The following is a 228,214-nucleotide window of genomic DNA, read 5'->3' as shown; positions in this document are numbered from 1 at the left end:
GATCGAGAACGTCATCGAGGGTCCGGTCCACGCGCACGGCGTGCCCAAGGCGGTGGCGGTGCAGCGGGCCGAGCGGCTTCTGGACCGGGTCGGTCTCGCCGACAAGCGCGACGCGTATCCGTTCCAGCTGTCCGGCGGACAGCAGCAGCGCGTCGGGATCGTCCGCGCCCTGGCTCTGCAGCCCGACCTGCTGCTGTTCGACGAGCCCACCAGCGCGCTGGACCCCGAACTGGTCGGCGAGGTCCTCGTGGTGCTGAAGGAGCTCGCGGACGAGGGCTGGACCATGGTGATCGTGACCCACGAACTCGCCTTCGCCCGTGAGGTCGCGGACGAGGTGCTGTTCTTCGACGACGGCGTCATCCTGGAGCGCGGTGCGCCCAAGGCGCTGCTGGCCAACCCGACGCACGAGCGGACGAGGCGTTTCCTGGACCGGATCCTGCGTCCGTTCGAGGACTGATCCGGCCCCGCGCCGCCGCGTCGGGAGCCGTACGGCAGACTCAGGCCGTCACCGCCCGATGAGCGCGCGCGTGCGTCGCGTCCGCCCACGGGCTCCACACGAACCACGTCGGCAGTGCCGCGACCAGCCGCGGCGAACCGCTCACCGAGATCGCCCCGGACCGGACCGCATCCTGCCAGCGACGGTATCCCTGGAAGACGTCGGCGAGATCGCCGGTGGCCATGGTCACCACCAGGTCGACGCTGAAGCCGGGATGCTGCGTGCACACCGACACCGCGGCGTGCTCGAGCACGAACCAGATCGTGTCCGGATCGGGTGCGGTGTGGCGCCACTCGATGACCGTCCGCCGGGGCGGGAATCGCGCGGTGTCCACCCTGCGATGCATCCACCACATGAGCGTCGTCGGCTCCACGTCGTGCGGCTCCATGTCCTCGAACAGCCACTCGATCGCCCAGCGGCCTAGACTGTCCAGAACCCGCTCGAGGTCGCGCCCTGCGGGCGTGAGGTGGTACTCGCTGCCATGACCCGTCGGCGACGGCCATGTCTCCAGCACGCCGCTGCGCTCCAGGTGCCGCAGGCGCTGCACGAGCAGGGAGCGCGAGATCCCGGGCAGGGCTCGCGCGATGTCGTTGAAGCGCGTGTTGCCCAGCACCAGCTCGCGCACGACCAGGGGCGTCCAGCGGTCGGCCATGACCTCGCTGGCCATCGCGATGGGACAGTACCGTCCGTAATCAGCCATGGCTCCATGGTCCCGCCGCCCATGCCGCTGCGGTAGTCCGGAATCTGGACCGGCGGAGTCCCGATCGTGCACTGGAGCGCGGGCCGCTCCCCGGCGGATGCTGTCCCCATGAGCACCATCGAGAGCATCCAAGACAGCGCAGCAGGGAGCGCTTCGGCTTCCCTGACCGACCGTGCGAACGGCATCGGTCCGATCCTCGCGGCGAACGCGGCGCGCCACGATCGGGAGGGCACGTTCGTCGTCGAGGCGTACGACGCCCTCAGGGAGGCAGGCCTGCTCAAGGCCGCTGTCCCCAGGGAGCTCGGCGGCGACGGGGCGAGCATCCGCGAGCTGGCGGACCTGCAGCGCACTCTCGGGCACTACTGCGGGGCGACCGCGCTGGCCAGCGCGATGCATCAGCACGTGACACGCTTCACGACCTGGCGATACCGGCGAGGTCTGCCGGGGGCCGAAGCGACCCTGCGCCGCATCGCCGACGAGCAGATCGTGCTCGTCTCCACCGGCGGGGGCGACTTCACCCACCCGACCGGCCAGGCCACCCCCGTGGCCGGAGGTTATCGCGTGAGCGGACGAAAGCGCTTCGTGAGCCAGGGCGCGGTCGGCACCGTGATGTCCACGATGGTCCCCGTCGCTGACCCGGAGCGCGGCATGCGCGTGCTGAACATGGCCATCCCGTTCGCCGCGGACGGCATCGTCCGGGCGGAGAACTGGGACGTGCTCGGCATGCGGGGCACCGCGAGCGACGACGTCGTGCTGACCGACGTGTTCGTCCCGCATGAGCGCGTGCTCGCCGACCGCCCGTACGGAGTCATCGATCCTCCGCTTCAGGTGATCGCGGGCATCGGGTTCGCGATCATCTCCGGTGCCTACCTCGGTGTCGCCGAGGCGGCGTTCGCTGAGGCCGTCGCGGCGGGTGCACGCCATCCCGATGACCTGACCGTCCAGCGGTCGCTGGGGCTCATGCGCCACCGGCTGCAGGTCGCCTCCTGGGCGCTCGCAGGCGCCCTGACCGAACTCGGCGACGATCCGACGCCCTCATACGACGCCTTCCTCGCTGTGATGGCGGCCAAGGCCGAGATCGCGCGCGCTGGCGCGGAAGTGTGCGATCTGGCGATGCAGGTGGTCGGGGGCGCGGGCTACTTCACGGGTTCGATCGTCGAGCGCTGCTATCGCGACATCCGCGCGGCGGCCTTTCATCCGCTCACCCCCGAGGCGACGTTGCTCGCGGCCGGACGACACGCGATGGGCCTGCCGCAGGAGTGACGCGCCTGCCGGCTCCGCGCGGGCGTGCCGTCCTGCTACCGCACGTCGAATGCGCGTTCGCCGGTCGGGACGGCATCCGTCACTCGCGCCTGGTCGACGCGCGAGCCGGGCGGGCCGTGCGCCATCCAGGCGAGGACCTCGTCGACCTGCGCCGGAGTCCCCTCGATCTCCGCTTCGACCGTGCCGTCCGGGCGGTTGCGCACCCACCCGGCGACGCCGGCGTCGACCGCGATCATGCGCATCGTGTAGCGATAGCCCACGCCTTGGACGTCCCCGCTCACGATCACGTGCACACGTTTCATTCCTCCATCGTGGTGCCCGTGGGGGTGTGCCGGCCAGTGGCGGGTGCGAGGATGCAGTCATGGGAACCGTCGATGACTACCTCAGCGGACTCGACGACGCCGACCGCGACGCGATCGCGCACGTCTACGCCATCGCGCGCGAGGTGGTCCCGGACGCGGAGCAGGGCAAGGGCTATGGGATGCCGGCGCTCGTGTACCGCGGCAAACCGCTGATCTCGGTGATGCGTGCCCGCAGGCACATCGGCGTCTACCCGTTCAGCCCGGAGGCCGTGACCGGAGTCGCCGGGGCGGTCGAACAGGTGGAGGAGTCGGGGCTGGACAAGGGCACCATTCGCTTCCAGCCCGACCACCCGCTCCCGGACGAGGTGGTCCGCGAGCTGGTGCGCCGGCGCCGCGACCAGATCGACGGCTGAAACCCCGCCCATCGGGCTCAGTGGGGGAGGATCAGGCTGACCCCGATGCCGACCATGACCAGGGCGATGACCGCGTCCAGGATCCGCCACGCGCGCGGTGTGCCGAGCCACCGGCTGAGGTAGCGGGCGCCGAAGGCGAGCGCGAAGAACCAGATCACGCTCGCCGACATCGCGCCGGCCGCGAAGAGCCAGCGCGCGTGGCCGTGCGTGCTGGCGATCGAACCCAGCAGGAAGACGGTGTCCAGGTACACATGCGGGTTCAGCCACGTCAGCGCCAGGCACGTCAGGGCCACCGGCAGGGCGCGCGGGGCGGCGCGGGCGATGAGCACCGACGCCTGTGGTGTCTGCGGGGCGACCGTGGTCGCCCGCGGAGACCGGTCGAGGGGATCCGAGGGGGTCTCGGTGGGCGCGAGCGCCCCGCCGGACGGGCGCCAGGCGCGACGCGCGGCGAGCAGCCCGTAGGCGAACAGGAAGGCCGCGCCCGCCCACCGCACGACGTCGATCAGCCACGGCACCGCGGTCAGCACCAAGCCCACCCCCGAGACGCCGAGGGCGATGAGGACGGCATCCGAGATCGCGCAGATCGCGGCCACGAGGACGACGTGCTCCCGACGCAGGCCCTGACGCAGCACGAAGAGGTTCTGTGCGCCGATCGCGATGATCAGCGAGAAGCCCAGCCCGAGGCCGGCGAGTGCTGACGAGAACATACTCCGACGCTACGGTCCTCCCCCTGATGAGTCCAACTGAAGATTCTACAGATGCATTAGCATCGCTTATCATGCGTATTCCGCTCGACCTGGCTGAGACCGTGGCGGCAGTGGCCGACGAGGGCACGCTGGACGCCGCGGCCCGCCGACTGCGGCTGACCCCGTCGGCGGTCAGCCAGCGCATCAAGGCACTCGAGGAGCAGCTCGGCCGCGTGGTCCTGGTGCGGTCCAAGCCGGCCCGGCTCACCGAAGCCGGTGCGGCCGTGGTGCGGATGGCCCGACAGGTGGCACTGCTGGAGCACGACACTCTCACCGAGCTCGGCGCGGGCGGCGACGAGGGTTCTCGCACGTCCGTCCCGCTCGCCGTGAACGCCGACTCGTTGGCGACCTGGTTCCTCGAGCCGCTCGCGCGGCTGGCCGAGCGGCATCCGATCGTCTTCGAGCTGCACCGCGACGATCAGGACTTCACCGCCGCGCTCCTGGAGTCGGGCACCGTGATGGGTGCGGTGACCTCGCGCGCGACGCCGGTCGCCGGATGCCGCGTGAGCACGCTCGGTGCGATGCGGTACGAAGCCGTCGCCACACCGGCGTTCGCACGACGATGGATGCCGGATCCCGCGTCCCCGGCGACGCTGGTCGACGCGCCGGTGGTGGACTTCGACCGTCGCGACGACCTGCAGACGCTGTGGATGCGGGAGTGCGGTATCGACGAGTCCCTGCCCGCGCGGCACTACGTCCCCGCTTCGAACGATTTCGCTGCTGCCGTGCGCCTGGGCCTGGGGTGGGCGCTGCTGCCGACGTTCCAATCGCAGGCGGGCCTGGCGCGCGGCGACCTCGTCCGGCTCGGCGGCCCGCCCATCGACGTGCCCCTGTACTGGCAGCAGTGGAATCTGCGTTCCGCGCTGCTGGGTGCCATCGCGGACGAGGTCGTCGCCGAGGGTCGCCGGGTGCTGCGCCCGATCCGCGCGCAGGCCGCCGGCTGACTCAGTCGTCGCTGACGCGCAGGTTCAGTCGTCGCTGACGCGCAGGACGATCTTGCCGCGCGTGTGGCCCTGCTCCAGCTCGGCGTGCGCGGCCGCCGCATCCTTGAGGTCGAAGACGCGGTCGATGTAGACCTGGACGGCGCCGGAGTCCAGCAGGCGTCCGATCGTCGCCAGCGCGCTGCCGTCGGGAGTGACTTTGAAGCTCGTCGCCCTGACGCCGGCCGCGGCCGCGGCGGCGGCATAGCCCGGCCAGGAGCCGGTCGGCACGACGATGTACAGTCCACCCGGTCGCAGCACGGCCAGCGATCTCTCGCCGGTGTTCGCCTTCGCGTTACCGACCAGGTCGATCACGACGTCGACGTCGGCGACGACATCCTCGAAGCGGGTCGTGGTGTGGTCGATCACCACTGATGCCCCCAGCTCCCTCAGCCACGCGGCGTTCCGCGCCGAGCCGGTCGCGGTGACGTGCGCGCCGAAGTACGCGGCGAACTGCACGGCCAAGTGGCCCACACCGCCGCCGCCGGCATGGATGAGCACCCGCTGCCCTTCGTGCGCGTGGGCGGTCTCGACGACCAGACCCCATGCGGTCAGGGCAGCGAGGGGAACGCCGGCGGCCTCCACATGCGACAGCGCCGCCGGCTTGCGCGCCACCGACTGCGACGGCACGACTGCGTACTCTGCATAGGTGCCGCCCGAGCGGGGGAAGGCCACCATGCCGTAGACCGGCGTCCCGGCGGCGAGGGGATGGGAGTCGTACGGCGAGGTGACCACGATGCCGCTGAAATCGAAGCCCGGCGTGGCCGGGTAGTCGCTGATCGCGGCGGACAGTCCCGCACCGGCACGGGTCTTCGCGTCGATCGGATTGACCCCCGCAGCCACGACCCGCACGAGCAGCTCGTCCATCACCGGTGTGGGGACGGCGACGGACGCCGCGCGCAGCACGGTGGGGTCGCCGGTGGTCTCCATCACCGTGGCGCGCATGGTCTCGGGCGGGTCTGCCACCGCCACCGCGGTGGGCGCGGGGGCGGATGCGGATTGCAACGGCCGGAATCTCATCGCACGCTCCTTAGGAGTGCGCGTCGTCGTCGGCAGCACTCGTTGCCTGGTCCCCACAGTCAACCCTGACTATGTCTCGTCCGTGTTACGCGGGTGCTACCGGCCGGCTAAGCCGAGCCGGCCGCCGCGCAGCATCAGGGGTTCTCGCCGGTCGTCAACGAGTGCAGGAGCCGCGCGAGGTGGCGGATGTCTTCGACGGACCACTCCTGCAGGCTGTCCAGCAGCGCGCTGTCGTGCGGCGCGCGGGCCGCGGCCAGGCGCTCGATCCCTTCCGGGGTGGGGGAGAGGAGGCTGGATCGACCGTCGGCGGGGTCGGGGGTGCGGGTGACGAGCCCGAGCTCTTCGAGCTCGCGCACCGTGCGACTCACCTGCCCCTTGTCGGCCGTCAGCGATTCGGCCAGGCAGGAGAGGGTGATGCTCTCGCGGCGCGCGATCGTGGTGAACACCTTGTAGGCGCCGGGCAGCATGCCCGGGCTCACCCGCTCGGCGTTCTCGGCGATCAGGCGGCGGATCCGCGTGAGCAGTTCGCCGAACTCCGCCTCGAGGGCGCGCACCGCTTCGGTGCGCGCCTCTCGGGACTCCGGGTCCACCATGGCCGTCGACATCAGCCGCGGCGGGTCGCGGGCCTGCCGCCGACCGATCCGGCCGGCGCGTCCTCCGCGGTCGCAGGGATGGAGCCGGTCGCAGCCAGGGCCGACATCCCCTCGGCGGTCGTGATCGTGGCGAGGTCCGCCTCACCGGCGGCGATCCGCTCCGCCGTCGTCATACGGGTCAGCGGCACGTTGGGCAGGAAGACGATCGCGATCAGGCTGATGATCGCCAGCGGCACGGCGATCAGGAACGACTGCGCGATGCCCTGCGCGTAGATGTCCTCGACGATGACCCGCACCGCGGTCGGCAGCAGGCTGACCTGGGGGAGCGTGCCGGACTGGAGCTGTTCGGCCACAGCCGCGCCGTCCGCACCCAGATTCACGATCGCCGCGGTCAGCGCGTCCTTGCTGGAGGCGAACAGGCCGGTGACCGAGGTCGCCAGTGCGGCACCCATGACCGAGACGCCGATCGTTCCCCCCAGGCTGCGGAAGAACGCCACACCCGAGCTGGCCACGCCCATCTCCTCGGGCTTGGCCGTGTTCTGGACGATGAGCACGAGGTTCTGCATGGTCATTCCCACGCCCGCGCCGAGCAGGAACATGTACAGCGAGACCAGCACGAAGTTCGTGTCGTACCGCAGGGTGGACAGCAGCACCGAACCCGCGATCAGCAGCACGCTGCCCACGATCAGGTAGATCTTCCACTTGCCGAAGCGGCTGATCAGCTGACCCACGATGATCGACGAGAGCAGCAGACCGCCGATCATCGGCAGCGTGAGCAGGCCGGCCTCGGTCGGGGTGGCGCCGCGGGCCATCTGCATGTACTGGCTGAGGAACACCGACGTGCCGAACATGGCGACACCGGTGGCGATGGAGGCGATCACCGAGAGCGTGTACGTCCGGTTGCGGAACATCGACAACGGCACGAGAGGCTCGCGCGAGCGGAACTCCACGATCACGAACAGGATCGCACCGACGAGTGCGCCGCCTGCCATGAGGATCGTCTCGATGCTCCACCAGTCGAACGTGTCGCCGGCGTTGGTGATCCAGACCAGCAGCAGCGAGACCGATGCGGCCAGGAGCACGATGCCGAGGTAGTCGATGCGCGCCTTCTTCTTGGGGCGCGTGGGGATGTGCAGGGTCAGCTGCAGGATGATCAGGGCGGCGATCGCGAAGGGGATCGCGACGTAGAAGTTCCAGCGCCAGCCGATGCCATCGGTGATGAACCCGCCGAGCAGCGGTCCGCCGATCGTGCCCAGAGCCATCACGGCGCCGAACAGGCCCATGTAGCGTCCGCGCTCCCGGGGGCTGATGATGTCGGCCATGATGATCTGGCTCAGCGCGGCCAGACCGCCGGCGCCGATGCCCTGCGCGGCGCGGAACGCGATGAGCGTGCCGGCGTCCTGCGAGAAGCCCGCGGCCGCGGTGGCCAGGACGAAGAGGATCAGTGCGATCTGGATGAGCACCTTGCGGTTGAACAGGTCCGCCAGCTTGCCCCAGATGGGGGTCGAGATGGCGGTGGTCAGCAAGGTGGCGGTGATGACCCAGGTGAAGGCGGCCTGATCGCCGCCGATGTCGTGGATGATGACCGGAAGCGAGGTGGAGACGACCGTCGCGGCGAGGATCGAGACGAACATTCCGAGCAGAAGGCCGGACAGCGCTTCGAGGACCTTCCGTCGGGACATGCGCGGCGGTTCGGTCGTCAGCGCCGAGGCAGGGGTATTGACAGACGCCAAGAGGGGGGCCTTTCGAGCGTGGAGACGTGCGCGGCGACGGTGACGCGATGGTTGACTGTAGTCAACTATATCGCAGATCGTTGACTCGCGTCAACCAATTCAGTCGGTCAGGGCGAGGGCGCGGAAGGGCTCGCGCGGGGCCGGTGGCCGCGGCATCCGTCCGTCGGGGTGTGCGCTCGGCGGGCCGGCGAGCGGCCGCAGGGTGGTCCGGCGGTGCAGCTCGTCGATGAGCGACGTCGCCAGGGCGACCAGTTTCGCGATCTCGACCTCGTCGCGGTCGACCCACTCGCAGCGAGGCTCGTCGCCGACCGGGACGAAATCGCTGTGCTCCTCCCACGCCACCAGGGTGCGCTCGGCGCCCAGGACATGCTGCTGCCACCACACCTGCCGCATGTACGGGCGGGGGATGCTGCGCCAGGACTTGTTGGTCGTCTTGATCTCACACAGGATGACGCGGCCCTGGGCATCGACGACGACCCCGTCGGGGGTGGCGAGGTGACGCTTCTCGACGACCGCGTGGAACAGCGCGCTGGAGGGCAGGATGCCGTGGGTCGCGGCGACCCAGCGGGCGATCTCGGGCTCGCGGATCCGGCCGTGGGCGGTGTAGGCGTTGCCCGAGAATCCGGAGCCCATGAGCTTCGCGTCGGCGGCCTTGGCGATGGCCTTCGCCGAGGTGAGCGACGCGACATCCGTCGCAGTGATGCCGCGTGAGCGAGCCCGGACCCAGGCCACCCGGTCGCGGGAGTCCGCGACGATGCGGGCGGCGAGTTCGGGGGTCACGTCTTCGAGGGTAACCCCGCAGGCGGACCCCGCCCGGCCGACATGCCCGGTCCGCGCCGGGCCGGACCGCATCCGCAGCGCGCCCCTTGCGCGCGCTGCGGACGGTGGCAGGGTCGGTGTATGGACACCATCACCGCAGACCAGTTCCGGGCGGAGCCCGGCGTCGAGGACTGGCGCCCGGGGCAGGCCGGCGCGATCGCCGAGTTCAAGACCGGAACCTTCGCCACGGGGGCGCGGCTGTTCGCCGCCATCGCCGAACTCGCCGAGGCAGCCGATCACCATCCCGATGTCACGGTGACCTACCCGAGGGTGACCGTGACGCTCATCACGCACTCTGCGGGCGGCCTGACCGCGAAGGACGTGGCCCTCGCGCGGCAGATCTCCGCCGCCGCGCGGGACCTCGGCCTCGCGCCGACGCCCCGCTGATCCGCAGTCCCGCTTCTCCTGCCCCGCGAGCGCACGGCTTGCCGCCGAGCGCACGGGGTGCCGCCGAGCGCACGGCTTGCCGCCGGTCAGAAGGCGTGCACCCGACGGCAGGCCGTGCAGTCGGGAACGGAAGGGCGGCGCGCGCGCTCCTCCCCAGGAGCGCACGGTAGGCCGTGCAGTCGGGAACGGAAGGGCGGCGCGCGCGCTCCTCCCCAGGGGTGCAGGGCGTGCCGCCTATCCCGATTCGCCTGCGCACCGCGGATGCGGGGCAACGGACGCCGGATGCTGAGGCATGCGCCGCGCTGCGTCGATCCCCGACCTGAGTCTGCTCGTCCGCTCCCGCACGGCCCTTCTGGCCGGAGGCTGGACGGAGCGGTCCATCCGGCTTGCGGTGGGCAGCGGCCGGCTCCGGGTGATCCGTCGGGGAGCCTTCATGGACGCGCAGGACGCCGCCACGCTGTGGCCGGAGGCGTGGCACCTGGCGCATGTCATCGCCGTCGCACGTGAGGCCACCGGCGACGGGGTCATCTCGCACGAGTCCGCGGGTGTCGCATGGTCGCTGCCGCTGTACCGCCATCGACCGCTCCGCGTGCACGTCACCACTCCGGCGCCGTCCCGCATCTCCAGTGGCGCGGACGTGATGAGGCATGTCGCGCCGCTCCCGGCGTCGGACATCGTCGTGCGCCACGGCATCCGCTGCACTTCGCTCGAGCGGACCGTCTTCGACATGGTGCGCACCCTCGGACCGGACGCATCGGTGGCCGCTGCCGACGCCGCTGAGCGGCAGTTCGCGCTGCGCGGCCGGGTGTGGGACGAGGATGCCGTCGCCTGCTGGCGCCGATCCATGCGGGAACGGGTCACCGCGGCGTCAGGCGCACGGGGGATCCGGCAGGCGCGGTGGGTGACCGCGTTCGCCGACGGCCGGGCTCAGCTGCCGGGGGAGAGCGTGAGCCGGCTCCAGCTGGTGCGGCTCGGCTTCGACGCGCCGCAGCTGCAGGTTCCGGTGGCCGGGCCGGCGGAGAACACGTATTTCGTGGATTTCGGGCTGACCGACGTCCGCGCATTCGGCGAGTTCGACGGCAAGGACAAGTACCTCGACGTCGCGATGCGCCGCGGCGTCGCGCTCGAGAAGATCCTGCTCGAGGAGAAGCGCCGCGAGGACTGGATCCGCGGAACGACGCAGTGGCGATTCGCCCGCTGGGAGGACGAGCACAGCGTGACTCCGCAGGCGCTCGCCGCACGCCTGGCGTCTTTCGGCATCCGCGCGCCGGGCTGATCCGGTACCGGTCCGCACGCGAGTGCACGACTTACACGCGAGTGCACGGCCTTCCGACACCGGAAAGCCGTGCACTCGACGCTAAGCCGTGCACTCGACGTTGAGTCGGGAGGGACTCAGAACGCGGCGACGCCTGCTTCGGCGACGGAGTGGTCCTGTTCGCCGGAACCGCCGCTGACGCCCACCGCGCCGACGACGACGCCGTCACGCACGAGCGGGATGCCGCCGGCGAAGATCGCGACCTTGCCGCCGTTGGTGGCGTGGATGCCGTAGAACTGCTGGTTCGGCTGCGCGTTGTCTCCGAGGTCCTTGGTGGAGATGTCGAACGCCTTCGAGGTCCAGGCCTTGTTGATCGAGATGTTGACGCTCCCGATCCAGGCGCCGTCCTGGCGCACATGCGCGACGAGGTTGCCGCCCGAGTCGACGACGGCGATGTTCATGGGCTGGCCGATCTCGTCGGCCTTCTGCTCTGCGGCGGCGATGACGCGGCGTGCGTCTTCGAGGTTGACGTTGGTCATGGGTGTCTCCTTGGTTCGGCCCGGGATGCCGGGAACTGCGTGGTCGGGTGAGGTGGAAGGTCAGGCGGTGATGTAGCCGTTGGGGTTGAGGACGAACTTCGTGGCGGCACCCGCATCGAACTCGGCGTAGCCCTGCGGGGCCTCGTCCAGCGTGATCGCCTTGGCGTTCACGGCAGCGGCGATGTGCACCTTGTCGTGCAGGATCGCCATCATCAGCTGCCGGTTGTAGCGCATCACCGGGCACTGCCCGGTGGTGAACGACAACGACTTCGCCCAGCCGGTGCCGAGACTGATCGAGAGCGATCCGACCTTCGCGGCATCATCCACTGCGCCGGGGTCGCCGGTGACGTACAGGCCGGGGATGCCGATCGCGCCACCGGCGGCGGTCACGCTCATGAGGGAGTTCAGGACCGTCGCCGGGGCCTCTTTCGCCTTCGCGCCGTGCCCTTCGCTGCGTGCCTCGAATCCCACCGCGTCGACCGCGGCATCCACTTCGGGCACGCCCAGGATCTGCTCCAGCTGGTCGGGGATGGACCCGTCGCCGACGTTCACCGTCTCGCAGCCGAAGCTGCGCGCCTGGGCGAGACGGTCCTCGTTCAGGTCGCCCACGATGACGACGGCGGCACCGAGCAGCTGCGCGCCGGCGGCCGCGGCCAGCCCGACCGGCCCGGCACCGGCGATGTAGACGGTGGAGCCGACGCCGACGCCGGCGGTGACGGCACCGTGGAATCCGGTCGGGAAGATGTCCGAGAGCATCGCGAGGTCCAGGATCTTCTCCAGAGCCTGGTCGCGGTCGGGGAACTTCAGCAGGTTCCAGTCCGCGTAGGGGACCAGGACGTACTCGGCCTGACCGCCGACCCAGCCGCCCATGTCGACGTACCCGTACGCGCTGCCCGGGCGGTCGGGATTGACGTTCAGGCAGATGCCGGTCTTGCCCTCCTTGCAGTTGCGGCAGCGGCCGCAGGAGATGTTGAAGGGCACGGAGACGATGTCGCCGACCTTGATGAACTCCACACCCGGACCGACCTCGACGACCTCGCCGGTGATCTCGTGTCCGAGCACCAGCCCCTCGGGGGCGGTGGTGCGTCCCCGGACCATGTGCTGGTCGGATCCGCAGATGTTCGTCGCGATGGTGCGCAGAATCGCACCGTGCGGGATCTTCCTGCCGACGTTGGCCGGATTGACGCCCGGGCCGTCGTGGAGTTCGAAATCGGGGTAGTCGGTGTCGATCACTTTCACGACTCCGGGCCCCTCATAGGCGACCGCTCTGTTACCTGACATTTTCGTCCTTCCGTCGGGGCGAGTCTGCCCCGCCCCTTCTCCGATCCTGACCGATCCGTTCGGGTAGCGCGATCCCTCCTCAGGGTCGTTGTGACTACCCGAACGGGTGGCGCGATGCCTAGGGTTGGGGGATGCCGTCTGTTCAGAGCGATGCGAAACCCGGCGGTGTCGCTCAAGCGGCGGAGATCGTTCGGGGGCTGGCCGACGTCCTCACCGCGCCGTCCGCCCTCATTCCGCAGCGACTGTCCGCCTTCCTCGGCCCGTTGCTCGGTCACTCCGCTCTCGTGTTCCTCGTCGCCGACGCCGCCGGCGGACAGCGCGAGGGCGCCGGGGCGGCATCCTTCGTCGACGGGGTGTCGTTTCTCGCGTTGGACGAGCTGCGCCGCATGATCGGCCCCGGCCGCACGAGGCGGGGGGTGATCCCCACCTCTGCCGGTGACGTGGATACGTTCCAGGCGCTCTCGAACAACGGAGCGCTGCTGGTCCTCGCCGATCCGGGCGGGCAGGACACCGACGCGGCGGTGCTCCAGCTGTGGAACATCGTCGCGCTGCGCGTGCAGGAGCTGGCGGATGCTGCGTCCCCGGACTACCTGCAGCTGGCCCGCGCGACCTCCGGCGTGCGGATGGAGGCGCTGACCGAACTCGCCGACGAATACTCCACCACCCTGGAGTCCCTGCTGGCCGCCTTGCGATCCTCGAGCCTGGACGATCGCAGCGCCCGCAGAACTGCCACGCAGATCGCCGCGGAAGGCATGGTCCACCTGCGAACTGCGAGCGACCGGGTGCGCACGTTCACGGAGGAGCCCGTCACGACCGCCTTCGAGCGCCTGCGCGACGATCTGCGTCCGCTGGTGCGCTACCGCGACATCGACGTCCAGTTCGTCGAGCCGCCGGTGGACGGACGGGCACTGCCCAGCGAGATCGCCCATGGGGCGCGCGCGGTCGTGCGGGGTTCGATCCTCGCCCTGGTCGACCGGCACGACGTGAGCCGGGTGCGCGTGCAATGGGACTGCGACGGCACGAACCTGCTGATCAACGTGCGAGACGACGGGCCCGGCGACCTGTCCGGCGAGAGCGTGCAGCTGCGACTGGTCCGGCAGCGGGTGCTGGCGCTGAACGGCCGGCTCTCCTTCGAGGCGACGCCGGGCTGGGGAACGGAGATGTCGGTCGTGATGCCGTTGGACCCGCCCTCGGCGCTGGCCGCTGCGCCTCGCGCGTGGGACCTGGGTCCGCGCGAGGCCGAGGTGCTCAGCCTGCTGATCGCCGGGCAGCGCAATCGCGAGATCGCGGTCAACCTGGGCATCAGCGAGAACACCGTGAAGTTCCACGTCGCCAAGATCTTCCGCAAGCTCGGCGTCGCATCCCGCGCCGAGGCCACGGCGTTCGTCCTCGCCGGCCGGCACGGCGCGTCATCCGGACGCGCTTGAGTCCCTGGACAGGACGCCGCGTGCCGCCGATTTGGCGAGGTGCGGGGGAGTACGTAGACTGGGGGAAGCCGAAGACCGCTGGTCATCGATGTGCACGCGAGTGCATGACGATCGAAGCTCTGCAGTGCAGGGGCCCGCGCAGGTGTACGAAACGAATCTCCTCCGAGTTTTCAGCTCCGTGCGCTTGCGCCGGAGCTTTTTCATTCGTCGAGTGAGATCCGATGAGCGGATGCCTCCGGCCGACGTCCCGCCATCGCGGAGCGTCTCGTACACACAAGGAGTGGCCATGGCGCAGAAGGATGCATCGGTCGCCGAGCTCACGAAGCATTTCGAGGACTCGACCGCCGTTCTGCTGACCGAGTACCGCGGTCTGACGGTTGCCCAGCTCAAGGAGCTGCGCATCAGCATTCGTCAGGATGCGGAATACGCCGTGGTGAAGAACACGCTGACCAAGATCGCCGCCAACAAGGCGGGAATCTCCACGCTGGACGAGGAGCTCAAGGGCCCCTCTGCCATCGCATTCGTGCACGGTGACCCGGTCGCCGTCGCGAAGGGACTGCGTACCTTCGCCAAGGCACACCCTCATCTGGTGATCAAGGGCGGGTACTTCGACGGTGCCGCCCTCACCGCTGATGAGGTCAACAAGCTCGCTGACCTTGAGAGCCGTGAAGTCCTGCTGGCGAAGCTCGCCGGTGCGATGAAGGCCTCGCTGTTCGGCGCCGCATATCTGTTCAACGCTCCGCTGTCGAAGGCCGTTCGCACGGTCGACGCGCTGCGTGAGAAGCAGGAGTCCGCCGCCTGATCAGGGCGCGGCACACACCCAATTCGTGACGGTTATCGAGTAGGTCGCGAAGCGGCCGTCTCGAGACACGAAACACAAGCAAGGAGAAACATCATGGCAAAGCTCACCACTGACGAGCTTCTCGACGCGTTCAAGGAGCTCACGCTCATCGAGCTCAGCGAGTTCGTCAAGAAGTTCGAGGAGACCTTCGAGGTCACCGCAGCGGCGCCGGTCGCCGTTGCCGGCCCGGCTGCCGCCGGTGCCGCTCCCGCCGAAGAGGTCGAGGAGCAGACGGCATTCGACGTCGTCCTCGAGGCTGCCGGCGAGAAGAAGATCCAGGTCATCAAGGTCGTCCGCGAGCTCACCTCGCTCGGCCTCGGCGAGGCCAAGGCCGTCGTCGACGGTGCACCCAAGGCTGTTCTCGAGGGTGTCTCGAAGGAGGCTGCCGAGAAGGGCAAGGCCGCTCTCGAAGAGGCCGGCGCGACCGTCACCCTGAAGTAGTCACTTCTTCACGAGAAGGCCCCGGATGCATGCATCCGGGGCCTTCTCGCATGCACGGCTAGATCGCGTCCATGCCGCCCCGGGCGTCAGAGACCATCACCGAGTGGTCCGCATCCACCGGCCCCGTCGATGCCCGCACGATCAGTCGCGCTGTGAGGGCGACATGCGCGGGCTCGGCCTCCGCGTCCGCCAGCTGAGCCTCCAGCAGCTCGACCGCCGCGCGGCCCTGCTCCCGCGGACGCTGCTGGAACGTGGTCAGCGCGAACATCTCCGCGTACTTGTGATCGTCGATGCCGACGACGCTGAGATCGCTGGGGACGCCGATCCCGAGTCGGCGGGCCGCGATGATGGCGCCGATCGCGACTTCGTCGCAGACCGCCACGATCCCGGTCGGCCGCGCCCGGTCGGCGAGCAGATCGACGGCCGCGCCGTACCCGCCCGGCAGTGACACCTCGGATGTGATGTGCTTCGCGCGGGCGGCGAGTCCCGCCTCGGCCATCGCGTGGCGATATCCGTCCAATCGGCGCCGGTCCACGCTGGCCCACCGAGCGCTGCTTCCCCCGCCGATGAACGCGATGTGCTCGTGGCCCAGGCTGGTGAGGTGGTGCGTGGCCCGGCGGGCCGCGTCGTTGTCGTCGATTCCGATGGCAGTGGTGCCGGCATCCGTTCCCACGACGCTCACCACCGGCCGCCCGATCTTCAGCAGCCGCTCCAGCTCGTGGTCCTCGGGCTCCAGGCCGACGGCGATGAGGCCGTCGAACCGCTTGCGTGCCAGAAAGTCCTCGAAGATGCGGCGCCTGCCCTCCGTGCCCGGGTTGGCGTCGTAGAGCGTCAGGTCCAGCCCGCGCTCCAGCAGCGCTGCCTGGATGCCTTCGAGCACCTCGGCGAAGAACCACCGGTGCAGGTACGGGATCACCACGCCCACGTTGCGGGTGCGACCGGTGACGAGGCTGGCCGCATTGCTGGAGGGGACGTAGTCCAGGGATGCCGCGACCGCAGCCACCTTGAGCCGCGTCTTCTCGGAGACGTAGCCGCCGCCGCTGAGCGCCCTGCTGGCCGTCGATTTCGAGACGCCGGCGAGGCGCGCCACATCGGAGATGCCGCTCATCGGTGCTCCTTCGCGTCAGGGCGCTGCGTTCTCATCGGCGGAGAGGGGAACCTCGGGTGGAACGCCATGAAACCGATTCCACATCGGACGACCGCGATCCGCCCGCCCGCGAAGCCGAGCCTAGCGCGCCTGCCGCACTCGACGAGAAGACCCGTGCGGCGAGGGTTACCGAGTTGTGACTACCTGTGATTGTGCGTCACTCTCGTTCTCGCCTACGGTGTCTATGGAATCGGTTCCCGACCGCACCAATCGAACGGGACTCGCGTGCGCAATCCGCACGGCACTCAACTAGGAGGCAGTAAATGACTGGAATGCGTTCACCCGCGCATCGCCGCACAGCAGTGGCATTCGGCGTGGTGGCGATCGCCGCGCTGACGTTGGCCGGCTGCGCCGAAGGCGGCGACGAGGCCGGCGACTCAGGATCGGTCGAGGGCGAAACCGTCACCATCTCGGGCGGCATCACCGGCGTCGAGGCCGAAGACCTGCAGGCATCCTTCGACGAGTTCACCGAAGAGACGGGCATCATCGTCGAGTACACCGGTGACAAGGCGTTCGAGGGCAACATCGTCACCAAGGTCAAGGGCGGCGACGCACCGGACATCGCGATCGTTCCTCAGCCGGGTCTGCTCAAGACCCTGGTCGAGACGGGCGAGGCGGTGCCCGCACCCGAAGCCGTCGAGGCCGAGGTCGACGAGAACTGGTCGCCGGACTGGAAGGCCTACGGCACGTTCGATGACGTGTTCTACGCCGCTCCGATGCTCGCGAACATCAAGGGCTACGTGTGGTACTCGCCGGCCTCGTTCGAAGAGTGGGGCGTCGAGGTGCCCACGACGTGGGATGAGCTGCTGGATCTGACCGCGACCATCCAGGAGAAGACCGGTGCCGCACCGTGGTGCGCCGGCTTCGCATCCGAGGCGGCCTCCGGCTGGCCGGGAACGGACTGGATCGAGGACCTCGTCCTGCGTCAGTCCGGACCCGAGGTCTACGACCAGTGGGTCGCCGGCGACGTGAAGTTCACCGACCCGGAGATCGCCGACGCGTTCGACGCGGTGGGCGAGATCCTGCTGAACCCGGCGTACGTCAACGCCAGCTTCGGTGACGTGGCCAGCATCAACTCGACCGCGTTCGCCAACGTGGCCGCCCCGGTCGCCAACGGCACCTGCGCACTGACCCACCAGGCGTCCTTCCTGTCGGCCAACTTCCTCGACGTGCAGAACGCCGAGGGACAGGTTCCGACCGTCGCCCCCGACGGTGACGTCTACGCGTTCGTGCTGCCCGGCTTCGAGGAGGACGCAGCCGCGATCGAGGTCGGTGGCGAGTTCGTCGTCGCCTTCTCCGACGACGCAGCCACCCAGGCGGTTCTGGAGTTCATGGCCAGCCCCGAGTTCGCCGACGCGCGCGTCGGTCTCGGTGGAGTCATCTCCGCGAACCTGAACGCCGACCCGAGCCTCGCCTCCAGCGAGTTCCTCACCGAGGCGATGCAGCTGCTGCAGGACCCGAACACGACCGTCCGTTTCGACGCGTCGGACCTGATGCCGTCCACGGTCGGCTCCGGCTCGTTCTGGAAGGGCATGGTCGACTGGGTCGATGGCAAGGACACCGCCACCGTTCTGAGCGACATCCAGGCCGGTTACGAGAACTAGTCAGGAACTGCGCTGCAGGGGGGTCGTTCGCCGAGGCGGGCGGCCCCACTGCGGCAAGAGGTGCAAGATAGGCAATACCGGCGTCCGCGACGGTCGTTCACCGCGTGACCGCCGTTCACAACAGAGTTCGCCGCCGCACTCGGAAGGTGCCCATGACCGGAACAACGCAGGTCCCTGACACGAGGAAGGCCTCGGCACCCCGCGCGGACGACGACGCCCTCGCCAAAGCAGAGGCGCTCTCGCGCAAACACCGAACGACCGTCCTCGTCGCGGCCGGCGGACTGATCGTCGTCGTCGCGCTCTTCCTGTTCATGATCACGCGACCGCCGGTGGATGCGCGGCCGGTGTCGCTGGGCTTCTCGCTGAACAGCTTCTTCCGGTGGCTGGGCGATCTGGGCCCGCTGGTGCAGATCCCGGCCGTGCTGGTCGCCTTCGGTGCCGTCGTGGGCATCATCCTCCTGCTGATCGAGTACGCGCCGCGGTCAGGACGCGGCTACTTCTGGCTCCGCCTGGTCGCCTGCTTCGCGATCCCGATCCTGGCGTTCATGCTGCTGCGTCCCTACCAGAACGCGGTCATCTATGTCCTCGGGATCGCCGTCATCCTGGGCGCCGTGCTGTTCTGGGCCGATTACCGGTCCCGCCGCGGCGCCGGCTACCTGTTCCAGCTGGTCATCTTCGCCGCCCCGGCGACCGTCCTGCTGCTGATCGGGCTGATCTACCCCGCGATCGCGACGATCGTCCAGTCCTTCTTCGACAAGACCGGCGAGAACTTCGTCGGCTTCGAGAACTACATCTGGACCTTCACCAACCCCGAGGGCTTCTGGTCGGTGATCAACACCGTCATCTGGGTGCTCGTGGTCCCCGCCGTCGCCACCGTGATCGGCCTCGCCTACGCCGTGTTCATCGACCGGGCGCGCTGGGAGAAGGTCCTGAAGATCCTGATCTTCATGACCTTCGCCATCTCGTTCGTGGGTGCCGGCATCATCTGGAAGCTCACGTACGACTACCGCCAGGGTGAGCAGGTCGGCATCCTGAACGCGATCGTGGTCGCCTTCGGCGGCGAACCGGTCTCCTGGCTGTCGGTGCAGCCGCTGATCAACACCTTCTTCCTGATGATCGTCTTCATCTGGAGTCAGACCGGCCTGGCCATGGTGATCCTCTCCGCGGCCGTCAAAGCGGTGCCGGCGGAGCAGATGGAGGCGGCCGAGCTGGACGGCGCGAACGCGTGGCAGCGATTCCGCAACGTCACGCTGCCCGGCATCCGACCCTCCATCGTGGTGGTGGTGACCACGATCGCCATCGGCTCGCTGAAGATCTACGACGTGGTCGCGGTCATGACCGGCGGCCGGTCCAACTCCTCGGTGCTCGCCTTCGAGATGGTCAACCAGCAGCAGCGCTTCCAGAGCTACGGGCACGCCGCCGCGCTGGCGGTGGTGCTGTTCATCTTCGTGATACCGCTGATCGTGTTCAACGTGATTCAGATCCGGAAGCAGAGGGAGATCCGATGACCATCTCAACTGTGGTAATCGAGCCCAACCCGGAGCCACGCACGGCCCGCCAGGTCGCCCGCGACACGCGCAAGCACGAGAAGATGGCGCAGAAGCGCCTGACCTCCAAAGGCGCCACGATCGCGGCGATCATCATCGCCTTCTTCTGGACGATCCCCACCTTCGGCCTGCTGGTGACCTCGTTCCGCCCGCCCGCGGCGACGCAGACCAGCGGCTGGTGGACGGTGTTCACCAATCCCGAGTTCACGCTCGACAACTACGCCGCGGCACTCACCGCCGGCGGCACCACCCTCACGCTGGGAGAGTCGTTCTTCAACTCGCTGGCGATCACGATCCCGGTGGTGTGCTTCTCGCTGGTGGTGGCTGCCCTGTTGGCCTACGCGTTCGCGTGGATCGACTTCAAGGGGAAGAACCTGGCCTTCATCGCCGTGTTCGCGCTGCAGATCGTCCCGCTGCAGATGGCGCTGGTTCCGCTTCTGAGCCTGTTCTCCCGCGGCTTCGAGATCAACGGCGTCACCATCTTCCCGGGCTTCGATCTGCGCGACGCCGACCACAGCTTTGCGACGGTCTGGATCGCGCACACGATCTTCGCACTGCCGCTGGCCGTGTTCCTGCTGCACAACTTCATCTCCCAGATCCCCAGTGAGGTCATCGAGGCGGCACGGGTGGACGGCGCCGGTCACGGCCAGATGTTCTTCCGCATCGTCCTGCCGCTGGCCGCGCCGGCACTGGCGTCCTTCGCGGTGCTGGAGTTCATCTGGGTGTGGAACGACCTGCTGGTGGCGACCATCTTCGCGCCGTCCCGATCGTTGCCGATGACGCAATCTCTCGCGTCGCTGTCGGGCACGTGGGGCAACCAGTGGTTCCTGCAGGCCGCGGGGACGTTCCTGTCGATCCTGGTCCCGCTGATCGTGTTCTTCGCCCTGCAGCGGTTCTTCGTTCGCGGTCTGCTGGCCGGCTCGACCAAGGGGTGAGTTCTGCGGGAGGGCGGCCACGCGGCGTCCTCCCGCGCACCGCAATAGGGTGAGATCCATGGATGCCGCACCCGACCTCGCCGCAGAGCCCACGCCGGTCGATCCGGCCGTCGGGCTCTCCCAGCCCGAGGTGGACGAGCGGATCGCGGCCGGCCGCACCAACGCGTTCTCGGCGGACTCCAGCCGCAGCGTCTGGAACATCGTCCGCGCCAACGTCTTCACGCTCTTCAATGCGATCGTCGGCGGGTGCTTCCTGGTCCTGCTCGTGCTGGGTCGGTGGCAGGACGCGCTGTTCGGACTCGCCGCCTTCACCAACGCGATCATCGGCTGCGTGCAGGAGTTCCGGGCCAAGGCCAAGCTGGATCGACTGGCGCTGCTGAACGCCCCTCGCGCGCGGGTGCGTCGCGATGGGGAGGAGCGCGAGATCGCCCCCGCGGAGGTCGTGCTGGACGACATCCTGATCCTGCGCGCCGGCGATCAGGTGCCCGCCGATGCGCTCGTCGTCTCTGGTCGGGCGCTCCAGATCGACGAGTCCATGCTGACCGGCGAATCCGAGCCGGTGGACAAGAGCCCCGGCGACGAGGCGCTGTCCGGCTCGGTCGTCGTGGCCGGCGAGGGGGCGGCCCGCACGACCCGGGTCGGCGCCGACTCCTACGCCAACAAGTTCGCCGACGAGGCGAAGCGATTCTCGATGGTCTCCTCGGAGCTGCGGACCTCGATCGACCGCGTGCTGACCTGGGTGGGCTGGGGGGTCGGCCCCATCGGACTGCTGGTGCTGAACGCGCAGATGATGGTCGCGGGCGGCTGGGTCGATGCCTGGCAGAGCGGGACCTGGGTGCAGGCGGTCGTGAACACCATCGCGTCCCTGACCGCGATGATCCCGCTCGGGCTGGTCCTGGTGACCTCGATCGCCTTCGCGGTCGGGGCGGCCAAGCTCGCCGGCCGGCAGGTGCTGGTGAACGAGCTGCCCGCGGTGGAAGGCCTCGCCCGGGTGGATGTCATCTGCCTGGACAAGACCGGCACGCTCACCGGCGGGGACATCCGCTTCGACGGGTCCCATCCTCTCGCCGATGCCGCGCCCGGATGGGAGTCCGCGCTCGCCTGGTACGGAGCCGCACCGGACGCCAACGCCACCGCCCGCTGCCTGCGCGAACCCTTCCCGGTGACCGGCGCACCCACGGAGGCCGCCGCATACATCCCGTTCTCCTCCGCCCGGAAGTGGAGCGCCGTCTCGTTCGGCTCGGGTGCGGCTGGGGGGACCTGGGTGTTCGGCGCCCCCGAGATGGTGTTCGGGGATGCCGCGTCCGACCGGGGCGGCGAGCTCGGACGCACCGTCACCGATCTCGCCTCGTCCGGTCGCCGCACGCTCGTCCTCGCGTACTCCGCCGCGCCGCTGACCGACGCCGACGTGGAGGCGGAGCGGCTTCCGGCCGCGGTGGTCGCGGCGATCGTGCTGACGTTCCGGGAGCAGGTGCGACCGGATGCAGCGCGCACTCTCGCCTACTTCACGGCGCAGGGAGTCGGCATCCGGATCATCTCGGGCGACAACCCGCGGACGGTCGCCGCCATCGCCCGCGAGGTGGGGCTGGACGTCGCGGAGGGCTATGACGCCCGCCAGCTCCCGGAGGATGACGAGCAGCTCGGGGAGATCCTGGACGGTCACACGGTCTTCGGCCGGGTGACACCGGAGCAGAAGCGGCGCATGGTGGTCGCGCTGCAGAGCCGCGGACACGTGGTGGCCATGACCGGCGACGGAGTCAACGACACATTCGCGATCAAGACCGCCGACATCGGCATCGCGATGAACTCCGGCGCGGCCGCGACGAAGGCGGTCGCGCGGCTGGTCCTGCTGGACGGCCAGTTCTCGCACCTGCCGGCCGTCGTCGCCGAAGGCCGGCAGGTCATCGCGAACATCGAACGCGTCTCGATGCTGTTCCTCACCAAGACCGCCTACGCGACCGCGCTGGCGATCCTGTTCGGCGTCCTGGTCCTGGAATTCCCGTTTCTGCCGCGCCAGCTGTCCATCACCGATGGGCTGACCATCGGCATCCCGGCGTTCTTCCTCGCGCTGATGCCGAACACGCAGCGCTACGTGCCGGGATTCCTCAAGCGTTCGCTGAGCTTCGCGATCCCCGCCGGACTGATCATCGCCGTCGCACTGACGCTGTACACGCTCGGAGCGATGTCGCTGGGCGTGGAGGAAGCGCAACTGCGCACCGGCTCGACGATCATCCTCGCGATCGTCGGGATCTGGGTGCTCACCGTGCTGTCCCGACCGCTGAACCGCTACAAGGTGCTCGTGATCGGGGCCATGTTCATCGGGCTCGTCGCGATCTTCAGCATTCCGCTGTCGACCGAGTTCTTCCAGCTCACCGATCCGGGGGAGGACTGCGCGTACCTGATCGCCCTCGTGGCGGCCTGCACGATCGGGGCGATCGAGGTGGTGCGGTTCATCCACAGGAGGTTTGTGGCGCGGTCGCTGGCGGCGTACGCGGCGCGAGGGATTCCCGAAGATGACCGGGCTCAGGCGGAGGGGATGCCCGTCTCCGGAGCCGAGGGCGTCTCGCGGAAGTAGCGAGACCCCGGCGGTGCCCAGACGGCCAGGAGGATGAACGCGTCCGCGGCGAGCTCCGCGAACGCGGACCAGTCCCACGCGTCCGAGGACACGATCGTGACGATCTGGAGGGCGGTCTGCGCGACCGTGTAGATGGTCAGGAGCAGCCGGGCCAGTCGGCGACCACGGGCGACGCCCGAGGCCACCGCGATCGTGAACAGACCGAACAGGATGACACCCGCGCCCAGGAGCGAGACGGGCAGGACGTCCGCCGGCTCCACCCGGTATCGGCTCAGCAGGACGAGGGTGCCCCCGATGGTGCTGGTGATCCCGCTGATGTAGATGATCACGACCGCGATCGTGACGACGAGCGGTCGGCGCCGGGCGGATGCGAGAGCGACGGTCACCCGTTCACTGTAGCGAGACCGGGGTGTACAAGAGCCGGCTCAGGGGGAGTGGCGTGTCAGCCGGTGCAGCCGAGGCGCCGCTGGATGCTCTGCATCGCGTCGATCTCGGCCGTCTGGCCGTTCTTCATGCTCGTCGCGACGGTCAGCACGCGCGGCACGGATCCTCGCTGGAGGATGGCTTCGGCCATCGGGATGGCGCCCTCGTGGTGCCGGATCATCAGCTCGAGAAAGAGGCAGTCCGCCTCGGTGCCGCTGGCGGTGCGCAGCTGCGCGAGCTGAGCATCGGTGGCCATGCCCATCCCGGCGCTCAGCTCGGCCTCGCTGAGGGGCTCGGATCCCGTGCCGCCATGTCCGGAATGCCCGCCGTCGGCGTCGGCCATCCAGCTCATGAGCGGCTCGCCGGCCTGCGGCAGACCCCACTGCACGAGCCAGTCGAACATCTCGCCGCGCTGGGCGGACTGCCCCGTCGCGATGTCGTATGCGAGTGTGCGCAATTCGGTGTCTTCGGTGGTGCGGTAGATCTGCATCGCCATCTCGACCGCCTGGGCGTGATGGACCTGCATATCGCGGGCGAAGCCGGCCTCGGCGGAGTCCGTGGCCGGCGTGGTGGCGGACGTGCCGAAGGCTGAGAAGCGGCCGATCGCGAAGGCCAGTCCGCCGATCGCCAGGCAGGCGAGCACGACGAGAAGCCAGCGCCGCGGCGCCCGGGCCGTCGACGCGTCGTCGGTCACGGCAACCTACTGCTTGCCGGGGGCGTCGAGCGCGCCGGAGCACGCTGCGTTGGGCTCGGGCGCGTTCTGGTTGCGCCAGTACGTTGTGAGGAACTCCGAGAAGCGGGGGTCGTCGGCCGAGTCGAGCTTGAGCTGTGCGTTCCACGCGCTCAGCACGATTGGCGAGTCCAAGCCCTCGTAGGGCGACAGCACGACGTAGCTGGAGGGGAGCTGACTGCGCAGCGCCGTCAGCTCCTCGTCGCCGACGGCATCCGCGTCGTAGGTGATCCACACAGCACCGTGCTCGAGGGAGTGCACGGCGTTGACGTTCGGCACGGGCTGGTCGTAGATGCCGCAGTTGAGCCAGATCGCGTTGTGGTCACCGCCGGCCGGGGGCGTCTGCGCGTACTGGACGTCACCTTCGACGTGGTTCGCGGTGTTCTGGAACGTCTCGACACCCTCGATGGAACTGCCGTCTCCATCGCCCGGGCTGAGGGTCGGGGGAGGAGTGGGGGCGAACACGATGGAAGCGATGATCGCGGCGATGACGCCGATCGCGACGAGCGAACCGACGCTCCACCACACCAGCTTGCTGCGTCGGCGTTTCGCGAGCTGCCTCTGGTACTCCGCCAGCTTCTCCTGACGCTTCTGCTCACGCTGCTGCTTGACGGTCGAGGCGATCTGGGCCTGCGTGGCGGGGTTGCCGCTCGTCTGCTTGGATGCCGGGCGCGGGGGTGTCGGGGTCATGTGTGTGATCTCGGCTCAGGCGCCCGTCGGAACGAGTGGGCTGCGGTGCGGAAGGTACGGCCATCCTATTCGAGCGCATGCGCCTCGGCCTGGGAAGGCGCCGACAGGCCTCAGTGCGCCGGCTGCTGCGGGGCGCGGCGTCGGCGGCGCAGCGTGCCCGCAGGGGGCATCCGGTACGATAGATGGTCGAATCGATTCGGGACGGTTCGTTCTTGATCTGCGCGCCCCAGTCGATCCCTCCGCGGCCGCGTCCCGCCCTCCCCGACCACGAAGAGAACTGTGCTCGATACCGCCTCCACGCCTGCTCGCAAGCCCGCCTCCGACGCCGCCGCCACGACGGACCGCGCCCCCGACGCCTCCGCCCCGCGTCCCCCCGCCCTGACCACGGGAGCGATCCGCGCCCTGGGCAGAAACCCTGCGACCGCGCCGGTGATGCTGCACCCCGGCGACTCGATCCCCACCCGGCGCCGCGTGCTGTACATCGTGCTGCTCGGCGCGCTCACTGCGCTCGGCCCGTTCACGGTCGACCTCTACCTGCCGGCCTTCCCGGTGCTCGAAGCGGACTTCCAGACCACGGCAGCGGCGATCCAGCTGACCCTGACCGGAACCATGATCGGCTTCGCTCTCGGTCAGCTCGTCGTCGGTCCGCTCAGCGACAAGGTCGGTCGCCGGATCCCGCTCCTCGCCGTCACCGCTCTGCACGTGGTGGCCAGCGTCGCAGCCGCGTTCGCCCCGACGCTCGAGCTTCTCATGGTCGCCCGCGTCGGCATGGGCATGGGCGCGGCCGCCGGCGGAGTCGTGGCCATGGCGATCGTGCGCGACCTGTTCGGCGGCAGGCGGCTGGTGGTCATGCTCTCCCGCCTGGCCCTCGTGTCGGGGGTGGCGCCCGTGGCCGCCCCCCTCATCGGATCGGCACTGCTGGCCGTCATGCCGTGGCGGGGGATCTTCGTGGTGCTCGCCATCTACGGCGCGCTGATGCTGGTGTGCGCGATCGCGTTCGTGCCGGAAACGCTGCCGAAGGCCCGACGCAGCGACAAGGGCAGCACCACCGTGCTGCAGCGCTACAAGAGCGTGTTCAGCGACCGCGTCTTCATCGGCGTCCTCATCATCGGCGGAATGACCTTCAGCGGCCTGTTCTCCTACCTGTCCGCGTCGTCCTTCCTGTTCCAGCAGAGTTTCGGGTTCGACGCGCAGACCTACGGCCTGCTGTTCGCAGTCAACTCCGTCGGGGTCGTCGTGGGCGTGCAGACCGCGTCGCGGCTGGCCGCCCGCTTCGGGCCGCAGTGGGTCCTGGCGTGCTCGACGGGCGTGCTGGTCCTGGCCTCGACCGCGATCATCGTGTGCGATGCGCTCGGCCTCGGCCTGTGGGGCACGTTGATCCCCCTGTTCGTGTTCATGACGGCGTGCGGGTTCACCTTCCCGTGCGTTCAGGTCCTCGCCCTCGATCGGCACGGGAAAGCTGCCGGGACGGCGGCGTCCGTCGTCGGCGCTGTGAACTTCGGTGTCGCGGGCTTCATCTCGCCCGTCGTCGGGTGGATCTCGCACGACGCCGGCATCACGGCGACGACGATGGCCTCGGTCATGGTGGGCTGCTCGATCATCGCCGCTCTGGCGCTGTGGATCGTCGTCCGGCCGCGAAGCGTTGCGCCGCTGACGCCGTGAGTCAGTCCGCCGCGCGCACCGGCTGCAGCCGGAACAGTCGCACCGTCCTGCCCGAGTCCCGCTCGTACTGGCGGTAGCCCGGCCACTGCGACTCGATGCGCGCCCATGCGGCATCGCGTTCCGCGGGCGGAATCGGTGTGGCGTGCACGGCCATGCGCGTGCCGCGTACGGTGATGGCGGCATCCGGGTGGGCGAGCAGATTCGCCGTCCAGGCGGGATGCCGTCCCCCGGCGAAGTTGGTGCCCGCCACGATCGCGCGACCGGACCCGTCCGGTGTGTACATGAGCGCGGCGTCGCGCGGCTCGCCGGATTTCGCGCCGCGGGTATGCAGCACCAGGGAGGGCACCAGAAGGCCACTGAGCTGCACCCGCCCGCCGGACAGCGCTCCGACGACGCGTTCCAGCGGTGGCAGCGCGATCGGACCGACCCGGCGGAACCAGCGAGTGCGGGTGAGCGGCGCGATCGCCGCCCGGACGATATCAACGACACGGACCATGCCCCCATCATGGCGCGCCATCCGCGCGGGGGGATCAGCCGCGGCGGTCGGCGGGCAGAATGGGGCGATGGATGCTGCGACAACGCCCCCGTCATCGAGGAGATCCCGGATCTGGCTGCTGGTGGCGGGAGTACTGCTGGTGGCCGCCGCATGCGGGCTGGGCGCCGTCATCCTCGCGCGCCCGATCCCGTTCGCCGTGGACACGGGGTGGAACTCGCTCCTGGTGGCGAACTCCTCCATGTTCCTGGACGGGTTCTCGCGCGTGATGAACTTCCTCGGCGGAACCTGGTTCGGCGTCCTCGTCGTCCCGATCGGCTGCGCGATCGCCCTCATCCTGCTGCGCAGAGCGTGGTCGGCCGCCTTCTTCCTCACCGCGGAGGCAGCCTCGGCGGGTGCCGTGCAGGTGCTGAAGCACCTGTTCGGTCGGGCTCGGCCGGAGGACATCATCATCATCAGCGACTACGGCTCCTTCCCCTCCGGGCACGTGGCGAACGCGGCGACTCTGGCCACCGTCGCCGTCCTGCTCTTCCCGCGCCTCTGGGTGCTGCTGGTCGGGATCGCCTGGGTGCTGCTGATGGCGCTGAGCCGCACCGCCCTGCACGCGCACTGGCTCAGTGACACGCTCGGTGGCGCACTGATCGGTGTCGGTGTGGTGCTGATCGTCGGAGCCCTGTTCGCGCCGCTGATCGCGCGGGAGAGATCCGTGTCCCCGGCCCCGCTGCGTCAGTAGGCTGATCCCATGAGCGCGGCGGACTCGACCGATCCTGCTGTTGCCGCCGCGGAAGCCGAACTCGCGCGTCTGCGCGCGGAGGCGGAGGCTGCGGAGGCGCAACTGAGGGCCGCGCAGGCCAGAGCCGCGCTGGCCGCAGCCGAGGCCGCCGCCGCACACGCGCGGATCGCTCCGGACACTGCCGGGCCGGCCGCGCCCGCGGCCGGCCCGGGCGCAGACACCGGGTCGCCCCGCTCCGCGGGGCCGCTCGATGCCGCAGAGGTACAGGCGGTCATCTCCGGCTACACCTTCACGACGCCGACCCTGGACCTGGGGGCGCTGATGAACGGCACCGCCGTCTCGGACGCGCAGATCCGCATACCGCTGGCCATGATGAACCGGCACGGGTTGGTGGCGGGCGCCACCGGCACAGGCAAGACCCGCACGATCCAGGGACTTGCCGAGCAGCTCGCGGCCAAGGGCGTCCCGGTCTTCGCCGCGGACATCAAGGGGGATCTGTCCGGCGTCGCCACGCCGGGGGAGTCCAGCGCGAAGCTGCTGGAGCGGACCCGTGCGATCGGCCAGGACTGGAAGCCCGCGGCATCCGCAACCGAGTATTTCGCGCTGGGCGGCATCGGCAAGGGCGTGCCGGTGCGCGCGACCGTCTCGGCCTTCGGGCCGCTTCTTATGAGCAAGGTGCTGGGGCTGAACCAGACGCAGGAGTCGAGCCTGGGTCTGGTCTTCCACTACGCCGATCGCCACGGACTGGCGCTGGTGGACCTGGCGGATCTGCGCGCGGTGCTCAGCTACCTGACCGGTGACGAGGGCAAGGTGGAGCTGAAGGAGCTGGGCGGGTTGTCCGCGGCGACCGCCGGCGTCATCCTGCGCGAGCTGATCACGTTCGCGGACGGGGGCGCCGACGTGTTCTTCGGCGAGCCGGAGTTCGACGTGCGGGAATTCCTGCGCGTGGCTCCGGATGGCAGCGGGATCATCAGCCTGCTCGAGGTCCCGGGCGTCGCCGACAAGCCCGCGCTGTACTCGACGTTCCTGATGTACCTGCTGGCGGAACTCTTCGAGATCCTGCCCGAGGTCGGCGATGCGGACAAGCCGAAGCTCGTGTTCTTCTTCGACGAGGCGCACCTGCTCTTCTCAGACGCGTCGAAGGATTTCACCGCCGCCATCGTGCAGACCGTCCGGCTGATCCGCTCCAAGGGCGTGGGCGTCTTCTTCGTCACGCAGACCCCCAAGGACGTCCCCTCCGACGTCCTGGCACAACTCGGCTCGCGCGTGCAGCACGCGCTGCGCGCCTTCACACCGGACGACGCGAAAGCGCTGCGCGCGACCGTGAACACCTACCCCCGCTCGGGGTACGACCTGGAGCGCGTCCTGCAGGAGCTGGCCACCGGTGAGGCGATCGTCACGGTCTTGAGCGACCGGGGTGCACCGACTCCGGTGGCGTGGACGCGCCTGCGTGCGCCGCAGGGCATGATGACACCCACACCGGATGCCGCGATCGAGGCGGCCGTGCAAGCATCCCCCCTGCTTGCCGAATATGGAACGGCCATCGACCGGGAGTCGGCGCGCGAGATCCTCACCGCACGGATGAACGCGGCCGATGAGGCGGCCGCAGCGCAGGACGCGGAGCTGGCGAAGGCGAAGGCGGATGCGGAGTTCGCCACGCAGCAGGCGGCGATCGACAAGGCGAAGGCCGCCGCTGACAAGAGGGCTCAGGCCGAGTACGAGCGGCTGCTGAAGAAGACGTCGGGCACGACGCGGACGCGGCGGACCAGCCAGAAATCGCCGCTGGAGCAGATCCTCGGGTCCACATCGACGCAGACTATTCTCAGCGGGGTGATCCGCGGGATGTTCGGCACCGGCAGGCGCTGAGGCCGGGCATCGGGCGGGCGCTTGGACCCGTACCGATTTCAATACCTATTGGGATAGGTATTCACGTAGGATGGAACCATGGCGAAGAAGCCCCCCCACTCAGACATCGACGAGGCACAGGTCCACGTCTCCGGCCGCAAGAAGGTCGCCGTCGGCGTCCCTGCGGTGCTGCACGCCCTCAAGATCGCGAACGATCAGATGGGCATCAAGCGCAGTGTCGAGACGCTGCTGCAGGTCAACCAGAAGGACGGGTTCGACTGCCCCGGGTGCGCATGGCCCGAGGAGGAGAAGCGCCACATCGCGGAGTTCTGCGAGAACGGCGCCAAGGCCGTCGCCGAGGAGGCCACGGTCCGCCGGGTCACCCCCGAGTTCTTCGCCGAGCACTCCATCGAGGACCTGCGCGGCCACGACGACTTCTGGCTCGGCCAGCAGGGGCGCCTGACGCACCCGATGGTGCTCGAAGAGGGCGCCAGCCACTACGTGCCGATCTCATGGGATGACGCCCTGCGCCAGGTGGCCGACGCGCTGCGCGGGCTGGATGATCCCGACGAGGCGGTGTTCTACACGTCCGGGAGGACCTCGAACGAAGCCGCCTTCCTGTACCAGCTGCTGGTGCGGGGACTGGGGACCAACAACCTGCCGGACTGCTCCAACATGTGCCACGAGTCCAGCGGCTCCGCGCTCGTGGAGACACTCGGCATCGGCAAGGGCACCGTCACGATCGACGACATCCACAACGCCGACCTCCTGATCATCGCCGGGCAGAACCCGGGCACGAACCATCCCCGCATGCTCAGCGCCCTGGAAAAGGCCAAGGGACGCGGCGCGACCATCGTCGCCGTGAACCCGCTGCCCGAGGCGGGGTTGATGCGCTTCGAGAACCCCCAGACGCCCCGGGGCGTCATGCTGGGCGGCACGAAGCTCGCCGACGAGTTCGTCCAGATCCGCCTCGGCGGCGATCAGGCCCTGTTCCAGGCGATCGGCAAGCACCTCCTCGAGGTCGAGGAACGCGAGGGCGGCGTGCTGGATCACCCGTTCATCGCTGCGCACACCACCGGGTTCGACGCATACGCCGAAGAGGTCCGAAACGTCGAGTGGCGCGATCTGGTCGCGGCGACCGGGGTCCCCGAGACCGCGTTGCGGCGCGTGGCGGAGCTCGTGCGAACCTCCAAGGCCACCATCGTCTGCTGGGCGATGGGACTGACCCAGCACAAGCACTCGGTCGCCACGCTGCGCGATGTCGTGAACGTGCTGCTGCTGCAGGGCAACATGGGCCGCCCAGGCGCCGGCGTCTGCCCGGTGCGCGGCCACTCCAACGTGCAGGGCGACCGCACGATGGGAATCTACGAGAAGCCCGCCGAGCACTTCCTGCAGTGGCTCGACGACGAGTTCGCGTTCCACGCTCCTCGCAAGCACGGCTACGACACCGTCGAGGCGATCCGCGCGATGCGCGACGGCAAGGCCCGTGTCTTCGTGGCGATGGGCGGCAACTTCGTCTCGGCCACACCGGACACGAACGTCGTCGAAGCGGCGCTGGCGAACCTCGATCTGACGGTGCAGGTCTCCACCAAGCTGAACCGGTCGCACGCGGTGACCGGGCGCCGGGCGATCATCCTCCCGACGCTGGGGCGCACCGACCGTGACATCCGAGGCGGTGGCGAACAGCGGGTGACCGTCGAGGACTCGATGAGCGCGGTGCACGCGTCGCGGGGCCGTCTGGTCCCGCCGGCGAACGACATGCTCAGCGAAGTCGCCATCGTCGCGCGCCTGTGCGCGATGGTCTTCGAAGGTCGGCCGAACGTTCCGGTCGCGGACTGGGCGGCGATGGAGGCGGACTACACGCGTATCCGCGACCACATCTCGCGAGTGGTGCCCGGGTTCGACGACTTCGAGTCGAAGATCGCCAAGGGCCGCACCCTGTACCTGCCGAACGCCCCGCGTGACGCGCGCCACTTCGCCACCGACAGCGGCAAAGCGGTGTTCACGGCCAATCCGCTGGAGTACCCGTTCATCCCGCACGGCCGGCTGCTGCTGCAGACGCTGCGCTCGCACGATCAGTACAACACCACCATCTACGGCAAGGATGACCGCTACCGCGGCATCCACGGTGGACGACGCGTGATCATGGTCAATGAGAAGGACATCCAGGCGCTCGGCTTCGTTGAGGACGACGTGGTGGACATCGTCTCGGAGTGGCGCGACGGGGTGGAGCGCCGCGCGGAGGAGTTCCGCATCGTGGCGTACTCGACCCCGCGGGGGAACGCTGCGGCGTACTACCCGGAGACGAACGTGCTGGTGCCCCTCGATTCGGTGGCCGATGTCAGCGGCACCCCGACGTCGAAGTCCGTGATCGTGCGGCTGGAGCGCAGGGCGTCCGCAGCCTGATCAGACTTCCGAGCGCCAGCCGCCCGCCAGCGACGTGATCTCGGCCACGGTCGCCCGCACCTGCTCCGGCGAACCGCCGGCCCGACCGGCGACGAGACCTGCGACGAACGCGCTCAACGGGGCGGCGGGGCGGGCGACACCGACCGCGACATCGCGCGCCAGATCCAGGATCAGCGGGATCGACACGTCGTCCGCGGCCAGGCCGAACAGCTCGCGCAGGGCGTCCGCCCACTGGTCCAGTGCTTCCGGTGGCAGGTGCTCACTCACGGGTTCCTCCTTCGTGCCTCGTGCAGATCATCCCAGGTGTCGATGTCGGCGGTGATGTCATCGGATGCCGAGACCTCGGTGACCTGCAGGCCCTCCAGCAGGGCGCGCACCGAAGCTCCGTGGCCGTGGCCGGGCAGCGTTGCGCCCGCGGCCCGCAGTGCGTCGGTCCGGTAGACGCCCGCGAGGAGCTGGCGGCGGCCGGACTCATCGATCAGGCACGCGCCGTCGGCGTCGAACTGCGCGGCGCGCAGAAGGGCTACGGCCGCGCCGACGCGGGGCACGTCACAGGCCAGGATCAGCGTGTGCGGGGCGGAGATCAGCGGCAGCGCGGCGAGGATCGCCGCGACCGGTCCGCCGAAGGGTGGATCCTCACGAACCCAGGTGACGGGTGCGATCGGAGCCTGGGTGCTCACGACGGGTGCGCCGACCGCGATGATCGGGTCGCACCCGGCAGCGTGCGCCGCGGTCACCGCAGCGTCAAGGAGGGTGCGGCCACCGACTTCGAGCAGCGGCTTGTGCACGCCGCCCATCCGCGAACCGCGCCCGCCCGCGAGGAGGATGCCGGCAAATTCGTTCACGAGACGAGCATGACATCGACAAGGTCGCCATGCGAGACCGTGTCCACGTCCGCCGGGATCACCGCATACGCTTCGGCGCCGGCCAGCCCGCCGGCCAGGTGCGAGCCTCCGGCCGTCGCCGGGGCGACGCCCCCGTCCACCAGCACGACCGGGAGGTACTGCCGGCGTCCCTGTGGCACTCGCCAGCCCTGGGCCGCCGGCAGGCGCAGCATCCGGCGGTGAAGATCCGCACGTCCCTGCATCGCCAGCAGGGCCGGGCGCACGAACGCCTCGAACGACACCGCGGCGCTGACCGGGTTGCCGGGCAGCCCGAACAGAAGCGGCGGGCCTGCGGCGAACCCCTGCGGCTTGCCCGGCTGCATCGCGACCTTCTGGAACGTCATCTCCGCGATGGTGGTCTTGACGACCTCGAACGCGCCGGCGCTCACTCCGCCGGAGGTGATCACCGCATCGGCTCCGCGAGCGGTGGCCTCCGCGAGCGCCGCACGCAGGTCATCGTCCACGTCCCCGACGGTCCCGCGCAGCACCACCTCGGCCGCGGTCTCGGTCGCCAGGGCGCTGAGCAGGAGCGCGTTGGATTCCGGGATCTGCCCGTGCGACAGGGCAGAGCCCGGCGGGACCAGTTCGCTGCCCGTGGAGATCACCGCGACACGCGGTCGGCGGGACACGTCGACCCGGTCGCAGTTGCCCGCGGCGATCGCCGCCACCTGCAGCGGCCCGAGACGGACCCCCGCCGGGACGAGCACCGTTCCGGCGGCGCAGTCCTCCCCGCGCCGGCGGATGTGCGCTCCGGCAGCGCGCGGGGGCCGCAGCACGCGCACCACGTCGAGTGAATCCTCGAGGCCGCCGGCGGTGTCTTCGAAGGGCACGATGGCATCGGCGCTCACCGGCACCGGCGCACCGGTCATGATCCGCGCCGCCTCCCCGATGCCGAGGACCGGCGTCAGAGCTGTGCCGGCGGGCAGGTCGGCGATCACGCGCAGAACCGCCGGCGTGGCCGGGCTCGCGTGCGAGACGTCGACGAAGCGGACGGCGAATCCGTCCATGGCCGAGTTGTCGAACACCGGCAGATCCACGGCGGCATGCACGGGCGCGCGCAGCGTGCGACCGTGCGCGTCGGCCAGCGCGACCGTGCTCGACTCGACGGTCGTCACGGCGGACAGAATCCGCGTGAGATACGCGTCGACCGAGATCACGGCTGCGCGCAGGTGATGGTGCGGGGGAGGGCCATCCGTCCAGGCTATCCGCCGGTCGCCCCAACCCGCCCACCTCCGATTCGGGCCCGGCCCGCACGTGCGCGCGTAGGCTGGCGGCATGGGTCGAATCACCGTGCGCCGCCCCGTCACCAAGCTCACGCTGGGGGCCGAAGCCATCCGTCGTTCCGACACGCTCGCGGTCGAGGAACCGCTCGAGATCCGCGTCGGGGGCATGTCGCTGGCCGTGACGATGCGGACACCCGGGAACGATGTCGAACTGGCCGCAGGGTTCCTCGTCTCCGAAGGGGTCATCTCCCGCGGCGACCAGTTCCGTTCCGCGATCCACTGCGGCGGTCCCGGCACCGGAGGACCGATCACCGGCATCTCCATCGGCGCTCCCGCCGACGGGAACACCTACAACGTGCTGGATGTGACCCTCGCTCCTGGGGTGAAGCCGCCGGACCCCGAACTGGCTCGGGCGTTCTATACGACCAGCTCCTGCGGGCTGTGCGGCAAAGCATCCATCGACGCCGTCGAGACCACGTCCGTCTACGACGTCGCGGGCGACGGTGTGACCGTGCAGGCGGCCGTGCTGGCCGGCTTCCCCGATGCGCTGCGCGCTCGGCAGGCGGTTTTCGACAAGACCGGCGGTCTGCACGCGGCGGCCCTGTTCGATGCCGTGACGGGCGAGCTGCTGGTGCTGCGCGAGGACGTCGGCCGGCACAACGCGGTCGACAAGGTCATCGGGTGGGCCGTCCTGCAGGACCGTCTGCCGCTGCGCGGCGTCGTCCTCCAGGTCTCCGGGCGGACGAGTTTCGAGCTCGTCCAGAAGGCCGTGATGGCCGGCATCCCCGTTCTGGCGGCCGTCTCGGCGCCGTCGTCGCTGGCCGTGGAGCTGGCCGCCTCGGCCGGTCTCACCCTGATCGGGTTCCTGCGCGGCCCGTCGATGAACATCTATACCCGCGACGATCGCATCCTCGAAGGCAGCCCCGAGGGGGTCTCGGCCGGTGTGGCACAGACGGCGGTCGAATCGGTGCGGGCCTAGGCGCGATGCCGCAGATCCGTCGGTTCCGCTCCGGTGATGAACCCGCGCTCGCAGACATCTGCCTGCGCACCGCGGATGCCGGAGGCGATGCCACGGGATTGTTCCAGGACGATTCGATCTGGGCTGAGATCTTCGTGCTGCCCTATGTGCACCGGCATCCCGAATTGGCGTTCGTCGTCGAGGCCGAGGACGAACGCGTCGTCGGGTACATCGTCGGCGCTGCGGATTCCGACGAGTTCGAGGGCTGGTTCCACGACGAGTGGTGGCCGGCGCGCGCGGCCCGGTGGCCGAAGCCGGAGGTGGAGCGAACGCGACAGGACGGGACGCTGATCTACGCGTACTCGCGTCGCCCGGGAGCGGAATCGTACGGCGACGAGTTCCCTGCCCACCTGCACATCGATCTGCTGCCGGAAGCGCAGGGACAGGGCTGGGGGCGGCGGCTGATCGATACGTTCGCGTCCGCGCTGCGCGAGCGGGGCGTGACCGGTGTGCATCTGGCCGCGTCGACGGACAACGCCGGTGCGATCGCGTTCTACCCTCGCGTGGGGTTCACCGCGATCCCTTCTCATCCCGGCGTGCAGGCCTTCGGGATGCGACTCTCCGCCGACGGCCCCGGCCAGCGGCCCCGGGCGTAGCCTTCGGAGCATGGACGATCTGACCGCGCCGACCGGTCGTGAAGAAGCACTGCGGGCGGTGCCGCGTCCCGACGGGACCCCGCCACGCGCAGTGGTCCTGGGCGCGACCGGCTATCTCGGCGGGCGTCTCGTACCGCGGCTGCTCAACGGCGGCTATCGGGTCCGCGTGCTCGCCCGCGACGCGCAGCGCGTGGCGGCGTTCGACTGGGGGAACCGCGTCGAGGTCATCGAGGGCGACGCCACCGATGCCGTAGCCGTGGGCACAGCGGTCCGCGACGTGGACATCCTCTACTACCTCGTTCATTCGATGGGAGCGGGCAAGGGGTTCGAGCGCGCCGACCGGGCGGCGGCGACCACCGTCGCCGCCGCGGCGACCGCGGCAGCCGTGCGACGGATCGTCTACCTCGGCGGTCTGCACCCAGAGGGCGCGCCCGTCAGCGACCCCGGTGGCCGGCCCGCATCCTCGGGCGATGACGCGCTGTCACCCCATCTCCGATCGCGTGTGGAGGTGGGGCGGATCCTTCTGGGCAGCGGCGTGCCGACGCTCGTTCTGCAGGCCGGTGTCGTCATCGGGTCGGGGTCCGCGTCCTTCGAGATGGTGCGCCACCTGACCGAGGTGCTTCCGTACATGCCCGCGCCGAAGTGGGTGCGCAACCGCATCCAGCCGATCGCGGTGCGCGATGTGCTGCACTACCTGCTCGGCGCGGCCCGGGTCGATCCCGAGGTCAATCAGGCGGTCGACATCGGTGGTCCCGACGTGCTGCGCTACGGCCAGATGATGAACGGCTACGCGGTCGAGGCCGGCCTGCGGCAGCGGGCGATCGCAGCCCTGCCCGTGCTGACGCCGCGACTCGCCTCGCACTGGGTCAACCTGGTCACCCCGATCCCGCGACGCGTGGCCATGCCGCTGGTGGAGTCGCTGCAGAACGAATGCATCGTGAAGGACTCCGCGATCGACGCCCTGATCCCGCCGCCGGAGGGCGGTCGCACGCCGTATCGCACGGCCGTCCGCCTGGCGCTGCGCCGGGTCGAGGTCGACGAGATCGAGACGAGCTGGCAGGATGCCGATGTCCTCGGCGTTCCCAGCGACCCGCTGCCGAACGACCCGGAGTGGGCGGGTCAGGTGGTCTTCACCGACGTGCGAACAGCGCGCACCAGCGCGTCGCAGGAGTCGTTGTGGCGGGTGATCCAGGGGATCGGCGGCGAGCGGGGGTGGTACTCCAACCCGGTGCTGTGGGCGATCCGCGGCTGGATGGACAAGCTGGTCGGCGGGGTGGGTCTGCGGCGGGGACGCCGGCACAGAGACCGCCTTCTGGTCGGGGATGCCGTGGACTTCTGGCGCGTGGAGGCGATCGAGCCGGGCTCTCTGCTGCGGCTGCGCGCCGAAATGCTGGTGCCGGGAAAGGCATGGCTCGAGTTGCGCGCATGCCCGGATGCGGACGGTGCCCGCTACGACCAGCGCGCGGTGTTCTTCCCGCTCGGCCTCGCCGGACGGCTGTACTGGTTGGCCGTGCTGCCCTTCCACGGGTTCATCTTCGCCGGCATGGCCCGCAGCATCACCGCCGCTGCCGAGGTCGCCGACGTGCGCTCGCACTCCGACCGACCTGCACGCGCGCGGCCGGTTCGGACGCTCTGACCCATCTGAAAGCGCGCTCGCACCGAAGAACCGGTGAGTGGGACGCATCCCGCGGACAGGGGGCCCACCATGGCGCAGAGCAGTGTTCGAACACGGGTCGGCGTGTTCGCGTGGGCGGCGCTGGCGGGTGCGGTCAGTTCGGGCGTGTTCCTCGCCGCCGCCGAACTGGTCGCACTCCTGGCAGCCCCCGAGAGCAGCCCGATTCTGGCCGTCGGATCGTTCGTGATCGACATCGTGCCGCAGCCGCTGAAGGAACTGGCCATCGCGACCTTCGGCGCCCACGACAAGATCGCGCTGCTGGTGGGGCTGGCACTGGCCGTGCTGGTCGGGTCGGTGGTCGCCGGGGTGCTGCAGTTCGCCGTTCCGCCGGCGGGCGTCGCGGTGCTGGCGGTCGCCGGCGGTCTATCGGTCGCGGCCACCATCACGCGTGCCGGCGCGACGGCGCTCGCAGCGCTGCCGCCGATCGCGGGAACGGTGGCGGGGTGCCTGGTCCTGTGGCTGCTGATCCGGCTGCTGCGCCCGGCGACTCCCGCGGTCGTGGCATCCGATCGAGGGGAAGACGCCCGCGACAGCGTGCAGGCCGTGCCTGCCGAGCACCCCACCGTGCACGAGAAGGGCGCCGCTGCGCGAGTCGATCGGCGCATGTTCTTCCGCGTCAGCGCGGTCGTGGCATCCTCGGCCGTCCTCGTCGGCGTCGGCGCTCGGGCCCTGATCAACGCCGGCTCGTCGTCGATCGCGGCGGTGCGCACGGCGCTTCGGCTGCCCGCGCCGCGCACCACTGTCACCGTGCCTGCCGGAGCCGAATTCGACATCCCCGGGCTGTCTCCTCTGTTCACGCCCAATCGGGACTTCTACCGCGTCGACACGGCACTGACCGTACCGTCGGTGGATCCGGCCGAGTGGCGGCTCGTGATCGACGGAATGGTGCAGCAGCGGGTCGAGCTGACCTTTTCAGACCTGCTCGAGCTGGGCCTGGACGAGTACCCGATCACGTTGACGTGCGTGTCCAACGAGGTCGGCGGCGACCTGGTCGGCAACGCGATCTGGCTCGGTGTGCCGGTGCGGGACGTGCTCCGGATGGCGCGGCCGAGCAGCGGCGCGGACATGGTGCTCTCGCGCAGCATCGACGGATTCACCGCGAGCACGCCGCTGGAATCGCTCACGGATGAGGGGCTGGACGCGATCCTGGCCGTCGGAATGAACGGCGAGCCGCTGCCGCTCGAACACGGCTTTCCCGTGCGCATGGTCGTACCCGGTCTGTACGGCTATGTCTCGGCGACCAAATGGCTGAGCGCACTGACGGTGACCCGGTTCGACGCGGACGAGGCGTACTGGACCCCCCGCGGGTACAGCGCCCAAGCGCCCATCAAGTTCTCCGCACGCATCGACACGCCCCGCAGCGGGACACGCGTTCCGGCGGGACGCGCCGCGATCGCCGGTGTGGCGTGGGCGCAGACAGTCGGCATCGAGCGCGTCGAGGTCAGTATCGACGATGGAACCTGGCAGCCGGCGGCGGTGTCCGCGCCGATCAGCGATGACACCTGGGTGCAGTGGTACCTCGACTGGGACGCCACGCCCGGCGCGCATTTCGTCGCCGTGCGCGCGGTGAACAGACACGGCGAGGTGCAGAACGAGCAGCGAGCGCCGATCGCCCCGGACGGCTCCAGCGGTTGGCAGCGGACGCTGATCCAGGTGGGCTGAGAGCTCCTCCGGCTCGCCGGGACAGCACGGAGTCGGTGCGCTGTCAACGGCCCCGAGCGGTCGGTGAACCCATGGGAATATCGGCTCGATGACCGATCTCCGACCCCCCGGCCCGGCCCTTGCCGGCGCGCTGCTCGATGACCGCTATCGCCTGAAGGAGCTCATCGGCGAGGGCGGCATGGGGTCCGTGTGGCGCGCCGTCGATGAGGCGCTGGAGCGCACGGTCGCGGTGAAGATCTTCTCGATGGGCTCGACCGAGGAAGCGCTGGCGGTGCGGCGGGAGTCGGAGAAACGGCTGCTGGCATCGTTCAACCACCCCTCGCTGGTGACCCTCTTCGACGCCCGCCTTTCGCCGTCCGGTCGGTCCTACCTCGTGATGGAGTACATCGACGGCGGGACCCTCGCCGACCGCATCGCTCGCGGCCCGGTGTCCGCGTGGGATGCGGCAGCGCTGGCGGCGGACCTCGGTGAAGCGCTGCACGTCGTGCACGAGGCGGGAATCGTGCACCGGGACGTGAAACCGGCGAACGTGCTCCTGCGGCCACCGCTCACGCCGCAGCACAGCTTCCGCGCCGTGCTGGCCGACTTCGGGATCGCATACCTGATCGACACCGCGCGGATCACCACTCCGGGCACCGCGTTGGGCACCGCCGCGTACATCTCGCCCGAGCAGGTGCGCGGGCAGACGCCGACGCCGGCATCCGACGTGTACAGCCTCGGTCTGGTCCTGATCGAGGCGCTCAGCGGTGAGCGGGCGTTCCCGCAGCGCGATGCGGCCGAGGCCATCGCTGCCCGGTTGACGATGCAGCCGACCATCCGCGGTGACTGGGGGTACGGCTGGCGTGCACTGCTGACCGCGATGACAGCGCTGGACCCCACGGCACGGCCGACCGCGCTCGAGGTCGCCACGCGCGGGCGCGCGCTGGATGCCGCAACCGGCGAACCGGACATGATCGCGCTGGATGCCGGAACCGGCGAACCGGACATCACGGCTCTGGTGGCAGCGTCCCCGGCCGAGCCGGCCGCTGTCGGTCTGCCACGCACCCGCGTGCTCGTCCCGCAGCCGTCGGCGTCCCCGCCGCTGGGTCAGACCGCCCCGACAACGGCCCTCACCAGCTCGCACTCGGCGCGCGAACGCATCGGCTCCGACGACCAGTCCGGAGCGCCCTCGCCTGTGCGCCGTCGTCTCCCGCTGCTCATCAGCGTGTCGACGATCCTCGTGGCCGCGGTCGTCCTGGCCCTCGTCCTGTGGAGCGGCGTCCTTGACGCGCCTGCGCCTGCTCCCGATCTGCCTCGGCTGGAAGAGCCCGTCGGCACCCATCTGCGGGACCTGATGAACGAGGTGTCGCAGTGATGAGGCGCCTGGTCTCGTTCGCGGTCGGAGCGGTCCTGGGGACGGCTGTCCTCGCCGGCTGCGCGGCAGCGGACTCGGACATCTCCACCGCCGCGGCTGCGGAGATGCAGACCACGGTCCTGGCCATCGCAGAATCCGCCGCGGCCGGAGATGCACCGGGCGCGCTCGTGCAGCTCGACCGGCTCCAGCAGCAGCTGGACGGCGCAGTGACCGACGGGTCGGTGGATGCGGCACGGGCGAGGGTGATTCAGACCAGGATCGACGTGGTGCGCGCCGACCTGCAACCGGACCCGGTCGTCGAGCCGGAACCTGCCCCCTCCATCGACACCGGCGGCACCGAGAACGGCCCGGTGGGCGACACCGGCAGCGGCAACAGCGGCGACAACGGCAACGGCAACGGGAACACCGGGAACGGCAACGGGAACACCGGGAACGGCAACGGGAACACCGGGAACGGGAACGGGAACAACGGGAACGGCAACGGGAACAACGGGAACGGCAACTCCGGGAACGGCAACGGGAACAACGGGAACGGCAAGGGGAATGGCAATGGCTGAACGCCCGTGCGGAAAACGGGCCGCCTATACTCGCGGGAATGAGCATCTGGGCGTTCGCGGCGACGGTTGAGGAGATCAATGCGATGGCGGGCGGGTCGCTGATCGCCACCCTCGGAATCGAGGTCACCGAGGTGACCGACTCGAGCCTGAAAGCGCGGATGCCGGTGGACTCCCGCACGACGCAGCCGGCGGGTGTGCTGCACGGCGGGGCCTCGGTGGCGCTGGCCGAGACGCTCGCTTCCTGGGCCGGCTATCTCGCCGTAGACCGGACACGGTTCCACGTCGTCGGGCAGGAGATCAACGCCAACCACATCCGTCCGGTGGCCGCCGGTGCCTGGGTGTTCGCCGAGGTCACTCCGGCCGCGATCGGTCGTCGTTCGCACGTGTGGGAGGTGCGCATCACGAACGAGGACGGCAAGCTCGTCTGCATCTCTCGGTGTACCCTCGCGGTGATCGAGATGGAAAGCGGTTACGCGCCCGAGGCTCGGCGGGGCGGCGTCGCTTCCGTCGCGGGCTGAGTCTGCCGCCCCCGGAATCGATCACGATCGGAGAAGCGCGGGGCGGCGCCCGTCCCTAATCTGGCAGAGAGGGGTGCCGTGACACGGCACCGCACGACACCGGCGAAGGAGCATCCCGTGACCGAGGCTGAGACATCCGCAGGGCTGAGCAAGGCGGAGCGCGAGGCAGTGAAGGATCGCGCGAAGGAACTGCGCGACCAGGCCAAGGCCGGCAAGAACCGCGCCGCCGGTGAGAAGGCCGTTCAGGCCGTCATCGAGGAGATGCCGGCCGGAGATGCCGAGATCGCCCGGCGCGTGCACGAGATCGTCGCAGACGCAGCGCCGGAGCTCATGCCCAAGACGTGGTACGGCCAGCCGGCATATGCGAACAAGGACGGAAAGGTGATTGCGTTCTTCCAGGGCGCAGCCAAGTTCGGCACCCGCTATGCCACGCTCGGATTCAACGAGGACGCGAACCTGGACGACGGTGAGATGTGGGCCACGGCGTTCGCGGTCACGAAGCTGACTCCCGCGGTCGAGCAGCGGATCCGGGACCTGGTCCTGCGCTCGATCCGCTGAGCCGCTGCTGCCCAAACCCCACGTGCCACCCGACGTCGTATCGTCCTAGCGGGCGGGGGAGACGGCGCCGCCCTCGACCGCAACGATGCGATGGTCCTCGTCGTGGGTCAGCTCGGTGCGGAGGAAGTGCTCGTCGGTTGGCAGGCGCAGGTCGAAGCGCGAGTATGCCGCGAGCTTGAGCTCCGCAGCGCCGATGATCACATCCAGGACGTGACCGCCGATGCTGCGATCGTCGGCGATGAAGTGGACGTGCAGGCCCGCGACGGTGACGCCCTGGTAGATGGCCGGAGCCCAGAAGCCCACCAGCGTGCCGCGCGCATCGGCGATGACGGTCTCGATCTGGCCCTTCGTGACCTCGGCGAGGGGGCGGAAGGGGTGCTCCTGACGCTGCGTGACCCGAACCCGGACGGCGGTGAAGACACCGTCGACGCGGACCGCGTGGAAGAGGTTTCTGCTGACGAGCCGGTCCTCGACCTGGGCCGTGAATGCAGAAAGGTCCGCGCCCGTGATGGGCTGCGCCGAGACGGTGTGGAACCGGCAGACATCCACGAACGGGAGGATCTGCTCATCGGTCATGCGATCCGGCCGCTCGTCGATGGTGCACTCGAACACGTCGCCATCCAGGATGATGACCTCGCCGCCGAGGCTCTCACAACAGCCGATGCCGAAGTCGCCGAGTGCTCGCACCTCTCCGACCGGGATGCCGGAGTCGTATGCACCCGCCAGCAATGCGTCGAGGACGGCGAACTGGGTTACCGCGGCATCCGCGAGGCGCTGTTCAGTGGTCACGATGCGAGGCTATCGCGCGATGGCGCGCCGTTCGCTCGCGACGGATCCGCCCCTACCCGTCAGGGTCTGCCTGCGTACCAGATCGGTGTTGCCCACGGCCCGCACGGACTGCTCGGCGACACCGGATGAGACGACCGCTCCGGTCTCGTCGATGCCGTACTGGCCGCCCACGTAGATCGTCGTGGCGCCGGGCGGGACGACGGCCGCATGACGGAACGCAGGGCTGGCCACGAGCCCCAGCGGCTGGTCAGCGAGATGTTCATGCCACCGATGGTGGCACCGGTCACCGACAGTCGCGTGCCGCGGTCAGCGCGTCGCCGGCAGTCGAATGCCGCGCTAAACGGCGCCGCGCCCGCGTTCGCCCCTGAGCGCGAGGTGTTCGCGGCCCGCGGCAGTGAGATCACTCGGGCGGCGGACGGCGCAGCCGCTTGAGGTCGGTGCGCCGCTTCTTCGCGGACAGGCGCCGCTCCTTCGCACCCCGGCTGGGTCTCGTCGGTCGTCGTGCCGGCGCGGGCGGTCGGAGGGCGTCGGACACGACCTCGGTCAGGCGAGCGCGCGCGGCATCCCGGTTGCGCAGTTGCGCGCGATGCTCGGATGCTGTGATCGTCAGCACGCCGTTGACCAGACGGCCGCTCAGGTTCTCGAGGAGCCGCTGTCGTTGGACCGGCGAGAGCGCTGCCGAGGACGCCGCATCCCATACCAGCTCCGCACGGGAGTCGGCCGTGTTCACGCCCTGCCCGCCCGGTCCCGACGAGCGGGAGAATCGCCAGGACAGCTCGGACTCCGGGATCGTCAATCCGGAGCCGATCCGAAGTCCGGGCCGATGGGCAGCAGGCATGGACCCATCATCCTCTTGCCGGCGGGTCCCCCCACGCCGTCGTCTTCGAGACGACTCCGATCGCGTTCGCGCTGCGCGAGGTCCTCCCCGGCACCGGCCGAGGCCGGCGACAGGAGCGGACTACGAACTGGTGCCCTCGGCCGACGGACGCCTCCGCTGCCGCCAGCCTGGCCAGCCGGTCGCGTCGATCACGCAGAACCGGTTGCCCTCCGGGTCCTGCATGATCACGTAGTCCGCGTCCGGCGGCCGCTTGTCCCACGGGACCGGTGTCGCTCCCAGGCCGAGCAGTCGACCGACTTCGGCGGCCTGGTCCTGCGCGTACAGATCCAAGTGGATGCGCGGCGGCAGAATCCGCTCTGACGGGTGCGCGTCCAGCGACACGTTCGGTCCGCTCCCGTCGGTCGGCTCGAGCAGAGCGAAGTCCTCGTCGATCGGCTCGCGCACCGAGTAGTTCAGCGCGGCCGACCAGAAGCGGATCTGCTCGGCAAGGTCGTCCACCCGGATGACGACGGACCCGACGATCAGCATCGCCTCGCCGCCGTGGCCGGAACGTCCGCGGTGACCACCGTCTTCAGTCGATTCCCACCGCGCGGGACAGCGCGGCGATCTCGTCGGCGCTCAGCTCCAGGTGCGCGGCAGCCGTTGAATCCACGATCGATGCAGGGCGGCGGGCACCGGGGATGGGAATGACGTGCGGATCCAGCGCCAACTCCCAGGCGAGGACGACCTGCTGCGGGCTGACCCCGTGTTCCTGGCCGATCTGACGGAAGAGGGTGAACCGGTCTCCGACGCCTCGAGCTCCGCCACCGGTGCCGCCGAGCGGACTCCAGGGAAGGAAGGCGATGCCGTGTCGCCCGCAGTAGTGCAACTCGTCGATGCTCCCGGGATGCCGGGGAGAGAACTCGTTCTGCACGCTTGCGAGATTGCCCTCGCCGAGCACCTGTTGCGCGATCTCGATCTCTTCGATGCTCGCATTGGAGATGCCGACGGCGCGGATGAGCCCCTCCTGTTGCAGGCCGGCCAGCGTGCTCATCACGTCGCCGTAGACCAGCGTGCGGTCGGGCCGGTGGTACTGGTAGAGGTCGATCACGTCGACGCCGAGGTTCTCGAGCGACGTCTCGACGGCTCGACGCAGATACTCGGCGGAACCGTCACGCCCCCACACCTCGCCCGCGTTGCGGGTGATGCCGCCCTTGGTTGCGACGAGTATGCCCGAGCTGTCGCCGCTCCAGCTGCGCACCGCCTCGGCGACGATGCGCTCGTTGTGGCCCATCTGGTCCCAGGACGGCGCGTAGCAGTCCGCGGTGTCGATGAGGGTCACGCCGGCGTCGAGGGCAGCGTGCACAGTCGCGACGGCATCCTCGTGCGAGGGGATCTGATTGTCGTTGTTCATCGACAGGGGCATGGCGCCCAGCCCGATCGCGGATACCTGCCGGCCCGCCAGCGTGCGCTGCTGCATGTGTCGCTCCTTGTGTTCGGTTCTCCGCAACGGCCGAGCATGCGCTCGTGGGCCGTCCGCCCGACAGTTTAGGTCGCGGTGGTTGCGCTTTCGACTCGGCCAGCGGCCGGCTTCGGCGGCGGTCGGGCCGTGCCGTCGATCCTCAGCTTGGTGCGGCGGCGCGGGCGATCAGAAGTGAGGCCGGGATGTGACCGGCCGCGAGGACGAGTGCTGACCCGATCACCCACAAGTTCCCGAGCCACGCCCCGGTGGCGGCGAAGATCACCACCGGCAGTATCGCCATGGGGACCGGCACTTTCCACGCTGCTGCGTACGGGAGTGCGCTGGTACGCCCGGCTGCGAGATATCGCGCCCAGAGGGCGTAATACCCGACGAGGCCGATCCCCACCACGACCGCCGCCCACGGCCACCGCTGCGGTCCCGGTTCGGTGATCACCGGGATGACCAGACAGAGCGCCTGCCCGGCGCGTTCCAGCCAGCTGAGGATCCCCGGCAACCGCACCGGCGGGAAACCTCCGCGTGGCGGCAGCCACAGCAGGAGCGCATTGGGCGCCAGGACGGCGAGTGCGACGATCAGGCCCAGCGGCGAGAACCCCATCTGCGGCACTCGCCTTCTCCGGTGATGACGCTGGAGGTCACGTTCAGCGCGCGGCGCCTGGTTCGAGGCGTCCCAGCTCCGAGCCGGTCGAATCCAGCAGAACGAGGGTGTGCCCATCGAATCCTGCCAGCCGCGCGGATGCGACCCAGGCCGGCACGGGGACGCCGTCGCAGCCGATGAGGGTGCTGACGCCTGCGGTGGCGAGGAAAGCGCCGTCCACCCCGAGCACCCAGCGCCCGGTGCCGCCGTTGCATCCGTCCGAACCGGCCCAGGACCCGTCCGGCGCGAACTGGGCGTGCGCATCACTGGCCGTTCCGGATGCCGGCACCCATCCGCCGACCAGGCTCGACGTGTCCGCCGCGATCAGCGGGTCAGGCAGAGCGGGAGGTTCGGTGAAATACGCCCGCGTCCGCTCCGTCACCACCGGCGCGCGGGCGTACTGCTCCGCGATCGTCGGAAGGGTACCGGGAGCACCATCCTCACGCAGGCTCGCAACGGGCACGCCGTCCCGGTCTCGGAACTCCCAGCCCTCATCTGTCCGCTGGTACGTCGTCGCTGCGGCAAGCCACGCCACATCGGGCGGCACTCCGTCCGTGGCGCACTCGCCGGCAGCGCCCCATGTCGACGCGGTGATGATGCCGCCGCCTGCCTGCCAGGACCCGAGGAGCGGTCCGCACTCGCGCCACAGATGCAGCTCACCGGCGTCGAGCCGGAGCCAGGTGTCGGGACTCTCGGCTTCGGCGCCCGACACCCGCCACAGCCCGACGAGATCGACCGCGTCACCGTGGGCAGGCGGGGGGAGCGCGGCGTCCGCGCGCGGCACGGCGGACGCGCATCCTGCGAGCGTCACCACCACCGCCACCGCAGCGATCACCACAGCCCCACGGCGGCGGACACCGCGGCTGCGCGGTATGGATCGGGAAACCATGGCTCGAGCATACGACGGCGCTCCGCTCGCCCACCGGTGCAGTCCGAACGGGGCTCACCGGCACGCCGAGCGAGCACTGAGGTAGGTCGGACGGATGCGGGCGGCAGCAGATCACCCTGACCGCTCGCGGTGACCTTCCAGTACCGTGGAGTGCACGCAGGTCCTCGCTCGTCAGCGGGAGGCGCCTGCAGCCTGCAAAGGAGTCGCCAATGACCGAATCCGCGCGCCGTCCAGGCTGGATCTCCGCGGCAGAGTTCCATCGGGCGGGGACTGTTCGGCACTGGCGTGTCACGAGCACCGGCCCGCAGGCCGTGTTCACTGCGACCTCCCTCTCCCACTCCGCCAGCCTGATGGGCCCTGTCGTCGCCGCCGCGGAGCGATTCGGCGTGCTGCCCGACGTGGACGTGCGTCCCGAGGGGGTCGTCGTGCGCATCCCATACCGCGGCGCGGACGGCATCCCCGCCGCTGCCACGGAGTTCGCGGCGGCCGTCTCCCGGGCTGCCGACGAATTGGGGCTGCCCGCCGACCCTTCGATGGCCCAGTCGATCGGCATCTACGTCGCCCAGCATTCCGGCGCCGACGTACGGCCGTTCTTCATGGCGGCGCTGGGCTACGAGCAACTGGGCGAGACGGACGCTGTCGACCCCCTCCGGTGCGGCCCGCAGTTGGCGTTCAACCCGATCACCGGCGACGTGGCGGCCAGAGGCCGCACACATCTGGATGTCTTCGTGCCGGCTGACCAGGCGCGGGCGCGAGTCGAGGCGGCGCTCGCCGCCGGGGGCAGGCTCGCTGACGAATCCAACGCGCCAGCGTGGTGGTCGCTCGCGTCGCCGGACAATCACGGCGTTGACATCGCGTCCTGGACCGACACCTACGAGTAAGGACCACCCGGCGACGGGCAGCAACGCGAGGGGTTGAGGGGCGGACGAGTGTCTGCGACCGTGGACGAATGACGGATCAGACTCGCCCCGCTTCGGCCGCCGAGACCGGCTACGTGCAACTGGACGAACTTCGCATGTACTACGAAGTCCACGGCGATCGCGGTGACAGTGCGCCGCTGGTGCTCTTGCACGGCGGATTGTTCGACATCGATCAGCAGTTCGGCGCGCTCATTCCCGACCTCGCCGCACGGAGGCGGGTGATCGCGGTGGACTTCCAGGGACACGGGCGCACGAACGACATCGACCGGCCGTTCTCCGCGGCGGCATTCGCCGGTGACGTGTCGGGCGTGCTGGATCACCTGCGCGTGCGGGATGCCGACATCTGGGGGTTCAGCGTCGGCGGCGCCGTCGCGCTGGAACTGGCCATCAACCACCCAGCGCGGGTTCGGAAGCTGATCGTCTCCTCGACACCGTTCGCCGCCTCAGGTGCGCGCGGCTCCGAAAACGCGGATGCGGTGGCAGCGATGACCGTGGACATGATCGCCGGCACCCCGATGGAAGCCGCCTACTTCGACAAGTCGCCGCATCCGGATCGCGACCATCTCCAGAGGCTCCTGGACAAGCTCGGTGCGACCTACGAACACGGCTTTCCTGATCGCACCGAAGCGGAGATCCGCGCGATCGAGGCGCCGACGCTGATCACCGTGGGGGATGCCGACATGGTCTCGCTCGAGCACGGCGTCGAGTTCCTGCGCCTTCGCGGCGGTGACGTCAACGGCGACCTCGTCGGCGTTCCGGCATCCCACCTCGCCGTCTTCCCCGGGACGACGCACTTCTTCGGACTGGCGCGGACGGACCTCGTTCGGGACGTCGTCAACGGCTTCCTGGACGCATCGTCCGCCTAGCGCCTTCTCTCCATCGTCTCCGTCGGCCGAGGTCACCGGATCACCGGGGACCGACGGATGCGGGCAAGATGAGTGCGTGTTCGAGAACTTCACCGTTGCAGACCTCGAAGCGCGCCGTCGCCGGCGACATGGCGCAGCTGATGAGCGCCCTCGGCCACGACCGGTTTCACGCTCTGGCTCCCTGAGGTGGACGCAGCATTCGCGCGGCGGTCTGGAGCCGCTTTTGTGGCCAGCGGCAGCACGCTATCGGCCATCGAAGAGACGCTCGCCCGGGTGCTGGAGGACGAAATCTCCCGGGGTGTGACGCGTGAGCGTCGGGCCGGGCTCACGCCGTCCGAGGAGATGGCGGTGCTTCGGGCGGTGCGCTGACGCGTCCGGATGCCGTTCGGCTCGGCCGAACGGCGAACGCTCGATATGCTGGGATCGGCGCGTCGGGAAGTCTGGTCGACATTTTCCTTGTCGACCGACCCGAATGGCCAGTGATGACGCGATCGCATGCGCGCCCCTCCTCTTCCATCTTTCCTGAGCGCGGCACTTTCGCCGAAGCCAGTCGGATCGGCAAGATCCTGCGGAAGGAGGCCGTCGGCGGAGCCCTTCTCGTGGCGGCGGCGCTCATCGCGGTGATCTGGGCGAACAGCCCGGCCGCCGATGGGTACTTCGCCCTGCGTGACTTCCGCATCGGCTACGAGCCGTGGCATCTGGAGTTGTCACTGGGGGTCTGGGCCGCTGACGGACTCTTGGCGATCTTCTTCTTCCTGGTGGGGCTGGAACTCAAGCGCGAGGTCGTCGTCGGCGATCTGCGACAGTTTCGCACGGCAATCGTTCCCGTCGCCGCCGCCGTCGGCGGGGTCATCGTCCCGGCGGCCATCTACGGCGCTGTTGTCGCGCAGCAGCCCAACCTCGCGGTGGGGTGGGCGATCCCCACGGCAACCGACATCGCCTTCGCGGTGGCCGTCCTCGCGATAGTCGGCTCGCATCTGCCGACTCCGCTGCGGATCTTCCTGCTGACGCTGGCGGTGGTGGACGACCTGATCGCGATCCTCATCATCGCGATCTTCTATACGAGCGAGATCGACCTGGGCGCCCTCTTCGTCGCGGTCGTGATGATCGCTGGCTACGGCTTCATCGCACAGAGGTATCAGAAGGTGTTCCATCTGAAGCCTGCCGCGGCCTGGCTGATCCTGCTCCCGATCGGATTCGCCGCATGGGCGTTCATGCACGCGTCCGGGGTGCACGCCACCATCGCGGGCGTCGCGCTCGCGTTCACCATCCCCGTGCGGCCGCCGAAGGGGCCCGTGCTCTCGGCGCGGTCCGGCGGGCTGGCCGAGGAGTTCGAACACCGCTTCCGGCCGTTGTCGGCGGGATTCGCCGTGCCAGTGTTCGCCTTCTTCGCCGCCGGTGTCGCACTGGGTGGAATCGACGGCATCGTACGAGCCGCGACGGACCCGGTGACGCTGGGTGTCGTCGCCGGACTCGTCCTCGGCAAGCCCCTGGGAATCGTTTTGACGACCCGTCTGCTCACCGCCGTCACCCGCGCCCGTCTGGACCCCGCGCTGCGGTGGATCGACCTGATCGGCGTCGGCATCCTCGCGGGAATCGGCTTCACCGTGTCGCTGCTCATCGCCGACCTCAGCTTCGGCCCCGACAGCTTGCACAACGACGACGCAAAGATCGCGATCATGATCGCCTCCGTGATCGCGTCGCTGGTCGCCTCTGTCATCCTGCTCACGCGCAACCGCCAGTACAAGCGCATCGCGGCAGCGGACGCCGTCGACGCAGATCGGGACGGCGTCCCGGATGTCTATCAGGGCGCCGAGAGCGAGCCCGAACCGGGCACCTCAGTGAGTCGGTGACTTTCGCCGTCAGCTGCCGCCGGCGCGAAGGAGGGCGCTCGGGGCAGCACCCGCCTCGGCGCTAGTCGAGTACGGGGTATTGGCCCTCAGTGCACATCGCCCCTGTCAGGGGCTGACCCGGGTCATCCAACGTTGCGGGGGTGAATGTGTCGGCGCCGTCTCCCCCATATGTGTAACCGATCAACGAGAACAGGGCCTGGTTCGTGCTCACCGGGAGGAGATCCGGCAAACGTTGCTCGGGAGTCCACGCGGTGAACCAATTGGTGGGCGTTCCAGATGTCGCCCAGTACCCGGTTTCCGATAGATAACACGCCCCGACAGGTCCGTCGTTGCTCCAGACGTTCGCATCTGACGTGCAGACCTGGTAACTCGTCCCGGTGGGCGAAGGGAGGTTGGGCGTCCCGAACGTGGTGACGCCGTCGCCGCCGAACAGGGTGCCGCTGTAGCCGAACAACGCTGGGTACTGGTTGACCGGCAGTTCCTGGCCGTTCGCCAGGGCAAATCCGTAGACCGGGGTTTCCTGGGCGAAGAGTTGAACCTGGCTGACGATGCAACTGTTCTTACTCTGCTCGTCAGGGTCGGTCTCGGCCGGGTCGATGCCGCCGGTGGCGCAGACCAGCGCGTGCAGGTCCGGACCGATACCGGCAACCGTCGGCATCTGGAAGGTGGTGGCGTCTGCGCCGAACCGGTCTCCGAGAACCGCATACAGTTCCGGGTAGTTCGCGGTCCGAACGGAGCTGCCGTCTGCGGGAACGTACCCCTCGGGTGTGAGGGATGCCGGGAAGTGGTCGATCTCGCCGGTGTAGCCGCAGCCGGTGTTCATCGTCGCGTTGTCGATGAACAGTGACGCAGCCCCGAAAGAACCCGCGATACCGTCGTCATCCGTTCGACCGATCAGCTGTACCGCGATCCGCATCGTCCGACTGTCGCGGTCATACGTGGGCACGCCCAGCTCGACGATGAGAGGGGCTTCGAACTTTCCGCCTGCGACGGTCAGCACCGCGTTCGGAGGAACGTCCTCGAAGCCCAGGTCGGCCCAGCCTGAGACCAGAGCGTCCGTCGAGATGGTGCCCCCGTCTCGGGCGGGGCGGTCCGAGAACCAGGTTGTCTGCCGCGCGGTGTGATCCAGAGTCAGGGTGAACGCGGAATCGGTCGAGCCCTCGATGGCTTCGAGTTCGCCGGAATCGGCCTGCAGGGCGAAAAGGAGACTGTCATTGCTGGGCAGGGTGCTCAGTGAAGCCGCCTCCGCCTCCGCCTCCGCTGGGCGCTCGCTCAGGCCCCGTTCATCCGCATCGGTACATGCCGCCAACGGAACAACCAAGGCGAGCAGCATCACGAGCAGTGCCGAGCGTTTCATCATGAGAGCTTCCGATCGAGGGGACGGTGGCTCTCCATGAGTGCCCGGTGGCCACATTCTATATGCAGCATGAGCACCAGCACGCCGATGACGGGTTGGTCCTTGACGGTCGTATCAGCTCGACTGGTGCCGCCGCGACCGAGCTGGGGCTCGCAGAACTTCTCACTGGCTTTTGTGCGGACGATAGCGTTCGGCGTGAATTGTGGGAACGCCCGTTGCGTCAAGACGTGCGTTGGCGCGGTGATTCACGGGTCGGCCGGCAGCCCCTAGCTCGTCATATCGTCGATCGCTGCGGTGTCGGCTCGCGCCCGCCTGCTGCGTGGAGTGGTCGCTTCGCGAATGCGGCGCAGGATGAGGACGACCACCGCGAGGCCGAGGGCGGCGTAGACGACGTAATCAAGGTAGGAGAGGTAGTGCTCCAGCCGTTCGTGCTGTGTACCGAGCGCGGCACCGACGCCGATGAGGAGCGCGTTCCAGGTGCCGCTGCCGATGACCGTGTACAGGCTGAAACGGGCCAGGTTCATTCGGGACGCGCCCGCGGGCAGGGAGATGAGGCTTCTCACGCCGGGGACGAGCCTTCCCACCAGGACGGTCCAGCCGCCGCTGCGTAGGAACCAGTGTGCTCCTCGGTCCAAGTCGGATCTGCTGACCAGTCTTGTCGCGGCCAGCCATGTCACGGCCCGTTCCATCCCGATCGTGGCGCCCAGCCAGTAGAGAAGCAGCGCGCCGATCCAGGACGCCAGGGTGCTCCAGAAGATCAGCCACCCCAGGGTGAGGTTTCCGGTCTGGCTGAGGTAGCCCGCGAAGGGCAGAATCACTTCGCTCGGAATGGGAGGGATCAGAACTTCGATGAAGACCAGGACGCCGACGCCGAAATCACCCAGTGCGGTGAGGACGTCAGCGGCGAATCCGGTCAGGCCCGTGAATCCGTGATCAATGGCAATGGCAGTGGCAGCGTTCATGACGGCCCGTCTCTGTCGTTGTCGGTCCTGACGGATCGTAGGCGGCTCAGATGAACCGGACCTGATGGTGAGCCCACAGACGCGAGTCGCATCATGCTGACTGGCGCGACTCGCTCAGGGCGCGAAAACGGCTCTGACGCAGCCGTCCTGCTTCTCTTTGAGCATCTCGTAGCCCTTCGGTGCGCCGCCGTTTTCGCGCCCATCTTCCCTCCTTCGTGAGAAGTACGCGTGGCACAGGCGGGTCAGGGTCGGATGTCGGACTCGTCGACTACTGTGGCGTCACGTTTCGCAGGATGTGGCGGGAGGGCTCATGGCTGAATCGATCAGCGCCAAGCAGTTCCATGACGAGAACGGAACAGCCGGCTGGCACGTCCTGTACGGGGGTGCGCAGACGGTCTTCCCGACTGGCTCGTTCGCGACGGGAGTTGAGTTCGTCCGACGCATCGCACTGGCGGCGGCGTCGGTGGGTCGCGAGCCCGACATCGACCTCCGACCTGAGGCCGTGGTCGTCCGTACTGCATCCACGCCGGGCGGGCGACTTGACACCGTCGATGTGGAACTTGTGCGGCGCGTCTCGGCCATCGCCGCTGATCTCGGCCTCGCACCCGACCCGTCTCAGCTGCACACGATTCAGATCGCCATCGCCGAAGCGGAGGGCGCGAGCACCCGCGACTTTTGGATCGCGGCGCTGGGGTATGAGTCGCTCGGCGGATTCGTCGTAGACCCGCTACGCCGCGGACCGCGGATGTGGTTCGACGAGATCTCGATGCCGGGGCGGGGTCGCACCCATATCGACGTGGCCGTACCGAGTAACCGTGCGGACGAGCGCGTTGCCGCAGTCGTCCGGGCGGGAGGACGGCTCGCGGATGACTCCCACGCACCACAGTGGTGGACGTTTGCGTCGCCGGAGAACCACGGTGTGGACATCGCCGCATGGGGAGATGTCGACGAGGGCGCGTAATCACGTGTTCACAGAAGCAGCAGCCAGCGGCGCCACAGACGGCCGCAACCCACTGACCGGCGGCGACACAGCCTGGGCGGGTTCACCGAAGGCCATCTATCGACCGAAAGAAGCGGCTTGGCCGCGTGTCCGGACGGCTTCGAGATCGTTCGGTGGCAGTTATCCGCATTACGGCTGGCGGACAGGACGAGGTCGGAGGACAATAGCATCACGACGCTTGGCCCCCGAGACCCCGGGACGCGTATCCGGAACCCGTCCGCACCGCTGTAAAGGGGTCATAGTGATCATCAGGCATACCGCTGAGGAGTGGCGCGGGATCCGCGCGCGGCTCCAGACCATCGTCAACGATCCCAGCGAGACGATCGCTCGCAGAGCTGAGGCGCGACGCATCCTCACTATGCGACCGCACGTGCAACCCGCGCAAGCGGACGCGGATCTCTTCGCCATCGAGTACGGCCTGTAGTCAGCCGAATCACGCGCAATCCTGTTGCGGACTGTCGCGGTCGGCCTGATCCCCACCAGAGCGCCTTGATCGCGTCCCGGCGGATAGCGTTCTTGGGTCGGTCGCGGCTGGACGGCGCGGAGGGTCGATGAAGGCCGACCCTGTAGAGTCAGGGCTACGACGCCCAGTCCCCGCGTTCCGGTAGTCGGTGTTCGCCTGCTGGTTGGGAAACGAGGGGCTCATGGTGGGAGCTGGTGGCGGTACCGGCGGCGACGACCAGCTGGCTTCGGATGAATTGCACGCCAGCTTCGTGGCGCGTCTACCCGTCGATGGAGCGTCGGTGTCGGTGGTGACCGTGGCCGGGAACCATTCCACGGTGTCCTCCAGCGGTGCGCTGGCCGCGCGTCTCGAGCAGTTGCAATACGACCTCGGAGAGGGCCCGCATTTCCGGGCGCTGGCGCTCGGGAAGCCCGTGCTGGTGCCCGATGTGCGATCAGCCGACCACTCATGGTGGCCGATGTTCGGACACGCCGTTGTGCTGACCGAGGCGAGGGCGATGTTCTCATTCCCGTTGCGCATTGGCGCGGCAACCGTGGGAGTCGTTGACTTGTACCGCCTCAAACCGGGCGATCTTTCCGACCTCGATGTCGCCCACGCGATAGCGCTCGCCGGAGCTGCCGCGGGGAAAGCCGCGGCGTATGCGGTCGCAGATGCGAAAAGCGATGAACGGCAGGATTCGGCGCGGGTTGCGGGGACGCGGCGTCATGTCCATCAAGCGACCGGCATGGTGTCAGTCCAACTCGGCACTTCGGTTACGGACGCGTTCGCCCGGCTTCGCGGGCATGCGTACGCCACCGGGCGGAGCGTGGATGAGGTCGCCCGTGACGTGGTGACACGGGTCCTGGACTTCACCGAGCCCCTAACGGGTAGCGAGACAGCCTGATCCGCAGGACACTGGACGAAGGACAACGATGATGGCTAAGAAATCGCGGGATGCCCGACTCAGCGCCGCATTTGTGAAGCTTGCGGACACGTTGGTCGACGACTACGACGTGGTCGACCTGCTCGACACGCTGGTGCAACAGTGCACCCTCCTGGTCGATTCCGAGGCAGGGGGGTTGCTGATCGCCGACACGGATGGGTGGTTACAGCTGATCGCCTCCACCAATGAAGAGGCCGAGTTCGTGGAAATCATTCAGCTGAACGCCGGCGAGGGACCGTGCGTGGAGGCATACACGACCGGCAAGGGCGTGACGATCGCGGACATCTCTCAGGAAGACCGGTGGTCGGCGTTCTGTGACGCGGCGACCAGGCACGGCTTCCAGTCGATGCACGCATTCCCGTTGCGGTTACGCGGTCAAACGATCGGCGCGATGGGCCTTTTCAGCGTCGCCACCGGCGAGCTCAGCGAGCCGGATCTCGCGATCGCCCAGGCTCTCGCCGATGTCGCCACCATTGGCATCCTCCAAGAACGTTCCCTCCGCGACTCCACACTGGTCGCTGAGCAACTACAGCGCGCCCTGGACAGCAGGGTCATCATTGAGCAAGCCAAGGGCGTTATCGCCGCGCAAACCGGCGCTGACATGCACGCCTCGTTCACCATCCTCCGCGACTACGCCCGCCACAACCAACTCAAACTCAGCGTCGTCGCCGAGCAAGTCGCCGAACGCACCCTCAACCTCCCAACGAGCAGTCGCGTCGCAACCGAGTAGCCCCCACGGTATGGCGGAGCCGCCATGGCTGGGGAGCACGGATGGCACCAGGCTTCACAAGGGGTCGAAATCGGCCTTAACTGTGTCAGGGGGCGCGTCACGCGACGTTGACGGACGGAAAATCCCTTGAAAGCACTGGGATCGGAGCGGCGGAGGATGGGGGATTCGAACTGTGAAGTCCACGCATCTATTAGGATGCATTGCGGGCCTCAGAACACCCGCCCATCAGGCATTTACGAGTACATGTCGAGCTTGGTTGCGTAGCTAGATACGTCCTCATGCACGGTCGGTAATGCATGAAATCATGCATGGTGATGCATCAGCCGCGTACGCGAGAGTGGCCTGACCGCTATTTCTAGGTGCGAATGTGACCACTTCCGCATGCCTTGACAACGTTCGGCGTCATCGCCGTCGACGATCGGGCGCCGCCGCTCTGACGGTTTCCTGCTCGCTAACAGCCCTCGTCGATTCCGAGTCGGAGCCAGGACTCTCAGGCATCGCCTCGGCACCGATGCAACGCGCAACGAGAACTTGCCTCAGGACGATTTCGACGGCTGAGATACTCTGACGCGATGAGCATCGCTGACGTCTCCGCTGAGGAGCAAGTCGAGTCCGGCCGGACGATTCCAGTCAGATTCACCGCTTTGGAGTTGACCAACTTCTTGTCCTACAAGCACGCTCGACTTGAACTCGCCGACTTGATCGCGCTAGTCGGGCCGAACGCGAGCGGGAAATCTAATCTCGTTGCGGCGATCAAGCTTCTTCGTGAAATCCCCATCCACGGCTTGCCCGTCGCTCTGGCGCGTCGCGGCGGCTTCGATCAGCTTCGCCATAGGAGTTCCGGCCACCCGTACGACCCAAGCTTGCGGATCGAGTTTCACACCATCGGAAGCGACCGAGAATCGTTCTACGAGATCAAGCTGGGCGCAGTAAATCCCAGGTCGTACCGCGTCAAGTCTGAGGTCGCACAAGTATGGATCGGCGATCGAAGATTCAGCCTCTCAAGCGACGGCAGCAAGGTGACCTCTGAAGAACCAGATGAGGAGTCGAAGAGTGGGATTCGTCGTCACACCTTCCCCGTGCCGCCCGGGCAGAGCGCGATGTCAGCGTCCGGCGGATTCGCAGGATTCATCGTAAGTCAGGTCTTGCAGACGATGCAGACCGTGGAGATAAACCCGGCGATGGTGGCGGACCTACAGTTGCCGTCGTCCCAGCGCGACTTCGAGCCGGACGGATCGAATGCGACAAGTCTTTTCGAGCTGCTGAGCCCCGAGAGTCGTGCTGAGTTAATCGACGAATTGAGCGCGCTCGTGCCAGGCATCGTTCGTGTTGAGATTCAGCGGTTGGCCGATCGGCAGACTTTCCGATTCACGCAAAGTCAGGAGAGCGGAAATCGGGCGTTCTACGCGAAGCAGATGTCGGACGGCACTTTGCGTGCGTTCAGCATCTTGCTCGCTATGAAGCAGCCCGCTCGCCCGAACCTCCTCGTGATTGAAGAACCGGAGGTAGCAATCCACCTGGGCGCGCTTCGCACCTTGATGGACATCCTGGCGCAGGAGTCGGAGCGCTCTCAGATAGTCGTCACGACACACAGCGCCGACATCGTGGACTCGATTGACGTCGAGTCGCTCCGGGTTGTCTGGGGGGAGAATGGTCAATCGCATGTCGGCGTCGTCGCGCCCCACACCGTCGCGACGGTGCGTTCCGGACTAGTAACGCCCGGCGAGCTACTCCGGTCAGACGCGCTTGACGTGGACGCGCTTTGACCGCGTCATATGAAGCGCCGCACGTCGGCCTCGTGGTCGAAGGTGCTGGCGATCGTAATGCGGCGCCGGTCCTCCTGCGAAAACACATGGAGTCACTCGGCGTCTTCGCGGACATGCTCGGCAAGGCAATCCCTGCCCACGGCAGGGACAAGGCGCTCGTCGATGGCGGCCTAGAAAAGTTCGTCGCTGCGGCGGCGGCGCGTCCTGGATGCGTCGGCGTTTTCGTCCTACTCGACGGCGAGGGCGATTGTGTTGCACAACTCGGAGTCGACCTGGCGCGCCGCGCCGCCTCCGCGACGGGCAAGCCTGTCGTCATAGCCCTTGCTGACGGTGACTTCGAAGACTGGATATACGCCTCTGCAGAAACGCTTGAGCTCGACTTGACCTACGAAGAGACGATGAGCGGTCAGACTTCGATCAAGGGCGCCTTGCATCCTTCGAAGTACGTCAAGCCCACTTGGCAGCCGCGTCTTACGTCTCGAATGGATCTTGACGTGGCACGCGGAAGAAGTCCAAGCCTCGACCGCGCCCTCCTGCGATTCGAAGCGCTGCTCATGCTTGTGCTGCCTTGAGTCAGCGCGTTTGTCCGTGAGGTTGATCCAAGCCGGTGATGCGTCGGCGACTGCTTCCGATCTCCCGCCGACCGTGAATATTGCATAGGGGCTGTCGATCGCTGCTAGCGCAACGTGAATCCGCCGAGCGCGGTTGCCACTGTCTCGACCGGCGCGTGGTCGTGATTCGGACGGCGGTCGGAGCGGATCGCCGACGCCGCGTCGGTGCGCCCCGCCAGGGCGTCGGCGATCCGGTCTGAGAACGCCGCGGTCTCGCGAGCGCGATCGGCGTTGCGCGCACGCATGCGCGCATCGAGGGCAGCCCCGACGGCGTTGTCGGTCGTCCCTAGGCGCCCGGCCTCGGGGCTGTACGACCACAGCGCGTCGGGCGTGACGACATGCAGGATTCGCGCCGACGGATACGACGGATCGTCGACGACGGCGACGGCGAACATAGTCGCGGTATCGACCTCGCGCACGGGACCGGTAGCGAGGCTGGACGTGAACCGGGAGCCGCTGACGCGCGTTTCGACCGAGAGCCCGCTGATTCCGTCGGCGAGGTATCCGAACAGGTGATCGACGGCGGTGAATGTGTCGTGCAAGCTCCACACGGCGTCGAATCCATGCCTCGACGATTCGCTCGCGATCCCGTCCGCGATCAGGTCGGCGGCGCGGGCCGGTCCTGTGTGCTCGGCGAGTAGCAGCGGCGGAAGTCGGTTCAGGAACGCGTGCGGCGTGAATCGTTCGAGGTGCGTCGGAGACCGCTCGCCCCAGGGCGCCGGGCGCCCGACGATCGCGATCCCGCCGGTCGCAGCGATCCCATTCGCAACGTCGAGCAGGCGAGGATGAACGGTCGGCGCTTCGGCGACTGTCAGGCGAGTCATGATGCGCCCCCCACTCGGGCGACGTCGGCGGCCGTCAGGTCGGCCTCGACGTCGTCCGAGTCTTCCAACAGGCGCGTGATCAAGGCGTCCTGTGCGGCCGCGCGCGTTCGACCGTCGGGAAGCAGGTCGAGGCGTCGCGCGGCGGCCTCGATCCCAGGGGCGCAGTCCGCACACACGGCGGCGAGTCGATCGCGGACGCTCACGACGCGGAACCTAGCGCGCATGTCACGCACGCCGCACGCGTCGCACGGGATGATGTGCGTCCGCTCGAACGCGACGCGCCGCTCGCGTCCGTCTACGCGTTGCCGGGCGTCCCGCAGGCGGGCGCTGTGCGCCCACTCGGCGTACGGTACAGGTTCGCGCCCGGTCGTCGATCCGTCGATCCGCCCGTTCCGCCCCGACAGTCGCGTGACTTCGCGATAGCCGATCGGCCCCTTTTCGTAAACGTCGAGGGCGCCGACACCCGCCGAGGCCGAGGCGGCGTCACGACGCGTTGTGGCGCACCGTGTCGCGCTCGGGGCGGATGCCCCCGGCCCGCTCACGCTGAAGGGACTACGTCACACGCATGCGACGCTTCTCATGGAAGCGGGCGTGAATCCGAAGATCGTTCAGGAACGCCTCGGACACGCCGATATTTCCATGACGATGGACATTTACAGCCACGTGACGCCGACGATGCAGAGGGGCGCCGTGGACACGCTCCGCGGTCTCATGGCGGGCGCGGGCGGCTGACGCCAAACCCGCTAATGCATGAATTCATGCATTAGGCCTGATCGGGCGTCCTGCGCACGCAGGAAACACCTGATCGGGCCTTGTTCCAGATTGGCGGAGGATAGGGTGCCTGGGTTCACGACATATGTCACAGGTGATGTGTCGCTCATGTCTCGGGTCATAGGTCACAGTCCGATGCATGTCGAAGCATCGGGTCGTGGTCTTGAAGATCGTCGCTGGGCAGCTCACCGTGGCCGCGGCGGCCGAGCAGTATGGGTTGTCGCGGAGGCAGCTTCATCGGTTGCTGGCCCGTTACCGGGAGGACGGTATCGACGCCGTCGATCCGCAGTCGCGGCGACCGAAGACGAATCCGCACGCGACACCCCCCGAGGTTGTCGAACGCGTCGTACAGCTCCGCGCTGAACTGATCGCTCGCGGGTTCGATGCCGGGCCGGTCACGATCTCCTGGCATCTGGACCGCGAAGGGTTGCACGCCCCGTCACACGCGACGATCCACCGCATCCTGACTCGAGCAGGGCTGATCACCCCGGAGCCGCGTAAGCGCCCGCGTTCCTCGTACGTCCGGTTCGAAGCCGCCCAACCGAACGAGACCTGGCAATCCGACTTCACCCACTGGCGCCTGAACGACGGAACCGACATGGAGATCCTGAACTGGCTCGATGACCACTCCCGGCTCCTGCTGTCCTGCACCGCCCACACCCCCGTCACCGGTGACGATGTCGTGACCACGTTCCTGACTGCGACCGACAAACACGGGATCCCCGCCTCGACTCTCACCGACAACGGCAGGGTCTATACGGCACGGTTCGGCGGAGGACGCAACGCGTTCGAACACCTCCTGCCCGTCCTCGGGGTCAAGCAGAAGAACGGCTCACCCGGACACCCGCAGACCCAGGGCAAGATCGAACGGTTCCATCAGACCCAGAAGCGCTGGCTCGCCCAGCAGCCCACCGCGACCACGATCCTCGAGCTCCAAGCACAGCTGGACCGGTTCCGCGTCGCATACAACAACCACCGCCCGCACCGAGCCCTGGATCGCGCAACTCCCTCACAGGCATACGCAGCGACCGCCAAAGCGCTCCCTGCCGAGGGACGACTGCCCGACCGATACCGGCTGCGCTACGACCGCGTCGACACCGACGGCCACGTCAGCATCCGACGCGCCGGCCGCATGCACCACCTCGGCATCGGACGACACCACACCGGCAAACGCATCCTCGCGATCAGCGACGAAACCACCGTCACCGTGACCCACCTCGAAACCGGCGAAATCCTCAGCGAACACCACATAAACCCCGCCCAGGGCTACTGGCGCAACCAACTCACCCCACCCGGCCGCTGGCCCCACAAATGACAGATGTCTCGCGACATATGAGACATATGTCGCGAGACATCACATGGCGGAGGATAGGGTGCCTGGGTTCACGACATATGTCACAGGTGATGTGTCGCTCATGTCTCGGGTCATAGGTCACAGTCCGATGCATGTCGAAGCATCGGGTCGTGGTCTTGAAGATCGTCGCTGGGCAGCTCACCGTGGCCGCGGCGGCCGAGCAGTATGGGTTGTCGCGGAGGCAGCTTCATCGGTTGCTGGCCCGTTACCGGGAGGACGGTATCGACGCCGTCGATCCGCAGTCGCGGCGACCGAAGACGAATCCGCACGCGACACCCCCCGAGGTTGTCGAACGCGTCGTACAGCTCCGCGCTGAACTGATCGCTCGCGGGTTCGATGCCGGGCCGGTCACGATCTCCTGGCATCTGGACCGCGAAGGGTTGCACGCCCCGTCACACGCGACGATCCACCGCATCCTGACTCGAGCAGGGCTGATCACCCCGGAGCCGCGTAAGCGCCCGCGTTCCTCGTACGTCCGGTTCGAAGCCGCCCAACCGAACGAGACCTGGCAATCCGACTTCACCCACTGGCGCCTGAACGACGGAACCGACATGGAGATCCTGAACTGGCTCGATGACCACTCCCGGCTCCTGCTGTCCTGCACCGCCCACACCCCCGTCACCGGTGACGATGTCGTGACCACGTTCCTGACTGCGACCGACAAACACGGGATCCCCGCCTCGACTCTCACCGACAACGGCAGGGTCTATACGGCACGGTTCGGCGGAGGACGCAACGCGTTCGAACACCTCCTGCCCGTCCTCGGGGTCAAGCAGAAGAACGGCTCACCCGGACACCCGCAGACCCAGGGCAAGATCGAACGGTTCCATCAGACCCAGAAGCGCTGGCTCGCCCAGCAGCCCACCGCGACCACGATCCTCGAGCTCCAAGCACAGCTGGACCGGTTCCGCGTCGCATACAACAACCACCGCCCGCACCGAGCCCTGGATCGCGCAACTCCCTCACAGGCATACGCAGCGACCGCCAAAGCGCTCCCTGCCGAGGGACGACTGCCCGACCGATACCGGCTGCGCTACGACCGCGTCGACACCGACGGCCACGTCAGCATCCGACGCGCCGGCCGCATGCACCACCTCGGCATCGGACGACACCACACCGGCAAACGCATCCTCGCGATCAGCGACGAAACCACCGTCACCGTGACCCACCTCGAAACCGGCGAAATCCTCAGCGAACACCACATAAACCCCGCCCAGGGCTACTGGCGCAACCAACTCACCCCACCCGGCCGCTGGCCCCACAAATGACAGATGTCTCGCGACATATGAGACATATGTCGCGAGACATCACATGGCGGAGGATAGGGGATTCGAACCCCTGAGAGCTTTCACTCAACACGCTTTCCAAGCGTGCGCCATAGGCCACTAGGCGAATCCTCCGTGGCCCTTGCGGGCCGCGGACCATCCTACCTTGCGCGGACGGTCCTGCCCGAACCGGCGTAGACGCTGCCCGGCCGTACGATCAGCGATCGGGGTACCAGCAGCGCCAGCAGCCGGCGCGGAACGTCGACTGAGGCCACCATCGCGGCGCTCACGGTGACCGCTGCATTCGCCATCGCGTCACCCTGCCAGAAGGCATGCTTGCCCCCTGGCGCGTAGCTTGCCCGTTCGATGGCGCTGATCAACTGGCTCATCTCGGCGGCGGGCGCCCCGTGCGCCTGCACGAGGCGCGTGCCGAGGTTGCGCGGCGTCTCACTCGCCGGCACATCGATGCCGAGATCGATCGCGGTGTCCTGCACGACAAGCCAGGCCGCGGCGGCATCGCCGGCTCGGGCCGAGGCGATCATCTGCCGTCGTCTCAGTTCACGGATCAGCGCGGGAATCGCCAGGGCGAACAGGATGCCGAGTGCCACCGTCAACGCGGGCAGCGGGTTGATCGCGTTGGCGGTGGAGCCGGCCTCACCGCCTGTCTGGTCTGCGGCGAGGTCATCGGGCGTGCGCCCGGGGAGCAGGGCAGACGCGGTCGGAGCGGGGGAGGCCAGGGCTGGGTCATCCGTGCTGCCGGGGATCGTGCTCGCGGGCGAGAACGAGGTCGGCACGCCGAGCCCGTTCGTCGGTTCGAAGGGCACCCACCCGATTCCTTCGAAGAGCACCTCCGGCCACGCATGCAGCTGGGCGCTGGACACGGTGTACAGGGTTTCGCGCTGCACCGCGTCGCTGGTCGCGCTGCCCGGGAGATAGCCGACTACGATGCGGGTCGGCATCCCGAGCGTGCGCGCCATCAGCGCGAACGCCGACGCGAAGTGGATGCAGTAGCCCTCGCGCTGCTCCAGGAACTTCGCCACCGCCTCGGTGCCGGAGCCGTCGAACCCCTCCTCGACGGGAGCATCCAGCGAATACCGGAATTCCGGGCTGCGGAACCACCCCTGCAGCGCGACCAGCGCGTCGTAGTCGTTCGTCGCATCGGCGGTCACCTCGGCGGCGAGGTCCCCGACGATGGGTGCGATGTCGGCGGGGAGGGCCGCCGTCCCGTCTGGCTGCTCCTCGCCGCGCGCGGAGTGCGCGCGGATCTGCTCCAGGGTCGGCCGGGGGACGTTGGTGATGACCTCGTAGTTCTGGCCTTGCGTCGTGCCGGCCTGACTGAGGATCGTGCGGTTGTACGGCGCCGCCGTCCATTGGCCTTCCAATCCGTTGACCGCCACGGCGGGGTAGGCCACCGGCAGCCAGGGAGAGGCAAGGTTGAGGACCTCCACGGAGGTGACGTATTCCGCAAGGCGAATGCCCTCGTCAACGACGACCCCCCCGAGGGGATCTTCGCTCTCCAGCGGAACAGTGCGGACCCGGTCCGGTTCCCAGACGTCTCCGTCGAACTGCGACAGGGTGGTGGCGCGCAGATACGGGGGTGACGGGGCGCTGGAGCGCACCTGCAGGACTTCGACTTCGCGCGGGCGCCGCAGGTCGTCGCCCAGTTGCAGCGTCGCGTCGATCCCCGGTCCGGTGCCGATGGTGCCGGACCCGGCGCGGGCGACGGGCTGCGGCATGAGGGGCGCCGCGACGAGGGTCACGACCACCGCGATCGCGCCGATGCCCAGAGCGGTCGCCGGCACGCCGGCGGTTCGGGTCGATTCACGTCCCAGCGGTTCCTCGCGCGAACGCGTGTCGGTGCGCATCAGGAAGAGGATGGCCGCCGCCAGCAGCACGAACGCCATGATGTCGACCTCGCCCGGCACGGCAATCGACGGAATGAGCGAGACGGCGATCAGACCGATCGCGCCCAGCAGCGGCATCCGAGCGGTGAGCACCACGTGATCGACGACGAGCGTGAGCAATCCGGTGCCGCCGACGATCAGCATCGACAGCGCGAGACTGGCATCCAGCGGTGCGGCGCCGACCGCGATCTCCTCCCCGCCGCGTGAGACGAGTGCGGTCAGGGATTGCACGGTCTCGGGGGTGGGGATGATCCACAACAGCGCGGTATCGCGCAGGAACACCAGCATCATGAAGACGACCCACACGGATGCCTCGACGAGGCTGACCGCGACGGCCGGCAGACGGTAGCGGCGGGCGATGAAACCTGCGGCGAGAACGGCGACCGACAGCAGGATCGCTCCGAGCAGCCAGCTGCTCGGGCGAACGACCCGCATCAGAGGCAGGAGCGACGCGAACACGGCCGCCAGCACCGCGATCGTGAGGGTCAGCTCTGCACCGCGCCGGGCGGGACGCTCATCGGAGGACATGGCTCACCCCCCGGTCGGCCGCCGCCGACCACGACGTGGCGAGGTCGCCGTCCGGATCGATCAGCGCGGCATGCCAGCCCCGGTCGGCGGCGCGCTCGAGCGAGTTCCCGACCGGTGCGACGGCCAGCAGCAGCGGCAGCGTGCTGTGATGGGCGACCGGCGCGATGACGTCGGCGTCGGCGGGATCGAAGCGGCCCACGATCAGGACGATCGGTCCGGTCATCACGCCGGCGAAGACGCGGACGAGCTTGCCCAGGTGCTCGTCGCGCCGCGCGGTCACCGTGGCGAAGTGGTTGACCAGACCTTCGACTTCGGTCATGTCTCCGCCGTCGATGCGTTCGGCGAGCATCGAGCCGTCGGAATCGATCACCTCCACCGCGTACCCGTCGTGCACGAGCCGCGTGACCACCGAGACGCAGGCCGAGATGGCTGCTTCGAAAGCCGCGTCGGTGCCGGGTGCCTGCATCGCCTCAGGGGAGAAGCGCAGCACGCCGCGGTCCAGCACGACGGTCGCTTCCGGAGTGGACTCCTGCTCCTCCTGCCGCACCATCAGCTCGTCGCGGTGCGCCGTCGCACGCCAATGGATGCGTCGCATCGAGTCGCCCGGGACGTACGGTCGCGCGATCAGGTTGTCCGCGCCTTGACCGAGCTGGTTGTTCGTGGTGTGCAGTGTGCCGCCCGTTTCGCCCGCGAAGTTGCTCAGCGCGGGCAGGTCGATGACCGCCGGGGCGACCGTCACTTTCGTGCGCTCGCCGAACAGGGTCGTGCGCCGGGCCAGGCCGAACGGATCGCTCGAGGTCACCTGCAACGGCCCCAGAGCATGGATGCCGCGCCGCGCGCCGCTGACGACATACGCGAACTCGATCATGCGTTCGGCACCACGCAGCCCCGAACCCAGTGCCGGGAATACCCCCTCGGCCTTCGCGGTGAGCCCCTTGGGAACCGTGTCGCGCCAGGTTCCCGGCGCCGTCGGGAGTGCGGTGCGCACCCCCACGCGAACCGTCACCAGCGCCTCCCTGCCCACGGTTGCCGCATCCGGCGACAGCGATCGCGAGACCGTCTCGGATCGACGGGTCACGTACAGGGAGACGACGCTGGCCGCCAGCACGGCGATGAGCAGGATGCCGAAGTACACCAGCTCGACGATTCCGACCTCGCTGGCGATGATGAAGCACGCCAGGGCGAGGATGAGAGCACCCGTTCCACGGGCGGTCAGCGGCCAGAGGCGTCTCATCGGAATGTCACTGGCGGGCGGCGATGGGAACGCGCACGCTTCCGGCGATGCGTTCCAGGATCGACGCGATGGCGTCGGCGGTGGTTCGTGCGCGAGCCCCGCCGGCCGATCGCGTGGGGATCAGACGATGTGAGAACACCGGTATCAGAAGAGCGGTGATGTCATCCGGGATGACGAAGCCGCGCCCGTCCAGTGCCGCCCACACCTTCGCGGCCCGGACCAGCTGCAGCGTGGCCCGCGGGCTCGCACCCAGTCGCAGGTCGGAGTGCGTGCGGGTCGCGCCGGCCAGAGCCACCGCGTAGTCCTCGATGGTGGGGGCGACATGAACGGCGCGCGCCCATGCCACCAGCTCCGCAACCCGGGACGCCGAGGCCACCGGCGCGATGGCGTCCAGCGGGTTGACGGTGTCCCGCTGGCGCAGCATCAGCGCCTCGCTGCGCGGATCCGGGTAGCCCATCGAGATCCGCATCATGAATCGGTCGCGCTGCGCCTCGGGCAGGGCGTACGTGCCCTCCATCTCGAGCGGATTCTGCGTGGCGACGACGAGGAAGGGATCAGGCAGGGGATGGGTCTGGCCGTCGACGGTGACCTGACCCTCTTCCATCGCCTCCAGCAGCGCGGACTGCGTCTTCGGGGAGGACCGGTTGATCTCGTCCGCGATGACGATGTGCGCGAAGATCGCGCCGGGCTTGAACTCGAACTCCCGGTCCACCGGGTTGAACACGCTCACCCCGGTCACATCACCGGGCAGGAGGTCGGGCGTGAACTGGATGCGTCGCACGGTGGCGTCCACGGATGCGGCGAGCGCTCGCGCCAGCATGGTCTTGCCGACCCCGGGCACGTCCTCGATGAGCAGGTGCCCCTCGGCGAGCAGGCAGACCAGGGCGCTGCGCACGGCTTCAGGTTTGCCGTCGATGACCCGTCCCACTGAGGCCAGGATGCTGTCGGTGACGCGCGCGAACCCTTCCGCGGTGATACCGCCACCGGTTCCTGTGGCAGCATCCGTCGTCGCGATATCGGCCAAAGCGACCCCCCTGGATCGGCATCCGCGGGCATCCTCGCCCACCATCGATCGTATCCTGCGGGGGTGGCCAGTGGGCCGGAGGGATCATTGTGGCTGGAAGGCGGCCGCGCCCGCCGTCTGGGCCGGATCCGATGCGGTCGGACGCGGCGAACCGGCATGATGACACCATGACCGACGATCACGTCCGACGATCCCGAGCGGCCCTCATCGCGTTGATCAGCGGCGTCGTCCTGGTGGTCGTCGTGGCCCTGATAGCGGTCTTCGCGCGTGGCGGTCCCGCACTGCTGGATCCGGCGACACCCGAGGGAGTCGTGCAGCGCTACTCCCAAGCCGTGGTCGACGGGGACGTGTCCGAGGCGCTGAGCTACCTCGCCCCCGACGTCGCTGATTCGTGCGAGCGCATTCCGCTCGGCACGGAGGACCGTCGGCTCACCCTGCTGGAGAGCAGCGAACGGGAGGACACCGCGCGCGTGCGGGTGCTCGTGGTCACCGTGTACGGATCGGGGCCGCTGGGGGCGGGCGAGTACGAGAGCGAAGAGGTCTTCGAGCTCGTCCGGCTGGACGGCGACTGGGCCATCGACATGGCGCCCTGGCAACTGGCCGTCTGCGTCGCCGGCGGGGGCGCGTGATGGTGCCTGGCGGCGCGTCGCTGCCCTCGGCCGAGGGCGCCGCGGCTCCCGGCGCGCGGGCGGAACGCACAACCGCGCTCCGGTCATCCGGCCGCGGGCAGGACGTGGTGCGGCGCCTCATCGTCTTCGTCATCCTGTACGCGCTGGTCGTGATCGCGGCGATCGGACTCGCCGGGCTCCTGGAGCGTGCCATCGGGGCCGGCACCGTGATGGTCGCCGGTAATGACGGGGGACTGGCGAGGTCGCTGGCGTTCACCCTCATCGCGGCGCCGCTCGCGGCACTGCTGTGGTGGTGGGAGCGCCGGCACCTGGCCGATCCGGGGGAGCGGTCATCGCTGGCGTGGACGCTGTATCTTGCCGCGATCTCGCTCACCGCCCTGATCGTGACGACCGTGGCGGTCGCCACGGCGGCCAATGCCGGAATAGACGGCGAATGGCGCCCCGGCGACCTTTCCGCCGGCGTGGTCTGGCTGGGGGTATGGATCTGGCACGGTCACCTGCGGCGCGCCTCCGCCACCGCACCGACTCGGCTGGCCGGGTTGACGGTTCAGCTGAGCGCCCTGTACGGCCTGACGCTCGCGGCATCCGGTGCCATCTCGGCACTGGCCGAGCTGATCGCGCGAGCGCTGATCGACGTCTCGACGGTCCTCGTGCAATCGCAGCAGTGGATCACCGGCGTCCTTCAGGCTCTCGTGTGGTGCCTCGTCGGCGCCCTGGTGTGGTGGTGGCACTGGTTCCGGGAGGGTGCCAAGGATGCGACGGCGGCTTTCCCGGCCGTTCTCCTGGTGCTCGTGGTGGGTGCGGCTGAGGCGACCACGCTGTTCGGGGTCGGCAGCACCCTGTTCGCGGTGCTGCGCGCCCTCCTGGGCACCGATCCTCCGGCAGAGGCCCTCTCCGCGCTGGATGTCGGCGTCGCCGCGGCGCTGATCGGCGCGCTGATCTGGGTCTACCACGCGCGGGTGCTCGCCGGCCGCTCCGTCCCGGTACAGCGGGCCGGGCGCCTGGTCGTCTCGGCGATCGCGCTGATCGGCGCGGCGAGCGGGTTCGGCGTCGTCATCAACGCGCTGCTGGGCACGCTCAGCGGGAACCTCGTCGACAGCGATCCGCGGATCGTCCTGCTCGGCGGCATCAGCGCGCTGGTGGTGGGTGCGCCGGTGTGGTGGTCGGCCTGGCACCCGGAGCGCCCGGTGACAGCCGGTGACGCGGCCGACCCGGCTCGTCGCGTCTACCTCATCGCGCTGTTCGGGGCGAGCGCGATCGTGGCCATCGTGACGCTGCTGGTCATCGGCTACCGCCTGTTCGAGTTCGGGCTGGATCCGACCGGCGCGCGCGGACTGATCGAACGCGTCCGTGCGCCGTTGGGGCTCCTGTGCGCCACGGCCCTCGTCTTCGCCTACCACTTCGCGATCTGGCGTCGCGACCGCACGCTTGCCGGATCGCTCGTTCGGCCGGACAGCATCGGCCGGCTCATCCTGGTCACCGGCGGCGACGCGGGGGAGCTGGCCCGGCTGCTGCGCGCCGAGACCGGTGCCCCTGTCACCGTGTGGCGGGCTGCGGATGCCGGGGCGCACCTCGGGAGCGCGGACGCCGCTGCGGTCCTGGAATCCTTGCAAGGGGTCACCGCCCCTCGCGTGCTCGTCATCGCCGAAACCGGCGGAGGAGCACGGGTCGTGCCGCTCGCGGACTGATGAATCGGGCACCCGCGCGGACCGGTTAGACTGTTCCCAGCTCTCCGCGAGGCGGCATCCAGGCCAACTCCCCCAGGACGGAAACGTAGCAAGGGTAACCGGGCTCTGCCGGGTTCGCGGAGAGTCTTAATTTTCCCGGGGTCCGCTGCGGCGCGCAGATCCCGTGATCGGAATCCCGCCGAACCGCTGTCGGGACGGATCGGGGCGCACGTCGGTCGGCCCATCGTCTGGGCGGGCGTCGCACCCTAGTCTGGGTGGGTGGCGCAGAGCATCCTGATCACCTCGGCCGAAGGACACTCCGGCAAGTCCACCGTCGCGCTGGGCGTCCTAGACGTACTGAGCCGAGCCACCCCGCGGGTGGGCGTGTTCCGTGCGGTCGCGCGATCCACCGTCGAACGCGACTATGTCCTGGAGATGCTGCTGGCCCATGACGGGGTCGACCTCGACTACGACGAGTGCATCGGCGTGACCTACGACGACGTGCGCCGGGATCCGGAGGCGGCCCTCGGCCGCATCGTCGAACGGTACAAAGCCGTCGAGGCGCAGTGCGACGCGGTCGTGATCGTCGGCAGCGACTACACCGACGTCGGCAGCCCTGCGGAACTGAGCTACAACGCCCGCATCGCGGCAAACCTCGGTGCTCCCGTCCTGCTGGTCCTCAGCGGCCGTGCGGGGCAGGGGGAGCAGCTGGGTGCATCGACACCGCGCACTCCCGAGCAGATGGGGCAGATCACCTCCCTGGCCTTGGCCGAGCTCGCGCACGAGCGCGCCAGTCTCCTCGCCGTCGTCGCGAACCGGACCGAGCCGGCCGATATGACAGCCGTCATCGCATCGATCCAGCAGGTGCTCGCCGGCTTCCGCCCCAACGCCGGCGACGAGGCGATCCCGGTCTGGGCTCTGCCGGAGGACCGTTTCCTCATCGCGCCGTCGGTTCGCGGAGTGATGCGCTCGGTACAGGGCCGCCTGGTCAAGGGCGACCCCGACCTGCTCACCCGGGAGGTGCTGGACGTCGTCGTGGCGGGCATGTCCATGGTCAATGTCCTGCCGCGACTCACCCAGAGCGCGATCGTGGTGATTCCGGCCGATCGCACCGAGGTGCTGCTGGCCACGATGCTGGCCAACTCATCCGGGACCTTCCCCTCCATCGCCGGCGTGGTTCTGAACGGTCCGTTCCCCCTGCCCGATGCGATCGACCGTCTGATCGACGGACTCGCCTCCGCGCTTCCGATCATCGCCACCGACCTGGGCACGTACGACACCACCGTGCGCATCATGAACACCCGCGGCCGCCTGGCGGCGGACTCGTCGCGACGCTACGACACCGCGCTGGCGCTGTTCGAGCGCCATGTCGACACGCAGGAGCTCACCCGGTCGCTGGGTCTGGCGCACTCCACAGTGGTGACCCCGCTCATGTTCGAGTACCAGCTCATCGAGCGCGCCCGGGCGCAGCGCCGCCGGATCGTGCTGCCGGAGGGCGATGACGATCGTGTGCTGCGGGCGGCCGCGACGGTGCTGGCGCGCGGCATCGCGGACGTGACGATCCTGGGCGAAGAGGTCGAGGTGCGCAGTCGCGCCATCGAACTGGGTGTCGACATCACCGCCGCGACCGTGCTCAGCACATTCGACCCGGTGCACGTGGACCGGTTCGCGCACGAGTACCACCGCCTTCGCTCGCACAAGGGAGTCACTTTCGCCAAGGCGGCCGACACGGTGACGGACGGGTCCTACTTCGGCACGCTGATGGTGCACCTCGGCCTGGCGGACGGCATGGTCTCCGGAGCGGCGCACACCACCGCGCACACCATCCGGCCCGCGTTCGAGATCATCAAGACCAAGCCGGGCGTCTCGGTGGTCTCGTCGGTGTTCCTCATGGCACTGGCCGATCGCGTCCTGGTCTACGGAGACTGCGCCGTCATCCCCGACCCGACCTCGGCTCAGCTCGCCGACATCGCCATCTCGTCCGCGGCGACCGCGACCCAGTTCGGCATCGATCCGCGCATCGCGATGCTGTCCTACTCCACAGGGGAGTCGGGTGCCGGTGCCGAAGTCGAAAAGGTCCGCGCTGCCACGATGCTGGTCCGCGAGCGCGCTCCCGAACTCCTCGTCGAGGGGCCCCTCCAGTACGACGCCGCCGCAGATGTGGCGGTGGCGGCAGCGAAGATGCCGGGCTCCGCGGTGGCCGGGCGGGCGACGGTGTTCATCTTCCCCGACCTGAACACGGGCAACAACACCTATAAGGCGGTGCAGCGCTCGGCCGGCGCCGTCGCGATCGGACCGGTGCTGCAGGGGCTGAACAAGCCGATCAACGACCTCTCCCGGGGCGCGACGGTCGATGACATCGTCAACACCATCGCGATCACGGCCATCCAGGCCCAAGCCCAGGAGGATTCCGCGTGAGAACGGCGCGCACAGCATCCGGCCATGTCCCGGATCTTGTTGCCCGGCACGCCACGAAGCAACAACACATGGGACACGGTGGGGGAGAGGGATGCCGATGAGCGTCGTGCTCGTGGTCAACAGCGGCTCGTCGTCGTTCAAGTACCAGCTGATGGATATGGATGCCGAGACGGTGCTCGCCTCGGGACTGGTCGAGCGCATCGGCGAAGAGACGGGCCGATCCTCGCACACGGTGTTCACCGAACGCTCGGACGGCCCTGCGCCGACCATGCTGGACGCGACCTACACGCGCGAGCTGCCGATCCCCGATCACACCGCCGGGTTCGCCGTGATGCTGGAAGCGTTCGGGCAGAACGGGCCGTCACTGGCCGAACGTCCGCCGATCGCGGTCGGGCATCGCGTCGTGCACGGCGGCGCCAGGTTCTTCGAGCCGACCCTGATCACGCGCCTGGTGGAGATCAACATCGCCGAGCTGTCGGTGCTGGCCCCCCTGCACAATCCGGCCAATCTCGCCGGTATCGAGGCGGCGAAGAAGGCGTTCCCGGACGTCCCGCACGTGGCAGTCTTCGACACGGCGTTCCATCAGACGCTTTCGCGCGCGGCGTACACCTATGCGATCGACGAGGACCTCGCCGAGGAGTACCGCATCCGCCGCTACGGGTTCCACGGCACGAGCCACAAGTTCGTCAGCGAGCAGGCGGCCCTGTTCCTGGGGCGGCCGTTGGCCGAGTTGAAGCAGATCGTGTTCCATCTGGGCAACGGCGCGTCCGTCACCGCCGTGGACGGCGGCCGTTCCGTGGAGACCTCCATGGGGCTGACCCCGCTGGAGGGCCTGGTCATGGGCACCCGCTCAGGCGATATCGACCCCGCCGTCCTGTTCCACCTCGCCCGCCGGGTGGGCATGTCCATCGACGAGCTGGATGAGCTGCTGAACAAGCGCAGCGGACTGCTCGGGCTGTCCGGCTTCTCCGACTATCGAGACATCCGCGCGGCGATCGCGCGCGGCGAAGACCGCGCCATCCTCGCCTTCGAGGTGTACGCGCACCGGCTGCGCGGATACGCCGGCTCCTACATCGCCCAGATGGGGGGTGTGGATGTCATCTCCTTCACCGCCGGCGTCGGCGAGAACGCTCCGGCCGTCCGTGCGGCGGGGCTGGAGACACTGGGGTTCGCCGGCGTCGAGATCGACCTCGAACGCAATGCGGCGACCGGCCGCGGCATCCGAGTCATCTCCACGGACGCGTCCCGCGTGACCGTGCTGGTCGTCCCGACGAACGAGGAGCTCGAGATCGCCCGTCAGACCCTCACCGTCGCCGGGACCTGAGCGGTCGTGTCCATGCCCCAGACGGTTACGGCGGGCCTCTGCGCCGGACTACGCTGGTGGCCGGCGCAAAGACGAGCCGCAGCCCGTCATCCGCACCTCGCCCTGGAGGTTTCGTGACCGTCGACGCCCCGCCCGACCTCACTTCGTACGACGCCGTCCTGTTCGACCTGGACGGCGTCCTGACGCCTACCGCCGAAGTGCACATGCACGCCTGGCAGACCATGTTCGAGGAGCTGTTCGCAGCCTGGGACATCACGCCCCCGTACACGGAGCGCGACTACTTCGACTACCTCGACGGCAAGAAGCGCTATGACGGCGTGGCCAGTCTGCTGCGCAGCCGCGACGTCGAGGTGCCGTGGGGCGATCCCGCCGACCCGCCGACGGCCGATACGGTGTGCGGCATCGGCAACCGCAAGAACGAGGTGTTCTCGCGGCTGCTGCGGGCCGAGGGGATCGTGGCGTACCCCGGCTCGGTCGCGCTGCTGGACGAGCTGGATGCCGCGGGCACGCCTACCGCGGTGGTGTCCAGTTCGAAGAACGCCGAAGAGGTGCTGCAGTCCGCCGGGCTTCGCGCACGGTTCCCTGTGGTGATGGACGGCGTCATCGCCGAACGCGACCACCTCGCCTCCAAGCCGGCGCCGGACGTGTTCGTCGAGGCCGCGCGGATGCTCGGCGTCGATCCCGCCCGGAGCGCCGCGATCGAGGACGCCATCAGCGGAGTTCAGTCCGCCGCCGCCGGCGGTTTCGCCCTGGTGATCGGCGTCGATCGGGGCACCGGCCCGGATGAGCTGCGCCGAGCCGGCGCGCACGTCGTGGTGGACGACCTTGCGGCACTGGTGCGCCGCCCCGAATCCTCCCCCCAGACCGATGCCCAGGAGCTTCCCGAATGATCGACCGCGACCGCTTTCCCGTCGACCCGTGGAACCTCGTCGAGACGAGCTTCTCGATGGAGGATGTCGGCGTGACCGAGACGATCTTCGCGGTCGGTAACGGCTACCTGGGACTGCGCGGCAACCAGATCGAGGGCCGCTTCGCGCAGGAGCACGGCACGTTCATCAACGGATTCCATGAGACCTTCCCGATCCGTCACGCCGAGCAGGCGTTCGGGTTCGCGGAGGTCGGGCAGACCATCATCAACGCCCCGGACGCGAAGGTGATGCGGGTCTACGTCGACGACGAGCCCCTCTCGCTGGACACCGCGGACGTGCGCGAGTATCGCCGCGTCCTGGACATGCGTGCGGGCGTGCTGCATCGCCGCATCCGCTGGACCACCCCGTCGGGCAAGGACGTGCTGGTCGAGGATGACCGCCTGGTCTCGTTCGAGGAGAAGCACCTCGCGATCCTCCGCCTCGAGGTGACCGTGCTTAACGCCGACGCCCCCGTCACCGTCAGCTGCCAGGTGATCAACCGGCAGGACGGCGAGAACGTGTACGGGGGCACCACGACGGCGTCCAAGAAGTCCGGCTTCGACCCGCGCAAGGCCGAGCGGATCCACCAGCGCGTCCTGCAGCCGCAGGAATACTGGCAGGACAAGGGCCGATCGGCACTGTCGTACCAGGTGACCGAGTCCGAGATGACGATGGCGGTCGTCGCAGACCACGTGGTGGAGACCGAGAACGAATACACCCACCGCACCCTCGTCGAACCCGATATCGCCAAAGACGTCTTCCGCGTCCAGGCTCGCGCGGGCGTGCCCATCCGCATCACCAAGCTCGTGAGTTACCACACCTCCCGGGGCGTTCCGGCCCGCGAGCTGGTCGACCGCTGCCGGCGGACGCTGGATCGGATCGAGGTCGAAGGCGTCGAGCTGCAGTACGAGCGTCAGCGTCTCTGGCTGGAGGGCTTCTGGTCGCGTTCGGACGTGCGCATCGGCGGACACGACGACCTGCAGCAGGCGACCCGCTGGTGCCTGTTCCAGCTCGCCCAGGCCGCGGCGCGCGCCGACGGACTGGGCATTCCCGCCAAGGGCGTCACCGGCTCCGGCTACAGCGGTCATTACTTCTGGGACACCGAGATCTACGTGCTGCCGTTCCTGGCGTACACGACGCCGCTGTGGGCGCGCAATGCGATCCGGATGCGGTATCTGATGCTCCCGGCCGCCCGCCGCCGCGCGCACCAGCTGAATGAGCACGGCGTGCTGTTCCCGTGGCGGACCATCAACGGCGAAGAGGCATCCGCCTATTACGCCGCCGGCACCGCGCAGTACCACATCAACGCCGACGTGTCCTTCGCGCTGGCCAAGTACGTGCGCGCGACCGGAGACATCGAGTACCTGCACCGCGAGGGTGTGGACATCGTGGTCGAGACGGCCCGGCTGTGGGCGACGCTCGGGTTCTGGCGCACCAGCGACACCGACGGCGAAGAGTCCTTCCACATCCACGGCGTGACCGGGCCGGACGAATACACCACGGTCGTCAACGACAACCTCTTCACCAACGTGATGGCACGCTTCAACCTCCGCTTCGCCGCGCGCACCGTACGGGAGATGGCCGAGGACGACCCGGAGGCCTACCGCGCGATGACCGACCGGCTGGGGTTGGATCCCTCCGAGCCGGAGGGATGGGAGCGGGCCGCGGAGGCCATGCACATCCCGTTCAGCCCGGCCCTCGGCATCCATCCCCAGGACGCCGTGTTCCTGGAGCGCGAGGTCTGGGACCTGGAGCACACCCCCGCCGATCAGCGTCCGTTGCTGCTGCACTTCCACCCGCTGGTGATCTACCGGTACCAGGTGCTCAAGCAGGCGGACGTCGTGCTGGCACTGTTCCTGCAGGGCAACCACTTCTCGGACGAGGACAAGCTCGCCGACTTCGAGTACTACGACCCGCTGACCACCGGCGATTCGACCCTCTCCGCGGTGGTGCAGGCGATCCTCGCCGCCGAGGTCGGCTACCAGGACCTTGCGCTGGAGTACTTCCGCGAGTCGATCTTCGTCGACCTCGGCGATCTGCACCACAACGCCGCAGACGGGGTGCACGTCGCCTCGGCCGGTGGCGTGTGGACGGCGCTCGTCTCGGGCTTCGGCGGCATGCGCGATCACTTCGGCGAGCTCACCTTCGATCCCCGGCTGCCGGCGGACTGGCCGGAGCTGTCGTTCAAGCTGCAGTGGCACGGCACAGCACTGGATGTGACCATCACGCGCGACCAGTTCCGCATCCGCGCGGGCGAGGGCGATCCGCTGGTGTTCAGCGTGCGCGGCAAGCCCTTCGCGATCGGCGCGGGCGAGGAGGTCGTCGTTCCCCTCGTCGGCCAGGGTCCGGTGATCCCCGGGCGACCATCGCTCAAGCAGTTCGCGGACGTCCGCCGCGAAGACGGGACGCTGCTGTCTGCATCGGTGCCCACCGTCACCACGAGCATCCCGGTCATCGGTGCGACGGCGGATGTGGAGCACGGCGCGGACGTGTGATCGCCACACCGCGGGCGATCCGCCGGGGTGCGCGGATCGGGACGAACGCAGCGGGATCGTCCCGATCCGGCCGCATCCGGGGATTCGCCGCGCGCCGCGGCAGGGGCCCGCATCGCCCCGACGCGATGTCGTTCGCACGCCGTAGGCTGGGGGAGTGACGACTGCTCTGTACCGCCGATACCGTCCTGAGGCGTTCGGCGAGATGATCGGGCAGTCTCAGGTCACCGAACCGCTGATGACGGCGCTGCGCAGCGATCGCGTCGGCCACGCCTACCTCTTCTCCGGTCCCCGCGGCTGTGGCAAGACCACCTCCGCGCGCATCCTCGCCCGGTGCCTCAACTGCGCTCAGGGGCCGACCGACACCCCGTGCGGCGTGTGCGACAGCTGCGTCGAACTGGGGCGCGACGGCGGCGGCTCCCTGGATGTCGTGGAGATCGACGCGGCCAGCCACAACGGCGTCGATGACGCCCGCGACCTGCGCGAGCGCGCCGTGTTCGCCCCCGCCCGCGACCGCTTCAAGATCTTCATCCTCGACGAGGCGCACATGGTCACCCCGCAGGGCTTCAACGCTCTGCTGAAGCTCGTCGAAGAGCCGCCCGATCACGTCAAGTTCATCTTCGCCACGACCGAGCCCGAGAAGGTCATCGGGACGATCCGCTCGCGCACGCACCACTATCCGTTCCGCCTGGTCCCGCCCGCCGCGATGCTCGAGTACGTGCAGACCCTATGCGAGGCCGAAGGCGTCACCGTCGAGCCGGGCGTGCTGTCGCTCGTGGTCCGCGCCGGCGGTGGGTCGCCCCGCGACACGCTCTCACTCCTGGACCAGCTGATCGCCGGTTCCGAAGGGACCCTGGTGGAGTACGCGCGGGCGGTGTCCCTGCTCGGCTACACGCACGCAGAGCTGCTGGACGAGGTCGTGGACGCGTTCGGCGCCGCCGATGCCGCGGCCGCCTTCGCCGCCGTGGACCGCGTGGTGCAGACGGGGCAGGACCCGCGTCGGTTCGTCGATGACCTCCTGGAGCGGCTGCGCGACCTGATCGTGATCGCCGCCACGGGTCAAGGCGCGGGCGCCGTGCTGCGCGGGGTGTCCGCGGACGACCTCGCACGGATGACACGCCAGGCCGAGCTCTTCGGCTCCCTGCGGCTCTCGCGCACCGCCGACCTGGTCGTGGCCACCCTCGACGAGATGAACGGCGCCACCTCGCCCCGCCTGCAGCTGGAACTGATGGTCGCGCGCGTCCTGGCACAGACCGCCGCGGCCGCCGCGGCGGCTGCGCCGAGTCCGGCCGTCCCGCGGGCCGCTCCGGCAACGCCCGCTGCGGCTGCGCCCGCCCCGGCACCGGCTCCTGCTGCTGCACCCGCCGCCCCGGCTCCGCCCGCTGCGGCTGCGCCCGCCCCGGCAACGCGGGCTCCGGCTCCGCCCGCTGCGGCACCCGCTCCTGCTGCGGCGCCCGCCGCGCCGGATCCTGCCGCCCCGGCGCCTTCCTCTTCCCCCGCGCCCGCGCCAGCCCCCACCGGGCCGGTCACGCTCCAGCACATGCGGGATGCCTGGCCCGAGGTTCTTGCAGGCCTCGAGTCCAAGAGCCGGTCCTCCTGGCTCATCGCGTCGGTGGCCCGCGTCACGGCGCTCGCCGGCGACGTGCTCACCCTGTCGTTCCAGAGCCAGTCCGACGTCGCACGGTTCAAGAAGCTCTCCGCCGGTGCCGGACCCAGCGAAGACCTCCGCCAGGCGATCCTCGCGGTCCTCGGCATCCGGGTGAAGTACCTGGCCAAGCACGACAGCGACGCCGGCCCCGGGCCGGGAGCGGCCACGCCGGCACCCGCTCCGGCGACCGCTGCCGAGCCGCCGCGGCCACCCTCTGCCGTCCCCGCCCGCGCCGCCGCGGCCGCGCCGGTCACCGAGTGGGTCGTCGCGGCGATCCCCAGCGACGACGACGCGCCCCCGGCCGATGACCCCGAGCCCCCGGCATCCGTGGCGCAGTTCGCCGTCGATGACGAGCCCGAGGACGCCGCCGCGCGTGCACACGTCGCGACGCTCGCTCCGCCGCGGGAGGGCGAGGTGCTGCCGGCACAGGACATCGCGCCCTCGATGCCGACCGAGGACGAGGACCAGGACGAGACGGATGCCGTGACCGACGTGCCGGTGCCGCCCGTGGTGGCGCCGCCGATGCCGACCAGCGCACGGCAGTCCGCCGCCGGCTCGCAGCGCTACGGCGAAGCGGTCGTGCGCCAGGTGCTGGGTGCGCGCTTCGTGCGCGAGGAGCCCTACGAGCCGCCGACGAGGTTCAGCTGACCATGTACGACGGCATCGTCCAGGATCTGATCGACGAGTTCGGGCGTCTTCCCGGCATCGGCCCGAAGTCGGCTCAGCGCATCACCTTCCACATCCTCCAGACCCCGTCCTTCGACGTGTCACGGCTGGCCCAGCTGCTGGCCGAGGTGCGCGAGAAAGTGCGGTTCTGCGAGATCTGCGGCAACGTCTCCGAACAGGACCGCTGCGGCATCTGCCGCGACCCGCGCCGCAACCCGGCCGTGATCTGCGTCGTCGAAGACGCCAAGGACGTTGCGGCGATCGAGCGTACGCGTGAGTTCCGCGGGCTTTACCACGTGCTCGGCGGTGTCATCAGCCCGATCGCCGGGATCGGGCCGGAGGATCTGCGCATCACCCAGCTGATGCAGCGTCTGGCCGACGGCACGGTCCAGGAAGTGATCCTCGCCACCAACCCGAACCTCGAGGGCGAAGCGACCTCCACCTACCTCAGCCGTCTGCTGCACACCCTCGAGATCTCCGTCACACGCCTGGCCTCCGGGCTGCCCGTCGGTGGAGACCTGGAGTACGCCGACGAAGTCACGCTCGGTCGTGCCTTCGAAGGTCGTCGCGCGGTCTGATGATCGCCGCGACCCAGCGCTTCGGCGCCCGCGGCTGGGTGCTCTTCGCCGCGATGGCGGTGCTGTGGGGGATGCCCTACCTGTTCATCAAGCAAGCGGTCGACTCGTACTCGCCCGCGTCGGTGGTCGTGGGACGCACGCTCCTGGCTGCGCTGCTGCTGCTTCCGTTCGCGCTGCGGCAGAAGGCGCTGCGCCCCGCTTTCGCGAAGGTTGGCTGGGTGCTGCTGTTCGCGGGGATCGAGATGGCGGTGCCGTTCCTGCTGCTGGGGCATGCCGAACTGACGCTGCCGTCCGGCCTGACGGGCCTGCTGGTGGCCACCGTGCCGCTGTTCGCGGCGATCATCGCCTTCGCCGGTGGCGACAGAGCGGTCCTGCGGCCCGCCCGCACCATCGGCCTGGTCGTCGGGTTCGCGGGGGTCGGGATCATCGTCGCCGGTCCCGGACTGGCCACCGGCGGTGCCGCCGGCCTGCTCGCGATCGGCGAAGTGCTGATCGTGGCGATCTGCTACGCCATCGCACCGTTCATCGTGGCTCGCAAGCTCACCGGCGTGCCGGCGCTCGGCACGATCACCATCTCGCTGGCCGCGGTCGGGATCTTCTACCTCCCCATCGCGCTGCTCACCCAGCACGAGGTGCCCACGCTCCAGAGCACCGTGTCGTTGGCGGCGCTCGCGGTGCTGTGCACGGCGGTCGCTTTCATCGTCTTCTTCGCCCTGATCGATCACGTCGGTCCGGCGCGGGCGCCGCTGTTCACCTACGTCAACCCGGTGGTGGCCATCCTGCTGGGCGTGCTCATCCTGGGCGAGGAGCTCCACGTCGGCCTGCTGATCGGCTTGCCGCTGGTGATCCTCGGCTGCTGGTTGGCGGCGACCGGCGGCACGGTGCGGACCCGCGAGCCGCCCGGCAAGCTCCCGCCGGTGGCCGCGGGCTGAGCGGACGGTCAGCGCAGCACTTCGACCAGAACGACCCAGGACACCACGATCGCCGCGACGATCGCCAGAAGGCAGCCGGCGGCCGCCAGCAGCAGACCCGACGGATGCGCGGCCATCACGGCGATCGCGCCGGCCAGGTAGGCCAGGATCGGCAGGAAGCCGAGCACGGACTTCGGCAGACGTGCGCGGGCGGCCGGGTCCGGGTCGGCGAAGATCGCGCGCGTCGCGAGCACCTGGAACGCCCCCGCGCCGACGGTGGCGGCCATCAGCAGAACCCCGAACCAGATCGGTGTGATCTCCGGGATCAGCCCGAGCGCGGACGCCACGATCGCCAGGACGAGGGCGGCGATGCCGGCCGCGAGGCGTGCGGTCAACGCGCGCGTCTTGATGATCTGTGCGATGTTGACGCTCGCGGCGACGATCACCAACCCGGCCAGCGCCGCCGTCGCGCCGACCATCGCCACGTTGAACTCGGCCCACGCCTCGAACTCAGCCATGCTCGGGATGCTATCGCGACGGTCCGGACGCGCGGGCACGTGACAGGGCGCGACGAACAGGGCACGATGGTCAGCAACTCACACCGGCGTGGGAGGCCCCATGGATGCGAACCCTGATCCGACGCACCGGACGGTGGCCCTCGTGGGCGGCCCCGGTTCCGGCAAGACGACGCTCGCGGAAGCGCTGCTGTTCCGCAGCGGGGCGATCCCGCGCCGCGGATCGATCGAGCACGGCACCACCGTCTGCGACCACGATCCCGAGGAGATCGCCCGCCAGACGACGCTGGCGATCTCGCTGGCCCACATGCCGTGGGCACCGGCGGAAGGCACCGAGCGGGCGATCACCCTGGTGGACACCCCGGGGCATCCCGACTTCATCGGAGGCGTGGACACGGCCCTGGCGGTGGCGGATGCCGCAGCCGTGGTCGTCAGCGCGGTGGACGGGGTCACCGCGGGCACGCGCGCGGTGTGGGCCGCTGCCCAGGCAGTCGGCCTGCCACGGATCGTGGTGGTCACCCAGGAGGACCGCGCCCGCGCCGACTTCCGCCGTGTGCTGGGCGAACTGCGCGCCGCTTTCGGTGATCACCTGTGGCCGCTGGAGCTGCCGATCGGAGAAGAGCAGGACTTCCACGTCGTCGCAGACCTCCTGAGCGAGCATGCCCTCGTCTACGACGACACCGGCCACTCCCACCAGGAGCCGGTCCCTGCCGCGGCGGAGGCCGAGGAGCACGACCTGCACGTGAGCGTGACCGAGGAGATCGTCTCCCACGACGACGCGCAGCTCGAGGCGTACCTGGACGGCAACGAACCGACACCGGCTGAGCTCGAGCGCACGCTCGCCCACGAGGTCGCCTCCGGCGGGACGGTGCCGGTGCTGCTCTGCTCCGGCCTCACCGGAACCGGTGTCGACCGCGCCGCCGATCTGCTGTGCGCGCTGACGCCGGCCGCACGCGACCACGACAGCCGGATCGTGATCGGCGCCGCCGCGGACGGCGCCGCCGGCACCGAGGTCAGGGTCGCACCCACACCCGATGGCGAGACCGTCGTGCACGTCTTCCGCACGGTGGCCGACGCGTTCGTGGGGCAGATCGCCATGCTGAAGGTCCTCTCCGGAACGCTGCGCCCCGGCGACCGCCTGCGCAACGCCACGACGGGCGCCGAAGAGCGGATGCCGGCCCTGTTCCGGCTCCGCGGCGCCCAGCATCTGCCTGCCGACGCCCTGCGCACCGGCGACGTCGGTGCCGTCGCCAAGCTGGTCGGCTCGCCCACGGGGTCTGTGCTGTGGTCACGGCAAGGCAGCGGACGTCCCGCGCCGCTTCCGTCCCGGCATCCCGTCTACGCCGTAAGCCTCACCCCGGCCACGCAATCCGATGACGCCAAGCTCTCCACCGCGCTGGCGCGCCTGCTCGCCGAGGACCCGACGCTGCGGCTGGACCGGGCGGCGGGCCAGACGCTCCTGCGCGGGCTGGGGGAGACGCACGTCGCGGTCGCGGTGGAGCGGCTCGCGCGCGTCCTCGGCGTGAACGTCACGACCGGTCCCGCACCGGTCGCCTACCGGGAGACGATCGCCCGCGCCGCGCAGGCGGAGGGGAAGCTGAAGAAGCAGTCCGGAGGGCACGGCCAATTCGCGGTGGTGCAGCTGCGGGTGAGCCCCCTCCCGCCGGGAGGCGGTTTCGAATTCGTGGACGCGGTCGTGGGCGGCGCGGTGCCCCGGTCGTACATCCCCGCGGTGGAGAAGGGCGCACGGGACGCGCTGGCTGCCGGGGGACCCCAGGGTCATCCCGTCGTCGACGTGCGCGTCGAGCTGTTCGACGGCAAGTCGCACTCCGTGGACTCCTCCGAGATGGCCTTCCGGACGGCCGCCTCGATCGGCGTCAAGGCGGCGCTGGCCGAAGCCGGCTCGGTGGTGCTCGAACCGGTGTCGATCGTGACCATCACGGTGCCCGCAGCCCTGCAGGGACCGGTCCTCACCGACCTGTCCTCACGGCGGGCGCACGTGAACGCCACCGAATCGACCGACGACGGGGGGACGCGCATCGTGGCGAGCGTCCCCGAGGCCGAACTCGGACGGTACGTGCTGGATCTGCGCTCGCTGACCGGTGGCCAAGGGCAGCTGACCATCACGCCGGACCGGTACGAGCGAGCTCCCAGCACCGCCAGGGCGTAGCGGTCGCAGACCGACTCATGGACGGGCCGGCGCGGCGGGATCCGTAAGATGGTGCGTTGGGCGCGGCATCCGATCGCCCGTTCTTGACCACATGCGCGTCGCTTCGGTGACGCGACTCCGGGAGCTTCATCGTGGCGTTGTTCGTCCAGAAATACGGCGGGTCCTCCGTCGCCGATGCCGAGAGCATCAAGCGCGTCGCCAAACGGATCGTCGACACGCGACGCGCCGGACACGACGTGGTCGTCGCCGTCAGCGCCATGGGCGACACGACCGACGAACTGCTGGACCTGGCCGCGCAGGTGGCCCCCATTCCGGCGCCGCGCGAACTGGACATGCTCCTCTCCAGCGGAGAACGCATCTCGATGGCGCTGCTGGCCATGGCTATCCACTCGATGGGCTTCGAGGCACGCTCGTTCACCGGCTCGCAGGCGGGGATGATCACCGACGCCACGCACGGTGCCGCCCGGATCGTCGATGTCACGCCCGTGCGGCTGCGCGAGGCGCTGGATGAGGGCGCGATCGTGATCGTCGCCGGGTTCCAGGGCTTCAACCGCGACACCCGCGACATCACCACGCTGGGCCGGGGTGGGTCAGACACGACGGCCGTCGCGCTGGCCGCCGCCCTGGACGCCGATGTGTGCGAGATCTACAGCGACGTGGACGGAGTGTTCACCGCAGACCCGCGGGTGGTGCCGCGCGCGCAGAAACTCACCTCGATCTCCAGCGAGGAGATGCTCGAGATGGCCGCGAACGGCGCCAAGGTGCTGTACATCCGTGCCGTGGAGTACGCCCGCCGGCACGGGGTGCTCATCCACGCACGATCCACGTTCAGCTCGGGCGACGGCACCTGGGTGCTCGGTCCGGGCATGGTGCCGCCCGCAGCCCCAGAAGGAGAACAGATGGAAGAGCCGATCGTCGCCGGAGTCGCGACCGACCTGAGCCAGGCCAAGATCACCGTCATCGGCGTGCCCGACGTTCCGGGCAAGGCGGCCGAGATCTTCAAGATCGTCGCGAAGTCCGGTGCGAATGTCGACATGATCGTGCAGAACGTGTCGGCCGCCTCGACCGGCCGCACGGACATCTCGTTCACGCTGCCGAAGGAGGACGCCGGCATCGCGCTGCGCGCGCTGGCGGCGGAACAGCCCGAGGTCGGGTTCGAAAGCCTCGTCCACGACGACCAGATCGGCAAGCTGTCGGTCGTCGGCGCGGGCATGCGCACGCATTCGGGTGTCTCCGCGACGCTGTTCGAGGCGCTGAGCGTCTCGGGCGTGAACATCGAGATGATCTCGACCAGTGAGATCCGCATCTCCGTCGTCGTCCGCGGCGACGATCTGGCCGAGGCTGCCCGCGTGGTGCACACCGCGTACGGCCTCGACGGCGACGCCGAAGCGGTCATCCACGCCGGCACCGGCCGCTGAGCCGCCGACCCACCTCGTTCCCCTGTCACGACACGCCGACGCGGCGTGCCGTTTGTGACAGGCGAGCGGTGACCGGGCCGACCGGCATCCGGCGGCCGGGGCGACCGGCATCGAGGGACCGGGGCGACCGGCATCGAGGGGCCGGGCCGACCGGCATCCGGCCCCGGCCGGTACAATCAGGCAACCCCGCGCACCGATGGCGTCTGCGCGCCCACTCTGCATCGAGGAACCCGTCATGACCCGCATCTCCGACTCAGGACTCTCCATCGCCGTCGTCGGCGCCACCGGCCAGGTCGGGGGTGCGATGCTCGACATCCTCGAGGAGCGCGGGTTCCCCGTCCGCGAGCTGCGCGCCTTCGCCACAGCGCGCTCCGCGGGCTCGGACGTCATCTTCCAGGGCAAGGCCGTGATCGTCGAGGACGTCGCCACGGCACACCTCGCCGGAATCGACATCGCCCTGTTCTCGGCGGGCGCCACCGGCTCCCGGGCGCACGCGCCCCGGTTCGCCGAGGCCGGCGCCACGGTCATCGACAACTCCAGCGCGTGGCGGATGGACCCGGACGTGCCGCTGGTGGTCAGCGAGGTGAACCCGCACGCGATCGCCGAGGCGCGCAAGGGCATCATCGCCAACCCGAACTGCACCACGATGGCCGCGATGCCGACGCTGAAGGTGCTCGACGCCGAGGCAGGGCTGGAGCGACTCATCGTCAGCACCTACCAGGCCGTCAGCGGGTCCGGTGTCGCCGGTGTCCAGGAGCTCCTCGGCCAGATCGAGGGCGTCATGGCGCAGGGCGATGTCGATCGCCTCGCGCGCGACGGCTCGGCACTGGATTTCCCGCAGCCGGACAAGTACATCGCGCCGATCGCGTTCGACGTCATCCCGTTCGCCGGCAACCTCGTCGACGACGGGTCCAACGAGACCGATGAGGAGAAGAAGCTGCGCAACGAGAGCCGCAAGATCCTCGAGCTGCCGGATCTCCGCGTGGCCGGCACCTGCGTGCGCGTGCCCGTCTTCACGGGCCACTCGTTGAGCATCAACGTCGAATTCGCGCGCGAGATCACTCCCGAGCGGGCACGCGAAGTGCTCTCCGCTGCTCCGGGCGTCACGCTGGAGGAAATCCCCACCCCGCTGCAGGCGGCCGGCAAGGACCCGAGCTTCGTGGGTCGCATCCGCGCCGACCAGTCCGCCCCCGAGGGCAAGGGGCTGGTGCTGTTCATCAGCAACGACAACCTGCGCAAGGGAGCCGCACTGAACGCGGTGCAGATCGCTGAGCTCGTCGCGGCGGGGCTGACCGCCGACGCCTGAGCCACAGCCTCCGATTGCGCACATCGCGGTCCAGCGATAGGTGCGAGGACGACGGATGCCGGCCTCCTGCGCGTCCGGGGGACGGTCCGGCCGCGCCTAGACTTGTCTGGTGACAGAAACCGTCGATGTCGTTCTCATCGGTGGCGGCATTATGAGCGCCACCCTGGGCACGCTCCTCTCTGAGTTGCAGCCCGACTGGAAGATCGTCGTCTACGAACGACTCCACGACGTCGGTCTGGAAAGCTCCAACGCGTGGAACAACGCCGGGACCGGTCACGCCGCGCTGTGCGAGCTGAACTACACGCCCGAGGGTCCGGACGGCAGGATCGATCCGTCCAAGGCCATCTCGATCAACGAGCAGTTCCAGCAGAGCAGGCAGTTCTGGTCCTCGCTCGTGGAGGAGGGCGCGCTGGATGCCCCCTCGACCTTCATCAACTCCACGCCGCACATGACCTTCGTCCGGGGCGAGAAGGATGTCGCGTTCCTCAAGAAGCGGTACGAAGCGCTGAAGGACCAGCCGCTGTTCGCCGGCATCCAGTACAGCGAGGACTCGCGCGTCATCAACAAGTGGGCGCCGCTGCTGATGCAGAAGCGTCTGGCGGGCGAGCCGTTCGCCGCCACCCGGGTGCCTGCCGGCACCGACGTGGACTTCGGCGCCTTGACGCACCAGCTGTTCGACAATCTGCGCGAGCGCGGGGCGCAGGTCGTCACCAACCGCGAGGTGCGCAAGCTCAAGCGGATGAAGGATGGGACCTGGCGCATCAGATGGCGCAACTCGATCGGCAGCAGCCCGGGCGAGACGCGGGCGCGGTTCGTGTTCGTCGGCGCCGGCGGCTGGGCGCTCAAACTGCTGCAGCGCTCCGGCATCCCGGAGATCAAGGGCTACGGGGTGTTCCCCATCGGCGGACAGTGGCTGAAGACCAGCAACCCCGCCCTGGTGGCCAAGCACAAGGCCAAGGTGTACTCGCAGGCCTCGGTCGGCGCGCCGCCGATGTCGGTGCCGCACCTGGACACCCGCGTGGTCGACGGCGAGACCTCGCTGCTGTTCGGGCCGTTCGCCACGTTCAGCCCGAAGTTCCTCAAGAACGGTTCGATGCTCGACATCGTCTCGCAGGTACGCCCCAGCAACCTGTGGCCGATGATGAAGGTCGCCATCGACAACCCGTCGCTGATCACCTACCTGGTGGGTGAGCTGCTGAAGAACCACAAGAAGAAGGTCGACAGCCTGCGCACCTTCATGCCCACGGCCAAGGACGAGGACTGGGAGCTGCTGAACGCGGGTCAGCGCGCCCAGGTGATGAAGAAGGACCCCAAGAAGGGCGGCGTCCTCCAGTTCGGCACCGAAGTCGTCACCGGCGCGGATGGAACGATCGCCGGGCTGCTGGGCGCCTCGCCCGGTGCGTCCACGGCCGTGTCGATCATGCTGGGCCTGCTTCAGACCTGCTTCCCCGACCGCATCCAGGAGTGGGAGCCGCGCCTGCGCGTGCTCATCCCCAGCTACGGGCAGCAGCTCAACCCGCGTCCGGAGGTCGCCGAGGAGATCCTCTCCGAGACCGCGGAAGCCCTCGCCCTCACCGCCTGAGGGCTCGCGCCGCCCCGGCCGCGCGGCGTTGACCCGCGGCTCTGCCGCTCGCACCCGCCGGCGTCGCGGCGCGCACCCGCCCGGCGTCGCGGCTCGCGCCGGTTGCCGACACGGTGCGGCCCTAGGGTGGGGGGATGCGACTCAGGGGACGACGATCGCACCGAGCGGTCGCGCTCCTGGTCGTGATCGGGATGGCGGCGCTGCTCTGGCCGGCACCCGCCAACGCCGTTGATGCACGCGGCGCGGAGCCGGCGGCCGTATCGGTGACGCCGGAGCTGGTCGCTCCCACGTCGGTCGAGGATTTCGCCTACGACTCCTTCGAGGCGGACTACTATCTCGTGCGCGGCACCGGCGGCCGGAGCCACCTGTTCACCACCGAGAAGATCGTCGCGCGATTCCCGGAGTTCGACCAGAACCGTGGCATCGTCCGGTCGATTCCCAAGGTGGACTCCGGCATCGCCCACGACACCCAGGTCATGGGCGTCACCGGGGCCGGAGGCGCCGCGATCCCGTGGTGGACCGAGCAGGATGATGACTGGGTCTACGTGCTCACCGGCGACGACTCGTACGTGCGCGGAACCCAGACCTATGTCATCTCCTACACGATGCGCGACGTCGTCCTGCGCTACGAGGACACCGACGCCGACGAATTCTATTGGGACACCGTCGGAACGGATCACGCTCAGCCGTTCGGTTCGGTCGCCGCGCGGGTTCACATCGGCGGGGATGCCGCGGCCGGGCTCCTCCCGGATCGGACGTACTGCTATACCGGGCCGGAAGGCTCGACGGACACCTGCGAGTTCCAGCCCGCGACAGCAGCGGATTGGCCGGGAGAGGTCGCGGTCTGGGCGGCGTCGGTGGGCGCGATGGACGCGGGGGACCGGTCCGTGTCGTTCACCGCCGGCGACGTCGACCTCGGGCCGGACGAGAACGTCACCGTCGCGATCGGGTTCGAGCCGGGCACGTTCGCTGCGCTGACCGCGCCGCCCCCGCCCCCGTACCCGTGGTGGGAGTGGATCCTCCCGGCCCTGGCGCTGCTGACCGGCGTCGGCGGGCTGGTGGTCGTGCTCGTGCTGCGGGTGCTGCTGCGGCGCAACCCGGACCGCTCCCCGGTGATCGTGCAGTACACGCCCCCGAAGGACGAATCGATCACTCTGTCGGCGGGGGTGCTCGATGTGCCGGAGCGCGCGATGGCCGCGCACTTGGTCGACCTCGCGGTGCGGGACGCGGTGGAGCTGCGTGCGTCCGGGGACCGGGAGGATCCGGAGGATTTCGAGGTGATCCTGCGCAGCAGGGACGGACTCGAGCACGACGATCTGCGCGTACTGGACACGCTGTTCGCACGGAAGGCCAAGCCGGGAGCGGGGGTGGACCTCGGCAGGTTCGCCGAGAAGCCACCGGCGCGCGCGGTCACCTACGTCCGACGCATCGACGAGTACACGCTCCAGCGCGGCTATCGCAGCAGGCTCCCGGCCTGGATCGGCTCGGTGCGCATCGCGACCGGCATCCTCGGCTTCGTTCTCGCGATGCTGCTGCTGACGCTGGCCGACACCTCGTACGAAGTCCTGGCCGAGCTGTCTCCGATCGGCGGGGCAGTGTACGCCGCGGCGATCGTCAGCGGCTTCTTCGCATTCATCGGCCTTCCGTTCATCCCGCTGCCGAAGACCACGCTCACCGTGGCGGGCGGCATCCATCAGACCTACCTGGACGGCATCCGCGAGTACCTCCGGCTCGCCGAAGCGGATCGCCTGCGCGCCGCCCAGTCGCCGCAGACGGCCGATCTGGTCTCATCCGGCCGCCGCACGTTCGGTGAGACGCCCAACGCGCCGGGGGACAGCATCGTCAATGTCTACGAGCGGCTCCTGCCGTACGCCGTCCTGTTCGGAATGGAACGCGAGTGGGTGAAGGTGATCCGCAGCGCATCCCCGGTCGCGGACGCTGCGGCCACCCTGCCGCTGCTGGACGCAGTGTCGTCGCGTTCCCTGCAGGACGCGTCATCCTCGATCGGCAGGCTGGCGGCCACGCCCGTCTCCAGCCCGCGCTCCTCCGGCGGCTCGTCATCGGGTTCGAGCTGGTCCTCTTCGGGCGGCTCGTTCGGCGGCGGCTCGTCCGGCGGCGGCGGTGGCGGCGGCGGGTTCGGAGGTCGGTGAGCCGGGGGCGCTGACGGCGACTACGCTCGGCACGTGGCAAAACTGTACTTCCGCTACGGTGCGATGAACTCGGGCAAGTCCTCCTCGCTCCTGCAGGCGGCCCACAACTACGAGGAACGCGGACAGCACGTGCTGATCGCCAAGCCGGCGATCGACACCAAAGAGTCCGACAAGATCTCCAGCCGACTCGGCATGTCACGGACCGTCGACTTCCTCATCCCGCCGGATGCCGATCTGCGCGCCCTGTTCGCCGAGCACCGCGCACGTGTGCAGCAGTCCGCCGCCGAAGCCCTGTTCCCCGAGCAGACGCCGTCCGGGCGGCCCGTCGATGTCGCCTGCCTGCTGATCGATGAGGCGCAGTTCCTCACGCCCGCCCAGGTCGATGACCTGCTGAGGATCGTCGTGCTGGACGGCGTCCCGGTGCTCGCCTACGGCATCCGCACCGATTTCCGCACCGAGGCCTTCCCCGGCTCGCGGCGGCTGCTGGAGCTGGCGCACAGCCTCGAGGAACTCAAGACGATCTGTCGCTGCGGACGCAAGGCCATCTTCAACGCGCGCCTCGTCGGCGGTCGGTTCGTCTTCGACGGCGATCAGGTCGCCATCGACGAGCTCTCCGCCGACCGGGTGACCTACGAGTCGATGTGCGCGGAGTGCTACCTCCGCGAGTCCGGCGGACGCCTCGACGGGCGCTGAGCTTCACCGACGCCGTTCCGCGCCGGCGCGCATCCGGATGCTCGGTAGCATCGGGTGATGCGAGTTCTCCTTGCCGGCGGCGCCGGATACATCGGCGCGCACACCGCCGTGTCCCTGCTGGATGCCGGCCACGAGGTGGTGCTGCTGGACGATCTGTCCGGGACGAGTGCGATCGCGGCCCAACGCGTCGCAGCGATCACCGGCAAGGACGCTCCGCTCGTCGCGGGCGATGCCTCCGACGACGCGGTCCTGGCGGGTGTGTTCGCCGATCACGGCCCCATCGATGCGATCGTGCACCTGGCCGCGTTCAAGGCGGTCGGGGAATCGACCCAGAAGCCCCTCGAGTATTACGCCAACAACCTGGACACCACCTTCGCGCTGCTGCGCGCGGGCCTGCGCCACGGCATCCGCTCGTTCGTCTTCTCCAGCACCGGCACCGTCTACTCCGACCCCGCGGACCTCCCGTTCACCGAGGAATCCACGACGAGCATCGACCTGTCCAACCCGTACTCGAAATCCAAGCGGATCAACGAGGTCGTGCTCGCCGACGTCGCCCGGGTCAACCCCGAGCTGAACGTGACGGTGCTGCGGTACTTCAACCCGGTCGGCGCGCACCCCAGCGGTCTGATCGGGGAGGATCCGGCCGGCATCCCGAACAACCTGATGCCCTTCGTGGCGCGCGTCGCGGTCGGCAAGCTCGACCGCATCGGCGTGTTCGGCGCAGACTACGACACCCCGGACGGCACCGGCCTGCGCGACTACATCCACGTCGTCGACCTGGCCGACGGCCACGTCACCGCACTGGAGCAGGCCCGGCCCGGCTTCGCCGTCTACAACCTGGGCACGGGCACGCCGGTCAGCGTGCTCGAGCTGATCGCGTCCTTCGAGAAGGCGGTGGGTCACGAGCTGCCCAAGCAGATCCTCGATCGCCGGCCCGGGGATGTGGCGGCGACCTACTGCGACCCGTCCAAGGCGGAGCGCGACCTGGGCTGGAAGGCGCAGCTCACGATCGATGACTCCTGCCGCGACTACTGGAACTGGCAGTCCCAGAACCCCGACGGCTACGCGACCGCCTGACACCGGACACCTGGCCGCTGTCGCTGTCGCTGTCCGCTGCCGCATCGGTGTCCCGATTTCGCAGCTTATGGGCCGCTATCGGGTGCTGATTTGGGACATCGGCGACGTTACGCGGGCTTGGGAGAGCGTGCCGGGCGCCGGCGCGGAGGAAGCGGGACCAGCATCGACGTGGACCGCCGGTAGTCGGCGTACGCGGGGTACTTCGAGGCCGAGATCGACTCCGTGAAGATCGTCGATCCGATGAACAGCAGGGTCAGCAGGGCGGCTCCGACGATCGTCCAGTTCAGCGCACCGCCCCACACGCCCAATCCGGATGCCACGGCCGCCGTCGCTCCGATCGCATAGAACGTCCACCACTGCGCCTGCTCGAAGAAGAAGTTCGGGTGACGGCTGTATCGGAACAGCCCCGACGTGACGAAACCGGGCTCGAGGCGACCGCCTGCGGCGGCCTTGGCGCGATGGAAGTCCCACTGCTGCTGGTCGGCGACGAACTCACCGACCAGGAACGCGGCGAACAGGACCGCGAACACGACATCCCACCCGTTGAGCGCCGCGGGATGCTGCCATGCCATCAGAGCCGGAAGCGTGATCAGCACGAGCAGCGCGTTCTGGTACAGCACGATGAACAGAAGATTGAAGACCTGGAACTGCCAGGGCTTCATCCGTGCGCGCAGGATGGCCCAGCGGTAGTCCTCCATGCCGGTGTACCCGCCCTTGCGGGCGAAGTTGAACGTCAGTCGGACCGCCCACGCCGTGACCAGCACCGCCATCAGGATCAGACGCGCAGCGTCGATGCCGGCGGTGATCCCGGCTACGGCGAAGATCCACACGTACACGGCCGGCACGATCGACCAGAGGCGGTCCACCCAGGAGGTGTCCTTCGTGATGAGTGACGCGATCCAGCAGAACGCGCACGTCAGCGCGGCGACGATCACGACGATGGCCAACGGGTCCATGGCACCAGAGTAGGCGACGGCGCAGTCAACCCGCATGCACACACGACGTGTCCGTGAATCCCTGTGGATGGGGATATCTGCCCATCAGGGCTGGATGCCGCCGTGGTTAGGATGGACTTTCTGCCCCGCACCGCGTCACGCACCCGCAGTGCGGGCGCAGAGGGCCGGTGCGGATGGCCGGCCAGGGGCGATGCATCACGACATCAGGGCATTAGGGGAGAACAGCGGATGAAGGCCTTGTCGTGGATGCGTGCGCGCCCCAAGGCGCTCGCGTCGGCGGCCGGCGTCACCGTGGGCGTCGTCGCGATCACCACGATGGCTTTCAGCTACGAGGGCTTCCCGACCACAAAGGTGGACCTGAACGACGGCGGCGTCTGGATCACCAAGACCTCCAGCCTGCTGGTCGGGCACTTCAACCACGAATCCACCGTGCTGGATGGCGGTCTGCGCACCACAGGCGAGAACTACGACATCCTGCAGGACGCCACGAATGTGCTGGTCGTCGACGAGGGCGGTTCCACCGTCACCGCGGTCGACCCCGCTCGGGTCTCGTTGGGCGATTCCGCCGGCATCCCCAGCGCCGCGAAGGTGTCGCTGGGCAACAAGACCGCCGCCATCCTGGACACGAAATCCGGCGCCCTGTGGGTGGTGCCGGTACGGGGGATCGCGTCGTTCGAGATCGAGGCGGCCGATCCGGTCGCCGAGCTCGGCGAGAACGCGGATGTCGCGGTCGCAGTGGACGGCACCGTCTTCGCCCTGTCGACCGCGCGCGGCGAGGTCGTCACCGTGTCCGTCGACAACGAAGGCGAGGCGCTGGAGCCCTCGACCGCGTCGCTGGGCGAGCTCGACTCGTCCGCGCAGTCGACCATCACCGCCGTGGGGCGCACTCCGGTCGTGCTCGATGCGGCGGCCGGAGCCGTGCTGACGCCCGGCGGATTCCGGACTGAGATTCCCGACGCCGACGGCGCCGTGCTGCAGCAGGCCTCGGCGGAGACCGATGCCGTCGCCGTGGCGACCGGGTCTGCCCTGGTGCGCGTGCCGCTCGACGGCGCAGATCCTTCCGTCACGGATGCCGGTGGACAGGGCGCCCCCGCAGCCCCTGTCTGGTTGCGTGGGTGCACGTACGGCGCCTGGGCGGGGTCCGGGGCCTTCGTGCGGGACTGCGCCGGCAGCGCGAACGACGTCACCGCGGCGATTGAAGAGGCCGAGGAGTCGGCCAGCCTCATCTTCCGAGTGAACCGCGACGTGATCATCCTGAACGATGCCGTCGGCGGCGCCGCGTGGATGGCCAACGAGAGCCTTCAGCGCGTCGACAACTGGAACGATCTGACTCCTCCCGAGGGCGAGACCGAGAATGAGGAGGACTCGACGCAGGAGACGGTCGAGTCGACCCTGCCAGAGCGCAGCGAGGTGAACACTCCGCCGATCGCGGAGGACGATTCCTTCGGCGTGCGACCGGGCGGTTCGGCTCTGCTGCCGGTGATCGACAACGACAACGACCCGGACGGCGATGTCCTCGTCGCCACGATCCTGCAGCCGCAGCCGTCGATCGGCACGGTCCAGTCGATCTTCAACGGGGCCTCGCTGCAGATCGCCGTCGCCGAGGATGCCTCCGGTTCGGCCACGTTCGAATACGAAGTCGACGACGGTCGCGGCGGAAAGGACACGGCATCGGTCACGCTGGCCGTGCACGAAGAAGACGTGAACGGGCCACCGACGCCGAAGCGCAAGACCTCGCTCACGGTCGAGACCGGCGGAACCGTCTCCTACAACATCCTGCCGGACTGGATCGATCCCGACGGCGATGACATCTATCTGAAGGAGGTCGTCGCGGCCCCCGGTGACGAGGTCGACTTCAGCACCGACGGTCAGCTCACCTACAAGGCCACGGCGAGTCTGCAGGGCCGCAAGGACGTGCAGGTGACGGTCGCCGACGGCCTCGGCGAGCTGACGACGACCTCGATCGCCCTCGAGGTGCGCCCGCAGGGCACGACCAAGCCGAAGACGAACGCGGATCACGTGGTCACGCGGGTCGGAGAGCAGATCACCGTCGCGCCCCTGGCGAACGACACCAGCTCGGGGCGGGAACCTCTGCGCCTCGGCCGTGTGGACGAGGTCCCCGGCGCCACCGTCCTGCCCGACTTCACCAACAAGACCTTCTCGTTCACGGCCCCGACCGTCGGCGTCTACTACGTGCAGTACCTTGCGACTGCGGGGCCGGAGAACGGCGAGGGACTCGTCCGCATCGACGTGATCGATGCCGCAGATGTCGATCTGCCCCCGGTCGCAGTGCGCGACGTCGCTCTGCTGCCGACCGGTGGCGACGTGCTGATCGGGGTGCTCAACAACGACGCCGATCCGGCCGGCGGCATCCTCGTCGTGCAGTCCGTGTCGATCGAACCGGGCACGGGGGTCTCCGTCTCGGTGCTGAACCATGAGACGCTGCGCATCACGGATCAGGGCACCCTGGAGGAGCAGGTCCGCGTCACCTATCGGATCTCCAACGGCAAGCAGTCCGCCGAGGGCGAGGTCGTGGTGGTCCCGATCCCGGCGCCGGAGGAAATCCTGCAGCCGGTCACCGCCCCCGATACCGCCTACGTGCGGGCGGGGGACGTGGTGACGATCCCGGTGCTGGACAACGACACCCATCCCAGTGACGATGCGCTGCATGTCGCACCGGAGCTCATCGAGCCGTTCGTCGATCCGGAGGACGGGGAGGCGTTCGTCTCGCAGGACACCGTGCGCTTCAGGGCGGGTCTGGAGGCCAAGACCGTCTACCTGACGTACGAGGCGGTCGACTCGCGTCAGCAGAAGGCCGCGGGCTACGTCACCATCCAGATCCTGCCGGTCGACGAGGAGACGAACGCGGCGCCGCGGCCGCGCGATCTCGTGGCCCGCGCGCTCTCCGGCACCGAGATCGACATCGCGGTGCCCCTCGACGGCATCGACGGTGACGGCGACTCGGTGGAGCTGCTGGACATCTCGTCGAGCCCGACCAAGGGCCGCATCGTCGAGGTTGCGCAGAACTACTTCAGCTACGAGGCCTTCGACGACTCGACGGGCGTGGACGTCTTCAAATACAATGTGCGCGATCGCCTCGGCAAGGAGGGCACCGCCACCATCCGCGTCGGCATCGCGCCGGCGGAGCAGGTGAACCAGGCGCCGTACGCGGTCAAGGACGCGGTCGTCGTGCGCCCGGGCCGCGAGATCGCCGTACCGGTCATGCTCAACGATTCCGACCCGGAGGGCGACAAGGTCTCGCTGGTCAAGAGCGGCCTGGAAGTCCCCGCGATCGACGGGCTGTCGGCGCGGGTCTCCGGCGACCGGGTGCTCGTCCGGGCGCCGGACAACGCGCTGGAGACGTCCCTGCAGTACACCATCACCGACACGCGCGGAGCCACGGCGACGGCGGTGTTGCAGATCACGGTGGATGAGGACGTCCCGCTCCAGGCGCCGGTCGCCCGCGACGACCGCCTCCGACCCATCGACCTCGAGGATGGCAGCCTTTCGGCGGATCTCGACATCCTCGACAACGACGAGGATCCCGACGGCACCACCGAGCACCTCGAGGTGGAGGTCGGTGCAGGAGGAACGCTCCTGGACAACGGCACAGTCACGGTGACCGTCACCGACCAGCTGCAGCTCATCCGCTACACACTCACGGACCAGGACGGCCTGCAGGCGTCGGCGTTCATCTTCGTCCCGTCGGAGGACGGACTGCGCCCGACGCTGACCTCGACCAAGCCGCTCGAGGTGATCAGCGGCGAGACGAAGGAAGTGCCGCTCTCGGAGTACGTCACCGTCGCCGGAGGCGGCGATGTCGTGATCACCGAGCACGCCAAGGTCAGTGCCGTGAACGCCGACGGCTCCGACCTGGTCAAGGACGAGCGGACGCTGGTGTACACCTCGGCGCCGGGATACTTCGGACAGGACGCGCTGACCTTCGAGGTCACCGACGGGACGGGTCCGGACGACCCCGACGGCCGCAAGGCGACGCTCAGCATCCCGATCAACGTGCTGCCGCCCGAGAACCAGCAGCCGAAGTTCGTCGGCGGTCAGATGAACGTCGCACCGGGCGAAGAAGCCGGCGTCCTCGACCTCGCCGCACTCACCGTCGACCCCGACCCGGAGGACGCCGGCACGCACGAGTACTCCCTCGCGGGCGGACAGGACAAGGGGATCACCGCGGAGATCGACGGCGACAAGCTCCTGGTGAAGGCCGCCTCCAACGCCAAGAAGGGTGCGGCGACGACGCTGACGCTCCGGATCAGCGACGGCGTGACCGACCCCATCGAGGGAGCGGTGCTGGTGCAGGTGACCGCATCGAACCGAGCGATGCCCGCTGCCAACACCGACACGATCGCGGAGGCCGATCAGGGCAAGGCCGTCACGGTTCCCGTTCTGGCCAACGACTTCAACCCCTTCCCGGAGACGCCGCTGAAGCTCCTCTCCGCGAACGTCGAGACCGGTTCGGGCAGCGCAAGCGTCAACGGCGACAATGTGGTGGTCACTCCGTCCGCCGACTTCGTCGGAACCCTCGTTGTGCGCTACACCATCCAGGACTCGACCGAGGATCCCGACCGCCAGGCGACCGGTCAGGTCGTGCTCACGGTGCAGGGCGTCCCTGCGGCGCCGGGTGCGCCGACGGTCACGAGCGTGCAGGATCGCACGGTCGTGGTCTCGTACGGCGCCCCGTCGAACAACGGCGCCGAGATCACGAAGTACACGGTGCGATCGGTGCAGGGCAGCGCCTACTCCAAGGACTGCCAGTCGACGACGTGCACGCTGGACAACCTGACGAACAACGTCGAGTACGTGTTCCAGGTGACCGCCACCAATCGGGTGGGCGAGTCGAAGCCGTCGGGTTCGTCGGCCGTCGCTCGTCCGGATGCGCGGCCGGACACCCCGAACCCGCCGACACTGGCCTTCGGTGACAGGTCGCTGCAGGTGGCCTGGACGACGCCGACGACACCCGGTTCACCGGTGGAGCGGTTCACGCTGGAGATCTCTCCCGCGCCGCCGTCGGGGATCACACGAAAAGAGGTCACCGGCAACGCCGTGACCTGGGAGGGCCTGGAGAACGGCGGCAACTATCAGGTGCGGGTGCAGGCGCACAACCGTGCGCCGGAGCCCTCGAGCTGGAGCAACTGGTCGGCGTCCGAGGTGCCGGCCGGTCCTCCGCTGGCGGGTTCGGCTCCGACGACGGCCGAGCTGCAGCCGGTCGGCAGCCAGGCCCAGATGCAGGTGAACTGGGCGACGCCGTCCGCGAACGGCGACGCGATCGACGCCTATCAGCTGGAGGTGTGGGAGGGATCCAGCCTGCAGAAGACCTTGACGCCCGGCGCAGGATCCAACAGCCAGGCCATCGTCGTGCCGACCTCCGAGAACGCGTACACGTATCGGATCCGGGGTCACAACAAGGCCGGCTGGGGTGAGTGGAGCGCCATGTCGGCCCCGCGCCGCGGCGTGATCGCCCCCTCGCCTCCGCAGGTCACCGGCGTCGCCGCCGCGGACCGCCAACTGACGGTGAGCTATACCCCCGGTGCGCGCAACGGCGCGCGGGCGGGTGAAGTGGCGTACCAGTACCGCCTGAACGGCGGCGGCTGGGCAGGATTCCCCGGCAATGGCGTCATCGGCGGCCTCGCCAACGGCACCTCTTACTCGGTCGAGATGCGGGCCGTCGCAACGGTGGATGGCGCGACGTACGCCGGAGGGGTCTCCAACTCCGTCGCCGAGGTCCCGTTCGGTCCTCCCGGCGCCCCCACGGCCGGCGCCAGGAACCTCGGTCAGAGCGTGGAAGTCACCTGGAATTCGGGAGGATCCGACAACGGACGTCCGATCCAGACGACGCAGATCCGGCTCGACGGCGGCGGCTGGCAGGACGTGGGCGGCAACGGGTCGCGGACGGTCGGCAATGGGTACGAGCAGACCCACACCATCGATGTGAGGGCGCAGGACTCCACCGGCGCGTGGTCCCCGGTCGCCTCGGCATCGGCCCGCACCGACGACCAGCCGCAGCCCCGGGTGTGGGTCACCCAGGGTGACGCGGCAGGCAGCTGCGTGAACGGATGCCGCCAGATGGTCGTGAACTGGGAGAACCTGAACATCGGCAACGCCACGGTGACGTGTCACTCGAGCAACAGCGGCCAGATAGAGGACCTCACCTACACCGTCAACTTCAACGGCAGCGGCTCCAAGCAGCTGGGCTGCTGGGTGGGACGCGACGGTCAGGACGTCTGGGTCGACATCCTCGGCTGGGGGAGCGGCGTCGACACCGAGAAGAGATTCTGGGCGCGGCCCTAGCCGAGCCCAGCCATTCGCATACGACAGAGAGCAGTGACGAAATGAGCATGACCCCCGATCAGGCCGCCTGGTTCCAGGCGACATTCCTGCGCCTGGTGCACAACATCGACAAGGCTGTGCAGGGCAAGCACGAGATCGTCGGTCTGGTGGTCGCGTCCATGCTCGCCGAGGGTCATGTCCTCCTCGAAGACGCGCCCGGGACGGGCAAGACCAGCCTCGCCAAGGCGCTCGCCGCGACCGTGCAGGGCACGAGCGCGCGCATCCAGTTCACGCCCGACCTGCTGCCCTCCGACGTCACCGGCGTCACGATCTACGACCAGCAGTCCCACCGGTTCGAATTCCACAAGGGCCCGATCTTCGCATCCATCGTGCTCGCGGACGAGATCAACCGCGCCTCGCCGAAGACGCAGTCGGCTCTGCTCGAGGTGATGGAGGAATCCCGGGTCACCGTCGACGGCGTGACCCACGAAACGGGTCGCCCGTTCCTGGTGATCGCCACCCAGAACCCGATCGAACAGGCCGGAACGTACAAGCTGCCGGAGGCGCAGCTCGACCGCTTTCTGATCAAGACATCGATCGGCTACCCCGACCTCGCGGTGACGGAGAAGATCCTGGCCGGCGCATCCGACCGCAACCCGTCCGCCGGGCTCACCGCGATCATCACGACGGGCGCGGTCGCGGACATGGCCGACCTCGCGGCGTCGGTCCACGTCGAATCTGCTGTGCTGCGGTACGTGGCGGAGCTCGCCGAGGCGACCCGCAACGACCCCGCGACCCGTCTCGGCGTTTCGGTGCGCGGCGCGATCGCCATGATCCGCATCGCCAAGGTGTGGGCCGCCGCCCACGGGCGGCACTTCGTCCTCCCCGACGACATCAAGACCCTGGCGCCTGCCGTCTGGCAGCACCGCCTCCTGCTCGATGCCGAGGCGGAGTTCGCCGGCACCAGCAGTCAGACCGTGATTTCTCGGGTGCTCGACGGGATTGCGGCTCCCCAGGCGCGAACGGCGGCCTGATGGTCGCGGAGGCACTCTCGGCGCCGTCGGCGCAGACGGACCGCGACGCTGAATGGCGTGACGTCGCGGCCGTCATCGGCGCGCGCGTGCTGACGCGCCTCCGCATCATCGGCTCGGCGATCCGCCCGCTGGCCTGGGTCCTCATGGCGATCGCCGTCGGCTTCTGGGCCCTCGGCCAGATCGCCGGGTGGTGGGAGTTCACCGTCGCCGCGATCGTGATCGCGATCACGGTCGCGCTGTGCGCGCTGTTCCTGATCGGCCGCACCGCATACGATGTCTCGCTCGACCTCGCCCGCACGCGCGTCGTGGTCGGTGAGCGCGCCGTCGGTGCGCTCACGCTCGCGAACCGCGGATCCCGAGCCATCCTGCCCTCGCGCATCGTGCTGCCCGTCGGTTCCGGCCGCGGCGAATTCGGCATCCAGCGGCTTGCCCCGGGGGAGGAGGCCGAAGAGCTCTTCGCCATCCCCACCCAGAAGCGCGGCGTCGTCAAGGTGGGCCCGGTGAGCGTGGTGCGCGGCGACCCGCTCGGCCTGTTCGAGAGGGCGCACCGGCGCGACGACCCGGTCGACCTGTTCGTGCATCCGCGCACCGTGCTGTTCGATGGACAGTCGCTCGGCTACCTGCGCGATCTCGAAGGCCTCCCTGCCGCCGATCTGTCCCGGGATGACGTCTCGTTCCACGCTCTCCTGGAGTATCAGCCCGGCGATGACCTGCGGCACGTGCACTGGAAGTCCACGGCTCGGACGGGCACCATGATGGTCCGTCAGTTCGAAGAGACCCGCCGGTCGCACTTCGTGATCGGCCTGTCCCGATCCAGCGGCGACTACTCCACCGCCGACGACTTCGAGCTTGCCATCTCGGCTGCCGGCTCGATCGGCCTGCGGGCACTCCGTGATTCCCAGCGCGTGGACATGCGTGTGCAGGGGCGCGAGCTGCCGGCGGGCACCGGCAAGCAGCTGCTCGACTCGCTCTCGGCCGTCGAGAGCAGCAAACCGCGCGACGGCGGCATCGCGGAACTGGCCGGGGCCGTGTCGGCGACGATGCCGCTGGCGAGCGTTGTGGTGCTCGTGTGCGGATCCGAGGTGCGCCCCGAGGCCCTTCGCCTGGCCTGCTCGCGTCTTCCGTTCGGCGCTCGTGCGCTCGCCATCGTCGCGGACACGACGGCTCCGGCCCCGGCTCTGCGTCGCATCGGCGACGCCGACGTGATCACGATCGGTGCGCTCGAGCAGATCCCGCTCGCTCTGCAGAAGGTCCTCGCGTGACCGCGCCCCGCCCCGCATCCGCGCCGATCACCGCGCGCCGCTGGTGCCTCGACCTCACCGCGAGCGCCGTGCTGGTCGCGGTCGCGCTCGTGGGTTTCTGGCCCACTTTCGCCGGTCCGTCGTTCCTGCCCGCCGCCATCGGCGGCATCGTGATCGGCCTCGGCATCGCGGGCGTCGCCCTGTGGCGACGCTGGGGCATCCTGATCACCACCGGGCTGGTCATCGCCGCGTACTTCGTCTTCGGCGGGGCTCTCGCGCTCCCGCACTCCACCATTCTCGGTGTCGTCCCCACCCTCGAGACGCTGCACAAGCTCGCGCTGGGCACGGTCACCGCCTGGAAGCAGATGCTCACCACGGTCGCCCCCCTCGCGGCAGCCGACGGGCACCTGATCGTGCCGTTCCTCCTTGCGCTCGTGGTCACCACCCTCACCGCCTCGCTGGCTCTGCGAATGTCGCAGGTCGCCTGGGCGCTGCTGCCTGCGGGCGTGCTGCTGATGCTGGTCATCGCGCTGGGCACACCGGAACCGGCATTCCCGATCGGGCAGGGCCTGGTCTTCGCCGTCGTCAGCATCGCGTGGCTCGCGCTGCGGCAGATCTGGGCCCCGCAGAACACGGCGGTGTCGGTCAGCGAGATGCAGCCGTCGCGCGCGTCGCACATGCGCATGCGGCGGCTGCTCGCCGGCGTCGCCGTCGTGGCCGTCGCCGGCGGCGCGGGCGTCGCCACGGGCGCGCTCGCCGCACCGGCCGAACCTCGGCACGTCTTCCGCGACGTGATCATCCCCCCGTTCAACGTCCGCGACTACCCCAGCCCGCTCCAGGCATTCCGCAAGAACGTGCGCGATGACGTCGACGAGACGCTGTTCACGGTGCAGGGACTGCCCAAGGGCGCACGCATCCGCACCGCGGTCATGGACGAGTACGACGGCATGGTCTACAACGTCGCCGACGGGGGACCCACCTCGTCGAGTGCGTTCTCGCCGTTGCGCTCCAACATGTCCCCCGACGCCGAGGGGGTGCCGGTCACCCTCAAGATCGCCGTAGACGAATACGACGGGGTATGGATGCCGACCGCCGGGGCGTTGTCCGAGATCCGGTTCGACGGCGATCGTGCGGAGGAGTTGCGCCGCGGCACCTTCGTGAACACCGCGACCGGCACGGCGGTGGCCACGCCGAGGCTCCGAGCGGGCGATGAGTACTCGGTCGACGCGGTGATGCCGGCCATGCCCGACGATGACCAGCTCGCCGAGGTGGAGTTCGGAAAGGTCGCGGCGCCCAAGCAGAGCAACGTGCCCGAGGAGCTGACCTCTCTCGCGGCGGAGACCGTCGCCAACGCGGAGTCGCCCATCGAGCAGGTGCGCGCGCTGGAGAGCTTCCTCTCCGAAGGCGGATTCTTCAGCCATGGGCTCGAGGGGGAGGTGCTGTCCCGCGCCGGTCACACCGCCGAACGGATCACGACGCTGATCGGCGGCGACCAGATGATCGGCGACGACGAGCAGTATGCGGTGGCAATGGCGCTCCTGGCCGGGGAGGTCGGCATACCGGTGCGCGTGGTCATGGGCTACTACCCCGACGAGGAGCAGGAGGGTGAGGCTCTCTTCACCGCCACCGGCGACAACGTGCACGCCTGGGTCGAGGCCAACTTCGAGGGGGTCGGATGGCTCCCGTTCACCCCGACGCCTCCCGAGGACCAGGTTCCCAACGACCAGAACACCAAGCCGCGGGTCGACCCGAAGCCGCAGGTCCTGCAGCCGCCGCCCCCGCCGCAGGAGCCCGTCGATCTTCCTCCGACGCTGCCCGACGATCGCGAGTCCGAGGACGAGACCCTGAACATCGCCGGCATCCTCGGCGCCATCCTGCTCATCGGGGGGATCGCGCTGGCGATCATCGCCCTGCTGATGTCTCCGTTCATCGTGATCGGCGCCTGGAAGGCATCCAGACGTCGGTCGCGGCGCACGGCCGCGCGGACCGCCGACCGCATCAGCGGCGGCTGGGACGAGCTCACCGATCGCGCCGTCGACTACGGCGCCCGGCTGACCCCGGGTGGCACCCGACCGGAGGAGGCCGCGGCCGTCGTGGCGACGCTCGCCGTTCCCCGCGTCGCGGACCTCGCCCATCGGGCCGACGCCGACGTCTTCGGCCCGGCCGACCCGACCCCCGAAGACGTCGAGTCGTTCTGGAACGAGATCGACACGATCGTGGGGGGCCTGGGGGAGGATGCGGGATTCTGGAAGCGCACCAAGGCGCGTCTGAGCGTACGGTCGCTGCTCGGGGGCACGGCGATCTCGACCCGAATGCGCGGGCTCCGAGAGGCGGCGTCCGCGCGCGTCCGGCGCGAATCCGGCACGATCAAGAGCAGCACGAGCACAGCTGCCGCACCCGAGAGCGAGACCCCATGACGCAGCCCGCGGCCGCACAGATCGCGCCGATCTCCCGCCGCGCGATCGGCTTCCTCATCGACGCGTTCATCGCGGCCGGTCTGGCGATCGTCCTGGGCGGCGGCTTGGTGGTCGCTGCCACGCTCGCCGGCGGCGTCGAGGCGATGCTGACGACGCTGCTGATCGGCGGGCCGATCCTCGTGCTTCTGCTGCTGGCATGGTTCGTCGTGTACACGCTGATGCAGGCGGGTGCGGGCTCGATCGGGATGCGCGCCCAGGGCCTGCGTCTGGTCTCCGCACGTGATCAGGCGGCGCTGGGATTCGGGCGGACGCTTCTGCGGAACATCATCTTCGGCCTGACCAGCTCGATCGTGGTGGGGTACTTCACGCCGCTGTTCGACGGCTCCGGTCGTTTCCAGGGCTGGCACGACAAGGTCGCCGGTTCCCTGATGCTGGATGCGCGCGCGACGGCCTCCGCGGTGTCCGCCTCTGATGCCGCCCCAGCGACGTCGGCAGTCACGGCACCCGGACGACCGGTCCAGCCCGCGCAGCCGGCCCCCGCTGTCGCCGGCATCCCTCCTCGTCCGCCGCAGCCCGCGGTGCCGGCTCCCGCACCCTCCGGGCGCACGCCGGCCATGGCGGCGCCGGCCCAGCCCGCGGCGCCGTTGACGGCACCGACCCGGTCGCGTCCCGGCCAGACCACGCCCGCCGACGAGGGTCCGCTGATCGCGTTCGTGCCCGGCATCACCCCGGCGTCGGCGCATCGCGAGGCGCCGGCGCCGACAGTTGCGCCGGAAGCCGACTCGGATCTGGACGCGACGGTGCTGGGCTACCGTGCCACTGCGCCCATCGCGCCGGTCCCCCCGGCTGTTGCGCCCATCGCGCCGGTCCCCCCGGCTGTTGCGCCCATCGCGCCGGTCTCCCCGCCTGTTGCGTCCGCGACCGCCTCCGAGGCCGACGCCGGTGAGACCACCGTGCACGCCCCCGAGGACACCAGGATCAGCATCCCCGGGCACCGGCTCGTGTTCACCTGGGACGACGGCACGCGCGTGTCGGTGTCGCGGCGCACGATCTTTGGCCGCAATCCGGCGCCGGAGGACGGCGCCGTGGTCGTACCCGTTCGCGATGAGACCCTCTCGCTCTCCAAGACGCATTTCGAGGCAGCGGCGGAATCCTCGGGCGGCTGGGTGCTGGATCGGCACTCGACCAACGGCACGACCCTCGTCCGCGAAGGACAGCGGATCGCGTGCCCCGCGGGCCAGCGGGTGCCCGTGCGGCTGGGGGACGCGATCGAGATCGGCGACCGCATCGTCACGGTCGGGGGATACGCATGACCCCGGCGCTCGTCGTCGCGGCGGGGTCAGCGACGCACCCGGGACTGCGGCGGGCCCTCAATGAGGACGCGTATCTCGCGAGTGCTCCGGTGTTCGTCGTCGCCGACGGCATGGGAGGGCACGAGGCGGGCGAGCGGGCGAGCGCGGCGGTCATCGCGGCGTTCTCGAGCTCGATCGGGCGGGGATCCCTCGAATTCGAGGACGTCCGGCTGGCGCTGTCGCGAGCACGCGCCAGCGTCGAAGATCTCTCGACCTCGGGCAACGGCAGGGCCGGCACCACACTGAGCGGTGTCGTCATCACGTCGGTCGACGGTGTGGGCTACTGGCTGGCTGTCAACATCGGCGACTCGCGCACCTACCGGCTCGCCGAGGGCGAGTTGGAGCAGATCAGCGTCGACCACTCGGTGGTGCAGGAGCTGATCGACTCCGGCGAGCTCACTGCGGAGGACGCGACCACCGATGGACGCCGCAACGTGATCACGCGGGCGATCGGCGCCAGCAGCACCGGGGATGCCGACTACTGGCTGTTCCCGGCCGAGCTCGGCGACCGGATCATGGTGTGCTCGGACGGCCTGACCTCCGAAGTGCCGGACTCGCGGATCCTCGAGGTGCTGCAGAGCACGCCCGATCCGCAGAAGGCGGCCGACGTGCTGGTCGACGCCGCGGTCGGCGCGGGCGGCAGGGACAACATCACCGTGGTCATCGTGGATGCCGTCTCGGTCGCCTCGCGGCCGGGAAGCCTTCCGGAGACGGACTCGGACATCGACTGTGACACGCGTCCGCGTGAAGCCGCAGCAGGAGGGGTTCGCTGATGCAGACGATCTACCGACCGGGACAGTGGTACCTGATCGTTCTCCCGGGCACTCTCGTGGCGCTGCCGCCCGATGTGTCCGGAGACGTCGTGGCGCGGCTGTGGGAGCGGATGCAGGAGCAGGGGACGCTCACGACCGTGGTCGAGGTCCTGACCGCCCAGGCGGGCGGGGTCTTCACGTCGCTGCCGCCGTTCGTCGCAGTCGTGGCGGAGGGTGCCGACATCCGCATCGCCCTGCGTGGTGAGGTCTCCGCCCGGGTGAGCACTGCGTCCGGGGCGGACGAGTTCTCCGGGGCCGACGTGACCACGTGGAGTGAGCGGTTCGTGGTCGGCGCATCACGCGTCGAGATCACCGTCGAGGCCGTCGAGGGCGCGGCCGCGCTTCCCGTGCAGAGCGGAGTCGTCCGCGCGGCGGCGGTGAGTGCCGAGCTCGAGTCCGGCCAGGAGTGGACGCCGATCGCGACACCGCCCGCGACGCCGCTCGTAGCGCCGATGGCGGAGCCGATCGCAGCGCCCATCGCCGTCACCGAGCCGGTCGAGACGCCGCTCGGCACGCCGATCGCGGAAGCCCAGCCGGTCGATGATCCGTCGACCCACAGCGCGGCGGAGCCGGGCGAACCGGAGCAGCCGGCGGCTGAGGCCGAGGCGGTCCCCGTGGTCGATGGGGCGACCATGACGCCGACAGAACACACGCTGGCTCCCCCGACCGAGGACTTCGACCAGCTGTGGGGTGCCACGGTGCACTCCGTCCCGGCGGTCACTCCGGCCTCCGGTGCCACGGCTGATGTGGTCGGCCTTGACGGCGACCACGACGGCGCGACGATCTCGGTCCCCGAGCTGCGCGCGCTGCGCCAGCAGCGTCCGCCCACGGACGACGTGCCGACCGCGGTGATGCCGGTGGTGCCCGGTGCGACCGGCCGTGTCCGGGTCTCCACGGGGCAGGTCGTCACGCTTGATCGCACCGTGATCATCGGCCGTCGGCCACGGTCGACGCGGGCCAGCGGCGCGAACCTGCCGCACCTGATCGCCGTCGACAGCCCGCAGCAGGACATCTCCCGCAGTCATCTCGAGATCAGGCCGGAGGGGGACACCGTCGTGGTCATCGATCTGCACACCACGAACGGCTCGACGCTGCTGCGCCCCGGCACGGACCCCATGCGGCTGCACCCCGGCGAGCAGACCCTCGTCCTCTCCGGAGATGTGGTGGATCTCGGCGACGGGGTGAAGGTCGCGTTCGAGGACCTGCCGTGAGCCGTCCACCCTCCACCCCGCCGCAGCTCCCCGGCTTCCGCTACCTCGAGCCCCTCGGCGTCGGCGGTTTCGCGGATGTCTTCCTGTACGAGCAGCAGATGCCCCGCCGTGAGGTCGCGGTCAAGGTGCTGCTGGCCGACCGCATCTCCAGCAGCGCCGCCCAGGAGTTCGCCGACGAGGCCAACGTGATGGCGATGCTCTCGACGCATCCCGCGATCGTCACGATCTACCAGGCCGGGGTCGCCGGAGACGGCCGGCCGTACCTGGTGATGGAGTATTGCCCGCGCCCGAACCTGCAGCTGCGTGCGCGCAACGAGACGTTCTCGATCGCGGAGGCGCTGCGCGTGGGCGTGCAGGTCGCGGGAGCGGTGGAGACCGCCCACCGGGCCGGCGTCCTGCACCGTGACATCAAGCCTGCCAACATCCTCGTCACCGCGTACAACCGCCCGGCGCTGACGGACTTCGGGATCGCCTCGACGACCGGCGCAACGGGTGAGGCATCCGGCATGTCGATCCCGTGGTCGCCACCGGAGTCGTTCGCCGATCCACCGCGCAGCGGACCGCGCACGGATGTGTGGGCACTGAGTGCGACCCTCTACACGCTGATCGCCGGACGTTCGCCCTTCGAGAGGCCGGGGGAGCGCAACTCCAGCGCCGATCTGATCGAGCGGATCGAGCGTGCCGCCCTCACCCCACTGGGCCGCCCGGACTCGCCGGACAGCCTCCAGCGCGTCCTCGAACGCGCGATGGCGAAGAATCCGGATGACCGCTACCCCAGCGCCGTTGCGTTCGCGCGGGCGCTGCAGAAGGTGCAGATCGAGCTCGCGCACTCCGTGACACCCATCGACATCGTCGACGATCACCCGCCCGCCGAAGAGCGGGACGACGACGGGGACGGGCTGACCCGCGTGCGGCAGATCGTCAGCATCGACCCGGATGTCGCCGCCTTCACGCGCCCCTCGGCCACCACCCAGCCCAAAAGCGCCGGGTGGGAGCTGCCCGGTGTGCCGCGTTTCGACCCGCCTGAGCGCGCCGCCCCCGACCTCGAGGCGACTCAGATGCGCCTTCCCGCTGCGAGCGCACCACCCGCGGCCGAGGACCGGACCATCGTCCGGCCGCCGATGGTGGTCGCGCCGCACGCCGCGGCATCCGCGGCTCCCGCCGTCGCCCCACCTCCCGACGCGACTGCCGTCGACACGCCTGATCCGGCGCCACCCCGCCGCCGCAGAGGCATGTGGATCGCCCTGTCGGCCGTCGTCGCCGTCGTGGTCGTCGTCGTCGCGATCGTCGGCCTGAACCTTCTGGTGGCCGGGATCCAGACCCCGCCCGAAACGACCGAGACGTCCGAGCCGCAGGACCTGGTGTCCGACTTCGTTCCGAAGGTCGTGGACCTGGGCGGCACGCGGCAGGGGGAGCAGATCGTCTTCACCTGGGTGAACCAGGACCCGCAGGAGGGTGACAGCTTCATCTGGAGCGTCGTCGACGTCACCGGCCAGGTCGATCCGCAGCAGACCGAGACCACTGTGGCGCAGGTGCCCGCGAGCCCCACGACCGTCTGCATCGACGTGATGCTGCGACGGGACGACGGACGGGTCTCCGAACCCGTCCGGGGGTGCGTGGACTGATGATCTGGGAAATCGACGATCAGAAGCCGAAGATCGAAGGGCTCGACGCTCAAGGGCGCCCCGACCCCGCGTACGCCGCGGCGCTGGGACTGCTGCGCGCTCCCTTCGGCCGACGTGCTCTCGCAGCCACGACAGACGTGGGCATCTGGGTGCTCGTGGTGCTGCCGTTCCTGATCGGCACGGCACCCCTGCTGGTCAAGCTCGCCACGGGGGCGATCTCGCCGTACGGCTTCCTCAATCACCCGGATTTCATCTTCGCTGTCGTGATGGCCTCGGTCTCGACGCTCCTCGGCCTCGTGTACCTCATCGTCCAGCTGGTCCTGCACGGAACCAAAGGGATGACGATCGGCAAGGCGGTCACCGGCATCCGCAGCGTCAACGTGCGCACGTTGGAGCGCCCGCGGGTCGGCGCCGTGCTCGCGCGCTTCCTCATGGTGGTCGCCTCCGGAGTGGTGCCTCTGCTGGGGCCGGTGTTCCTCCTCATCTCGCCCACGTTCGACCCCGAGCGTCGGGGACGCGGACTGCACGACAAGGCGACCGGGATCTGGCTCGTCGACGTGCGCACAGGGCTGAACCCGTATGCGGAGAAGCGGATGCGCGTGGCGCGGAAGATGGTGAAGGCCGAGCCGAACCTCGGGCGGTCGACGCTGCCCTCGCTCGCGACGCCCACGGACCCCGCGGCGCAGCCCGAGTATCGTCCCGGCAGCCGGGTCAGCGCGGGGGTGCTGGGCATGGCGCGACCGCACGAGGCGCACGAGCGACCGACGGTCGGCCTGCCCCCCGCGACACCGGCAGCGCAGGCGCCGGCCGAGGCGGGGAAGCCGGTGCTCGGCGGATACCGGATCGCGGACGACGAGAAGCCTGCCGCAGTGGCCGGCTCTCCCGCCGCGCCCATGCACCCCGAGCCCGCACCCGTGTCTGCGCCGGTACAGTCGGCCGCTCCGCAGCCGGGACCGGTGCCCCCTCCCGCGCCGCAGCGCGAACCCGCGCCGCAGCCGGGACCGGTGCCCCCTCCCGCGCCGCAGCGCGAACCCGCGCCGCAGCCGGAGCCTGTGCAGCCTCCGTCGTCCCAGCCCGAGCCGGCAGCTCGCTTCGGCCTGCGCTTCGACTCCGGCGAAAGCATCCCGATCACGGCACCCGTTCTGCTCGGACGCAACCCGGATGCCGCCCAGCACCCGGGGGCGAGCGCCATTGCGCTCTCCGACGACAGCAAATCGCTGTCGAAGACCCACATGCTGGTGCGCCCGGTCGAGGGCGGGCTGGAGATCGTCGACTGCCGCTCCACCAACGGATCCGGGTTGATCCGGGCGGGCACCGAGTACGCAGTCGCGGCCGGGACGCCCACCATGGCGACAGACGGCGACAAGATCCGGCTCGGCGACCGCGTCGCAGCCGTGGTGCGGGTATGACCGAGCGTGACCGAGTGATGAGGATCGCCGGCGTGCCGGCGGGACCGGGGGAGACGCCGTGAGGCTCAAGCTGACGCTGCATCGTCAGGCAGGTGATCCGGTCGACATCGTCATCACGACCGATTCCACCGCGACCGCGGGGGATGTGGCTCGTCACGTCGCCGCGGCGGATCCGACCCGGTCGGTCGCGGTGGCGGAGGGGGACGTGCTCACGCTCGCGGTCGCGCCCCCGACCGGCGACCGACTGATCCCGCTGCAGCCCGATGTCCCGATCGGCGAGGCGCCGATCGGGTCCGGATTCGCGGCATCCATCGTCAATTACGGCCCCGATCATGCCTTCGCCGGACAGCGCGAGATCGTCGGCGTGCTCGTGGCGACTTCGGGCGCCCTGGCCGGCCAGGAGTTCCCGATCGCGGCGGGCCACGTCTTCCTGGGGCGGGAGGTCGGCAACGACGTCGTCCTGGCCGACCCGATGGTCTCCAAACGTCACGCACGACTCGAAGTCGGCACGCACATCGAGGTCGTCGACCTCAACTCCGCCAACGGCGTGCTCGTGGACGGGGTCGCCGTGCAGCGCGTCCGGGTCGAGGAGGGTGAGCCCTTCATCATCGGCGGCACCACCCTCGTCCTCCGCCTCGCGCGATCCTTCGACGGCTCCGCGACCGAAGAGCCGATCATCGAACGCGGCGGCGGCCTGCTGTTCAACCGCAGCCCGCGTGTCGAGGTGCGCTACCCGGGAACCCTGTTCAAGATCCCGCGGCTGCCCACGGAGAAGATCGGCAGGATGTTCCCCTGGCCGATCCTGATCGCGCCGATCCTGGCGGGGATGGCGCTGTATGCCTTGAACGGCAACCCCCGCTCGCTCCTGATCATCGTGATGACGCCGTTGATGGCGTTCGGGAACATCATCAACCAGGCAGCCCAGAGCAAGAAGGGCGAGAACCACGAGATCCTCCTGTTCGAGCGGCAGTACGAGCAGCTCGAGGAGGACTTCTTCCACGGCAAGCCCGAGGAGGAGCGAGCCCGAAACGCGGAGGCTCCGCCGGTCGCCGAGATCTTCGATCATGCGATGCGCCTGGGCCCCATGCTGTGGACGCGACGACCGGAGCACTGGAACTTCCTCGGCCTGCGCCTCGGCACCTGCCGGCTGCCGGCACGCAACAGCATCGACGACGCCGAGACGCCCGAGGGCCTTCCCGACTTCATCGACCGTGTCGACCGGTTGCGCGACCGCTACGCGTTCGTCGACGACGTGCCGGTGTTCGAAACCCTCGGCGATGCCGGCTCCATCGGCATCGCAGGTCCGCAAGGTCCCGTGGCGGACACGATGCGCGGCCTTGCGGTGCAGCTACTCGGTCTGCACGCCCCGAACGACGTCGTCGCCGTCGCCTTCGCGGATTCGGCCTGGACGCCGGAGCTGGACTGGCTCAAATGGATGCCGCACACCTCCAGCGACAGGAGCCCCTTCCGTGACCTGGCCCTCGCGGATTCCGCGCCGACCAGCGCTTCGCTGCTGAGCACCCTCGAGGAGTACGTGCTGCGTGCTGCGGCGGCGGGCGGGGGCGGCGAGCCCCGCGGACCGTTCAAGGAGGACTGGAACCCTCTGCTGTACGGCACGGACGTGGCTCGCGCGGCATCCGAGCACAAGAGCACACCCGCCGTGTCGGTGATCGTCTTCGTCTCCAGCGACGCACCGGTCGATCGCGGTCGCCTCACGGATGTGCTGGAGCGCGGAGCCGACCACGGCGTCCACGCGGTCTTCGTCGCGCCCACCGTCGAGTCGCTACCCGCCGTGTGCCGCAGCTACATCGATGTCACGGCGGGCCTCGAGGACGCGCAGGTCGGTCTCGTCCGCAACGGCGAGAACTTCGAGCACGTACGAGTGGAGGGGGTCTCCAACGCGTACATGGAGATGCTCGCGCGACGCCTCGCTCCGGTCGTGGACGCGAGCACAGGCGTGCACGACTCGTCCGACATCCCGACCTCGGTGATGTTCCTGCAGCTGGTCGATCCGGCCATCGCCGAGGATCCTCAGGTCGTCATCGAACGCTGGCGGCAGAACAACACCATCGTGGACCGTTCGCCGAATCCGAGGCCGCGCCTGAAGAAGGCGGGCACGCTTCGGGCGATCATCGGGCAGGGACCGAGCAGCGCGATGGTCCTCGACCTGCGCACGCAGGGCCCGCACGCGCTGGTCGGCGGAACCACCGGTGCGGGCAAGTCGGAGTTCCTGCAGGCGTGGGTGCTGGGCATGGCCGCGGCGCACAGCCCGGACCGGGTGACGTTCCTCTTCGTCGACTACAAGGGCGGCTCCGCGTTCGCCGACTGCGTCGAGCTGCCGCACTGCGTCGGACTCGTGACCGACCTCAGCCCGCACCTGGTGCGGCGCGCGCTGACCAGCCTGAGGGCAGAACTGCAGAACCGGGAGCACCTGCTCAACCGCAAGAAGGCGAAGGATCTGCTCGAACTCGAGAAGCGCCAGGATCCGGAGTGCCCTCCGGCGCTGGTCCTGGTGATCGACGAGTTCGCCGCGCTGGCATCGGAGATGCCGGAGTTCGTCGACGGCGTCGTGGACATCGCCCAGCGCGGCCGCTCGCTCGGCATCCACCTGATCATGGCGACCCAGCGGCCCGCCGGCGTGATCAAGGACAACCTGCGCGCGAACACGAATCTGCGCATTGCGCTGCGCATGGCCGACGAATCCGACTCGCGCGACGTGGTGGATGACGGCGTGGCGGCGACCTTCCCGGCGACCGTCCCCGGCCGGGCGATCGCCAAGACCGGTCCCGGGCGGCTCGTGCCGTTCCAGTCCGCCTACGCGGGCGGATGGACCACCGAGGACGATTCCGCCGCGGCCGAGGTGCGCGTCGCGGAGCTGCGCTTCGGTGCCAGCAATGAGTGGGAGGCCGACCGACCCGCCGACGCCGATGCGCATCTGGAAGACCTCGGTCCGAACGACCAGAAGCGCATCGTCTCGACGCTGATCCGCGCCAGCGACAGGGCGGCCCTTCCCCGTCCGCGGCGCCCGTGGCTGGATGACCTGTCACCGCTCGTGGACCTGCGGGATCTGCCGAACGACGGCGACACGCGCATCCCCCTGGCGCTGGTGGACGTGCCGGAGAAGCAGCTGCAGCAAGCGGCCGTGTTCGCACCGGACCGTGACGGTTCGCTGGTGATCTACGGCACGTCGGGATCCGGCAAGTCGACGCTGCTGAAGACGATCGGCACGGCGGCGGGGATGCGGCCGGACCTCGGCCGCGTGCAGGTGTACTGCCTCGACTTCGCCTCGGGGGCGCTGGGCGCGCTGGCGTCTCTTCCCCATGTCGGCTCGGTCGTGGACGGTGCGGACGTCGACCGCATCCAGCGCCTCCTGCGCACGCTGGACGGTGAGATGGATCGCCGCGCCGCGGCTTTCTCCGCTGCCAGCGCGGCATCCGTCCAGGAGTACCGGGAGCTGAAGGACCGGCGGATGCCGCGCATCCTGCTCCTGATCGACAACTACCCCGAGTTCAAGAAGGACTGGGAGGTCGCGCCGGGCCGGGGACCCTTCTACCGCATCTTCATGCGCATCCTCGGTGAGGGGCGCACACTCGGGCTGCACACTGTGATCACCGCTGACCGGGGCAACGCGGTTCCCAGCGCGGTGGCGGCGAACATATCGCGTCGTGTCGTGCTGCGCATGGGCGATCCCAGCCAGTACATGCTGCTGGGTGTCCCGCGAGACGTGCTGGACGAGCAGTCCGCTCCGGGGCGTGCCGTCGTCGACGGTCACGAAGCGCAGATCGCGGTCCTCGGCGGCACCATGAACGTCGTCGAGCAGACGAAGGCTCTCATCGCGCTCGGAGATCGGCTCCGCGAGGAGGGTGTGCGGGACCTGCCCGAGATCGGCGCGCTTCCGACCATGGTCACCGTCTCCGAGATGCCGGCCCGGGCAGGGGGGATGCCGGTGTTCGGCGTCGCCGACGACACGCTCGCCCCGCACGGATTCGAACCCATCGGCTCCTTCGTCATCTCGGGTCCTCCGGCATCGGGGCGGACGAACGCTCTGAAGGCGCTCGTGGTCGCCATGGAGCGCTTCGATCCGGACGTGAAGATGTACCACCTCGGCAGCCGTCGCGCGGAGCTGAAGGACTTCCGGCCGTGGGTGCGCAGTGCCATGCGGCCCGAGGAGGAGAAGGATCTTGCCGCCGAGTTGGCCGAGCTGGTCGTCAGCGAGTCGCCGGGCGGTCGCATCATGATCGTCGTGGAGGACATGCCGCACCTGGCCGATGGTCCCGCGGATCGCCCGATGCGCGCGCTGCTCCAGGCGATGAACAACAGCGACCATCTGCTCATCGGCGAAGCCGAGATCACCCGCGCCAGCGGCAGCATCGGCGTGCTCGGCGAATGGAAGACCGGCCGGCAGGGCATCGTGCTCAAACCCGACACCTACGACGGGGAGGCGATCTTCAAGACCGCGTTCGGCCGCGTCAAGCGCTCGGATTTCCCGGTCGGCCGTGGCATCTTCGTGCAGGCGGGCCGTGCGGTGACGATGCAGATCCCGTTCGTGCCGGCTGCGGGCTCGAATGGGCAGGGGTGACATGGGTACCACTCCCCGTGTGCGGAAAGGCCAGCATTGGCTAGCCTCGATTCAAGAGAGGCCGCAGGGCCTGAACACGACGAACGCAGGAGGCGGACCTCATGGCCGGACATGATTTCGGGGCAACGTACAGCGAGATGGAGAGCGCAGCGGCGCGACTGCGCGATGGACGCAGCACCGTCACCGACACCCTGAAGGAACTCCAGGGTGTCATCGACGACCTGGTGCAGGACGGATTCAAGACCGAGAATGCGTCCGAGGCTTACTCCTCCGCGTACTCGGAGCTCACCGCGTCGCTGGACGACGCCGCTGAGGCCGTGAACGACATGGCTCAGGCCCTCGACCGGATGGCCGACTCGATCCGCGACAAGGATGCGGAGCTGGCAGGCGGCTGAGCCAGCGTGCTTTCAGAGGTCGTGGCGCCGGTCCTCGGACCGGCGCCACGACCTCTGTCCGTGCCAGGGCACCAGGAGGCGAGCAATAGGATGGGGCAGATGAGCGGAGCACGGGGCCGATGAGCGACTCGCAGAGCTACTGGTACAACCTGACGGCCAGGGCGGTGGAACGCGCGGACACGCGCCCGTCAGAAGACACCCTCGGGCCGTTCGCCACCGCCGCGGAGGCGGAGGATTCCCCGGCCCTGCTGGTGGAATATGCCCGTGCGTGGCTGGAGAGCGAAGAGAGCGAGCCCTTCCGTGCGCTGGTCGAAGGCGAAGACGGCACCGACCTCATATGACCGCCCTCGTATGACTGCGATCTCATGACGCGGCGCCGTTTCCGCGCACCGCTCGCACTCCTGCTCGCGGCAAGCCTCGGGGCAAGCCTGACGGCGTGCGCCCCCGGGCTGCCGGACACGGTCGTGCCGGGCACCCGGATCACCGTCGGGTGGGCGGGTCCGTTCACATCGGCGAACGCCGCCGCATCCCCGACGGCCGGAAACATCGCCATCGCCGAGGCGATCCGAGGCGGGTTCGGCCACGTGCGGGAGGGGGAGTTCGTCGCGGACGAATCGTTCGGCACCGTCGCGATTCTCGCGGACGACCCGTTCACGGTGCGGTACGACCTTGCTGAGCCGGCCTGGTCGGACGGCATCCCGCTGGACGCGGCCGACCTTCTGCTGGGCTGGGCGGCAGCCGCCGGGTACTTCGCTCCGGAGGGGGACTCCGGAGCGATCCAGACCCAGCCGGATGCCGACTCCGACGTTCCGTCAGTCGACGAGTTCGCCCGGTCGATCGATGTGACGTTCGAGCCGCCGGTCACCGGCTGGCAGCAAGCCGTGACGGTGCCGGTGCCGGCGCACGTCATCGGCCGACGCGCCTTGGGCATCGACGATGCGATGGAGGCGAAACAGGCGGTCATCCGGGCGATCCAGGACGAGGACCGGGCGGTGCTCCAGGACATCGCCGAGGTCTGGAACGACGGCTTCACGGTCTCCGCCGGCGACGAGATCGCCCCCGACCTGCTGCTTTCCAGCGGGCCCTTCCTCGTCGACGAGGTCCGAGACGAGGCAGAGGGGCAGAGCGTCACACTCGTCCCCAATCCCGCCTTCCGCGGATCCGTGACGCCCAAGGTCGCCCGGATCGAGCTGGTGCCTCCTGGAGACCAGCCGATCGCGGACGTCGGCGGCCGGCTGCACGTGGCGATCGTGGCACCGACGACCGCAATTCGCGGGCCCATCCGGGAACTCGAGCGCAAGGACTTCACCGTGAACACGTCGCATGACGGGACAGCGTGGGCTCTGCTGCTGCGCCCCGGCGGCATCTTCGCCTCGCAGCCGGCGCGCGCCGCGTTCATCCGTGCGACGTCGGCGCCGGCGATGGTGGAGCGCGGCTCCGGCCTGTGGGCGTCGGCCTATACCGGCACGGCATCGATGCTGTCGGCGCCGGGATCGCGTGCCTACGACATCGTCAACGAGGATTCGGGGTTCGCCGTGGCGCTGGGGTCCCCGGCCGATGACCCGGTGCGGGAACGCGAGTCCGCCGGAGTTGCCGACCGGTCACCGGTGTGCGTGCTCTACGACCGGGCCAGCGAATTCGGTGCGGGTGCTTTCGCCGCTCTCCGGGAATCTGCCGCAGAGGCGGGGTGGAGCGTCGTGGACTGCAGCAGTGAGGACTTCGAGGCCGCGCTGGCGCAGCGCGCCTGGGACGCCGTGATCGCCCGCACGCCGATCCCGCAGACTCCGGAGCAGATCGCCGCGCAGTGGGGCAGCGCAGGTGCGGCCTCACTCTCCGGGCATGCCGATGCCGCCCGCGACCAGCTCATCGCGCAGTACGCGCAGACCGCCGACATATACGAGGCGCGTGAGGTTCTCGCTCAGATCGAGGCCACGATCGTGCAGGCCGCGGTCGCTCTTCCCCTTGCCGTGAACCAACTGGTGACCGTCATCGACCGTGGCGTGACAGGCGTCGCGACGCCGACCGGCGACGCCGCTCGGCTGATCCGGGACGCCGCGCAGTGGGAAGCGATCCCATGAGCGCGGGTGGGTGGGTTGTTCTCCCCATCGCGACCGTTCGCTCGCGACTCATAGAGTCTCTAGTGGAGGTGTGGCCGTGGGGATGATGTTGCCGAACGAGCTGGTCTGGGTGATGGAGAAGCTCGGGTTCGAGTGGCCGGACATCGATGAGGACGAGGTGCGCAAGGGCGCGGTTCTGGTCCGCAATCTGGGCACTGATCTGGAGGATGTGATCCAGGCGGTCGATCGCAAGGTCAACGGCGATATCTCCGGTGCGATGCGGGGGCAGACGGGGCCGGCGACGTTGGGTGCGTGGAACGCGAACCGGTCGCAGAATCTGCAGAAGCTGGTCGACATCATGCCGCCGGCTGCGATGGCGATGGATGTCGGTGCGGAGGCGATCTTCGCGTTGAAGATGAAGGTCATCGTCGATGTGTCGTCGACGTTGATCACGCTGGTTGCGATGCTGACGAATCCGCTCACCGCTGCCGGTGCGGGGCCGATGCTGCTGGTCAAGAAGAAGCTGTTGAACGCGGCGGTGGACATCGCCGTGGAACAGCTGCTGAATCAGCTTCTGCCGTTGGCGATCGAGCCGATGTCGGAGCAGCTGCCCGCGGTGATCGACGCGGTCCTGGATGCGCCGATGGTGGAGGCGACCGCGGGGGATTCGGATGAGTTCTATGCGGATCTGGCTGCCTTGGAGGATGCGCAGGCGACGATGAAGCTGCATGGTGCAGACCTTCAGTCGGTGACCTCCACGTTCTTCGCGGAGTTCTCCGCGCTCGACTTCGGAGGAGACGACTGATGAGCAGCGCGACCAAAGCGGTCTTCCGGGAGTTGCGGCAAGCGGTTCTCAAGGGAACCGCGCACAGCAGAGACAAACTCCACCATCTCGCCGACAACATGAACGACCATCTCGACAACGTCGTGCGTCAGGTTCGCGACAAGGACAAGTTCGACGACGCGCCGGACACTCCTGCGGCCCCCCGACCGTACAATCCCGTGCGCGGCCAGGACGGTCGATATGAGCCCGGCAGCCTCCCCTCCATCGACGAGCTTCGCGCGTTGACCAGGACGGACCCGGACACGGCGTTCTACTGGTCCGGTCGGGACGCCAACGGTGTCGGTGTCGGGCCCGGCGGGTCCGGCATCGCCGAGAACATCGCCACCGGAAGCGGCGGGCGGACGCTGGAACAGACGCTGGCCGCCAACGGAGTCGACCCGCTTCCGGTCTGGAACCAGAAGGACCCGGAGTCCGTGCGCTTCTGGGAGGACGCCTCCGCGGCGTTCGCGGAGAACGCGAGCGGACAGGTCCGCGCGGTCGTCGGCAGCGATCTGCGGCCGGGAAACATCTGGCAGACTGTCGAGATCCCGCGGCTGGTGGACAACCCGAATGTCACGAGCATCAGCCAGCTCGACCCCGACACCGGCATCTGGGCGCAGCTCTGACCGAAAGGCACCGTCATGACGGACCAACATCTGGACATCAGCGAAGCCGTTGTGGTGTTCCTCAAGAACTACCCGGGCCAGAACGACGAGGAGTTCGAGGCCAGGTTCGGTACGGATGCCGCTCGTGAAGCGGTCCGCGCGGTTCTCGACGAGACCTCGAGGATCCGGATCGACTGGGCGGACAAGTCGCTCGTCGACATCGGCGAAGAGGTCGAGCAGGTGATGCACGAGAGGCACCCCGAGTTGTCCGCCGCTGCGCTCGAGAAGCTCTCGAACTACTTCACGTACCTGGTGAGGTGACCCCTCTGGCGCGGTGACGGCCCTTCTGCGGTCACGTGCGCGCAGAGCGCCCGAGGCGACCGTGACCACTGCCGTGATGCGCAGCTGGTGGGAAGTGCTACCCATGGTCGGTTCCTGACCCGAAACGTAGATTCGACTCAGGAGGTGTGGTCGTGGGGATGATGTTGCCGAACGAGCTGGTCTGGGTGATGGAGAAGCTCGGGTTCGAGTGGCCGGACATCGATGAGGACGAGGTGCGCAAGGGCGCGGTTCTGGTCCGCAATCTGGGCACTGATCTGGAGGATGTGATCCAGGCGGTCGATCGCAAGGTCAACGGCGATATCTCCGGTGCGATGCGGGGGCAGACGGGGCCGGCGACGTTGGGTGCGTGGAACGCGAACCGGTCGCAGAATCTGCAGAAGCTGGTCGACATCATGCCGCCGGCTGCGATGGCGATGGATGTCGGTGCGGAGGCGATCTTCGCGTTGAAGATGAAGGTCATCGTCGATGTGTCGTCGACGTTGATCACGCTGGTTGCGATGCTGACGAATCCGCTCACCGCTGCCGGTGCGGGGCCGATGCTGCTGGTCAAGAAGAAGCTGTTGAACGCGGCGGTGGACATCGCCGTGGAACAGCTGCTGAATCAGCTTCTGCCGTTGGCGATCGAGCCGATGTCGGAGCAGCTGCCCGCGGTGATCGACGCGGTCCTGGATGCGCCGATGGTGGAGGCGACCGCGGGGGATTCGGATGAGTTCTATGCGGATCTGGCTGCCTTGGAGGATGCGCAGGCGACGATGAAGCTGCATGGTGCAGACCTTCAGTCGGTGACCTCCACGTTCTTCGCGGAGTTCTCCGCGCTCGACTTCGGAGGAGACGACTGATGAGCGCCGGCGCACGGGCAGTGATGCGCGAGTTGAAGCAATCGGTCGCGGACGCGGGTCGCCGTCTGAGTGACCGGCTTCCCCAGCTCGCCGACCGGATCACGGACCACCTGGACAACGTCGTGCGGCAGGTCCGCGACACGGACAAGTACGACAACACCGTCACCACGCGCGGCCCCAACACCAAGACGACGCACTTCGATCCTGACACCGGACGGCCGGTGCAGGAGCAGGGGAAGATCCTCGAGGATTTCGGCGGCTCCGCTCGAGGCGACAATGCGACGGCGATCGGCCGACTGGGCAATCCCGGGGACGACGGCGGCCACCTGGGTGCGCACCGCTTCTTCGGGGACACCCGGGATGAAGGAATCGTGCCGCAGATCGCCAACCTCAATCGCGGCGCATGGAAGAAGATGGAGAGCGAGTGGGCCGACTGGGTTGCCGAGGGCGCCCGCGTCGACTACCGCATTCAGGTCGACCCTCCCGGTGCCGTCCGACCTGATAATTTTCAGGTTGTGTATGTGGTGTCCGACCCATCGACCGGCGACATCATCGAGGTCCGTAATCCGAGTTTCGCGAACGTCAACGGCGAGACCTTCGACCGCATCCACACGCGGTGAACAGACTCGAGAGGAACTCCATGCCAGGAAATGTCACAGCCGATCTCATCCGCGCTCTCATCGACAACATGCAAGCGCCCAACCTCGACGCGGAGGGCTGGGAGGCTCTGGCAATCATCCTGGAGTTCCCCGACGGGGAGTTCAACGAGGCGCACGGCTACCTCTACTGGCCCGACGGCGTGGTATCGGCCGTGGCGTCGGATCCGTGGGCGGTGGCACCCGCGGTGAAGGCCTACACCGACAGCTATTACAAGCCCGGCGAGGCCCTGCCGCGGAAAGCCCTCGTGCAGCTGGACCGCACGACGGGTGAGTACCGGGTGACCTTCGAGGAGACGGACGAGGGGCGCTGGAAGACGACCCCGCGCAACTTCAGGCAGCTGCGTGAGGAGTTGCGCCCCCAATTCACGTGACCCCGCCGCGTGACTTCATCCGACGCCGCGTCACGCCGGTGACGCACTCTTGCTGGCAGGATGTCAGGTGAAGGAGCGTTACGTGACAGATGTGAAATCGGCAAGCGAGCTCGACAGCCTCGACGCGGCGGGCGCGGGCGACGTGGCGCCACTTCGACTTGAGTTCGCCGGCGAGTGGCACGACCTGCCGATCGACCGGCCCTTCATCATCGGTCGCGAGGGCGACCTTGAGATCGACGACAACCGGTATCTGCATCGGCACTTCCTGGAGCTGTCGCACCGCGACGGGCTGTGGTGGCTCGCGAACGTCGGGGTGCGACTGGCGGCCACGATCTCGAGCGCCGGTGGAGCCGTGCAGTCATGGCTCTCACCGGGGGCGCGGATGCCGCTCGTTTTCGAGCGCAGTGTCATCGTGTTCACGGCCGGCCCCGTCACCTACGAGCTGAGCCTGCACACCGAGCAGGCGCCGTACGAGGTCTCGCGCCAGGTGTACGCGTCGATGAGTGGCGAGACCACGGTCATGCCGGCCAGTTTCACGCCCCTGCAGAAGCTGCTCATCGTCGCTCTGGCCGAACCGATGCTGCGTCGTGAGGGCGTCAGCATGAACGAGCTGCCGTCGTCGAGCGCGGCAGCGCAGCGACTGGGGTGGACGATGAGCAAGTTCAACCGCAAGCTCGACAACGTGTGCGACAAACTGGACCGCATGGGCGTGCAGGGTCTTCGCGGTGGGGCCGGCAAGCTCGCGACGAACCGGCGTGCCCGCCTGGTCGAGTATGCGGTGACGTCTCATGTCGTCACGCGCGCCGATCTGCCTCTCCTGGACGACGAGACGCTGCGGAATCGGATCGACTCCGAGAGCGACTGACGCGCCCCGGACGGGTCTGGCCCGCGCCCGACGAAAGGACCGACGATGGTCAAGCGCCAGCTCCCCAAACCCGCCGAGCTGCTCGAGCTCATGCAGTTCAAGAAGCCGGAACTGAACGGCAGGAAGCGCCGTCTGGATGCCGCGCTCACCATCGGCGATCTGCGGAAGATCGCGAAACGTCGCACACCGAAAGCAGCCTTCGATTACACCGACGGCGCCGCCGAGGGGGAGTTGTCGCTGACCAGGGCCCGACAGGCGTTCCAGGACATCGAGTTCCATCCCGGCATCCTCCGTCCCGCGGACCTCGTCGACATGTCCACCACCATCCTGGGCGGATCCAGCGCTCTGCCGTTCGGCATCGCGCCGACGGGGTTCACGCGACTGATGCACACCGAGGGTGAATCGGCAGGGGCGGCGGCAGCCGGCGCTGCCGGGATCCCGTTCACGCTGTCCACCCTGGGCACGACCTCCATCGAGGACGTCCGCGCGGCGAACCCAGGCGGGCGGAACTGGTTCCAGCTGTACGTCATGCGTGATCGGGAGATCTCCTACGGGCTGGTGCGTCGTGCCGCCGCAGCGGGTTTCGACACGCTGCTGTTCACGGTGGACACCCCGGTGGCGGGAGCCCGCCTCCGTGACAAGCGCAACGGTTTCTCCATCCCTCCGCAGTTGACCGTCGGCACGATCCTCAACGCGATCCCAAGACCGTGGTGGTGGTACGACTTCCTCACCACACCCAAGCTCGAATTCGCGTCTCTGTCCACGACCGGGGGGACGGTCGCGGAGCTGCTGAACGCGGCGATGGACCCGACCATCGGCTTCGACGACCTCGCCGTGATCCGTGACCTGTGGCCGGGCAAGATCGTGGTCAAGGGCGTCCAGACCGTTGCGGACTCGGTCCGACTGATCGACGCCGGGGTGGACGGCGTCGTCCTGTCCAACCACGGCGGGCGCCAGCTGGATCGCGCCCCGGTCCCGTTCCATCTGCTGCCGGCGGTCGTGCGGGAGGTCGGCCGGGACGCCACCGTGATGATCGACACCGGCATCATGAACGGAGCAGACATCGTTGCGTCGGTCGCGCTCGGCGCGAAGTTCACGCTCGTGGGGCGGGCCTACCTGTACGGGCTCATGGCCGGCGGACGAGCCGGAGTGGACCGTGCCATCGCGATTCTGCGGGACGAGATCACCCGCACCATGACTCTCCTGGGCGTGGCCTCACTGGGCGAGCTCGAGCCCTCACATGTCACCCAGCTGGCGCGGCTGGTGCCGCTCACCGTCGACAGACAGGACAGTCCGCGGCATCCGGCCGTTCAGCCGTGAACGGACGCCGGGCGCCTCGAAGGGGCGGCTCAGCGTCGGATCGTCAACGTCGGCAGCAGTTCATCCAGGTATTCGGCGGTGTCTTCCCAGCCGGTGACCGCGTGGCAGTCCACGCCCATCTCGAGCACCGGATAGTCGTTACCATCCGGGTCCAGCCGGTCGCCGACGAACAGCATCCCCTCCAGCGGAATACCCGTCTGCTCGGCGAGCTGCCGCATGCCGTACGCCTTGTCGATACCGCGATGAGTGATGTCGATCGATGTCGAGCCGCCCGAGCGCACCTCCAGATCGGGAATCCGAGGAGCCACGGCATCCCGCAGTGCGCTCTTCTTCGCCCCGGTGGGGTCCCATGCCTTCTTGGCATCCAGCGGCGCATGCTGCCCGAGAGCCGAGAAGGTGATCTGCGAGCCGCGGTCCTCCAGGATGTCGCCCCACGTCTCGGGCTCCCATAGTCCCAGCCGACGTGCCTCTTGCTCGACGGCGCGCAGCGCCCGCGTCTTCTGGTCCTCGGTGAGCGAATGCGCGTACACGGTGTCGATGCCGTCCGGCGTGATCCGGTAGTACTGGGTGCCGCAGGTGGGCAGCAGATGGACGTGGGTCAGGGTCTCGGCCGGCGCATCCGGCAGTCGGTCCACCACCTGCGCGCGGAACTGCTCCAGCTGACCGCCGGAGATGATCGCCACCTCGACGCGTTCCGCGAGCTGGATCAGCAGTCGGCCGATGCGCGGATCGATCGCGGCCTTCGAGGGGGCCAGCGTGTCGTCCAGATCGAAAGCGACCAGTCGCGGCGGGATGCTGTCAGCGGGCGTTTCGGTCACGGTGCTCCTGTCCGGGGGCGGTAGACGAAAGGCTCCGCACTGCTTCTTTCCAGAAGCGGTGCGGAGCCTCTCTGCTGTCGGGGTGACAGGATTTGAACCTGCGGCCTCGTCGTCCCGAACGACGCGCGCTACCAAGCTGCGCCACACCCCGTGCAACCGTTCGAGTCTACCCGATGCTCCGGCGTCCTTCGAACGCAGGCGCAACTCAGTGGCTCGGTGGATCATCCGATCGGGCTTGCGAGACGTCGGCGCCGGGAGAGGGTCAGGGAGGTGGCACCCGCTGTGAGGCACCCGACGGCGATCGCGCCGATGGCATGGCTTCGGTCCGTGGCGAGCCCGGTGGCGGCGAGTGCGGGCGCCTGCTGAGCCGAATCCGCCGCTGCGGGTGCGAGCACGCGGGTCGTTTCGCTCGGCGTCCCGCACTCGCCCAGGTGGACCACTTCGCCGGCCGCGTCCATGGCGCGCTCCTGCCAGAAGTACGTACCGGGTTGACCCGGAACCGGTGAGGTCACCGTGTGTTCGCCCGGAGCGGTCATGAGGTGTGGGTCGCTGGCCCACACCAGGTTCGACGGCGTGCACACCTCCGCCGGGGCGGTGCCGTCCGGAGCGAGGTAGACCGCGGACGAGACGAGCAGCCCCTCGGCGGGAAGCGGCGAGCCCACGATGACCGTGTCCGTCAGTGGCGACTCGGCGGTCACCGTCGGCTCGGCCAGCGACGAGACGGCCGGCACCATCGCGATCTGCGTCGTCTCGCCGAAACTCTCCGTCCAGGTGTAGTCCGCCCGAAGATGACCGGCCACGGCCTCGGTCTGCGCCCCCCGGTCCACCGTCCACACGGCGGTGTAGACCCCCGGCCCCGGAAGAGCCCACCCCGAGATCACGGTGTACGACGTCGTCGGCCCGCCCCGCTCGTCCGTGGTCAGCGCGAGCGTCCCCACGGCCACCGCGTCGGTCGGCACGCCGGCCTCAGCGCGGGCGGGCACGCTCTCGGTGCGGTAGACCGTCCCGGCAGCCGTCACCGGAAGGAATCCGCCGTCCGGTGACCGGGGCCAGTGCTCAACGGAGCCGCCGAACACGATGGCGTCGATGAACGAGCCGGCGGCCACGTATTTCGACGCGACCTGGGTGGACACCGTCGGCGCGAACAGCGGGACGCGGGGGGCGGCATCCTCACCGGAGACGTCGAAGCCGACCTCCCCGGCCGGTCCGGCGGTGTCCTGGCCTCCGGCCGTCGTGAAGTGACGCACGGCCGCGACGTCCTGCACCACGAAGCGCCCGCTGCCGGTGACGACGTACGGGCGGCCGGGGGCAGGCGGCTGAGCGGTGATGGCGTAGTCGCGCCCGGGCGCGGCGTTCGGCAGGGTGCTGGTGCCCGTGTCGGCGAATGTGGCGTTCGCCAGGGTGAGCGTGCCGCGGGCCGCGGGGGTGGAGGCATCCACGCGCACGCTGCCGAGCGCGGGTTCCGCGGCATCCGTCGTGAAGATAAGCGCACCGGAGGCGGCGGCTGCGCCGGGGGGCGTGCTTCGGCCCTCCTCGTAGTAGGCGACGGCGAGGTTCTGGACGCTCTCGTTCTGCTCGGGGGCGAGGGCCGAGAAGGTCCAGTGGATGGCACCGGCCAGGGAGTCGCCGCGATAGCCGAAGTGGTGCAGCGTCTCGTCCCAGTTCGCGATCGCCTTCACGGCCCAGCCGACGGCTGCAGCCTGCACCGGATCGCCGGTCTGGCCGTATTTCGTCACGAGCAGATTGATCCCGGTCAGCTGCTGCGGCGACAGCCCCACGGCCGACCCGCTCACCCCGTGGTCGACGCTGGTGCCGGTCGGTGCCGGCGCGCCGGGGAGGATGCAGTACGTGTGCACTCCGTCGATCACCATCGAGCCGTGCCACCCGTACGGCGACAGCGGCGCCCACGTGCCGAAGCCGGCACCCGGGGCCGCGGCGTGCGCGGGCGCCGGCGCGGCGATGACCGCGAGTGCGGCCAGCACGCAGGCGAGCGCGATCGCCATCACTCCGCGGGTGGCGCGGGCTGGGACGAGGCGTTTCTGGACGTGGCTTGTCTGGACGTGGCGTGTCTGGACGTGGCGTGTCTGGGCGGGCACCGGCATGGCTTCTCCTCCGAGTGGACAGGCTCCGATCGTCATCCACCCGGGCGCGTCGCCGATTGCCGGCACGGGCATCGGGGGGTTCTCGGGGGCGTCCGCGGGCTGGGGAGGAGGCGACGTGGGACGGGGTCGTCCGGCGCGGCTACGCGCGGGGGAGGAGGGTGATCAGCGACGCCTCGGGTCGGCAAGCGAACCGCACCGGGGCGTAGATCGAGTGGCCGAGACCGGCGCTGACGTTCAGCGGCACCGACCTGCCGGCATGCCGCCACCGGCTCAGGCCGCGGGCCTGGCGCAGCGGGATGTCGCAGTTGGCCACGAGCGCGCCGTACCCGGGCACGCGCACCTGGCCGCCGTGCGTGTGGCCGGCGAAGATCATGTCGGCGCCCAGGTCGACGAAGGAGTCCAGGACGCGCCGGTACGGGGCGTGGGTCACTCCCAGGGTGACTGTGGCGGGACCGACGTCGGCGCGCAGGTCCTCCAGGAGCCGGGGGAGGACACCGAGCGCGTCCCAGCCGCGGTGGGCGTCGCTGACCCCGAACGCGTCGATGCGGGCGCCCGCGATGTCGATGGAGCCGACCGCGTTGTTCAGGTCCAGCCAGCCCAGCTCATCGGCCAGATAGCCATCCAGCGCCGCGGCATCCAACGGCTCGCTCGCCGTTCTGACCTTCGACGGACCCGTGAAGTACCGGAGCGGGTTGCGCGGTTGCGGGGCGGCGTGGTCGTTGGAGCCGTGCACGAACATACCCGGGATGCCGCGCAGCGGGTCGAGGGCGGCGCGCAGACCGCGGAGCCCTCGCACGTGGCCGAGGTTGTCGCCGGTGTTGACGACCAAATCGGGTCGCCACTGCTCGGCCAGCGAGGCCATCCAGCGCTGCTTGCGGTGCTGCCACGGCGCCATGTGGGCGTCGGACAGGTGCAGAACCCGAAGCGGGGCGCTGCCGGCCGGCAGCACGGTCACGGTGTGCTCGCGCACCGTGAACAGGTAGCGCTCGATGCCGACGCCCCAGATCGCGGCGCTCGCGCCGACCGCCCCCACCGCCGCGAGGGCGGTGAGGGCGGTCTTCGCCTGCGAGCCCGGCACTAGCCGTTGCCGGGGCCGAAGCCGCCGGCGCAGATCAGGCTCGAGTAGTTCACGGCGATTGCGGCATTGCGATTGACCAGGCTGCCGGCCCCCGGTGAGGTTCCGGTGGCGGTGGGCTGGGCGCCCGCGGCGGCGTTGACGGTGCAGGCGCCGTCCGCGACGTTGCCGAACCCGGCCCCGCGGAGCGCCTGTTTCGCCTCATTCAGAGAGCGTCCCGCGATGTCCGGCACCGCCAGACCCTGGCCGTTGCTGGGGTGGATGGTCACGGTCGTGCCCCCGGCGACGCTGCCCGCACCCGGGTCCTGGGCGGCCACGATGCCCTCAGCCTCGGGCGAGTCCACAGGTTCCCCCACGGCGGAATCGAATCCGGCCGCATCCAGTCGCTGCTGGGCTTCCGGGATGCTCAGACCGACCACGTTGGGCAGATCGCGCAGCACCCGGCGGGTCAGGTTCGAGTCGGGTCCGGGGAACGAATTGCCGCCGTACACGGCGTTCGCGGCGCGCTGGACGTCTTCCGCGAGCTGATAGCGGAGGTTGGACAGTCCCCGGCGGAACAGGTCGCCGCTGCCGGTGGAGTTGCCGACCCACGCGGCAGTGACCACGTTGGTGCTGGATTCCACCATCCAGGTCTGCTTCTGCTCATGTGTTCCGGTCTTGCCGATCACGTCGACGCCGTCGTTGGGGTTCGCCGCCGCGCCGGTGCCGCCGTTCATCACACCCTCCAGGGCGTACGCGGCCGTCGCGGCCACAGCGGGGTCGAGCACCTGCGTGCACGACGTCTGCGGCGGCGTGATCTCGTTGCCGTCGGAGTCGGTGACCCGGTCGATCGCGCGCGGCTGGCAGTAGATGCCGTTGTTGGCGACAGTTCCGTAGGCGCCGGCCATCGCGATCGGCGAGAGGTTGTTCGACCCGATCACCGAGAACAGCGTGTCCATCGAGACAGGTGTGCCGTCACCGCGGGTGGCTCCCATCTTGGTCGCCACCTTCTGGATGTCGCACAGGTCGAGCTGCTCGGCCATCGCGAAGTAGCCGGTGTTGAGCGAATCCCGGGTGAACTGCATCGGGGTTCCGGTGTAGCCGCTCTGATTGTTGAAGTTGGACACCCGGGCGTTCTCGACGTTCACCCAGTCGCCCGTGCAGCTGTTGGTCATCCTCTTGAAGATGCGCACTCGACCGTTGAGGGTCTCGTTGACGGAGTGGCCCTTTTCGAGCCAGTCCACGAGGGTGAAGATCTTGAACGTCGATCCTGCTTCGAATCCACCGGAGTTGCCGTACTTCTCATCTCCGGCGTAGACCAGGGACGAGAAGTTCGGGTCGCCCGCCAGTCCGGCATCCTCGCTGAAAGTCGTGTTCTGGGCGATGGAGAGGATCCGGCCGGTGGTGTTCTCGATGCTCACCGTGGCGGCGCCGAACTTGCCGGTGTCCGGGGACACCCAGCCCTCGACCGATCTCGGCGCATTGTCGGCCATCGAGGCCTCGGCCGGCATCTGCACCCGCGGGTCCAGCGTCGTGTAGACGTTCAGGCCGCCGCGCTGCAGCATGCGGATGCGGTCCTCGGGGGTCGCGCCGAAGGCAGGGTCGGTCTTGATGATGTTCTTCACGTACTGGCAGAAGTATGCGGCTCCGCCGGCCACGGCACAGCCGGTCGTGGCGGGGTGCAGCGAGGGGGTGAGCGGTTCGATCACCGCGGCGACGTACTGCTCCTGCGTGATCTTTCCGTCATCCAGCATCCGGCTGAGCACGTAGAGCTGGCGGCCCTTGGTGGAGCTGTATCCGTCCGCGGCGGCGACGTACTGCTCCTGCGTGATGGTGCCGTCGGCCAGCAGGGTGTCCAGCGCGGCCAGCTGACCCCTCGGAACGTCGTCGACCAGGCCGTCGGGAGCCTTGTTGTAGCCGACCCCGTTGGCGTCGAAGATCGATCCGGCGGGCTGGTCGATCCGGTAGGTGTTCGGGTTCTGCACGATTCCGGCGATCGTCGCCGCCTGCGACAGGGTGAGATCCTTCGCCGCGACGCCGAAGTAGTACTTGGCGGCCGCGTCGACGCCGTAGGTCTGCCCGCCGAGGTTGGCGATGTTCAGGTAGCCCAGCAGGATGTCGTTCTTGGAATACTTCTGCTCCAGGGCGATCGCGTACCGCATCTCCTGCAGCTTGCGCTGGATGCCCTCGGTGCCTGACGCCGTGGTCGCCTCGTTCCAGCAGTCCAGGAGCTCTTCGCCGGTGGTGGCGTCGCGCTCGCAGCGCTGGATCAGGACGTTCTTGACGTACTGCTGGCTGATCGATGAGCCGCCCTGCGTCTCGCCGCCGCCCTGCATGTTCTGCAGCAGCGCGCGCGAGGTGCCGATCAGATCGACACCGCCATGCTGATAGAAGCGGGGGTCCTCGCTGGAGAGGATCGCGTCGTACATGACCGGAGCGACCTCGGTGAACTCGACCGGGGAGCGGTTCTGGTCGTAGAACTGGGCCAGCTGGATGTCCTCGCCCGTGTCCGGGTTCTTCGCGTACACGGTCGTCGGCACCATCAGCTTGTCGATGTCCAGGACGCTGGGCAGGTTGTCGAACATCGTGATCGCGCTGGTCGCCGCCGCGCCGGACAAGGCGATGGCGGGGGTGACCGTCGCGGTGATCAGAACCCCCGCGACAGCGCTCAGTCCGACCAGTCCCAGGAGGCCGCCGAGCACGCCGCTGGCCGTCCGTTTCGTATCAGGCATAGGCTTGATCGTAGGGGAGCTACCTGGGCGATTTCTTTACGGACCCGCCTTTTCGCGCCGATTCCCCGCATCCGCCCGCGACCCTTCGGAGCCTCTATGACCACGTGGGAGTACCTCACCACCCCGCTTCTCATCCACAACACTGCGGCGATCCTCAACAACTGGGGCAAGCAGGGCTGGGAGCTCGTGCAGGTCGTGCCCGGGCCGGAAGGCGGGCTGGTCGCCTACCTGAAGCGCCCCTCTGAGGGTGGCGCGGCCAACGCGGGCCTGGATGCTGCGGCCCAGGCGGCCCGGCAGTTCGAAGGAACCGCGCAGTGACCGTCACCGACCGGCTGGCCGAGCTGGGCATCGAGCTTCCGACCGTCGTACCGCCGCTGGCTGCGTACGTTCCGGCCAAGGCGCACGCCGATCTGGTGTACACCGCCGGGCAGCTGCCGATGGTGGCCGGGTCGCTTCCCGCCACCGGCAAGGTCGGAGTCGGACCCGGGTTGATCCCCGCCGAGGACGCCACCTCCTATGCGCGCCAGTGCGCGCTGAACGCCGTCGCGGCTGCCGCGGCCGCCGTCGGCGGAGCGGATCGGCTCACCGGCGTCGTCAAGGTGGTCGGTTTCGTCGCATCGGTCGCGGACTTCACCGGTCAGCCCGGTGTGATCAACGGCGCGAGCAACGTGCTCGGCGAGATCTTCGGCGAAGCGGGGCGCCATGCCCGGTCCGCCGTCGGCGTCTCGGTCCTGCCGCTGGACAGTCCCGTCGAGGTCGAGGTCGTCTTCACCTACGCATAGCCCGAGCGGGCGCTACCGCACCTGCGCGGAGATCACCGACATCACCGCGGTGTCGGCGAGCGTGGTGGTGTCTCCGACCTCGCGGCCCTCGGCGACGTCGCGCAGCAGCCGGCGCATGATCTTTCCGGAGCGTGTCTTGGGCAGCTCCTCGACGATGTACACGTCTCGCGGTCGTGCGATCGGTCCGATCTGCTCCCCGACCCATCCGCGCAGTGACTGCGCAAGACCGTCGGGGGAGTGGGCCGCGAGATAGCTCTGCTTGATGATCACGAACGCCGCGACCGCCTGGCCGGTGGTCTCGTCCGATGCGCCCACCACCGCCGCTTCGGCGACGGCCTCGTTCGCGACCAGCGCGGATTCGATCTCGGTCGTCGACAGCCGGTGACCGGAGACGTTCATGACGTCGTCGACGCGTCCGAGGAACCACACATCGCCGTCGTCGTCCAGGCGCGCGCCGTCGCCGGCGAAGTAGTAGCCCTGCGCGGCGAACTTGTCCCAGTAGGTCTCCTTGTAGCGCTCGGGGTCGCCCCAGATACCGCGAAGCATGCTGGGCCACGGCTCGGTGACCACCAGCAGTCCGCCGTTGCCGTTGCCGACGTGGACGCCGTCGTCATCGACCACGTCGATCGAGATGCCCGGCAGCGGCACCTGGGCGCTTCCGGGCTTGGTCTCGGTGACCCCGGGCAGGGCCGAGATCATGATCGCGCCGGTCTCGGTCTGCCACCAGGTGTCCACGATCGGCGCGGTCTTGCCGCCGATGATCTTGCGGTACCACATCCACGCTTCCGGGTTGATCGGCTCACCCACCGAGCCCAGCAGCCGCAACGAGGACAGGTCGAACTTCTTGGGCACCGACCGGCCGATCTTCATGAACGACCGGATCGCGGTGGGCGCCGTGTACAGCACCGTCACGCCGTACTTCTCCACGATCTCCCACCAGCGGCCCGGATGCGGCGTATCCGGCGTCCCCTCGTACAGCACCTGTGTTGCGCCGTTCGCGAGCGGGCCGTACGCGACGTAGGTGTGCCCCGTGATCCAGCCGATGTCGGCCGTGCACCAGAACACATCGGTCTCGGGGTGGATGTCGTGGACGACCTTGTTGGTGAAGGCCGCCTGCGTGAGGTAGCCGCCCGAGGAGTGCATGATGCCCTTGGGCTTGCCGGTCGTGCCCGAGGTGTACAGGATGAAAAGCGGTGTCTCGGCAGGGAAGGCCCGGGCCTCGTGTTCGGCCGGAGCCTGCGGCACGACGTCGTGCCACCAGATGTCACGGCCCTCGGTCCACTCGACTCTGTTGCCGCCGCGCCGGACGACCAGGACGTGCTCCACGGTCTCCTGGATGCCGGCGCCGTTGCGGTCGGACAGCGCCATGTCCACGGCGGGCTTGAGCGAGGAGACTTTGCCCTTGCGGTAGCCGCCGTCGGCGGTGATGACCAGCTTGGCCCCGGCATCGTCGATGCGGGAGCGCAGGCTGTCGGCCGAGAAGCCACCGAACACCACCGAGTGGATCGCGCCGAGGCGCGCGACGGCGAGCATCGCGGCGATCGCCTCGGGGATCATCGGCATGTAGACGGCGACCCGGTCGCCCTCTCCGATCCCGAGGCCCTCGAGCACGTTCGCCAGCCGCTTGACCTCGTCGGTCAGCTCGGCGTAGGTCACCTGCCGCGATTCGCCCGGCTCGCCTTCCCAGAGGAGCGCCACCCGATCGCCGTTGCCCGCCTCCACATGCCGGTCGAGGCAGTTGTAGGAGACATTGAGCTCACCATCGGCGAACCATGTCGCGAACGGCGGATTGGACCAGTCCAGAACCTGTGTGAACGGCGTGTGCCAGTGCAGGTCGCGGGCCTGCTCCGCCCAGAAGCCGTCGCGATCGGCCGCGGCCTTCGCATACAGCTCGGCTGTCCCCACGGCGTTCTGCGCGAACGCCGGTGGTGGTGCGAACCGCCGGCTCTCAGAGAGGAGGTGGTCGATCTGGCTGCTCATGCTCGCTCCTTCGCGGGCCGTCCCGGGGCTGCACGGTCGGGAAGACGTGCCGCAACGACAGGGCCAATCTATCCAGCGTCCCCGGCGGTCACTACCTCCGATAGTGGGGAGCGCAGCGGCCCCGCGCACGGCCCGCCGGGGGCGAAACGATATATCGGTCACAGCCTGATGAGGATGTTTGGAGGCCCGATGGAATGTGCGTATGCTCGTCCCCGGCCGAACATTTGATTCTGGCATTGCGGCACCCGACCCTCCCCCGAACTGTGGTGTCGCTTGTGGCGGCATCCCATTCCCCCCCATGGGATGCCGCCCTCTCTTTCCCGGTCGCCACTCCTCCCCAGGTGCCTCTCTTATGACGCTCTGCACGGGAACGCGAGACGCTGATCAGGACGTTGCGATGTCGACCTAACGTCGAGGCATGCGCGAACGGTTCGTCGTCCAACCCCGGGTCCCGGGCGACGCGTTGCCGCCGGGCGGCTCCGCCCCGACCGCGACCCACGTCCCCGGAGCGAGCGGCCCGGACAGCGCTGCCTCCGTTCCGGCGACGCGTCGGCGCCCTGCCGGCACGGGGCATCCCGCTTTGCAACCACTGGCACGGTACCTCGATGACCCGGAGGTGACCGACCTGTTCGTCAACGGCGCCGCCGGGCTCTTCGTCGACCGCGGCCGTGGCGCGGCACCGGCCCAGGAGTGGCGCGCCAGGGAAGAGGACGTGCGCGATCTGGCCGTCGCGCTCATCGGGCTGGGCGGGCGCCACATCGACGACGCGACCCCGTGCGTGGATGTCCGCCTGGAGGGCGGGATGCGCGTGCACGCCGTGCTTCCCCCGGTCGCCGCGGAAGGAACAGCCATCTCCATCCGCGTGCCACGTCTGGAAAGCCCCGACCTGGCCGCACTCGAATCGCGGGGCATGTTCGACGCGCCGACCCGCAGACGGCTGGAGGAGCTGGTCGGACGACGCGCCAACCTGCTGATCACCGGCGCAGCCGGCGCGGGCAAGACGACGCTGCTGGCAGCGCTGCTCGGCCGTGCGCCGGTCGCGGAACGGATCGTCACGATCGAGGACGTCGCAGAACTGCGTGTGCAGCACCCCCACCACGTCAAGCTCGAGGCGCGCCAGGCGAATCTCGAGGGGGCGGGCGCGATCGGCCTGGCCCGCCTGGTGCGCGAAGCCCTGCGGATGCGGCCGGACCGGCTCGTCGTGGGCGAATGCCGCGGCGAGGAGGTTCGGGAGCTGCTCAGTGCCCTCAACACCGGCCACGACGGCGGGGCGGGGACGCTGCACGCGAACGGGTTGCACGATGTGCCGGCGCGGCTCGAGGCGCTCGGGGCGCTGGCCGGACTGGACGATCGGGCCCTGGCACGCCAGGCCGCCAGCGCCATCGGCTGCGTCCTGCACGTCGCCCGGGACGTGGACGGGCTTCGCCGCCTGGCGGCCGCCGGACGCCCCGTGGTCAACGCCGCGGGACGCCTGGAGATCGAGGAGCTGCCATGGCAGCTCGGGTGATGAGCGCGTCGATCGCCGAGACGGTGCTGAGACTGGCGGTGCTGCTGCAGGCGGGCATCGCCCCGGCCCGTGCCTGGACGTACCTCGCCGAGTCAGGGGATCCCCATGCGGCGCGCGTCGGCGAACGCGTGGCGACGGGTGTCCCGCTGGCTGCTGCGATCGCGACCGCCGCGGCCACACCCGTAACCGCCGGTCGACGGCGGATCGTCCGATCTGCGAAGCCGGCGCCGGATGACGCGGATCCGTGGCGCGACGTGGCTGCCGCGTGGGAGGTCGCCACCGCCGTCGGTGCACCCCTCGCGGAGAGTCTGCGGGCGCTGTCGGCCGCGCTGCGCGACGCGCAGGAGGCGGCGGACGAGGTGCGCGTGGCGCTCGCCGAACCGGCCGCCACCGCGAAGCTGATGGGCTGGCTTCCCCTGGTGGCTGTCCTCCTCGGCGTCGCGCTGGGCTTCGACACGTTCGGCACGCTCGTCAGTCATCCGATCGGCATCGCGTGCCTCGTGCTCGGGGGTGCGCTGATCCTGGCCGCGCACCGCTGGAACGCGGCGCTGGTGAGGCGAGCCCGCGCCGGATCCGGCATCCCCGGCCTGGGCGCGGAGCTTCTGGCCATCGCGTTGGGCGGCGGCGTGTCGATCGACCGTGCCCGCCGTCTCGTCCAGGCGGCAACCGGCGACGGAACGGATGCCGAGACCGACGCACTCCTGGACCTTTCCCGCAGTGCAGGCGTGCCCGCCGTGGAACTGCTGCGCGCATCCTCGGCCCTCGCGCGCCACCGCGCCCGGGTCGAGGGGCGCCTGCGCGCTGCCCGCCTGTCGTCGCGGCTGCTGCTTCCGCTCGGCGTCTGCACGCTCCCGGCGTTCATGCTGCTCGGCGTCGCGCCGATGCTCCTCAGCGTGATGACAGCGATGCCGATGACGATCTGATCCATCGACTGTGCCCACCGACTGTGCCCACCGACTGTGCCCACCGACTGTGCCCACCGACTGTGCCCACCGACCGTGCCTACCAACTGTGCCCACCGACCGTGCCCACCGATCAGGAAGGAACCCCTCCATGTCACTGCCCCGTCTCACCCGCGCCCGCGCGTCGCAGCTCTTCGCCGACGACGCGGGCGCCGCCACCGCGGAGTACGCGATCGCGACCATGGCCGCTGTCGCGTTCGCCGGGCTCCTCGTCGTCATCATGCGCAGCGACGAGGTGCGCGGCATCCTCACGGACCTCGTGCGACGCGCGCTCACGGTCGCGTGATGCGCCGCGGGCTCGGCGACCGTGGTTCGGTGGTCGCCGAATTCGCCGTCGCCCTGCCCGCGGTCGCGCTCGTCCTGCTGCTGGGCGCGGGGGCGCTGGGCGCGTGCGCGCGGCAGGTCAGCCTCCAGGATGCTGCGGCCGACGCCGCGCGACTCGCCGCGCGCGGCGAACCCGACGGCGCGCCCGGGGTGGTGGCCACCGCGGTCCCCGGCGCGCACGTCGTTATCGAGGCCCGCGGGGACCTGGTCTGCGTGCGCGTGACAGCGCCCGCGGGCCACGCCCTGCCGCTCATCCTGAACGCGACCGGCTGCGCGCTGGACGGGGGTCGCTGATGGCGGGAACGCTGCTCTGCGTCGGTGTGGTCGCGTGCGCGGCGACGCTCTCGTTGAGCCTTGTGACAGCGGGCTCCGCGGCGGCGTTCTCGCAGAATCTCGCGGGCGTGGCGGACGCCGCAGCGCTCGCGGCGGCCGACGCGGCGTCCGGCGCCGTCGAGGGGGAACCGTGCGCGCGTGCCGCCCAGATCGCGGCGACCTCGGCCGCCCGAATCGCCGCTTGCGATCGGGATGAACTCGTCGTGACGGTGACGGTGACCGGCGCTTTCGGGTGGCTCACGGCGACCGCTTCGGCACGTGCCGGGCCGCCGCGGTGAGCCGGCGTTCACAGCGCCTGCCTGCCGAGTGGTGTGTATGGTGTGCTTCGAAGAAAGGACGCCCCCGTTGGCAACAGGCAAGAAGCTCGTCATCGTCGAGTCACCGACGAAGATGAAGTCGATCCAGGGCTATCTCGGAGATGACTACGAGGTACTCAGTTCAGTCGGTCACATCCGCGATCTCGCGAGTAAGAAGGACATCCCCGCCGACAAGAAGTCCGCGTACGGCAAGTACTCGATCGACATCGACAACGACTTCGATCCCTACTACGTCGTCAACGACCGGAAGACCAAGACGGTCGCCGAGCTCAAGCGCGCCCTGAAGAACGCCGACGAAGTCCTGCTCGCCACTGATGAGGACCGCGAAGGCGAGGCCATCGCGTGGCACCTTCTCGAGGTGCTCAAGCCCAAGGTGCCTGTGCGCCGCATGGTCTTCCACGAGATCACCAAGGACGCGATCCGGGCCGCGGTCGAGGACACCCGTGAACTCGATCACGCCCTGGTGGACGCGCAGGAGACCCGGCGCCTGTTGGATCGCCTGTACGGGTGGGACGTCTCGCCGGTGCTGTGGCGCAAGGTCGGCAGCGGCCGCGAAGGCGCGGCGCTGAGCGCCGGGCGTGTGCAGTCCGCGGCCACGCGGATGGTCGTCGAACGCGAGCGCGAGCGCATGGCGTTCGTCTCCGCCGGCTACTGGGACGTCCAGGCGCTCGCGCTGACGAAGTCCTCGCCGGAGCCCGACGAAGCATCCTTCACGACTCGTCTGGCACGGATCGACGGTGCCCCGCTGGCCCGCGGAACCGACTTCGACGACCGTGGCCAGCTCAAGAAGGTCGTCGTCGTCCTCGACGAGGTCAAGGCGCGCACGCTCGCCGCGGCGATCGAAGGCGTCGGCGAAGCATCCGTCACCGCCCTGGAATCCAAGCCCGGCAGCCGCAGCCCGAAGCCTCCCTTCACGACCTCGACTCTCCAGCAGGAGGCCGGTCGCAAGCTCTCGATGAGCGCCAAGCACGCGATGAGCGTCGCGCAGCGTCTCTACGAGAAGGGGTTCATCACCTATATGCGCACCGACTCGACCGCCCTGAGCACTCAGGCGATCACCGCGGCGCGTGAGCAGGCGGTTTCGCTGTACGGCGAGAAGGCCGTGCCGCTGAACCCGCGCGTGTACCGGAGCAAGAGCAAGAACGCGCAGGAGGCGCACGAGGCGATCCGTCCGTCGGGCGAGCAGTTCCGCACCCCCGCTTCTGTGTCCGCCGAGCTGGATCGCGACGAGCAGCGGATGTACGACCTGATTTGGAAGCGCACCGTCGCCAGCCAGATGTCCGACGCCAAGTACGAGACCACCACGGTCACGCTCACCGTGGACGCGCCCGTCGACGGTGAGGTGCAGCGGGCCGAGTTCACGGCATCCGGCACGGTGTACACCTTCAAGGGATTCCTCGAAGCGTACGAAGAGGGTCGCGACGAGAAGCGCGGTGACGCGGACAAGGCCGACGACCAGTCGCTGCCGATCCTCGCCATCGGCGACGCCCTCCGACTCAAAGAGGTCGAGCCCAAGGGCCACGCCACCACGCCCAAGCCCCGCTACACGGAGGCCAGCCTGGTGAAGGCCCTCGAGGAGAAGGGCATCGGCCGCCCCTCCACGTTCGCCAGCATCATCGACGTGATCCTGGACCGCGGCTATGTCACCAAACGCGGGCAGGCGCTGGTTCCCAGCTGGCTCGCGTTCAGCGTCATCCGCCTGCTCGAGGAGCACTTCGCCGACCTCGTCGACTACGACTTCACGGCCGCCCTCGAGGACGACCTGGATGCGATCGCCCGCGGCGAGCAGCAGCGCACCGCCTGGCTGCGCGAGTTCTACTTCGGCTCCGACACCCAGCCCGGACTGCGCAACATCGTCGAGAACCTCGGTGAGATCGACGCGCGCGAGCTGAACGCGACGCCGATCAGCGCCACCACGACGCTGCGATTCGGCAAGTACGGGCCCTACCTGGACATCATCGACCCGGACAACCCGGACGCTCCGCCGCGCCGCGTGAACATCCCCGAGGACCTGGCCCCGGATGAACTCACGCCGGACAAGGCCCAGGAGCTGATCGACGCGCCGGTCGCGGGCAACCGTGTGCTCGGTGAGAACCCCGAGAACGGCAAGCTCGTGGTCGTCAAGGACGGCCGCTTCGGGCCCTACGTCGAGGAGACCGATCCCGAGGACCCGACGGCTGTGGACGAAGCGACCGGAGAGGTCGTCGAGGAAGCGCCGAAGAAGGGTGCCGCCAAGAAGGGCACAGCCAAGAAGGGCACAGCCAAGAAGGATGCCGCGCCCAAACCTCGCACGGCATCCCTGTTCAAGTCCATGTCTGTCGACAGCCTCGACCTGGAGACCGCGCTGCGCCTGCTGGACCTGCCCCGCACGGTGGGTGTGGATCCCGAGTCGGGGGAGCCGATCACGGCTCAGAACGGGCGCTACGGGCCGTATCTGAAGAAGGGCACCGACTCGCGCACGTTGGACTCCGAACAGCTCATCTTCGACATCACCCTCGATCAGGCGCTCGCGATTTACGCGCTGCCCAAGTACGGCGCCCGGCGCGCGTCCAGCGCGCTCAAGGAGTTCGAGAACGATCCGGTCAGCGGCAAGCCCATCAAGCTGAAGGACGGCCGGTTCGGCCCCTACGTCACTGACGGCGAGACGAACGCGACCATTCCCCGCGGCGAGGTCGCGATGGACATCACGTTCGAACGGGCCGTGGAACTGATCGCCGAGAAGCGTGCGAAGGGCCCGGCGCCCAAGCGGACTCCGGTGCGCAAGGCGGCCACCACCCGCAAGGCACCGGCGAAGAAGAAGTGAGCATCGACGTTCCGGGACCGACGTCCGGCGCGCCCGGCTCCGCGGGAGCGCGGGCCGGTCTGTTCGTCACGTTCGAGGGGGGCGACGGCGTCGGCAAGACCACCCAGGCGGCGCTGCTGGAGGAGTGGCTCGTCGCGCGCGGCCGCACGGTCGTGCGGACCCGGGAGCCGGGCGGCAGCGAGGTCGGCGTGCTGATCCGGGACATCGTCCTGCACCATCGCGGCGAGGTCGCTCCGCGTGCCGAGGCGCTCCTGTACGCGGCGGACCGGGCGCAGCACATCGCGACCGTCGTGCGACCGGCGCTGTCCCGCGGAGACGTGGTCATTCAGGACCGCTACCTGGACTCATCCGTCGCCTACCAGGGCGCCGGACGCGTCCTGGGCCGTGACGAAGTCCGCGACCTCTCCCTGTGGGCTGCCGAGGGGCTGCTTCCGGACCTGACCGTGCTGCTCGACCTGGATTCCGGACTGGCCCGCGATCGGCTGGCTGCCGACGACAAGCCTTTCGACCGGCTCGAGGCCGAGCACGACGGCTTCCACGACAGTGTGCGCACCGAGTTCCTCGCCCTGGCCGCCGCGGAACCCGAGCGCTTCCTCGTGCTGGACGCCGCCCGCGTGCCGGCCGACCTGGCGACGGACATCCAGGGACGCGTCCAGCTGCTCCTGGACCAGCGGGCCGCGCCGGACGCTGTCGTCAGCGCCGATTAGGCTGGACGCCATGGACAGCGCGGCGATCGCGGATGCTCCCGCGGCGACAGAGGTCGAGGTCCCGTGGGGCGCTGTCTGGGGGCAGGACGCCGCCGTGGCGACGCTGCGGGCGGCGGCATCCGATCCCGCGTCCATGACGCACGCGTGGCTGATCACGGGCCCGCCGGGCTCGGGACGATCGACCCTCGCCTATGCGTTCGCCGCCGCGCTGATCGCCGAGGACGGCGATGAGCGGACCATGCGGCAGGTGCTCGCCGGCACCCACCCGGACATGACGGCCCTGCGCACGGAGGGCGTCATCATCTCCATCAAGGACGCACGTGCTCTCGTCGAGCGCTCCTATTTCGGCCCGTCCCTGGGCCGGTACCGCGTCATCGTCATGGAAGACGCGGACCGGATGGTGGAGCGCACCTCCAACGTCCTGCTGAAGGCGCTGGAGGAGCCGCCGGAGCGCACCGTCTGGATCCTGTGCGCGCCCAGCGACGCGGATCTGCTGCCCACCATCCGCTCGCGGGTGCGCACGCTGCGACTGCGCGAGCCTGACATCGCGGACGTCGCGCGTCTGATCGCACGGCGCACCGGCATCGACCTCGCCGTCGCGGAGCAGTCCGCCCGGCACGCGCAGCGCCACATCGGGATGGCGCAGCGCCTCGCCACCGACGCCGGGGCACGCGCGCGTCGCGACCAGACCCTGCGCGGCGTCCTGGCCGTGCGCGGCGTCGGCGATGCCGTCGATGTCGCCGGCCGCGTCGTGCAGGCGGCGACCGAGGACGCCAAGGCCCTGACCGCCGAACGCGACAGCACCGAGCGGGCTGGCCTGCTGCGCACGCTCGGCATCGCCGAAGGAGCTGCTGTTCCGCCTGCGGTCCGCTCGCAGCTGAGCGCTCTGGAGGACGATCAGAAGCGTCGCGCGACCCGCAGCCTCCGCGACGGTATCGATCGGGTCCTCACCGATCTGCAGTCCATGTTCCGGGACGTCGTGATGCTGCAGTTCGGACGCGGGGGACCGGATGAGGGCGACCTGATCAATCGCGAACTCGAGCCGGAACTGCGCGCGCTCGCCGCAGCATGGACCCCGGAGCGCACCCTGGTCGTCCTCGACCGGATCGCCGAGACCCGCCGCAACCTGGAGCAGAACGCCGCACCGACCCTCGCCCTGGAAAGCATGCTCGTGACGGTTGCGAGCGGAAGGACCCCGTGAACCTCCACCTCCCGCGAACGGCGGGCACTCCCGCGCGCCGCCGAACCTCGGGCCCGGTGCGCCGCACGCGCCGGCTCGTCGCCCTCATCACGACGCTGGCCGCGGCATCCCTCGCCCTGTCCGGATGCCTGTACTCCGTCATCCCGGAATCCCCGCCGCGCTCGTCCGCCAGTGCGACGCCGGACACGGACGGGGTGGCGGCCGACCTCATCCCGTTCTACTCGCAGCCGCTCACCTGGGTGCCCTGCGACGCGTTCGAATGCACGACGGTCACCGCGCCGCTGGACTGGTCGAATCCCGGTGCCGGTCAGATCGAGCTCTCCGTCATCCGTCAACGGGCGGTGTCGGGCACACCGATCGGCTCCCTGCTGATCAACCCCGGCGGACCGGGGGCCAGCGGCGTGGACTTCGTCCGCGAGAGCGTCGACTTCGCCGCTCGGGAACCGCTGCAGGAGCAGTACGACATCGTCGGGTTCGACCCGCGCGGGGTGGGCGCGTCGACCGCGGTGCGCTGCTACGAGCCGGCTGACATGGATGCCTACCTGTTCGGCATCCCCTCCGCGCCCCGCGGCTCCGACGCGTGGATCGCCGAGCGCACCGAGGCCAACGAGGAGTTCGCCGCCGCCTGCGACGCCAACAGCGGCGGCATCCTCCCGTACATCACGACGGAGAACTCCGCCCGCGACATGGACCTGCTGCGCGCCGTGCTGGGGGACTCCGAACTGCACTATCTCGGCTACTCCTACGGCACCTTCCTCGGGGCGACCTACGCGCAGCTCTACCCGGACCGGGTGGGGCGGCTCGTTCTGGACGGTGCCGTCGACCCCGCCGCGTCAATCGTGGACGTGAACGTCGTGCAGGGGGTCGGTTTCGAATCCGCCCTGCGTGCGTACGTGGCGGCCTGTCTGGACGGGTCGGACTGCCCGTTCCGCGGCACGGTCGACGAGGCCATGGCCGACCTGGGCACCCTGCTGGCGGGCGTCGCACGCTCCCCGCTTCCGGCGTCGGACGGCAGGATACTGGGGGCGGACTCGCTGCTGACCGGCATCGTTGCAGCGTTGTACTCCGAAGGGAGCTGGCCGTTCCTGACCGCCGCGCTGACCGAGGTGCTGGAGGGCAACCCGGATGTCGCGTTCCAGCTCGCGGACTTCTACTACAACCGCGTGAACGGCGCCTACCTGGACAACTCGACCGAAGCGTTCCGGGCGTACAACTGCATGGACTACCCCGCCATCACCCCGGAAGAGATCGCGGCCGGTGACGAGCGGCTCGCGGTGGAGGCGCCCACGGTCGCGCCGTACTGGACGGGCGTGGATCCGTGTGCCGTCTGGCCGTACCCGCCGACCGGGATCCGCGGGGAGATCACCGCCGAAGGTGCACCGCCGATCGTGGTGGTGGGAACCACGAACGATCCGGCGACGCCGTACGAGTGGTCCGTCTCGCTCGCCGATCAGCTCGCGTCCGGCGTCCTGATCACACGGGTGGGGGAGGGGCACACCGGCTACAACAAGGGCAACGCCTGCGTGGATGCGGCCGTCGAGGCGTATCTGCTCGGTGGCACCGTGCCCCAGGACGGGCTGCGCTGCGAATAGGACGGATGCCGGGTCTCCGCGGGTTCGCGGGGGCACCGGCGACCCTGTAAGATCGATGTTCGTGCGTCGCGCAAGCGAAACACGCCACCTTAGCTCAGTCGGCAGAGCGATTCACTCGTAATGAATAGGTCAAGGGTTCGATTCCCTTAGGTGGCTCCACACACCTGTCCGGGGGGTCACCCCAGGTCGTCGGTGACGCGGATCAGAACCTTTCCGGTGACTCCGTCCTCAACGGCATCGTGCGCGGATGCCGTGTCCTCGAGCGAGAACCACGTCAGCGGCAGGCCGGCTTCTTCACCTACGGGGAGGGCGCCCGCCTCGAGGGCTGCGGTGATGTCTTCGGCGGCGACGGCCAGCGCCTCCGGGCCCACGGTGTAGAGCAGCAGCCCCTGCCAGCGCGCGTTCTTCGCGAAGCTCGTCGCGATCGGCACGCTGAACTCGTCGCCGTTGTTGTTCGCGTAGTACGCGATGCTGCCGTGGTTGGCGAGCACCTCCACATCGAGCGCGGCGTTCTGCGCGGGCGCGACCTCGACGATGTGGTCGACGCCGCGGGGAGCGACGGAAAGCACGTGGGCGGAGAGATGACGATCCGGGTACTGAAGGACGTGATGCGCACCTGCCGCGCGGGCTAGCGCCGCCTTCTCATCGCTGCTGACGGTGGCGATCACCGTGGCGCCCGCCCAGACCGCCAGTTGGATAGCGGCGTGTCCGACGGCGCCCGCGCCACCCTGCACCAGCACCACTCGTCCGTCCAGGGCTCCGGGCGCGAGACGCGCCGGGCCGAGTTCGTGCACGGTGAGCGCACGATGAGCGGTCATCGCGGGCACGCCCAGACTGGCGGCCACATCGAAGCCGATGCCGTCGGGGAGATGGACGACGCGACTCGCCGGCACCACCGTCCATTCCTGCGCGGTCCCGGTCGGGCGCTGGTGGGCGGCGAGGAAGAGCCACACACGGTCGCCGACCGTGAAATCCTCGACATCGGAACCGACAGCATCCACCACGCCGGCCCCATCCTGGTTGGGGACGACGTCGGCGAACTCGAGTGGCCTGTTTCCCGCGCGGGCCTTCCAGTCCGTCGGGTTGACCCCCGACACGGCGATACGGACCCGGACCTCATCCGGCCCGGGCTCGGCCAGCGGTCGGTCGGTCAGTTCGAGAACCGACGACGGTCCGGACTGGGAGTAGATGATTGCACGCATGAGGTCTCCAAGGCAGAAGCGCCGGCAAACATTCCGACGCGGGCAGCGGCGCTCAGGCAGTCAGCACACACCTGGGCTTCCACGTCGCGGAATCGTGCGGGGGGCGGTCGTCTCGGCCTCACTAGGCTGAACTCGCCATTCGGGTGGTCCATTCAACCGAGTGATTTTCGGCGCTTCGCGCCGGAATCGACTTCGGGGTAAGGACCTTGCATGAGCGTTTCACGATGGATCACTGCCGTGGCCGGAGGCGCGCTCGTTCTGGGCGTGCTCGTGCCTTTTCCGCACAGCGCCGAAGCGGCCACGTTCGCATCGACGGCTGCCGTAGGCGATGCCGCACCGTGTCCGCTCATTCAACGCACCGTCGCCTCGGATGCGCTGGGCTCGACGCTCGACGATTCCGCGGACAGCGCGGGGGGAATCTTCTCGGGTGTTGCGACGACCGTGCTCACCGGGGTCATCTCAGGTGCGGCGGGCAAGGTCGGCGGTGCCTTGGTGGGTTGGGCGCTGGACGCGCTGACGGGCGGCCCAGGACCGACTCCCATCGAAGAGGAAGAGCTCGCCGACCTTCAGCAGATTCAGACGCAGCTTTCCACGGTCCAGCAGGAGATCACCACTCTGAACATCACTCTTCAGCAGGACGAGCTCGCGCTGGCCAATCAGATCGAGGTAGCGGCGCAGTACGGCGCCTATGTCACCCAGGTCACCGCCGCCAATACCGCGCTCGAGAACGTCCGTAACGACATCCAGCTGGTCTGCCAGCTGTCTGCGAACCTGACGACCTCGGCGCAGGCAAGCGGCATAACCAGCTCTCTCTCGGCCGATCAGATCGACGAACTGAAGGCTGTCGTGGAGAGTGGCCAGCAGAGCGTCAACGCCCTCGACGAGGCGCTCATCGGTACGGACGGACAGTCCGGCGTATTCGGGTCCTACCGCGCGCTGCTGTGGGCGGCAGAAGCTTCGGGATCGTCCACACCGTCCGGCACGCTCCTCCCCTCCGAACTGGCCAACAAGATGCAGGCGCAAGCGGCTTTCTATGCCGGCGTCACCACGCTCCACCTGAACGCGTACGCCGAGGCCGTGCACCTGTCCGCCACCGGCGGCGTCACCGCCGATCTGCAGAACTACTACGAGAACACGTACGTGCCGTCGGTGCAGGCGTGGTCCTACCTCGCCAACGACAACCTCCCGACTCTTCCCGACGGGGTCAGCGCCGATCTCAGCACCCCGGCGTCGCCGAACCCGGGGTCGGCCGACAGCAGCGGGTTCATACGAGTGTGGACCACCTCGCCGGTGACCCTCGCCGGCACCGACCAAGACCGGTACTGCATGTATCCGAGCACCTGCTATGCCGCTGATTGGGCTCCTGCCGCGGCGAGCGTCAACGTGATCGCCGCGTCGGTCGTACCGGCGACGGCCGTGCTCGCCTCCTATCTCGCCGTTCCGCAGGCAGGCATGACCGGCTGGCGGATCCCCCAGATCGATGACTTCACGTCGCTTGCCGCCACGCGTGCTCCGGTCATCGGAGGCATCCCGGCAGGGGTGACCGTCCCTGACATCTCGCATGGCGTTTCCGCGTGGGCCGCCGTCGAGGGGATCCCCGCGCTGCAGGCCGCGCCCGTGACGGCGCCGAACGGAACCTTCCAGACGATTCCTCCTGTACTGGTGGACTGGGGGCAGGCCCAGGTACTCGGGTTCAACGACCCGAACTTCTCGCAACCGGAGCCGTTCTTCATGGGTGACACGGGGCAGGGTTTCTCCTCCACACCGAATCAGAGCTACGGCGGGGCGCTCATGCTCGTGCAGGATCTGCCGGTGGGTCCGCCCGAGACCCCGCCGTTCCCCGCTGCCTCCTCGTCCTCCGCGTCCACTCCGGTGGGCGATGCGGCTCTGGCCGCGCAGCGCGACGGAGTCGTGCCCTTTGTTGCGAACCCGCCGAGCACGAGCTCGATGGATGCCGCGCAGGCCACCACCTTCACCACCCCCGCGGACTGCAACTCGGGTGCGAACGAATTCGTCCAGCCGTCCGGATACAACGCGGTGACCATCGTCGCCGTCGGAGCCAAGGGCGGCAACGGCATGGCGTACGACGAAACCGACAGCCAGGGGGGAACCGGCGGGGTGGTGACCGCAACCGTTCCCGTCATCGCCGGCAGCCAACTCTTCGTCGGTGTCGGCGGTGCCGGTCAGGACTGGCAGCAGAACACCGGACAGGGGGGAGCGGGCGGTCTCAACGGCGGTGGTGTCGGCGGAAGCATCAACGGCTACAACGGGCAGTTCGACGGTGTAGGCGCGGGAGGCGGCGGATCGTCTCAGGTGTCCCTCGACGAGTCGTGCAGTCTCCCGCTCGTGGTGGCCGGCGGGGGCGGAGGGTCCGGGTCATCCAACCGGGAATCCACGACCAGCGGCGGCAACGCCTGTGTGTCCCTCGCCTGCGCAGGAACGGACGGAGACGGTGGGGGCGGCGGCGGAACGCTCACCCAGGGCGGTGCCAACTGGGGATCGGATGCAAGCCCGCTGGCGGGTGCCGGCGCACCGGGAGCGGGTCAGGCGGGGGGCGCGGGGGGCTCCGGCGGAGCCCCCGGTGGCCTGCGCGGCCTCGGTGGCGGGGGCGGCGGGGGCGGGTTCACCGGTGGAGGTGGCGGCGGCGGCGCGTCCGGTGACGTGATCTCCTGCGGCAATTACGGTTGCGCGGCGGACAAGGGCACGGGCGGGGGTGCGGGCGGTTCCAGCTTTGCAACGGCCGGCGCGATCGACGCGTCGTTCGAGCTCTCCTCGGCGGCAGGATACGGACCCAACGGCTCGGTGACGATCACACCCATCGTCGTCCCCGAGTTCTCGTTGGTCGCGGACGATGCCAGCGGCGCCGGGTATCGGTCGGTGCAGCTGGACGATCAGCTTCCGCCGGACGTCATCGCCGTCCCGGTCGACGCCACCGACCCCAGTCAGGTGACCGGCGGCACGGGCTGGGCGACTCTGACGCTCCCGTTCGACCCGACCACGCTCTTCGGTTCTCAGCTGTTCGATCCAGTCTCGCAGCTGTGCGTCGATGCGCAGAACGGTGGCGCAGGTCCGCTGCAGATGATCGCCTGCGACACCACGGGGCAGAACCTCGGTCAGCGATGGTCCGCGACCGTCCTGGCCGGTGTCGCCGGTGGGGCCAGCTCGATGGACTTCCACTCCGGGAGCGGCGTCAGCGTCAGCGCCGCGCTCGGACTGCAGGGTCAGGGTCTGATCCTGGTGCCCGGCGCGTTGTGGACAGCAGGCCCGCCGCTCAAAGACGCGTTGAGCGAAGAGCCGCCCGCCCCTGCCGAGCCCGAAGCGCCCAGTCCGGAGACCCCGCCCGCGTCGGGTCAGCCCTCCTCGGAGGGCGGCGACCAGGTCGAGCCCGACACGAACACAGCCCGTTCCGGCAAGCTGGCGTCGACCGGCAGCGATCCGACCCTCTGGCTCGCGGTGACGATCGCAGGCGCAGCGGCAGGGGTGCTCGGCGGGATGCTCCTGACAAGGCGGCGTCGCGCGGCCACTGCGGACGAATGAACAGCTGTCAGGGCTGGTCCAGTACCTCGCGAAGCCCCTCGGCGAAGGCCTCGGGCTGGCCGGGGTAGCCGAACTCGCCACCCATGAGTCGACCGGAAGCCGGTCCTCGACCGCGTCGGTCGACCTCACGCGGGCAGACGCTCGGTGTCACCTTGGCCGGCACGCCAACGTTTCTGTTTCGCGCGATTGCCGCAGATGCTCATCGAACACCACCGACCGGTCCGCGAGCGGGAGTGATCGTAGAAGGCCCATTGGCACGCGTCATTGACGCAGGACTTCAATCTGGGCCACGTTCCATCACTCACCGAAGCCGCGACTGCCGCGACGATTCTCGCGAAGGCAAGGTCCATTCCCGAGCCGGCGGTCCGGAACCTCACGCCGTCGCCGTCGAATCCCACTCTGACATCGCACTGGTCGGCGGCGGAGTGCAGAGCGTCGATCATCCGGGACGGCAGTGGGGACCTGTCGTGATTGGCCAGCAGTCCGGCTCGAAGCGCCTCACGCAACCGGCGTGCGGAGTCCAGATCATCGAGGGATGCGGCCCCTCTCATGCCGTGAGCATCGGCCCACGCCGCCCAGTGGCTGGAGTCACGCAACGCGTCGGAGCCGGTCTCGATGTCCAGCGTGTTCACGAACGCGCGCACGAACTCCAGCTCACCGGGTGCTGCTGGTCCGACGCTTTCCGTCATGCACCGATCTAACCACTGTTGCCCCGACGCCGGTGTCTCGATAACCTTCGTTGGCATGAAGACGGTTAACAGCGTCTGGCGTAACACGCAGTTCCGACGCGTGTGGGGAGCTGGCGGGATATCCGCGTTGGGTGGAGAAATCGGCGAACTGGCGATCCCCGTGCTGGCCCTCATAACGCTCGGCGCGACAGCTGCGCAGCTTTCTTTCGTCCGCGCGGCGCTGCTTCTTCCTTATCTGGTTCTGACACTGTGGCTGGGCGTTCTGGTCGATCGCGGCAAACGTCGCCCGCTGATGATCGTCGCAGACGTCGCACGAGGGATCTTGCTCGCCATCGTGTGCGGGCTCGCGCTTGCCGGGTGGCTCACCATCCCGATGCTCGTCGCAGCCGCAGCACTCGTCGGATCCTTCACCGTCCTGTACGCGATGGCGGAGTTCGCCTTCGTCCCACTGGTCGTCGAGAAGCAGCAGCTCCTTCAGGCCAACGCGGGGATCACCGCGACCCAATCCGCGGTGGGAATCGCCGGCGCCGGGGTCGGTGGTGCGCTCGTTCAACTGATCACGGCGCCGGTGGCGATCGGTCTGAACGGGCTCAGCTACCTGATCTCCGGAGCCCTGATTGCCTCCGTCCGTGCGGACGAGAAGCCGATCGCGACACCCCGCAAGGACTCGGCGTTCCGTCAAGCTCGCGCCGGCGTCGTGGTCCTGCTCAGGCATCCGGTCCTGCGCGGACTCGTGTCCGAGGCGAGCATATGGAACTTCGGCAACGAGATCTTCACCATTGCGCTGGCGGTTCTGCTGTTGCAGGACTACAAGTTCGGGCCGTTCATCTTCGGGCTGGTACTCATGAGCGGGGGGCTTGGCGCCTTCCTCGGGAGTGTGACCAGCCGGCGACTCACCGAGCGGTTCGGCTATGGGCGCATCCTGATCGGCTCGCTCCTTCTCGGCAACACCGCCCCCCTGGCAGGAGTACTTTTTGCAACCACGGCCACGCCGTCGACCTTCATCGCGATGACACTCGCCTTCTTCGTCTCCGGGGTCGGTATCGGCATCGCAAACTCGCAGGCCGTCAGCATCCGTCAACTCGCCGTCGCGCCGGAAATCCGCGGCAGAGTCAACGCCGGCTACCGCCTCGCATCGTGGGGCTTCCTCGCGATCGGTGCGCTCGCCGGCGGCGTTCTCGTGACACTCACCGGCGCGTGGCCAGCAGCGATCATCGGAGCCGTGCTCATGACCTTCGCCACCATTCCCGTCGCCGCCTCCCCGGTCCGCAGCGTCGTCACCATCGCCGACCTCTCTCCCACCGCGTCGGCTTCTCCCGCGTTACGGGATCTTGGCGGCGACTGAACAGTCTCCGTCCGCGTGGCTGTGCCGGACCCGCTCGACCGGCCCTTCCTGAAGCGGACCGCCCGGTATCCGTGCGCCGGTCTCCGCAGGTCAACGCCATGCGGGCGCTGCTGGCGCCCGCGTGCCTGTCCTGCAAGGCGCCTCAGCGCGATCACTGCGCGGGAGAACGGCGACCCGGTCGTCCAGGCGTCCAACGAGACGGGCCACTTCGCCCCCTGATGCGCTGCCCAGCGAGACGACCTCAAGCGAGACCGGAGCGCGGCTAAGACGTGTCGCGCGCGGGTCGGTAGCGCATGGCGACCGCCCCTGACCGGAACTCATGGCGATGCACGAGCTCGAGCTGGATGCGCTCGCCCAGACCGGCCAGCAACGTCGGCCCATGTCCGGCAAGGACCGGTTGCACGAGAAACTCGTACTCGTCGATCAAACCCAGGTCTGCCAACGCCAGTGGCAGCGTCACGCCGCCCACCGACAAGCCCTCGCCTGGCTCCTGCTTGAGCCGCTGAACCGCTTCCCCCAGTTCGCCGCGCAGCAGCTCCGCATTCCAGTCGACCTGGCCAAGCGTGGCGGACACGACGTACTTCTTCGCCTGATCAATGGACTCGGCGAACGGGATCTCCCATTCATCCATCCAGTCAGGCCACGTGCCCGTAGCCGGTTTCCGCCACGCGGACTCCATCATCTGGTAGGTCACCCGGCCGAACAGCACGGCGTCGGCTCGCTGCATCTCAGCGGTCCAGTAGCGCATCGATTCCTCGTCCGGAGGAAGTCCTGCCTCGTGATGGCAGCAGCCGTCGAGCGTGACGTTGATCGAGTATCGAAGTGGTCTCATTGCCTTGGTCTCATTGCCTTGGTCTCCTCTGACCCGGGCAGCGCGCTGTCAGTGCATGGACAGTCAGGCGGAGCGCGCGTTCGCTCGAATCGCTCATGGGGTGAGGATAACGAAGGTCGCCGCTCGGCTGCAGCGTCAGCGCGGAAAGAGCGCCGCGTACGGTCGCGCCCGCAGGCGGATCCATCAGCGGCGGTCGAACTCATTGGGATCGGCTACCGCGGCGGTAAGGGCGCGAGATCCTCTGCCCACTTGCTCGCAGTGAAATTGGGGCCGACGCGATCGCCAGGAATGACCACAACAAACTCGCCCTGATCGTTCGGTTGCTCACCGGGCGGTAACGACTGGAGCCCGATAGGCACGCGGCGGAGAGCGGCGCCACTCGCGACACCGTCAGCGGGAGTTCGGTGTCGGACCGCGCTCACTGTCGGCCCAGGCCCGCAGCTTCTGAGGATTCCGCATGGCCCAGATGCGGAGAATGCGGCCGCCGGCGATCTCGAAGGCGAGGACGACGGCCACTGAACCGTCTTGTTCTGCCACAAGACCGGGCTGGCCGTTCACCGTGCGCTCCCTCACCACCAGATCCGGTGCTCGATCTGCCAACGCGGCGAAGGACAGGGCGATCTGGTTCAGACCCTCGACAGGCTCGAGGGTGGCCGGGACGATGCCACCGCCGTCAGCGCTCATCGTCGCGTTCGGATCCAACAGTGTCAGGAGCCGGGGGATGTCCTTCGCTTCCCAGGCACTCTTGAAGACTGCGACGATCTCGCGTTGTTGTGCGATCGGGGTTGACGCCTGTCGAGACGCGCGGATACGGCGGCGTGCCGATGTGGCGAGTTGGCGGCACGCCGCGGGTGTGCGCCCGACGATAGACGCCACCTCGGTGAAGGGGTACCGGAAGACATCGTGAAGGATGAATGCGACACGTTCTGCGGGGGTGAGGTGCTCTAGGACGACGAGGAATGCCATCGAGATCGACTCGTCGAGCGTGACTTGGTCCGCTGGGTCCGTCTGATGGTCGAGCGAGTAGGCAGGTAGGGGCTCGGGGATCCATTCGCCGACGTAGCGTTCACGACGAGCACGGGCCGATCCGAGCACATCGAGACAAAGACGACTCGCGACAGTCGTAAGCCACGCGCCGGGCGATCCGATCGCGTGTCGCTGTTGCGGGGACATCGCATACCACCGGGCATAGGCCTCCTGCGTGACGTCTTCCGCCTCCGTGATCGACCCAAGCAGGCGGTACGCGACACCCACCAACTGTCGGCGGTGCTTCATGGCTTCGTCCACTGGCATGCCCTCCTCACTACTCGACGATGCGGCCCTGCCGAATGTGAGACCGAAGGATCACATTTCCCGCTCCTGCGCCGTCGGACAGGTGAACCCCCGATGCATATGAAGGAGACCACATGCTCACCGATCTTCCGCGCCGCCTCGTGGCAGTCGCCATCGCAATAGCCGCCGCCGTACCCGTGTGGATCGTCGCCTCCATCGCGGGGGTTCGACTCGAGGTCACCAGCCCCGTGGCCGGCCCCGTCGCGATCAGCATCCCACTCGTCCTCATCACGGCGGCCGTCGCCGCGGCCGCCGCATGGGCACTGCTAGCGGTGTTGGAGAGGCGCTCGGAGAACGGAACCAGGGTCTGGACGATAACAGCGGTGGCGGTGCTCGTGGTGTCCGTGGTCTCTCTGTTCCTGCTCGGCGCTTCCCTTGCGACAGTCATCGCGCTCGGACTCATGCATCTGGCTGTGGGCCTGACCCTCATCGTTCTCCTTCCGCGACGAGGTTCACAGCGTCGTGCGACGACAGTCGCGGCGATGAACCGTCACCTGAGCAGAGAGGGGTGAGCATGCCGACGAACTCGACACGCTTCCGCCCGCGCGGTGCGCGCCTCACGCTCGTCGCCGCCTTATTGGTCGCTGCCCTCGGCATCCTCATCCAGTTCCTGACCGGCGTTCCCGGTTTTCCCGTCGTACCGCCGGGACCGATCATCCTGGCCGCGGTCGCCGTGGTCGTGGCGGTCGTGCCTTGGCGATTCATCCCCGTGTTAGGCCTGATTGCCGCGGCTTTCGTCCTCACCGGGATGTTCTTGGCGGGCACAGGCGATCGGCTGATCAACCCTGCGGACATCGGTCCGTTCGCCGGCACCTGGATGCAGTTGGTCGGCCTTCTCACCGCGCTGTCTGCCGGCATCGTTGCGACTGTATCGGCGGCGCGGACAACCCGACAGGCGTAGCGGCGCGCGTCCTTCTCCGGCGCGCTCCGAAGACTTAGCGCGCCTCCGGAACTCCCGGCGTGGTCGTCGAGCCCGCGACCCGCCGGCGCGCAAGGGTCAGGGGCCGCGCCGGACGAGGCTGTGTTCGGCTACCGACGCCACACGATGAGGATCCCTCAGCGGGCTGGCGGCCAACGACTCGCGAGAGGATACTCGTCGGCAACTGACACGCTGGGGGGTGGTGTCGTGAGTGGCGCCAAAGCATGGGGAATGACGGCCACGGTGGTGGCCCTGCTGCTGATCGCGGGATGTGCGGGTGGCGCGCCCGCCGCTGATGAACCGGCGCCGGAGGGGACGGCGGCGTCGACGCCGAAGGCAGATCCGACGACAGCGGAGCCGGCGGCACCGGAAACCAGCGACTACGCGCCCTGCCCACCGGGTGTTGCCGACACCTTGAACGCTGCGAGCTCGGGCAGCACGACATGGGAGGAGGGCAGCTGGCAGGACGTCCCCGTCGGTGAAGCCATCGACGCGCCGGTCCCGTCCTGCACGATGATTCGCGGGTCGGATTGGACGGCCTCTTTCTATGTCGGGGGAGACCAAGCGCTGTGGGATCAGCTCGCCGCGTCCATCACAGCCCTGGGAATTCCGGAGATGCCGACAGACGTCGCCATACCCGGAACGAAGGTCTGGGGAACCGCCGAATCGGGAACGGTGAGTGTGACAAGCATCACCCCCGGCGACACTTCGACCATCCTGGGGCCCGCGTTCGCCGAGCCCACGGTAGAGCTGCAAGTGATGATGGACCCGTTGCCCTGACGCACGAGGCCCCGCCCACGTGTGGCCGAGTACCCGGCCGCGTGCTCTCGCACACCGCGACCGCGATGCTGATCAGTCACGCGCGTCGCGACCTCATAGCGCGCGTGTGCGCGACGGCGGGATCGCCGGCCAGCCGACGGTACTCGTCGGACTCCACCGGATACGCCGCAACCCGCCCGTCCGCGTCCGAGTGGACGCCCCACCCGTAGCGCTTGCCCAGCGGCGACGAGCGCAGGCACGGCTGCCCCTTGGCAAAGAACGCCGCCCGGGCGGCATCCCGTTCGTCATCGGGAATCCCGGCACGGCGCGCATGGGTCTCGAAAATCACGTCGTCGGAAGTGCGCGTATACGGCTCCGCCGCGATGAGATCGTAATGCAGCGCCGCGATGGTCGCGTTCATCACGGCGGGCGGTTCCTGTGCGGACTCGACCGGGCAGTCTTCGGCGACTTCGATGAAGGTGTTGTAGTAGTTCGTCGTGTGCATCGTGCATCCTCCTCCCGCCGAGGGTAGTAGCGGGTGGCGACGTCGATCCTGAAAAATGGTGGCCCTGAGCTTCTTGTCGCTGAGCGCGACAGGTTCACCGCCTCAGCGCTGATCCTCGGGTGGCCGGCCTCACGAGCCGCGCAGACCGTCGAGTGCGTCGAGCTGCGCAGACGGTAGAAGTCTCCACTGGCGGCGATCGAGCCCGTGAGATCGGTCATCAGCCCACCTTGCCCGACGATCGCACGATTCCTCCTCCACAGCCGTCGCCCACTCGCGCCGGCACAGCGATCGGTCCGCTCACGGCGCGTCCATGTCGGCGAGTCTGGGCGGTGCCTTGGTCCGCGTTGAGCGAGGCGACGAGGGCATGGGCCGCGGAGGTGTCGTCATCGAACCGATCCGGTCTTTGCGGGCTGGTCATCTGCCACTTCGTCGCTGAAGAGGGTCTGGCCTCGTTCGGGTGCTGCTCACGGGGTCAACCACTACGGCACGCCTGCACCCGCCGTCGGCCGACTTCATTGAGGGTTCGCTCAGTGTTGCGTCAGAAAGTCAACCGTCAACTCAGCGGACGCTTCTCGACATATGGTCTCCCCATGAAGCACATCGCCTAGACAAGCGGGTCCCTCCTCGCAGGGGACGACGACGCAAACATTCTCCCCACGCGCAGTACTCGCGGACATCGATCATTCCGACACCGTCATATTGCAGCCGATGCTGTCGACTGCAGCGCGGTCGAGTGGCGGCTTCGACGTCAGGTCCCCGGGTGCATTCTCGTCGGCGTGCGCGGTGATCATCACGCCTCCATCCGACTCGGCTGATCGGGCGTACACCTCAACCTGCACACGGGAGACCTGCCAGTTGGAGCACACCATGGTCCACCCCGGGATAGCCCTCCTCACCCCACCGAGGGGCACACAAATGACGTTGGATCCTGTCGGGCTGGTCTACCTTTCGGCTGGCATTGCGACCGTGTTCGCTGCCTTGCTGCCGCGACTGCTCGGCAAAGCACCGGTGTCCATGCCCATGGTCTTCGTTGGTGCAGGCATCGTTGCGTTCACCATCGTCCCCGGATTGCCAGATCCCAATCCGACGGAGCATCCCGTCATCGCCGTCCACCTCACCGAGCTCTGCGTCATCATCTCTCTGATGGGCGCTGGGCTTGCGATCAACAGGGTCTTCAGCTGGCGCACGTGGTCCACCACGTGGCGGCTGCTGGGCATCACGATGCCCTTGTCGATCGTCGCGGTTGCGCTGCTGGGCTGGTGGGGACTCGGGCTTGGTGCCGCCAGCGCGATCCTGCTTGGGGCGGCTCTGGCACCCACCGACCCTGTGCTGGCCAGCGAAGTGCAGGTCGCCGAACCGCTCACCGAAGATGACCACGGCGACGACGACGAGGCTCGCTTCGCGATCACCTCCGAAGCCGGCCTCAACGACGGCCTCGCGTTCCCGTTCACATACGCCGCCATCGCGATCAGTACCGTCGGTCTGGCCCCGTCGGGGTGGCTCAGTGAGTGGTTGCTGATCGACGTCGGGTGGCGTCTGGCTCTCGGCATGCTCCTCGGCCTCGGTGTGGGGTGGCTGTTACGCCGCCTGTTCTTCTCCGGACTCTCGCAACGGTTGGGATTCACCGACAAAGCCGACGGGTTCATCGCCCTGGCGGCGACTTTCCTCGCCTATGGAGCAGCGGAAGTCGCTGAAGGATACGGATTCCTCGCGGTCTTCGTCTGTGCCTGCACCATCAGAGCGGCAGAACGAGCCCATGGACTCCACTCGGTCCTGCACACCTTCGTCGAGCAAGTGGAACGGCTCCTCACTGTGGCTGTGCTCATTCTCCTCGGCGGGGCTGTTGCCCGTGGACTGCTTCAGTCGTTGACACTCCCGGATATCCTCGTTGCTGCGGCGGTCCTTCTGGTCATCCGACCCCTCAGCGGCTGGGTTGGTCTTACGCCGGGGAAGACAGGTCCCCGAGAACGAGCGGTGATCGCGTTCTTCGGCGTTCGAGGGGTCGGTTCCCTGTTCTACATCGCCTATGCACTCGAGAACGGCGACTTTCCCGGCGGTGAACGGCTCTGGGCGATCGCGTCCGTCGTGGTTCTCGGCTCCATCCTGATTCATGGGGTGGCAGCAACTCCCACCATGACGCTTCTCGACCGAGCGCGGCGGCGCCGCGCGCAGCGACCGGAGAACGACGCGGGAGCGACCAACACACCCGTCTGAAGCCCGACGCGAAGCGATGAGCGGGAGAGCTGGGGACCGCCGGCACCGCAAGAAGCACCAGGGGTCTCATCGGCTACGCGAGCGACAGTGCGAAGGACACCGCGAACCCCGCGGCCGTGCTCAACGCGACCGCAGGGCCACCGTGCTCGTACGCCTCCGGCATGAGGGTGTCTGCCAAGGAGGCGATCACGGCTCCGGCCGCGAACGCCAACGGCAAGGAAACCACTGCCGGGTCGCTCTGAGAAAGGAATACCGCTCCAGCCACAACCGCACCGCTGAGGAGGACAGCACACGCCGCCCACAACCACATGATCTGCGAGGTAGTCCGTCCCTGGTCCCGCATCGAGGCAGCGCCGACAAGCGCCTCGGGAAGGTTGGATGCAAAGATCGCCGCGAGCAGCGCGATGCTGCCGGTGCCCTCAGTCAGCGAGATGCCCAGTGCCAGATTCTCTGGGACGCCGTCCAGCGTCACAGCGGCCAAAAGCGCCACCCCGGCGGTGCCTCGGGTTGTCGCCGAGCTGGCGCTCCGGCCCGCTGCGGCGGCGTCCGTGTCCAGCTTGACGCTCCCCTTGACCTCGTCCGCAGGCTTCGAACGCGATCCGGCTTGAGCCCAGCGGTCCAGAAGCGCGCTGAGGATCGTGAACACTACCGCGCCGGCGAACAAGCCGACCACCGCAAGCCAGATCCCACCGCGCTCATAGGAGTCCTCGAACAACTCGAACGAAAGGGCCGTGATCAACGCTCCGGCCGCGAAAGACAAGAGAATCGCGAGCAGACGTTTGGGCAGCTCCAGCCGGGCACCCACCGCAGCGCCGATCACGAGCGCGACGGATGCGACGGCTCCGAACAACAAGATCATCCACATGCGTCCAACTCCCAACGGTGGACCGCGTGTAACGTCCGCCGGGCGATCAACTATGACACCGCTGACCAGCACCTTCAAGGCATCGCACCGACGCCGTGAAGGCGGACTCGTCGTTGCCTGCTGCGCAACCGGTTCGGCCGCGAAAATGTCGCGTTGGAGCAGCTGTTCTCGGAGCGGATTCCGTGCGGCGAGTGTCTTCCCAAACTCGAGCGCACCTTCAACGCGGAGATCTTCTCCTCCATCGCCAAACGCGGCAGCCGAGCCACCGACCTCATGAGGGCCTACGGCATCCACTAGCGGCTTTCGATGGTTTCGAGCTACGCCGGGGCGCGTCGACGCATCCGTTACACTGGTCTCGGCACATCGAACGCACCGGGCGGGAAACCCCCGGTCAGGTCTAGGTTCCTCAAGACGTCGTCACATCGGATCGCCTGTCGCGGCCTGTCGTTCATGCGGGCGGTGACGCGAACAAGTCTGGCCGCTGCAGGCCCTGATCTAGGATCAGCGACAGGGGTGGCTCAGCGACATGGACAAAGCGATCGATGCCGTCATCGAGATCTTCACCTGGGTCGGACTCGGGGCCGGAGTCCTCCTGGCAGTCATCGCCCTGGTCGTTCACCTGGTCGACGGGACCTGGGTCCCGGTGCGCGCCGTCGTGGAAGCCACGGAGCACGGCACGGTCGTGCGCTGGTTCGGCGAGGACGGTGGCGTGAACGAGGCGCCGCTCACATCCGAACAGATCCACGCGGTCGGCGGCGCCGGCATGTACGACATCTTCGTCCGGCGCGGCTGGCAGAACCGTATGCGGTTCACGCACGGCTCGCCGCTGGTCCGGGCGCTCACGTTGCTCGCCGGTGGGTTCCTCGCGCTGGGCGTGGCGGGGCTGATCGCGTCCTCAGTGCTGCTGTTCGCGCGCGGCTGAGCCGCGGTGTGTCGGCGCCGGCGGGCGGTCACGCCAGTGCGAGCATGCCCCCGGCGACCAGGGCGAGCGCCAGGCCGGCCCACTGCAGCCAGGCGACGCGCTCACGCAGCACGATCGCGGCGAGGACGATCGTCCCGGCCGGATACAGCGCAGTGAGGGCCGAGACGATCGACAGTTCACCGGCGCGCAGCGCGAGCAGCAGGAGGGCGTTGGCCGCGGCATCCACCACGCCGCATGCGATCGCCAGCCACCATGCGCGGGTGCGCGTGGTGGCCAGCCGGACACTCTGCGGATCGCCGTGGACCGCATGCTCGAGGTCGGCATGGCCGGTGGGTGTGGCGCCGACCCGGAGGCCCGCGGCGTTCACGACGGAGGCGGCCGGTCGCCCTTTGACAACAGCTCGGATGGCCAGGACGGCGACGACGGTGACCGTGATCAGCAGGTTGGTGCCGCGGTTGAGGATCAGCGGAACCACACCGCTCTGGTCGCTGGTCTGGTCGATGACGATGAGGAAAGCGCCGATCGCCAGCCCCGCACCGACAGCCATGAGCAACCCGCGGGTGCTCGGCCGGACCATCTTCTCGCCCGGGATGAACCCGACCAGCACGACGGCCACGATCGCGACGCCGAGCCCCGCATAGCCGACGGGAGAGAGTGTCTCGCCGTCGACGAGCAGCCCCCACAGCATCGGGGCGATCGCCGAGACCACCGCGGTCAGCGGCGAGAGGATGCTCATCGGACCGATGGCCAGGCACGCGTACAGCAGTGCGATCGCGACGACGCCGATCGCCCCGGACAGCGCGCCCCAGGCGACGTCCGACGCCGTCCAGGTTCCGCCCACGAAGGGCAGGGCGGCGCCGAGCACAGCCAGACCGGATGCCGCGGCCACGGCGGTCACGACGATCGAGCGCAACCGCTTCGCGGCCAGACCGCCCAGGAAGTCGGCCGCCCCGTAGACGACGGCACCGACGAAGGCGAGCACGGCCGAGAGCATGGTCGCTCCAGCTTAGAGATTTCGCCGTTCGGGATATTGCTAGATAAGCTAGCGATATGCAGAAATCGCCCTCCGCGCTCCGTCAGCCGACTCGGTGGTTGAGGATCGGCATCCCGATCGTGCTGGCGTTGGTCTGGCTCATCGGCGGGGCCATCGGCGGGCCGTACTTCGGCAAGGTGGGCGAGGTCTCCACGAACGACCAGTCCTCGTTCCTCCCGCAGAGCGCAGATGCGACGCAGGTCAGCGAACGGCTCGCGGATTTCACCGGGGGAGACACCATCCCGGCTGTTGTGGTCATCGCGGGCGACGACTCGCTCACGGACGACGAGATCGCCACTCTGCAGACGGTCTCAGCCGACATCGGCGCCCTGGACGGCGTGTCCGGTGACGTGTCGCCGCCGGTGATCTCCGAGGACGGTCAGGCCGCGCAGATCTTTGTGCCGGTCGCCACGGACGGTGAGATCCGCGAGATCGTCGAGGAGATCGCGGCGACACTCGAATCCGAGCTGCCGGAGGGGCTGGAGGGGTGGGTGACCGGTCCAGCCGGGTTCACCGCCGATCTGGTCAGCGGATTCCTGGGCATCGACGGACTGCTGCTGCTGACTGCGCTGGGCGCCGTCTTCGTGATCCTGATCATCGTCTACCGATCGCCGCTGCTGCCGGTGCTCGTGCTGATGACGTCGCTTTTCGCGCTGTGTGTGGCCTTGCTGACGGTGTGGTGGCTGGCGAAGGCCGGCATCGTCGTGCTCAACGGCCAGGTGCAGGGCATCCTGTTCATCCTCGTGATCGGCGCCGCGACGGACTATGCGCTGCTCTACGTGGCCCGATTCAAGGAAGCCGTCGCCGACGGAGCGACCAAGTGGGACAGCGTCACGCGCGCGTGGCGCGGCGCGTTCGAGCCGATCCTCGCCTCCGGCGGCACGGTCATCGCGGGTCTGCTCTGTCTGCTCCTGTCCGACCTCGCCACCAACCGCGCGCTCGGCCCGATCGCGTCGATCGGCATCGCGTTCTCGATGCTCTCCGCCCTGACCTTCCTCCCCGCGCTGCTCGCGCTCGTCGGCCGCGCCGCGTTCTGGCCCTTCATCCCGAAGCAGCCTGCCGCTGAGCTGCCTGCGGATCTCACCCAGCCGGTGAGGGGATTCTGGGCCAAGCAGGCACGCCTGGTCGCACTGCATCCGCGCCCGGTCTGGATCATCACGACCCTGGTGCTGCTGGCCGCGTGCGCGGGAGCGCTGCAGCTGAAGGCCGACGGCGTTCCCTCCAGCGACCTGGTGCTCGGGGCATCCGAGGCACGAGACGGGCAGGAAGTGCTCGCGGAGCACTTCCCCGCCGGATCCGGCAGCCCGGTGTACGTCATCGTCCCGGAGGATCAGATCGTGGATGCGGTCGGCGTCCTCGACGACAACTCCGGTGTCGAGTCCGTCGCCATCGTCTCCGCGGATTCCCCCACCGGTCAGGCCGCCGTGGCGATCGAGGCCGGCGCGCCGGTGTTCACCGCACCCGGTCCGCCCGGAGCCACGGCACCGGAGCCGACCGTCGTGGACGCAGACGTGCTGCTGGTGGGGACGCTGACGGACACGGCCGATTCGGTGACCGCGGACTACACCGTGCGTGAACTGCGGGCCGCCTTCACGGACGAGTTGGGCGAGGGCACCGCTCTGGTCGGCGGAGTCACGGCGACGGATGTCGATACGAACGACACATCGATCCGGGACCGCACCTTGATCATCCCCGTCATCCTGTTCGTGATCCTGCTCATCCTGATGCTGCTGCTGCGCTCCATCCTGGCGCCGGTCCTGCTCATCCTGAGCACCGTGCTGTCCTTCGGTGCGGCCCTGGGCGTCAGCGCGCTCGTGTTCAACAACGTGTTCGATTTCCCGGGTGCCGACCCCGCAGTGCCGCTGTACGGGTTCGTGTTCCTGGTCGCGCTGGGGGTGGATTACAACATCTTCCTGATGTCTCGGGTGCGGGAGGAATCTCTCGTGCACGGAACGAGACGCGGCATCCTGCGCGGTCTGGTCACCACCGGCGGGGTGATCACCTCGGCCGGCCTGGTCCTGGCCGCCACCTTCGCGGCGCTCGGGGTCATTCCGATCCTGTTCCTCGCGCAGATCGCGTTCATCGTCGCCTTCGGCGTCCTGCTGGACACGTTCGTCGTGCGCTCGCTGCTCGTCCCGGCACTGTCCTACGACATCGGACGGGCGATCTGGTGGCCGTCGAAGCTGTGGCGACGCGGACCGGAGGTGACCGGTCGCCCGCAGCCGCAGGCCGGGCACGGCGGAGCCGTCGCAGAGGCGCCGGTGCCTGCGAACACGGTGCCGGAAGTGCTCGCCGACGACGGGCACCCGCTGACACGCGAGGAGTACCGTCGTACCCTCGGGTCATGACCCGAGCGCTGTTCATCGTCGATGTCCAAAACGACTTCACCGAGCGCGGCGCGCTGGGCGTGGTCGGTGGCGACCAGGTCGCCGAGCGGGTCACCCGGTTCCTCGCTGAGCATGCGGGTGACTACCGCATCGTGGTCGCCTCGCGCGACTGGCACGACGGCGACAACGACAACGGCGGCCACTTCGCATCCGGCGAACCCGACTTCGTCGATACCTGGCCCGTCCACTGCGTCGCCGGGACGTTCGGCGCGGAGTACGACGAGGGCTTCGACACCTCCACGGTCACGCACCACCTGAAGAAGGGTCAGGGCAGGCCGGCCTACTCGCTGTTCGAGGGCATGACCGACGACGGTGTCACTGCCGGGCACCTGCTCGAGCAGTACGGGATCATCGACATCGACATCGCCGGGCTCGCGACCGACTACTGCGTCCGCGCGTCCGCGCTGGACGCCATAGAGCATGGCCGCCGTGTGCGGGTCTTCACCGATCTGGTGGCCGGTGTCCATCCGGACTCCAGCGAAAGGGCACTCGCCGAGATTGCCCACGCCGGCGCCGTCCTCCTCGACTCACGTGCCTGATTCCGCAGCGGTGCGTCGCGTGCGGCTGAGCGAGGCGGATCGGGTGCGCAGCATCCGGCTCGAGGCGCTCCGCGACCCGGCCGCGGGCATCGCCTTCCTGGAGACGCATGATCAGGCTCAGGCGCGTCCCGCGGCGTTCTGGCAGGAACGGGCGGCCGGTGCGGCGCTCGGCGAGTTCTCGGCGCAGTTCATCGCCGAGGCCGGCCGCGATTGGGTGGGCACTGCGACGGTGCTGATTCCCGAACCCGGAGGGGTGGACTACTTCGGTCGCCCGCACGTCGCAGGTCGCGCTCTGGTGGTCGCCGTCTACATCCGTCCGTCTCACCGCGGCGGCGGCATCCTCTCCGCCCTGATGGATGCCGCGGCCGAATGGGCCGGTGATCAGGGGCAGCGCGAACTCGCCCTCGACGTACACGAGGACAACGCCCGTGCGCAGGCCGCCTATGCCCGGGTCGGGTTCGTCGCCACGGGGATGACCTCGGCCGGGCCGAACGGTGTGGAGCGTGAGATGCTCCGTGCGCTGTGACCGGCGCCCGGCATCTGCGCGGCCCCGGCATGACGGAAGGGACACCCTGAGGGGCGTCCCTTCGCGCGAGTGGGCCCCGTGGGGCTCGAACCCACGACCCGCGGATTAAAAGTCCGATGCTCTACCGACTGAGCTAGAGGCCCGCGACCTCCAGCCTACTTCGGCTGGGACCATGCCTCGCAGCATCGCACTCACGCGTTCGGCTGTCACGATCTGCGAACAGCTGCGGCGTGTCGTGACAGGGGAGCGGGTGGGGTGCACGACCAGAGCGACCGCCGACGCCACCTCGCAAGCGTCGGCGGTCGCTCCGCCCCCCGGGATGCCGGCTCAGCCGGCGGTCTGGTTACATCGCCGGCGGCATCAGCACCGTGTCGATGAGGTAGACGGTCGCGTTGGCAGTCTTGACGCCACCGCAGATGACGGCGGCCTCGCCGTTGACCATCAGGTCGTCTCCGCTGCCGGTGACCTCGAGGTCTGCGCCGTTGACCGTGGTGTGCGTGCCGGCGACGTCGTCCGGTGCGACCTGACCGGGAACGACGTGATACGTCAGGATCGACGTCAGCAGATCGCTGTCGGTCTTGAGCACCTCGATGGTGGCCGGGTCGATCTTCGCGAACGCGTCATCGACCGGCGCGAAGACCGTGAACTCGTCTCCGTTGAGCGTGTCCACCAGGTTGACGTTCGGGTTCAGCTGACCCGAGACCGCAGCGGTCAGCGTCGTCAGCAGCGGGTTGTTCGATGCTGCGGTGGCGACGGGATCCTGCGACATTCCCTCGACCGAGCCCGCTCCCTCGGGCACCGCCTCGGCGTAGCCCGCGCAGCCGGCCCCGACCAGGTCGGCCGCCGGATCCATCTCGGTCTCCGGCGTCATGCTCTCCTCGGACATGGGCGGTGCGGTGGTCTCGGTCGTGGTGCTCGCGCCCGAGGAACAGGCGCTGAGGGTGATGGCGGCGGCGAATGCGATCGGAAGTGCGAGCAGGTACAGCTTCTTGCGGGACATGATGTCCTCCTAGGTTTCGCGTCGCCGATGCGGCGTCGCAGGGCCAGCGGTGCTGTGGGCCACCGAGGCGGCCTACACAAGGTCTTCGGCGCGAGGTCCGGATCGGATGGGACGGGCATCGGCGTCCGCCCGGAATCCGCCGGTTTCGCAGCCGTGTGGGGGCTGACAGCGGTCATGTACACGCGTCGCGGATCCAGATCCCATCAACCGCCGTGTGTCAACCCTCGCGTCGCGCACGGGGAGCAGGGCCGTCCTGGGGCATGCTGTTCAGTGTGGTGATCGATGGCGTGGACGTGCCCGATGAGGGCTCGGGTGTCGTCGACCATGCCGGCGAGCTGCTGCTGCGTGTTGCCGACGGCGACCAGGTCGCCTTCGCCCGCCTCTATGACATGCTCTCGCCGCGGGTCTTCGGCCTGATCCTGCGCGTGCTGGTCGACCGGTCGCAGAGCGAAGAGGTGCTGCAGGAGGTGTTCCTGGAGATCTGGCAATCCGCGGGCCGGTTCGCTCCGAACAAAGGTCAGGGAAGATCGTGGGTGCTGACGATCGCACATCGCCGTGCCGTGGACCGCGTACGGTCCGCCCAGGCGAGTACCGATCGCGATGTGCGGGCGGGCTTCCGGGACATCGGCGTGGCATATGACGGTGTCGCCGAAGAGGTGGAGCTGAGGATCGAGGGCCGACGTGTGTCAGAGGCCCTCGCAACGCTCTCGGACCCGCAGCGCGAGGCCCTGACCCTTGCGTATTACGGCGGTTACAGTCAGAGCGAGATCGCGGCACTGATGGGGACGCCGCTGGGGACGATCAAAACGAGAATGCGGGACGGCTTGTCCCGGCTGCGGGTGGAAATGGGGGTGACGACGTGAACGAGCAGGACTTCGCCGAACTGGCGGCAGGCTACGTGCTGCACGCGCTGTCACCCGAGGACACCGACGCGTTCCGCGCCGCCCGGCGACAGCATCCGGAGTGGGAGCACTACGTCACAGCGGATGCCGCGACCGCGGCGCTGCTGGCAGAGGCCGTCGTCGAGGTCCAGCCCCCGCAGGGCGTGCGCGCCGCGCTTCTCGTGCAGATCGCCGGGAGCGGCCGGCCCGTGGAGGTCGCCCCGCTCTCGCCCGACACGGCGGCGGACAGTCCGCTGCCGCCGGCCGAGCCGCCTCGCCGCACCTCCTCCGGCGGCACCGGCGCGCCGGCGCCCGGCGGGTGGCGACCGCGAGCGTGGTTCACGCTGGCTGCCTCTCTGGTGCTCCTGGTCGGAGTCGGCTGGGGCGCCGTCTTCGTCGGCCAGCAGCTGAACCCCCCGGCATCCGTCGTCGCGCTCAACGAGATCGAAGCGGCGCCGGACGCGCAAGCAGAGACGGTGACCCTCCCGGAGGGCGGGGAAGCGACCGCGCACTGGGCGGAGTCTGTCGGCAAGGTCGTGCTGGTCACGGACGGACTGCCGGAGATCGCCGAAGACAAGAGCTACGAACTGTGGTTCGTCCGAGACGGGGACCCGATCTCGGCCGGTGTCTTCGCGGCCGATGACGGCAGCGCCACCGCTCTGCTCTCCGGTGCCATGGAACCGGGCGACGTCATCGCCGTGACCGTCGAGGTCGCCGGGGGGTCGCCGACCGGGCTGCCCACCTCGGACCCGATCGTGGCGATCCCGACGCAGGACTCCTAGCCCCGAGTGCGGCGCCTGCGTCCGACCGCGGGGCGCCGGCGCGTTCTTCATCACGCGTCCGACCGGCCGTTCCGGCCGAACTGGGGATGTCGCACCGCGAGTAGCCTGGAACGGTGAGCGACGATTCGAGGGAGTTCCACAAGCCCGTGAAGCGGCCTGCCGAGCTGTTCGACCGCCGGTTCGCGGCCGAGGACCCCGCGGAAGTGTCGCGTGTGGCCCACTCGACGGCGCAGGCGCTGCTGGCTCGGGCACGCTCCGACCCGAACGGGGAGGTGGTGGACCGTCTGGTGGCGTTCACGGACGAGCACGGGATCGACGACATCGCCGAGCTGTGGTCCCGATCGCCGTCGCGGTCGCTGCCCGGCGCGCTGTGGCGGCTCTACCTGATCCAGCTGATGATCCACGACGACCCGCATACCGCCGCGCTGCTCTACGAGAGGGGCAGGAACGAGATCGTCTCGGCTGACCCCGTGGTCGCCGGCGCACCGACTCCGGCAGGACCGGACGAACTGGTCGAACTGGTCGACACGATCCTGCGCGGACTGTTCCAGGGCGACTTCGCCGTCGCGTTGGACAGGGCGGCCGCGTTCTGCCGGGTTCAGGCATCGGGCGCCAGCCACCTGGCCGATGACTACGAGGCGACCGAATCGGAGCGCGCATCGGCACTGACCACCCGCGCGCTGCGGCTGGCCGATTACGCGGGCGACCTCGCCGCCTGCGCCTCGCTGTGGCGGCGGGAATCACTCACCTAGGGCGGGAGCGCCGGCGACTGCGCGCGGAAAGCCCCACCGGGGGAAATGAGGTGCCGGGCCGCAGAACGCCTCTCGGCGCGAGGCCGCTCGGAGCGGCAGAAGATGGAGCCCGGGGTTACTGCGGCCCGGCTGTCTCAGTGTAACCGAGCCTGCGGCATGGGCATTCCCCGTGGAGCGTCCTCGCTAGGCTCGGACCATGGTTTCGCGATACGCCCTCATCATCGATCCGGCGTCACCCGATGACCCGCGAGCCGACTTCACCTCGACCTTCGCCGAGGTCGATCCGGCGGCGCCCGCGCTCAGCGTCGGAGAACTGAGCACGCAGCGCGGCGACGGCATCTTCGAGTCCGTCGGCGTCGTGGACGGGCACGCGCAAGAGGTGCAGGCGCACCTGGACCGCCTCGCGCATTCCGCCGAGATCTGCGACCTGCCCGTACCGAATCTGGAGCAGTGGCGAGCGGCCACCGCACTGGCCGCCGCCCATTGCGGGCCGGGCGAGAGCGTGATCAAGCTCATCCTCAGCCGCGGCGTGGACCACGGGCCGGCCCCCACCGCCTGGATCACCGCGAACCCCGCCCCCGACTTCACCGCGGTCCGCGTCCGCGGTGTCCGGGTGGTCACGCTCGAGCGCGGCTACGACAGCGCGGTTCCGGCGCGCGCGCCCTGGCTCCTCCTCGGCGCGAAGACGCTCTCGTACGCGGTGAACATGGCTGCGATCCGCGAGGCCAAGCGCCGCGGAGCCGACGATGCGATCTTCGTCTCCACCGACGGCATCGTCTTCGAGGCGCCGACCGCGTCGCTGATCCTGCGGGTCGGCGACGTGTACCTCACGCCGGCGCCCAGTGGCGGCATCCTGCACGGCACGACCCAGCTGAGCGTGTTCGCCTGGCTCGAGCAGCAGGGACTGGCCACGCAGTATCGCGGCATCCCGACCGACGAGCTGCCGCAGGCGGATGCCGCGTGGTTGGTGTCCTCGGTGCGCCTGGCCGCCCCGATCACCGAGATCGACGGCGCGCCGATCCCGCTGGACGCGGAGTTCACGGCGCGGCTGAACCAGTACCTGCTCAGCCCGCGCGACTGAACCCGGCGGTGCGCGCGCTCTAGCCGAACCGTCCGGAGACGTAGTCCTCTGTCGCCTGCACGCTGGGGTGGGTGAAGATCGTGCGGGTGTCGCCGTATTCGATCAGCTTGCCCGGCTTGCCGGTGCCGGCGATGTTGAAGAAGGCGGTCCGGTCCGAGACGCGCGAGGCCTGCTGCATGTTGTGCGTGACGATCACGATCGTGTAGTCGTTCTTCAGCTTGCCGATCAGCTCTTCGATCGCGTACGTGGAGATGGGATCCAGCGCAGAGCACGGCTCGTCCATCAGCAGCACCTGCGGTGAGACCGCGATCGCGCGGGCGATGCACAGCCGCTGCTGCTGCCCGCCGGACAGGCTCGAGCCGGGCTTGTCCAGGCGGTCCTTGACCTCGTTCCACAGGTTCGCGCCGGTCAGGGACCTCTCCACGAGATCGTCGGCGTCCGACTTCGAGATGCGCTTGTTGTTCAGCTTCACCCCCGCCAGGACGTTCTCCTTGATCGACATCGTCGGGAACGGGTTGGGGCGCTGGAAGACCATGCCCACCTGACGGCGCACCAGCACGGGGTCCACGCTCGCGGCATACAGGTCGTCGCCGTCCAGCAGCACCTCGCCCTCCACGCGGGCGCCGGGGATGACTTCGTGCATGCGGTTGAGCGTGCGCAGGAACGTGGACTTGCCGCAGCCGGAGGGGCCGATGAAGGCGGTGACGCTGCGCGGCTCGATCTGCAGGGAGACGCCCTCCACGGCGAGGAAGTCGCCGTAGTAGACGTTGAGGTCGTTGACTTCGATGCTCTTGGACACGAGATTCCTTCTGCCGGCTCAGCGGCCGGTCTTGGGGGCGAACACCTTGGCGATCAGGCGCGCGACCAGGTTGAGGACCATGACGATGACGATGAGGATGAACGCCGCCGCCCACGCGCGGTCGATGTAGGCCTGCGCCGGGATGCCCTGGTTCATGTACTGGGAGTAGGCGAAGACGGGCAGCGTCATCATGCGGCCCGAGAAGAGGTCGTAGTTCATCGACGCAGTCACCCCGGCCGTGATCAGCAGGGGCGCCGTCTCACCGATGACACGCGAGATGGACAGCATGATGCCGGTGGTGATCCCGGCGATCGAGGTCGGCAGCACGACCTTCACGATCGTGAGCCACTTCGGCACACCGAGCGCGTACGCCGCCTCGCGCAGCTCGTTCGGCACCAGGCGGAGCATCTCCTCGCTGGAGCGGACGACCACCGGGATCATCAGAACGGCCAGCGCGACCGAACCCATGATCCCCAGCCGGATGCCGGGTCCGAAGAAGATGGCGAACACGGCGTACGCGAACAGCCCGGCCACGATGGAGGGAATCCCGGTCATCACGTCGACGAGGAAGGTGATGCCACGCGCCAGCTTGCGGTCCTGCCCGTACTCGACCAGGTAGATCGCGGTGAACAGGCCGATCGGGATGGAGATGACGGCAGCGGCGAGGGTGATCAGCAGGGTGCCGACCACGGCGTGCAGGGCCCCGCCGCCTTCGCCGACGACATTGCGCATCGAGTTGGAGAGGAACTCCGCCGACAGCCCCGCCACGCCGTTGGCCACCACGGTCCACGCGACCGACACCAGCGGCACCATGGCCAGCAGGAAGGCGGCCGACACGACTCCGGTCACGAGGCGGTCGATCCCTTTGCGCCGCCCTTCCACCAGTGAGGAGATGACCACGATGAACACCAGGTACGCCAGCACGGCGACGATCGCCGCTCCGGCGAAGTTGATGTCCGACTGTGCTGCCAACGCGATGACGGCGAACGCCAGCAGGCTGAGTGTGATGGTGCCGACCAGGATCGCCCACGGCGCCCAGCGGGGAAGGTGGCCGTTGGTCAGGCGCAGCGGTTGCGCCCCGATCTCGGGCGCGAGGGGGGGAGCGGGGGGAGCGGTGGTCACAGTCATGTCAGTTGGCTCCCGAGAATTCCTTGCGCCTGCTGACGATCCAGCGTGCGAGCGCATTGACGGCGAACGTGACGACGAACAGGATCAGGCCGGTGGCGATGAGGACGTTGATGTTCGTGCCGTAGGCCTCGGGGAAGGTCAGGGCGATGTTGGCGGGGATCGTTCCGGGGTTCTCCGCGGTGAACAGCCGGAACGTGACGATGTTGGCCACCGAGAGCACCATGGCGACGGCCATCGTCTCGCCCAGCGCGCGGCCCAGGCCGAGCATCGATGCCGAGACGATGCCGCTGCGTCCGAACGGGAAGACCGCCATCTTGACCATCTCCCACCGTGTCGCGCCGAGGGCGAGCGCGGCCTCCTCGTGCAGCACCGGAGTCTGCAGGAAGATCTCACGGCAGATCGCGGTGATGATCGGCACGACCATCACCGCGAGCACGATCGCGGCGGTGAAGATGGTGCGGCCGGTACTGGAGACGGTTCCGCCGAAGAACGGGATCCATCCGGCGTTGTCGTTGAGCCAGGCGAACACGGGCTGGACGGCGGGCGCGAGGACGATGATCCCCCAGAGGCCGAACACCACCGACGGGACGGCAGCCAGCAGGTCCACGATGTAGCCCAGGCCCTGTGCGAGTCGGCGGGGGGCGTAGTGCGAGATGAACAGAGCGACCGCCACGGACAGCGGCACGGCCATCAGCAGGGCCAGCAGGGACGCCCAGATCGTGCCGAACGCGAGCGGCCCGACGTACTGCCAGAAATTGCCCCTGAGCAAGGATGCCGTGTCGCTCGTGGCCGTCAGTCCAGGGATCGACTGGACGATCAGAAAGATCGCCACGGCGGCCAGCATCACCAGGATCATCGATCCGGCGAACAGCGCCGTTCCGGAGAACCAGCGATCGCCGGGCCGCTGCTTGACCTTGACGGCCGGAGCGGTGGTGGTGGTCATGAGTTCCTGTCTGGCTCTCGGTTCGGTTCGGTCCGGTTCCCGGCCCGACGCCTCACGGCGCGGACCGGGACCGAGCGACTATTCGGTGACGATCAGGTCGATCGCGGCGTTGACCTTCTCGGTGAGCGCCTCCGAGATCGGGGCGTTGCCGGCGGACGCCGCTGCGGTCTCCTGCCCCTCCGGGCTCGCGACGTACTCGAGGAAGCCCTTCACCAGCGCGGCGGTGCCCGGGTCGGTGTACTCCTGGCAGGCGATCATGTAGCTGATCAGAACGATCGGGTAGACCCCGGCGGCCTCCGAGGTGCGATCCAGCGCGATGGCCAGGTCGCCTTCGGTGCGGCCCTCTTCGAAGGGGGACTCGTCCACGATCGCGGCGGCCGCTTCGGGGGAGTAGGTGACGAATTCGTCGCCGACCTGGACGGCCGCCGTCGCAAGGCCCTGCTCGGCTGCACGCGAGGCATCCGCGTAGCCGACGGTGCCGTTGCCGCCCTGAACTGCCGAGACGACGCCGGAGGTGCCCTGGGCGGCCTCGCCGCTGGAGAGCGGCCACACGCCGTCGGGCTCGAAGGTCCAGACATCCGGGGCGGTGGCGAACAGGTAGTCCGTGAAGTTCTCGGTGGTGCCGGAGTCGTCCGCGCGGTGCACCGGTGTCACGGCCAGGTCGGGAAGCGTCACGCCCTCGTTCAGAGCGGCGATCGCCGGGTCGTTCCACTTCGCGATCGTGCCGGAGAACAGGCCGGCGATGGTCGCCGGGTCGAGGTTGAGCTCGGTGACGCCCTCGACGTTGAAGATGACGGCGATGGGCGAGATGTACGTCGGCAGCTCGATGATGTCGGTGTCCGCGACGCAGCCGTCGAAGGCGCCCGCCTCGATCTCCTCGATCGTGAAAGGGCGGTCGGATCCGGCGAAGGCGACCGCCCCGGCCTGGAACGACTCCCGGCCCGCGCCGGAACCGGCCGGGTCGTAGTTGATGGTCACGTCCGGGTTTGCGCCCTGGAATCCTGCGGTCCACGCCTGCACGGCGACTTCCTGCGACGAGGCACCCGCGCCGGCGAGTTCGCCGGACAGACCGGCGGGCGCGGATGGGTCGACGTTCGCGCCGCCGCCCGTCTCGTTCGCAGCGCAGGCGGTGAGGGCGAGGGCCGCGACAGCGCCGATGGCGCCGATCTTGGCAATGCGGGAGAGCTTCACTGTGAATCCTTCACGGTTGTCGGGTCGTGCCCGGTGCGGGGCACGGATTGACCGTAGACAGCCACGCTTACGAGAGTGCGCGCTCCCGGTGAACAGAAGGTGAACGCGGCGAGGTCAGCTCGAGATCCGCGGTCAGATCTTCGGAGCGTGCGTCTCGATCGCGACGATGCCTGATCCCGGGTTGTCCGCCGACAGGTGCACGACCGAGAAGCCGCCCGCCTCCAGCGCTGAGGCGCTGCCCAGATACGATCCACGCAGCGTGCCGGTGGCCAGGGCGATCTCGGTCAGGATTTCCGGCAGCACGGGCCCATGGCTGCACAGCACCGCGGGCTTTCGCGCCCGCACGCGCTCGCCGACGATGGTGCGGGCGTCGGAGCGACCCTCTTCCCACGCGTCCTGGCTCAGCAGAGCTGTCGTATGGATCTTCCGGCCGAGGGCGGCGGAGAGGGGATCCACCGTTTTCACGCAGCGTTTGGCGGGACTCGAGATGATCCTGCGCACACCGAACGACCGCAGCGGCCCGACGATCGTCTTGGCCTGAGCGCGCCCGCGTCCGGAGAGCGGACGGGCGGCGTCCTCGCCCTCCCACTCTTCCCGCGACACGGCCTTCGCGTGGCGCAGCGCGATGATCGGGAAGGTCCGCAGCACACCCTCGTCGACGAGGGTCGCGAAATGCTCGAGGATCTCCACGTCCACGGGATAGCTCAGACGGCCGAAGGCCTTCTTGAGACTCACCCACTCGAGCGCGGCGATCTCCTTGTTCGGCACGAAGGCGGAGGCGCGGATGGCCGCTTCGGTCGCCTCGGCTGCCCAGTAGTGCACGATCTTCTGTCGTCTGTTCGGCATGCGATATCGCGAGACACCCACCGGCACGCCGAGATCGGCCCGGATGCCGGTCTCCTCGAAGATCTCCCGGCTCGCCGTCTCGGCCAGCATCTCGCCGGGGTCGACCTTGCCCTTGGGTAGGCTGACGTCCCGGTAGCGCGTGCGGTGGATGAGCAGCACGAGGAGCTTCGCGTCGACGATGCGCCACAGAACGCCGCCCGCCGCGTAGACGGCGGTTTCGGTCATCGCGCCGCCCGTGCCCGCCGGCGCCGGCGCACGTTGGTCATGGTGCGGTCCTGAATGTCCACGAGGGGCTTCCCCTCGTCGTCCAGACTGTGCCGGGTCCACGCTCCCTCGGTATCCAGCCACCACGAACTGATCTTGTCGCTCATGGCGAGCTCGAACAGGTCCGACAGCTCCCTCAGGTGCGTGGGCGCGACCACGCGCACGAGTGCTTCGACACGTCGATCGAGGTTTCGGTGCATCATGTCCGCGCTGCCGATGTAGACCTGCGGATCGCCCGCGTTCTCGAACATGAATAGGCGTGAATGCTCCAGATAGCGGCCCAGGATGCTGCGCACCCGGATCGTCTCACTCATTCCGGCCACGCCGGGCTTGAGCGAGCAGATGCCGCGCACCCAGATGTCGATGGCGACGCCGGCCTGACTGGCCCGGTACAGCGCATCGATGATCTGCTCGTCCACCATCGAGTTGACCTTGATCCGGATGCCGGAGGGCTTGCCGGCCAGTGCGTTGCGGCGTTCCTTCTCGATCAGTCGCAGCAGCCCCTTGCGCAGGTGCAGCGGCGCGACCAGAAGACGCTTGAACTTCTTCTCGATCGCATACCCGGACAGTTCGTTGAAAAGGCGGGTCAGGTCCCGGCCGACCTGCTCGTCCTTGGTGAACAGGCCGAAGTCCTCATAGATGCGGCTGGTCTTCGGGTTGTAGTTGCCCGTGCCGATGTGGCTGTAGCTGCGCAGCATCCCATCCTCCTCGCGGATGACGAGTGCGAGTTTGCAGTGCGTCTTGAGACCCACCAGGCCATAGACGACGTGGACGCCGGCCTTCTCCAGCTTTCTGGCCCACACGATGTTGGCCGCCTCGTCGAAGCGCGCCTTGACCTCCACCAGGGCCAGCACCTGCTTGCCCGATTCGGCGGCGTCGATCAGCGCCTGCACGATCGGGCTGTCGCCGGAGGTGCGGTAGAGGGTCTGCTTGATGGCCAGGACATGGGGATCCTTCGCGGCCTGCTCCAGGAACGCCTGCACGCTCGTCGCGAACGATTCGTACGGGTGGTGCACCAGGACGTCCGCGCGGCGGATGGCCGCGAAGATGTCGGAGCGGCCGTTCTGGTCGGCGGGCTGGAACGCCACGGCCGTGGTCGGGACGTGCGGCGGGTAGTGCAGGTCGGGGCGATCGATGCGGGAGAGGTCGAAGAGCCCGCGCAGGTCCAGCGGTCCGGGCAGGCGGTAGACCTCCTGCTCGGTGATGTCCAACTCGCTGATCAGCAGGTCGAGGGTCAGCTCGTCCATGTCGTCGCCCACTTCGAGGCGGATCGGCGGCCCGAACCGGCGGCGCAGCAGCTCCGCCTCCAGCGCCTGGATGAGGTTCTCAGTCTCGTCCTCTTCGATGACCACATCCTCGTTGCGGGTGAGGCGGAACGCGTGGTGGTCGAGGATCTCCATCCCGGGGAACAGATCCTCCAGATGGTTGGCGATCAGCTCTTCGAGCGGCAGGTAGCGCACGGTGTCGCCGTGGCGCGAGACATCCACGAAACGGGGGAGCATCGGCGGGACCTTGAGTCTTGCGAACTCCTGCCGACCGGTCCGGGCGTTGCGGATCCGAATGGCGAGGTTCAGCGACAAACCGGAGATGTACGGGAACGGGTGGGCAGGATCGACCGCCAGCGGCATCAGCACGGGGAACACCTGGCGCTGGAAGTAGTCCGACAGACGCGCGCGTTCGTCGTCTTCGAGCCCCTTCCACGAGATGACCTCGATGCCCGCCTCGGCCAGCGCAGGGCGGACCTGCGAGGTCCAGACGTCGGCGTGCCGCAGCTGCAGGGCGTGGGCATCGGCCGAGATGTCCGCGAGCACCTCCTGCGGCGAACGGCCGACGTTCGTGGGCACCGCCAGTCCGGTGAGGATGCGGCGCTTGAGGCCGGCCACGCGCACCATGAAGAACTCGTCGAGGTTGCTGGCGAAGATGGCCAGGAAGTTCGCGCGCTCCAGGACCGGCAGTGCGGTGTCTTCTGCCAGTTCCAGCACGCGCTGGTTGAAGGCCAGCCAGCTCAGTTCGCGGTCGAGGTAGCGGTTGTCGGGCAGCTGCGAGTCGAAGACCTCGGAGAGGTCGAAGTCGTCGTCGTCCGCGTCGCCGAGTCCGGCGTCGAGCACGTCGTGTTCGATCATCCCTTCATCATTGCAGGGTGAGGTGACCAGTGTGTGAACGTGTTCCCTCTCGGGCGCCGAGCTACGCGCCGGTGTGCTCGCGCGGTGCCGGGATCTGATCGTCCTCGTACACGTTGAAGCGGTATCCGACGTTGCGCACTGTGCCGATCAGCTGCTCGAGATCTCCGAGCTTGGCCCGCAGTCGTCGGACGTGCACGTCGACGGTGCGGGTGCCGCCGAAGTAGTCGTAGCCCCACACTTCGCTCAGCAGCTGTTCGCGGGTGAACACGCGCGAGGGGTGGGTCGCGAAGAAGTGCAGGAGCTGGAACTCCTTGTAGGTCAGATCCAGCGGCTTGCCGTGGACCTTCGCGGAGTACGAGGACTCGTCGATGGAGATGCCGGAGGTCTGGATCCGGGTGGAGACCTGATCCTTGGTCATCCGCCCCATCGCCAGACGCACCCGCGCATCCACTTCGGCGGGGCCGGCGGTCACGAGGATGACGTCATCCACACCCCAGTCGGTGGAGACGGCGGTCAGGCCGCCCTCGGTGACGACCAGCAGCAGCGGCGCATCCAGACCGGTGGTGTTCAGGATCTTGCACAGCGATTTCGCGCCCACCAGATCCACCCGCGCGTCGACGAAGATGATGTCGGCCGCAGGTGCGTTGACCAGCTGGGCCGGCTCGGCCGGAATCTGCCGCACGCGGTGGCTCAACAGCTCGAGCGAGGGCAGGACGGGGCCGCCGCTGTGGGCGGAGCTCAGAACGAGAAGCTGTGCCAAGAAAGCCGTCCTCCCGGCGCACGGGACGCGCCGTTTCCTCAGTTTAGGGGCGTCGGATGCCGTCGCCCCCGCATCCGGTTGAGCGGGTGTCCGGCGAGAGCCTGTCAAGGCCGTGCTGTGAGCACCGAGATGAGCGACAATGAAGAGGTGACCACTCCGGAACTGGCTCCCCGTCGCACCTTCGGCGGCGTGATCGCCGTGTGGGTGATCGCCGCTCTCGTGGGCATCGCCATCGGCGTGTTCGTCGCCGAGGAGTGGCGGGCGGCGTGGCTGACCGTCGGCCTGGGCTGATGCCTGGTGGTGGCGTTCGCCATTCAACTCTGGTTCGGCCGCTCCCAGGGTTTCACCGAGCGGGTGGCCGCCAGCGTCCTCGGAGCACTGCTGGTCATGGGCGTGCTCAGCCTCGGGTTCGGTCTGGCCTCCATCGTTCCCGGCTAGACTCATCGCATGGATCTCGTCGCGCTCGAACTCTTCTTCGTCGGGCTTCTCGCCCTCGCGTCGCTTGCGATCGTCTTCGTCTCCGGCGTCGTGATCAAGAACCTCTATCGCGGCCAGCGCTGACGGCGGCTGCGTCGTGTTGGATCTGCCCACTGACCTGCCCGCCGACCTCGCGCCGCTGTCGTGGCTCATCGGGGTGTGGGAGGGGACCGGCGTGATCGACTACGAGGCCGCCGACCACCGATTCGCGGGCGAGTTCGCCCATCGGGTCAGCTTCAGCCACGACGGGGGAGCGTACCTGAACTACTCGGCCAGCGCCTGGCTTCTGGATGACTCCGGCGGGGCCGAGCCGGTACGCACGCCGCTGGTGTCGGAGATGGGCTACTGGCGCCTCTCCCGCGCGGCGACGGATGCCGATGCCGGACCCGGTCTGCTGCCGGCCCTCTCGGAGCCGGTCGTGCGCACGGCCGACGACGTGGAACGGCTGCGCAATGCCGACGGCGGCTTCGACATCGAAGTCTCCCTCGTCCACGCGGACGGCATCAGCGAGTTGTACCTCGGACAGATCCGCGGCCCCCGCATCGACATCGCCACCGACGCGGTCATCCGTACCGCCGCGGCCAAGCCGTACACGGCGGCCGCGCGCATGTACGGACTGGTCGAGGGCCATCTGCTGTGGGCGTGGGACATCGCGGCCCTGGGCACTGAGCTGTCCTCCCACGCGTCGGCGCGACTGGCGCGGGTCGACTGATGCCCGGGCCCTTCGCACGCGTCCCCGGTGCCGTCACAGATGACTCCGGGCTCCGCCACCTCGGAAACCCGCTCGGCGAGCAGCGCGCCCTCGCTTCCGGCGCCGCCCTCGCCCCACTGGGCGACCGCGCCGTGCTGGCCGTCCCCGGTGAAGACCGGCTGTCCTGGCTGGATTCGCTCACTTCGCAGGCGCTGACCCGGCTGCCCGCCGGTGCGAGCACCGAGCTTCTCGTGCTGGACCCGCAGGGACACATCGAGCACGCGGCATCCGTTCTGGACGACGGGGAGACGACGTGGCTCATCGTCGATGCCGCTGATGCGGAGGGTCTGCTCGCCTGGCTCCGCAAGATGCGCTTCCGGCTGCGCGTGGACCCGCGGGACGCGAGCGAGGAGTTCGCGGTGATCGGCGGCACCCGGGCTGCCCTCACGGCCGTCGCCTCCGCCGCGCCCAACGGCATGCCCCTGGTCTGGAGCGACCCCTGGCCGGAGGTCACCGCGGGCGGTCATGCCTACGCGACCGTCGAACCGCACGCCGCCGCCGGGCGGGATTGGTCCGAGGCGATCGTCCCGCGCGTCGAGGAGGAGCGCATCGCACTCGCTGCGTCCGCCGGCGAACTGAACCTCGCAGGGCTGGCTGCCGTCGAGGCCCTGCGCATCGCCGCCTGGCGTCCCCGGTGGGCGAATGAGGTGGACGAGCGCGCGCTTCCGCACGAATTGGACTGGCTGCGCACCGCGGTGCACCTGGAGAAGGGCTGTTATCGGGGCCAGGAGACGGTCGCGAAAGTGCACAACCTCGGCCACCCACCCCGTCGGATCGTGGGGCTGCAGCTGGACGGCAGCGACTCTCTGCTGCCGGTCCGCGGAGACGAGCTCTTCATCGGCGAGAACGCCGTCGGTGTGATCACCTCTGCGGCCCTGCATTTCGAGGACGGGCCGATCGCGCTGGCCGTCGTACGTCGCAACACCCCGGTCGACGCGGAGTTCGTCGTGCGGACCGCCGACGGAGCCGTCGTGGCCGCTCAGGAGGTCATCGTCCCGCCCGAAGCCGGGGCCACCGCCAACGTCCCGCGTCTGCCGCGGCTCGGCCGCCGCCGCTGACGACGCTCCGGCCGGCCGCATCGGTCATCCCGGTGCGACGGCGCTCCAGGGCACGGTGAGCTCGCCCAGGCGCCACCGGGACCTGTCGCGCACCGGCCAGCCGCCGTTGCGCAAGGCCCGCAGCGCCGCTTCCCAACGCTGAACGGGGCCGAACGCGGCCACGCTCGCAGCCCGATCCCACTCGTCATCGAGCGCCCTGAGCAGATCGTGGACTCGTTCGCCGGGCACGTTGCGATGGATGAGCGCCTTCGGGAGCCGCTCGGCCGCGATGGAGGGCCGTTCCAGTCCGGCGAGCCGCAGCGCGACCGTGAGGGTACGCGGTGCGGCATCCGGTCCGATCGCGATCCAGGTGCAGACGCGCCCCAGTTCGTCGCAGGTGCCTTCGACCAGCAGCCCGTCCGTCGCCAGCGTTGCCGCCATCCGCTGCCAGGCACCCCGCACGTCCGGCTCGTCGTACTGCCGGAGCACGTTCATCGCCCGGATCACGGCCGGCCGGCGGTGCTCCGGCGTCGGCACCTCGAACCCGCCCAGCGCAAAGGAGACGCGGGTGTCTGCGGCGAAACCGGTCGTTCCGGCGCGCACCTGCGAAAGCTGGGAACGGGCGCGCGCAACGCGCTGCGGGTCGATCTCCAGCCCCAGAACCTCGACGTCGGGCCGCACGCGGGCCAGGCGGGCAGCCAGCTCCAGTGCGGTCACCGCGCTCGCGCCGAAGCCGAGATCCACCACGAGCGGGTCGGCCGCGCGCCGCAGCGCGGGATGCCGGGCGATCCACCGATCCACGCGCCGCAGCCGGTTCGTTCCGGTGGTGCCCCGGGTGACCTGGCCGACGGGGGAGCGTCCGGGGGTCATCAGCCCATGATGCCAGGCGGCGCCGTGCGTTCCGGCCGGTCGAGTGGCGGGCCGCTCGGTATCATGGGGCAATGACCGCGCCCTACACGCTGATCCTCCTCCGCCACGGCCAGAGCGAATGGAACAAGCTCAACCTGTTCACCGGGTGGGTCGATGTCCGCCTCTCCGAGCAGGGCAAAGCCGAAGCCGTCCGCGGTGGCGAACTGCTGGCCGAGGCCGGGCTGCTGCCGGACGTGCTGCACACCTCGGTGCTGAGCCGCGCGATCCAGACCGCCGACCTCGCGCTGGACGCCGCGGATCGCCTCTGGATACCGGTCAAGCGCAGCTGGCGCCTCAACGAGCGCCACTACGGCGCGCTGCAGGGCAAGGACAAGGCGCAGACGCTCGAGGAGTTCGGATCCGAGCAGTTCATGCTGTGGCGCCGTTCCTTCGACGTCCCGCCTCCGCCGCTGGACGACACCTCCGAGTTCAGCCAGGTCGCCGATCCCCGCTACGTGGGCATCGACGGCGAGGTGCCCCGCACCGAATCGCTCAAGCTCGTCATCGACCGCTTCCTGCCCTATTGGGAGAGCGACATCGTCCCGGACCTCCGCTCCGGCCGGACGGTGCTGGTCACCGCGCACGGCAACTCGCTGCGCGGGCTGGTGAAGCACCTGGACAACATCAGCGATTCCGATATCGCGGAGCTGAACATCCCGACCGGCATCCCGCTGGTGTACCGGCTGGACGAGGACCTCCAGCCCGTCGAACCGGGCGCTTACCTGGACCCGCAGGCGGCTGCCGCCGGCGCCGCGGCCGTCGCCGCGCAGGGCAAGCACTGACCGGGCGGACACCCGCAGATGAGCGGATGCCGCACCCGCGGCATCCGCTCAGTGGGTTGCGGCCGCGCTACCTCGCCGTTGTGACGATGTCGATCGCGTCGGTCTCCATCGTCCAGTCACCGGTCGAGAGGTAGACCACCTTCTTCGCGACCGAGACGGCATGGTCGGCGAAGCGCTCGTGGTAGCGGCTGGCCAGGGTCGCATCGACGGTCGCGGACGCCTCGCCCTGCCAGGTGTCGCTGAGGACCTTCTCGAAGACGTGGACGTGCAGATCGTCGAGCTTGTCGTCGTCGTTGCGGATCTCTTCCGCCAGCGCCTGGTCCTCGGTGCGAAGCAGCTCGGTGAGCTTGCGCGCGACATTCACATCCAGCTGGCCCATCTTGATGAACGTGGACTTCAGGCCCCTGGGGATGGCGCGCTCCGGGAAGCGCATCCGGGTCAGCTGGGCGATGTGCTCGGCGATGTCGCCCATGCGCTCCAGTGACGCGCTGATGCGCAGGGCGCTCACCACGATGCGCAGATCGCGGGCGACCGGCTGCTGGCGGGCCAGGATCTCGATTGCCAGCTCGTCCAGCGCGACCGCCTTCTCGTCGATGATCGCGTCCGCCTCGATGACCTCTTCGGCCAGTGCGACATCGCTCGAGCTGAACGATCGGGTGGCCTTGTCTATCGCGACGGCGACGAGCTCGGCGATCTCGACCAGACGTCCCTGGACGTCCTCGAGCGACTGATGGAAGACTTCGCGCATTGCAGCACCTTTCGTGTTCCGCAGCGGGCACGTGCCTTGCGACCTGACGATTGTCGCCGGAGAAGGTTAACGAACGGTGCCGCGAGAGTGAATAGTAGCCGGATCGCATGCCGAGCCGCCCGAAAGCGAACGGAAGCACGGCATCCACGCCCGTACGCTGGGTATATGGACACGACGCAGCTTGTGCTGCTCGCCCTGCTGGTGGGGGCGATCATCGGGGGCTCCGTCGCCGCAGTCATCGTCGTGTCGCTGCGCGCGCGCAACCGGGCGCGGGCGGAAACCTCCACGCTCATTCCGGACGGGGTCCGCGAGGTCCTGCGGGGAATGGACGACGCAGCGGTGGTCGTGGACAGCTCCTCGACGGTCGTGGCGGCCTCTTCCGCTGCCGGTCCGTTCCGCCTCGCCGAGGGCGAGGTGGTGCGCTCCGACGAGCTGCGCGCGGTGGCCCGCCGCGTGCGCGACGGGGATTCCGCGACGACCGTCACCCTTCGACTGCAGCGCGGCGCACCACCGGCCGAGCCGCGCCTGGTGGTGGTGCGGGCGACGCGGATCTCTCCGCGACTGAGCCTGCTGGTGATGCGTGATATCACCGAGCGCGAGCGTGTGGAGCAGATGCGCCGAGACTTCGTCGCCAACACCAGTCACGAGCTGAAGACCCCGGTGGGCGCGGTCAGCCTGCTCGCCGAGGCGATCGAATCCGCCGCCGACGATCCCGACCAGGTGCGCAATTTCGCGTCGCGGCTGACGGCGGAGGCGTCCCGTCTCGCGTCGCTGACCGCGCGCATCATGAACCTCTCGCGCCTGCAGGCAGCCGATGAGCTCACCGACGACCGCGACGTGGCCGTCGACGAGATCGTCGCGGCGGCCGTGGAAGCGCACGCGTTGCAGGCAGGCTCTGCCGGCGTGGCTGTCGTGCGCGGCGGACAACGCGGCCTTTATGTGCGCGGCGATGCGCAGATCCTGATCGAGGCGGTCGGCAACCTGCTGGCCAACGCGATCCACTACTCGCCGCCGGGCTCCGAAGTCGGCGTGGGAGTCAAAGCCGCCGATCGCGTCGTGGAGATCGCCGTCGCCGACCGGGGGATCGGTATCCCCGAGCCAGACCAGGAGCGGATCTTCGAACGGTTCTACCGGGCCGACCAGGCGCGTTCCCGCCGCACCGGCGGCACCGGACTGGGACTGGCGATCGTCAAGCACGCCGTGCAGCGCCACGGGGGCGAGGTGCGGCTGTGGTCACGGCCGGGACGGGGGTCCACCTTCACCATCCGCCTCCCGCAGATCGATCCGCCCGCCGACCAGGTGCCGCCCCCGCGGCGGGGCAAGAAGAAGCGACCCGTCGCGGCGCCGGCAGTCACCCCCACGAATGGAGCATCCGCATGACTCGCGTTCTGATCGTCGAGGACGAGCCCGATCTGGCCGATCCGCTCGCCTATCTGCTGCGGCGAGAGGGGTACGACGTCGAGATCGCCGAAGACGGCCCGTCGGCCTTGGTCGCGTTCCGCGAACGCGGCGCGGACATCGTGCTGCTGGATCTCATGCTGCCCGGAATGTCCGGGACCGAGGTGTGCCGCCAGATTCGCGCGACCTCACGCGTGCCGATCATCATGGTGACGGCGAAGGACTCCGAGGTGGACATCGTGGTGGGATTGGAGCTCGGTGCGGACGACTATGTCACCAAGCCCTACTCCGCCCGCGAGCTGCTCGCGCGCATGCGTGCGGTGCTTCGCCGACTGGCGCAGACCGAGACGGACCTGGAGGAGCACGTCCTCGACGGTGGACGTGTGGTGCTGGACATCGATCGGCACACCGTCGCGGTGGATGGGCGCGAGATCAACATGCCGCTCAAGGAATTCGAGCTGCTGGAGGTACTCATGCGCAATGCCGGGCGGGTGCTGACGCGCGGCCAGCTCATCGACCGGGTGTGGGGCACCGACTACTTCGGCGACACCAAGACCTTGGACGTGCACATCAAACGGATACGCTCACGCATCGAAGAGCATCCCAGCGAGCCGGCGATGCTGATGACGGTCCGCGGACTGGGCTACCGCTTCGAGAACTGACCGGGAGCGCCGGATCGATTCGACGTGCCCGCGACGGGTGACTCCGGATCAGGGCGCCAGGCCGGCGAGGTAGTCGAGCGAGTCATCGAGCACCGGCACGGTGAACAGGATGCCGTCGGCGTCGCCGGACTGGAAGTACATCGGCAGGTCCGAACCCGGCTTGGTGTCGATGCCCTCGAGCAGCAGCGGCTCGGTCTCTTCGGTTCCCAGGCTCACTGTCGTGTTCGCCGGAACGCGGATGGACTCGGTGGACTTGGCCGAGCCTTCACCGAACTCGATCCGCAGCGTCTGCGAGTCGGAGGTGGCGTTGACGATCGCCGCGACGAGATTGCCGTCGTTGCCTTCCTCGTCGGCCACGATCAGGACGTTGCGCACCTCGAGGGGTCCCGAGTCCGGGATGTTCACGCCATCCGACGGCGAATACTGCAGCGTGGTGGCCTGCACGGAGATCATCGAGCAGCCGCTGGTACCGAGGACCACGAGGGCGCCTAGGGCGAGCGACGCGATAAGGCGCGATTTCACAGATCCTCCTGGGACGGCTGACGGCATCTCTAGCATTCTAGGGGGTGGCCGCGACGACCGTTGGGGGTGCACCGGTGGGGCGGGCGGCGAACCTTACCCTATGTTGGCCTGTGGTATCCTAGAGGTTGCCGAAAGGACATAACTACATGCTTTTTGAGGTTGGCGAAACGGTCGTCTACCCCCACCATGGGGCCGCGACGATCATCGAAGTCAAGGACCGGGTCATCAGGGGCGAGACCAAGAAATACCTGAAGCTCAACGTCACCCAGGGCGATCTCATCATCGAGGTCCCCGCAGAGAATGTCGACCTCGTCGGCGTGCGTGACGTCATCGGTAAAGAGGGTCTGGACCGGGTGTTCGAAGTGCTCCGTGCACCGTTCACCGAAGAGCCGACCAACTGGTCCCGCCGGTACAAGGCGAACCTCGAAAAGCTCGCGTCCGGCGATGTCATCAAGGTCAGCGAAGTCGTCCGCGACCTGTGGCGCCGCGATCAGGACCGTGGGCTGTCCGCCGGCGAGAAGCGCATGCTCGCCAAGGCGAAGCAGATCCTCATCTCCGAACTCGCGCTCGCCGAGAAGACCGACGAAGAGAAGGCCGGCGCCATCCTCGACGAGGTCCTCGCGTCTTGAGTCGTCACGGAGCAATGCGCGCAGCGCGTTGCTGCGTGACGCATCTCGATACGCGCTGCGCGCTACACGATGACCGGTCTGGCAGGCGGCGCGCGACAGCTGGACTCCGCGTGAGCGCAGGCGACCGGTAGCGTGAGGGCGTGAGCATCACGCCCGTTCCCCGTGTCGCTGTCATCGTCGTTGCGGCAGGCTCCGGCACGCGTCTCGGTGCCGCAGTCCCCAAAGCCTTCGTCGGGATCGACGAGCACAGCATGCTCCGGCATGCGCTGGCCCGCGTGTTCGCCGCGCCTGCGGCGCAGGTCGTGGTCGTCGCGCCCGCCGGCCGCGAGGGCGACGCGCTCACCGAGGCGATAGCGGCCGCCGGCGATCGCCGGGAACTCGTCTCCGTCGCCACCGGCGGCGCCACCCGGCAGGCCTCTGTCGCCGCCGGGCTGGAAGCCCTCTGGGGCGATGTCGAGATCGTGCTCGTTCACGACGCTGCACGCGCCCTCGCGCCGCCTGCCCTCTTCGAACGGGTCATCGCCGCCATCGAGACCGGCTCCGCCGGGGCCATCCCCGTGCTGCCGGTCATCGACACGATCAAACGGGTCGAGAACGAACGGATCGTGGCCGCGGTCGACCGCTCCGAGCTGTCTGCTGCGCAGACGCCGCAGGGCTTCCGCCGCGGCATCCTGGACGCTGCGTACCGCACCGCGACGCAGGAGCACACCGACGACGCGGCCCTGGTGGCAGCGGCAGGGCACTCCGTCGCGGTGGTCGAGGGGGATCCGCTCGCGTTCAAGATCACCACGCCGGCGGATCTGGAGCGCGCCCGCCCGCTCGTGGCGCGGCATCCGCTGGGCCGTTCCGACGCCCGGCTGGAGAACTCACCGCCCCCGCCCCGTGTGGGCATCGGCACCGACGTCCACGGATTCGGCGGTGAGGGCGCGCTGTGGCTGGCCGGACTGGAGTGGCCGGGGGAGCAGGCGCTGTCCGGGCACTCCGACGGCGATGCGGTCGCCCACGCCATCGTGGATGCGCTGCTGTCCGCGGCAGGGCTGGGCGACATCGGAACGCATTTCGGCACGGACCACCCGGAGTACGCCGGCGCGCACGCGGGGGTGTTCCTCTCCCGGACGGTGGCGCTGCTGGGCGAGGCAGGCTACCGGGTGGGCAACGTGGCGGTGCAGGTGCAGGCCAATCGACCGCGCTTTGCGGCGCGCCGCGTCGAGGCGGAGGCGGTGCTGTCGGCGGCGCTCGACGGCGCCCCGGTCTCGGTGTCGGCCACCACCACCGACGGACTCGGCTTTCCCGGCCGCGGTGAGGGCGTCGCCGCGTTCGCGATGGCGCTGGTCGTGCCGGCCTGACCCGGCCGGGCGCGGCCCGTCAGAGGGCCCGCGTCATGAACACCGAGAACGGGTCATCGGCATACCCGTCGAACGGGTCGCAGCGGACGAACCCCTCGCTCTCGTAGAGGCGCTGCGCGGGAACGAAGTCGTCGGGACTGCCCGTCTCCAGCCACAGGCTCCGCATGCCCCGTTCGCGCGCAACGGCGACGATGTGACGCAGGATCGCGCGTCCCACACCGCCGCCGCGGAACCGGTCGTGCACGCGCATCGACTTCACCTCGCCGCGTTCGGCGTCGATGGACTTGAGAGCGCCGATGCCGGCCAGGTCATCGCCGATCCACGCCGACCAGAACGTGATGGACGGATGCCGCAGGCCGTCGATGTCGAGCGCGTGCACGCTCTCGGGCGGGGAGGTCTCGTACATGCCGGCCAGATGCGCCGCGATCAACTGCCGGGTGTCCGCCCCGGAGAGATCGTCGGGTCGAATCTCGATGCCCACGCTCAGCCCTCCACCGCGAACGGGACGGGGTCCCGTGGGGCGCGCGATCCCCACGCCAGCAGCGCCAGTCCGACGGCCAGGACGATCAGGCCGGCGATGGCCAGGACGGAGAGCCGTTCGCCCAGGACGGTGATCCCCAGCACGCTCGCCGTCAGCGGCTCGCCGAGGGTGAGCGTCGCCGCCGTGGCGGCCGTCAGCCCGCCCAGGCCCCAAGTGAACAGCACGTACGCGATCGAGATCGTCGCGATCCCCAGCCACAGCGCCATCACCACGCCCGGTGTCGTCGCCAGCCACCGGAGGTCCACGAAGGGCAGCACCAGCGCCGAGAGCACCGCGGAGCCGGCCCCCATCGACCCGACCACGGTGAACGCGTCCCAGCCCTGGTCGAGCAGCCGCCGCTGCACGTTGGCGATGACCGCGAAGGTCGCACCCGCCCCCACACTGCCGATGAGGCCGAGCGGATCCGTGCCCGTGGTGGCGCCGGCCTCGCCGCCGAATCCGAGGAGCACGACCCCGACGGTGGCCAGAGCGGTCGCGATGATCCAGGTGCCGCCGGGGACCCGTCGGGTCAGCGCCCACTCGAGCAGACCGGCCAGGATCGGCGCGGACCCCAGCGCGACGACCGTCCCCACCGCGACCCCGTTGCGCTCCGTGCCCAAGAAGAACAGCGGCTGATACAGGGCGAGGCAGAAGCCGGTCAGACCCATCAGCGCCAGCGGCCGGACGCCGAATCGGGGCGGACGGGCCGGTGAGCGGCGTGCATGACGGCGGGCCAGCACGAACGCGATGGCCGCGAGGCCCGTGCCGCCGATGACCAGACGCACCGCGCCGACCGACAACGGCGTCGTATTCTCGGGGCCGAGCGCCATCGAGGTGCCCGTCGTGCCGAACAACAGGGCCGCGGCGAGGACGGCGAAGACGTGAAGCACAGTGTCATTGATACTCCATACCCGCGGGCCGCCCGGACGCTGGCAGAACGGACCCTGGATCGCGGCCAGGTTGGGTCGGAGTTGCGCCGGTAGGCTGGTGCAGTGACACCCGGTACACCGCCCGTGCGGCTCTATGACACGAAAGCCCAGACGCTGCGCGCTTTCGCGCCTCTGGACCCGTCGAACGTGACGGTGTACGTGTGCGGACCCACGGTGCAGTCCGGGCCGCACATCGGTCACCTTCGCGGCGCCTTGAGCTTCGACCTGCTGCGGCGGTGGCTGGCCCACCGGTTCGGGCGGGTCACGTTCGTCCGCAACGTCACCGACATCGACGACAAGGTGCTCGCCAACGCGACCGAAGCCGAGCCCTGGTGGGCGCTGGCGTACCGCATGGAGCAGGAGTTCACCCGCGCGTACACGGCGATCGGCATCCTGCCGCCGACCTACGAACCACGGGCGACCGCATCCATCCCGCAGATGCAGGAGCTCATCGCCCGCCTCATCGAGCGCGGCAACGCGTATGCCGCCACGGACTCGGCGACCGGTGCGGGTGACGTCTATTTCGACGTGCGGTCCTGGCCCGAGTACGGCAGCCTCACCCGCCAGTCACTGGACGCCATGGAAGCCGCCCAGGACGCGGATCCCCGCGGCAAGCGGGATCCGCACGACTTCGCGCTGTGGAAGGGCGCGAAGGCCGGTGAGCCCTCCAGCGCAACGTGGGATTCGCCGTGGGGACCGGGCCGCCCGGGCTGGCACATCGAATGCTCGGCGATGTCGCGGCGCTACCTGGGCCCGGAGTTCGACATTCACGGCGGCGGCCTGGACCTGCGCTTCCCGCACCACGAGAACGAACTGGCGCAGTCCACCGCGGCCGGGGATCCGTTCGCGCGCTACTGGGTGCACAACGGGCTCGTGACCGTCGGCGACCAGAAGATGTCCAAGTCACTGGAGAACTTCCTGCTCGCAGCGGACGTCCTCAGCGCGCGCGATCCGCTGGTGGTCCGCTACGCGCTGGCCTCCGCCCACTACCGCTCGAACCTCGACATCACGGCCTCGTCGTTCGACGAGGCCGAGGCCGCGCTGGAGCGGATCCGCGCCTTCATGGAGCGCGCGGTCCGCACGCTGCGCGATGAGTCCGACGATCTGCGCATCGAGGTGACCGTCCCGGCGCGGTTCGCTGCGGCGATGGACGACGATCTGGGTGTCCCGCAGGCGCTCGCGGTGATCCACGAGACGGTCCGCCTGGGCAACACGGCGCTGGATGACGGTGACCTCGCCGCAGCCCGCGGAGCTTTCGCCGACATCGCGGTCATGACCGGCATCCTGGGGATCGACCCGCTCGATCCGGCTTGGAACACCGGGTCCGGCGGCGCCGAGGCGTCCGCGCTGGACGCGCTCGTGCGCACTCTCATCACCCAGCGCGCCGCTGCGCGCGCTGCCAAGGACTGGGCGGCGGCCGATCGCATCCGCGACGCGGTCGCAGCCGCGGGCATCGCGCTCGAAGACGGTGCCGACGGCACCCATTGGAATCTGCTCGGGACACAGCCCGGGACGAAGGAGTAGGACATGGCCGGTAAGCCGGGGCGCCCGGGCGCCAGCAAGGGCAAGAAGGGCCCCACCAAGGGCACAGGCGGCAAGAACAAGCGATCGCTGGAAGGACGCGGACCGACCCCGAAGGCGGAGGACCGGGCGTGGCACCCCGCGGGCAAGCGCAAAGCCGCGGCCGAGCGCTATTCCGCTGCCGGCGGCTCGGGCAAGCCGGGGCAGAAGGCGAGTGCCTCGCGGCAGTCGCGCGCGAAGAAGGACGATGACACCGAGGTCGTGACCGGGCGCAACTCCGTTCTGGAAGCACTCCGTGCCAAGATCCCCGCGACCGCCTTCTACATCGCTCAGCGGGTGGAGATGGACGACCGCGTCAAGGAGATGCTGTCGATCGCCACGCATCGCGAGATCCCGGTGATGGAGGTCACGCGGCCCGAACTGGACCGCATGGCCGGCTTCGACGGCGTCCACCAGGGCGTCGCGCTGAAGGTGCCGCCGTACGAGTACGCGCACCCGCAGGATCTTCTGGAGCAGGTCATCGACCGCGGCCAGACGCCCCTGTTCGTCGCTCTGGACGGGGTGACCGACCCGCGCAACCTGGGCGCGATCATCCGCTCCACGGGAGCGTTCGGCGGCCACGGCGTGATCCTGCCGCAGCGACGGTCGGCGAGCGTGAACAGCGCCGCTTGGAAGACCAGTGCGGGCGCCGCAGCACGCATCCCGGTGGCGATCGCACCGAATCTCACGGCCACCCTGAAGGAATTCAAGAAGCAGGGCGTCTTCGTCCTCGGACTCGATGGCGGGGGAGACGTGTCACTGCCTGACCTCGCACTCGCCGACCGCCCGGTCGTCATCGTCGTCGGCTCGGAGGGCAAGGGGCTGTCTCGCCTGGTCAGCGAGAACTGCGACCAGATCGTGTCCATCCCCATCGACACGGCGACCGAGTCGCTGAACGCGGGGATCGCGGCATCCGTCGCCCTCTACCAGGTCTCCACGCTGCGCGCGCAGGGCAAATGATTGCGTCACACGTTCGATCCACGGCAATGAACCAGCCAGACTGAGACTTGAGACCCGAAACCCCGTCGAAAGGAACAGCATGACTCGCATCGCCGTCATCGGAGGAACCGGCTACGCCGGCCGCAACATCGTCGCCGAGGCGGTGAGTCGCGGGCACACGGTGGTGTCGGTCGCGCGGAACGTTCCCGCTGAGCGGGTCGAGGGTGCCACGTACCTGGAGGGGAACATCCTCGATGTGCCCAGCCTGGTCAGCGAGTTGGAGGGCGTCGAGGTCGTCGTCTCCACCGTCCCGGCCCGCGGCGACATGGTGGGCAACGTGCGGCCGAGCACGGCCGAGCTGGTCGCTGCGCTGCCCGAGAACGTACGCGTCGGCGTGATCGGCGGCGCAGGCGGCAGCCTCATCGCCGAAGGCGGTCCGCGACTGGTGGACCAGGATTCCTTCACCGAGGAGTACAAGCCCGAAGCGCTCGAGGCGATCGGCATCCTTGAGGATCTGCAGGCGACGGACGCCTCGCGCGACTGGTTCTACGTGCATCCCGCGGGCGGGTTCGGCGTCTACAACCCGGGAGAGCGCACCGGCTCGTACCGCATCGGCGGCGACGTGCTGGTCACCGATGACGAAGGGAACTCGTACATCTCCGGCCAGGATCTGGCCGTCGCGATCGTCGACGAGATCGAATCGCCGAAGTACTCGCGCGCACGCTTCACCGTCGGATACTGAGCGCAGGGTGGGGCCGCTGATTGCGACCCCACCCCGACCGCTACTTCTTGTACTGATACGGGTTGAAGAGCACTTCGCTCTCGGGGATCTCGGGGAACTGACCCGAGATCCAGTCGTCGCCGACCTCGCTCTCCAGATAGGCGACCGTGTCCGCCAGCTTGCCCTTCACGGAGGCCAGGTCCCCGGCGACCACCTTGCCGCCGGCCTTGACCACTTCGCCACCGACCAGCACGGTGTGTACATCGCCGCGCTGGGCCTGGTAGACGATCTGGCCCCAGGGGTTGATCAACGGAGCCCAGGTCGGCGAGTCGTCGTTCTTCAGCAGGACGACGTCGGCGAGCTTGCCCTCCTCGAGCGAACCGATCAGGTGGTCCTTGCCGATCGCCTTGGCCCCGCCTCGGGTGGCCATGTAGACGACATCCTGCGCACGCAGCTTCACGTGGGTGATCGTCTCGGCGGGCTCCAGCTGATGCGCGTGCATGTGCTCGAGCGCACGGTCGGCATTGACGGTGGCCCGCATCGCGGAGAACAGATCGGCGCTGAACCAGACGCTCGTGTCCACTGACAGCGACACCGGGATGCCGTAGCGACGCAGATGGTGAATCGGCGGGTAGCCCTGACCGCAGGTGTCCTCCGACTCCGTCGCGAGTGATACGTTCCCGCCGGTCGCAGCGATCTTCTGGTACGAGTCGGCGGAGAGGGAGGCGGCGTGCACGTAGGTGAACCCCTCCTCCATGACTCCGGCGTCATATGCGTTCCGGATGCCCCAGTCGTTGGTCGCCCCCCAGACGCCGGCGTGGGTCGTGACCCGCAGACCGAGGTCCTTGGCCACTCGATAGGCTGCCAGCTCGGGGAACTCCTCGTCCTGGTTGGGCACGTCGAAGGCGATCTGCGTGCCGAACATCCGGGAGTCATCGCGTGACCTGATCAGCAGGTCCTGGACGGCAGGATCTGCCGTCCACTCCCACGGCGACTGGTGGATGTTGCCGTAGGCGAAGACGAATCGTCCGGGTGAGGACACCAGCGCGTCCACGGCTGCTTCGGCGTGCTCCACGGTGCGCAGGCCGTGCGACCAGTCGACGCTCGTCGTCACCCCGGATTCGACGGCGTCCAGTGCCGAGATGAGGTTGCCGGCCGCATAGTCCTGGGGGCGGAACTTCATGCCGTGCTGCAGGTAGTACCAGACGAAATACTGCGTCAGCGTCCAGTCGGCACCGTACGCGCGCATGGCGGTCTGCCACATGTGCCGATGCGTGTCCACCATGCCGGGCATGATGATCCCGCCCGCGGCGTCGATCTCGAATGTCCCGTCCGGAACGGCCAGGTCGACGCCGACACCGGCGATCTTGCCGTCCACGACGAGGACGTCGCCTTCGGGCAGGACGGTGAGGGCATCGTCCACGGTCAGGACGATCCCGTTCCGGAACACGATGGGTTGGCCGGGCTGAGAAGCGGGTGTGCCGGTCATTGTGACGCTCATCCTCCTTGATTCGCAGTCGCGCGGATGCCGGCTTTCCCCAGCCCGCGCCCTCGCCGCGCACGCTGCTCCTGCTTTACTTGCCAGCGTGATCGACGTGACCTAGGTTAAGCAGTACTGAACACCGATGTCCAGTGCCACTTGGCTCCGTTTCCCGGCCGACTCCGCGCGCGGCGGCGGGCGAAGGGTCGGAACAGTCGCGTATCCCAGTTCGAAGCAATCTGTGGTCGCCGGTTCGGTCGGCACAAGATGACACACCCGCGAGGAGCTGCATTGGGCGACAGGACCATCGTCATCGTCGGTGGAACATCCGGCATCGGACTCGAACTCGCGAAGGACTGCATCGCCCGCGGCGATCGCGTCGTGGTCACCGGGCGCGACCCGGAGCGCACCCAGGCGATCGCGGCATCCCTCGGCGCCGAGGCGACCGGCGTGGCGCTGGACATCTCCGAGCCGGACACGATCGCCGAGCGGCTGAGCTCCGTGGGCAAGGTGCACGGACTCGTGCTCTCCGCGATCGAGCGCGACCAGAACACGATCCGCGAGTTCAACGTCGGTCGCGCCATCCGGCTCGTGACCCTGAAGCTGGTCGGCTATGCCGAGACGGTCCACGCCCTGCTGGACCGGCTGGAGCCCACCGTGGACACGGGCATCGTGCTGTTCGGCGGCCGCGCGAAGGACCTGCCGTATCCGGGCTCGACGACGGTCTCCTCGATCAACGGGGGCGTGACCGGGCTGGTCAACACCCTGGCGCTCGAGCTGGCTCCGATCCGGGTGAATGCCCTCCACCCCGGGATCATCGGCGACAGTCCGTTCTGGGCTGACAAGCCCGACGGCGTGCTCGCCGGATACGAACGGCACACTCCGGGCGGGAAGCTCGCGACGATGGCCGATGTCGTGGATGCGACGCAGTTCCTGTTGCGCAACCGAGGGGTCTCCGCTGTCAACCTCTACGTCGACCGCGGATCCGGCACCATCTGATCCCGGCGCCGCCGCCACGATCGGCGCCCGGACCCCTCGCGCGCGGCGAATCAGGCGAGACCGCGGCGGGAGACCTCGGCGATCGCCGCCCAGTCCAGGTCCCGGAGTTCGGGATCGGCCAGCGCGCGATCGAAGACCGCGATCAGCGCCGGCATCGTCGCGGGGTGCACGCCGCCCGCGACGGCCACCTCCTCCGCGAGCGCGAGGTCCTTCCGGCCGAGGGCGATGTGAAACCCCGGCGGGGCGTACGCGCCGCGGGCGATGATGTCGCCGTACCCCGTGTACACGACGCCGCCGAAGAGCGTGCTGGAGAGCAGTTCGGTGAACAGTGCCGGATCGACGCCCTGGCGTTCGGTCATTGCGACCGTCTCGCCGATGGCCTGCAGCGCGTGGATGATGTTGTAGTTGACTGCTGCCTTCACGGCTGTCGCCACCGACGGTCGATCGCTGATGCGCCACACGCGCCTGCCGAGCAGGGCCAGGTAGGGCTCGACCGCATCGATGTCGGCCGGATCTCCGGCGGCCAGGATGTTCAGGTCGCCGGCGGCCGCCACGGCAGGGCGGCCGAGGACCGGCGCGCTGACGAAGCGGGCACCGGCATCCTGGAATCGCACTTGCAGAGCCTCGGTCAACGACGGGCTGACCGAGGCCATGACCACGTGGCGGCGGCCGGCCGCGGATCTGACGGACTCGGAGTCGAGGACGGCATCGGTGGCGTCGTCGTTGGCCAGCATCGAGAACGACACGTCGGCGGCGAGTGCTTCCCCCGGGGTGGCCGCAGCGCGGGCGCCGAGGGCGACCAGCTCGCGGGCGGGACCGGGCGAGCGGTTCCAGACGGTGACGTCGTGGCCGGCATCGATCAGGCGGCGGGCCATCCCGCCGCCCATCGAGCCCAGCCCGAGGAAGCCGAGTGTGGTCACGCCTCTCCGCGCCCCCAGGTCGTGTTCAGATGCGACTGAGCGTCCCGCTGGAGGTTCAGCGGACCGTCGACCGTGTAATAGCGGCGCCCGGCCACCAGCAGCTCCTCAGCGGGGAACTTGGTGATCACCTCGCAGCCGTCGGCGGTGACGACGAGCTCCTCCTCGATGCGCGCCGCCCCCCACCCGTCCGCGGATGGCCAGTAAGTCTCGAGGGCGAACACGTTGCCTTCCTGCAGCACTTCGGGGTGATCCAGCGAGGTCAGACGCGAGAAGATCGGCTTCTCCCAGATGGACAGTCCGACCCCGTGTCCGTACTGCAGGGCGAACGCAGCCTCCTCGTCCGCGAAGCCGAACTCCTGCGCGGTCGGCCACACTGCCACGATGTCGGCGGTGGTCGCTCCGGGCTTGACGAGGGCGATCGCGCGGTCCATGTACTCCCGCGATCGCGTGTAGGCGTCCCGCTGTGCGGAGCTGGCCGAGCCAACCGCGAACGTGCGGTAATAGCAGGTGCGGTAACCGTTCCAGCTGTGCAGGATGTCGAAGAAGGCCGGGTCGCCCGGCCGGATCAGCCGGTCCGAGAAGACGTGTGGGTGCGGTGAGCAGCGTTCGCCGGAGATCGCGTTCACGCCCTCGACGTACTCCGATCCGAGGTCGTAGAGCGTCTTGGCGACCAGGCCCACAGCCTCGTTCTCGCGCACGCCGGGCCGGAGAAACCGGTACAGCTCCTCGTAGGCGGCATCGACCATCGACGCCGCCTGGGTCAGCAGGCGGATCTCGTCGGGTGTCTTGACGCGTCGCGCCTCCATGAAGACCTGCTGACCGTCGACGACCGTGATGCCCTCTCTCTGGAGCGCGAACAGGATCGGCAGTTCGATCACGTCCACGCCGAGGGGCTGGTCGGCGACCCCGAACTTCTCCAGTTCACGCTTGATCTTGCGCGCGACGCCCTCGGCGATCTCCGCGTTGGGCGGGAATGCCCCTCGGAGGGTCGAGATGCCCGCGCGCGCGCCGGATTCCAGGCGAGGCCGCTTGGCACCCTCATGCGCGGCGTTGGGGTCGGCATCCATCTCTGCCGTGGTGGTGTCCAGCCACGGGTTGTAGAGCGCGTGGTGCTTGGCTGCCGATCCGAAGTCCCACACGATGGGGTCGGTGTTGCGGGTGAGGAGGGCGAAGCGGATCAGCTTGTCCATCGCCCACGTGCCGATATGCGTCGCGCTCATGTACCGGATGTTCGAGAAGTCGAACGCCAGCACCGCGCCGAGCTCGGTCACATCGAGTTCCGCCTTCAGCCGCGCGAGCCGGGCATCTCGGAGGCGCTCGAAATCGACCCGCTCCTCCCAGTCGACGGCGTTGGTGCCGGTCGTGCCAGTGCTCTTCATCGAGTCCTCCTGAGCGTCGCTCCACGATCTGCGCGTGCAGTACAGCTTAACAGTAGCGACTGTCTGTCGCCCGTAGAATGACAGCAGCGACCGTGCCATTGCAGGACCGGTTCACGACGAAGGTGAGTGGGAAAGCATGCCGGACAGCCTCGGTGCACGGCTCCGCGAAGTGCGAACGCAGCGTGGGCTCAGCCTGCGCAGCGTTGCGCAGTCGCTCGGCGTCTCGGCGTCCTTGATCTCCCAGGTCGAGATCGGCAAGACGCAGCCTTCGGTGGCCACGTTGTACGCGCTGGCCAGCCACTTGGGCGTCTCGCTCGATGAGTTGATGGGCATTCCGCAGTCCGGGGCGAAGCCGGCCGCGTCGCTGTTCGGTCACTCCGGACCGGCCTTGCCGGACGTGCAGCGCGGGGCGGAGAACCCGCGCATCGAGATGGAGAACGGCGTGGTCTGGGAACGGCTCGCGGTGGGCGCCGGCGGGCCGGCCGATGCGCTTCTGGTCACCTACGCGCCCGGTGCGAGCAGTTCCATCGAGGGGAAGCTGATGCGGCACTCCGGCGTGGAGTACGCCTATCTGCTCGAGGGGGAGCTGACCCTGCATCTGGATTTCGAGACCTTCGTCCTCGGTCCCGGCGACTCGCTCCAGTTCGACTCGGTGAGGCCGCATCTGTACTCGAACCGCACGGGGTCTGTCGCGAAAGGCGTGTGGTTCGTCGTGGGGCGGCGACAGCAGAATGAGTCGCTCCGGGACGCACCCGGCGCGGAGGCGGCCGCCGGGCGGGCTCCGTCCTCGGCCGTGGACGTCCTCCGGGCGATGGACGATCTGGACTCCTGAGACGGTCCGCCGGCGTCAGCGGGAGTGCTGCGCGGCCCGGGGCGTGCTCGCCCACGGATCGACGAGTGTCTTGATCTGACGCGAGCGACCTTCCAGCAGCGGCTGAAGCCCGGCCTCCACGACCTCGTCGATCGGGATCACCTCACCGGCGATGTCGGACCAGTCCTCTCGTGTGCCGAGGAGGCGCACCGCCTCAGGGAAGTCGTCCTGGTACACGTGGGCGACCGTCCCTACGATCGTGAATTCCTTCAGCGTCCACCGGCCCAGAGGTAACGCGGGTTCGCCGCGCTGGATGCCGACCGGCACGATGGTCGCGCCGGGCTTGGCTGCATCGAGCACTGCGGCCAGGCCGGCGGCGGACCCGCTGACCTCGAAGAAGACGTCCACGTCCATCCCGAGCTCATCCAGCCGGGCAGCCATCGGCATCGACCCGGAGATGAGGCCCGAGGCTGCCCCGAGGCGGAGCGCGAGCTCGATCCGGTCCTGATTGAGGTCGACGACCAGCAGCCTGGCGCCGGTGGCGGCTGCGGCGACCGCAATGAACGCTCCGATGCCGCCGACGCCGACGATGACGGCATCCTGGCCGGCGCGCAGCCCACTGCGGCGGACGGCGTGCACGGCGATGGCCATCGGCTGGGTGAGCCCGAGAGTGTCGAGAGCAAGGCCCGAAGCCGACACGTCCAGCACGATCCCGGCCGGCACGAGGACGTAGCCGGCGAGACCGCCATCGTGGTGGAAACCCACCGTCGTGTAGGAACGGCACAGGTTCGTGCGGCCGTTGCGGCAGGGCTTGCACTCTCCACACGAGACGCCGGCGCCGCTGACGACCGTGGCGCCGACCGCGAGCCCGTCCACGCCTCGTCCGACGGCCGCCACGACGCCGACGAACTCGTGGCCCAGCGTCACCGGCGGCACCGCGAGCACCAGCCCGCGGCCGAACTCCGTCGCATCGCTGCCGCAGACGCCGCAGACGGCCACGCGGATCAGGACCTCGCCCTCGGCGGGAGCGGGCACCTCGACCTCCTCGATGCGGAGATCGCCCACATCGTGCAGCACGGCCGCGCGCATCGACGTCATGCGAACGCGCCATCGGAGATGGGCAGCTGCACAGCAGAACGCTCCGCGATCATCCAGCCCAGGTACTTCTCGTAGACCGCCATGTGCTCCGGGTGATCCAGGTAGGTGTTCAGCGCCGCCGCATCGTCGAGGATCGCGGCGATCCCGTAGTCGGCGCCGGCGGGGCGCAGGCGGAGGTTGGCGCCGGCGACATAGGACCGGATCTGGGGGATCCCGGAGGCCATCTCCCGAAGCGCCGCCGTCAGTGCCGCGACATCCGCCTCGGCGACCTCTGGCTTCCAGCGGAAAGCTGCGATGTGGAGGATCATGTCCTGTTCTCCTCGCTGACTGGTGACCTGACCTGAAGATACTGTCGAGCGATTCTCGTGTCGTGTCAAGTGAAGGTGTACAACGGGACCAACCGGCGGGTGTTTCTCAGACTATCGCGGGCCCGGTGTACATCTGCGCTGTATTCTCGATTCGCCCGCGAAGGAGAGGACCCATGATGAGCGACCCGCGGATCGCCGTGCTCGGCGCCGGCGCCAACGGAGCATCGATCGGCGCGGATCTCACCGCCGCCGGTCACGACGTGATGCTCGTGGAGCAGTGGCCCGCGCACGTGGAACGGATGCGGACGGACGGATTGCGCGTACGGACGCCCGAAGGTGAACTGCACGTGCGGCCACGCGTGATCAACCTGTGCGAGGTCGCCGAGGTGAAGACGCAGTTCGACGTGGTGCTCATGGTGATGAAGGCGTACGACTCCCGCTGGGCGGCGCAGCTGTTGGAGCCTCACCTCGTCGCGGACGGTCTGATGGCGGGCGTGCAGAACGGGATGACCGCTCGTGTCGTGGAGGACGTCGTCGGGGCAGAGCGCACCCTGGGGGTGGTCATCGAATGCTCGGCCACGATGAACGAACCCGGTCTGGTGCACCGGCACACGGGCGTGGCGCGGTCGTGGTTCGCCGTCGGAGCTCTCCCCGGCGGACCGTCCGACCGCATCGAGGAGGTTGCGAGTCTGCTCCGACACTCCGGAACAGTCGCCGTCTCGGATGACATCCAGGCCGCGAAGTGGATGAAGCTGGTCAGCAACGCGACGCTCCTGGTCACGTCGGCGGTCCTGGGCCTGCCGATGCTGGACGCCCTGCACCTGCCCGGCTATCGGGACGTCATGGTCGCAGCCGGTGACGAGGCGCTCGCGGTCGGGGCGGCGCTGGGCCACCCGGTGCTGCCGATCTTCGGGCTCACGGCGGAGGAGATCGCCGACAGCTCGAGGGTCGTTCAGATCATGACCGACAAACTCTTCGCGGCGTTCGTGGTGCCCGGCGCCACGACGACCGTCCTGCAGGACTGGCGCAAGGGACGCCACAGCGAAGTCGACGACATCAACGGCCACGTCGTCGGCGAGGGCGCCCGCCTCGGCATCCCCACCCCCGTCAACGCCGTCGTCCTCGAATTGGCGCACCGCATCGAGCGTGGCCGGCTCCAGCCCGACCCGGTGCTCCTCGCGCGCATGCTGGCCGCGGCGCGCTGAGTCGCAGCGCACGCCCGGGCATCGGTCGCTGCCGAGCGGATGACGCTCAGCTCGCGAAGATCTGCGGACTCTTCACCAGCTGGCGCCGGGTGCGGCGGATGTGCCCGGCCAGCACGCGCTCGGCCTCTTCGATATCGCCGTCGCGCAGAGCGGCGACGATCAGGTGGTGCTCCTCGTGGGCGATGCGTCTGGAATCCGCCTCCCACGAGGCGACGTACGCACGCCGATACGGGGCGGTGGTGTTCCAGAGCTTCTGGATGAGATCGCCCAGCACCGAGGTGTGTGCACCGGCGTAACTGGCGAGATGGAACCGCCTGTCCAGCGCGAGGAAGGTGTCGGTGTCGGCTCCCTCGACGGTGATGCGCTGGGCAAGGTCGGCGAGGCTCTGGATCTCGGACGGGCTCAGATGCGGCGCGCTGTAGCGCAGCAGAAGAGGCTCGAGCCGTTCGCGCATCTGATACACCTCCTCGCACTCGGCCAGCGTCAGGCTCGCCACCCAGGCGCCCGCGTTCGCCACGACAGTCACGAGACCTTCGTACTCCAGCTGCTGCAGCGCCTGGCGCACCGGGACTCGGCTCGCGCCGAATCTCGAGGCGAGGTCCTCTTGGCGGATGCGCGTCCCCGGCGGGTAGTCGCCGCGGATGATCCCCTCGCGGATGCTGTGCGCGATGCGCGCGCCGGCGTCGCCGTCCCGGCCGCGACCGGGCTCGAGCGTGCCGCCGGCGCCGTCGTCGTCGCTCATTCGGCCGGCCTCGCCGGATGCCACAGTGTGACCGGAGCCTCCGCTTCGTATGCCTTGCCGTCCGGGAAGCTGACCAGCTCGAACTGCATGCCCCAGGGCGAGCGGAAATACAGCCAGCGCTGACCCGCGGACGCGCCGGCGCTGCGGACCGGTGCACCCATGACCTCCACGCCCTTCTCGCGCAGGAACGCCTCCGCCGCGTCCATGTCGTCGACGTACAGAGCGAGATGATGACCGCCGATGTCGCTGTTGCGCGGCTGTGGACGCTGCCCATCGGCTGCGTCATAGGCGAACACTTCGAGATTGGTGCCCGAACCGAGCCGATAGAACCGGATCTCGCGGATCACCGTTCGCGGATGCACGCCGAGCTGGGTGGCCATCCACTCGTCGTCGGCCCGCTTTTCACCCAGCGTGTAGATCGGGATGGCACCGAGCACGTCGACCAGGAAGCGCTCCGCCTCATCCAGATCGGGCACCGTGAAACCGACGTGATCCACGCCTCGCATGCCGGGCAGCGCTGCACTCATGCCTGACCTCCTCGTCCTGATTGGATCCAGTATGGCAAGCAACGACGCAGCGGCGCAGGCATATCCCGCACAAAGGCTTGTATTGGATCCAATTGAGGGTTAGTTTGACAGCCACGCTCGGTTGCGGCGCGGGATCGGGCAACCGTGATCGGGCAACCGTGATCGGGCATGCATGATCAGGCATGCATGATCAGGCACTGTCGAGGGAGATGGCCGGATGCCGAAGCGACGACGCTTGCAGACCGGGGTGGAATGGGTACAGCTCCAGACCACCCCCGCGGACTGGCAGGCGGCGGATCCCGCACTGCTGAGCACCATGCTGGGACAGCTGCACCTGATCCGGGCATTCGAGGAGTCCGTCCTCGATCTTGCTGCGGACGGTCTCGTGCACGGCCCCGCGCACTCCAGCATCGGCCAGGAGGGCGGAGCGGTCGGTTCCATCGTCGGACTGCGCTCCACGGATGCCGTGAACGGCTCGCACCGCGGTCACCACCAGTTCCTGGCGAAGGCCATTCATCACGTCGCGACCGGTCCGCTCGACCCGGCCGCACTGGTGACGCCGCCGCTGCAAGACCTGCTCCAGCGGACGCTGGCCGAGATCCTGGGCCTGGCGCAGGGATTCTCCGGCGGGAGAGGCGGATCCATGCACCTGCAGTGGCTGGAGGCGGGTGCCCTCGGCACGAACGCCATCGTCGGCGGCGGGGCCCCCATCGCGACCGGACACGCGTGGGCGCAGAAACACGCCGCGACCACCGATGTGTCGATCAACTACTTCGGCGACGGCGCCAGCCAGATCGGGTCCGTTCTGGAATCGATGAACCTCGCCGCGGCGTGGAAGGCGCCGGTCATGTACTTCATCGAGAACAACCTCTACGCCGTATCGACGCACGCCGACGAGGTGACCGCGGACCCCCGGTTCTCGGTGCGCGGACAGGGATTCGGCATCCCCAGCTGGCGTGTGGACGGCATGGACCCGCTCGCGGTCCACCTCGCCACGGACGAGGCGCTCGCCCGCATGCGCGCGGGGGAGGGGCCGGCCATCGTGGAGGCCGAGGTCTACCGCTTCTTCCACCAGAACGGCCCGTACCCCGGGAGCGCGTTCGGCTACCGCACCAAGGACGAAGAGACCGGGTGGCGTGCACGTGACCCGCTTGAGCTGGTGGCGACCCGGATGCGGGAGCTGTCCCTGATCGAGGACGGCACGATCGTCTCGATGCGCGAGCAGGCTCAGGCCGCGATGGCCGCAGCCGTCGCGAATCTCACCGAGGACGACCGCGACGACGACGGCCGCCGCCGTATCCGGCCCGAGCTGTGGCCGGACCCGGCCGTCGTGGACACCGGGATCCGCGGGGACGCGAGCGAATTGGAGGGTCTGGACGCCCGCGAGCCGGAGGAGCACGCCGGCGCCTGGCGCGAGATGAAGTTCGTCGATGCGGTCGCGGCCACGATGGATCGGCGCATGGAGACCGACCAGCGCATCATCGTGCTCGGAGAAGATGTGCACCGCCTCAACGGGGGCACCAACGGCGCGACCAAGGGCCTGGCGCAGAAGTACGGCCCGGACCGCGTGATCGGCACGCCGATCAGCGAGAACGGCTTCTTCGGACTGGCCGGCGGGGTGGCGCTGGATGGGCGCTTCCGGCCCGTGGTGGAGTTCATGTACCCCGACTTCATGTGGGTCGCCGCCGACCAGGTCTTCAACCAGGTCGGCAAGGCCCGGCACATGTTCGGCGGCAACAACACCGTCCCGCTGGTGCTGCGCACCAAAGTCGCGATGGGGTCCGGCTACGGCTCGCAGCACCTGATGGATCCGGCCGGGATCTTCGCGACGCAGCCAGGGTGGCGGATCGCCGCGGCCTCCACCGCGGCGGACTACGTGGGGCTGATGAACGCCGCGCTCGCGCTGGAGGACCCGGTGCTGGTGATCGAGCACGTGGACCTGTACGGACAGGCCGACCGGATCCCGGACGGGGATCTCGACTACGTCATCCCGCCTGGCCACGCCGCCGTGCGTCGGAGCGGATCGGAGGTCACCGTGCTGACCTATCTGTCCATGGTCGGGCACGCCCTGGAGGCTGTGGAGCAGACCGGCATCGACGCCGAGGTGATCGATCTGCGTTGGCTCGACCGGGCGTCGCTGGACTGGGACACGATCGGCGACAGCATCCGCAAGACGAACAACGTGCTGATCGTCGAGCAGGGTGCGCGCGGTCCGTCCTACGGCGGCTGGCTGGCCGACGAGCTGCAGCGCCGGTTCTTCGACTGGCTGGATCAGCCCATCGAGCGGGTGACCGGGGGTGAGGCCAGCCCCAGCATCTCGAAGGTGCTGGAGCGCGCCGCGATCGCCGGTACCGACGACGTGGTCGCCGGCCTGCAACGGATGCGCGCCGCATGGGGAGGCCGCTGATGGGCGTGGTGGTCAGGATGCCGCAGCTGGCAGCAGGCGGGAACGAGGCCGCCATTCAGACCTGGCTGATCGACGTCGGCGACCAGGTCACCGTCGGTCAGGCGATCGTCGAGATAGAGACCGAGAAGGCCGTTGTCGAGTACGAGGCCGAAGCGGACGGAACGATCGCCGGTGTGCTCGTGGCTGCCGGCGAGACGGCCACGGTGGGAAGCCCGATCGCCGTTCTGGCTGCGCCGGGCGAGAGCGCCGAAGAGGCGTTGCGGAGCGTCGAGGCGACGGCGACGGCGACGGCGGCGGCGGCGGCGGTCGCGCAGGATGCCGCGCCCGCACCGACCGCCGAGGTCACGACGGCCACCGCGGCCGCCGCGTCCACTCCGGCCGCCGCGCCGGGTGGAGCCGGCAGCCGACTCTTCGCCAGCCCGCTGGTGCGCAGGCTCGCTCGCGAACGCGGCATCGACCTTTCCGCGGTGGTCGGGTCGGGGCCGAACGGACGGGTCGTGCGACGAGACCTGGATGCCGTTCTGACGGCCGCTCTGGGCGGTTCGGCGCGCGCTGCCGTGCCGCCGGCGCCGGCCTCGGCATCCGCTCACGTCGACGCCGTGCCGGCCCAGTACACCGACATCCCGCACACCGGCATGCGCCGTGCGATCGCCCGGCGGCTGGGTGAGAGCACGGCCACTGTGCCGCACTTCTATCTAGTCGCGCACTGCCGGGTCGACGAGCTGCTCGCCGTGCGCGCACGCATCAACGACGCGGCGGATGTCAGCGTGTCGGTGAACGATCTCGTGGTCAAGGCGGTCGCCGCAGCGCTGCAGGACGTGCCCGAGGCGAACGCCATCTGGACCGACGACGCCATCCGCCGGTTCACCGGCGTCGACCTTGCGATCGCGGTCGCGGTGCCCGGCGGTCTGCTGACACCGGTCGTGCAGGGAGTAGAACGGATGCCGCTCGGCGAGCTCAGCCGCGCCATACGGGATCTCGCGGAACGTGCGCGGGCAGGTCGTCTCAGGCAGCACGAGCTGGAAGGCGGTTCGTTCTCGGTCTCCAACCTGGGCATGTACGGAACCCGGGAGTTCTCGGCGATCATCAACCCGCCGCAGGCGGGGATCTTCGCGGTGGGCGCCGCGACCCGGCGCCCCGTGGTCGATGCCGACGGCGAGCTGGCGGTCGCGACGGTGATGACGGTGACGCTCTCGGCGGATCACCGGGTGCTGGACGGTGCGCTGGCGGCGCAGCTGCTGGCGGCTTTCGTCCGCCGCATCGAGAACCCGGTGAGCGTGCTGGTCTGAACTCAGACCAGGTCGCGCCAGTCCAGGCTGTCCGCTTCCTCGTCCGCCTCCAGAGGGGCGTTCTCGTCCGGCCCGAGCGGCCGGCCACTGGAGGTGACCACCGGCAGCGACATCGTCTCGGTGACCGGCCCCATCAGGGTCGCCTCGTCGCGCCGGTGGCGCAGGACGTCGTCGATGTAGCTGGTGAGCACCTCGGCCAGCGGCACCGAACGCCCGCGACGCTGAGACATGTACCAGCGATGCTCGAGCACCTGGTGGAACACCTCGGCCGGTTCGAGCTTGGCGCGGAGGTCGAACGGGATGGCCTTGATCACCGGCTCGAAGACGCGCGTGAGCCACTCGTGCGCCACCATGTCCTCGTCATCGCCCGTGCGCGAGATCCTCGCCCGGAACTCGTCCAGATCGTTCAGCAGTCGCCGTGCCTGGTTCTCTTCGACGTCCAGGCCGGTCAGGCGCAGCAGTCGGCGCTGATGGTGCCCGGCGTCGACGACCTTCGGCTGGATCGAGACACGCGTTCCGTCGGTCCTGGCCTGGATGGACATCTCCCCGATGTCGAACCCGAGATCGTTCAATCGCTGCACCCGCTCGGTGATGCGCCACGACTCGTTCGCGGCGAAGGTCTCCTGATCGGTCAGGGCCGCCCACAGCAGCCGGTACGACGAGAGGATGCCGTCGGCGATGGCCACCGCATCCACGCCGCCTTCGAGGCGGCCGCCCGCTTCCAGGTCCATGATCTCGCCCGCGATGTTGGTGCGGGCGACATCCAGGTCGTGGGCGCGCTGGCCCGGTGTCAGACCGGATTCGTGCAGCTCGCCGGTCTCGGCGTCCACGAGGTAGGCCGCGAAGGCGCCGGCGTCACGGCGGAAGAGGGTGTTCGACAGTGAGACATCGCCCCAGAAGAATCCCACGTTGTGCAGACGCACCAGCAGGACCGCAAGCGCATCCACCAGGCGGTTCGCGGTGTCCGGGCGAAGCACCTGCGTGAACAGTGCACGGTACGGCAGGGAGAATTTCAGATGCGCGGTGACCAGCGCTGCCGGCAGGGCTCTGCCCGCGGCATCCATCCTTCCGGCGATCACCGCGACGCGCTGGACGCAGGGCGCATCGAGGCGATCCAGGTTCCCGAGCATGTCGTACTCGCGACGCGCCATCTGCTCGGTCGTCTCCTTGATCGCCACCACGCGGCCGGAGAGGTTGGCGAAGCGGACGAGGTGACGGGAGAGTCCCTTGGGCAGGAACACGATCGTGCTGCTCGGCCACTCGGCCAGCGGAGTCGACCAGGGCAGTGCCAGCAGGGCGGGGTCCACCGAGCTCGCGGTGATGCTGAGCGCGTCTGACATATCCCTCCAGGGTCTCTGGAAAATGAAACCGCGGCGCGGGGGTCGATGACCCTCCGCGCCGCGGTTGCTGTTCGCTACGTGCCCGAGATGACCGGAGCGTCGTTGAGGCGCTCGCCGGTTTCCACATCGAAGGCGTGGACGTGTCCGGCGGTGGCGGCCAGCGTGACCGTCTCACCCGCGTTCGGGTGGTTGCGGCCGTCGACGCGCGCGACGATGTCGGTGCGCTCGCCGCTGATGTCGGTGTGCCCGTAGAGGTATCCGTCTGCGCCGAGCTCCTCAACGAGATCCACCACGACCGACAGACCACGGCCGTCGGCGGGGCCGACCACGATGTCCTCCGGGCGCACGCCGATGGTGACCTGGCTGCCGTTCGCGCGGCCGACCGTGTCACGATCCAGCGGGACAACCTCGGAGCCGAACCTGACGCCGCCCTCGGCGAGGTCGGACTGGAAGAGGTTCATCGCGGGCGAGCCGATGAATCCGGCGACGAACACGTTGTTGGGGCGCTCATACAGTTCGCGCGGCGTGCCGACCTGCTGCAGGAGGCCGTCCTTGAGCACCGCGATGCGGTCACCCATGGTGAGGGCCTCGGTCTGGTCGTGCGTGACGTAGACCGTGGTGACGCCCAGGCGGCGCTGCAGCGACGCGATCTGGGTGCGCGTCTGTACGCGCAGCTTCGCGTCCAGGTTGGACAGCGGCTCGTCCATCAGGAAGACCTGCGGCTGGCGCACGATCGCGCGACCCATCGCGACGCGCTGACGCTGGCCGCCGGAGAGCGCCTTCGGCTTGCGCGTCAGGTAGTCCTCGAGGTCAAGGAGTTTGGCCGCCTCCAGGACGCGCGCCGCGCGCTCCTCCTTGCCGACGCCGGCGATCTTCAGGGCGAAGCCCATGTTCTCGGCGACGGTCATGTGCGGGTAGAGCGCGTAGTTCTGGAACACCATCGCGATGTCGCGGTCCTTGGGCGGGACGTCGGTGACATCGCGGTCGCCGATGAGGATCCGACCCGAGTTGACCTCTTCGAGGCCGGCCAGCATCCGCAGCGAGGTGGACTTGCCGCAACCGGAGGGTCCGACCAGGACGAGGAACTCGCCGTCGCCGACTTCGAGGTTGAGCTTGTCGACCGCCGGGCGGGTGCCTCCGGGGTACAAGCGGGTTGCGTTGTCGAACGTGACTGACGCCATTGTTTTCTTCTCCTTCACCGGCAGGTACGTGCCGGACGATCCGTAGTGATGGAATTTGCGGGGCGAACCGCACGCCCCTCATCGGGCGCTCCATTAGTATGCCACGGGCTCTCACGCAGACTCCGTCTGGGTATTTCACAGCCTGTCTGGCTAGCATCGTCATCGGCCGCCCTACCCGTGCGGCCGCGCCGCAACTCCGCCGCGAAAGCGACGCCGACCGGCCGTATGTTCGCTCCGAGAGGTCCCATGTCCAGCGACGAATCCCCGAACGTGCCCGCTGGGCGCGACCGCCGACACGCGGTGCGCGAGAAGGCGCAGCAGGTTCAGGCCCAGCAGTCGCGGGCACGCGTCATCCGCACCACATCGATCGTGATGGCGCTGATCGCGGTCATCGCGATCGCTGCGGTCGTGGTGGTCTGGGCTGTGACGTCGGCGGGCTCGAAGCCGTTGCTGAAGCCGGCGAACGTCACCGACGATGGTTTCGTCGTGACCACCGTCTCCGGGGTCGGAGTGCCCACCGAGGCGGGGTCCGTCCGCGACGAGACGCCCGGTGCGCTCGGCGCGCTGCCCACCGAAACGGAGCCTCCCGCCGAGGCCGTCACGCCGGCTCCGGCGGAGACCGCACAACCCGTCGTCGACATCCGCGTCTACGTCGACTATCTCTCGACCGGCTCGCACGACTTCCAGGTCGCGAACGTCCAGCAGCTGTCCAAATGGGTCAGCGAGGACGCGGCGACCCTGACCTACTATCCGGTCGCGATGCTGACGGCGAAATCCAACGGCACCAAGTACTCGCTGCGCGCCGCCAGCGCGGCCGCGTGCGTGGCGACGCACTCGCCGGCCACGTTCTTCGCCTTCAACAACGCACTGCTGGGCCAGCAGCCCGCCGTCGACTCCGACGGATACACCGACGTGGAACTCGCCGACATGGCGATCGCCAGCGGATCGGACTCTGCGAAGGTCGTGCGCTCGTGCATCGAGAACGAGTCCTTCGCGTCGTGGGCCAAGTCTGCGACCGAGCGTGCGCTGCAGGGACTGCCGGACACCAAGGGCGTCGCCCTCACCGGCACTCCGATGGTGCTCGTCAACGGGGTCCCATATGTCGGAGCCCTCGACGACCCGAAGGAGTTCGCGCAGTTCGTGCTGACCAGCGCGAGTGACGCGTACTACAAGACGCCCACCGCGACTCCGACACCGACCGTCACCCCGGCGCCGACCACCACACCGTAGCGGGCGGCTGCGGTTCGATTGCGGGATGCCGTCGGCCGAGGTCGCGCATCCGCGTTCGGTAGACTGTGGCACCTGCCGACTTGGCGCAATTGGTAGCGCACCTAACTTGTAATTAGGGGGTTACGGGTTCAAGTCCCGTAGTCGGCTCCAGAAGGCCCGTGACCACGTCTGCCTGTCCGATGGGGGGATTGCGCCGTCCGTCGTGGTGCGGCATGGATGCTGCCTACTCCGTCGCGTTACGGCAGCGATCCTGTCTCGGGCCCGTGTCGACGAAGGCAGGGCAACGGATGTGGCACGGTCGTTGACCGGGTTCCCGTCGATGCCTTCGAGGCGCGCTATGTCGGGGACGACGCGAAGCTCGCCGAGGGGATCCTGATCGTGCCGGCGACGGGGAAGTGACTCGGGGCGGCACGTCATGGCGCCGTCGCGTGGTCGACCACTGCGAGGTCGCATAGGATGCCACGGGCTGGAAGTCGACGGGCCGGGGGTGACAGGTGGCCGAAGGATTCACGATCATCGTGCGCGTCCAGGTGACAAGTGGCGCGGAGGTCTGGTCGGCGTTGGGCGAGCTCGAACGACTGGTGAGATACGTCACGGCGGGGGAGCTCGCCAAGCCCACCCGCTGGCGGGCCGGTGATGGCAGACGTCAGGTCAACCACGACGACCTCAGTGCCCTGCGAGATTCGCTGCAGCAGCATCCGCTGGACCCGACGTCGATCGAGGTGTCCATCCGACGGCGAGCACCCGCTGCATCTTGGGTGCTCCGGGGCTGGATCTATGAGAAGACGTCCGCCTTCGAAGCGAGCGCCCAGATGACCGGCCTGGATCGGGCAGAGGTCGAGCGACTCTCTCGACGGCTGGCCGTCGAACTCGAGCGCGGCGGGTCGCTGCCGGCCATCGGTCGTCTCCGAGCGTCAGCCATCGCCGACGACCACGATGCGCCGGACGCGGACCACGCGCCGCGCTCCAGTGAGGGTGTTCTCACGACGGATGGCATGCCCGTAGGTGAGGAGCCCGAAGCTGAACCGATGACGACACCAAGCGAAGGCGCGAGCGCGCCGGCTGGGCGTGAGCGCCGGACCTTCGGGCGTTTCATCGCGGACCATTCCACGGCGCTGTCCGTCACCGTCGTAGGCTGCGTCACCGTCATCGCGATAGCTCTCTGGCTGGGGCTCATTCCCTTCTGAGGGAGCTCGTGCCGCTCGACGCTGCCGGGCCGGCGACTGCCATCCACCGTGCAGTCGGCGCGCTCGGGGAACGAGGTCGGCGTGGCGCAGAGCAAGGCCGGGGCACGTGATCCGGGTCGGCAGCGATCGTCTGCGCCGGGTTGACGGCGAGCGACCCAACCGCAATGGTTAGGTGTATGCCTAACTATCGTGACGAGGTCGATGTGGTGCTTCGCGCGCTGGCCGATCCGACCCGTCGGGCGGTGGTGGAGCGTCTGGCGAAGTCACCGGCGGTGGTGTCGGAACTGCTCCCTCTGTTCTCGATGGCGTTGCCGTCGCTGCTCCAGCATCTCCGCGTGCTCGAAGACGCACGAGTGGTCACGTCGACCAAGGCGGGGCGCGTCCGCACCGTTTCCCTGCGGCCCGGCGCTCTCGACGTCCTGCACCTGTGGCTCGGGGAGCAGCGTACGCCGGCCGAACGCTCAGCGGATCGCCTGGGCATCCACTTGTCCCGCACAACCTCGAAGGAGACCTGAGATGACCCGCGTTCGGATCGACCTGTTCTCGTCGCTTGACGGATTCACTGCGGCGCCGACGGCCGCATCCGAAAACCCCATGGGCGAGGATTGGGGTGCGTTGACCGCGGCGTACGCGGCCACCCGCACGTTTCGGGAGAAGGTCTTCGGTGACACCAGTGGAGCGGGGACAACCGGAATCGACGATGCCTACGCGGCAGCGTTCTTCACGGGTGTGGGCGCCGAAATCATGGGCGCCGCCATGTTCGGATTCCACGAGCACCCCGACGACCCGGAGTGGAAGGGATGGTGGGGAGATGAACCGCCGTTCGGCTGCCCGGTCTACGTCCTGACCCACACGGCACCCCGACCGCCCATCCCGATGGCCGGCGGCACCTCGTTCCATTTCCGGACAGGTGCGATCGCGGACGTTCTCGCCGAAGCGACCGCTGCTGCTGAGAACCGTGACGTCCGCGTCGGCGGCGGAATCCGAACGGCGCGGGAGTTCCTGCGCGCGGACCTGGTCGACGACCTTCACATCGGAGTCGCTCCCATCGTGCTCGGCCGAGGCAACCGCGTGTGGGAGGGCCTGCGCGGGCTGGAGTCCACGCACACCGTCACGACGGAGGTCGCAGAAAACGGCACGATCCATGTCACCTTCACCCGATAGGACCTGCCGATGACTGTCGAACGCCGACTGGCCCACTCCGGTTTCACACTGACCCGCGACTACCCCGTTCCCGTGGCGACCATCTGGGGTGCGTTCTCTGAGGAAGAACGAAAGCGGGCGTGGTTCGGCGACGGTGACACGTTCGATCGCCGCGAGTGGCTGTTCGACTTCCGCGTCGGCGGTCGCGACGTCGACGAAGCGAAGTTTCATGGTGGGCCGCTGTCCCGTTACGAAGGCACGTACACGAACATCGTCGAGCACGCCCGAATCGTCACGACCTACGACATGTGGCTCGACGGCGCCCACATGTCCACCTCGCTCGCCTCGTTCGAGTTCGAACCCATTCCGCAAGGAACGCGACTCACGCACGTCGAACACGGAGTCTTCTTCGATCAGTTCTGGGCTGACGGTCCGCAACGCGAAGCAGGCATGCGCGGCATCCTCAGTGCCCTTGCCCACCATCTCGACTGACACGGCTGCCGGCGTATCGAACTCCCGCAGACGTGGCCCGTTCGCGTGCTGGATCGGCGCGCGGGGCGCGCACTCCACCGGACGTTCGTTCATTCCGGCGAGGCGGGGCCTCGCGCCGCGCGTGCTGTGTCAGGGCGAGGGCGTCTGGACCTCCTCGCCAGGGGCGTTCGGCGTCCAGCCATACCAGCCACCCCGGGTGGGAACGATCGTCCATTTGCCGCACGCGTAGACGGTGTCGACGGCGTACACGTCGGGGGCTCCTGCGATCGAGAGGGACGGCGCCGACTGGCGATCGACGGGTGCGCAGACCGCAGGATCGAGATCTGACGCGCTATCGACCAGGACGGTGGCGTCCGTCGCGCCCTCGCGCGTCGATTCGACGAGGCGGATGGATGTCGCGTCCGACGGCATCCATTTCAGCTGGAGGGCTCCGTCTTCGTTCATCTGGGAAACATCTTCGAACGATGTCGAGTGCCGCTGGTAGGCGATCTCATCGACCACGGAACAGGCCGGAACTGCAAGGAGAGCCACGACGGCGGTGGCGAGGGCGAGGAATGACTTTGCGGCACGGTGAGCGGGCATGACACCAGCTTCCGGCGTGACGCCTCGAGGCGCGTCCGCCGGGGGAGGTATCGGGCTCCACCCTGAGATGTAGTTGCTGCGCTCAGGGAATGGGATCCGCGTGAACGTATGTCCGGGCACCTCAACCGGACGGACGCGCACCCATCGCCCTGCGCCTCGAACGCGCTGCGGCCACTGCCGAACGCGCGACGACTCTGGGCTAGTCGCCCACCGACACGCGGCGGTTGTGCAACGGGATGGTGAGAAGGGCAGGCAGTAGCGCCGCCGTCAGGACAGCGACCGACCAATACCCGATCGTCGGGGCGAGAAGGCTCGCAGAGAGGCCCGCGATGAAGACCCCGACGGCTCGCAGTCCAATCGCTGCACCAGGCGTGACCTCCGGATTGCGCCAGTAGGGAAGCCGTCGTCGGGCGTTCGCGCGACGAACGACCCTCATCGACAGGTAGAAAACGACAGCACCAGCGAGGACTCCCACCCAAGCCGCAACAGCCATCATCCGCACATCCGACCATGGTTTGCACGGCCAAAGCAAACCGGTCCTACCGCGGGACAGTCTGCGTCCTCACGTGGATCGTGCCCCTCCTCTCGCCGACTGCGGCATGCCAGCGGTGGACTGCGAACGCGAGATGATAGGCGCATGTCCTCTTCCGTCGAACGCCGCTCCAATCCGACAGCCTGGGCCGCCTTCTGGATCGCGCTGGCCGGTCTCGTGCTCATGCCCATCCCGCTGTTCATCGGTCTGATCCTCGGCGGTGCCCTGTCCATCGTCGCCGCGATCCTGGCCGTGATCGCCCTCCTGAAAGGCCTCGCACGCAGCGGCCAGGGCATCGCGCCCGTGGTGTTCGCAGGCATCTTCATCGCGCTCACCTGGGGCGGCATCTCCGTCGGCGGCGGCGCCGTCTGGTAGGTCGGCCGGAGCGCCCCTACGCTCTTGCGGTTCCGCCGTCCACCCCTTTCTTCCCGAGCCCATCCGGGTCACAGTGGGGTGTGCATTTCACGGACGATCTCGGCGCCTGGGTGGCGCAGCAGCGGTGGTACGCGGGCAAGAGTCACGCTCCTCGATTCCGGATCCTGGACGCCCAAACCGTCCCCGGGGCCATCCGCTACCTGGTCATGGACGACGGCGGCACAGCGCCGGCCCTATACCACGTGCCCCTGGCGCTGTCCGTGGAGCCCGTCGACCCGAGCGCGGTCATCTGCCGGGACGACGCCGGCTATCTGGTCGATGCGACACGGCATCCCGAATTCGCCCTCGGGATGCTGGCACAGATGGGACTGGACATCAGCCGGGTGACGGGCTTCCGCACGCTCACCGGGGAGCAGTCCAACACGTCGATCGTCTTCGATGAGGACGGGGAGCAGACCATCATCCTCAAGCTCTTCCGCGCCCTTCATCACGGGGAGAATCCCGACGTCACGGTGCAGCGGGTGCTGAGCAACGCGGGCTCGCCGTACGTGCCGCGATTCTTCGGCGACCTGGACGCCGAGTGGCCCGATGTCGGCCGCGAATCCGGCGTCGCGTGCGGCACCCTGGCATTCGCGCAGGAGTTCCTCCGGGGCGTGCGGGACGGGTGGGCGGTGGCACTGGAGGCCGCGCGCATCCGGCGGGATTTCACCGAGGAGGCCCGAGAGCTCGGAACCGCCGTGGCCGGAGTGCACGCCGCGCTCGCCGCGTCGCTCGAGACGGCGGTTGCCGGCCCGGACGAGGTGGCCTCGACGGGCGCCTCCTGGCGGCAGCGGCTCGCGATCGCGGCCGCCGAAGTGCCTGCCGTCGCGGAGCGGCTTCCTGCGATCGACGCGGTGTACCGCGCCGCACTGGAGCGCCGGTGGCCGCGCCTGCAGCGCATCCACGGCGACCTGCATCTCGGGCAGGTGCTGTCGGTTCCCGGCGGCGGGTGGCGCATCGTCGATTTCGAAGGCGAGCCGCTTCGCCCCATGGAGGAGCGTGCGATCCCCGACCTGCCTCCTCGAGACGTGGCCGGGATGCTGCGATCCTTCGACTACGCGAGCGCCGTGGGCGGCGGAGCGGATGCGAAGGACTGGGCCGCCGCGTGCCAGGCAGCGTTCGTGGACGCATACGCCGGTGCCGCGGACTCCGTCGAGCTCGATCCGGTGCTCCTGAACGCGCTCGTGCTCGACAAAGCGGTCTACGAATCGATCTACGAGGCCCGCAACCGCCCCGACTGGCTGCCGGTCCCGCTGGCGGGCATCGACGCCACGCTGGCCTGAGGCGGTCGACCGGCGCCCGCCGGGGCGGGCTTACTCGGCGCCGGGGTGATCGGAAACGGGCTCGGCAGGCCGGAGCATGAGGAACATCGCTCCGTAGGCCGGGAGTGAGACCGAGAAGCTGCGCAGGTCATCGACGCTGCCGACCTTGTCTCCGGATGCCGCATCCACGACGTCGCTTCCGGGCACGAGCCGTTCGGAGCGGACTGTGCCTTCGGTCGGAACCTGCGAGAAGTTCAGTACGGTCACCTGGATCGGGGCGTCGATGTGCGGGTCCCCGTCGTCGATGCGGTGGACGAGCACCAGCATGCCGGCGTGCGCCACGTCCGGGATGTCCACCTGCGACGCCGTCGCGATGCCGTACTCCCGCCGCAGGCGCAGGATGCCGGCGAGGCGGGAGGCGAACGAGGCGGGGTCCTCCAGCTGTGCCGGCAGCGGGCCGTACAGCGCGCGTGCGCGCGGCATGCCCTCCGCGGATCGCGTCGCCTCCGGGTCGACGTCGAGCAGGTCGTGAGCTCCCCGCTCGATCCATCGGGTATCGCCGGCCGCGATGAGATCGGCGACCTCGGGGGCCGGGACGGTGAGCATGCCGGTCAGATCCCAGCCCGAGAGCGCGAAGACGCCGGGCTGCCAGGCGTTCGCGGCGCACAGCAGCAGATGCGCGTCGCGGATGGCGGGGATGTCGTCCTCTGAGATGTCGTCCAGGTGACCGAATCCTCGTGTGGCCGCGATCAGCGAGGCCGAGGTGCAGGCGATGCCGTTCTGGGTGAAGACTCGGTTGTAGTCGGCGGTGCCGGTGAGGCTTTCGGTGAGGTCGGCGCGTACCTCCTCGGCGAGCTGACCGCCTGAGATCTCACGCCCGCGGAACTGGAAGGAACTGTCACTGCGGCTGCTCGCCCAGTGCACGAGTTCGTAGGTGAGCTCGTCGTGGTTCTGCAGCCCGTGGACCAGCTGCACGGGCTGCACGCCGAGGCGAAGCGAGGTGGTCAGGGCGAGACGGAGGAATTCGGTCTGCCCGGTCGCGAGGGCGTGATGGTAGCCGGGGCGTCCGATGAAGTCGTAGGAGAGATCTGCTCCGACCGCCCCGGTGTCCCGGATGTCCTCGATCGTGAGGTTGAGCTCCTGGAAGGTGAAGCCGCCCACTTTGCGCACCATTCCGGCGATGATGTGGTTCGCCGCATGAGAGAGCGGGTGTCCCTCCGACCACGCGGGAAGCCCTTCGGCGCTCTTCTCGACGCCGAGGAAGCCGTTCGCGTCCAGGCGCAGCGCAGTGGTGCCGAGCTCGCCGAGCGAGTGCAGGGCGTCGCCGATGACCAGCCGCATTCCCGCGAAGGTCGGATCGAGCCAGTTGATCGACGGCTGCCCCTGCTTGAAGTAGTGGAGGTAGACCCACCGTCGAGTGACGCCGTCGGGACCGGTGACGGCAGCCGTCGCGCTCCAGTTCGTCTCCTTCACGCCGGGCGTGTAGAAGATGACGCGTTGGAGGGCACCGATGATGTAGCCGTGCTCGGCGAGGTCGTGCTCTGTCTCAGGGTCGAGATTCACGCTGTCGGCGCCGGCCGGCACCTCCGGAAGGAGCGACCAGTCCTCCGGCGGGATCTCGATCATGTGATAGATCCCCGGGTAGTCTTTGTACCCCATCTCGGCAAGTCGGAAGTCCGCGCCCTTGCCGGTGTGCCCCGGCACGATGTCGTCGATGATGCTCCCGCCGTGGGCATCGGCGACGTCGCACAACGCGCGGAACTCGTCGTCGGTGCCGAACGCCGGATCGATCTGCGTGCTGATGCGATCGAAATGACCGTCGACGCTCGGGGTCTCCACCCATCCGTCGATGCCCCCGGCGCGTTTCACCGGACCGGTGTGCACCGCCGTGATCCCGATGCGTTCGAAGGTGGTCCACAACTCCTCATCGCCCAGCGCCGCCAGGAACGACTGCCCCGGCCGGGTGATGAGCGAGATCGGGTAGGCCGTGAACCACACATCGGTCGTCGCGATCGCGCGTCGCGCGTCGGGACGAGCGTAGGCGTTGCGCCACATCGTGGGCTGCCCGGACAGCTGACGCGCCAGCACGTCGGCGTCTTTGAGCATCGCCTGGCGCACCAGCCACTCGACGTACGACGGGTTGGTGCCGTTCGCCGTGCGCGGGTCCGTCCTGATCCGGCGCACGCTGCTGCCGCGAAGGTGGTCACGCGGGCGCAGCCGTCGGGGTCTCGCGGGATAGCGCTGCTCGTCGTAGCTGATCTCGGGCGTCTCCGGATCCGGGCCTTCACCGTCTGACGCGTTCACTGCGGCCAGGTCGATGGGGCCGGTGTAGAGGTCATCAAGCTGCTGCTCGTCGGGTGCCATTCTTCAACGCTAGAGGTCCCGCAGCTTCGCCTGGAGGGGCTGGTACAGCTGATCTCGAGGCACTAAGGGGTTTGACGCGTACGATGCCGGGTGGACGGGCGAGGAGCGCTCATCAGCGCGCGGCTGATGAGATGACCGCGCGCTGTGCCACCGTGAGCGTGCCGTACCGCCCGATGCCGTTCGAGTCGCGGTCGACCGCGACGAATGACCCCGTCCCCGTGAGGACCACAGCCCCCAGCAGCGCACCGGATCGGCGGGCGACGTAGGAGCCTGGCTCCACCTCCACCCACGACGTCGAAGCGGGACGGCGAAGCGGCTTCGCCGGAGCCGGCGCCATCGGGTTTTTGCCTGTCAGCACCTCGGACAAGTTCATCGGCTGCTCCCCACTCTGTGTGGAGTCGGCCAGGGTCCGGGGGCGACCTACGCTGATTTTACGCTCGTCCTTTCACCGGGGCAAGGATCTGCGCAGGCGCGCCGCGCGATCTCGGGCACCCGGTGTTGCGCGGCCGCTTCGCCTCATCCCACCCGGAACACCCGCAGCTGCAGTGCAAGTGTGGAGTAGTACCCGACCAGAGCGGTGAGTTCGAAGATGCCGTCCTCGCCGATGACGGCGGACGCCTCATCCCACGCGTCCTGCGGAAGGTCGCCGGCCAGCAGCGCGACGGTCGCGCGGCCGACGACACCCTCGGCGGCGGTGAATCCCGACACGTCCAGCGCACGGATCGCGGCGAGTTCGTCGTCGGTGAAGCCGATCGCGCGCGCAATCGCTTCATGTGACTCCCGCTCGAAGGCGCTGTCCGCGTGGGCTGCGACCAGCAGGATCGCCAGCTCCCGCATCCGGTCGCTGAGTCGGGTGCGATAGCGGATGGCGGCACCGAGCTCCTGCTGGGCGGTGCCGACGGCGGGGGAGCGGAGCATCAGGTCGAACGGGCCGCGCAGCGATCCGTCGGCCGCCGTGAGGGCGAAGTGCTGGGTGCCCGCGGCGCGCGGTCCGCCGGTGATCGTCTCGTAGAGCTCCCGCTGATCGGGGGTCAGCTCGCCAGGGGTGAGTGAACGAACACGAGCTGCCATGCGGGTTCCCCTCCGGATCGTGCGGAATACGGGCGACCGACTATACCTGTCCACCCAATGCCCCTTTCGCCATGTAACAGGATGAATCTCCGGAATGTCGCGGAAGGAGCACGGTCTTTCGGGGTCCTTCCGGACCGATAGGTTCGAAACGACGCACCAGGCCCGATGACGCACCGTGCGAGGTCGAGGTCGAATGGCGCAGGGGCGCCGGGTGGTCGTTCCGAAAGGGGAACATGCAATGACGGACGTCTACCCGAGCCGCTCGCTCGCCGACGCACCACGCGCTGATGACGGCTATTACGGCCCCGACAGTGTCTCGTGGCGGGTCTTCTCGGATCCCGGTTCGGCGCTGGGTGCCAAGAACGCCATATTCCTGCAGATGCTCGAGGCGGGAATGATGACGCACTTCGAGCGCGTCTCGATGACCACCGAAGGCCCGGAGGCGATGGCAGCCCGGTTCGACCGGACGTCGGCTTATCTTCGCGATGCGGTGTTCGCCGACAAGGCGCATTCGGATGCCGCGGCGGCCCACGTCGACATGCTTCACGAGCGCTCCAGCTGGACCAACCCCGAAACCGGGGAGGTCGTGAGTGCGAAGCAGCCGGCGTGGCAGCGCTGGACGTGGTGGACCTACATCTGGTCGGCGGTGCGCGGCTATCAGGAGTTCGGACCGGGCCTTTCTGTCGCGGATGCCGATCGGGTCGTCGTCGAGTCCCGGCTGGGCGCCCAGAAGCTGTTCGTGCCCGGGCCGTATTTCGATACGTTCGCGGAGCTGGACGAGTACATCCGGGCCGACCTGAACAGCAAGTCGCTGACCATCTTCGCCGCGCTCGCCGGCCACTCGCTTCGTCATCCCGACGTGAAGGGCCCCGTGGCGAAGTGGGTGACGCGTCAGGTGCTGAACGGCGTGCTCTCGCTGCTGCCGCCGAACGCGCTGCTCTTCTACGCGCTGGAGGATCGCAGCACGAAGGAGCTGGCGCGAGGTGCCCGGTTCACGAAGTGGATCGCGAAGCTCTCCCGCAAGAATCAGACCGCGGAACAGCTCATCGCGCAGGCCATCGGCGACTCCATCGCCAAGCCCTATCAGAAGGTGCGTGTCAAGAAGGCCGCCTGAACGACGGTCACCCGCGGGGGAGCAGTGAGCGCAACGGCACTCCCGGGTCGGTGAGCTGGTCGACGCTGACGGCGACGGAGCGATCGATCAGCCGCCGTGCCGCGCGCACCGCCATCGGGTCATCGACGCTGGCCGCGCCGAGCAGTCGATCGCCGTCGATCCGGAACGCGGTCGGATGGGGGCCGGGCCGGACGACTTCACGCCCGTCCCCGGCCATGTCGCCGACCACTTCGATGTGGTGTCCGTAGCGGTCCGACCAGAACCAGTCCGCTCCGCGCGGGTCGGGCGCGGTACCCAGGATCGCCGCCGCGACCGCCCGGCCATCCAGCCTCGCCGCTTCCCAATGCCCCCGGGAGGCGGCGAGGCCGCCCGGCAGGCGCCGGCGCGTCGCGTCGCCCACGGCGAAGATCCCCGCCGCGGCGGTGCGCCCCGCGTCGTCGACGACGATGCCCTCGTCGACGTCGAGCCCGGCATGATCGGCGAGTGTGGTGTCGATGACGATCCCGGTTCCGACCAGCACGCCGTCCACGTCGACGCAGCCGCCTCCGGTGAGCTGGACGCGGAGCTCTCCGCCCTCCGCGGCCGTGACAGCGGTGATCCGGTCCGTGCGCGTGTCGACGCCGTGGTCGGCGTGCATGGCGTGCAGGTACCCCGCCATCGTCGGGCCGAAAGCGCGCACGCCCGGCACCTGGTTCGGGTCGATCAGCACGACCGGTGATCCGGCCTGGTGCAGCGCCGCCGCCGCTTCGGCGCCGATGAGTCCGGCGCCGACCACGGCGACTCTGCGACCGAGGAGCCCCTGCAGGGTCACCGCATCGGCGTAGGTCCTCAGCGTGCTCACACCCGGCAGGGCAGCACCTGGAAAGGCGGGCACGCGTGCGAGCGCGCCGGTGGCCAGCACGACGGCGTCGGCCGCCACGGCGGCGCCGTCGTCCAGAGTCACGGACAGGTCTGCGGCATTCAGGGCGGTGGCCGTGCGGCCGACGCGCGTCTCGATGCGCAGTTCGGCGAGCTTGGCGTCATCGGCGAACCGCAGCGCATCCAGGGGCGTGTGGTCGACCAGCGCCGTCTTGGACAGCGGGGGCCGGTCGTAACAGGCGGCCTCGCGTTCGATGATGACGATCGCGTCGTCGTAGCCGCCTTCGCGCAGAGAAGCGGCGACGGTCCAACCAGCGATCCCTCCACCGACGATGACGACTCGTCGGTGTCCGCTCACGCGAGGCGCTCGGGGTTCGGGGTGAGCATCAGATCCTCACCCACGACCTCGATGGTGTGCGCGGCGACGCCGCGCGGTGCCGGCGGGGAGAGCACCGCGCCGTCGGCGAGCCGGAAGGTCGATGAGTGCAGCGGGCACTCCACACAGCCCGCCTCGATCCATCCCTGGGCGAGTGAGGTCTGTTCGTGGGTGCAGGTGTCATCGATCGCGAAGTAGCGTCCGCCGCTGAAGATCACTGCGATGTCATCCCGTGTGCCGGCGGTTGCACGCGGCACCACCAGCGCCTCGTCCTCGCCGATGTCGCCCACGACACCCACCTTGATCGAATTCCCCGTCTGCGTCGGCATGCCCATCCGGTCACCGTATCAGCGCCCGATTGCCGTGTTCGCACACGCCGGTGGATGCCGCGCCGCACAGACCGCGTGCGCTCCACCTGCGTGGGCGCGCGGGTGTGCGCTGCGGGCTTTCGGCGCTCGGCCGGCTCACCCCGCCATCATCGAGCGCGCCGTCACCGGGCGCCGGTGCGGAATCGGCGTGGGTTTCGTGGATGCCGAGACCGTCCGTGCGACATCTTCCAGAACACCCGCGATCGACGGGTACCGGTCCGGTAGCGCCAGCTCTCGCAACCAGATCACCTCGACCTCGAGCTGGCTGATCTCATCGACGCATGCGACCGTGCGGCGCGGATCGTTGAATGCGAACCAGTTGTCGTTGATCACCCATTCCGTCGCTGTCAGCCGCTTCAGTTCGAACCTGGAGTCCACCGCTCTTGCCATGACCACTCCCAAGTCAGGTCCCAGCCCTGACGGGCGACGCGCCACCTGACCACCGGCGGAGGCCCGTTGACGCCCGACGGGTCGCCGACCATGGCCTGCGGAGGCCACCTTGCCTCGCTGCGCGACCTCGACGGCTCAGCCCACTCGTCGGACGTCACCCTGAGGATAACCCCGTCCGCTCGGCGCGGCAATGGATGCGGCGTCCGGTTCGGCTGCCTCAGCGGCCCGGCTCGAAGACCAGCGTCACGAGGGTCGTGCCGCCGTCGCGATGGAACAGAAGCTGCGCGGTGACCTGAGCGCCGCCATCGGAAGGACCGACGGTCGCCGTGAATGCGTCTTCGGTCCCGTCCCGGTTGAAACGGGCGAGCTCCTCATCCAGGGCGGTGATCTGCTCCTCATTCCAGCCGACCGTCGGGGCCAGCGCGCGGACGTGGGCGAGCGCATCGAACCACGTCCCGGGGCTGTCCAGGGTGACCGCCACCGACGCGAGCTCACCGTCCTGGGTCGTCGCGGTCAACGCGGCGGTGTCGTCGATGACGTAGACGTCGTCGCGGCCGGCGATGACCGCCCGCACCGGGCGGCGGAACTGCGCCGACTTCTCCGCGTCGGCGCCCATGCCCAGCTGGTCGGCAGGCAGCGCGCCCTCGCCGATGCGCACCCGGACGATGCCCTCCACATTGGCGTAGTCGAATCCCGCGTCGGTGAGCATGCTGGAACCGTCCGGCGCCTTCTGGTCCGAAGATGCGGCCGGGTTCTCTTCGGCCCACCACGAACCCTGCACCGCGAAGGTCGCGACGACCACCAGCCCGATCACGAGCACGAGAATCGTGGCCGGCAGCCAGGTCAGTGACATGCGCCGGCGCCTGCTGACAGACACACTCCAGGGTAACCGCGGTGCCCGACACGGCGGCTGCCTGCCCGGCATCACGGCATGATGGGCACGTGACCCGCCGACGTCTGCCTGCCTGGATGTCGCTGGGCGGTGCGGTGCTCGTCGGGGTGCTGACCGCGGCACAGGCGCGCATCAACGGGCAGCTCGGTGTCCGCCTAGAGGACGGGCTCGTGGCCGGGGCCGTCTCGTTCGGGTCCGGCCTGCTGATTCTCATCGTCCTGTCCCTCGCACTCCCGGTCGGGCGTCGCGGATTCAGCGCGCTCGTCTCGGGGGTTCGTTCAGGCGGCATCCCGTGGTGGATGCTGGCGGGCGGCGCAGCCGGAGCCCTGACCGTGGCGACCCAGGGGATCGCCGTCGGCATCATCGGGGTGTCGCTGTTCACCGTGGGAGTGGTGGCCGGCCAGACGGTCTGCGGACTTGCGCTGGATCGTGCCGGCTACGGGCCGGCGGGAGTCGTCGCGGTGACCCTGCCCCGCGTGGCCGGTGGGGCCCTCGCGCTGGTCGCGGTGGGAATCGCCGTGGTCGGCGATGGGCTCAGCGGCATCCCGCTGTGGCTGCTGCTGCTGACCCTGGCAACCGGTGTCGGCGTCGCGTGGCAGCAGGCGACCAACGGCAGGCTCAAGCAGCGCGTCGGGACACCGCTGACGGCGACGCTGGTGAACTTCATCGGCGGGACGCTCATCCTCGCCGCCGCCGCGGCCGTGCACGTCGCGGTGGTCGGGACCCCGGCGGCCGCGCCGACGGAGCCGTGGCTGTACTTCGGCGGCGCGATCGGCGTGGCCTACATCGTCCTGTCGGCAGCGCTGGTCGCACACACCGGTGTGCTGCTGCTCGGCCTCGGGGTGGTGGCCGGGCAGCTGATCGCCTCGTTCGTGCTCGACGTGCTCTGGCCGGCGCCCGCGGGTCCCGGGCTGGTGCAGGCGGTCGCCATGGTGGTCGTCGCTCTGCTGTCGGTCGTGGTCGCCACGGTGCCGTGGCGGCGTCTGCAACGCTAGCGGTCAGACCTCGTCGGCGGCGGCGTCGATGCGCTCGACCGTCGCCGTGTCCGCGGGCAGCCGGGTGAGGTGATGACGCGCATCTACGGCCTTGCGGCGTCCGAGCCGGGCGTTCGCCGGCTTGCCGCCGACGTACAGCCAGCCCAGGAGCTCCTCCCGCTTGCCCAGACCGTGCACCTTGGCGACCGCCTTGCTGCGGGTGTAGTGCCCGGTGCGCCAGATGACGCCCCAACCGGCCTCGTCCAGCAGCAGGCTCAGCGTGTGGGCGACACCGGCGGCGACGGCCTCCTGCTCCCAGCGGGGGACCTTGTCGTTTTTGCGGTAGCTGACCACGATGGCGATCAGCAGCGGCGCGCGCAGAGGCTTGGACGAAGAGCCCTTGTCGCCGTTGGCCTTGTTGATCGCCCTGCCCAGGCGCTCACGATCGGTTCCGCGCAGCTCGATGAGCCGCCACGGCTGCAGCGAGGAGTGATCGGCGACCCGCCCGGCCGCGGACACGAGGGTGAGCAGCTGAGACCGGGTGGGTGCGACATCGGTCACTTTCGACCAGGAGCGCCGCGCCCGCACCGCCTCCAAGACCGGGGCCACGCGGCCCGCGGCTGCGCGCGACGCGCCGGCGGAGGGCGGAGGGGTCGCGGGGACGGTCATGTTCCGGATTCGGGAGTGAAATCGAGCGCGAGCGAGTTCATGCAGTACCGGTCGCCCGTGGGCGTGCCCACGCCATCCGGGAAGACGTGGCCCAGATGGGAGCCGCACGACGCGCAGCGCACCTCGGTGCGCAGCATCCCGTGGGTGCGATCTTCGATCAGCTCGACCGCCTCGGGACGCACCGACTCGTAGAAGCTCGGCCAGCCGCAGTGCGAGTCGAACTTCGTACCGCTCTGGAACAGCTCCGATCCGCACGCCGCGCACGTGTAGAGCCCGGCACGGCTCTCATCCAGAAGCTCACCGGTCCACGGGCGCTCGGTGGCGGCCTCTCGCAGCACCTCGTACTGCTCCGGAGCGAGTTCGGCGCGCCACTGCTCGTCGCTCTTCTGAACGCTGTAGGTCATGGGAGTCCCTCCTTAGCCAGCCTCCATTCTCCCGCACTGCAGCCGGTCACGTCGCGCTCAGCCGCCGTCTCACCACGAGAATGGGACGGTGGATGCCGCTGCCGTCGCCGAACGCTTCGAACGATTCGCGTTCGATGAGGCGATCGGACGGTCCGCCCTCTACGCCGACTGGGCCGCGGGCGTCGCGAGCGACCTCGCTGTGCAGGAGATCCTCGTGCGCATCCCGGCCGAGCGCCGGCAGCCGCCCCTTGTCTTCGCGGTCACCCGGATGCTCGGGGCGCCGGAGGATCCGTACCGGCAATGGCGGGAGTGGCTGATCGGGCATGCGGACGCCGTCGTGGCGGAATGCTCCCGGCGCACCCTGCAGACCAACGACCCGCTGCGGTGCGCCGCACTGCTGCCGGCGCTCAGCGGGCTGGAGGGCCCCCTGGCGCTGCTGGAGGTGGGGGCCAGTGCGGGTCTGTGCCTCTATCCGGACCGGTACTCCTACCGCTACCGCGGCGGACCCGCCCTGGATCCTCACGACGGTGTCTCGCCCGTGGTGCTCGAATCGGCCGTCCATGGGAGACCGCCGCTGCGGCTGCCGGATGTGATCTGGCGCGCCGGCATCGACCTGGCACCGCTGGATGCCTCGGATGCCGCTGACCGCCGGTTCCTGCTCAGCCTGGTCTGGCCGGGGGAGCAGGGCCGCGCGCAGCGGATCGAGGCCGCACTCGACCTGGTCTGCGCCGACCCGCCCCTGCTCGTACGCGGCGACGCGACCGTGCCCGGGGAGCTCGAGGAGCTCGCCGCCTCCGCCCCGTCGGAGGCGACGCTGGTGGTGACCACGCCGGGCGTGCTGCCGCACATCCCGCGGGCCGGCCGCGACCGCCTGCGCTCGATCATCGCCGCGATGGACGCGGTGTGGGTCTCGATCGACCCCCCGATGGTGCACCGGCAGTGGAATCGCGGCGCCGAGCGGGACGGGTGGGACGGTTTCGTCCTGACGCGCGACGGTGCGCCGCTGGCGACGGTCGACCCGCTCGGGGCTTCTGTGGAGTGGCGCACGGGTGGGGCGTCCGGACGGCGCTAGCGTGATGGCGTGCCCCTCAGCGACCGCGACCGTGCCATCCTCCGGTTCGAGGCGGAGTGGCGTCGGCACGCGGGGGCGAAGGAGGAGGCGATCCGGGCGGATCTGAATCTGTCACCGGCACGCTATTACCAGCTGCTCGGCCGGCTGATCGACACCGCCGACGCTCAGGAGCACGACCCGATGCTCGTGAAACGGCTCCGCCGCATCCGCGACGCGCGGCAGCAGGCCCGCCTCGCCCGCGCCTCCGGGGCTCCCCGGTAGTCGTATCGCCGCCGCGCAGGACCTCCATCGGCACGCCGCACGGGCTCCGGCCGCGGGCGGGTACCATCGGGGGGTGCCGAGAACGACCTTCCCGCGGGACCGCTTCGACGACCTTCCCGCGGATGCGGGCCGGGTCGGCGCCCATCGCGCCGAGAATCCGCGGATGCGCGGCTGGGTCGTGCTGTTCTGGGCGGTGTTGGCGACCGTCGTGCTGATCGCGGTCGGCATCTTCGGAACTCTTCTGGTCAGCGGCCGGGTGGTGCTGTTCCCGACCCCGGAGCCGACCGTCGCCCCCTTGCCGATCGTCACGCCGGTCGTGGACACCACCTTCGACGTCCTGGTTCTGAACGCCACCCCGGAGTCGGGACTGGCGACGCAGACGAAGGACGTCGTCGTCGCCGCCGGCTGGGCCGAGGACACCGTGCTGGCCAGCGAGGCCGGTTCGACAGACTTCGCCGAGACGACGATCTACTACTACCTGCCCGAGGATGAGGCCGCCGCAGCCGGGCTTGCCGAGGTGATCGGCGGAGCCCGGATCGAGCAGAGCGACGTGTACCAGCCGGCAGAGGATCCGGAAGCGCGACAGTTGACGATCGTCATCGGACTGGATCGCACATCGACGCCGCCGGACGCCACTCCCGCACCGTGACGGCCACCCGTGTTTCACGCGGGTAAACAGTTCGATGCACGCGTGTCAACACTGGTCTCAGACCTGAATCCGCGCGCATCGGCGTGCATACGATGGCGGTGTTTCCCCGCAATCCAGGAGAGTCTCATGACCCAAGGCACCGTCAAGTGGTTCAACGCCGAGAAGGGCTTCGGCTTCATCACCGTGGCAGAGGGGCAGGACGTCTTCGTGCACTACTCCAACATCGACATGAGCGGATTCCGCGTCCTCGAGGAGGGCCAGGCCGTGGAGTTCATCGTGGGCACCGGCCAGAAGGGGCCCCAGGCGGAGTCCGTTCGCGTCGTAACCTGACTCCCTCGCGCCGACGCGCGGCGCCCCCCGGCGCGCGTCGGCCTGGTCCGACGGCCATGTGTTCGTCCCCGGCCCGGATGACGTCCGGAGTCGGCTTGCTCCCTGCGGCTTGCACTCGGTAGTGCCGAGTGCCAGAATGGATTAGCACTCGACACATCTGAGTGCTAAGAATTCGCATACGTCCGGGAGGGACGAGAAAACACATGGCTAAGATCATCGCTTTCGACGAGGAGGCCCGTCGTGGTCTCGAGCGCGGCCTGAACATCCTGGCTGACGCCGTCAAGGTGACACTGGGCCCCCGCGGTCGCAACGTCGTACTTGAGAAGAAGTGGGGCGCCCCCACGATCACGAACGACGGCGTCTCGATCGCCAAGGAGATCGAACTCGACGACCCGTTCGAGAAGATCGGCGCGGAGCTCGTCAAGGAGGTCGCCAAGAAGACCGACGACGTCGCTGGCGACGGCACCACCACCGCAACCGTGCTGGCTCAGGCACTTGTCCGCGAAGGCCTGCGCAACGTCGCAGCCGGCGCTGACCCCATCTCGCTGAAGCGCGGCATCGAGAAGGCCGTCCAGGCCATCTCGGACGAACTGCTCGCTTCGGCCAAGCCCGTCGAGTCCAAGGAGCAGATCGCGGCCACGGCATCGATCTCCGCGGCTGACACCACCATCGGCGACCTGATCGCCGAGGCGATCGACAAGGTCGGCAAGGAAGGCGTCGTCACCGTCGAGGAGTCGCAGACGTTCGGCACCGAGCTCGAGCTCACCGAGGGCATGCGCTTCGACAAGGGTTTCATCAACCCTTACTTCGTCACCGACCCGGAGCGTCAGGAAGCTGTCTTCGAAGACGCGTACATCCTGATCGCGAACCAGAAGATCTCCAACATCAAGGATCTCCTGCCGATCGTCGACAAGGTGATCCAGGACGGCAAGGAGCTCGTCATCATCGCCGAGGACGTCGAGGGCGAGGCGCTTGCGACTCTCGTGCTCAACAAGATTCGCGGCATCTTCAAGTCGGCGGCGGTCAAGGCTCCCGGCTTCGGCGACCGTCGTAAGGCGCAGCTGCAGGACATCGCGATCCTCACCGGTGGCCAGGTCGTCACCGAAGAGGTCGGTCTCAAGCTGGAGAACGCGACGCTGGATCTGCTCGGCCGCGCTCGCAAGGTGATCATCACCAAGGACGAGACGACCATCATCGAAGGTGCCGGCGACGCCGCTCAGATCGAGGGTCGCGTGACCCAGATCCGTCGCGAGATCGAGAACACCGACAGTGACTACGACCGAGAGAAGCTCCAGGAGCGTCTCGCCAAGCTCGCAGGTGGCGTTGCCGTCATCAAGGCGGGTGCGGCAACCGAGGTCGAGCTCAAGGAGCGCAAGCACCGCATTGAGGACGCTGTCCGCAACGCGAAGGCTGCGGTCGAAGAGGGCATCGTCCCCGGTGGTGGCGTCGCGCTGATCCAGGCAGGCAAGGTCGCGTTCGCGACGCTGAACCTGACCGGTGACGAGGCGACCGGCGCGAACATCGTTCGCGTGGCCATCGAGGCACCGCTCAAGCAGATTGCGCTGAACGCCGGTCTCGAGCCCGGTGTCGTCGCGAACAAGGTTGCCGAACTGCCCATCGGTCATGGCCTCAACGCCGCAACCGGTGAGTACGGTGACCTGTTCGCACAGGGCATCATCGACCCGGCCAAGGTCACGCGCTCTGCTCTGCAGAACGCGGCCTCGATCGCCGCGCTGTTCCTCACCACCGAGGCCGTCGTCGCCGACAAGCCCGAGCGCGCAGCCGCTCCGGCCGGTGACCCGACTGGTGGCATGGACTTTTGACGCAACCCGGGTCGACGCCGCGCAGCGGCGTTGATGCGGGGCGGGTCAAGGTCGAGTAGGCCGCGCAGCGGCCGTATCGAGACCCCGTCTCACCAGAAGAGCCCCTCCTCCGGGAGGGGCTCTTCTGCCTTCGGTGCGGGCGCCAATGTCACCGGAACAGGCTCATCGTGGCCTGCTCGGCGTCCGCGTACTGCCGGCCGGCGGCGCTGAGTGCAGTGTTGATGCTCGTCAGGCTGTCCTCGACCTGGCGCTGGGTGGCCCGCCACTGGTCGATGACCGTGGCGAAGGCGGCCGACGCGCTCCCTGTCCAGCTCGTCTGCAGCTGGGTCAGCTGGGTGAGCATCGCCTGCGTCTCGCCCTGCAGACGGTCGATGGTGCCGCGGACGGCGGCGGTGGTGGCAAGAACGGCGTCGCTGTCGACGGAGAAGACGGCCATGAGGACTCCTTGATCGGTGAACCGGGGTTCTCACGCTAGAAGCATCCGTGTGTGCCGTTCCGGCCGCAGACCGCGCCTGTCGGACTCCGGCGTGCAGGCATCGCTGGGGAGGAGAGGACGCTCAGTCGGGCGGGGACTCGAAGCGGGTGAGCGGCTGCGTCTCGATGAGCAGGTGATCCTGAGCGTCCCGTTCCCCGGCCAGCGGGATGCCGACACGGAAGGTCGCACCACCGCCGGGAGTGTCGCGCACGGTGACCGTGCCGTGCAGGGCCTCGACGATGGATGCGACGATCGACAGCCCGAGTCCGGTGCCCCCCGTCTCCCGGGCGCGGGACGTGTCGGCGCGCCAGAAGCGCTGGAAGATCTTCTCCCGGATCTGGGGTGGGATGCCTTCGCCATGGTCGGCCACCTCGATCCACCCCAGGCCGGCTTCGGCGTCGACGCCGACGCGCAGGTCGATCGGTGAATCGTCCGCGGTGAAGCGCCGCGCGTTTCCCAGCAGGTTCGCCACGACCTGGCGGATGCGGTTCTCGTCTCCGAGCACGATGGGCTGTATCGGTTCCGTCACGGGTGCGGCCGTCACCGGCTCGGCAGGCGCGGTCTCGTCCGCGGAAGGCTGCTCATCGGATGGGGCCAGGCGCTGCCGGCGTCGCAGCAGCGAGAGCGCACCACCGCTGACGCGGGCGATCGCCGATGTGGGCACCCCGGCGCGCCGCCGCGCATTCCGTTCGGACTCGGCAGCCGAGTTCGCATCCCATTGCACGCGCGGAGCGGGCGGCTCGAGCGTGGTGTCGATCACGGTGACCTGGCGGTGCGGAGATGTCGCACGCACGTCCAGCGCGGCATCCCTTGCGATCGGTCGCAGATCGACCGGCGCGATGATGACATCTCGTCGCTCGTCGAGCCGGGCCAGTGCGAGCAGGTCCTCGACCAGCACGCCCATCCGCACCGCCTCCTTCTCGATGCGGTCCATCGCCTGCGCGACCTCGTCGTCGCCTGAGATCGCGCCCATGCGGTAGAGCTCCGCGTAGCCGCGGACGGTGACCAGCGGTGTGCGCAGTTCGTGGCTGGCATCGCCGATGAACCGGCGCATCTGCCGTACCGACGAGTCCCGCTGGTTCAGCGCGGCATCGACCCGGCCGAGCATGGCGTTGATGGCGGCTTTGAGGCGGCCCACCTCGGTGGTCATCGGCTCGATGTCGGTGAGGCGCTGGCTGAAATCACCCGCAGCGATCGCCATCGCGGTCTCCTCGACCTGGCCGAGGCTGCGGAACGTCAGGGTCACCAGCCATCGGGTCAGCAGGGCACCGCTGATGATCGCGATGACCGACAGGATGCTGTAGATCCCGAGGAACGTGCCGATGGCCTGATTGATCGGCGCGGTCGGCAGCGCCACCATCTGGCTGAACAGCGCCCCGTTGACCTCCAGGGGAGCGACACTGGCGCGGAACTGCGCGCCGGTCTTGCTGTCCTCCAGCGCGAAGGTGTCGATGCCGCCGGTCAGGGTCTTCTCCAGGGCGAACTTCGCCGGGAAATCCGGCGCCGGCTCTTCGCCGCCGCCGCTGATCAGCAGCGCTCCCGGCGGTTCGGCCGCATACAGGGCGACGTGGTAGTCGGTGCGCGGCGGATCACTCTTGTCCGCGACCTCGGCGACCCCGTTGGCCACCTCGATGTCGAACAGCCCGGTCGCCGTCTCGGCGGTGGCCGCCTGCTGGACGGTGCTCTCCAGGTTCGCGATCAGCGCGTTCCGGAAGAAGACGGTGGCCCCGGCGCCTGTCGCGAACAGGCCGATCGCGAGCACGGCGACCGTGACCCCGGTGACCTTCGCGCGCAGGCTCACGCCACGCCACCTTCGGGTGACCGCGTCCGTCTTCTGCGCCAGGGCGGCCCCTTCGAGTCAGGGACCGCGTCAGGCGGTCTTGCCGGCTTTGAGCATGTACCCGAAGCCGCGCTTGGTCTGGATGAGGGGTTCGCTGGAGTGCGGATCGATCTTGCGCCGCAGGTAGGAGATGTAGCTCTCCACGATTCCGGCATCCCCGTTGAAGTCGTACTCCCACACGTGATCGAGGATCTGCGCTTTCGACAGCACGCGATTGGGGTTGAGCATCAGGTAGCGCAGCAGTTTGAACTCGGTCGGGCTCAGGTCGATCGAGACATCTCCGACCAGCACGTCGTGGGTGTCCTGGTCCATCGTCAGCTCGCCGGCGCGGATGACCGATTCCTCATCGGCCTGCATCGTGCGGCGCAGAATCGCCTGAATGCGCGCGACGATCTCGTCCAGGCTGAACGGCTTGGTGACGTAGTCGTCGCCGCCCGCGTTCAGGCCGGTGATCTTGTCCTCCGTCTCGTCCTTGGCGGTGAGGAAGAGGATCGGGGCGGTATATCCGGCGCCGCGGAGCCGCTTGGTGACGCTGAACCCGTTCATGTCCGGAAGCATGACGTCGAGGATGATGAGGTCTGGTTCCTCCTCCAGGACGGCCGAGATGGTCTGGGCGCCGTTGGAGACGGCCCTGACCTGGAATCCGGCGAACCTGAGGCTCGTGATAAGCAGGTCGCGGATGTTCGGTTCGTCGTCGACGACCAGGATGCGCGGTGCGGTCATGCCCTCATTATTGCCTTGTCGGGGGTGAATGCGTGCGAAGCGCGCGTGCAGGCGGGTCGGGCTGCGCGCCGCCGGCGGGTCGTGGAGCTACCCGAGGGGACCCTCTAAGGTCGGGCGGAAGGGTGCGCGCCGCCACGTCGCGCTCCCGTGTCATGAGGGTCCACCCACGCTGCGACCGTTCGAGCGCGTCGTGATCAAGACCGAGGAGAGAGCATGTCTCACATCGTCATCATCGGCCGGCGGCGGCCGGTGCGTGTGCTGCACGGCGTTCCGGCGGGGGACCGCGATGCCCTCGCGTGAGGAGCTGCTCGCGGCGTACCGGCTGCCCGATCGGGAGACACCGCGGATCCGCATGAACTTCATCGCCAGCGTGGACGGCGCCGCGACCGTGCACGGCGGCAGCGCAGAGCTGGGCGGAGTCACCGACCGGGCCCTGATGCAGATCCTGCGTGCGATGGCGGATGTGATCGTGGTCGGCGCCGGCACGGTCCGAGCGGAGGGATACGGTGGCACCGGGGTGGGGGGCGCGGATGCCGCGTGGCGCACGTCGCAGGGCTTGCCGGCCCAGCCCCCGCTGGCGCTGGTGTCCCGCGGGCTGGAGATCGCGCCGCAGCATCCCTTCTTCGCCGAGGCGGTGGCCCGCCCGCTGGTGGTCACCTGCGCGGACGCGGACGCCGCACGGCGCCGGGCGCTGGAGGAGGTCGCCGACGTGCTCGTCTGCGGCGAGACATCGGTGGATCTGCCGGCGATGCGCGACGCGCTCGCTGAGCGGGGACTGCGGCAGGTGCTCTGCGAAGGCGGCCCGCATCTGTTCGGCGCGCTGTACGAGGACCGGCTCGTGGACGAGGTCTGCCTCACCCTCGCCCCGCGCCTGGTCGGAGGCGACGCCGGCCGCATCCTGCGCGGTGCCGACGAGGCGGCGGCGCGGCTGCGCCTACTGTCCGTCCTCGCCGACGCGGAGGGGTTCGTGCTGCTGCGCTATGCGAACGTTGCCGGCGGCGAGGGCGATCTCAGCTGATCGCCCCGCGCACGATCCGGCTGACGAGGGGGCGGATCTCGGCATCCGGGTCCACGGTCAGGCGGTGCAGCACGACGCCTTCCAGACCGGCCATCAGCGCGCGAGTGGATTCCCCGGGGTCGGCCGTGCCGATGGCGGTCAGGAGCGCACGGATCCACTCGTGGAACGCCGCGCGCTGCGCGAGCAGTGGGGCCAGCAGGCCCCGGTCGGTGCCCGCCTCCAGGAACAGCGCATACCGCGCCCGCGTCCGGCCGGCGAAGCGCCCGGTCTCCGCCCCGATCATGCCGGTGAAGGCGTCGATGAGCCGCTCCGGTGTGTCGATCGGGTCGGCC

General features: G+C 69.0%; 214 protein-coding genes, 5 tRNA genes, 1 other RNA gene and 1 pseudogene (2 of these 221 only partly in view). 137 read left to right on the top strand and 84 right to left on the bottom strand.

What is annotated here, in order from left to right; translation table 11 throughout:
* On the top strand, positions 1-457 hold the 3' portion of the coding sequence (locus QNO12_RS12570) for an amino acid ABC transporter ATP-binding protein (protein ID WP_285177992.1). 362 nt of this gene lie to the left of the window's left edge; the window shows 457 of its 819 coding nt (coding positions 363-819); its start codon lies off the left edge, out of view; its stop codon occupies positions 455-457.
* Positions 458-497: 40 nt separating this feature from the next.
* Here the strand turns inward: QNO12_RS12570 and QNO12_RS12565 are convergent, their stop codons facing one another.
* On the bottom strand, positions 498-1,196 hold the full coding sequence (locus tag QNO12_RS12565) for a winged helix-turn-helix transcriptional regulator (protein WP_257503039.1): 699 nt from the start codon (positions 1,194-1,196) through the stop codon (positions 498-500).
* A 108-nt stretch (positions 1,197-1,304) separates the two neighbouring features.
* On the opposite strand from QNO12_RS12565, the gene QNO12_RS12560 reads away from it, so the two are divergent.
* Positions 1,305-2,459 (top strand): acyl-CoA dehydrogenase family protein, encoded by a 1,155-nt coding sequence (locus QNO12_RS12560; protein WP_257503038.1) that lies wholly within the window; start codon positions 1,305-1,307, stop codon positions 2,457-2,459.
* 35 nt (positions 2,460-2,494) lie between these two features.
* Here QNO12_RS12560 and QNO12_RS12555 read toward each other — a convergent pair whose 3' ends face one another.
* A complete protein-coding gene (locus QNO12_RS12555; RefSeq protein ID WP_257503037.1) occupies positions 2,495-2,761 on the bottom strand; it encodes an acylphosphatase in 267 nt (88 codons plus the stop codon).
* A 59-nt stretch (positions 2,762-2,820) separates the two neighbouring features.
* Between QNO12_RS12555 and QNO12_RS12550 the strand changes: the two genes are divergently transcribed.
* The gene (locus tag QNO12_RS12550; RefSeq protein ID WP_257503036.1) at positions 2,821-3,174 is read left to right on the top strand and encodes an iron chaperone; all 354 of its coding nucleotides are present in this window, start codon (positions 2,821-2,823) and stop codon (positions 3,172-3,174) included.
* A 17-nt stretch (positions 3,175-3,191) separates the two neighbouring features.
* On the opposite strand, the gene QNO12_RS12545 is transcribed toward QNO12_RS12550, so the two are convergent.
* Complete coding sequence (locus QNO12_RS12545; RefSeq protein WP_257503035.1) at positions 3,192-3,881, bottom strand: LysE/ArgO family amino acid transporter; 690 nt, start codon at positions 3,879-3,881, stop codon at positions 3,192-3,194.
* Between the two features lie 71 nt (positions 3,882-3,952).
* Between QNO12_RS12545 and QNO12_RS12540 the strand changes: the two genes are divergently transcribed.
* Entirely contained in the window at positions 3,953-4,864 is a 912-nt protein-coding gene (locus tag QNO12_RS12540; protein ID WP_257503034.1) for a LysR family transcriptional regulator ArgP, read from the top strand.
* 24 nt (positions 4,865-4,888) lie between these two features.
* On the opposite strand, the gene QNO12_RS12535 is transcribed toward QNO12_RS12540, so the two are convergent.
* From QNO12_RS12535 to QNO12_RS12520, 4 genes are all read right to left on the bottom strand, one after another.
* Positions 4,889-5,920: an NADP-dependent oxidoreductase gene (locus QNO12_RS12535; RefSeq protein ID WP_257503033.1), complete on the bottom strand. Its 1,032-nt coding sequence runs from the start codon at positions 5,918-5,920 to the stop codon at positions 4,889-4,891.
* A 134-nt stretch (positions 5,921-6,054) separates the two neighbouring features.
* A complete protein-coding gene (locus QNO12_RS12530) occupies positions 6,055-6,525 on the bottom strand; it encodes a MarR family winged helix-turn-helix transcriptional regulator (protein WP_257503032.1) in 471 nt (156 codons plus the stop codon).
* Complete coding sequence (locus QNO12_RS12525; RefSeq protein ID WP_257503031.1) at positions 6,525-8,195, bottom strand: MDR family MFS transporter; 1,671 nt, start codon at positions 8,193-8,195, stop codon at positions 6,525-6,527. Before QNO12_RS12525 ends, QNO12_RS12530 begins: the two co-directional genes overlap by 1 nt.
* Before the next feature lie 150 nt (positions 8,196-8,345).
* A complete protein-coding gene (locus tag QNO12_RS12520) occupies positions 8,346-9,026 on the bottom strand; it encodes a YqaJ viral recombinase family protein (protein WP_257503030.1) in 681 nt (226 codons plus the stop codon).
* A 120-nt stretch (positions 9,027-9,146) separates the two neighbouring features.
* On the opposite strand from QNO12_RS12520, the gene QNO12_RS12515 reads away from it, so the two are divergent.
* The gene (locus tag QNO12_RS12515) at positions 9,147-9,452 is read left to right on the top strand and encodes a 4a-hydroxytetrahydrobiopterin dehydratase (RefSeq protein WP_257503029.1); all 306 of its coding nucleotides are present in this window, start codon (positions 9,147-9,149) and stop codon (positions 9,450-9,452) included.
* A gap of 292 nt (positions 9,453-9,744) precedes the next feature.
* Entirely contained in the window at positions 9,745-10,728 is a 984-nt protein-coding gene (locus tag QNO12_RS12510) for a hypothetical protein (RefSeq protein ID WP_257503028.1), read from the top strand.
* 116 nt (positions 10,729-10,844) lie between these two features.
* On the opposite strand, the gene QNO12_RS12505 is transcribed toward QNO12_RS12510, so the two are convergent.
* Both QNO12_RS12505 and fdhA read right to left on the bottom strand, forming a co-directional pair.
* Entirely contained in the window at positions 10,845-11,246 is a 402-nt protein-coding gene (locus QNO12_RS12505) for a GlcG/HbpS family heme-binding protein (RefSeq protein WP_257503027.1), read from the bottom strand.
* A gap of 60 nt (positions 11,247-11,306) precedes the next feature.
* Positions 11,307-12,527, bottom strand: a complete 1,221-nt coding sequence (gene fdhA / locus QNO12_RS12500) for a formaldehyde dehydrogenase, glutathione-independent (protein ID WP_257503026.1) — start codon at positions 12,525-12,527, stop codon at positions 11,307-11,309.
* Positions 12,528-12,658: 131 nt separating this feature from the next.
* Between fdhA and QNO12_RS12495 the strand changes: the two genes are divergently transcribed.
* The 3 genes from QNO12_RS12495 to rplL all read left to right on the top strand — a co-directional run bounded on the left by QNO12_RS12495 (position 12,659) and on the right by rplL (position 15,236).
* Complete coding sequence (locus QNO12_RS12495) at positions 12,659-13,954, top strand: LuxR C-terminal-related transcriptional regulator (RefSeq protein WP_257503025.1); 1,296 nt, start codon at positions 12,659-12,661, stop codon at positions 13,952-13,954.
* A gap of 286 nt (positions 13,955-14,240) precedes the next feature.
* Positions 14,241-14,756, top strand: coding sequence for a 50S ribosomal protein L10 (rplJ, locus tag QNO12_RS12490; RefSeq protein WP_257503024.1), 516 nt, complete (start codon positions 14,241-14,243; stop codon positions 14,754-14,756).
* A 93-nt stretch (positions 14,757-14,849) separates the two neighbouring features.
* Positions 14,850-15,236: a 50S ribosomal protein L7/L12 gene (rplL, locus tag QNO12_RS12485; protein ID WP_257503023.1), complete on the top strand. Its 387-nt coding sequence runs from the start codon at positions 14,850-14,852 to the stop codon at positions 15,234-15,236.
* 58 nt (positions 15,237-15,294) lie between these two features.
* Here the strand turns inward: rplL and QNO12_RS12480 are convergent, their stop codons facing one another.
* Positions 15,295-16,344 carry a LacI family DNA-binding transcriptional regulator gene (locus tag QNO12_RS12480; protein ID WP_257503022.1) on the bottom strand — a complete coding sequence of 350 codons (1,050 nt, stop codon included), beginning with the start codon at positions 16,342-16,344 and terminating at the stop codon, positions 15,295-15,297.
* A 311-nt stretch (positions 16,345-16,655) separates the two neighbouring features.
* On the opposite strand from QNO12_RS12480, the gene QNO12_RS12475 reads away from it, so the two are divergent.
* The 4 genes from QNO12_RS12475 (at position 16,656) to QNO12_RS12460 (ending at position 23,044) form a co-directional block, all read left to right on the top strand.
* Complete coding sequence (locus QNO12_RS12475) at positions 16,656-17,987, top strand: ABC transporter substrate-binding protein (RefSeq protein WP_374113587.1); 1,332 nt, start codon at positions 16,656-16,658, stop codon at positions 17,985-17,987.
* A gap of 311 nt (positions 17,988-18,298) precedes the next feature.
* Entirely contained in the window at positions 18,299-19,495 is a 1,197-nt protein-coding gene (locus tag QNO12_RS12470) for a carbohydrate ABC transporter permease (protein ID WP_257503239.1), read from the top strand.
* A complete protein-coding gene (locus QNO12_RS12465; protein ID WP_257503020.1) occupies positions 19,492-20,469 on the top strand; it encodes a carbohydrate ABC transporter permease in 978 nt (325 codons plus the stop codon). The genes QNO12_RS12470 and QNO12_RS12465 overlap by 4 nt, the downstream gene beginning before the upstream one ends.
* 58 nt (positions 20,470-20,527) lie before the next feature.
* Positions 20,528-23,044, top strand: coding sequence for an HAD-IC family P-type ATPase (locus QNO12_RS12460; RefSeq protein ID WP_257503019.1), 2,517 nt, complete (start codon positions 20,528-20,530; stop codon positions 23,042-23,044).
* Here QNO12_RS12460 and QNO12_RS12455 read toward each other — a convergent pair.
* From QNO12_RS12455 to QNO12_RS12445, 3 genes are read right to left on the bottom strand one after another with little or no spacing between them, the layout of a single operon-like run.
* Complete coding sequence (locus QNO12_RS12455; protein WP_257503018.1) at positions 22,993-23,430, bottom strand: hypothetical protein; 438 nt, start codon at positions 23,428-23,430, stop codon at positions 22,993-22,995. The two genes, QNO12_RS12460 and QNO12_RS12455, sit on opposite strands and share 52 nt — an antisense overlap.
* A gap of 56 nt (positions 23,431-23,486) precedes the next feature.
* Positions 23,487-24,161 carry a DUF305 domain-containing protein gene (locus QNO12_RS12450; RefSeq protein WP_257503017.1) on the bottom strand — a complete coding sequence of 225 codons (675 nt, stop codon included), beginning with the start codon at positions 24,159-24,161 and terminating at the stop codon, positions 23,487-23,489.
* A 6-nt stretch (positions 24,162-24,167) separates the two neighbouring features.
* Positions 24,168-24,887 carry a thioredoxin-like domain-containing protein gene (locus QNO12_RS12445; RefSeq protein WP_257503016.1) on the bottom strand — a complete coding sequence of 240 codons (720 nt, stop codon included), beginning with the start codon at positions 24,885-24,887 and terminating at the stop codon, positions 24,168-24,170.
* Between the two features lie 279 nt (positions 24,888-25,166).
* Between QNO12_RS12445 and QNO12_RS12440 the strand changes: the two genes are divergently transcribed.
* Positions 25,167-26,549 carry a multidrug effflux MFS transporter gene (locus tag QNO12_RS12440; RefSeq protein ID WP_374761037.1) on the top strand — a complete coding sequence of 461 codons (1,383 nt, stop codon included), beginning with the start codon at positions 25,167-25,169 and terminating at the stop codon, positions 26,547-26,549.
* A 1-nt stretch (position 26,550) separates the two neighbouring features.
* Here the strand turns inward: QNO12_RS12440 and QNO12_RS12435 are convergent, their stop codons facing one another.
* Entirely contained in the window at positions 26,551-27,045 is a 495-nt protein-coding gene (locus tag QNO12_RS12435) for a nitroreductase family deazaflavin-dependent oxidoreductase (protein WP_257503015.1), read from the bottom strand.
* Between the two features lie 67 nt (positions 27,046-27,112).
* Between QNO12_RS12435 and QNO12_RS12430 the strand changes: the two genes are divergently transcribed.
* The 3 genes from QNO12_RS12430 (at position 27,113) to QNO12_RS12420 (ending at position 32,026) form a co-directional block, all read left to right on the top strand.
* Complete coding sequence (locus QNO12_RS12430) at positions 27,113-27,775, top strand: phosphatase PAP2 family protein (RefSeq protein ID WP_257503014.1); 663 nt, start codon at positions 27,113-27,115, stop codon at positions 27,773-27,775.
* A 9-nt stretch (positions 27,776-27,784) separates the two neighbouring features.
* Positions 27,785-29,641: a helicase HerA-like domain-containing protein gene (locus QNO12_RS12425; protein ID WP_257503013.1), complete on the top strand. Its 1,857-nt coding sequence runs from the start codon at positions 27,785-27,787 to the stop codon at positions 29,639-29,641.
* A gap of 78 nt (positions 29,642-29,719) precedes the next feature.
* Entirely contained in the window at positions 29,720-32,026 is a 2,307-nt protein-coding gene (locus QNO12_RS12420) for an FdhF/YdeP family oxidoreductase (RefSeq protein ID WP_257503012.1), read from the top strand.
* On the opposite strand, the gene QNO12_RS12415 is transcribed toward QNO12_RS12420, so the two are convergent.
* The 3 genes from QNO12_RS12415 to QNO12_RS12405 are packed head-to-tail and all read right to left on the bottom strand — an operon-like array spanning position 32,027 to position 34,067.
* On the bottom strand, positions 32,027-32,293 hold the full coding sequence (locus tag QNO12_RS12415) for a DUF6457 domain-containing protein (protein WP_257503011.1): 267 nt from the start codon (positions 32,291-32,293) through the stop codon (positions 32,027-32,029).
* Positions 32,290-32,871, bottom strand: coding sequence for a molybdenum cofactor guanylyltransferase (mobA, locus tag QNO12_RS12410; RefSeq protein WP_257503010.1), 582 nt, complete (start codon positions 32,869-32,871; stop codon positions 32,290-32,292). Before mobA ends, QNO12_RS12415 begins: the two co-directional genes overlap by 4 nt.
* Positions 32,868-34,067 (bottom strand): molybdopterin molybdotransferase MoeA, encoded by a 1,200-nt coding sequence (locus QNO12_RS12405; protein ID WP_257503009.1) that lies wholly within the window; start codon positions 34,065-34,067, stop codon positions 32,868-32,870. The genes mobA and QNO12_RS12405 overlap by 4 nt, the downstream gene beginning before the upstream one ends.
* 118 nt (positions 34,068-34,185) lie before the next feature.
* Here QNO12_RS12405 and fdhD point away from each other — a divergent pair, with 118 nt between their 5' ends.
* The 8 genes from fdhD to QNO12_RS12365 all read left to right on the top strand — a co-directional run bounded on the left by fdhD (position 34,186) and on the right by QNO12_RS12365 (position 42,071).
* The gene (gene fdhD / locus QNO12_RS12400; protein WP_257503008.1) at positions 34,186-35,112 is read left to right on the top strand and encodes a formate dehydrogenase accessory sulfurtransferase FdhD; all 927 of its coding nucleotides are present in this window, start codon (positions 34,186-34,188) and stop codon (positions 35,110-35,112) included.
* 5 nt (positions 35,113-35,117) lie between these two features.
* Positions 35,118-35,747, top strand: coding sequence for a GNAT family N-acetyltransferase (locus tag QNO12_RS12395; RefSeq protein ID WP_257503007.1), 630 nt, complete (start codon positions 35,118-35,120; stop codon positions 35,745-35,747).
* A gap of 10 nt (positions 35,748-35,757) precedes the next feature.
* Positions 35,758-37,383, top strand: coding sequence for an SDR family oxidoreductase (locus QNO12_RS12390; protein ID WP_257503006.1), 1,626 nt, complete (start codon positions 35,758-35,760; stop codon positions 37,381-37,383).
* 69 nt (positions 37,384-37,452) lie between these two features.
* On the top strand, positions 37,453-39,084 hold the full coding sequence (locus tag QNO12_RS12385; RefSeq protein ID WP_257503005.1) for a molybdopterin-dependent oxidoreductase: 1,632 nt from the start codon (positions 37,453-37,455) through the stop codon (positions 39,082-39,084).
* A gap of 88 nt (positions 39,085-39,172) precedes the next feature.
* Complete coding sequence (locus tag QNO12_RS12380; protein WP_257503004.1) at positions 39,173-40,438, top strand: serine/threonine-protein kinase; 1,266 nt, start codon at positions 39,173-39,175, stop codon at positions 40,436-40,438.
* The gene (locus QNO12_RS12375) at positions 40,438-40,995 is read left to right on the top strand and encodes a hypothetical protein (RefSeq protein ID WP_257503003.1); all 558 of its coding nucleotides are present in this window, start codon (positions 40,438-40,440) and stop codon (positions 40,993-40,995) included. Before QNO12_RS12380 ends, QNO12_RS12375 begins: the two co-directional genes overlap by 1 nt.
* Positions 40,996-41,033: 38 nt before the next feature.
* Entirely contained in the window at positions 41,034-41,513 is a 480-nt protein-coding gene (locus QNO12_RS12370; protein ID WP_257503002.1) for a hotdog fold thioesterase, read from the top strand.
* A 117-nt stretch (positions 41,514-41,630) separates the two neighbouring features.
* The gene (locus QNO12_RS12365; protein WP_257503001.1) at positions 41,631-42,071 is read left to right on the top strand and encodes an iron chaperone; all 441 of its coding nucleotides are present in this window, start codon (positions 41,631-41,633) and stop codon (positions 42,069-42,071) included.
* A 45-nt stretch (positions 42,072-42,116) separates the two neighbouring features.
* On the opposite strand, the gene budA is transcribed toward QNO12_RS12365, so the two are convergent.
* The 3 genes from budA to arfB form a co-directional block, all read right to left on the bottom strand.
* Entirely contained in the window at positions 42,117-42,860 is a 744-nt protein-coding gene (gene budA, locus QNO12_RS12360; RefSeq protein WP_257503000.1) for an acetolactate decarboxylase, read from the bottom strand.
* A gap of 9 nt (positions 42,861-42,869) precedes the next feature.
* Positions 42,870-43,091 (bottom strand): hypothetical protein, encoded by a 222-nt coding sequence (locus QNO12_RS12355; protein WP_257502999.1) that lies wholly within the window; start codon positions 43,089-43,091, stop codon positions 42,870-42,872.
* A 169-nt stretch (positions 43,092-43,260) separates the two neighbouring features.
* Complete coding sequence (arfB, locus tag QNO12_RS12350; RefSeq protein WP_257502998.1) at positions 43,261-43,698, bottom strand: alternative ribosome rescue aminoacyl-tRNA hydrolase ArfB; 438 nt, start codon at positions 43,696-43,698, stop codon at positions 43,261-43,263.
* Positions 43,699-43,721: 23 nt separating this feature from the next.
* Between arfB and QNO12_RS12345 the strand changes: the two are divergent.
* A pseudogene (locus QNO12_RS12345) lies at positions 43,722-43,793 on the top strand (VOC family protein); the annotation flags it as partial.
* A gap of 25 nt (positions 43,794-43,818) precedes the next feature.
* Here QNO12_RS12345 and QNO12_RS12340 read toward each other — a convergent pair.
* From QNO12_RS12340 to QNO12_RS12325, 4 genes are all read right to left on the bottom strand, one after another.
* Entirely contained in the window at positions 43,819-44,226 is a 408-nt protein-coding gene (locus QNO12_RS12340) for a VOC family protein (RefSeq protein ID WP_257502997.1), read from the bottom strand.
* Between the two features lie 43 nt (positions 44,227-44,269).
* Entirely contained in the window at positions 44,270-45,157 is an 888-nt protein-coding gene (locus QNO12_RS12335; protein ID WP_257502996.1) for an aldo/keto reductase, read from the bottom strand.
* 142 nt (positions 45,158-45,299) lie between these two features.
* Positions 45,300-45,755, bottom strand: coding sequence for a hypothetical protein (locus QNO12_RS12330; protein ID WP_257503237.1), 456 nt, complete (start codon positions 45,753-45,755; stop codon positions 45,300-45,302).
* Between the two features lie 43 nt (positions 45,756-45,798).
* Positions 45,799-46,683, bottom strand: a complete 885-nt coding sequence (locus QNO12_RS12325; protein ID WP_257502995.1) for an META domain-containing protein — start codon at positions 46,681-46,683, stop codon at positions 45,799-45,801.
* Between the two features lie 209 nt (positions 46,684-46,892).
* Here QNO12_RS12325 and QNO12_RS12320 point away from each other — a divergent pair, with 209 nt between their 5' ends.
* The 4 genes from QNO12_RS12320 (at position 46,893) to nhaA (ending at position 50,322) form a co-directional block, all read left to right on the top strand.
* Entirely contained in the window at positions 46,893-47,564 is a 672-nt protein-coding gene (locus QNO12_RS12320; protein ID WP_257502994.1) for a VOC family protein, read from the top strand.
* 68 nt (positions 47,565-47,632) lie between these two features.
* Entirely contained in the window at positions 47,633-48,469 is an 837-nt protein-coding gene (locus tag QNO12_RS12315) for an alpha/beta fold hydrolase (protein ID WP_257502993.1), read from the top strand.
* Positions 48,470-48,694: 225 nt separating this feature from the next.
* Complete coding sequence (locus tag QNO12_RS12310) at positions 48,695-48,838, top strand: hypothetical protein (RefSeq protein WP_257502992.1); 144 nt, start codon at positions 48,695-48,697, stop codon at positions 48,836-48,838.
* Positions 48,839-48,951: 113 nt separating this feature from the next.
* Positions 48,952-50,322, top strand: a complete 1,371-nt coding sequence (gene nhaA / locus QNO12_RS12305) for a Na+/H+ antiporter NhaA (protein ID WP_257502991.1) — start codon at positions 48,952-48,954, stop codon at positions 50,320-50,322.
* Positions 50,323-50,383: 61 nt separating this feature from the next.
* Here nhaA and QNO12_RS12300 read toward each other — a convergent pair whose 3' ends face one another.
* Both QNO12_RS12300 and QNO12_RS12295 read right to left on the bottom strand, forming a co-directional pair.
* Positions 50,384-51,655: a phage tail protein gene (locus tag QNO12_RS12300; protein ID WP_257503236.1), complete on the bottom strand. Its 1,272-nt coding sequence runs from the start codon at positions 51,653-51,655 to the stop codon at positions 50,384-50,386.
* A 290-nt stretch (positions 51,656-51,945) separates the two neighbouring features.
* Positions 51,946-52,641 carry a DedA family protein gene (locus QNO12_RS12295; protein WP_257502990.1) on the bottom strand — a complete coding sequence of 232 codons (696 nt, stop codon included), beginning with the start codon at positions 52,639-52,641 and terminating at the stop codon, positions 51,946-51,948.
* A gap of 310 nt (positions 52,642-52,951) precedes the next feature.
* Here QNO12_RS12295 and QNO12_RS12290 point away from each other — a divergent pair, with 310 nt between their 5' ends.
* The 6 genes from QNO12_RS12290 to QNO12_RS12265 all read left to right on the top strand — a co-directional run bounded on the left by QNO12_RS12290 (position 52,952) and on the right by QNO12_RS12265 (position 58,094).
* Positions 52,952-53,602, top strand: a complete 651-nt coding sequence (locus QNO12_RS12290; RefSeq protein ID WP_257502989.1) for a 4a-hydroxytetrahydrobiopterin dehydratase — start codon at positions 52,952-52,954, stop codon at positions 53,600-53,602.
* 280 nt (positions 53,603-53,882) lie between these two features.
* Positions 53,883-54,065 (top strand): hypothetical protein, encoded by a 183-nt coding sequence (locus QNO12_RS12285; RefSeq protein WP_257502988.1) that lies wholly within the window; start codon positions 53,883-53,885, stop codon positions 54,063-54,065.
* A 220-nt stretch (positions 54,066-54,285) separates the two neighbouring features.
* Positions 54,286-54,987 carry a GAF and ANTAR domain-containing protein gene (locus QNO12_RS12280; protein WP_285177986.1) on the top strand — a complete coding sequence of 234 codons (702 nt, stop codon included), beginning with the start codon at positions 54,286-54,288 and terminating at the stop codon, positions 54,985-54,987.
* Between the two features lie 31 nt (positions 54,988-55,018).
* The gene (locus QNO12_RS12275; RefSeq protein ID WP_257502986.1) at positions 55,019-55,756 is read left to right on the top strand and encodes a GAF and ANTAR domain-containing protein; all 738 of its coding nucleotides are present in this window, start codon (positions 55,019-55,021) and stop codon (positions 55,754-55,756) included.
* 572 nt (positions 55,757-56,328) lie between these two features.
* Entirely contained in the window at positions 56,329-57,522 is a 1,194-nt protein-coding gene (locus QNO12_RS12270; RefSeq protein WP_257502985.1) for an AAA family ATPase, read from the top strand.
* Between the two features lie 86 nt (positions 57,523-57,608).
* Entirely contained in the window at positions 57,609-58,094 is a 486-nt protein-coding gene (locus QNO12_RS12265; protein ID WP_350338518.1) for a hypothetical protein, read from the top strand.
* Positions 58,095-58,198: 104 nt separating this feature from the next.
* On the opposite strand, the gene QNO12_RS12260 is transcribed toward QNO12_RS12265, so the two are convergent.
* Together QNO12_RS12260 and QNO12_RS12255 are read right to left on the bottom strand one after the other, a co-directional pair.
* Positions 58,199-58,957: a hypothetical protein gene (locus tag QNO12_RS12260; RefSeq protein ID WP_257502984.1), complete on the bottom strand. Its 759-nt coding sequence runs from the start codon at positions 58,955-58,957 to the stop codon at positions 58,199-58,201.
* Positions 58,954-59,160 carry a hypothetical protein gene (locus tag QNO12_RS12255; RefSeq protein WP_257502983.1) on the bottom strand — a complete coding sequence of 69 codons (207 nt, stop codon included), beginning with the start codon at positions 59,158-59,160 and terminating at the stop codon, positions 58,954-58,956. The genes QNO12_RS12260 and QNO12_RS12255 overlap by 4 nt, the downstream gene beginning before the upstream one ends.
* A gap of 292 nt (positions 59,161-59,452) precedes the next feature.
* On the opposite strand from QNO12_RS12255, the gene QNO12_RS12250 reads away from it, so the two are divergent.
* The 3 genes from QNO12_RS12250 to QNO12_RS12240 all read left to right on the top strand — a co-directional run bounded on the left by QNO12_RS12250 (position 59,453) and on the right by QNO12_RS12240 (position 62,350).
* Complete coding sequence (locus QNO12_RS12250; protein WP_257502982.1) at positions 59,453-59,689, top strand: tyrosine-type recombinase/integrase; 237 nt, start codon at positions 59,453-59,455, stop codon at positions 59,687-59,689.
* A gap of 178 nt (positions 59,690-59,867) precedes the next feature.
* Positions 59,868-61,043 (top strand): IS481 family transposase, encoded by a 1,176-nt coding sequence (locus tag QNO12_RS12245; RefSeq protein WP_257524820.1) that lies wholly within the window; start codon positions 59,868-59,870, stop codon positions 61,041-61,043.
* Positions 61,044-61,174: 131 nt separating this feature from the next.
* Positions 61,175-62,350 (top strand): IS481 family transposase, encoded by a 1,176-nt coding sequence (locus tag QNO12_RS12240; RefSeq protein ID WP_257524820.1) that lies wholly within the window; start codon positions 61,175-61,177, stop codon positions 62,348-62,350.
* A 44-nt stretch (positions 62,351-62,394) separates the two neighbouring features.
* Here QNO12_RS12240 and QNO12_RS12235 read toward each other — a convergent pair.
* From QNO12_RS12235 to QNO12_RS12220, 4 genes are all read right to left on the bottom strand, one after another.
* Positions 62,395-62,482 (bottom strand) — tRNA-Ser (locus tag QNO12_RS12235).
* Positions 62,483-62,508: 26 nt separating this feature from the next.
* Entirely contained in the window at positions 62,509-64,779 is a 2,271-nt protein-coding gene (locus QNO12_RS12230) for a transglutaminase TgpA family protein (protein ID WP_257504062.1), read from the bottom strand.
* A complete protein-coding gene (locus QNO12_RS12225) occupies positions 64,766-66,013 on the bottom strand; it encodes a DUF58 domain-containing protein (RefSeq protein ID WP_257504061.1) in 1,248 nt (415 codons plus the stop codon). Before QNO12_RS12225 ends, QNO12_RS12230 begins: the two co-directional genes overlap by 14 nt.
* 7 nt (positions 66,014-66,020) lie before the next feature.
* Positions 66,021-67,037 carry an AAA family ATPase gene (locus QNO12_RS12220; protein ID WP_257504060.1) on the bottom strand — a complete coding sequence of 339 codons (1,017 nt, stop codon included), beginning with the start codon at positions 67,035-67,037 and terminating at the stop codon, positions 66,021-66,023.
* A gap of 167 nt (positions 67,038-67,204) precedes the next feature.
* Between QNO12_RS12220 and QNO12_RS12215 the strand changes: the two genes are divergently transcribed.
* The 10 genes from QNO12_RS12215 (at position 67,205) to QNO12_RS12170 (ending at position 80,299) form a co-directional block, all read left to right on the top strand.
* A complete protein-coding gene (locus QNO12_RS12215) occupies positions 67,205-67,666 on the top strand; it encodes an LpqB family beta-propeller domain-containing protein (RefSeq protein ID WP_257504059.1) in 462 nt (153 codons plus the stop codon).
* The gene (locus tag QNO12_RS12210; RefSeq protein ID WP_257504063.1) at positions 67,666-69,354 is read left to right on the top strand and encodes a DUF5671 domain-containing protein; all 1,689 of its coding nucleotides are present in this window, start codon (positions 67,666-67,668) and stop codon (positions 69,352-69,354) included. The genes QNO12_RS12215 and QNO12_RS12210 overlap by 1 nt, the downstream gene beginning before the upstream one ends.
* A 35-nt stretch (positions 69,355-69,389) precedes the next feature.
* An RNA gene (gene ffs / locus QNO12_RS12205) (signal recognition particle sRNA small type) lies at positions 69,390-69,486 on the top strand.
* 126 nt (positions 69,487-69,612) lie between these two features.
* Entirely contained in the window at positions 69,613-71,751 is a 2,139-nt protein-coding gene (gene pta, locus QNO12_RS12200) for a phosphate acetyltransferase (protein WP_257504058.1), read from the top strand.
* A gap of 97 nt (positions 71,752-71,848) precedes the next feature.
* Positions 71,849-73,075 carry an acetate/propionate family kinase gene (locus QNO12_RS12195; RefSeq protein ID WP_257504057.1) on the top strand — a complete coding sequence of 409 codons (1,227 nt, stop codon included), beginning with the start codon at positions 71,849-71,851 and terminating at the stop codon, positions 73,073-73,075.
* A 113-nt stretch (positions 73,076-73,188) separates the two neighbouring features.
* A complete protein-coding gene (locus QNO12_RS12190; protein WP_257504056.1) occupies positions 73,189-73,965 on the top strand; it encodes an HAD family hydrolase in 777 nt (258 codons plus the stop codon).
* Positions 73,962-76,478, top strand: a complete 2,517-nt coding sequence (locus QNO12_RS12185; RefSeq protein ID WP_257504055.1) for a glycoside hydrolase family 65 protein — start codon at positions 73,962-73,964, stop codon at positions 76,476-76,478. The genes QNO12_RS12190 and QNO12_RS12185 overlap by 4 nt, the downstream gene beginning before the upstream one ends.
* Positions 76,479-76,632: 154 nt before the next feature.
* Complete coding sequence (locus QNO12_RS12180) at positions 76,633-78,771, top strand: DNA polymerase III subunit gamma and tau (protein ID WP_257504054.1); 2,139 nt, start codon at positions 76,633-76,635, stop codon at positions 78,769-78,771.
* Between the two features lie 2 nt (positions 78,772-78,773).
* Positions 78,774-79,367, top strand: a complete 594-nt coding sequence (gene recR / locus QNO12_RS12175; RefSeq protein WP_257504053.1) for a recombination mediator RecR — start codon at positions 78,774-78,776, stop codon at positions 79,365-79,367.
* Entirely contained in the window at positions 79,367-80,299 is a 933-nt protein-coding gene (locus QNO12_RS12170; RefSeq protein WP_257504052.1) for a DMT family transporter, read from the top strand. Before recR ends, QNO12_RS12170 begins: the two co-directional genes overlap by 1 nt.
* Positions 80,300-80,307: 8 nt before the next feature.
* On the opposite strand, the gene QNO12_RS12165 is transcribed toward QNO12_RS12170, so the two are convergent.
* Entirely contained in the window at positions 80,308-80,796 is a 489-nt protein-coding gene (locus tag QNO12_RS12165) for a hypothetical protein (RefSeq protein ID WP_257504050.1), read from the bottom strand.
* 100 nt (positions 80,797-80,896) lie between these two features.
* Between QNO12_RS12165 and QNO12_RS12160 the strand changes: the two genes are divergently transcribed.
* The 7 genes from QNO12_RS12160 to galE all read left to right on the top strand — a co-directional run bounded on the left by QNO12_RS12160 (position 80,897) and on the right by galE (position 91,189).
* Positions 80,897-82,963, top strand: coding sequence for an elongation factor G (locus QNO12_RS12160; RefSeq protein ID WP_257504049.1), 2,067 nt, complete (start codon positions 80,897-80,899; stop codon positions 82,961-82,963).
* A gap of 131 nt (positions 82,964-83,094) precedes the next feature.
* Positions 83,095-84,381 (top strand): aspartate kinase, encoded by a 1,287-nt coding sequence (locus tag QNO12_RS12155; RefSeq protein ID WP_257504048.1) that lies wholly within the window; start codon positions 83,095-83,097, stop codon positions 84,379-84,381.
* Between the two features lie 235 nt (positions 84,382-84,616).
* Positions 84,617-85,687 (top strand): aspartate-semialdehyde dehydrogenase, encoded by a 1,071-nt coding sequence (locus QNO12_RS12150; protein WP_257504047.1) that lies wholly within the window; start codon positions 84,617-84,619, stop codon positions 85,685-85,687.
* Between the two features lie 109 nt (positions 85,688-85,796).
* Entirely contained in the window at positions 85,797-87,269 is a 1,473-nt protein-coding gene (locus QNO12_RS12145; protein ID WP_257504046.1) for a malate:quinone oxidoreductase, read from the top strand.
* Between the two features lie 134 nt (positions 87,270-87,403).
* Positions 87,404-89,419: a DUF2207 domain-containing protein gene (locus QNO12_RS12140; RefSeq protein ID WP_257504045.1), complete on the top strand. Its 2,016-nt coding sequence runs from the start codon at positions 87,404-87,406 to the stop codon at positions 89,417-89,419.
* A gap of 33 nt (positions 89,420-89,452) precedes the next feature.
* Positions 89,453-90,112, top strand: coding sequence for a thymidine kinase (locus QNO12_RS12135; protein ID WP_257504044.1), 660 nt, complete (start codon positions 89,453-89,455; stop codon positions 90,110-90,112).
* 57 nt (positions 90,113-90,169) lie between these two features.
* The gene (gene galE / locus QNO12_RS12130) at positions 90,170-91,189 is read left to right on the top strand and encodes a UDP-glucose 4-epimerase GalE (protein WP_257504043.1); all 1,020 of its coding nucleotides are present in this window, start codon (positions 90,170-90,172) and stop codon (positions 91,187-91,189) included.
* A gap of 107 nt (positions 91,190-91,296) precedes the next feature.
* Here galE and QNO12_RS12125 read toward each other — a convergent pair whose 3' ends face one another.
* Positions 91,297-92,145 (bottom strand): DUF1295 domain-containing protein, encoded by an 849-nt coding sequence (locus QNO12_RS12125; RefSeq protein WP_257504042.1) that lies wholly within the window; start codon positions 92,143-92,145, stop codon positions 91,297-91,299.
* A 228-nt stretch (positions 92,146-92,373) separates the two neighbouring features.
* On the opposite strand from QNO12_RS12125, the gene QNO12_RS12120 reads away from it, so the two are divergent.
* From QNO12_RS12120 to QNO12_RS12020, 21 genes are all read left to right on the top strand, one after another.
* Positions 92,374-98,448 carry an Ig-like domain-containing protein gene (locus QNO12_RS12120; protein ID WP_257504041.1) on the top strand — a complete coding sequence of 2,025 codons (6,075 nt, stop codon included), beginning with the start codon at positions 92,374-92,376 and terminating at the stop codon, positions 98,446-98,448.
* Positions 98,449-98,489: 41 nt separating this feature from the next.
* The gene (locus tag QNO12_RS12115; protein WP_257504040.1) at positions 98,490-99,461 is read left to right on the top strand and encodes an AAA family ATPase; all 972 of its coding nucleotides are present in this window, start codon (positions 98,490-98,492) and stop codon (positions 99,459-99,461) included.
* Entirely contained in the window at positions 99,461-100,723 is a 1,263-nt protein-coding gene (locus QNO12_RS12110) for a DUF58 domain-containing protein (RefSeq protein WP_257504039.1), read from the top strand. Before QNO12_RS12115 ends, QNO12_RS12110 begins: the two co-directional genes overlap by 1 nt.
* Positions 100,720-103,119 carry a transglutaminase-like domain-containing protein gene (locus QNO12_RS12105; protein ID WP_257504038.1) on the top strand — a complete coding sequence of 800 codons (2,400 nt, stop codon included), beginning with the start codon at positions 100,720-100,722 and terminating at the stop codon, positions 103,117-103,119. The genes QNO12_RS12110 and QNO12_RS12105 overlap by 4 nt, the downstream gene beginning before the upstream one ends.
* Positions 103,116-104,432 (top strand): RDD family protein, encoded by a 1,317-nt coding sequence (locus QNO12_RS12100; RefSeq protein WP_257504037.1) that lies wholly within the window; start codon positions 103,116-103,118, stop codon positions 104,430-104,432. Before QNO12_RS12105 ends, QNO12_RS12100 begins: the two co-directional genes overlap by 4 nt.
* Positions 104,429-105,244: a PP2C family protein-serine/threonine phosphatase gene (locus QNO12_RS12095; protein WP_257504036.1), complete on the top strand. Its 816-nt coding sequence runs from the start codon at positions 104,429-104,431 to the stop codon at positions 105,242-105,244. The genes QNO12_RS12100 and QNO12_RS12095 overlap by 4 nt, the downstream gene beginning before the upstream one ends.
* On the top strand, positions 105,244-106,494 hold the full coding sequence (locus QNO12_RS12090; RefSeq protein ID WP_257504035.1) for an FHA domain-containing protein: 1,251 nt from the start codon (positions 105,244-105,246) through the stop codon (positions 106,492-106,494). The genes QNO12_RS12095 and QNO12_RS12090 overlap by 1 nt, the downstream gene beginning before the upstream one ends.
* Positions 106,491-108,119, top strand: a complete 1,629-nt coding sequence (locus QNO12_RS12085) for a serine/threonine-protein kinase (protein ID WP_257504034.1) — start codon at positions 106,491-106,493, stop codon at positions 108,117-108,119. The genes QNO12_RS12090 and QNO12_RS12085 overlap by 4 nt, the downstream gene beginning before the upstream one ends.
* The gene (locus tag QNO12_RS12080; RefSeq protein WP_257504033.1) at positions 108,119-109,528 is read left to right on the top strand and encodes an RDD family protein; all 1,410 of its coding nucleotides are present in this window, start codon (positions 108,119-108,121) and stop codon (positions 109,526-109,528) included. The genes QNO12_RS12085 and QNO12_RS12080 overlap by 1 nt, the downstream gene beginning before the upstream one ends.
* A gap of 58 nt (positions 109,529-109,586) precedes the next feature.
* Positions 109,587-114,107, top strand: a complete 4,521-nt coding sequence (locus QNO12_RS12075) for a type VII secretion EssC family protein (RefSeq protein WP_257504032.1) — start codon at positions 109,587-109,589, stop codon at positions 114,105-114,107.
* Positions 114,108-114,208: 101 nt separating this feature from the next.
* Positions 114,209-114,502 (top strand): WXG100 family type VII secretion target, encoded by a 294-nt coding sequence (locus QNO12_RS12070; RefSeq protein WP_257504031.1) that lies wholly within the window; start codon positions 114,209-114,211, stop codon positions 114,500-114,502.
* A gap of 119 nt (positions 114,503-114,621) precedes the next feature.
* Positions 114,622-114,843: a hypothetical protein gene (locus QNO12_RS12065; RefSeq protein WP_257504029.1), complete on the top strand. Its 222-nt coding sequence runs from the start codon at positions 114,622-114,624 to the stop codon at positions 114,841-114,843.
* A gap of 24 nt (positions 114,844-114,867) precedes the next feature.
* Positions 114,868-116,580, top strand: a complete 1,713-nt coding sequence (locus tag QNO12_RS12060; protein ID WP_257504028.1) for a periplasmic substrate-binding domain-containing protein — start codon at positions 114,868-114,870, stop codon at positions 116,578-116,580.
* 82 nt (positions 116,581-116,662) lie between these two features.
* Positions 116,663-117,364: a WXG100-like domain-containing protein gene (locus QNO12_RS12055; RefSeq protein WP_257503471.1), complete on the top strand. Its 702-nt coding sequence runs from the start codon at positions 116,663-116,665 to the stop codon at positions 117,362-117,364.
* Entirely contained in the window at positions 117,364-118,008 is a 645-nt protein-coding gene (locus tag QNO12_RS12050; protein WP_257503473.1) for a hypothetical protein, read from the top strand. Before QNO12_RS12055 ends, QNO12_RS12050 begins: the two co-directional genes overlap by 1 nt.
* Before the next feature lie 15 nt (positions 118,009-118,023).
* Positions 118,024-118,308 (top strand): hypothetical protein, encoded by a 285-nt coding sequence (locus QNO12_RS12045; RefSeq protein WP_257503472.1) that lies wholly within the window; start codon positions 118,024-118,026, stop codon positions 118,306-118,308.
* A 158-nt stretch (positions 118,309-118,466) separates the two neighbouring features.
* A complete protein-coding gene (locus tag QNO12_RS12040; protein WP_257503471.1) occupies positions 118,467-119,168 on the top strand; it encodes a WXG100-like domain-containing protein in 702 nt (233 codons plus the stop codon).
* Positions 119,168-119,788, top strand: a complete 621-nt coding sequence (locus tag QNO12_RS12035; protein WP_257503470.1) for a DNA/RNA non-specific endonuclease — start codon at positions 119,168-119,170, stop codon at positions 119,786-119,788. Before QNO12_RS12040 ends, QNO12_RS12035 begins: the two co-directional genes overlap by 1 nt.
* A 20-nt stretch (positions 119,789-119,808) precedes the next feature.
* Positions 119,809-120,198 (top strand): hypothetical protein, encoded by a 390-nt coding sequence (locus QNO12_RS12030; protein ID WP_257503469.1) that lies wholly within the window; start codon positions 119,809-119,811, stop codon positions 120,196-120,198.
* 142 nt (positions 120,199-120,340) lie between these two features.
* Complete coding sequence (locus QNO12_RS12025; protein ID WP_257503482.1) at positions 120,341-121,063, top strand: FHA domain-containing protein; 723 nt, start codon at positions 120,341-120,343, stop codon at positions 121,061-121,063.
* A gap of 45 nt (positions 121,064-121,108) precedes the next feature.
* Entirely contained in the window at positions 121,109-122,383 is a 1,275-nt protein-coding gene (locus QNO12_RS12020; RefSeq protein ID WP_257503468.1) for an alpha-hydroxy acid oxidase, read from the top strand.
* 29 nt (positions 122,384-122,412) lie between these two features.
* On the opposite strand, the gene QNO12_RS12015 is transcribed toward QNO12_RS12020, so the two are convergent.
* The 5 genes from QNO12_RS12015 to QNO12_RS11995 all read right to left on the bottom strand — a co-directional run bounded on the left by QNO12_RS12015 (position 122,413) and on the right by QNO12_RS11995 (position 129,089).
* A complete protein-coding gene (locus tag QNO12_RS12015) occupies positions 122,413-123,201 on the bottom strand; it encodes an HAD-IIB family hydrolase (protein ID WP_257503467.1) in 789 nt (262 codons plus the stop codon).
* 77 nt (positions 123,202-123,278) lie between these two features.
* Positions 123,279-123,352: transfer RNA gene (locus QNO12_RS12010), tRNA-Pro, on the bottom strand.
* A 70-nt stretch (positions 123,353-123,422) separates the two neighbouring features.
* A complete protein-coding gene (locus tag QNO12_RS12005; RefSeq protein ID WP_257503466.1) occupies positions 123,423-125,303 on the bottom strand; it encodes a hypothetical protein in 1,881 nt (626 codons plus the stop codon).
* A gap of 139 nt (positions 125,304-125,442) precedes the next feature.
* A complete protein-coding gene (locus QNO12_RS12000; RefSeq protein WP_257503465.1) occupies positions 125,443-126,381 on the bottom strand; it encodes a metallophosphoesterase in 939 nt (312 codons plus the stop codon).
* Positions 126,381-129,089 carry a transglycosylase domain-containing protein gene (locus QNO12_RS11995; RefSeq protein WP_257503464.1) on the bottom strand — a complete coding sequence of 903 codons (2,709 nt, stop codon included), beginning with the start codon at positions 129,087-129,089 and terminating at the stop codon, positions 126,381-126,383. The genes QNO12_RS12000 and QNO12_RS11995 overlap by 1 nt, the downstream gene beginning before the upstream one ends.
* A 96-nt stretch (positions 129,090-129,185) precedes the next feature.
* Here QNO12_RS11995 and sp36 point away from each other — a divergent pair, with 96 nt between their 5' ends.
* Both sp36 and QNO12_RS11985 read left to right on the top strand, forming a co-directional pair.
* Positions 129,186-129,407, top strand: coding sequence for a Sp36 family protein (gene sp36, locus QNO12_RS11990; protein WP_257503463.1), 222 nt, complete (start codon positions 129,186-129,188; stop codon positions 129,405-129,407).
* Positions 129,404-129,871, top strand: coding sequence for a RidA family protein (locus tag QNO12_RS11985; protein ID WP_257503462.1), 468 nt, complete (start codon positions 129,404-129,406; stop codon positions 129,869-129,871). The genes sp36 and QNO12_RS11985 overlap by 4 nt, the downstream gene beginning before the upstream one ends.
* Positions 129,872-129,883: 12 nt before the next feature.
* Here QNO12_RS11985 and acs read toward each other — a convergent pair whose 3' ends face one another.
* On the bottom strand, positions 129,884-131,851 hold the full coding sequence (gene acs / locus QNO12_RS11980; protein WP_257503461.1) for an acetate--CoA ligase: 1,968 nt from the start codon (positions 131,849-131,851) through the stop codon (positions 129,884-129,886).
* 418 nt (positions 131,852-132,269) lie between these two features.
* On the opposite strand from acs, the gene QNO12_RS11975 reads away from it, so the two are divergent.
* From QNO12_RS11975 to QNO12_RS11930, 10 genes are all read left to right on the top strand, one after another.
* Positions 132,270-133,358 (top strand): TadA family conjugal transfer-associated ATPase, encoded by a 1,089-nt coding sequence (locus tag QNO12_RS11975; RefSeq protein WP_257503460.1) that lies wholly within the window; start codon positions 132,270-132,272, stop codon positions 133,356-133,358.
* Positions 133,343-134,281 carry a type II secretion system F family protein gene (locus QNO12_RS11970; protein ID WP_257503459.1) on the top strand — a complete coding sequence of 313 codons (939 nt, stop codon included), beginning with the start codon at positions 133,343-133,345 and terminating at the stop codon, positions 134,279-134,281. The genes QNO12_RS11975 and QNO12_RS11970 overlap by 16 nt, the downstream gene beginning before the upstream one ends.
* A gap of 130 nt (positions 134,282-134,411) precedes the next feature.
* Positions 134,412-134,606 (top strand): DUF4244 domain-containing protein, encoded by a 195-nt coding sequence (locus QNO12_RS11965; protein WP_257503458.1) that lies wholly within the window; start codon positions 134,412-134,414, stop codon positions 134,604-134,606.
* The gene (locus tag QNO12_RS11960) at positions 134,606-134,938 is read left to right on the top strand and encodes a TadE family type IV pilus minor pilin (protein ID WP_257503457.1); all 333 of its coding nucleotides are present in this window, start codon (positions 134,606-134,608) and stop codon (positions 134,936-134,938) included. Before QNO12_RS11965 ends, QNO12_RS11960 begins: the two co-directional genes overlap by 1 nt.
* Positions 134,938-135,255 carry a helicase gene (locus QNO12_RS11955; RefSeq protein ID WP_257503456.1) on the top strand — a complete coding sequence of 106 codons (318 nt, stop codon included), beginning with the start codon at positions 134,938-134,940 and terminating at the stop codon, positions 135,253-135,255. Before QNO12_RS11960 ends, QNO12_RS11955 begins: the two co-directional genes overlap by 1 nt.
* Positions 135,256-135,322: 67 nt before the next feature.
* Positions 135,323-138,097 (top strand): type I DNA topoisomerase, encoded by a 2,775-nt coding sequence (gene topA, locus QNO12_RS11950; RefSeq protein WP_257503455.1) that lies wholly within the window; start codon positions 135,323-135,325, stop codon positions 138,095-138,097.
* Entirely contained in the window at positions 138,094-138,804 is a 711-nt protein-coding gene (gene tmk / locus QNO12_RS11945) for a dTMP kinase (protein ID WP_257503454.1), read from the top strand. Before topA ends, tmk begins: the two co-directional genes overlap by 4 nt.
* A gap of 10 nt (positions 138,805-138,814) precedes the next feature.
* Positions 138,815-140,005, top strand: a complete 1,191-nt coding sequence (locus QNO12_RS11940; protein WP_257503453.1) for a DNA polymerase III subunit delta' — start codon at positions 138,815-138,817, stop codon at positions 140,003-140,005.
* Between the two features lie 56 nt (positions 140,006-140,061).
* Positions 140,062-141,597, top strand: coding sequence for an alpha/beta hydrolase (locus tag QNO12_RS11935; protein WP_257503452.1), 1,536 nt, complete (start codon positions 140,062-140,064; stop codon positions 141,595-141,597).
* Positions 141,598-141,680: 83 nt separating this feature from the next.
* Positions 141,681-141,756: transfer RNA gene (locus QNO12_RS11930), tRNA-Thr, on the top strand.
* 17 nt (positions 141,757-141,773) lie between these two features.
* On the opposite strand, the gene QNO12_RS11925 is transcribed toward QNO12_RS11930, so the two are convergent.
* Positions 141,774-142,799 carry an NADPH:quinone reductase gene (locus tag QNO12_RS11925; protein WP_257503451.1) on the bottom strand — a complete coding sequence of 342 codons (1,026 nt, stop codon included), beginning with the start codon at positions 142,797-142,799 and terminating at the stop codon, positions 141,774-141,776.
* Between the two features lie 210 nt (positions 142,800-143,009).
* Here QNO12_RS11925 and QNO12_RS11920 point away from each other — a divergent pair, with 210 nt between their 5' ends.
* Positions 143,010-146,336, top strand: coding sequence for a hypothetical protein (locus QNO12_RS11920; RefSeq protein WP_257503483.1), 3,327 nt, complete (start codon positions 143,010-143,012; stop codon positions 146,334-146,336).
* A gap of 125 nt (positions 146,337-146,461) precedes the next feature.
* Here the strand turns inward: QNO12_RS11920 and QNO12_RS11915 are convergent, their stop codons facing one another.
* Positions 146,462-147,025, bottom strand: coding sequence for a CGNR zinc finger domain-containing protein (locus QNO12_RS11915; RefSeq protein WP_257503450.1), 564 nt, complete (start codon positions 147,023-147,025; stop codon positions 146,462-146,464).
* A 55-nt stretch (positions 147,026-147,080) separates the two neighbouring features.
* On the opposite strand from QNO12_RS11915, the gene QNO12_RS11910 reads away from it, so the two are divergent.
* A complete protein-coding gene (locus QNO12_RS11910; protein WP_257503449.1) occupies positions 147,081-148,370 on the top strand; it encodes an MFS transporter in 1,290 nt (429 codons plus the stop codon).
* 262 nt (positions 148,371-148,632) lie between these two features.
* Here the strand turns inward: QNO12_RS11910 and QNO12_RS11905 are convergent, their stop codons facing one another.
* Both QNO12_RS11905 and sigJ read right to left on the bottom strand, forming a co-directional pair.
* Positions 148,633-149,202, bottom strand: coding sequence for a dihydrofolate reductase family protein (locus QNO12_RS11905; RefSeq protein ID WP_257503448.1), 570 nt, complete (start codon positions 149,200-149,202; stop codon positions 148,633-148,635).
* Between the two features lie 390 nt (positions 149,203-149,592).
* Positions 149,593-150,495 (bottom strand): RNA polymerase sigma factor SigJ, encoded by a 903-nt coding sequence (gene sigJ, locus QNO12_RS11900; protein ID WP_257503445.1) that lies wholly within the window; start codon positions 150,493-150,495, stop codon positions 149,593-149,595.
* Positions 150,496-150,608: 113 nt separating this feature from the next.
* On the opposite strand from sigJ, the gene QNO12_RS11895 reads away from it, so the two are divergent.
* The 3 genes from QNO12_RS11895 to QNO12_RS11885 all read left to right on the top strand — a co-directional run bounded on the left by QNO12_RS11895 (position 150,609) and on the right by QNO12_RS11885 (position 152,233).
* Positions 150,609-151,046, top strand: coding sequence for a DUF6069 family protein (locus QNO12_RS11895; protein WP_257503443.1), 438 nt, complete (start codon positions 150,609-150,611; stop codon positions 151,044-151,046).
* Positions 151,043-151,435, top strand: a complete 393-nt coding sequence (locus QNO12_RS11890; protein ID WP_257503442.1) for a hypothetical protein — start codon at positions 151,043-151,045, stop codon at positions 151,433-151,435. Before QNO12_RS11895 ends, QNO12_RS11890 begins: the two co-directional genes overlap by 4 nt.
* A 249-nt stretch (positions 151,436-151,684) precedes the next feature.
* On the top strand, positions 151,685-152,233 hold the full coding sequence (locus QNO12_RS11885) for a hypothetical protein (protein ID WP_257503441.1): 549 nt from the start codon (positions 151,685-151,687) through the stop codon (positions 152,231-152,233).
* A gap of 76 nt (positions 152,234-152,309) precedes the next feature.
* Here the strand turns inward: QNO12_RS11885 and QNO12_RS11880 are convergent, their stop codons facing one another.
* The gene (locus tag QNO12_RS11880) at positions 152,310-152,717 is read right to left on the bottom strand and encodes a DUF6157 family protein (RefSeq protein WP_257503440.1); all 408 of its coding nucleotides are present in this window, start codon (positions 152,715-152,717) and stop codon (positions 152,310-152,312) included.
* 915 nt (positions 152,718-153,632) lie between these two features.
* Between QNO12_RS11880 and QNO12_RS11875 the strand changes: the two genes are divergently transcribed.
* Positions 153,633-154,931: a cation:proton antiporter gene (locus QNO12_RS11875; RefSeq protein ID WP_257503439.1), complete on the top strand. Its 1,299-nt coding sequence runs from the start codon at positions 153,633-153,635 to the stop codon at positions 154,929-154,931.
* 73 nt (positions 154,932-155,004) lie between these two features.
* Here QNO12_RS11875 and QNO12_RS11870 read toward each other — a convergent pair whose 3' ends face one another.
* Positions 155,005-155,796, bottom strand: coding sequence for a ZIP family metal transporter (locus tag QNO12_RS11870; protein WP_257503481.1), 792 nt, complete (start codon positions 155,794-155,796; stop codon positions 155,005-155,007).
* A 117-nt stretch (positions 155,797-155,913) separates the two neighbouring features.
* On the opposite strand from QNO12_RS11870, the gene QNO12_RS11865 reads away from it, so the two are divergent.
* Complete coding sequence (locus tag QNO12_RS11865) at positions 155,914-156,093, top strand: nucleic acid/nucleotide deaminase domain-containing protein (protein ID WP_306820838.1); 180 nt, start codon at positions 155,914-155,916, stop codon at positions 156,091-156,093.
* A 229-nt stretch (positions 156,094-156,322) separates the two neighbouring features.
* Positions 156,323-156,718, top strand: coding sequence for a hypothetical protein (locus QNO12_RS11860; protein WP_257503438.1), 396 nt, complete (start codon positions 156,323-156,325; stop codon positions 156,716-156,718).
* A 28-nt stretch (positions 156,719-156,746) separates the two neighbouring features.
* Here the strand turns inward: QNO12_RS11860 and QNO12_RS11855 are convergent, their stop codons facing one another.
* The gene (locus tag QNO12_RS11855; RefSeq protein ID WP_257503437.1) at positions 156,747-157,712 is read right to left on the bottom strand and encodes an EamA family transporter; all 966 of its coding nucleotides are present in this window, start codon (positions 157,710-157,712) and stop codon (positions 156,747-156,749) included.
* Positions 157,713-157,768: 56 nt separating this feature from the next.
* Here QNO12_RS11855 and QNO12_RS11850 point away from each other — a divergent pair, with 56 nt between their 5' ends.
* The 3 genes from QNO12_RS11850 to QNO12_RS11840 are packed head-to-tail and all read left to right on the top strand — an operon-like array spanning position 157,769 to position 161,203.
* Entirely contained in the window at positions 157,769-160,099 is a 2,331-nt protein-coding gene (locus tag QNO12_RS11850) for an MMPL family transporter (RefSeq protein ID WP_257503436.1), read from the top strand.
* Positions 160,096-160,677 (top strand): isochorismatase family protein, encoded by a 582-nt coding sequence (locus QNO12_RS11845; protein ID WP_257503434.1) that lies wholly within the window; start codon positions 160,096-160,098, stop codon positions 160,675-160,677. Before QNO12_RS11850 ends, QNO12_RS11845 begins: the two co-directional genes overlap by 4 nt.
* Entirely contained in the window at positions 160,670-161,203 is a 534-nt protein-coding gene (locus QNO12_RS11840) for a GNAT family N-acetyltransferase (RefSeq protein WP_257503433.1), read from the top strand. Before QNO12_RS11845 ends, QNO12_RS11840 begins: the two co-directional genes overlap by 8 nt.
* Positions 161,204-161,273: 70 nt before the next feature.
* Here QNO12_RS11840 and QNO12_RS11835 read toward each other — a convergent pair.
* Together QNO12_RS11835 and QNO12_RS11830 are read right to left on the bottom strand one after the other, a co-directional pair.
* Positions 161,274-161,346: transfer RNA gene (locus QNO12_RS11835), tRNA-Lys, on the bottom strand.
* 200 nt (positions 161,347-161,546) lie between these two features.
* Positions 161,547-162,203, bottom strand: coding sequence for a fasciclin domain-containing protein (locus QNO12_RS11830; RefSeq protein ID WP_257503432.1), 657 nt, complete (start codon positions 162,201-162,203; stop codon positions 161,547-161,549).
* A gap of 260 nt (positions 162,204-162,463) precedes the next feature.
* On the opposite strand from QNO12_RS11830, the gene sigK reads away from it, so the two are divergent.
* From sigK to QNO12_RS11810, 4 genes are all read left to right on the top strand, one after another.
* Positions 162,464-163,066, top strand: coding sequence for an ECF RNA polymerase sigma factor SigK (gene sigK / locus QNO12_RS11825; RefSeq protein ID WP_257503431.1), 603 nt, complete (start codon positions 162,464-162,466; stop codon positions 163,064-163,066).
* Positions 163,063-163,866 (top strand): anti-sigma factor, encoded by an 804-nt coding sequence (locus tag QNO12_RS11820; protein ID WP_257503430.1) that lies wholly within the window; start codon positions 163,063-163,065, stop codon positions 163,864-163,866. Before sigK ends, QNO12_RS11820 begins: the two co-directional genes overlap by 4 nt.
* 113 nt (positions 163,867-163,979) lie before the next feature.
* Positions 163,980-164,618: a DNA-directed RNA polymerase subunit beta gene (locus QNO12_RS11815; RefSeq protein WP_257503429.1), complete on the top strand. Its 639-nt coding sequence runs from the start codon at positions 163,980-163,982 to the stop codon at positions 164,616-164,618.
* A gap of 196 nt (positions 164,619-164,814) precedes the next feature.
* Positions 164,815-165,699 (top strand): aminotransferase class IV, encoded by an 885-nt coding sequence (locus tag QNO12_RS11810; RefSeq protein WP_257503428.1) that lies wholly within the window; start codon positions 164,815-164,817, stop codon positions 165,697-165,699.
* Between the two features lie 19 nt (positions 165,700-165,718).
* Here QNO12_RS11810 and pstB read toward each other — a convergent pair whose 3' ends face one another.
* The 7 genes from pstB to QNO12_RS11775 all read right to left on the bottom strand — a co-directional run bounded on the left by pstB (position 165,719) and on the right by QNO12_RS11775 (position 173,753).
* Positions 165,719-166,498 carry a phosphate ABC transporter ATP-binding protein PstB gene (gene pstB / locus QNO12_RS11805; RefSeq protein ID WP_257503427.1) on the bottom strand — a complete coding sequence of 260 codons (780 nt, stop codon included), beginning with the start codon at positions 166,496-166,498 and terminating at the stop codon, positions 165,719-165,721.
* 18 nt (positions 166,499-166,516) lie between these two features.
* Positions 166,517-167,626 carry a phosphate ABC transporter permease PstA gene (gene pstA, locus QNO12_RS11800; RefSeq protein WP_257503426.1) on the bottom strand — a complete coding sequence of 370 codons (1,110 nt, stop codon included), beginning with the start codon at positions 167,624-167,626 and terminating at the stop codon, positions 166,517-166,519.
* 1 nt (position 167,627) lies between these two features.
* The gene (gene pstC, locus QNO12_RS11795) at positions 167,628-168,569 is read right to left on the bottom strand and encodes a phosphate ABC transporter permease subunit PstC (RefSeq protein WP_257503425.1); all 942 of its coding nucleotides are present in this window, start codon (positions 168,567-168,569) and stop codon (positions 167,628-167,630) included.
* A 78-nt stretch (positions 168,570-168,647) separates the two neighbouring features.
* A complete protein-coding gene (gene pstS, locus QNO12_RS11790; protein ID WP_257503424.1) occupies positions 168,648-169,760 on the bottom strand; it encodes a phosphate ABC transporter substrate-binding protein PstS in 1,113 nt (370 codons plus the stop codon).
* Positions 169,761-169,892: 132 nt separating this feature from the next.
* Positions 169,893-170,831 (bottom strand): NUDIX hydrolase, encoded by a 939-nt coding sequence (locus tag QNO12_RS11785; protein ID WP_257503423.1) that lies wholly within the window; start codon positions 170,829-170,831, stop codon positions 169,893-169,895.
* Positions 170,828-172,993: an RNA degradosome polyphosphate kinase gene (locus tag QNO12_RS11780; protein ID WP_257503422.1), complete on the bottom strand. Its 2,166-nt coding sequence runs from the start codon at positions 172,991-172,993 to the stop codon at positions 170,828-170,830. The genes QNO12_RS11785 and QNO12_RS11780 overlap by 4 nt, the downstream gene beginning before the upstream one ends.
* 61 nt (positions 172,994-173,054) lie before the next feature.
* Positions 173,055-173,753, bottom strand: a complete 699-nt coding sequence (locus QNO12_RS11775; RefSeq protein ID WP_257503421.1) for a winged helix-turn-helix domain-containing protein — start codon at positions 173,751-173,753, stop codon at positions 173,055-173,057.
* 117 nt (positions 173,754-173,870) lie between these two features.
* Between QNO12_RS11775 and QNO12_RS17040 the strand changes: the two genes are divergently transcribed.
* The 4 genes from QNO12_RS17040 to ygfZ all read left to right on the top strand — a co-directional run bounded on the left by QNO12_RS17040 (position 173,871) and on the right by ygfZ (position 176,039).
* Positions 173,871-174,044, top strand: coding sequence for a hypothetical protein (locus QNO12_RS17040; protein WP_350338517.1), 174 nt, complete (start codon positions 173,871-173,873; stop codon positions 174,042-174,044).
* Positions 174,045-174,053: 9 nt separating this feature from the next.
* Entirely contained in the window at positions 174,054-174,191 is a 138-nt protein-coding gene (locus tag QNO12_RS17035) for a hypothetical protein (RefSeq protein ID WP_350338516.1), read from the top strand.
* A 136-nt stretch (positions 174,192-174,327) separates the two neighbouring features.
* The gene (locus QNO12_RS11765; protein WP_257503420.1) at positions 174,328-174,942 is read left to right on the top strand and encodes a nitrobindin family protein; all 615 of its coding nucleotides are present in this window, start codon (positions 174,328-174,330) and stop codon (positions 174,940-174,942) included.
* Complete coding sequence (ygfZ, locus tag QNO12_RS11760; protein WP_257503419.1) at positions 174,942-176,039, top strand: CAF17-like 4Fe-4S cluster assembly/insertion protein YgfZ; 1,098 nt, start codon at positions 174,942-174,944, stop codon at positions 176,037-176,039. The genes QNO12_RS11765 and ygfZ overlap by 1 nt, the downstream gene beginning before the upstream one ends.
* A 24-nt stretch (positions 176,040-176,063) precedes the next feature.
* On the opposite strand, the gene QNO12_RS11755 is transcribed toward ygfZ, so the two are convergent.
* Entirely contained in the window at positions 176,064-176,888 is an 825-nt protein-coding gene (locus QNO12_RS11755; protein WP_257503418.1) for a class I SAM-dependent methyltransferase, read from the bottom strand.
* Positions 176,889-176,959: 71 nt separating this feature from the next.
* On the opposite strand from QNO12_RS11755, the gene QNO12_RS11750 reads away from it, so the two are divergent.
* A complete protein-coding gene (locus QNO12_RS11750) occupies positions 176,960-177,709 on the top strand; it encodes a phosphoglyceromutase (protein ID WP_257503417.1) in 750 nt (249 codons plus the stop codon).
* A 67-nt stretch (positions 177,710-177,776) separates the two neighbouring features.
* Here the strand turns inward: QNO12_RS11750 and phoU are convergent, their stop codons facing one another.
* Entirely contained in the window at positions 177,777-178,457 is a 681-nt protein-coding gene (gene phoU / locus QNO12_RS11745; protein WP_257503416.1) for a phosphate signaling complex protein PhoU, read from the bottom strand.
* 165 nt (positions 178,458-178,622) lie between these two features.
* Between phoU and QNO12_RS11740 the strand changes: the two genes are divergently transcribed.
* Together QNO12_RS11740 and QNO12_RS11735 are read left to right on the top strand one after the other, a co-directional pair.
* Positions 178,623-179,837 carry a sensor histidine kinase gene (locus QNO12_RS11740; RefSeq protein WP_257503415.1) on the top strand — a complete coding sequence of 405 codons (1,215 nt, stop codon included), beginning with the start codon at positions 178,623-178,625 and terminating at the stop codon, positions 179,835-179,837.
* On the top strand, positions 179,834-180,517 hold the full coding sequence (locus QNO12_RS11735; protein WP_257503414.1) for a response regulator: 684 nt from the start codon (positions 179,834-179,836) through the stop codon (positions 180,515-180,517). The genes QNO12_RS11740 and QNO12_RS11735 overlap by 4 nt, the downstream gene beginning before the upstream one ends.
* Positions 180,518-180,565: 48 nt before the next feature.
* On the opposite strand, the gene QNO12_RS11730 is transcribed toward QNO12_RS11735, so the two are convergent.
* Positions 180,566-181,039, bottom strand: a complete 474-nt coding sequence (locus QNO12_RS11730; protein WP_257503413.1) for a DNA modification methylase — start codon at positions 181,037-181,039, stop codon at positions 180,566-180,568.
* Between the two features lie 146 nt (positions 181,040-181,185).
* Between QNO12_RS11730 and QNO12_RS11725 the strand changes: the two genes are divergently transcribed.
* Both QNO12_RS11725 and ispD read left to right on the top strand, forming a co-directional pair.
* Positions 181,186-181,668, top strand: coding sequence for a CarD family transcriptional regulator (locus QNO12_RS11725; protein WP_257503412.1), 483 nt, complete (start codon positions 181,186-181,188; stop codon positions 181,666-181,668).
* A gap of 140 nt (positions 181,669-181,808) precedes the next feature.
* A complete protein-coding gene (ispD, locus tag QNO12_RS11720; protein ID WP_257503411.1) occupies positions 181,809-183,014 on the top strand; it encodes a 2-C-methyl-D-erythritol 4-phosphate cytidylyltransferase in 1,206 nt (401 codons plus the stop codon).
* Positions 183,015-183,033: 19 nt separating this feature from the next.
* On the opposite strand, the gene QNO12_RS11715 is transcribed toward ispD, so the two are convergent.
* The gene (locus tag QNO12_RS11715) at positions 183,034-183,495 is read right to left on the bottom strand and encodes a GNAT family N-acetyltransferase (protein WP_374761042.1); all 462 of its coding nucleotides are present in this window, start codon (positions 183,493-183,495) and stop codon (positions 183,034-183,036) included.
* A 2-nt stretch (positions 183,496-183,497) separates the two neighbouring features.
* On the bottom strand, positions 183,498-184,424 hold the full coding sequence (locus QNO12_RS11710) for a DMT family transporter (RefSeq protein ID WP_257503410.1): 927 nt from the start codon (positions 184,422-184,424) through the stop codon (positions 183,498-183,500).
* Between the two features lie 102 nt (positions 184,425-184,526).
* On the opposite strand from QNO12_RS11710, the gene cysS reads away from it, so the two are divergent.
* The 3 genes from cysS (at position 184,527) to QNO12_RS11695 (ending at position 187,704) form a co-directional block, all read left to right on the top strand.
* Positions 184,527-185,987: a cysteine--tRNA ligase gene (gene cysS, locus QNO12_RS11705; RefSeq protein ID WP_257503409.1), complete on the top strand. Its 1,461-nt coding sequence runs from the start codon at positions 184,527-184,529 to the stop codon at positions 185,985-185,987.
* Positions 185,988-185,990: 3 nt separating this feature from the next.
* Positions 185,991-186,983, top strand: coding sequence for a 23S rRNA (guanosine(2251)-2'-O)-methyltransferase RlmB (gene rlmB, locus QNO12_RS11700; RefSeq protein ID WP_257503408.1), 993 nt, complete (start codon positions 185,991-185,993; stop codon positions 186,981-186,983).
* A gap of 79 nt (positions 186,984-187,062) precedes the next feature.
* Positions 187,063-187,704 carry an NAD(P)-dependent oxidoreductase gene (locus QNO12_RS11695; protein WP_257503407.1) on the top strand — a complete coding sequence of 214 codons (642 nt, stop codon included), beginning with the start codon at positions 187,063-187,065 and terminating at the stop codon, positions 187,702-187,704.
* Positions 187,705-187,744: 40 nt separating this feature from the next.
* Here QNO12_RS11695 and QNO12_RS11690 read toward each other — a convergent pair whose 3' ends face one another.
* Positions 187,745-189,184 carry an amidohydrolase family protein gene (locus QNO12_RS11690; protein WP_257523013.1) on the bottom strand — a complete coding sequence of 480 codons (1,440 nt, stop codon included), beginning with the start codon at positions 189,182-189,184 and terminating at the stop codon, positions 187,745-187,747.
* A gap of 270 nt (positions 189,185-189,454) precedes the next feature.
* On the opposite strand from QNO12_RS11690, the gene QNO12_RS11685 reads away from it, so the two are divergent.
* On the top strand, positions 189,455-190,162 hold the full coding sequence (locus QNO12_RS11685) for an SDR family NAD(P)-dependent oxidoreductase (RefSeq protein ID WP_257503405.1): 708 nt from the start codon (positions 189,455-189,457) through the stop codon (positions 190,160-190,162).
* A gap of 50 nt (positions 190,163-190,212) precedes the next feature.
* On the opposite strand, the gene QNO12_RS11680 is transcribed toward QNO12_RS11685, so the two are convergent.
* Both QNO12_RS11680 and QNO12_RS11675 read right to left on the bottom strand, forming a co-directional pair.
* Entirely contained in the window at positions 190,213-191,082 is an 870-nt protein-coding gene (locus QNO12_RS11680) for an NAD(P)-dependent oxidoreductase (RefSeq protein WP_257503404.1), read from the bottom strand.
* Complete coding sequence (locus tag QNO12_RS11675; protein ID WP_257503403.1) at positions 191,079-192,461, bottom strand: M24 family metallopeptidase; 1,383 nt, start codon at positions 192,459-192,461, stop codon at positions 191,079-191,081. Before QNO12_RS11675 ends, QNO12_RS11680 begins: the two co-directional genes overlap by 4 nt.
* Positions 192,462-192,597: 136 nt before the next feature.
* On the opposite strand from QNO12_RS11675, the gene QNO12_RS11670 reads away from it, so the two are divergent.
* Positions 192,598-193,293 carry a helix-turn-helix domain-containing protein gene (locus QNO12_RS11670; RefSeq protein WP_257503402.1) on the top strand — a complete coding sequence of 232 codons (696 nt, stop codon included), beginning with the start codon at positions 192,598-192,600 and terminating at the stop codon, positions 193,291-193,293.
* 15 nt (positions 193,294-193,308) lie between these two features.
* On the opposite strand, the gene QNO12_RS11665 is transcribed toward QNO12_RS11670, so the two are convergent.
* Both QNO12_RS11665 and QNO12_RS11660 read right to left on the bottom strand, forming a co-directional pair.
* On the bottom strand, positions 193,309-194,370 hold the full coding sequence (locus QNO12_RS11665; protein ID WP_257503401.1) for a zinc-dependent alcohol dehydrogenase: 1,062 nt from the start codon (positions 194,368-194,370) through the stop codon (positions 193,309-193,311).
* The gene (locus tag QNO12_RS11660) at positions 194,367-194,678 is read right to left on the bottom strand and encodes a Dabb family protein (RefSeq protein ID WP_257503400.1); all 312 of its coding nucleotides are present in this window, start codon (positions 194,676-194,678) and stop codon (positions 194,367-194,369) included. Before QNO12_RS11660 ends, QNO12_RS11665 begins: the two co-directional genes overlap by 4 nt.
* Positions 194,679-194,851: 173 nt before the next feature.
* Between QNO12_RS11660 and QNO12_RS11655 the strand changes: the two genes are divergently transcribed.
* The gene (locus QNO12_RS11655; protein ID WP_257503399.1) at positions 194,852-195,883 is read left to right on the top strand and encodes a ketopantoate reductase family protein; all 1,032 of its coding nucleotides are present in this window, start codon (positions 194,852-194,854) and stop codon (positions 195,881-195,883) included.
* A gap of 46 nt (positions 195,884-195,929) precedes the next feature.
* Here QNO12_RS11655 and QNO12_RS11650 read toward each other — a convergent pair whose 3' ends face one another.
* Positions 195,930-196,625, bottom strand: coding sequence for a GntR family transcriptional regulator (locus tag QNO12_RS11650; RefSeq protein WP_257503398.1), 696 nt, complete (start codon positions 196,623-196,625; stop codon positions 195,930-195,932).
* Entirely contained in the window at positions 196,622-197,152 is a 531-nt protein-coding gene (locus QNO12_RS11645) for a VOC family protein (RefSeq protein ID WP_257503397.1), read from the bottom strand. Before QNO12_RS11645 ends, QNO12_RS11650 begins: the two co-directional genes overlap by 4 nt.
* Positions 197,153-197,369: 217 nt before the next feature.
* Between QNO12_RS11645 and QNO12_RS11640 the strand changes: the two genes are divergently transcribed.
* Both QNO12_RS11640 and QNO12_RS11635 read left to right on the top strand, forming a co-directional pair.
* Complete coding sequence (locus tag QNO12_RS11640; RefSeq protein WP_257503396.1) at positions 197,370-199,559, top strand: alpha-ketoacid dehydrogenase subunit alpha/beta; 2,190 nt, start codon at positions 197,370-197,372, stop codon at positions 199,557-199,559.
* Positions 199,544-200,848, top strand: a complete 1,305-nt coding sequence (locus tag QNO12_RS11635; RefSeq protein WP_257503395.1) for a dihydrolipoamide acetyltransferase family protein — start codon at positions 199,544-199,546, stop codon at positions 200,846-200,848. The genes QNO12_RS11640 and QNO12_RS11635 overlap by 16 nt, the downstream gene beginning before the upstream one ends.
* A 2-nt stretch (positions 200,849-200,850) precedes the next feature.
* Here QNO12_RS11635 and QNO12_RS11630 read toward each other — a convergent pair whose 3' ends face one another.
* The gene (locus QNO12_RS11630) at positions 200,851-202,188 is read right to left on the bottom strand and encodes a DUF4032 domain-containing protein (RefSeq protein ID WP_257503394.1); all 1,338 of its coding nucleotides are present in this window, start codon (positions 202,186-202,188) and stop codon (positions 200,851-200,853) included.
* Between the two features lie 74 nt (positions 202,189-202,262).
* Entirely contained in the window at positions 202,263-203,369 is a 1,107-nt protein-coding gene (locus tag QNO12_RS11625) for an ABC transporter ATP-binding protein (protein WP_257503393.1), read from the bottom strand.
* Positions 203,370-203,615: 246 nt separating this feature from the next.
* On the opposite strand from QNO12_RS11625, the gene QNO12_RS11620 reads away from it, so the two are divergent.
* The 6 genes from QNO12_RS11620 to QNO12_RS11595 all read left to right on the top strand — a co-directional run bounded on the left by QNO12_RS11620 (position 203,616) and on the right by QNO12_RS11595 (position 207,421).
* Positions 203,616-204,599, top strand: a complete 984-nt coding sequence (locus QNO12_RS11620) for a DsbA family protein (protein ID WP_257503392.1) — start codon at positions 203,616-203,618, stop codon at positions 204,597-204,599.
* Between the two features lie 74 nt (positions 204,600-204,673).
* A tRNA-Thr gene (locus tag QNO12_RS11615) sits at positions 204,674-204,749 on the top strand.
* A gap of 344 nt (positions 204,750-205,093) precedes the next feature.
* The gene (locus QNO12_RS11610) at positions 205,094-205,786 is read left to right on the top strand and encodes a hypothetical protein (protein ID WP_257503391.1); all 693 of its coding nucleotides are present in this window, start codon (positions 205,094-205,096) and stop codon (positions 205,784-205,786) included.
* A 176-nt stretch (positions 205,787-205,962) separates the two neighbouring features.
* Complete coding sequence (locus QNO12_RS11605) at positions 205,963-206,301, top strand: ArsR/SmtB family transcription factor (protein ID WP_257503390.1); 339 nt, start codon at positions 205,963-205,965, stop codon at positions 206,299-206,301.
* Position 206,302: 1 nt separating this feature from the next.
* Positions 206,303-206,950 (top strand): dihydrofolate reductase family protein, encoded by a 648-nt coding sequence (locus tag QNO12_RS11600; protein ID WP_257503389.1) that lies wholly within the window; start codon positions 206,303-206,305, stop codon positions 206,948-206,950.
* A 9-nt stretch (positions 206,951-206,959) separates the two neighbouring features.
* Complete coding sequence (locus QNO12_RS11595; protein ID WP_257503388.1) at positions 206,960-207,421, top strand: SRPBCC domain-containing protein; 462 nt, start codon at positions 206,960-206,962, stop codon at positions 207,419-207,421.
* A 129-nt stretch (positions 207,422-207,550) separates the two neighbouring features.
* Here the strand turns inward: QNO12_RS11595 and QNO12_RS11590 are convergent, their stop codons facing one another.
* A complete protein-coding gene (locus tag QNO12_RS11590) occupies positions 207,551-208,003 on the bottom strand; it encodes a hypothetical protein (protein ID WP_257503387.1) in 453 nt (150 codons plus the stop codon).
* A 637-nt stretch (positions 208,004-208,640) separates the two neighbouring features.
* Here QNO12_RS11590 and QNO12_RS11585 point away from each other — a divergent pair.
* Together QNO12_RS11585 and QNO12_RS11580 are read left to right on the top strand one after the other, a co-directional pair.
* Positions 208,641-208,910 (top strand): hypothetical protein, encoded by a 270-nt coding sequence (locus QNO12_RS11585; protein WP_257503386.1) that lies wholly within the window; start codon positions 208,641-208,643, stop codon positions 208,908-208,910.
* Positions 208,911-208,990: 80 nt separating this feature from the next.
* Positions 208,991-210,232, top strand: coding sequence for a maltokinase N-terminal cap-like domain-containing protein (locus QNO12_RS11580; protein ID WP_257503385.1), 1,242 nt, complete (start codon positions 208,991-208,993; stop codon positions 210,230-210,232).
* A gap of 30 nt (positions 210,233-210,262) precedes the next feature.
* Here the strand turns inward: QNO12_RS11580 and treS are convergent, their stop codons facing one another.
* The 3 genes from treS to QNO12_RS11565 all read right to left on the bottom strand — a co-directional run bounded on the left by treS (position 210,263) and on the right by QNO12_RS11565 (position 213,646).
* The gene (gene treS / locus QNO12_RS11575) at positions 210,263-212,575 is read right to left on the bottom strand and encodes a maltose alpha-D-glucosyltransferase (protein ID WP_257503384.1); all 2,313 of its coding nucleotides are present in this window, start codon (positions 212,573-212,575) and stop codon (positions 210,263-210,265) included.
* Between the two features lie 112 nt (positions 212,576-212,687).
* Positions 212,688-212,948: a hypothetical protein gene (locus QNO12_RS11570; RefSeq protein WP_257503383.1), complete on the bottom strand. Its 261-nt coding sequence runs from the start codon at positions 212,946-212,948 to the stop codon at positions 212,688-212,690.
* 143 nt (positions 212,949-213,091) lie between these two features.
* Positions 213,092-213,646, bottom strand: a complete 555-nt coding sequence (locus QNO12_RS11565; RefSeq protein ID WP_257503382.1) for a carboxymuconolactone decarboxylase family protein — start codon at positions 213,644-213,646, stop codon at positions 213,092-213,094.
* Positions 213,647-213,884: 238 nt separating this feature from the next.
* On the opposite strand from QNO12_RS11565, the gene QNO12_RS11560 reads away from it, so the two are divergent.
* Positions 213,885-214,760 (top strand): oxygenase MpaB family protein, encoded by an 876-nt coding sequence (locus QNO12_RS11560; protein ID WP_257503381.1) that lies wholly within the window; start codon positions 213,885-213,887, stop codon positions 214,758-214,760.
* Between the two features lie 7 nt (positions 214,761-214,767).
* On the opposite strand, the gene QNO12_RS11555 is transcribed toward QNO12_RS11560, so the two are convergent.
* The 4 genes from QNO12_RS11555 to QNO12_RS11540 all read right to left on the bottom strand — a co-directional run bounded on the left by QNO12_RS11555 (position 214,768) and on the right by QNO12_RS11540 (position 217,605).
* Positions 214,768-215,976: an NAD(P)/FAD-dependent oxidoreductase gene (locus tag QNO12_RS11555; protein WP_257503380.1), complete on the bottom strand. Its 1,209-nt coding sequence runs from the start codon at positions 215,974-215,976 to the stop codon at positions 214,768-214,770.
* On the bottom strand, positions 215,973-216,329 hold the full coding sequence (locus QNO12_RS11550) for a Rieske 2Fe-2S domain-containing protein (protein WP_257503379.1): 357 nt from the start codon (positions 216,327-216,329) through the stop codon (positions 215,973-215,975). The genes QNO12_RS11555 and QNO12_RS11550 overlap by 4 nt, the downstream gene beginning before the upstream one ends.
* Before the next feature lie 129 nt (positions 216,330-216,458).
* The gene (locus QNO12_RS11545; RefSeq protein ID WP_257503378.1) at positions 216,459-216,752 is read right to left on the bottom strand and encodes a hypothetical protein; all 294 of its coding nucleotides are present in this window, start codon (positions 216,750-216,752) and stop codon (positions 216,459-216,461) included.
* Positions 216,753-216,969: 217 nt separating this feature from the next.
* Positions 216,970-217,605, bottom strand: a complete 636-nt coding sequence (locus tag QNO12_RS11540) for a hypothetical protein (protein ID WP_257503377.1) — start codon at positions 217,603-217,605, stop codon at positions 216,970-216,972.
* 116 nt (positions 217,606-217,721) lie between these two features.
* Here QNO12_RS11540 and QNO12_RS11535 point away from each other — a divergent pair, with 116 nt between their 5' ends.
* Positions 217,722-218,639: a DMT family transporter gene (locus QNO12_RS11535; protein ID WP_257503477.1), complete on the top strand. Its 918-nt coding sequence runs from the start codon at positions 217,722-217,724 to the stop codon at positions 218,637-218,639.
* 3 nt (positions 218,640-218,642) lie between these two features.
* On the opposite strand, the gene QNO12_RS11530 is transcribed toward QNO12_RS11535, so the two are convergent.
* Positions 218,643-219,287 carry a nitroreductase family protein gene (locus QNO12_RS11530; protein ID WP_257503376.1) on the bottom strand — a complete coding sequence of 215 codons (645 nt, stop codon included), beginning with the start codon at positions 219,285-219,287 and terminating at the stop codon, positions 218,643-218,645.
* A complete protein-coding gene (msrB, locus tag QNO12_RS11525) occupies positions 219,284-219,691 on the bottom strand; it encodes a peptide-methionine (R)-S-oxide reductase MsrB (protein WP_257503375.1) in 408 nt (135 codons plus the stop codon). The genes QNO12_RS11530 and msrB overlap by 4 nt, the downstream gene beginning before the upstream one ends.
* An 88-nt stretch (positions 219,692-219,779) precedes the next feature.
* On the opposite strand from msrB, the gene QNO12_RS11520 reads away from it, so the two are divergent.
* From QNO12_RS11520 to groL, 5 genes are all read left to right on the top strand, one after another.
* The gene (locus tag QNO12_RS11520; RefSeq protein WP_257503374.1) at positions 219,780-220,763 is read left to right on the top strand and encodes a DUF2332 domain-containing protein; all 984 of its coding nucleotides are present in this window, start codon (positions 219,780-219,782) and stop codon (positions 220,761-220,763) included.
* Between the two features lie 9 nt (positions 220,764-220,772).
* Positions 220,773-221,024 (top strand): DUF3263 domain-containing protein, encoded by a 252-nt coding sequence (locus QNO12_RS11515; protein WP_257503373.1) that lies wholly within the window; start codon positions 220,773-220,775, stop codon positions 221,022-221,024.
* A 73-nt stretch (positions 221,025-221,097) separates the two neighbouring features.
* Complete coding sequence (locus QNO12_RS11510; protein ID WP_257503372.1) at positions 221,098-221,673, top strand: LytR C-terminal domain-containing protein; 576 nt, start codon at positions 221,098-221,100, stop codon at positions 221,671-221,673.
* 126 nt (positions 221,674-221,799) lie between these two features.
* Entirely contained in the window at positions 221,800-222,003 is a 204-nt protein-coding gene (locus tag QNO12_RS11505) for a cold-shock protein (protein ID WP_257503371.1), read from the top strand.
* A 203-nt stretch (positions 222,004-222,206) separates the two neighbouring features.
* Entirely contained in the window at positions 222,207-223,826 is a 1,620-nt protein-coding gene (gene groL / locus QNO12_RS11500; protein WP_257503370.1) for a chaperonin GroEL, read from the top strand.
* Positions 223,827-223,974: 148 nt separating this feature from the next.
* On the opposite strand, the gene QNO12_RS11495 is transcribed toward groL, so the two are convergent.
* From QNO12_RS11495 to QNO12_RS11485, 3 genes are all read right to left on the bottom strand, one after another.
* Complete coding sequence (locus QNO12_RS11495) at positions 223,975-224,262, bottom strand: WXG100 family type VII secretion target (RefSeq protein ID WP_257503369.1); 288 nt, start codon at positions 224,260-224,262, stop codon at positions 223,975-223,977.
* Between the two features lie 121 nt (positions 224,263-224,383).
* On the bottom strand, positions 224,384-226,102 hold the full coding sequence (locus QNO12_RS11490; RefSeq protein ID WP_257503368.1) for a sensor histidine kinase: 1,719 nt from the start codon (positions 226,100-226,102) through the stop codon (positions 224,384-224,386).
* Between the two features lie 69 nt (positions 226,103-226,171).
* Complete coding sequence (locus tag QNO12_RS11485) at positions 226,172-226,864, bottom strand: response regulator transcription factor (protein ID WP_257503367.1); 693 nt, start codon at positions 226,862-226,864, stop codon at positions 226,172-226,174.
* Positions 226,865-227,150: 286 nt separating this feature from the next.
* Between QNO12_RS11485 and QNO12_RS11480 the strand changes: the two genes are divergently transcribed.
* Positions 227,151-227,882, top strand: a complete 732-nt coding sequence (locus QNO12_RS11480; RefSeq protein WP_257503366.1) for a pyrimidine reductase family protein — start codon at positions 227,151-227,153, stop codon at positions 227,880-227,882.
* Here QNO12_RS11480 and QNO12_RS11475 read toward each other — a convergent pair.
* Positions 227,875-228,214, bottom strand: the 3' portion of a protein-coding gene (locus tag QNO12_RS11475) for a TetR/AcrR family transcriptional regulator (RefSeq protein ID WP_257503365.1). Its footprint extends 209 nt past the window's final position; only the last 340 of its 549 coding nucleotides appear in the window; its start codon lies off the right edge, out of view; the stop codon is at positions 227,875-227,877. The genes QNO12_RS11480 and QNO12_RS11475 overlap by 8 nt on opposite strands.

It is taken from the genome of Microbacterium sp. zg-B185 (assembly GCF_030246885.1).
Taxonomy (GTDB): domain Bacteria; phylum Actinomycetota; class Actinomycetes; order Actinomycetales; family Microbacteriaceae; genus Microbacterium.
This window is presented reverse-complemented; position numbering and strand designations above follow the sequence as displayed.

Bases quoted from the DNA above. Each gene is read 5' to 3' on its own strand.
- QNO12_RS12565 (WP_257503039.1), bottom strand. From the start codon at position 1,196: ATGGCTGATTACGGACGGTACTGTCCCATCGCGATGGCCAGCGAGGTC.
- QNO12_RS12560 (WP_257503038.1), top strand. From the start codon at position 1,305: ATGAGCACCATCGAGAGCATCCAAGACAGCGCAGCAGGGAGCGCTTCG.
- QNO12_RS12555 (WP_257503037.1), bottom strand. From the start codon at position 2,761: ATGAAACGTGTGCACGTGATCGTGAGCGGGGACGTCCAAGGCGTGGGC.
- QNO12_RS12550 (WP_257503036.1), top strand. From the start codon at position 2,821: ATGGGAACCGTCGATGACTACCTCAGCGGACTCGACGACGCCGACCGC.
- QNO12_RS12545 (WP_257503035.1), bottom strand. From the start codon at position 3,881: ATGTTCTCGTCAGCACTCGCCGGCCTCGGGCTGGGCTTCTCGCTGATC.
- QNO12_RS12540 (WP_257503034.1), top strand. From the start codon at position 3,953: ATGCGTATTCCGCTCGACCTGGCTGAGACCGTGGCGGCAGTGGCCGAC.
- QNO12_RS12535 (WP_257503033.1), bottom strand. From the start codon at position 5,920: ATGAGATTCCGGCCGTTGCAATCCGCATCCGCCCCCGCGCCCACCGCG.
- QNO12_RS12530 (WP_257503032.1), bottom strand. From the start codon at position 6,525: ATGTCGACGGCCATGGTGGACCCGGAGTCCCGAGAGGCGCGCACCGAA.
- QNO12_RS12525 (WP_257503031.1), bottom strand. From the start codon at position 8,195: ATGTCCCGACGGAAGGTCCTCGAAGCGCTGTCCGGCCTTCTGCTCGGA.
- QNO12_RS12515 (WP_257503029.1), top strand. From the start codon at position 9,147: ATGGACACCATCACCGCAGACCAGTTCCGGGCGGAGCCCGGCGTCGAG.
- QNO12_RS12510 (WP_257503028.1), top strand. From the start codon at position 9,745: ATGCGCCGCGCTGCGTCGATCCCCGACCTGAGTCTGCTCGTCCGCTCC.
- QNO12_RS12505 (WP_257503027.1), bottom strand. From the start codon at position 11,246: ATGACCAACGTCAACCTCGAAGACGCACGCCGCGTCATCGCCGCCGCA.
- fdhA (WP_257503026.1), bottom strand. From the start codon at position 12,527: ATGTCAGGTAACAGAGCGGTCGCCTATGAGGGGCCCGGAGTCGTGAAA.
- QNO12_RS12495 (WP_257503025.1), top strand. From the start codon at position 12,659: ATGCCGTCTGTTCAGAGCGATGCGAAACCCGGCGGTGTCGCTCAAGCG.
- rplJ (WP_257503024.1), top strand. From the start codon at position 14,241: ATGGCGCAGAAGGATGCATCGGTCGCCGAGCTCACGAAGCATTTCGAG.
- rplL (WP_257503023.1), top strand. From the start codon at position 14,850: ATGGCAAAGCTCACCACTGACGAGCTTCTCGACGCGTTCAAGGAGCTC.
- QNO12_RS12480 (WP_257503022.1), bottom strand. From the start codon at position 16,344: ATGAGCGGCATCTCCGATGTGGCGCGCCTCGCCGGCGTCTCGAAATCG.
- QNO12_RS12475 (WP_374113587.1), top strand. From the start codon at position 16,656: ATGCGTTCACCCGCGCATCGCCGCACAGCAGTGGCATTCGGCGTGGTG.
- QNO12_RS12470 (WP_257503239.1), top strand. From the start codon at position 18,299: ATGATCACGCGACCGCCGGTGGATGCGCGGCCGGTGTCGCTGGGCTTC.
- QNO12_RS12465 (WP_257503020.1), top strand. From the start codon at position 19,492: ATGACCATCTCAACTGTGGTAATCGAGCCCAACCCGGAGCCACGCACG.
- QNO12_RS12460 (WP_257503019.1), top strand. From the start codon at position 20,528: ATGGATGCCGCACCCGACCTCGCCGCAGAGCCCACGCCGGTCGATCCG.
- QNO12_RS12445 (WP_257503016.1), bottom strand. From the start codon at position 24,887: ATGACCCCGACACCCCCGCGCCCGGCATCCAAGCAGACGAGCGGCAAC.
- QNO12_RS12435 (WP_257503015.1), bottom strand. From the start codon at position 27,045: ATGGTCCGTGTCGTTGATATCGTCCGGGCGGCGATCGCGCCGCTCACC.
- QNO12_RS12430 (WP_257503014.1), top strand. From the start codon at position 27,113: ATGGATGCTGCGACAACGCCCCCGTCATCGAGGAGATCCCGGATCTGG.
- QNO12_RS12425 (WP_257503013.1), top strand. From the start codon at position 27,785: ATGAGCGCGGCGGACTCGACCGATCCTGCTGTTGCCGCCGCGGAAGCC.
- QNO12_RS12420 (WP_257503012.1), top strand. From the start codon at position 29,720: ATGGCGAAGAAGCCCCCCCACTCAGACATCGACGAGGCACAGGTCCAC.
- fdhD (WP_257503008.1), top strand. From the start codon at position 34,186: ATGGGTCGAATCACCGTGCGCCGCCCCGTCACCAAGCTCACGCTGGGG.
- QNO12_RS12395 (WP_257503007.1), top strand. From the start codon at position 35,118: ATGCCGCAGATCCGTCGGTTCCGCTCCGGTGATGAACCCGCGCTCGCA.
- QNO12_RS12390 (WP_257503006.1), top strand. From the start codon at position 35,758: ATGGACGATCTGACCGCGCCGACCGGTCGTGAAGAAGCACTGCGGGCG.
- QNO12_RS12385 (WP_257503005.1), top strand. From the start codon at position 37,453: ATGGCGCAGAGCAGTGTTCGAACACGGGTCGGCGTGTTCGCGTGGGCG.
- QNO12_RS12380 (WP_257503004.1), top strand. From the start codon at position 39,173: ATGACCGATCTCCGACCCCCCGGCCCGGCCCTTGCCGGCGCGCTGCTC.
- QNO12_RS12375 (WP_257503003.1), top strand. From the start codon at position 40,438: ATGAGGCGCCTGGTCTCGTTCGCGGTCGGAGCGGTCCTGGGGACGGCT.
- QNO12_RS12370 (WP_257503002.1), top strand. From the start codon at position 41,034: ATGAGCATCTGGGCGTTCGCGGCGACGGTTGAGGAGATCAATGCGATG.
- arfB (WP_257502998.1), bottom strand. From the start codon at position 43,698: ATGCCTGCTGCCCATCGGCCCGGACTTCGGATCGGCTCCGGATTGACG.
- QNO12_RS12340 (WP_257502997.1), bottom strand. From the start codon at position 44,226: ATGCTGATCGTCGGGTCCGTCGTCATCCGGGTGGACGACCTTGCCGAG.
- QNO12_RS12335 (WP_257502996.1), bottom strand. From the start codon at position 45,157: ATGCAGCAGCGCACGCTGGCGGGCCGGCAGGTATCCGCGATCGGGCTG.
- QNO12_RS12330 (WP_257503237.1), bottom strand. From the start codon at position 45,755: ATGGGGTTCTCGCCGCTGGGCCTGATCGTCGCACTCGCCGTCCTGGCG.
- QNO12_RS12325 (WP_257502995.1), bottom strand. From the start codon at position 46,683: ATGGTTTCCCGATCCATACCGCGCAGCCGCGGTGTCCGCCGCCGTGGG.
- QNO12_RS12320 (WP_257502994.1), top strand. From the start codon at position 46,893: ATGACCGAATCCGCGCGCCGTCCAGGCTGGATCTCCGCGGCAGAGTTC.
- QNO12_RS12315 (WP_257502993.1), top strand. From the start codon at position 47,633: ATGACGGATCAGACTCGCCCCGCTTCGGCCGCCGAGACCGGCTACGTG.
- nhaA (WP_257502991.1), top strand. From the start codon at position 48,952: ATGACGCGATCGCATGCGCGCCCCTCCTCTTCCATCTTTCCTGAGCGC.
- QNO12_RS12300 (WP_257503236.1), bottom strand. From the start codon at position 51,655: ATGCTGCTCGCCTTGGTTGTTCCGTTGGCGGCATGTACCGATGCGGAT.
- QNO12_RS12295 (WP_257502990.1), bottom strand. From the start codon at position 52,641: ATGAACGCTGCCACTGCCATTGCCATTGATCACGGATTCACGGGCCTG.
- QNO12_RS12290 (WP_257502989.1), top strand. From the start codon at position 52,952: ATGGCTGAATCGATCAGCGCCAAGCAGTTCCATGACGAGAACGGAACA.
- QNO12_RS12280 (WP_285177986.1), top strand. From the start codon at position 54,286: ATGGTGGGAGCTGGTGGCGGTACCGGCGGCGACGACCAGCTGGCTTCG.
- QNO12_RS12275 (WP_257502986.1), top strand. From the start codon at position 55,019: ATGGCTAAGAAATCGCGGGATGCCCGACTCAGCGCCGCATTTGTGAAG.
- QNO12_RS12270 (WP_257502985.1), top strand. From the start codon at position 56,329: ATGAGCATCGCTGACGTCTCCGCTGAGGAGCAAGTCGAGTCCGGCCGG.
- QNO12_RS12265 (WP_350338518.1), top strand. From the start codon at position 57,609: ATGGAGTCACTCGGCGTCTTCGCGGACATGCTCGGCAAGGCAATCCCT.
- QNO12_RS12260 (WP_257502984.1), bottom strand. From the start codon at position 58,957: ATGACTCGCCTGACAGTCGCCGAAGCGCCGACCGTTCATCCTCGCCTG.
- QNO12_RS12245 (WP_257524820.1), top strand. From the start codon at position 59,868: ATGTCGAAGCATCGGGTCGTGGTCTTGAAGATCGTCGCTGGGCAGCTC.
- QNO12_RS12240 (WP_257524820.1), top strand. From the start codon at position 61,175: ATGTCGAAGCATCGGGTCGTGGTCTTGAAGATCGTCGCTGGGCAGCTC.
- QNO12_RS12230 (WP_257504062.1), bottom strand. From the start codon at position 64,779: ATGTCCTCCGATGAGCGTCCCGCCCGGCGCGGTGCAGAGCTGACCCTC.
- QNO12_RS12225 (WP_257504061.1), bottom strand. From the start codon at position 66,013: ATGAGACGCCTCTGGCCGCTGACCGCCCGTGGAACGGGTGCTCTCATC.
- QNO12_RS12215 (WP_257504059.1), top strand. From the start codon at position 67,205: ATGACCGACGATCACGTCCGACGATCCCGAGCGGCCCTCATCGCGTTG.
- QNO12_RS12210 (WP_257504063.1), top strand. From the start codon at position 67,666: ATGGTGCCTGGCGGCGCGTCGCTGCCCTCGGCCGAGGGCGCCGCGGCT.
- QNO12_RS12195 (WP_257504057.1), top strand. From the start codon at position 71,849: ATGAGCGTCGTGCTCGTGGTCAACAGCGGCTCGTCGTCGTTCAAGTAC.
- QNO12_RS12185 (WP_257504055.1), top strand. From the start codon at position 73,962: ATGATCGACCGCGACCGCTTTCCCGTCGACCCGTGGAACCTCGTCGAG.
- recR (WP_257504053.1), top strand. From the start codon at position 78,774: ATGTACGACGGCATCGTCCAGGATCTGATCGACGAGTTCGGGCGTCTT.
- QNO12_RS12170 (WP_257504052.1), top strand. From the start codon at position 79,367: ATGATCGCCGCGACCCAGCGCTTCGGCGCCCGCGGCTGGGTGCTCTTC.
- QNO12_RS12165 (WP_257504050.1), bottom strand. From the start codon at position 80,796: ATGGCTGAGTTCGAGGCGTGGGCCGAGTTCAACGTGGCGATGGTCGGC.
- QNO12_RS12160 (WP_257504049.1), top strand. From the start codon at position 80,897: ATGGATGCGAACCCTGATCCGACGCACCGGACGGTGGCCCTCGTGGGC.
- QNO12_RS12150 (WP_257504047.1), top strand. From the start codon at position 84,617: ATGACCCGCATCTCCGACTCAGGACTCTCCATCGCCGTCGTCGGCGCC.
- QNO12_RS12140 (WP_257504045.1), top strand. From the start codon at position 87,404: ATGCGACTCAGGGGACGACGATCGCACCGAGCGGTCGCGCTCCTGGTC.
- galE (WP_257504043.1), top strand. From the start codon at position 90,170: ATGCGAGTTCTCCTTGCCGGCGGCGCCGGATACATCGGCGCGCACACC.
- QNO12_RS12125 (WP_257504042.1), bottom strand. From the start codon at position 92,145: ATGGACCCGTTGGCCATCGTCGTGATCGTCGCCGCGCTGACGTGCGCG.
- QNO12_RS12120 (WP_257504041.1), top strand. From the start codon at position 92,374: ATGAAGGCCTTGTCGTGGATGCGTGCGCGCCCCAAGGCGCTCGCGTCG.
- QNO12_RS12115 (WP_257504040.1), top strand. From the start codon at position 98,490: ATGAGCATGACCCCCGATCAGGCCGCCTGGTTCCAGGCGACATTCCTG.
- QNO12_RS12110 (WP_257504039.1), top strand. From the start codon at position 99,461: ATGGTCGCGGAGGCACTCTCGGCGCCGTCGGCGCAGACGGACCGCGAC.
- QNO12_RS12100 (WP_257504037.1), top strand. From the start codon at position 103,116: ATGACGCAGCCCGCGGCCGCACAGATCGCGCCGATCTCCCGCCGCGCG.
- QNO12_RS12095 (WP_257504036.1), top strand. From the start codon at position 104,429: ATGACCCCGGCGCTCGTCGTCGCGGCGGGGTCAGCGACGCACCCGGGA.
- QNO12_RS12090 (WP_257504035.1), top strand. From the start codon at position 105,244: ATGCAGACGATCTACCGACCGGGACAGTGGTACCTGATCGTTCTCCCG.
- QNO12_RS12080 (WP_257504033.1), top strand. From the start codon at position 108,119: ATGATCTGGGAAATCGACGATCAGAAGCCGAAGATCGAAGGGCTCGAC.
- QNO12_RS12070 (WP_257504031.1), top strand. From the start codon at position 114,209: ATGGCCGGACATGATTTCGGGGCAACGTACAGCGAGATGGAGAGCGCA.
- QNO12_RS12065 (WP_257504029.1), top strand. From the start codon at position 114,622: ATGAGCGACTCGCAGAGCTACTGGTACAACCTGACGGCCAGGGCGGTG.
- QNO12_RS12060 (WP_257504028.1), top strand. From the start codon at position 114,868: ATGACGCGGCGCCGTTTCCGCGCACCGCTCGCACTCCTGCTCGCGGCA.
- QNO12_RS12055 (WP_257503471.1), top strand. From the start codon at position 116,663: ATGATGTTGCCGAACGAGCTGGTCTGGGTGATGGAGAAGCTCGGGTTC.
- QNO12_RS12050 (WP_257503473.1), top strand. From the start codon at position 117,364: ATGAGCAGCGCGACCAAAGCGGTCTTCCGGGAGTTGCGGCAAGCGGTT.
- QNO12_RS12045 (WP_257503472.1), top strand. From the start codon at position 118,024: ATGACGGACCAACATCTGGACATCAGCGAAGCCGTTGTGGTGTTCCTC.
- QNO12_RS12040 (WP_257503471.1), top strand. From the start codon at position 118,467: ATGATGTTGCCGAACGAGCTGGTCTGGGTGATGGAGAAGCTCGGGTTC.
- QNO12_RS12035 (WP_257503470.1), top strand. From the start codon at position 119,168: ATGAGCGCCGGCGCACGGGCAGTGATGCGCGAGTTGAAGCAATCGGTC.
- QNO12_RS12030 (WP_257503469.1), top strand. From the start codon at position 119,809: ATGCCAGGAAATGTCACAGCCGATCTCATCCGCGCTCTCATCGACAAC.
- QNO12_RS12020 (WP_257503468.1), top strand. From the start codon at position 121,109: ATGGTCAAGCGCCAGCTCCCCAAACCCGCCGAGCTGCTCGAGCTCATG.
- QNO12_RS12005 (WP_257503466.1), bottom strand. From the start codon at position 125,303: ATGCCGGTGCCCGCCCAGACACGCCACGTCCAGACACGCCACGTCCAG.
- QNO12_RS11995 (WP_257503464.1), bottom strand. From the start codon at position 129,089: ATGCCTGATACGAAACGGACGGCCAGCGGCGTGCTCGGCGGCCTCCTG.
- sp36 (WP_257503463.1), top strand. From the start codon at position 129,186: ATGACCACGTGGGAGTACCTCACCACCCCGCTTCTCATCCACAACACT.
- acs (WP_257503461.1), bottom strand. From the start codon at position 131,851: ATGAGCAGCCAGATCGACCACCTCCTCTCTGAGAGCCGGCGGTTCGCA.
- QNO12_RS11975 (WP_257503460.1), top strand. From the start codon at position 132,270: ATGCGCGAACGGTTCGTCGTCCAACCCCGGGTCCCGGGCGACGCGTTG.
- QNO12_RS11970 (WP_257503459.1), top strand. From the start codon at position 133,343: ATGGCAGCTCGGGTGATGAGCGCGTCGATCGCCGAGACGGTGCTGAGA.
- QNO12_RS11965 (WP_257503458.1), top strand. From the start codon at position 134,412: ATGTCACTGCCCCGTCTCACCCGCGCCCGCGCGTCGCAGCTCTTCGCC.
- QNO12_RS11960 (WP_257503457.1), top strand. From the start codon at position 134,606: ATGCGCCGCGGGCTCGGCGACCGTGGTTCGGTGGTCGCCGAATTCGCC.
- QNO12_RS11955 (WP_257503456.1), top strand. From the start codon at position 134,938: ATGGCGGGAACGCTGCTCTGCGTCGGTGTGGTCGCGTGCGCGGCGACG.
- QNO12_RS11940 (WP_257503453.1), top strand. From the start codon at position 138,815: ATGGACAGCGCGGCGATCGCGGATGCTCCCGCGGCGACAGAGGTCGAG.
- QNO12_RS11925 (WP_257503451.1), bottom strand. From the start codon at position 142,799: ATGCGTGCAATCATCTACTCCCAGTCCGGACCGTCGTCGGTTCTCGAA.
- QNO12_RS11920 (WP_257503483.1), top strand. From the start codon at position 143,010: ATGAGCGTTTCACGATGGATCACTGCCGTGGCCGGAGGCGCGCTCGTT.
- QNO12_RS11915 (WP_257503450.1), bottom strand. From the start codon at position 147,025: ATGACGGAAAGCGTCGGACCAGCAGCACCCGGTGAGCTGGAGTTCGTG.
- QNO12_RS11910 (WP_257503449.1), top strand. From the start codon at position 147,081: ATGAAGACGGTTAACAGCGTCTGGCGTAACACGCAGTTCCGACGCGTG.
- QNO12_RS11905 (WP_257503448.1), bottom strand. From the start codon at position 149,202: ATGAGACCACTTCGATACTCGATCAACGTCACGCTCGACGGCTGCTGC.
- sigJ (WP_257503445.1), bottom strand. From the start codon at position 150,495: ATGCCAGTGGACGAAGCCATGAAGCACCGCCGACAGTTGGTGGGTGTC.
- QNO12_RS11895 (WP_257503443.1), top strand. From the start codon at position 150,609: ATGCTCACCGATCTTCCGCGCCGCCTCGTGGCAGTCGCCATCGCAATA.
- QNO12_RS11885 (WP_257503441.1), top strand. From the start codon at position 151,685: ATGACGGCCACGGTGGTGGCCCTGCTGCTGATCGCGGGATGTGCGGGT.
- QNO12_RS11880 (WP_257503440.1), bottom strand. From the start codon at position 152,717: ATGCACACGACGAACTACTACAACACCTTCATCGAAGTCGCCGAAGAC.
- QNO12_RS11875 (WP_257503439.1), top strand. From the start codon at position 153,633: ATGACGTTGGATCCTGTCGGGCTGGTCTACCTTTCGGCTGGCATTGCG.
- QNO12_RS11870 (WP_257503481.1), bottom strand. From the start codon at position 155,796: ATGTGGATGATCTTGTTGTTCGGAGCCGTCGCATCCGTCGCGCTCGTG.
- QNO12_RS11860 (WP_257503438.1), top strand. From the start codon at position 156,323: ATGGACAAAGCGATCGATGCCGTCATCGAGATCTTCACCTGGGTCGGA.
- QNO12_RS11855 (WP_257503437.1), bottom strand. From the start codon at position 157,712: ATGCTCTCGGCCGTGCTCGCCTTCGTCGGTGCCGTCGTCTACGGGGCG.
- QNO12_RS11850 (WP_257503436.1), top strand. From the start codon at position 157,769: ATGCAGAAATCGCCCTCCGCGCTCCGTCAGCCGACTCGGTGGTTGAGG.
- QNO12_RS11845 (WP_257503434.1), top strand. From the start codon at position 160,096: ATGACCCGAGCGCTGTTCATCGTCGATGTCCAAAACGACTTCACCGAG.
- QNO12_RS11830 (WP_257503432.1), bottom strand. From the start codon at position 162,203: ATGTCCCGCAAGAAGCTGTACCTGCTCGCACTTCCGATCGCATTCGCC.
- sigK (WP_257503431.1), top strand. From the start codon at position 162,464: ATGCTGTTCAGTGTGGTGATCGATGGCGTGGACGTGCCCGATGAGGGC.
- QNO12_RS11810 (WP_257503428.1), top strand. From the start codon at position 164,815: ATGGTTTCGCGATACGCCCTCATCATCGATCCGGCGTCACCCGATGAC.
- pstA (WP_257503426.1), bottom strand. From the start codon at position 167,626: ATGACTGTGACCACCGCTCCCCCCGCTCCCCCCCTCGCGCCCGAGATC.
- pstC (WP_257503425.1), bottom strand. From the start codon at position 168,569: ATGACCACCACCACCGCTCCGGCCGTCAAGGTCAAGCAGCGGCCCGGC.
- QNO12_RS11785 (WP_257503423.1), bottom strand. From the start codon at position 170,831: ATGACCGAAACCGCCGTCTACGCGGCGGGCGGCGTTCTGTGGCGCATC.
- QNO12_RS11780 (WP_257503422.1), bottom strand. From the start codon at position 172,993: ATGATCGAACACGACGTGCTCGACGCCGGACTCGGCGACGCGGACGAC.
- ygfZ (WP_257503419.1), top strand. From the start codon at position 174,942: ATGCCCGGGCCCTTCGCACGCGTCCCCGGTGCCGTCACAGATGACTCC.
- QNO12_RS11755 (WP_257503418.1), bottom strand. From the start codon at position 176,888: ATGACCCCCGGACGCTCCCCCGTCGGCCAGGTCACCCGGGGCACCACC.
- QNO12_RS11750 (WP_257503417.1), top strand. From the start codon at position 176,960: ATGACCGCGCCCTACACGCTGATCCTCCTCCGCCACGGCCAGAGCGAA.
- phoU (WP_257503416.1), bottom strand. From the start codon at position 178,457: ATGCGCGAAGTCTTCCATCAGTCGCTCGAGGACGTCCAGGGACGTCTG.
- QNO12_RS11740 (WP_257503415.1), top strand. From the start codon at position 178,623: ATGGACACGACGCAGCTTGTGCTGCTCGCCCTGCTGGTGGGGGCGATC.
- QNO12_RS11735 (WP_257503414.1), top strand. From the start codon at position 179,834: ATGACTCGCGTTCTGATCGTCGAGGACGAGCCCGATCTGGCCGATCCG.
- QNO12_RS11725 (WP_257503412.1), top strand. From the start codon at position 181,186: ATGCTTTTTGAGGTTGGCGAAACGGTCGTCTACCCCCACCATGGGGCC.
- rlmB (WP_257503408.1), top strand. From the start codon at position 185,991: ATGGCCGGTAAGCCGGGGCGCCCGGGCGCCAGCAAGGGCAAGAAGGGC.
- QNO12_RS11695 (WP_257503407.1), top strand. From the start codon at position 187,063: ATGACTCGCATCGCCGTCATCGGAGGAACCGGCTACGCCGGCCGCAAC.
- QNO12_RS11690 (WP_257523013.1), bottom strand. From the start codon at position 189,184: ATGAGCGTCACAATGACCGGCACACCCGCTTCTCAGCCCGGCCAACCC.
- QNO12_RS11675 (WP_257503403.1), bottom strand. From the start codon at position 192,461: ATGAAGAGCACTGGCACGACCGGCACCAACGCCGTCGACTGGGAGGAG.
- QNO12_RS11670 (WP_257503402.1), top strand. From the start codon at position 192,598: ATGCCGGACAGCCTCGGTGCACGGCTCCGCGAAGTGCGAACGCAGCGT.
- QNO12_RS11665 (WP_257503401.1), bottom strand. From the start codon at position 194,370: ATGACGTCGATGCGCGCGGCCGTGCTGCACGATGTGGGCGATCTCCGC.
- QNO12_RS11660 (WP_257503400.1), bottom strand. From the start codon at position 194,678: ATGATCCTCCACATCGCAGCTTTCCGCTGGAAGCCAGAGGTCGCCGAG.
- QNO12_RS11655 (WP_257503399.1), top strand. From the start codon at position 194,852: ATGATGAGCGACCCGCGGATCGCCGTGCTCGGCGCCGGCGCCAACGGA.
- QNO12_RS11650 (WP_257503398.1), bottom strand. From the start codon at position 196,625: ATGAGCGACGACGACGGCGCCGGCGGCACGCTCGAGCCCGGTCGCGGC.
- QNO12_RS11645 (WP_257503397.1), bottom strand. From the start codon at position 197,152: ATGAGTGCAGCGCTGCCCGGCATGCGAGGCGTGGATCACGTCGGTTTC.
- QNO12_RS11640 (WP_257503396.1), top strand. From the start codon at position 197,370: ATGCCGAAGCGACGACGCTTGCAGACCGGGGTGGAATGGGTACAGCTC.
- QNO12_RS11635 (WP_257503395.1), top strand. From the start codon at position 199,544: ATGGGGAGGCCGCTGATGGGCGTGGTGGTCAGGATGCCGCAGCTGGCA.
- QNO12_RS11630 (WP_257503394.1), bottom strand. From the start codon at position 202,188: ATGTCAGACGCGCTCAGCATCACCGCGAGCTCGGTGGACCCCGCCCTG.
- QNO12_RS11625 (WP_257503393.1), bottom strand. From the start codon at position 203,369: ATGGCGTCAGTCACGTTCGACAACGCAACCCGCTTGTACCCCGGAGGC.
- QNO12_RS11620 (WP_257503392.1), top strand. From the start codon at position 203,616: ATGTCCAGCGACGAATCCCCGAACGTGCCCGCTGGGCGCGACCGCCGA.
- QNO12_RS11605 (WP_257503390.1), top strand. From the start codon at position 205,963: ATGCCTAACTATCGTGACGAGGTCGATGTGGTGCTTCGCGCGCTGGCC.
- QNO12_RS11600 (WP_257503389.1), top strand. From the start codon at position 206,303: ATGACCCGCGTTCGGATCGACCTGTTCTCGTCGCTTGACGGATTCACT.
- QNO12_RS11595 (WP_257503388.1), top strand. From the start codon at position 206,960: ATGACTGTCGAACGCCGACTGGCCCACTCCGGTTTCACACTGACCCGC.
- QNO12_RS11590 (WP_257503387.1), bottom strand. From the start codon at position 208,003: ATGCCCGCTCACCGTGCCGCAAAGTCATTCCTCGCCCTCGCCACCGCC.
- QNO12_RS11585 (WP_257503386.1), top strand. From the start codon at position 208,641: ATGTCCTCTTCCGTCGAACGCCGCTCCAATCCGACAGCCTGGGCCGCC.
- treS (WP_257503384.1), bottom strand. From the start codon at position 212,575: ATGGCACCCGACGAGCAGCAGCTTGATGACCTCTACACCGGCCCCATC.
- QNO12_RS11570 (WP_257503383.1), bottom strand. From the start codon at position 212,948: ATGAACTTGTCCGAGGTGCTGACAGGCAAAAACCCGATGGCGCCGGCT.
- QNO12_RS11565 (WP_257503382.1), bottom strand. From the start codon at position 213,646: ATGGCAGCTCGTGTTCGTTCACTCACCCCTGGCGAGCTGACCCCCGAT.
- QNO12_RS11560 (WP_257503381.1), top strand. From the start codon at position 213,885: ATGACGGACGTCTACCCGAGCCGCTCGCTCGCCGACGCACCACGCGCT.
- QNO12_RS11550 (WP_257503379.1), bottom strand. From the start codon at position 216,329: ATGGGCATGCCGACGCAGACGGGGAATTCGATCAAGGTGGGTGTCGTG.
- QNO12_RS11545 (WP_257503378.1), bottom strand. From the start codon at position 216,752: ATGGCAAGAGCGGTGGACTCCAGGTTCGAACTGAAGCGGCTGACAGCG.
- QNO12_RS11540 (WP_257503377.1), bottom strand. From the start codon at position 217,605: ATGTCACTGACCTGGCTGCCGGCCACGATTCTCGTGCTCGTGATCGGG.
- QNO12_RS11535 (WP_257503477.1), top strand. From the start codon at position 217,722: ATGTCGCTGGGCGGTGCGGTGCTCGTCGGGGTGCTGACCGCGGCACAG.
- QNO12_RS11530 (WP_257503376.1), bottom strand. From the start codon at position 219,287: ATGACCGTCCCCGCGACCCCTCCGCCCTCCGCCGGCGCGTCGCGCGCA.
- msrB (WP_257503375.1), bottom strand. From the start codon at position 219,691: ATGACCTACAGCGTTCAGAAGAGCGACGAGCAGTGGCGCGCCGAACTC.
- QNO12_RS11505 (WP_257503371.1), top strand. From the start codon at position 221,800: ATGACCCAAGGCACCGTCAAGTGGTTCAACGCCGAGAAGGGCTTCGGC.
- groL (WP_257503370.1), top strand. From the start codon at position 222,207: ATGGCTAAGATCATCGCTTTCGACGAGGAGGCCCGTCGTGGTCTCGAG.
- QNO12_RS11495 (WP_257503369.1), bottom strand. From the start codon at position 224,262: ATGGCCGTCTTCTCCGTCGACAGCGACGCCGTTCTTGCCACCACCGCC.
- QNO12_RS11485 (WP_257503367.1), bottom strand. From the start codon at position 226,864: ATGACCGCACCGCGCATCCTGGTCGTCGACGACGAACCGAACATCCGC.
- QNO12_RS11480 (WP_257503366.1), top strand. From the start codon at position 227,151: ATGCCCTCGCGTGAGGAGCTGCTCGCGGCGTACCGGCTGCCCGATCGG.